Source organism: Brevibacillus migulae, from assembly GCF_004521915.1.
Taxonomy (GTDB): domain Bacteria; phylum Bacillota; class Bacilli; order Brevibacillales; family Brevibacillaceae; genus Brevibacillus_F; species Brevibacillus_F migulae.
The window spans coordinates 115,344-307,147 of the sequence record NZ_SDKD01000003.1; the positions used below are offsets into that span (position 1 = coordinate 115,344).

At 47.4% G+C, this 191,804-nt stretch carries 168 protein-coding genes, 1 pseudogene and 1 riboswitch (1 of these 170 only partly in view); of the genes and pseudogenes, 155 read left to right on the forward strand and 14 right to left on the reverse strand.

Going from position 1 to position 191,804, the window contains the following annotated elements:
• From spoIIR to EIZ37_RS04895, 48 genes are all read left to right on the forward strand, one after another.
• Positions 1–316: the 3' end of a stage II sporulation protein R gene (gene spoIIR / locus EIZ37_RS04660; RefSeq protein ID WP_134683408.1), read on the forward strand. The gene continues 533 nt to the left of window position 1, outside the view; 316 of the gene's 849 nt are visible here — the last part of the coding sequence; its start codon lies beyond the left edge, outside the window; it ends in the stop codon at positions 314–316.
• Positions 317–564: 248 nt separating this feature from the next.
• A complete protein-coding gene (locus EIZ37_RS04665; RefSeq protein ID WP_134683409.1) occupies positions 565–1,641 on the forward strand; it encodes an L-threonylcarbamoyladenylate synthase in 1,077 nt (358 codons plus the stop codon).
• A 52-nt stretch (positions 1,642–1,693) separates the two neighbouring features.
• Complete coding sequence (locus EIZ37_RS04670) at positions 1,694–2,251, forward strand: manganese efflux pump MntP (protein ID WP_134683410.1); 558 nt, start codon at positions 1,694–1,696, stop codon at positions 2,249–2,251.
• Between the two features lie 32 nt (positions 2,252–2,283).
• Positions 2,284–2,742, forward strand: coding sequence for a low molecular weight protein arginine phosphatase (locus EIZ37_RS04675; RefSeq protein ID WP_134683411.1), 459 nt, complete (start codon positions 2,284–2,286; stop codon positions 2,740–2,742).
• Positions 2,743–2,932: 190 nt separating this feature from the next.
• Positions 2,933–3,388, forward strand: a complete 456-nt coding sequence (gene rpiB / locus EIZ37_RS04680; RefSeq protein WP_134683412.1) for a ribose 5-phosphate isomerase B — start codon at positions 2,933–2,935, stop codon at positions 3,386–3,388.
• Between the two features lies 1 nt (position 3,389).
• Positions 3,390–3,959 carry a TIGR01440 family protein gene (locus EIZ37_RS04685; RefSeq protein ID WP_134683413.1) on the forward strand — a complete coding sequence of 190 codons (570 nt, stop codon included), beginning with the start codon at positions 3,390–3,392 and terminating at the stop codon, positions 3,957–3,959.
• Between the two features lie 29 nt (positions 3,960–3,988).
• On the forward strand, positions 3,989–5,239 hold the full coding sequence (locus EIZ37_RS04690) for a serine hydroxymethyltransferase (protein WP_134683414.1): 1,251 nt from the start codon (positions 3,989–3,991) through the stop codon (positions 5,237–5,239).
• A gap of 393 nt (positions 5,240–5,632) precedes the next feature.
• Positions 5,633–6,262, forward strand: a complete 630-nt coding sequence (gene upp, locus EIZ37_RS04695) for a uracil phosphoribosyltransferase (protein WP_134683415.1) — start codon at positions 5,633–5,635, stop codon at positions 6,260–6,262.
• Positions 6,263–6,267: 5 nt separating this feature from the next.
• Positions 6,268–7,422, forward strand: a complete 1,155-nt coding sequence (wecB, locus tag EIZ37_RS04700; RefSeq protein WP_205683781.1) for a non-hydrolyzing UDP-N-acetylglucosamine 2-epimerase — start codon at positions 6,268–6,270, stop codon at positions 7,420–7,422.
• Positions 7,423–7,985: 563 nt separating this feature from the next.
• Positions 7,986–11,147: a phosphodiester glycosidase family protein gene (locus EIZ37_RS04705; RefSeq protein ID WP_134683417.1), complete on the forward strand. Its 3,162-nt coding sequence runs from the start codon at positions 7,986–7,988 to the stop codon at positions 11,145–11,147.
• Positions 11,148–11,549: 402 nt separating this feature from the next.
• Positions 11,550–12,740, forward strand: a complete 1,191-nt coding sequence (locus EIZ37_RS04710; protein ID WP_134683418.1) for an acetyl-CoA C-acetyltransferase — start codon at positions 11,550–11,552, stop codon at positions 12,738–12,740.
• Positions 12,741–12,888: 148 nt separating this feature from the next.
• A complete protein-coding gene (locus EIZ37_RS04715; protein ID WP_134683419.1) occupies positions 12,889–13,098 on the forward strand; it encodes an AtpZ/AtpI family protein in 210 nt (69 codons plus the stop codon).
• A gap of 10 nt (positions 13,099–13,108) precedes the next feature.
• Positions 13,109–13,477 carry an ATP synthase subunit I gene (locus tag EIZ37_RS04720; RefSeq protein ID WP_134683420.1) on the forward strand — a complete coding sequence of 123 codons (369 nt, stop codon included), beginning with the start codon at positions 13,109–13,111 and terminating at the stop codon, positions 13,475–13,477.
• A gap of 77 nt (positions 13,478–13,554) precedes the next feature.
• Positions 13,555–14,361 carry a F0F1 ATP synthase subunit A gene (gene atpB / locus EIZ37_RS04725; protein WP_134683421.1) on the forward strand — a complete coding sequence of 269 codons (807 nt, stop codon included), beginning with the start codon at positions 13,555–13,557 and terminating at the stop codon, positions 14,359–14,361.
• A gap of 39 nt (positions 14,362–14,400) precedes the next feature.
• Complete coding sequence (gene atpE / locus EIZ37_RS04730) at positions 14,401–14,622, forward strand: F0F1 ATP synthase subunit C (RefSeq protein ID WP_134683422.1); 222 nt, start codon at positions 14,401–14,403, stop codon at positions 14,620–14,622.
• A 105-nt stretch (positions 14,623–14,727) separates the two neighbouring features.
• Positions 14,728–15,231 carry a F0F1 ATP synthase subunit B gene (gene atpF / locus EIZ37_RS04735; protein WP_134683423.1) on the forward strand — a complete coding sequence of 168 codons (504 nt, stop codon included), beginning with the start codon at positions 14,728–14,730 and terminating at the stop codon, positions 15,229–15,231.
• Complete coding sequence (locus EIZ37_RS04740) at positions 15,228–15,755, forward strand: F0F1 ATP synthase subunit delta (RefSeq protein WP_134683424.1); 528 nt, start codon at positions 15,228–15,230, stop codon at positions 15,753–15,755. The genes atpF and EIZ37_RS04740 overlap by 4 nt, the downstream gene beginning before the upstream one ends.
• Before the next feature lie 28 nt (positions 15,756–15,783).
• On the forward strand, positions 15,784–17,295 hold the full coding sequence (gene atpA, locus EIZ37_RS04745; protein ID WP_134683425.1) for a F0F1 ATP synthase subunit alpha: 1,512 nt from the start codon (positions 15,784–15,786) through the stop codon (positions 17,293–17,295).
• A gap of 71 nt (positions 17,296–17,366) precedes the next feature.
• Positions 17,367–18,233, forward strand: a complete 867-nt coding sequence (atpG, locus tag EIZ37_RS04750; RefSeq protein WP_134683426.1) for an ATP synthase F1 subunit gamma — start codon at positions 17,367–17,369, stop codon at positions 18,231–18,233.
• 49 nt (positions 18,234–18,282) lie between these two features.
• Positions 18,283–19,692, forward strand: coding sequence for a F0F1 ATP synthase subunit beta (atpD, locus tag EIZ37_RS04755; protein ID WP_134683427.1), 1,410 nt, complete (start codon positions 18,283–18,285; stop codon positions 19,690–19,692).
• Positions 19,693–19,719: 27 nt separating this feature from the next.
• Positions 19,720–20,124 carry a F0F1 ATP synthase subunit epsilon gene (locus EIZ37_RS04760; protein ID WP_134683428.1) on the forward strand — a complete coding sequence of 135 codons (405 nt, stop codon included), beginning with the start codon at positions 19,720–19,722 and terminating at the stop codon, positions 20,122–20,124.
• Between the two features lie 189 nt (positions 20,125–20,313).
• Positions 20,314–21,054, forward strand: a complete 741-nt coding sequence (locus EIZ37_RS04765; RefSeq protein WP_134683429.1) for a DUF6042 family protein — start codon at positions 20,314–20,316, stop codon at positions 21,052–21,054.
• A 744-nt stretch (positions 21,055–21,798) separates the two neighbouring features.
• On the forward strand, positions 21,799–22,170 hold the full coding sequence (locus EIZ37_RS04770; protein ID WP_134683430.1) for an NADH-quinone oxidoreductase subunit A: 372 nt from the start codon (positions 21,799–21,801) through the stop codon (positions 22,168–22,170).
• Positions 22,161–22,679 carry a NuoB/complex I 20 kDa subunit family protein gene (locus EIZ37_RS04775; protein ID WP_134683431.1) on the forward strand — a complete coding sequence of 173 codons (519 nt, stop codon included), beginning with the start codon at positions 22,161–22,163 and terminating at the stop codon, positions 22,677–22,679. Before EIZ37_RS04770 ends, EIZ37_RS04775 begins: the two co-directional genes overlap by 10 nt.
• A complete protein-coding gene (locus tag EIZ37_RS04780) occupies positions 22,676–24,019 on the forward strand; it encodes an NADH-quinone oxidoreductase subunit C (protein ID WP_134683432.1) in 1,344 nt (447 codons plus the stop codon). The genes EIZ37_RS04775 and EIZ37_RS04780 overlap by 4 nt, the downstream gene beginning before the upstream one ends.
• 9 nt (positions 24,020–24,028) lie before the next feature.
• Positions 24,029–25,177, forward strand: coding sequence for an NADH-quinone oxidoreductase subunit D (locus EIZ37_RS04785; protein WP_328591346.1), 1,149 nt, complete (start codon positions 24,029–24,031; stop codon positions 25,175–25,177).
• Entirely contained in the window at positions 25,177–26,187 is a 1,011-nt protein-coding gene (gene nuoH / locus EIZ37_RS04790; protein ID WP_134683433.1) for an NADH-quinone oxidoreductase subunit NuoH, read from the forward strand. The genes EIZ37_RS04785 and nuoH overlap by 1 nt, the downstream gene beginning before the upstream one ends.
• Positions 26,188–26,230: 43 nt before the next feature.
• Entirely contained in the window at positions 26,231–26,644 is a 414-nt protein-coding gene (gene nuoI / locus EIZ37_RS04795; RefSeq protein ID WP_134683434.1) for an NADH-quinone oxidoreductase subunit NuoI, read from the forward strand.
• A 1-nt stretch (position 26,645) separates the two neighbouring features.
• Positions 26,646–27,155, forward strand: coding sequence for an NADH-quinone oxidoreductase subunit J (locus EIZ37_RS04800; protein WP_134683435.1), 510 nt, complete (start codon positions 26,646–26,648; stop codon positions 27,153–27,155).
• Positions 27,155–27,463, forward strand: a complete 309-nt coding sequence (gene nuoK, locus EIZ37_RS04805) for an NADH-quinone oxidoreductase subunit NuoK (protein ID WP_134683575.1) — start codon at positions 27,155–27,157, stop codon at positions 27,461–27,463. Before EIZ37_RS04800 ends, nuoK begins: the two co-directional genes overlap by 1 nt.
• 29 nt (positions 27,464–27,492) lie before the next feature.
• Positions 27,493–29,415: an NADH-quinone oxidoreductase subunit L gene (nuoL, locus tag EIZ37_RS04810; protein WP_134683436.1), complete on the forward strand. Its 1,923-nt coding sequence runs from the start codon at positions 27,493–27,495 to the stop codon at positions 29,413–29,415.
• Positions 29,405–30,958, forward strand: a complete 1,554-nt coding sequence (locus EIZ37_RS04815; RefSeq protein ID WP_134683437.1) for a complex I subunit 4 family protein — start codon at positions 29,405–29,407, stop codon at positions 30,956–30,958. Before nuoL ends, EIZ37_RS04815 begins: the two co-directional genes overlap by 11 nt.
• A 6-nt stretch (positions 30,959–30,964) precedes the next feature.
• The gene (gene nuoN / locus EIZ37_RS04820) at positions 30,965–32,491 is read left to right on the forward strand and encodes an NADH-quinone oxidoreductase subunit NuoN (RefSeq protein ID WP_134683438.1); all 1,527 of its coding nucleotides are present in this window, start codon (positions 30,965–30,967) and stop codon (positions 32,489–32,491) included.
• 102 nt (positions 32,492–32,593) lie between these two features.
• Positions 32,594–32,830 carry a DUF1146 family protein gene (locus tag EIZ37_RS04825; RefSeq protein WP_134683439.1) on the forward strand — a complete coding sequence of 79 codons (237 nt, stop codon included), beginning with the start codon at positions 32,594–32,596 and terminating at the stop codon, positions 32,828–32,830.
• A gap of 83 nt (positions 32,831–32,913) precedes the next feature.
• Entirely contained in the window at positions 32,914–33,666 is a 753-nt protein-coding gene (locus EIZ37_RS04830; RefSeq protein WP_134683440.1) for a YwmB family TATA-box binding protein, read from the forward strand.
• Between the two features lie 19 nt (positions 33,667–33,685).
• Positions 33,686–35,026, forward strand: a complete 1,341-nt coding sequence (gene murA, locus EIZ37_RS04835) for a UDP-N-acetylglucosamine 1-carboxyvinyltransferase (RefSeq protein WP_134683441.1) — start codon at positions 33,686–33,688, stop codon at positions 35,024–35,026.
• Between the two features lie 174 nt (positions 35,027–35,200).
• Positions 35,201–36,199: a stage II sporulation protein D gene (gene spoIID / locus EIZ37_RS04840; protein ID WP_134683442.1), complete on the forward strand. Its 999-nt coding sequence runs from the start codon at positions 35,201–35,203 to the stop codon at positions 36,197–36,199.
• A gap of 95 nt (positions 36,200–36,294) precedes the next feature.
• Positions 36,295–37,044 carry a M23 family metallopeptidase gene (locus tag EIZ37_RS04845; RefSeq protein ID WP_134683443.1) on the forward strand — a complete coding sequence of 250 codons (750 nt, stop codon included), beginning with the start codon at positions 36,295–36,297 and terminating at the stop codon, positions 37,042–37,044.
• A gap of 222 nt (positions 37,045–37,266) precedes the next feature.
• Positions 37,267–37,554 carry a sporulation transcriptional regulator SpoIIID gene (gene spoIIID / locus EIZ37_RS04850; protein ID WP_134683444.1) on the forward strand — a complete coding sequence of 96 codons (288 nt, stop codon included), beginning with the start codon at positions 37,267–37,269 and terminating at the stop codon, positions 37,552–37,554.
• A 94-nt stretch (positions 37,555–37,648) separates the two neighbouring features.
• Positions 37,649–38,662, forward strand: coding sequence for a rod shape-determining protein (gene mreB / locus EIZ37_RS04855; RefSeq protein ID WP_134683445.1), 1,014 nt, complete (start codon positions 37,649–37,651; stop codon positions 38,660–38,662).
• Positions 38,663–38,708: 46 nt separating this feature from the next.
• Complete coding sequence (locus EIZ37_RS04860) at positions 38,709–39,650, forward strand: flagellar hook-basal body protein (RefSeq protein ID WP_134683446.1); 942 nt, start codon at positions 38,709–38,711, stop codon at positions 39,648–39,650.
• A gap of 14 nt (positions 39,651–39,664) precedes the next feature.
• On the forward strand, positions 39,665–40,456 hold the full coding sequence (locus EIZ37_RS04865) for a flagellar hook-basal body protein (protein ID WP_134683447.1): 792 nt from the start codon (positions 39,665–39,667) through the stop codon (positions 40,454–40,456).
• A gap of 27 nt (positions 40,457–40,483) precedes the next feature.
• Positions 40,484–40,738, forward strand: a complete 255-nt coding sequence (locus EIZ37_RS04870; RefSeq protein ID WP_134683448.1) for a DNA-directed RNA polymerase subunit beta — start codon at positions 40,484–40,486, stop codon at positions 40,736–40,738.
• Positions 40,739–40,987: 249 nt separating this feature from the next.
• On the forward strand, positions 40,988–41,512 hold the full coding sequence (gene pgsA / locus EIZ37_RS04875) for a CDP-diacylglycerol--glycerol-3-phosphate 3-phosphatidyltransferase (protein ID WP_134683449.1): 525 nt from the start codon (positions 40,988–40,990) through the stop codon (positions 41,510–41,512).
• A 158-nt stretch (positions 41,513–41,670) separates the two neighbouring features.
• Entirely contained in the window at positions 41,671–42,120 is a 450-nt protein-coding gene (gene fabZ, locus EIZ37_RS04880; RefSeq protein WP_134683450.1) for a 3-hydroxyacyl-ACP dehydratase FabZ, read from the forward strand.
• A gap of 207 nt (positions 42,121–42,327) precedes the next feature.
• Positions 42,328–43,059, forward strand: coding sequence for a WecB/TagA/CpsF family glycosyltransferase (locus EIZ37_RS04885; protein WP_134683451.1), 732 nt, complete (start codon positions 42,328–42,330; stop codon positions 43,057–43,059).
• Positions 43,060–43,096: 37 nt separating this feature from the next.
• Positions 43,097–44,191 (forward strand): glycosyltransferase family 4 protein, encoded by a 1,095-nt coding sequence (locus EIZ37_RS04890; RefSeq protein ID WP_134683452.1) that lies wholly within the window; start codon positions 43,097–43,099, stop codon positions 44,189–44,191.
• A gap of 175 nt (positions 44,192–44,366) precedes the next feature.
• Positions 44,367–48,989, forward strand: coding sequence for an S-layer homology domain-containing protein (locus EIZ37_RS04895; protein ID WP_134683453.1), 4,623 nt, complete (start codon positions 44,367–44,369; stop codon positions 48,987–48,989).
• Between the two features lie 28 nt (positions 48,990–49,017).
• On the opposite strand, the gene EIZ37_RS04900 is transcribed toward EIZ37_RS04895, so the two are convergent.
• Positions 49,018–49,602, reverse strand: a complete 585-nt coding sequence (locus EIZ37_RS04900; protein ID WP_134683454.1) for a hypothetical protein — start codon at positions 49,600–49,602, stop codon at positions 49,018–49,020.
• 225 nt (positions 49,603–49,827) lie between these two features.
• Positions 49,828–50,481: a YigZ family protein gene (locus tag EIZ37_RS04905; protein WP_134683455.1), complete on the reverse strand. Its 654-nt coding sequence runs from the start codon at positions 50,479–50,481 to the stop codon at positions 49,828–49,830.
• Between the two features lie 254 nt (positions 50,482–50,735).
• Here EIZ37_RS04905 and EIZ37_RS04910 point away from each other — a divergent pair, with 254 nt between their 5' ends.
• The 27 genes from EIZ37_RS04910 (at position 50,736) to EIZ37_RS05040 (ending at position 89,795) form a co-directional block, all read left to right on the forward strand.
• A complete protein-coding gene (locus tag EIZ37_RS04910; RefSeq protein ID WP_134683456.1) occupies positions 50,736–51,911 on the forward strand; it encodes a TolC family protein in 1,176 nt (391 codons plus the stop codon).
• Between the two features lie 344 nt (positions 51,912–52,255).
• Complete coding sequence (locus EIZ37_RS04915; RefSeq protein WP_328591345.1) at positions 52,256–55,468, forward strand: S-layer homology domain-containing protein; 3,213 nt, start codon at positions 52,256–52,258, stop codon at positions 55,466–55,468.
• 153 nt (positions 55,469–55,621) lie between these two features.
• Positions 55,622–57,868 (forward strand): SwmB domain-containing protein, encoded by a 2,247-nt coding sequence (locus EIZ37_RS04920; protein WP_134683457.1) that lies wholly within the window; start codon positions 55,622–55,624, stop codon positions 57,866–57,868.
• A gap of 255 nt (positions 57,869–58,123) precedes the next feature.
• Complete coding sequence (locus EIZ37_RS04925; protein ID WP_167568668.1) at positions 58,124–58,813, forward strand: tetratricopeptide repeat protein; 690 nt, start codon at positions 58,124–58,126, stop codon at positions 58,811–58,813.
• A gap of 24 nt (positions 58,814–58,837) precedes the next feature.
• Positions 58,838–60,943, forward strand: a complete 2,106-nt coding sequence (locus EIZ37_RS04930; protein WP_134683459.1) for an O-antigen ligase family protein — start codon at positions 58,838–58,840, stop codon at positions 60,941–60,943.
• 48 nt (positions 60,944–60,991) lie between these two features.
• Positions 60,992–61,795, forward strand: a complete 804-nt coding sequence (locus EIZ37_RS04935) for an ABC transporter permease (protein ID WP_167568670.1) — start codon at positions 60,992–60,994, stop codon at positions 61,793–61,795.
• Between the two features lie 27 nt (positions 61,796–61,822).
• Complete coding sequence (locus EIZ37_RS04940) at positions 61,823–63,085, forward strand: ABC transporter ATP-binding protein (protein ID WP_167568672.1); 1,263 nt, start codon at positions 61,823–61,825, stop codon at positions 63,083–63,085.
• 5 nt (positions 63,086–63,090) lie between these two features.
• Positions 63,091–64,584, forward strand: a complete 1,494-nt coding sequence (locus tag EIZ37_RS04945; RefSeq protein WP_167568674.1) for a class I SAM-dependent methyltransferase — start codon at positions 63,091–63,093, stop codon at positions 64,582–64,584.
• A 38-nt stretch (positions 64,585–64,622) separates the two neighbouring features.
• Positions 64,623–67,376: a glycosyltransferase gene (locus EIZ37_RS04950; protein WP_167568676.1), complete on the forward strand. Its 2,754-nt coding sequence runs from the start codon at positions 64,623–64,625 to the stop codon at positions 67,374–67,376.
• Between the two features lie 27 nt (positions 67,377–67,403).
• The gene (locus EIZ37_RS04955; RefSeq protein ID WP_134683464.1) at positions 67,404–68,672 is read left to right on the forward strand and encodes a glycosyltransferase; all 1,269 of its coding nucleotides are present in this window, start codon (positions 67,404–67,406) and stop codon (positions 68,670–68,672) included.
• Positions 68,653–69,771, forward strand: coding sequence for a glycosyltransferase (locus EIZ37_RS04960; protein ID WP_235827893.1), 1,119 nt, complete (start codon positions 68,653–68,655; stop codon positions 69,769–69,771). The genes EIZ37_RS04955 and EIZ37_RS04960 overlap by 20 nt, the downstream gene beginning before the upstream one ends.
• Before the next feature lie 428 nt (positions 69,772–70,199).
• A complete protein-coding gene (locus EIZ37_RS04965) occupies positions 70,200–72,713 on the forward strand; it encodes an LTA synthase family protein (protein ID WP_134683466.1) in 2,514 nt (837 codons plus the stop codon).
• Between the two features lie 100 nt (positions 72,714–72,813).
• A complete protein-coding gene (locus EIZ37_RS04970) occupies positions 72,814–73,767 on the forward strand; it encodes a glycosyltransferase family 2 protein (RefSeq protein WP_167568678.1) in 954 nt (317 codons plus the stop codon).
• Positions 73,768–74,061: 294 nt separating this feature from the next.
• Positions 74,062–74,802: a sugar phosphate nucleotidyltransferase gene (locus tag EIZ37_RS04975; protein WP_134683468.1), complete on the forward strand. Its 741-nt coding sequence runs from the start codon at positions 74,062–74,064 to the stop codon at positions 74,800–74,802.
• A 36-nt stretch (positions 74,803–74,838) separates the two neighbouring features.
• Entirely contained in the window at positions 74,839–75,384 is a 546-nt protein-coding gene (gene rfbC, locus EIZ37_RS04980) for a dTDP-4-dehydrorhamnose 3,5-epimerase (protein WP_134683469.1), read from the forward strand.
• Between the two features lie 14 nt (positions 75,385–75,398).
• Positions 75,399–76,421: a dTDP-glucose 4,6-dehydratase gene (rfbB, locus tag EIZ37_RS04985; protein WP_134683470.1), complete on the forward strand. Its 1,023-nt coding sequence runs from the start codon at positions 75,399–75,401 to the stop codon at positions 76,419–76,421.
• Positions 76,421–77,272, forward strand: a complete 852-nt coding sequence (gene rfbD / locus EIZ37_RS04990) for a dTDP-4-dehydrorhamnose reductase (RefSeq protein WP_134683471.1) — start codon at positions 76,421–76,423, stop codon at positions 77,270–77,272. Before rfbB ends, rfbD begins: the two co-directional genes overlap by 1 nt.
• Positions 77,273–77,388: 116 nt before the next feature.
• Positions 77,389–78,255, forward strand: coding sequence for a glycosyltransferase family 2 protein (locus EIZ37_RS04995; RefSeq protein ID WP_134683472.1), 867 nt, complete (start codon positions 77,389–77,391; stop codon positions 78,253–78,255).
• A gap of 4 nt (positions 78,256–78,259) precedes the next feature.
• A complete protein-coding gene (locus tag EIZ37_RS05000; protein ID WP_134683473.1) occupies positions 78,260–79,663 on the forward strand; it encodes an undecaprenyl-phosphate glucose phosphotransferase in 1,404 nt (467 codons plus the stop codon).
• A 22-nt stretch (positions 79,664–79,685) separates the two neighbouring features.
• Complete coding sequence (gene galU, locus EIZ37_RS05005; protein ID WP_134683474.1) at positions 79,686–80,549, forward strand: UTP--glucose-1-phosphate uridylyltransferase GalU; 864 nt, start codon at positions 79,686–79,688, stop codon at positions 80,547–80,549.
• A 426-nt stretch (positions 80,550–80,975) separates the two neighbouring features.
• Positions 80,976–81,842, forward strand: a complete 867-nt coding sequence (locus EIZ37_RS05010) for a phosphatidylinositol-specific phospholipase C/glycerophosphodiester phosphodiesterase family protein (RefSeq protein ID WP_134683475.1) — start codon at positions 80,976–80,978, stop codon at positions 81,840–81,842.
• A gap of 553 nt (positions 81,843–82,395) precedes the next feature.
• Positions 82,396–82,683, forward strand: a complete 288-nt coding sequence (locus EIZ37_RS05015; RefSeq protein ID WP_134683577.1) for an AbrB/MazE/SpoVT family DNA-binding domain-containing protein — start codon at positions 82,396–82,398, stop codon at positions 82,681–82,683.
• Positions 82,684–82,914: 231 nt separating this feature from the next.
• Positions 82,915–85,167: a S8 family serine peptidase gene (locus EIZ37_RS05020; protein WP_134683476.1), complete on the forward strand. Its 2,253-nt coding sequence runs from the start codon at positions 82,915–82,917 to the stop codon at positions 85,165–85,167.
• A gap of 174 nt (positions 85,168–85,341) precedes the next feature.
• Positions 85,342–86,610, forward strand: coding sequence for a copper amine oxidase N-terminal domain-containing protein (locus EIZ37_RS05025; RefSeq protein ID WP_134683477.1), 1,269 nt, complete (start codon positions 85,342–85,344; stop codon positions 86,608–86,610).
• A 143-nt stretch (positions 86,611–86,753) separates the two neighbouring features.
• The gene (locus EIZ37_RS05030; protein ID WP_134683478.1) at positions 86,754–87,707 is read left to right on the forward strand and encodes an accessory Sec system S-layer assembly protein; all 954 of its coding nucleotides are present in this window, start codon (positions 86,754–86,756) and stop codon (positions 87,705–87,707) included.
• A gap of 83 nt (positions 87,708–87,790) precedes the next feature.
• On the forward strand, positions 87,791–88,768 hold the full coding sequence (locus EIZ37_RS05035) for an SLAP domain-containing protein (protein WP_134683479.1): 978 nt from the start codon (positions 87,791–87,793) through the stop codon (positions 88,766–88,768).
• Between the two features lie 49 nt (positions 88,769–88,817).
• Positions 88,818–89,795: an SLAP domain-containing protein gene (locus tag EIZ37_RS05040; RefSeq protein ID WP_134683480.1), complete on the forward strand. Its 978-nt coding sequence runs from the start codon at positions 88,818–88,820 to the stop codon at positions 89,793–89,795.
• Between the two features lie 61 nt (positions 89,796–89,856).
• Here the strand turns inward: EIZ37_RS05040 and EIZ37_RS05045 are convergent, their stop codons facing one another.
• Positions 89,857–91,875, reverse strand: a complete 2,019-nt coding sequence (locus EIZ37_RS05045) for a S8 family serine peptidase (protein WP_134683481.1) — start codon at positions 91,873–91,875, stop codon at positions 89,857–89,859.
• Positions 91,876–92,057: 182 nt separating this feature from the next.
• Between EIZ37_RS05045 and EIZ37_RS05050 the strand changes: the two genes are divergently transcribed.
• The 31 genes from EIZ37_RS05050 (at position 92,058) to EIZ37_RS05200 (ending at position 125,161) form a co-directional block, all read left to right on the forward strand.
• Positions 92,058–92,456 carry a hypothetical protein gene (locus EIZ37_RS05050; RefSeq protein WP_134683482.1) on the forward strand — a complete coding sequence of 133 codons (399 nt, stop codon included), beginning with the start codon at positions 92,058–92,060 and terminating at the stop codon, positions 92,454–92,456.
• Positions 92,457–92,490: 34 nt separating this feature from the next.
• Positions 92,491–95,049, forward strand: coding sequence for a S8 family peptidase (locus tag EIZ37_RS05055; protein WP_235827890.1), 2,559 nt, complete (start codon positions 92,491–92,493; stop codon positions 95,047–95,049).
• 21 nt (positions 95,050–95,070) lie between these two features.
• Positions 95,071–95,526 (forward strand): hypothetical protein, encoded by a 456-nt coding sequence (locus tag EIZ37_RS05060; protein ID WP_134683483.1) that lies wholly within the window; start codon positions 95,071–95,073, stop codon positions 95,524–95,526.
• Between the two features lie 52 nt (positions 95,527–95,578).
• A riboswitch (SAM riboswitch) is annotated at positions 95,579–95,676 on the forward strand.
• Between the two features lie 126 nt (positions 95,677–95,802).
• Positions 95,803–97,008 carry a methionine adenosyltransferase gene (gene metK, locus EIZ37_RS05065; protein ID WP_205683787.1) on the forward strand — a complete coding sequence of 402 codons (1,206 nt, stop codon included), beginning with the start codon at positions 95,803–95,805 and terminating at the stop codon, positions 97,006–97,008.
• A 216-nt stretch (positions 97,009–97,224) separates the two neighbouring features.
• Positions 97,225–98,250, forward strand: coding sequence for a polysaccharide deacetylase family protein (locus tag EIZ37_RS05070; RefSeq protein WP_134683485.1), 1,026 nt, complete (start codon positions 97,225–97,227; stop codon positions 98,248–98,250).
• Positions 98,234–99,370, forward strand: coding sequence for a sensor histidine kinase (locus EIZ37_RS05075; RefSeq protein ID WP_134683486.1), 1,137 nt, complete (start codon positions 98,234–98,236; stop codon positions 99,368–99,370). Before EIZ37_RS05070 ends, EIZ37_RS05075 begins: the two co-directional genes overlap by 17 nt.
• 56 nt (positions 99,371–99,426) lie before the next feature.
• The gene (locus EIZ37_RS05080; protein WP_134683487.1) at positions 99,427–100,134 is read left to right on the forward strand and encodes a response regulator; all 708 of its coding nucleotides are present in this window, start codon (positions 99,427–99,429) and stop codon (positions 100,132–100,134) included.
• A gap of 69 nt (positions 100,135–100,203) precedes the next feature.
• Positions 100,204–100,551, forward strand: coding sequence for a glycosyltransferase family 2 protein (locus tag EIZ37_RS05085; protein WP_134683488.1), 348 nt, complete (start codon positions 100,204–100,206; stop codon positions 100,549–100,551).
• A 92-nt stretch (positions 100,552–100,643) separates the two neighbouring features.
• A complete protein-coding gene (locus EIZ37_RS05090; protein ID WP_134683489.1) occupies positions 100,644–102,521 on the forward strand; it encodes a DEAD/DEAH box helicase in 1,878 nt (625 codons plus the stop codon).
• Positions 102,511–103,299, forward strand: coding sequence for a ComF family protein (locus tag EIZ37_RS05095; protein ID WP_134683490.1), 789 nt, complete (start codon positions 102,511–102,513; stop codon positions 103,297–103,299). Before EIZ37_RS05090 ends, EIZ37_RS05095 begins: the two co-directional genes overlap by 11 nt.
• An 80-nt stretch (positions 103,300–103,379) precedes the next feature.
• Positions 103,380–103,808 carry a TIGR03826 family flagellar region protein gene (locus tag EIZ37_RS05100; RefSeq protein ID WP_134683491.1) on the forward strand — a complete coding sequence of 143 codons (429 nt, stop codon included), beginning with the start codon at positions 103,380–103,382 and terminating at the stop codon, positions 103,806–103,808.
• Positions 103,809–104,102: 294 nt separating this feature from the next.
• Positions 104,103–104,378 (forward strand): flagellar biosynthesis anti-sigma factor FlgM, encoded by a 276-nt coding sequence (gene flgM, locus EIZ37_RS05105; protein ID WP_134683492.1) that lies wholly within the window; start codon positions 104,103–104,105, stop codon positions 104,376–104,378.
• Between the two features lie 16 nt (positions 104,379–104,394).
• Positions 104,395–104,898, forward strand: coding sequence for a flagellar protein FlgN (locus EIZ37_RS05110; protein WP_205683784.1), 504 nt, complete (start codon positions 104,395–104,397; stop codon positions 104,896–104,898).
• A gap of 12 nt (positions 104,899–104,910) precedes the next feature.
• A complete protein-coding gene (gene flgK / locus EIZ37_RS05115) occupies positions 104,911–106,401 on the forward strand; it encodes a flagellar hook-associated protein FlgK (RefSeq protein ID WP_134683493.1) in 1,491 nt (496 codons plus the stop codon).
• Between the two features lie 39 nt (positions 106,402–106,440).
• Entirely contained in the window at positions 106,441–107,331 is an 891-nt protein-coding gene (gene flgL / locus EIZ37_RS05120; RefSeq protein ID WP_134683494.1) for a flagellar hook-associated protein FlgL, read from the forward strand.
• A 21-nt stretch (positions 107,332–107,352) separates the two neighbouring features.
• Positions 107,353–107,925, forward strand: coding sequence for a DUF6470 family protein (locus tag EIZ37_RS05125; protein WP_134683495.1), 573 nt, complete (start codon positions 107,353–107,355; stop codon positions 107,923–107,925).
• 15 nt (positions 107,926–107,940) lie between these two features.
• Positions 107,941–108,360, forward strand: coding sequence for a flagellar assembly protein FliW (gene fliW / locus EIZ37_RS05130; RefSeq protein ID WP_134683496.1), 420 nt, complete (start codon positions 107,941–107,943; stop codon positions 108,358–108,360).
• 8 nt (positions 108,361–108,368) lie between these two features.
• Positions 108,369–108,611: a carbon storage regulator CsrA gene (gene csrA / locus EIZ37_RS05135; protein WP_134683497.1), complete on the forward strand. Its 243-nt coding sequence runs from the start codon at positions 108,369–108,371 to the stop codon at positions 108,609–108,611.
• A 176-nt stretch (positions 108,612–108,787) separates the two neighbouring features.
• Positions 108,788–109,606, forward strand: coding sequence for a flagellin N-terminal helical domain-containing protein (locus EIZ37_RS05140; RefSeq protein WP_134683498.1), 819 nt, complete (start codon positions 108,788–108,790; stop codon positions 109,604–109,606).
• Positions 109,607–109,676: 70 nt separating this feature from the next.
• Positions 109,677–111,629: a glycosyltransferase family 2 protein gene (locus EIZ37_RS05145; RefSeq protein WP_134683499.1), complete on the forward strand. Its 1,953-nt coding sequence runs from the start codon at positions 109,677–109,679 to the stop codon at positions 111,627–111,629.
• A 20-nt stretch (positions 111,630–111,649) separates the two neighbouring features.
• Positions 111,650–112,717, forward strand: a complete 1,068-nt coding sequence (locus tag EIZ37_RS05150; protein ID WP_134683500.1) for a glycosyltransferase family 2 protein — start codon at positions 111,650–111,652, stop codon at positions 112,715–112,717.
• 481 nt (positions 112,718–113,198) lie between these two features.
• Positions 113,199–115,322: a glycosyltransferase gene (locus EIZ37_RS05155; RefSeq protein WP_134683501.1), complete on the forward strand. Its 2,124-nt coding sequence runs from the start codon at positions 113,199–113,201 to the stop codon at positions 115,320–115,322.
• A gap of 24 nt (positions 115,323–115,346) precedes the next feature.
• Positions 115,347–116,339, forward strand: coding sequence for a UDP-N-acetylglucosamine 4,6-dehydratase (inverting) (gene pseB, locus EIZ37_RS05160; RefSeq protein WP_134683502.1), 993 nt, complete (start codon positions 115,347–115,349; stop codon positions 116,337–116,339).
• A 13-nt stretch (positions 116,340–116,352) separates the two neighbouring features.
• Positions 116,353–118,164: a thiamine pyrophosphate-binding protein gene (locus EIZ37_RS05165; protein WP_134683503.1), complete on the forward strand. Its 1,812-nt coding sequence runs from the start codon at positions 116,353–116,355 to the stop codon at positions 118,162–118,164.
• Complete coding sequence (locus EIZ37_RS05170) at positions 118,161–119,042, forward strand: NAD-dependent epimerase/dehydratase family protein (protein ID WP_134683504.1); 882 nt, start codon at positions 118,161–118,163, stop codon at positions 119,040–119,042. Before EIZ37_RS05165 ends, EIZ37_RS05170 begins: the two co-directional genes overlap by 4 nt.
• A 65-nt stretch (positions 119,043–119,107) precedes the next feature.
• Complete coding sequence (gene rfbF / locus EIZ37_RS05175) at positions 119,108–119,887, forward strand: glucose-1-phosphate cytidylyltransferase (RefSeq protein WP_134683505.1); 780 nt, start codon at positions 119,108–119,110, stop codon at positions 119,885–119,887.
• Complete coding sequence (rfbG, locus tag EIZ37_RS05180) at positions 119,869–120,966, forward strand: CDP-glucose 4,6-dehydratase (RefSeq protein ID WP_205683785.1); 1,098 nt, start codon at positions 119,869–119,871, stop codon at positions 120,964–120,966. The genes rfbF and rfbG overlap by 19 nt, the downstream gene beginning before the upstream one ends.
• Positions 120,956–122,299, forward strand: a complete 1,344-nt coding sequence (gene rfbH / locus EIZ37_RS05185; protein ID WP_134683506.1) for a lipopolysaccharide biosynthesis protein RfbH — start codon at positions 120,956–120,958, stop codon at positions 122,297–122,299. The genes rfbG and rfbH overlap by 11 nt, the downstream gene beginning before the upstream one ends.
• A 382-nt stretch (positions 122,300–122,681) precedes the next feature.
• On the forward strand, positions 122,682–123,569 hold the full coding sequence (locus tag EIZ37_RS05190; protein WP_134683507.1) for a dTDP-4-dehydrorhamnose reductase family protein: 888 nt from the start codon (positions 122,682–122,684) through the stop codon (positions 123,567–123,569).
• Positions 123,559–124,641 (forward strand): N-acetylneuraminate synthase family protein, encoded by a 1,083-nt coding sequence (locus EIZ37_RS05195; RefSeq protein WP_134683508.1) that lies wholly within the window; start codon positions 123,559–123,561, stop codon positions 124,639–124,641. The genes EIZ37_RS05190 and EIZ37_RS05195 overlap by 11 nt, the downstream gene beginning before the upstream one ends.
• Before the next feature lies 1 nt (position 124,642).
• Entirely contained in the window at positions 124,643–125,161 is a 519-nt protein-coding gene (locus tag EIZ37_RS05200) for a GNAT family N-acetyltransferase (protein WP_134683509.1), read from the forward strand.
• 1,144 nt (positions 125,162–126,305) lie between these two features.
• Here EIZ37_RS05200 and EIZ37_RS26690 read toward each other — a convergent pair.
• Positions 126,306–126,425 (reverse strand): annotated as a pseudogene (locus EIZ37_RS26690) (hypothetical protein); the annotation flags it as partial.
• 60 nt (positions 126,426–126,485) lie between these two features.
• Positions 126,486–126,650: an IS3 family transposase gene (locus EIZ37_RS26695; RefSeq protein WP_167568680.1), complete on the reverse strand. Its 165-nt coding sequence runs from the start codon at positions 126,648–126,650 to the stop codon at positions 126,486–126,488.
• Positions 126,651–126,929: 279 nt separating this feature from the next.
• On the opposite strand from EIZ37_RS26695, the gene flaG reads away from it, so the two are divergent.
• Genes flaG through EIZ37_RS05230 form a run of 4 tightly spaced genes read left to right on the forward strand, consistent with a single transcriptional unit; the run spans position 126,930 to position 129,532 of the window.
• Positions 126,930–127,280, forward strand: coding sequence for a flagellar protein FlaG (gene flaG, locus EIZ37_RS05215; RefSeq protein WP_134683511.1), 351 nt, complete (start codon positions 126,930–126,932; stop codon positions 127,278–127,280).
• Between the two features lie 21 nt (positions 127,281–127,301).
• Positions 127,302–128,759, forward strand: coding sequence for a flagellar filament capping protein FliD (fliD, locus tag EIZ37_RS05220; protein WP_134683512.1), 1,458 nt, complete (start codon positions 127,302–127,304; stop codon positions 128,757–128,759).
• 14 nt (positions 128,760–128,773) lie between these two features.
• The gene (fliS, locus tag EIZ37_RS05225) at positions 128,774–129,151 is read left to right on the forward strand and encodes a flagellar export chaperone FliS (protein WP_134683513.1); all 378 of its coding nucleotides are present in this window, start codon (positions 128,774–128,776) and stop codon (positions 129,149–129,151) included.
• Between the two features lie 12 nt (positions 129,152–129,163).
• Entirely contained in the window at positions 129,164–129,532 is a 369-nt protein-coding gene (locus EIZ37_RS05230) for a flagellar protein FliT (RefSeq protein ID WP_134683514.1), read from the forward strand.
• A gap of 53 nt (positions 129,533–129,585) precedes the next feature.
• Here EIZ37_RS05230 and EIZ37_RS05235 read toward each other — a convergent pair whose 3' ends face one another.
• The gene (locus tag EIZ37_RS05235; RefSeq protein WP_134683515.1) at positions 129,586–129,762 is read right to left on the reverse strand and encodes a putative motility protein; all 177 of its coding nucleotides are present in this window, start codon (positions 129,760–129,762) and stop codon (positions 129,586–129,588) included.
• Between the two features lie 164 nt (positions 129,763–129,926).
• Between EIZ37_RS05235 and EIZ37_RS05240 the strand changes: the two genes are divergently transcribed.
• The 5 genes from EIZ37_RS05240 to EIZ37_RS05260 all read left to right on the forward strand — a co-directional run bounded on the left by EIZ37_RS05240 (position 129,927) and on the right by EIZ37_RS05260 (position 133,899).
• Positions 129,927–130,742, forward strand: a complete 816-nt coding sequence (locus tag EIZ37_RS05240; protein ID WP_134683516.1) for a motility protein A — start codon at positions 129,927–129,929, stop codon at positions 130,740–130,742.
• Complete coding sequence (locus EIZ37_RS05245) at positions 130,732–131,535, forward strand: OmpA family protein (RefSeq protein WP_134683517.1); 804 nt, start codon at positions 130,732–130,734, stop codon at positions 131,533–131,535. The genes EIZ37_RS05240 and EIZ37_RS05245 overlap by 11 nt, the downstream gene beginning before the upstream one ends.
• Before the next feature lie 360 nt (positions 131,536–131,895).
• On the forward strand, positions 131,896–132,714 hold the full coding sequence (locus EIZ37_RS05250) for a basic amino acid ABC transporter substrate-binding protein (RefSeq protein WP_134683518.1): 819 nt from the start codon (positions 131,896–131,898) through the stop codon (positions 132,712–132,714).
• A gap of 209 nt (positions 132,715–132,923) precedes the next feature.
• Positions 132,924–133,598 (forward strand): amino acid ABC transporter permease, encoded by a 675-nt coding sequence (locus EIZ37_RS05255; protein WP_134683519.1) that lies wholly within the window; start codon positions 132,924–132,926, stop codon positions 133,596–133,598.
• Positions 133,599–133,701: 103 nt separating this feature from the next.
• Positions 133,702–133,899: a cold shock domain-containing protein gene (locus tag EIZ37_RS05260; RefSeq protein ID WP_134683520.1), complete on the forward strand. Its 198-nt coding sequence runs from the start codon at positions 133,702–133,704 to the stop codon at positions 133,897–133,899.
• Between the two features lie 63 nt (positions 133,900–133,962).
• Here EIZ37_RS05260 and EIZ37_RS05265 read toward each other — a convergent pair whose 3' ends face one another.
• The gene (locus EIZ37_RS05265) at positions 133,963–135,042 is read right to left on the reverse strand and encodes an HD-GYP domain-containing protein (protein WP_134683521.1); all 1,080 of its coding nucleotides are present in this window, start codon (positions 135,040–135,042) and stop codon (positions 133,963–133,965) included.
• Positions 135,043–135,261: 219 nt separating this feature from the next.
• Here EIZ37_RS05265 and hpf point away from each other — a divergent pair, with 219 nt between their 5' ends.
• From hpf to prfB, 4 genes are all read left to right on the forward strand, one after another.
• On the forward strand, positions 135,262–135,807 hold the full coding sequence (gene hpf, locus EIZ37_RS05270) for a ribosome hibernation-promoting factor, HPF/YfiA family (protein ID WP_134683522.1): 546 nt from the start codon (positions 135,262–135,264) through the stop codon (positions 135,805–135,807).
• A gap of 139 nt (positions 135,808–135,946) precedes the next feature.
• Positions 135,947–138,469: an accessory Sec system translocase SecA2 gene (gene secA2 / locus EIZ37_RS05275; protein WP_134683523.1), complete on the forward strand. Its 2,523-nt coding sequence runs from the start codon at positions 135,947–135,949 to the stop codon at positions 138,467–138,469.
• A 185-nt stretch (positions 138,470–138,654) separates the two neighbouring features.
• Entirely contained in the window at positions 138,655–140,091 is a 1,437-nt protein-coding gene (locus EIZ37_RS05280) for a S8 family serine peptidase (protein WP_134683524.1), read from the forward strand.
• Between the two features lie 127 nt (positions 140,092–140,218).
• Positions 140,219–141,335 (forward strand): peptide chain release factor 2 gene (gene prfB, locus EIZ37_RS05285; RefSeq protein WP_134683525.1). Its coding sequence is split into 2 segments (ribosomal slippage): positions 140,219–140,299 and positions 140,301–141,335, totalling 1,116 coding nucleotides; the frame shifts between segments, so codons are not numbered across the junction.
• A gap of 6 nt (positions 141,336–141,341) precedes the next feature.
• Here the strand turns inward: prfB and EIZ37_RS05290 are convergent.
• The gene (locus EIZ37_RS05290; RefSeq protein WP_134683526.1) at positions 141,342–143,060 is read right to left on the reverse strand and encodes a PAS domain S-box protein; all 1,719 of its coding nucleotides are present in this window, start codon (positions 143,058–143,060) and stop codon (positions 141,342–141,344) included.
• Between the two features lie 136 nt (positions 143,061–143,196).
• Between EIZ37_RS05290 and cccB the strand changes: the two genes are divergently transcribed.
• The 9 genes from cccB (at position 143,197) to EIZ37_RS05335 (ending at position 154,553) form a co-directional block, all read left to right on the forward strand.
• On the forward strand, positions 143,197–143,580 hold the full coding sequence (gene cccB / locus EIZ37_RS05295) for a cytochrome c551 (RefSeq protein WP_134683527.1): 384 nt from the start codon (positions 143,197–143,199) through the stop codon (positions 143,578–143,580).
• A gap of 113 nt (positions 143,581–143,693) precedes the next feature.
• The gene (argC, locus tag EIZ37_RS05300; protein WP_134683528.1) at positions 143,694–144,734 is read left to right on the forward strand and encodes an N-acetyl-gamma-glutamyl-phosphate reductase; all 1,041 of its coding nucleotides are present in this window, start codon (positions 143,694–143,696) and stop codon (positions 144,732–144,734) included.
• A 15-nt stretch (positions 144,735–144,749) separates the two neighbouring features.
• Positions 144,750–145,544 carry an acetylglutamate kinase gene (argB, locus tag EIZ37_RS05305; protein WP_134683529.1) on the forward strand — a complete coding sequence of 265 codons (795 nt, stop codon included), beginning with the start codon at positions 144,750–144,752 and terminating at the stop codon, positions 145,542–145,544.
• Positions 145,541–146,725 carry an aspartate aminotransferase family protein gene (locus EIZ37_RS05310; RefSeq protein ID WP_134683530.1) on the forward strand — a complete coding sequence of 395 codons (1,185 nt, stop codon included), beginning with the start codon at positions 145,541–145,543 and terminating at the stop codon, positions 146,723–146,725. The genes argB and EIZ37_RS05310 overlap by 4 nt, the downstream gene beginning before the upstream one ends.
• 136 nt (positions 146,726–146,861) lie before the next feature.
• Positions 146,862–147,974: a carbamoyl phosphate synthase small subunit gene (locus tag EIZ37_RS05315; protein ID WP_407921114.1), complete on the forward strand. Its 1,113-nt coding sequence runs from the start codon at positions 146,862–146,864 to the stop codon at positions 147,972–147,974.
• Complete coding sequence (locus EIZ37_RS05320) at positions 147,967–151,200, forward strand: carbamoyl phosphate synthase large subunit (RefSeq protein ID WP_134683532.1); 3,234 nt, start codon at positions 147,967–147,969, stop codon at positions 151,198–151,200. Before EIZ37_RS05315 ends, EIZ37_RS05320 begins: the two co-directional genes overlap by 8 nt.
• Complete coding sequence (gene argF, locus EIZ37_RS05325) at positions 151,151–152,125, forward strand: ornithine carbamoyltransferase (protein ID WP_134683533.1); 975 nt, start codon at positions 151,151–151,153, stop codon at positions 152,123–152,125. Before EIZ37_RS05320 ends, argF begins: the two co-directional genes overlap by 50 nt.
• A gap of 564 nt (positions 152,126–152,689) precedes the next feature.
• Positions 152,690–153,241, forward strand: coding sequence for a DUF5317 domain-containing protein (locus tag EIZ37_RS05330; RefSeq protein ID WP_134683534.1), 552 nt, complete (start codon positions 152,690–152,692; stop codon positions 153,239–153,241).
• Positions 153,225–154,553, forward strand: a complete 1,329-nt coding sequence (locus EIZ37_RS05335; RefSeq protein WP_134683535.1) for an HD-GYP domain-containing protein — start codon at positions 153,225–153,227, stop codon at positions 154,551–154,553. Before EIZ37_RS05330 ends, EIZ37_RS05335 begins: the two co-directional genes overlap by 17 nt.
• Before the next feature lie 49 nt (positions 154,554–154,602).
• Here the strand turns inward: EIZ37_RS05335 and EIZ37_RS05340 are convergent, their stop codons facing one another.
• Positions 154,603–155,151, reverse strand: coding sequence for a histidine phosphatase family protein (locus EIZ37_RS05340; protein WP_134683536.1), 549 nt, complete (start codon positions 155,149–155,151; stop codon positions 154,603–154,605).
• 225 nt (positions 155,152–155,376) lie between these two features.
• Here EIZ37_RS05340 and EIZ37_RS05345 point away from each other — a divergent pair, with 225 nt between their 5' ends.
• From EIZ37_RS05345 to EIZ37_RS05355, 3 genes are all read left to right on the forward strand, one after another.
• A complete protein-coding gene (locus EIZ37_RS05345) occupies positions 155,377–156,633 on the forward strand; it encodes an argininosuccinate synthase (protein ID WP_134683537.1) in 1,257 nt (418 codons plus the stop codon).
• Entirely contained in the window at positions 156,630–158,075 is a 1,446-nt protein-coding gene (gene argH, locus EIZ37_RS05350; RefSeq protein WP_134683538.1) for an argininosuccinate lyase, read from the forward strand. Before EIZ37_RS05345 ends, argH begins: the two co-directional genes overlap by 4 nt.
• A gap of 122 nt (positions 158,076–158,197) precedes the next feature.
• Complete coding sequence (locus EIZ37_RS05355; protein ID WP_134683539.1) at positions 158,198–159,295, forward strand: TolB-like translocation protein; 1,098 nt, start codon at positions 158,198–158,200, stop codon at positions 159,293–159,295.
• Positions 159,296–159,359: 64 nt separating this feature from the next.
• Here the strand turns inward: EIZ37_RS05355 and EIZ37_RS05360 are convergent, their stop codons facing one another.
• Both EIZ37_RS05360 and EIZ37_RS05365 read right to left on the reverse strand, forming a co-directional pair.
• Complete coding sequence (locus EIZ37_RS05360; protein ID WP_134683540.1) at positions 159,360–159,803, reverse strand: carboxymuconolactone decarboxylase family protein; 444 nt, start codon at positions 159,801–159,803, stop codon at positions 159,360–159,362.
• A gap of 97 nt (positions 159,804–159,900) precedes the next feature.
• Complete coding sequence (locus tag EIZ37_RS05365; RefSeq protein WP_134683541.1) at positions 159,901–161,058, reverse strand: iron-containing alcohol dehydrogenase; 1,158 nt, start codon at positions 161,056–161,058, stop codon at positions 159,901–159,903.
• A 254-nt stretch (positions 161,059–161,312) separates the two neighbouring features.
• Between EIZ37_RS05365 and ftsE the strand changes: the two genes are divergently transcribed.
• The 5 genes from ftsE to EIZ37_RS05390 all read left to right on the forward strand — a co-directional run bounded on the left by ftsE (position 161,313) and on the right by EIZ37_RS05390 (position 167,024).
• On the forward strand, positions 161,313–161,999 hold the full coding sequence (gene ftsE / locus EIZ37_RS05370) for a cell division ATP-binding protein FtsE (RefSeq protein WP_134683542.1): 687 nt from the start codon (positions 161,313–161,315) through the stop codon (positions 161,997–161,999).
• Positions 161,989–162,882: a permease-like cell division protein FtsX gene (gene ftsX / locus EIZ37_RS05375; RefSeq protein WP_134683543.1), complete on the forward strand. Its 894-nt coding sequence runs from the start codon at positions 161,989–161,991 to the stop codon at positions 162,880–162,882. The genes ftsE and ftsX overlap by 11 nt, the downstream gene beginning before the upstream one ends.
• Positions 162,883–162,911: 29 nt before the next feature.
• Positions 162,912–164,108 carry a murein hydrolase activator EnvC family protein gene (locus EIZ37_RS05380; protein WP_134683544.1) on the forward strand — a complete coding sequence of 399 codons (1,197 nt, stop codon included), beginning with the start codon at positions 162,912–162,914 and terminating at the stop codon, positions 164,106–164,108.
• Between the two features lie 85 nt (positions 164,109–164,193).
• A complete protein-coding gene (locus tag EIZ37_RS05385) occupies positions 164,194–165,648 on the forward strand; it encodes a S41 family peptidase (RefSeq protein ID WP_134683545.1) in 1,455 nt (484 codons plus the stop codon).
• A 101-nt stretch (positions 165,649–165,749) separates the two neighbouring features.
• Positions 165,750–167,024, forward strand: coding sequence for a PDZ domain-containing protein (locus tag EIZ37_RS05390; protein WP_235827891.1), 1,275 nt, complete (start codon positions 165,750–165,752; stop codon positions 167,022–167,024).
• Positions 167,025–167,106: 82 nt separating this feature from the next.
• Here the strand turns inward: EIZ37_RS05390 and EIZ37_RS05395 are convergent, their stop codons facing one another.
• Positions 167,107–167,772, reverse strand: a complete 666-nt coding sequence (locus EIZ37_RS05395; protein ID WP_134683547.1) for a flagellar hook assembly protein FlgD — start codon at positions 167,770–167,772, stop codon at positions 167,107–167,109.
• Positions 167,773–167,942: 170 nt separating this feature from the next.
• Between EIZ37_RS05395 and uvrB the strand changes: the two genes are divergently transcribed.
• The 4 genes from uvrB to EIZ37_RS05415 are packed head-to-tail and all read left to right on the forward strand — an operon-like array spanning position 167,943 to position 173,829.
• Positions 167,943–169,919 carry an excinuclease ABC subunit UvrB gene (uvrB, locus tag EIZ37_RS05400; RefSeq protein WP_134683548.1) on the forward strand — a complete coding sequence of 659 codons (1,977 nt, stop codon included), beginning with the start codon at positions 167,943–167,945 and terminating at the stop codon, positions 169,917–169,919.
• Between the two features lie 15 nt (positions 169,920–169,934).
• Positions 169,935–172,802 (forward strand): excinuclease ABC subunit UvrA, encoded by a 2,868-nt coding sequence (gene uvrA / locus EIZ37_RS05405; protein WP_134683549.1) that lies wholly within the window; start codon positions 169,935–169,937, stop codon positions 172,800–172,802.
• Positions 172,803–172,824: 22 nt separating this feature from the next.
• Positions 172,825–173,454, forward strand: a complete 630-nt coding sequence (locus EIZ37_RS05410) for an HD domain-containing protein (protein ID WP_134683550.1) — start codon at positions 172,825–172,827, stop codon at positions 173,452–173,454.
• Between the two features lie 12 nt (positions 173,455–173,466).
• Positions 173,467–173,829, forward strand: a complete 363-nt coding sequence (locus EIZ37_RS05415) for a phage holin family protein (RefSeq protein ID WP_134683551.1) — start codon at positions 173,467–173,469, stop codon at positions 173,827–173,829.
• Positions 173,830–173,983: 154 nt separating this feature from the next.
• On the opposite strand, the gene EIZ37_RS05420 is transcribed toward EIZ37_RS05415, so the two are convergent.
• Both EIZ37_RS05420 and EIZ37_RS05425 read right to left on the reverse strand, forming a co-directional pair.
• Positions 173,984–174,604, reverse strand: coding sequence for an accessory gene regulator B family protein (locus EIZ37_RS05420; protein WP_167568682.1), 621 nt, complete (start codon positions 174,602–174,604; stop codon positions 173,984–173,986).
• Between the two features lie 18 nt (positions 174,605–174,622).
• Positions 174,623–175,969: a sensor histidine kinase gene (locus EIZ37_RS05425; protein ID WP_134683553.1), complete on the reverse strand. Its 1,347-nt coding sequence runs from the start codon at positions 175,967–175,969 to the stop codon at positions 174,623–174,625.
• A 171-nt stretch (positions 175,970–176,140) separates the two neighbouring features.
• Between EIZ37_RS05425 and hprK the strand changes: the two genes are divergently transcribed.
• The 15 genes from hprK (at position 176,141) to EIZ37_RS05500 (ending at position 191,462) form a co-directional block, all read left to right on the forward strand.
• Positions 176,141–177,073 (forward strand): HPr(Ser) kinase/phosphatase, encoded by a 933-nt coding sequence (gene hprK, locus EIZ37_RS05430; RefSeq protein ID WP_134683554.1) that lies wholly within the window; start codon positions 176,141–176,143, stop codon positions 177,071–177,073.
• A 16-nt stretch (positions 177,074–177,089) separates the two neighbouring features.
• Positions 177,090–177,575: an acyltransferase gene (locus EIZ37_RS05435; RefSeq protein WP_134683555.1), complete on the forward strand. Its 486-nt coding sequence runs from the start codon at positions 177,090–177,092 to the stop codon at positions 177,573–177,575.
• A gap of 189 nt (positions 177,576–177,764) precedes the next feature.
• The gene (locus EIZ37_RS05440) at positions 177,765–178,946 is read left to right on the forward strand and encodes an ATP phosphoribosyltransferase regulatory subunit (protein WP_134683582.1); all 1,182 of its coding nucleotides are present in this window, start codon (positions 177,765–177,767) and stop codon (positions 178,944–178,946) included.
• A complete protein-coding gene (gene hisG / locus EIZ37_RS05445; RefSeq protein WP_134683556.1) occupies positions 178,943–179,590 on the forward strand; it encodes an ATP phosphoribosyltransferase in 648 nt (215 codons plus the stop codon). Before EIZ37_RS05440 ends, hisG begins: the two co-directional genes overlap by 4 nt.
• Positions 179,591–179,616: 26 nt before the next feature.
• On the forward strand, positions 179,617–180,915 hold the full coding sequence (gene hisD / locus EIZ37_RS05450) for a histidinol dehydrogenase (protein ID WP_407921115.1): 1,299 nt from the start codon (positions 179,617–179,619) through the stop codon (positions 180,913–180,915).
• Positions 180,905–181,504: an imidazoleglycerol-phosphate dehydratase HisB gene (gene hisB, locus EIZ37_RS05455; protein ID WP_134683557.1), complete on the forward strand. Its 600-nt coding sequence runs from the start codon at positions 180,905–180,907 to the stop codon at positions 181,502–181,504. Before hisD ends, hisB begins: the two co-directional genes overlap by 11 nt.
• A 1-nt stretch (position 181,505) precedes the next feature.
• Entirely contained in the window at positions 181,506–182,126 is a 621-nt protein-coding gene (gene hisH / locus EIZ37_RS05460) for an imidazole glycerol phosphate synthase subunit HisH (RefSeq protein WP_134683558.1), read from the forward strand.
• On the forward strand, positions 182,123–182,872 hold the full coding sequence (gene hisA, locus EIZ37_RS05465; protein WP_134683559.1) for a 1-(5-phosphoribosyl)-5-[(5-phosphoribosylamino)methylideneamino]imidazole-4-carboxamide isomerase: 750 nt from the start codon (positions 182,123–182,125) through the stop codon (positions 182,870–182,872). Before hisH ends, hisA begins: the two co-directional genes overlap by 4 nt.
• On the forward strand, positions 182,862–183,620 hold the full coding sequence (gene hisF, locus EIZ37_RS05470) for an imidazole glycerol phosphate synthase subunit HisF (protein WP_134683560.1): 759 nt from the start codon (positions 182,862–182,864) through the stop codon (positions 183,618–183,620). Before hisA ends, hisF begins: the two co-directional genes overlap by 11 nt.
• Entirely contained in the window at positions 183,617–184,267 is a 651-nt protein-coding gene (gene hisIE, locus EIZ37_RS05475) for a bifunctional phosphoribosyl-AMP cyclohydrolase/phosphoribosyl-ATP diphosphatase HisIE (RefSeq protein WP_134683561.1), read from the forward strand. The genes hisF and hisIE overlap by 4 nt, the downstream gene beginning before the upstream one ends.
• Before the next feature lie 299 nt (positions 184,268–184,566).
• Positions 184,567–186,447 carry a transporter substrate-binding domain-containing protein gene (locus EIZ37_RS05480; protein WP_235827892.1) on the forward strand — a complete coding sequence of 627 codons (1,881 nt, stop codon included), beginning with the start codon at positions 184,567–184,569 and terminating at the stop codon, positions 186,445–186,447.
• Positions 186,419–187,792 carry a sigma-54-dependent transcriptional regulator gene (locus EIZ37_RS05485; protein ID WP_205683786.1) on the forward strand — a complete coding sequence of 458 codons (1,374 nt, stop codon included), beginning with the start codon at positions 186,419–186,421 and terminating at the stop codon, positions 187,790–187,792. Before EIZ37_RS05480 ends, EIZ37_RS05485 begins: the two co-directional genes overlap by 29 nt.
• A 170-nt stretch (positions 187,793–187,962) precedes the next feature.
• Positions 187,963–188,967: a TAXI family TRAP transporter solute-binding subunit gene (locus EIZ37_RS05490; protein ID WP_134683563.1), complete on the forward strand. Its 1,005-nt coding sequence runs from the start codon at positions 187,963–187,965 to the stop codon at positions 188,965–188,967.
• Between the two features lie 25 nt (positions 188,968–188,992).
• Entirely contained in the window at positions 188,993–189,478 is a 486-nt protein-coding gene (locus EIZ37_RS05495; protein ID WP_134683564.1) for a DUF1850 domain-containing protein, read from the forward strand.
• A 16-nt stretch (positions 189,479–189,494) separates the two neighbouring features.
• Positions 189,495–191,462 (forward strand): TRAP transporter permease, encoded by a 1,968-nt coding sequence (locus EIZ37_RS05500; RefSeq protein ID WP_134683565.1) that lies wholly within the window; start codon positions 189,495–189,497, stop codon positions 191,460–191,462.
• The last annotated feature ends 342 nt before the right edge of the window (positions 191,463–191,804 follow it).

Here is a 191,804-nt window from a genome sequence, read left to right on the forward strand (position 1 = left end):
ACAAGCCCTTCCAATCGCCACAGCTGAAGTGATTGCACCGGAGATTGCAGAAACCCAACCATCCAGTGAAGCTCAGCCTGAGCAAATCGTGGAGCCTGTTGAAGAAAGTACCGAATCCGCTCCCGAGTCTGGGGAAGCTTATGAAAAACGCGCTCGTTTTCTCCAATGGAAGGAACAGCGATTCATCGATCAAGCTGAACATGTGGATGTAGCTGTGGATAATTCTGCAGAAGCCCAAGTAGCAGCCATTACCCCATCCGCGCCGGCGGTAGAAGTGCGATTTTACCTTCTCGATCGGCTTGCGGCCTGGTTTTAAAAATGTTCCCCTCCTGCCTGTACCATTTTACAGGCAGTTTTTTAATGGGAAAAAATGCGGATTGCATTCGACAAAATTCGCAGTTCAACCAATCTTTCTAGTCGAAACCAATCGAATAGCGTCTTTGTGTGTACATCTTCACTAAGTTATTCACAAGTTACCCACAGCCTGTTGAAAACTTTTTAGGCTGATTCTATACTAGGTAGACAAACCGTTGATATTTGTTCGGATAGAAAGGATTAACGCAGATGGACAGGATTGTGGAAACAAAGCTATGGAATGTGGATAAAAATGTGGAAGATTTGGAGAGTTGTTCACAAGTTGTGGATGCTGCCCATTTGATAAGGGAGGGAGAGCTGGTCGCCTTTCCTACAGAGACCGTGTACGGCCTTGGAGCGAATGCCTTTTCCGATGAGGCAGTGGAGAAAATTTACCACGCAAAAGGGAGGCCGAGTGATAATCCGCTGATCGTGCACATCGGGGATATGGATCAACTGCATGAGGTGGCACGAGAAGTTCCGGAGATGGCTTATCCGTTGATCGAACGTTTTTGGCCGGGACCGCTTACGCTCTTGTTGCCGAAAGCGGAGAAAATCGCTACGCAAGTCACCAAGCTGGATACGGTCGGAGTGCGGATGCCCGATCATCCATTGGCGTTGGCGTTGATCAGGGCAGCCAGAGTGCCGATTGCGGCGCCGAGTGCCAATCGCTCCGGCCGTCCGAGTCCCACGATGGCTGAACACGTCCGCCAAGATCTGGATGGGCGGATTGCCGCGATCCTGGATGGCGGGGAAACAGGGGTGGGAGTGGAGTCGACCGTGCTGGATCTGACGGTTTCTCCTCCGATGATCCTGCGCCCCGGAGGTATTACGCGGGAGCAACTGCATGAAGTACTGGGTGACGTCGCCATTGATCCGGCTTTTGAAGCAAAGGCTGAGCACGTTCCTCGCTCACCCGGTATGAAATATACACACTATGCCCCACAAGGAGAGCTGTGGCTTGTGGATGGCAGTCCGGAACAGGCACAAAAGAAGATGGAAGAACTGATCAGGGAGGCAAAAGCAAACGGTTTGTCGACGGGCGTTCTGGCGACAGACGAAACCATCGGCGCTTGGCGCAAAAATGGCCTGGTCGACGCCGTGCTGAGCTGCGGCTCCCGTCAAGATCCGAGCAGCATTGCGCAGCTTCTGTACGCACGGCTGCGTGAGTTTGATGATCTGGGCATCCAATACATGGTGGGCGAAACATTCCCTAAGCAAGGATTGGGGATGGCCGTCATGAACCGGTTGGAAAAAGCCGCAGGCGGCCGGATCATTTCCGTTTGATACATGTTTCCCCTCTTGTCCGCATATGGTGAAGTGACAGGGGGGAGAGAGCTTGGATATCGGACTGTTCGAATGGGGGCAGTTTTTGACATTACTGATCGTTGCTTTCGCTCTGGGAATGGATGCTTTCTCTTTGAGCGTCGGCATCGGCATGGTCGGCATTCGTATGCGAGATGTGATCAAAGTTAGTGTCACGATAGGGCTGTTTCATATCGGGATGCCGCTGGTAGGTATTTTCATCGGGCTGTATCTGTCGGATTTAATTGGGGATATTGCCGTATTGATCGGCGGGTCCGTCCTGATGGTCATTGGCATACATATGCTGTGGAGCGGGTTTCGCTCGAATGAACGGAGCATTCTGCACACCCATGCCCTTGGTTTATTTTTGTTTGCGTTCAGCGTGAGCGTAGATGCATTGACAGTTGGTTTTTCCTTTGGTTTACTGGATGTCAATCAGGTTCTCGCGGTGTGTCTTTTTGGCTTGATGGGAACGCTATTAACCGGGCTCGGTCTGCTCTTGGGCCGAAGCGTAGGCGGATGGTTGGGAGAGTATAGCGAAGTGCTGGGAGGCATTATCCTGTTTGCCTTTGGTTTGAAGTTTATGTTTTAGTATAGGGAAAAGGATACGGAGGTGGATGCTCGATGCGTCGAATACTCTTTGTGTGCACAGGGAATACCTGCCGAAGCCCGATGGCGGAAGCGTTATTCCGAGCCAAAGTGGCGGGCCATGACATTGAGGTCAAGTCAGCAGGGGTGGCGGCCTATGACGGGCAACCAGCCTCGCAGCATGCGCAGCAAGTATTGCGCGATCGTGGAATTTTGCCTGAGCATCAATCGCAAAAGCTGCATGACGAGTTGGTCTCCTGGGCGGACCTGATCTTGACGATGACTCTTCACCATAAGGAACTGATCCACACCTTTTTTCCGAATGCGGTGGAAAAAACCTTCGCCCTGCATGAGTTTGTAGGCAACGGCAGCAAGGATATCGGCGATCCATTTGGCGGCGGCCTCGATACATATCAAAGATGTGCCAACGAGATCGACGAGGCATTGGAAAAGCTGCACAGCAAGATCGCGGCAGAACAACAAGCCAATCGTTAAGCAAACGTATAGGTGCTGGATAGTATCCAGGACCTTTTTCTTCATTTAATTAGGCAAATTATTGACAAAAATACGCACTAGCCACATAAATGTACGGATTTACACGTTATTTCGCAAGAATCAATCTGTTATCATTCGGAAAAATGAGGTATAATACTAAAAGAATTGCGAGGAAGCGGAGGAGACATACATGAAAGTCGCACTTGCCGCAGATCATGGTGGCTTTAGACTGAAAGACGAAATCAAGAAGTGGCTGGAATCACAACATATTGAGGTGGAGGACTTCGGTTGCTCCTGTGCGGATTCGGTGGATTATCCCGATTATGCGCTGCCTGTAGCACAAAAGGTAGCTGCCGGTGAGTTTGACCGGGGGATCCTGATCTGTGGGACAGGCGTAGGGATGTCGATCGCAGCCAACAAGGTTGCCGGAATCCGCTGCGCGTTGGTCCATGACAGCTTCACTGCCAAAGCAACCCGTGAGCACAATGATACAAACGTTCTGGCAATGGGGGAGCGTGTCATCGGTCCTGGACTCGCGTTGGACATTGTGAAAATCTGGTTGGAGACGGAATTCCAAGGCGGTCGCCATGCGAGACGTGTGGAAAAAGTGATGGAGATTGAAGCCAAGCACTTGGGAGTGAAGTAAGTTGAAACTCGAGCACTTGGAACAGCAAGCAGAAGCGATCCTGTCTGAAGTAGCGGACATGGCCGAGCTCAAGCCCGGTCAAATCCTGGTGATCGGCTGCAGTACAAGTGAAGTCCTTGGGAAACATATTGGCAAAGCAGGCAGCAAGGAAGTGGCAGCTGCCCTGTATCAAGCGATGGAAAGGGTTCGCCAAAGCCGTGGATTTTCACTGGCCTTTCAATGCTGTGAACACCTGAATCGCGCTTTGGTCGTGGAACGGGAGACAATGGAACGGTTCAACCTGGAAGAAGTCAGCGTGATCCCCGTCCCGACAGCAGGCGGCTCGATGGCAGCCCATGCCTTTACCCAAATGGGTTCCCCAGTCGTGGTGGAAAGCATCAAAGCCCACGCTGGTATCGATATCGGCAACACGTTAATCGGCATGCATCTGCGGGCAGTGGCCGTCCCTATACGGCCAAGCCAGCGGCAAATAGGCGAAGCGCATGTCACCGCAGCCCGGACCCGTCCGAAGCTGATCGGTGGAGCGCGTGCCGTCTATGAACGCAGCGAACCCAACAGCAGTTGTACCTAACATTTACATAGAAGCGAGGAGAGTTGGAGATGTTAGAATTTTTGCGTAAGCAAGATCCACAGGTTGCTGAAGCGATCAACCTTGAGCTGGGCAGACAGCGTGATAAGATTGAATTGATCGCCTCCGAAAACTTTGTCAGCCGTGCTGTGATGGAAGCCATGGGGACTGTATTGACCAACAAATATGCGGAAGGCTATCCGGGACGCCGTTACTATGGCGGCTGTGAGTACGTCGATATCGCGGAAAACATTGCCCGTGATCGCATCAAGGAAGTCTTTGGCGCAGAGCATGCCAATGTGCAGCCGCACTCCGGCGCACAAGCGAATATGGGTGTTTATCTGGCGATCCTGCAGCCAGGGGATACCGTTCTCGGGATGAACCTCTCCCACGGCGGCCACTTGACGCACGGCAGCCCGGTCAACTTCTCCGGACTTCTTTATAACTTTGTTGAATACGGTGTGGATCAAGAAACGCACCGCATCAATTACGATGATGTCCGCGCGAAAGCATTGGAGCATAAGCCAAAACTGATCGTAGCTGGAGCGAGCGCATATCCGCGCACCATCGACTTTGCCAAATTCCGTGAAATCGCTGATGAAGTCGGCGCTTATTTCATGGTCGATATGGCTCATATTGCTGGTCTGGTAGCAGCGGGCTTGCATCCAAATCCAGTGCCGTACGCACACTTTGTGACTTCCACTACGCATAAAACACTGCGCGGTCCACGCGGCGGTCTGATCCTGTGCAAGGAAGAATTCGCAAAAGCGATCGACAAAGCGATCTTCCCAGGGGTACAAGGCGGTCCATTGATGCACGTGATTGCGGCAAAAGCAGTCGCTTTCGGTGAATTGCTCCAGCCTGAATTCAAGCAATACGCGCAAAACATTATCAATAACGCCCACGCGTTTGCGGAAGCACTGCAAGCAGAAGGATTGACACTCGTATCCGGCGGTACCGACAACCACCTCGTCCTCGTAGATGTACGCAACCTCGGCCTGACTGGTAAAGTAGCGGAGCATCTCCTGGATGAAGTGAATATCACAACGAATAAAAACACGATCCCATTTGATCCAGAAAGCCCATTCGTCACTAGCGGCGTACGCATGGGAACCCCTGCGGTAACCACTCGCGGATTTGATGAAGCAGCGATGAAAGAGGTAGCTTCCATCATCGCGCTGACGCTGAAAAATCCTGAGGATGCCAGCAAACACGAAGAAGCTCGCACACGCGTAGCTGCTCTGTGCGCTCGCTTCCCGATGTATGAAGGATTGGAAATCTAATTATTAGCTCTAATGGATAAGCAGACCACGCTGAGTTGGTCTGCTTTTTCTGTTTTTAACACTTCTTTGTTCATACTTTAAACATTTTCTACACAGCTGGCGAGCATGTTTCGAAACGGAGCGCCTGCGAAGCCCTGACCCAGCGGAGCAGGAAATCGCGGGCAAAAGGGCCGCAACCTGCCCGAGCTCCGTAGCGGCTGCCACTTTTGCGGACCCCCGCGATTTGCTGCGGAGCGGACAGTGCCCACTTCTCAGTGGGGCGAAGAATGAAGCGGAGTTTCGAAACATGCTCTCCCCCCCACACCATTTCTAATATTTCTGTAAATTGACGTTGGTAAAGTCCTCCTATATTATAAAAAGGATGCATGGAAGCGGAAAAACGGAGGGATTACAATGAGCCGTGTATACGTGTTTGACCATCCTTTGATTCAACATAAATTAACCTTTATTCGTGACAAGAATACGGGTACGAAAGAGTTTCGCGAGCTTGTCAATGAAGTGGCAACGCTGATGGCCTATGAGATTACGCGGGACCTGCCATTGGAGGACGTAGTGATCGATACGCCGGTCGCGCAATGCAAAGCACGCGTGATTTCCGGCAAAAAGGTAGGGTTGATTCCGATTCTGCGCGCAGGACTTGGCATGGTTGACGGGATTCTGGACTTGATCCCGGCTGCCAAGGTAGGACACGTTGGATTATATCGTGATCCGGAAACGCTGCAGCCGGTCGAATACTATGTGAAACTGCCAACCGACATCGAGGAGCGCGATCTGATTGTCATCGACCCGATGCTGGCAACGGGCGGATCCGCATCTGCAGCGATTAGCGCATTGAAACAACGCGGGGCCAAAAACTTGAAGCTCATGTGTCTGGTCGCAGCACCAGAAGGCATCAAAGTGATTCAAGACGACCATCCGGATGTAGATATTTATGTTGCAGCGGTTGATGAAAAATTAAACGACCACGGCTATATCGTTCCCGGCTTGGGAGATGCGGGCGATCGCTTGTTTGGAACGAAGTAGGTGAAATGATGAGTAAGCTGAAAGTAATGACCGTATTTGGGACAAGACCGGAAGCCATTAAAATGGCGCCGCTCGTTCATGAACTGAAGAAGCACCCGGAGACCATCGAGCCGATTGTCTGTGTAACCGCACAGCATCGCCAAATGCTTGATCAAGTCCTGGACATTTTCCAGATTGAACCGGACATCGATCTGAATATCATGAAGGATCGCCAGACTTTGATCCAGATCACGACACGTGCATTGGAAAGCTTGGATCGGGTGATGAAGGAGTCGAAACCGGACATCGTGCTGGTGCATGGCGATACGACGACTACCTTTGTGGCGAGTTTGGCTGCTTTTTATAACCAGATCGCAGTGGGTCACGTCGAAGCGGGCCTGCGTACCTGGGATAAATATTCGCCGTTTCCGGAAGAGATGAATCGCCAGCTGACAGGCGTGATGGCCGATCTCCATTTTGCGCCGACAGAGGGCTCGGCTGACAACCTCAGACGGGAAAACAAGCCGGAAGAAGCGATTTACATTACCGGCAATACGGCGATTGATGCTTTGCAGACGACTGTTCGTGCAGATTATACGCATCCGGTATTGGATAAGGTTGCGGGCAAGCGCATGGTGCTGATGACCGCACACCGCAGGGAAAACCTCGGTGAGCCGATGCGCCGAATCTTCCGGGCTGTTCGCCGACTGGTCGAGGAGCATGAAGATATCGCAGTGGTTTATCCGGTGCACCTGAATCCGGCGGTGCAGGAAGTGGCCGAACAAGTGCTGGGCAACCACAATCGGATCCATCTGATTGAGCCGTTGGACGCGTTCGACTTCCACAATTTTGCCAGACGTGCCTACCTGATCCTGACCGATTCGGGCGGTGTACAGGAGGAAGCGCCATCGCTCGGCGTACCGGTGCTGGTTCTGCGCGATACCACAGAGCGTCCGGAAGGGATTGAAGCGGGGACACTGAAGCTCGCTGGCACAGACGAAGATACCGTATTCCGACTTTCCCATGAATTGCTGACGGATGCTTCTGCTTACGAGGCCATGGCGAAAGCGGCAAACCCATATGGAGATGGAAAAGCATCGGAGCGCATCGTCGCTGCTATCCTTCATCATTTTGGCAAAAAGGCAGAGCGCCCGGCCGCTTTTGAACCGGGGAAAGCCTAATATTTGTATCAGTGAGAAAGGGCGTTCCTATGGGCGCCTTTTGTCATTGGTGATCGATTGTTCCGAATGACATGAAGGCTTTGGCGAAAATTGATTACTTCGCAGCTGCTTTTCAGTCTGTTAGCTAGATAAGGTAAGGTCAATAGACCATATTTTGTCCTCCTCTTTTTAAGTGGGTGATTAGAGTTATCGCTGCGTGAGGAAGGGAAGAGAGGGACGGGCGGAGTCTTTGCCACACCTGCTGAGGTGGAGCTTCCTAAAACGGTACACGCTTGTCGCGCAAACTCTACGTATGAATACGCTTCTTCGAACCTTTTTGCGCGACGTACCGCTTTTGGAAGCGGAACCGGACAGTCGCCACTCCCTTGCGGGTGTGGCAAGAACGCAGCTCCGCCCTCTCTTCCCTTCCCCCACCACCATGTTTGCACACAATCAAAAACCAGCTTCCAAAACTTTATTCGTAATATAGCGAAACTTCCCAGTTGCGAGAAACGTCTAATCAGAGTATGGGTTCGACAGAGAGAAGATAGAAAAGGTTGCTAGTAGGAGAGGAGTAATACATCATGAAAGCGCGCAAGGTATTGTCGCTAATCACCGCATCGGTGTTAGCGTGGGGAGCATTTTTGCCGATCGTCCCGCAGTCTGCAGAAGCACGCATGGAAACCAGCGCTCTTGCTCTTTCGTGGCAGACGCCGATTGGCGAGGGAACAACGCTGCAAAAATATTATAAATCGTATGCCAATCAACAGATTTCAATCATGGTCACCAAAGTGGATTTGAACAATCCGTACGTGGAAGTAAAGCCGGTGTACGGGACCAAAGGGAAATTGACGGAGCGTCAGTCCGTTACGAATATGGCAAAGGAAACAGGAGCCGTAGCCGCAATCAACGTGGATTTCTTTAATATGTCGAAGCGGGGAGCACCTTTTGGAATCGTCATGAAGGACAGAGAGCTGATCTCTTCCATGGGCTTGATCTCGTACTGGTACAGCCTTGGGCTAACCGGCGACAAGACCGCGATGATTGAAAAGTTCGGCTTTACCGGACAGGTGACGGCGCAAAATGGCGCAGCTTATCCATTGCAAGGGGTAAACAAGGAAGAATACAACCCGAGCGAAGGGCGCAAAAGCCATTTCAACCAAATGAACCTGTATACACCGAAGTTTGGAAAAACTAGCTTGGGGCAAATTCCTGGCTATAATACCGTAGAAGTTGTATTCCGCAACAATGTAGCAACGGAAGTACGCGTCAATCAGCCGGGAGCACCCATCCCCGAGGATGGATACGTGCTCTGGGGGAATGGACCGGCGGCTGTGTTCCTGCAGCAGAACTTCCCGGTTGGCTCAACCGCACAGGTAAGCTATGCGACCTTGCCCAATACGACAGACTGGGCGCAAGCGGTAGGCGGAAGCATTCTGCTAGTGGACCAAGGGGTTGCCAAGACGTCCTTCCAAGTTGACAGCTATCTGAAGCAAATTAATGCGCGAACCGCAGTGGGGATCTCCCAGGACGGTAAAACGCTGTACATGGTGACGGTAGACGGAGCCAAACCCGTCTATCTGGAGGAAATGGCCGATATCATGGTGGAGCTGGGAGCATGGCGCGCCCTTAACCTCGACGGAGGCGGTTCGACCACACATGCAGCTCGTATGTTGGGCGAAACCGAGGCGAAGCTGGTCAGCCAACCAAAAGAAGGTTCGGAGCGGCGCGTGCCAACGGGGCTGGCCGTATACAATACGGCACCTCCAGGAGAGCTGGCAGGCTTCCAAATCGCAGGGCCAACCGAAATGCTGATGGGTCAAACCGCAACATTTACGACGAAAGCGTGGGACACTCATTATCTCCCGTATAAAATCGATCCGTCAGACATCGAATGGCAGGCGGCGCAATCCGAAGCAGGCTCGTTTGCAGGAAATGTCTTCACGGCAACGAGACCGGGCATCGCTTCGATTGTGGCTGAATCCAACGGGATCGCGCAGAGTCGCGACATTTATGTGATTACCGGACAGGATGTAGCCCAGGTAGTGGTTTCTCCTAGCCCGATCAATATGGTGCCTGGACAGACGCTCACGTTGGATGTAAAAGTGAAAACGAAAAAAGGACAGACGATCAATGCTACGCCACAAAGCGTGCAGGTCTGGAGCGATTCCGATGCGATCACGGTCGACTCCGATAAGCTGCAGCTGATTGCAGGCGACCAACCGGGAACAGCAAATATTACGGTTTCCTATGATGGCGTTAGCACGACCGTACCGGTCATGAGCGGGCAGGAAATCGAGGTGCCATGGCTCACCTTTGACAATCAAACATCGATGTATCACGTGGGACATCCAGCATCGATCAGTGCCTACGGTTCGTTCAAAACGGTTAGCGGCGATGCCGATCTCGTGTATCGCACGAAAAAATCCGCACAGCTGAGCTATAACTTTGCGGGTGCACCTACGACGGATGTCCGTATCGCCTATGGACGCGTCGGTGCCAATCCGGTAACGATTCCCGGCAATCCGATCGGGATCGGCCTGTGGGTCAATGGCGATGGCAGCAATCACTGGCTGCGTGCTGAAGTGGTAGACGCAAAAGGAAAGCTCACCTACGTCGATCTGGCCAAAGAGATCAACTGGACCGGCTGGAAGCAAGTGAAGGGCTTCGTTCCAGGTGGAGTCACATATCCATTGCAGCTGAAGAGCATTTATGTCGTTGATCGTCCAGATGATCAGGCAACCCAGGAGCAAGGGGTTCTCTATTTTGACGAAGTGTCCTTGCTGCTGCCGAAAAATGCAGCGACTCAGCCGGCAGGTCGTGAGGTTGTTCCGGCAACACCGGGCACTCTGTCCTTGGGCCAAGAGCTGGACATGGGATATTCGCTGCAAAAGACAGCCGGATTTTTGGCAAAAGCGCGAATCGATGTGAAATCAGTGGCTGGCCAATCCATGCCGGGATACGTGCCTGCCGATTATTCTTTCACCTTGACGCCGGTAGCGCTGCAAGCTGGCCAACAAGATCAGCTGGCGACTCATCCGGTCACCATTACCTTGACGCCGAAAAAGTGGATGAATGGCAAGGGTGTTGGTCTGATGTATGTGAATGAAGTGAACAATACACTGGATATGCTGATGGGGCAAGTGGACGCCAAAGGGAATTGGGTGTACGAAATCAACTCCTACGGCACCTATATCCCGTACTACTTAGATGCACCAAGCGGCGTCGCCTTTGTTGACATCATCAATCACCCGGCCCAAGCGGAAATCACCAGCTTGGCGAACCGTGGATTGGTAAAAGGAATGGATGCCTATCATTTTGGTCCGGAGGTTCCCCTGACGAGAGCGCAATTCGTCACGTTGCTCGGGCGCGCTTTTGACTGGAAGCTGCCCGCACAGCCGAAAGTCAGTTTCAAGGACGTGATCCCCGATTATGCGAAAGGATCCGTGCAGGTAGCCGTTTCCAAGGGCTTGGTCAAAGGCTACGCTGACAAAACCTTCCGCCCGAATCAGACGGTGACAAGGGCAGAGGCAGCGGTGATTTTGGACCGCGTCCTGCAAAAAAAGGCAACGCCCAAAACAGCGCCTGCTGACAAAAAAAGCTGGCCGCAATGGGCAGCATCATCCATCAACAACATGGCAGGGCTAGGCTTGATCGACCCGCAAAACAATCGCTTCGAGCCAAACAAACCGATGACGCGTGCGGTGACGGCGGTTGCATTGTATCGCAGTTTGGAGAAAAACTAATTGCTTTGTATAGAAGAGATCAGCTATTTGCTGGTCTCTTTTTTTATTTTTTTGGGGGGGCTATGGCTACGAGAGGAGGAGAAAAACGGGACGGGCGGAGTCTTAGACACACCTACAGAGGTGGAGCTTGCAAAAACGGTACACGCTTGTCGCGCAACCTCTACGTATGAATAAGCTTCCTCGAAACTTTTGCGCGACGTACCGTTTTTGCAAGCGGAACCGGACAGTACCCACTCCCATGCGGGTGTGGCAAGAACGCAGCTCCGCCCGTTTTTCCCTTCCCCTACCACAATGTAGGCATAAACCAATGAACGAACAGTCGCTCACTTGCAGGAATAATTTATAAAAGAGAAGAATTAGATGAGTGGAAAAAGTTGATCATGAGAGTGAGGAGAAGGTCAAATGAGTCAGAAAGAAGTTGTCATCGTCAGCGCAGTACGCACAGCTATCGGAAGCTTTCAAGGGTCGTTATCAAATGTAAGCGCTACCAGTTTAGGTGCCATCGTATTGGAAGCTGCATTGGCAAAAGCAGGCGTGTCCAAGGATTTAGTCGGTGAAGTGATCATGGGAAACGTCCTGCAAGCGGGGCTTGGACAAAACCCGGCCCGTCAAGCAGCGATACAAGCCGGCCTGGGTCATGAGGTGCCGGCGATGACCATCAACAAAGTATGCGGCTCCGGTTTGAAAGCTGTACATCTAGCAACGCAAGCGATTCTGGCAGGAGACTCCGACATAGTGCTTGCTGGCGGCATGGAAAACATGAGCCAAGCTCCTTATCTGCTGGAAGGCGCTCGCAACGGCTACCGCATGGGCGATCAAAAAGTGGTAGATTCCATGATTCGCGATGGTCTCTGGTGTGCCTTCAATGACTACCATATGGGTATCACTGCGGAGAATCTATGTGATCATTATGGATTGACAAGAGAAGAACAAGACGAATTTGCGGCGTGGAGTCAGGAAAAGGCATTGAAGGCCATTGCCGAGGGGCGTTTTGCGGACGAGATCGTACCAGTAAGCATCCCGCAGAAAAAGGGAGATCCGCTCATGTTCGAAGTAGACGAATTCCCGCGCGCCGGTGTGACGGCAGAATCGCTGGGCAAGCTGCGAGCAGCCTTTAAAAAGGACGGCTCTGTCACAGCGGGGAATGCTTCGGGCATCAATGATGGAGCGGCTGCACTTTTGATCATGTCACGCGAGAAGGCAGATGAGCTGGGTGTCAAACCGCTTGCGCGAATCGTGGCGAATGCGAGCGGAGGAGTGGATCCGAAAGTGATGGGAATCGGTCCTGTGCCAGCAACCAAGCGTGCCCTTCAAAAAGCAGGCCTGACACTCGATCAGATTGACCTGATTGAAGCAAACGAAGCCTTTGCCGCCCAATCGCTTGCGGTAGGAAAAGAACTGGGCTTCAATCGCGACAAGCTGAATGTGAACGGAGGAGCGATTGCGCTCGGACATCCGATCGGTGCCAGCGGAGCGCGCATTCTTACTACTTTACTACATGAGATGCACAAAAGATGTGATGTAAATCACGGTCTTGCTACTCTATGCATCGGCGGAGGTCAGGGAGTAGCGACAATCATTGAGAAACTATAAGTGTGGAAAAGTTGTAGAAAAAATGTGAACGCTTTGTGTATTGTGGGTGGGTCAAGTTGACAAAGCCGACACAATTTCGATAAGATGAATGAGGGCCAAGGGGCTACAGCCGCCTGCCCTCTCCTTATGTAGAAGGGGGATTTCAAGCTTGTCAAAACTTGACAATCCTTGGCAAGCATTTACGCTTGTGACACTGATAGGCGCCGACCTTGCTATTTGTATCGTAGCGGGCGTTCTGCTAGGCAAGTACATAGATGGCAAATTTCTAACTAGTCCGCTGTTCCTGATGATAGGCTTGCTGGCAGGCTTAGGACTTGGAGTCTACAGTGTATACCGTATTATCCGCAAGTACCTTTAGGAGACCCAAGATGGAAACGTTTTCTCTGGCAATGCGACGCACCTTCCGCTACACATTCATAGGGATCGCTATCACTGCGATTCTCTGGGCTTTGTTGCCTGGGTACCATCTGTTCCTGCAAAGCTTGCTTTTAGGAATGGTGGGGAGTCTTCTAAACGGGCTTATTCTCCTCAGCAAAACATGGCGAGTTGGCAAGATGGGCGAAGATCCATCCGTTCGTCCTCGTGGAACTGGAATGACATCGCGTCTCGCGACTGTCGCCATTGTTGTGTTCCTGACCATTCGTTATCCCCAGCTTTTCACCTTGTCAGGAGTACTCATTGGTCTGTTCCTTTTCCAAGCTGTAGGTTCTTACTTTGTGTATCGCTCCTTAAAATAGAGATTTTTGCAGTTGTATTTCTAATTTCACACAGCAATGCGCACACTATTTATTGGTAGAAAGGGGTGAAAGAGAGCATGCATCATTTTTCTCCACGTGTTGAGTGGATGGGCTTGGTATTTGACATTCCTACCATCATCATGATGGTTGTCACATCGCTGATTGTCCTATTGGTGGCAGTTTTGATGTCTCGCAAACTGACGGCTGGTGTACCAGGCGGTGGTCAGAACGCATTGGAGTGGGTGGTTGACTTCGTTACAGGGATCAGCAACAACTTCATGGAGCCCAAAAAAGCCGCGAAGTTTGTGACTCTTGGATTGACCCTGTTCCTGTATATCTTTTTAGGAAACCAGTTGGGCCTTGTTTTGAATGTGAACACTGCCCACACAGAAGTCAGTGAAGATTTCTTTAAAATGCTGACGGTTTCAGGTACTCCTGAGCAGGTTGAAGAAAAAGCGCATCAGGTTCACGAAGAGCTTGCAAATGCAGGTCATGGTGAACACCACGGTGTTGTAGTGGCGTGGTGGAAATCTCCGACAGCGACTGCGAGCGTTACATTCACACTTGCCCTTATGGTTCTTTTATACGCTCATTATTTGGGAATTAAAAAGAGCCCAGGGGGATGGTTTAAAGGCACTTTCCTCAACCCGATTCACATCTTGGAGGACTTTGTCATTAAGCCATTGACGCTTCCGTTGCGTCTATTCGGTAACATCTTCGCCGGTGAGGTATTGCTGGCATTCCTGCTGTCAGTAGGAGTTTTCGGTTCCGTACCGCTGTTCGTATGGCTGGGCTACTCCGTATTCGTAGGTTCCATCCAGGCATACATCTTCGTAACGCTTACGATGGTTTACATTTCTCAAAAAGTAAATGATGACCATTAATACAATCATTTTTTAAAACCCTAAGGAGGTATTTTTTCAATGGAAAACTTGGCACTTGCTATTGGTATCGTATTCGGTCTTGCAGCTCTTGGCGCAGCAATCGGTAACTCTGTTGTAATTTCTCGTACAATCGAAGGCGTAGCACGCCAACCTGAAGCTCGTGGTAACCTGATGGGTCTTATGTTCCTGGGTCTTGGTCTCGTAGAGGCGGTTCCGATCATCGCTGTTGCGATCGGTTTCATGCTTTACGCAAACCTGTAATCGAGTAGGTAAACATCCGAAAAAGGCGGGGGTTTGACCTCGCCTCTCTTTTATGAAAGCTTGAACTCAAACTATTCTCCTGTGCATTAGGAAGGAGTGAACCTCGTGGTAGATTTAGGAGCCATCACCCTGGAATGGGGTACCATGCTCACCCAGCTGATCGTATTTCTGATCCTGCTGCTGGCAGTTCGCAAACTCGCGATGGGGCCGATCGTAGCAATGATGGAAAAACGCCGTCAGCACATTGCAAATGAAATCTCCAGCGCTGAGCGCAACCGTCAGGAAGCGGAAGCACTGCTGGCTGAACAACGTCGTGTACTCGACGAAGCTCGTCAGGAAACCAAAACGATTCTCGATCGCGCTGCGAAGCAAGCGAACGATGAAGCAGCACGCATTATTGCGGAAGCACAAGAAACAGCAACTCGTCTGAAAAACGAAGCGAGTGCCGAAATTACTCGCGAAGTGGAAAAAGCGAAAGCAGAACTCCGCGATCAAATGGCAGGCTTGTCTGTTCTCTTGGCATCCAAAATCATTGAGAAAGAACTCGATGAAGCTGCTCAAAAAGAGACAGTTGATAAATTCCTTGCGCAAGTGGGAGATCGCCTATGAGCGCAGGTGTAGCGAAACGTTACGCTCGTGCCCTCTATGAAGTGGCGAAAGAGCGCGGACTGATTGATCAAATTGAGACAGAAGTAAACAGTGTGGTCGAAGCGGTAAACGGGAATGCAGACTTGGAAAAGCTCCTGATGCACCCGCACATCGCAGCAGATGCGAAAAAGGAATTGGTGAAAGACCTGTTCCAAGCGCATCTTTCCGAAGAAACACTGAACTTCCTGTACATCCTGGTCGAGAATGGTCGCGAGTCTGATCTGGCTACCATTGCTTATTCTTATATTCAATTGGCCAATGAACAGCGTGGCATCGCAGACGCGATCGTAACGACTGCAAAGGCATTGAATGCGGAAGAGCAGGCGCAGATTGCGGAACAGTTTGGAAAAGTGCTGAACAAAAAGCTGCGTATTCAGACCGTGATTGATCCTTCCATTTTGGGTGGAGTCGTGGTGAAAATCGGCGACCGTCTCTACGACGGCAGCATTAAGAGCAAGCTTGAGCATTTTGCGCATCAACTATAAGATGCTTGATGAATGGGGTGAAAAGTAAGTGAGTGCAATCAGACCAGAAGAAATTAGCTCCCTCTTGAAAGAGCGGATCGCTAACTATAAAGCTGAAATCGAAGTAGTTGACGTAGGTTCCGTTATCCAGGTTGGTGACGGTATCGCACGTGTACACGGTTTGGAAAAAGCGATGCAAGGTGAGTTGCTCGAATTCCAAAACGGCGTAATGGGTATGGTACTCAACTTAGAAGAAGATAACGTGGGTGTCGTTATCATGGGGCCTTTCCGCGACATTAAGGAAGGCGACACAGTAAAACGCACCGGTCGTATCATGGAGGTTCCTGTTGGGGAAGCCATGATCGGACGCGTAGTAAACCCACTCGGACAGCCGCTCGACGGTTTGGGTCCAATCAACACGACTGAATTCCGTCCGATCGAAAGCCAAGCGCCAGGCGTAATGGCTCGTAAATCGGTACATGAGCCACTCCAAACAGGTATCAAAGCGATCGACGCGATGATCCCGGTTGGACGCGGCCAACGTGAGTTGATCATTGGTGACCGTCAAACAGGGAAAACAGCGGTAGCGCTGGACACCATCATCAACCAAAAAGGCAACGGCATGATTTGTATCTACGTTGCGATCGGTCAAAAACAATCCACCGTTGCAAACGTAGTGGAAACACTCCGTAAGCACGGTGCTCTGGAATATACCATCGTCGTATCCGCGACTGCATCCGATCCAGCTCCTATGCTGTATCTGGCTCCATATGCAGGGGTAACAATGGCTGAGTACTTCATGTACAAAGGCGGACACGTTCTTTGCGTATATGATGACCTCTCCAAACAAGCGGCAGCATACCGCGAAATGTCCCTCTTGCTCCGCCGTCCTCCAGGTCGCGAAGCATACCCAGGTGACGTATTCTATTTGCACTCCCGTCTGTTGGAGCGCGCTGCGAAACTGTCTGATGCATTGGGCGCAGGTTCTATTACGGCTCTGCCTTTCATCGAGACACAAGCAGGTGACGTATCTGCATACATTCCGACCAACGTGATCTCCATCACCGACGGTCAGATCTTCCTTGAGACCGACTTGTTCAACGCTGGTCAACGTCCTGCGGTGAACTCCGGTATCTCCGTATCCCGCGTAGGTGGTTCGGCACAGATCAAGGCGATGAAAAAGGTTGCCGGTTCCTTGAAACTTGAATTGGCACAATATCGTGAGTTGGCTGCGTTCGCGCAGTTCGGTTCCGACTTGGATAAAGCGACGCAAGCACGTTTGACTCGTGGTGAGCGTCTGATGGAAATCCTGAAGCAAGGCCAGTTCGAACCAATGCCTGTTGAAAAACAAGTATTGTCGATCTATGTGGCGATCAAAGGCTTCGTGGATGACATTCCGGTAGTAGATGTGCGCCGTTTTGAGAAAGAATTCCTTTCTTACGTAGAATCCAACAAGCAAAATCTGTTGGAGCACATCCGCACTACAAAAGACCTGCCGGATGAAAAAGAATTGAACGCTGCGATTGAAGAGTTCAAAAAAGGTTTTGCGGTAACTCGCTAATCGTGACTAGATAGACATCTTGTACATGCCGGGCAAAAGCTCGGTATGTACACCCAAGGTGGTGAAAACGAGTGGCTAAAGGTATACGTGAATTACGCCGTCGCATTAAAAGCGTGAAGAATACCCGTCAGATTACGAAAGCGATGAAAATGGTCGCGGCAGCTAAGCTGCGCCGTGCTCAGGAAACTGCAGAAGCGGCACGTCCGTATGCGCGCAAGATCCAGGAGGTCATCTCCAGTATCGCGAGCGGTACGACCAATGTGAAGCATCCGATGCTGCAATCTCGTCCCGTGAAAAAGACTGGGTATATCGTCATCACCTCTGACCGCGGTCTTGCTGGCGGTTACAATGCGAATATGATCCGTAAAGTGATTACAACCATTGCTGAAAAGCATAAATCGCAGGATGAGTACACGATCTTTGTGATTGGCCGCAAAGGACGAGACTATTTCCGCAAGCGCAACTACCCTGTTATTCAGGAAATCATTGGCTTGCCAGAATCTCCCACTTTTGCCGACGTCAAAAAGATTTCGAGTGCAGCAGTTCAACTGTTCGCGGAAGAAAAAATCGATGAACTGTATATCTGCTACAACGAATTCCAGAGCGCGATCTCCCAGGTCCCTACCATTACTCGCTTGCTGCCACTTGATGCAGTAGCCGGTGAAGCGTCGGATCGTAAAGTGAATTACGAATACGAGCCATCTGCAGAGGAAGTATTGGCAGTACTGCTTCCAAAATATGCGGAAACGATCGTTTACAGCTCCGTACTCGATTCGAAAGCGTCCTTCTATGGTGCGCAAATGACAGCGATGGGCAATGCAACCGACAACGCGACCGACATGATCGGCCGTTACACGCTGCAGTACAACCGCGCTCGTCAGGCAGCAATTACACAAGAGATCTCCGAGATCGTTGCGGGTGCAAACGCACAAGCGTAATACAAAGAAGCACATCTCCACATCAGCTTTATAGGAGGGAAGAAGTAAGATGGCGAAAGGACGCGTGGTTCAGGTAATGGGTCCCGTTGTCGACATCGAGTTCGACCGCGGACATCTGCCTGCCATTTACAATGCGATTAAAATTCAACATAAAGCGCAAAGCACAGGTGAGCGCGACATCGACTTGACGGTTGAGGTTGCTACTCACTTGGGCGACAACCTCGTACGTACCGTTGCGATGTCTTCTACAGATGGTCTCGTGCGTGGGATGGAAGCAGTAGACACTGGTTCCGCTATCTCCGTACCAGTAGGTTCGATTACCCTTGGTCGTGTATTCAACGTATTGGGTGAACCAATCGACCTGCAAGAGCTGGGTCAAGTAGATCGTCGTGACCCAATTCACCGCAAAGCACCTGAGTTCGTAGAACAAGCGACTACCGTAGAAATCCTGGAAACAGGGATCAAAGTTATTGACCTCTTGGCTCCTTACATCAAGGGTGGTAAGATCGGTCTCTTCGGTGGTGCGGGTGTAGGTAAAACCGTTACCATTCAGGAGCTCATCAACAACATCGCGCAAGAGCACGGCGGTATCTCCGTATTTGCGGGTGTAGGTGAGCGTACACGTGAAGGTAACGACTTGTACCATGAGATGAAGGACGCAGGCGTTCTTCCAAAAACAGCGATGGTATTCGGTCAAATGAACGAACCACCAGGTGCTCGTCTTCGTGTAGCGTTGACTGGTCTGACAATGGCGGAATATTTCCGTGATGAAGAAGGCCGCGACGTATTGCTCTTTATCGACAACATCTTCCGTTTCACCCAGGCTGGTTCGGAAGTTTCCGCCCTCTTGGGTCGTATGCCATCTGCGGTAGGTTACCAACCAACCCTGGCAACAGAGATGGGTCAATTACAAGAGCGTATTACTTCTACCAAAAAAGGTTCCGTTACGTCGATCCAAGCGATCTACGTACCAGCGGATGACTATACTGACCCAGCGCCAGCGACTACGTTCGCTCACTTGGACGCAACCACTAACCTGGAGCGTTCCATTGCTGAGTTGGGTATCTTCCCAGCGGTAGACCCACTGGCATCTACTTCCCGTGCACTGTCTCCTGATGTCGTGGGACAAGAGCACTATGATGTAGCGCGCGGTGTGCAAAAAATCCTGCAACGTTACAAAGAGTTGCAAGATATCATCGCGATCCTGGGTATGGATGAGTTGAGTGATGAAGACAAGCAAACCGTTGCACGCGCTCGTCGTATCCAACGTTTCTTGTCCCAACCATTCCACGTTGCCGAGCAGTTCACCGGTAACCCAGGTAAATACGTACCTCTGAAAGAAACCGTACGCAGCTTCAAGGAAATCCTTGACGGTAAGTACGACCACCTGCCTGAGGCAGCTTTCATCTACGTAGGTACGATTGAAGAAGCAGTCGAAAAAGCGAAAACAATGGCGTAACACAACCCTGGAAAGGGGAGACGATGAATGAGCAAGATGACCGTTGAAGTCGTTACTCCTGAACGGGTTGTATACAGCGGGGAAGCTAACATGGTAATCGCTCGCGGTGTGGAAGGTGACCTCGGTATTTTGCCGAACCACATGCCGCTTGTGACTCCGCTGAAAATTGCGCCTGTTCGGATCAAATTGGAAGGTGACAAGGAATTGGTGATCGCGGTGAGCGGCGGCTTCATGGAAGTGCGCGGCGACAAAGTGACCATCATTGCCGAGTCTGCTGAATTGCCTGGAGACATTGATGTAGAACGTGCGAAGCAAGCGAAAGAACGTGCTGAGAAACGTCTGAACGAGAAGCATCCTGATCTCGACATGATCCGTGCTCAACGTGCGCTGGAACGAGCTTTGCTGCGTCTCGATGTAACCAAGAATATTTAAGAGGAAGATCCCCGCACGATCGGCGTGTCGGGGATTTTTTTCAGATCATATGTTTTACGCCCTTGATTGGAAATTTATGTGCGAATATGTGTATAATAAGCGTGAAACGTTATGAGAAGATAAGCATACATAGCGCCAATCCGGATTACAGGATGTTCGGAATGTTTCTGGCATAAGGAGAGTGAATCCATGCAAACCATTCGTGATGTACGTAAAAGCGATAATAATGTTGTGATTCCTACCGGCTATACAGCCAATGGGTGGTCAAGCGTTCTGTCGCACGAGATGAACGTATTATTTCAATCGCTGTGCCTGGCTGTAACGAAATATGATTCAAAGGAAGAAATGACAAAAGCCCTGGATAGCATCGAAGGTTTGAAAGGCGCGTTTTCGAAACCGAAAAAGGCGCTGTTCAAGTCGGAAGAGGACTATAAAGGGTACATGAACCTTTTGGATCGTCATAAGCAGTTTTTGGAGCGTTCGAATTTTACGTATCCGAAAAACCGTGAAGAAGCGATCAAACTGTTTGAAAAATGGGGCCTGGTTTTGGACAAGGGCGATGTATGGGATATCCCGGTAGACCCATTCCCAGAAGTACAGGACATCTTCGTTTTGGAAGAAAGAGAAGCCTTTGCGCTGAGTCATATCAAGCTGGAGACGTTGATCCATCCGATTTTCAGCCGCCTGGTGATGAAGCTGCATGAGAAAGAAGAAAACTCTTTCCGTCTGTCCAAGAATGAATTGAAGGAAATGCTGAATACCAACGACGCGATGCTGGCTGAAGTTTTGATCAAACTGACGCCATATCTGGAAGAACCGATTGATAACATGCTCGACATTCCGGATGACCAGAAGCTCGAGTTTACGGTCGTATGGGAACGTATTTACGAAGACTTCCTCGGTGACAAATTCGCTGAAACGGTGCAATAAGGAAAAGACGTATCTTTTAATAGGGGCTGCGGTGGGGAGAGCATGTTTCGCAACTCCGCTTCATTCTTCGCCCCACTGAGAAGTAGGCACTGTCCGCTCCGCAGCGAATCGCAGGGGTCCGCAAAAGTGGTAGCCGCTGCGCAGCTCGGGCAGGTTGCGGCCCTTTTTCCTGCGATTCACTGCTCCGCTGGGAAGGGCTTCGCAGGCGCTCCGTTCCGAAACATGCTCTCTAAAGTAGCAGTTGCCATTTTTTAAAGATTAAAAGCACGATAAGATCATTCTTTCGTGCTTTTTCTTTTTATCCGTCTGATTTTACTCATACGTCACGTGAGGAAGGGAAGAGAGGGACGGGCGGAGTCTTTGCCATACCTACAAAGGTGGAGCTTCCAAAAGCGGTACACGCTTGTCACGCAACCTCTACGTATGAATAGACTTCCTCGAAATTTTTGCGTGACGTACCGTTTTTGGAAGTGGAACCGGACAGTTTGCACTCCTTAGCGGGTGTGGCAAGAACGCAGCACCGCCCTTTCTTCCCTTCCCCCACCACCATGTTTGCAAGTAGCCAAATTTTTATCTAGGTTTCATAAAAATGAAAGGGCTTTCAATAACGCTGATTTTCACCATTTTTCTTGATGGCTTGTCGTTATAGAGGTGATCTTCTCGTTAGACACTGAAATAGCGATTTGCTATAATGGTGGAGGATTTTTTTAACAATTTTTGCAGCGCAATGAAGGGGGAAGTGAAGTGCCGGACATCTATGTGAATAATTATGTCATTGTTGCGATTTTCCTGTTCTTAGGTGTGTTGTTGCCAGTCGCGACAGTCAGCTTCATTGGACGATTCTTGCGGCCAAATAACCCAACGCCTGAAAAGTTGACCACTTATGAGAGCGGTAACAATCCGATCGGTGGCAGCTGGGTTCGTTTTAATGTAAAGTATTACATCTTTGCACTGCTTTTTGTCATATTTGACGTAGAGACATTGTTCCTGTATCCATGGGCGGTTGCTTTTAACAAGCTAGGCTTGTTTGCCCTCGTGGAAATGGTCATATTTATTGTGTTATTGGTCATCGGCTTAGTCTATGCTTGGAGAAAGAAGGTGCTGGAATGGAGTTAGATCTGCAGAAAATTGCGCCTGAACTGCAAGAAGAATTAAATCGAAATGTCCTCTTTACAACACTGGAGACGGTAAAAGGATTTGTACGCAGCAATTCATTATGGCCCCTTTCCTTTGGATTGGCCTGTTGTGCGATTGAAATGATGGGGACGGGCGGTTCCCATTACGACCTTGACCGTTTTGGTGTTATTTTTCGTGCTTCGCCACGGCAATCCGACGTGATGATTGTTGCGGGTACCGTTACCAAAAAGATGGCACCGCTGCTTCGTCGTTTGTATGATCAAATGGCAGAGCCAAAGTGGGTTATTGCGATGGGGTCCTGTGCGACGGCTGGCGGTCCATATGTACGTTCCTACAGTGTAGTCAAAGGGGTTGACCAGATCGTCCCGGTCGACGTGTACATTCCAGGCTGCCCGCCAAATCCAGCAGCCTTGATTTATGGCATTAACAAGCTGCAAGAGAAAATTCGCCTGGAAGCGAAGACTGGAAAGCGGGTGACCAGTCAATGAGTGAGGAAAAACGCAAGCCGACTCCAGAGGAAAAGGCGAAAGCAGCAGCGGAAGCAAGAGAAAAGCTGGAAGCCGCTCGCAAAGCAAAAGAAGAACAAGCAGCGCAAGCGAGTGCTCCAGAAGCAGTCGCTTCTTCTCCTGAGCAAAATGCAGTGAAGGCGGAAGCTGAGCCTGCCTCAGCGGATCAACTGGCGCAGGCCAAAGCGGAGGCGGCAGCCAAAGCAAAGGCAGCAGCAGCTGCAGCCGCCGCAGCGAAAGCAAAGGCCGCGAGAGAAGCAGCGGAAGGCGGAGCAACCGATACGAAAGCAGCGGAAACGGAAGCAGGCGGAGCTGACGCAGATGCGAAGGCAAAAGCAGCTGCAGCCGCAAAAGCCAAGGCCGCCGCGGCCGCAGCAGCAGCGGCGAAAGCAAAAGCGGCAAGAGAAGCAGCCGAAGCCGGAGCAACGGAAACGGAAGCAGGCGGAGCTGACGCAGATGCGAAGGCAAAAGCAGCTGCAGCCGCAAAAGCCAAGGCCGCTGCAGCCGCTGCAGCAGCAGCGAAAGCAAAAGCCGCAAGAGAAGCAGCAGATGGTGGAGCAGCGGAAACGGAAGCGGGCGGGGATGATGCCGACGCGAAAGCAAAAGCAGCCGCAGCCGCTAAAGCCAAGGCCGCCGCAGCCGCTGCAGCCGCAGCGAAAGCGAAAGCCGCGAGGGAAGCCGGAGAAGGTGGAGCAGCTGGTGCTGAGGCAGGCGGTGATGATGCTGACGCAAAAGCGAAAGCAATTGCAGCCGCAAAAGCAAAGGCGGCAGCTGCTGCTGCAGCGAAGGCAAAGGCAGCAGGCGGAGATGCGGCAGATACGGAAGCAGCGCCGAAAGCACCTTCCAAAAACCAGCCTCATCTCGATCACATAGTAAAACTGATCACTGAGAAATTTGGTTCCGAAGTCATCGAGGCCTCTTATATTAACGAATTGGCAAAGGAAGTGCCTACACTCGTCATAAAAAATGAAAATTGGCACGATGTCGCCAAGTTTTTGAAAGAAAATGACGAGCTCTCCTTTGATTACCTGTCCAATCTACATGGGGTGGACTATGAGGATCGAATGGAAGTTTATTACCACTTTTATTCGTACAAGAACCGACAAAATCTTGCGGTAAAGGTCAAAACTGACCGAGAGCAGCCAACGGTAGCTTCGGTGATGAATATTTGGAGCGGCGCGAACTGGAACGAACGGGAAACATACGACCTGCTGGGCATTTATTTCCCGGGACATAGTGAATTACGTCGAATCATGCTGCCAGAAGAGTGGGTGGGCCATCCACTCCGGAAAGACTATGTGCCATTTGACGAGGAGGTGTAACGGATGAGTATGAATTTGGATATGATCTCGTTAAACAGTGAATTCTCCGAGGGTACGGGCTTACGTACGGAAGAGATGCTGCTCAACGTTGGACCTCAGCACCCGAGTACACATGGGGTTTTCCGTCTGGTAGTCAAAATTGATGGCGAAACCATCAAAGAGTCGCTTCCGGTCATTGGCTACTTGCATCGTGGTACCGAGAAGCTGGCAGAAGGCCTGAATTATACGCAAATCATTCCGTATACGGACAGGATGGATTATCTCTCCGCGATGACCAACAACTATGTGATCTGCCATGCGGTTGAGACCATGATGGGGATTCAAATTCCGGAGCGTGCAGACTTCTTGCGCGTGATCGTGATGGAGATGAACCGCATTGCCAGCCATTTGGTATGGTGGGGAACTTATCTGCTCGATATCGGGGCGATGAGTCCGTTCCTGTTTGCTTTCCGCGATCGGGAAATGATTCTGGAGCTGTTCAATGAGCTGTGCGGCGCACGACTGACCTACAATTACATGCGTATCGGCGGAGTGAAGTGGGACGCGCCTCCAGGCTGGATCGAGAAAGTGAAAGAATTTGTCAAACACCTGAAAAAAGAAATCGAGAACTATCATGCCCTTGTTACCGGCAACGAGATCTTTATCAATCGCTTGCAAGGGATCGGCAAGTTTGATGCCAAGACGGCGATCGACTACTCCTTGTCCGGCGTGATGCTGCGCAGCACAGGTGTGAAATGGGACCTGCGCAAGGACGAACCGTATTCGGTCTACAATCGCTTTGAATTCGATGTGCCTACTGCAACTGAAGGTGATTGCTTGGCTCGCTACCAACTGCGCATGGCAGAAATCGAACAATCGCTCAGAATATTGGAGCAAGCCTTGGGTCAATTCCCTGAAGAGGGAGAGATCATGGGCAAAGTGCCAAAAGTGATCCGTCCGCCACAAGGAGAAACCTTTGTGCGTATCGAATCGCCGCGCGGAGAAATCGGCTGCTACATCGCGAGCAACGGCAAGGATAAGCCGTGGCGCATGAAATTCCGTCGGCCTTCTTTCAATAACCTGCAAATCTTGCCCAAGTTGTTAAAGGGTGAAAACATCTCCAACATGGTGGCGATTCTTGGCAGCATCGATATCGTTCTCGGGGAGGTAGATGCGTAATGACCGATTTGTTGCAGCAATCCACTTCCTTGTGGAATGTATCGATGTTTATTGTGGCCGCAGTCGTGCTCTTGTTGGTCGTATTGTTCTTTGTGACGTATGCGATCTACTTTGAACGAAAAGTAATCGGATGGATGCAGCTGCGTACGGGTCCGAACCGCGTAGGCCCATTGGGGCTTTTGCAAACGGTCGTGGACGTTACCAAGCTGCTGCTGAAAGAGGACACACGTCCAAAGGATGCGGATAAAGCTTTGTATGCACTGGCACCGGTATTGGCCTATGCTCCGGCTTTCGCCGTATTGGCCGTGATGCCATTCTCGGAGACCATCCAGTTTGCCGATCTCGGCATCGGGGTGCTGTATTACATGGCCTTGTCCAGCATTACGGTACTGGGCGTCATTACAGCGGGGTGGGCTTCCAACAACAAGTACTCGCTGATCGGCGGTATGCGTTCGGCTGCGCAGATGATCAGCTATGAAGTGCCGTTGGTCATGTCCGTACTGGGTGTCATCCTGATGACGGGCAGCATGAATTTGCGCGAGATCGTGGAAGCGCAGCGCGATATATGGAATGTGATTCCGCAGATTCTGGGCTTTTGCGTATTCATTGTAGCCGCACAGGCTGAATTAAACCGTACGCCATTTGACCTGCCAGAGGCCGAGTCGGAGCTGGTGGCGGGTTATCACGTCGAGTACTCGGGCTTCCGCTTTGCGATGTTCATGCTGGCAGAATATGTGTATATGTTCGGGATGGGTTCACTGGTGACCATTCTGTTCCTGGGTGGCTGGTTGGCTCCGTTTGGCTTGGACTTTCTTCCGATTCCGGGGATCGTCTGGTTTATCCTCAAATTTTTGCTTTATGTGTTCTTCCAATTTTGGATTCGCGCAACCATGCCGCGTTTTCGGGCAGATCAGCTGCTTCCGTTTGCATGGAAGGGTTTGCTGCCAATCGCGCTGGTCAATATCCTGATTACAGCAGTCGTCATCTCGTTCCAAAACGGCACGCTGTAAATTAAAATGAACCGATCGCACATACACAAGAGGGGTGAAACATATGCTTGGCTTTGCGAAGGGCCTCGGCTACACCTTTAAGCAGCTGACGGCGAAAAAAGTGACGCACTTTTATCCCGACGTCCCATATCCGATGCCGCCGCGGTTTCGTGGCATCCAGCACTTTTCGCCGGAAAAATGCATTGTCTGCAACCAATGTGCCCGGATTTGCCCGACCGAATGCATTCAGCTGACGGGAAAACCGCATCCGGATCCGGAGAAAAAAGGGAAAATTATCGATACTTACGATATCAACTTTGAAATCTGCATTCTCTGTGATCTTTGTACAGAGGTATGTCCTACCAATGCCATCGTCATGACCAACAATTTCGAGCTGGCTACCTACAGCCGGGATGAGCTGTTCAAAAACTTGAACTGGTTGGATGACAACAATACCAACGTGAGGGAGGAGAATTAATATGTCCGGCACATTTGCGGCATTTTTTATCCTGTCTCTCATGACAATCGGGGGAGCGGTCTTCATGATCAGCTTCACCCGCGTGGTACATATGGTGGTCTCACTCGGTGTGACGTTTATCAGCATTGCGGGCCTTTTCATCCTGTTGGATGCTGAGTTCGTGGCCGTTTCACAGATTCTGGTCTACTCAGGGGCCATTTCGATCCTGATGCTGTTTGGGATCATGCTGACCAAGCACAATGCTGTGGAGGATGAAGGCAGCAAGGGCGTCAACCGCTTTTTTGCCTTTCTCATCGTAGCTGTATTTTTCGGGCTGTGCTTCTACGGGATTCAAAACACGATTTGGCCAGAGCCGGCACAAACAGCTCCGAACGCTCCAAGCAACGTGGAGCAGATCGGTACAGAGGTATTCACCAAGTTCGTAATCCCGTTTGAGCTGCTGTCTGTACTGCTCTTGGTGGCGCTGGTGGGGGCCATCATCATGGCGAAAAAGGAGAGTGACAGCGAGTGATAACCGTTCAATTGCCTTCTTTTCTGCTGGTGGCACTCATTTTGTTTTGCGTCGGGCTGTATGGCGCGCTGACCAAGCGGAATGCTGTCGTCGTGCTCTTATCGATCGAGCTGATGCTGAATGCCGTGAACATCAATCTGGTGGCCTTTTCCAAATATGGCCTACATGCCGCGATTACCGGTCAAATATTCACGCTCTTCACGATGACCGTTGCGGCTGCGGAGGTTGCCGTAGGATTGGCCATTTTGATCGCACTGTACCGCAACCGCGAAACCGTCAATGTAGACGAAATGGATACGATGAAATAATCAGCGCTTAGAAAAGGATGGGTGAAACAATGGATTCCATAATGCAATACGCTTGGCTTATCCCGCTTTTTCCGCTCTTCGCTTTCATCGTGATCATTTCATTTGGTCGACAATTGAAGGAAGGTGCGGCTTACGTAGGGCTTCTCTTTACGGGAATCTCTTTCGTCATGGCAGTGCTGGTCTTTCTGGCACGATTCCGGGAGGGTGCGGCTGACGTCAAGTTTCCGGTCGATTGGCTGCACATCGGAGATATCATCGTGCGGATGGGCTATGAAATCAATCAGCTGAATGCGATGATGCTGGTCATCGTGACCTTTGTCAGCTTGCTGGTGCAGCTGTATTCCAAAGGCTATATGCATGGAGACGATCGCTTTCCCGTCTTCTATCAATACCTTTCGCTTTTCACCTTCTCCATGCTGGGCTTGGTGATCTCGCCCAACCTGCTGCAGGTGTATATATTCTGGGAGCTCGTCGGGGTTTGCTCGTTTTTGCTGGTAGGGTACTACTACTTCAAGCCTGAGGCGAAAGCGGCTGCGAAAAAGGCGTTTATCGTGACACGGATCGGCGACGTCGGTCTGTTTATCGGAATTGCGCTGTTGTTCTGGTGGACTGGCAGCTTTGAATATGCCGAGATTTTCAATGCGATTTCCTTGGGCAAATTGGAGCCGTGGATGATTACATTGGCGGCGATTCTGATTTTCATCGGGGCGGTAGGGAAGTCCGGTCAGTTTCCGCTGCATACATGGCTGCCGGACGCGATGGAAGGCCCGACGCCAGTATCTGCCTTGATCCACGCTGCGACGATGGTGGCGGCAGGGGTGTATCTGGTGGCGGCGACCTATCCGCTGTTTATCGCATCTGAAACCGCATTGAATGTGGTTGCCTATGTCGGCGGCTTTACGGCGATTTTTGCGGCATCCATCGGTTTGACCCAGCGCGATATCAAACGGGTACTGGCATACTCCACGGTGAGTCAGCTGGGCTATATGATGATGGCGCTCGGGATCGCAGGAGCGGCTGGCTATGTGGCGGGTACGTTCCATCTGATGACCCACGCTTTCTTCAAAGCGCTGCTGTTTCTCGGTGCTGGAAGTGTGATCCATGCTGTACATACACAAGATGTGTTTGAAATGGGCGGTCTGTGGAAGAAGATGCGAGTTACCGGTATCACGTTTTTGATCGGCTGTCTGGCGATTGCAGGCGTACCGCCATTCGCAGGCTTCTGGTCCAAGGAGGAAATTCTGGGGGCAGCCTATACGGCGCATCGCATGGATCTGCTGTGGATCGGGCTGATCGCCGCGTTTTTCACCGCGTTTTACATGTTCCGGTTATTCTTCCTCACGTTTGCTGGCAAGCCACAGGGAGCAGGCCATAAAGATGCGCATGAATCACCTGCTGTCATGACCGTGCCATTGGTTTTGCTGGCAGTGCTGGCGGTGGTAGCTGGATTTATCAATACGCCGTTTGTGCCGGTATTGGGCGATTGGCTCCTGGCAGGCGGGACGGGTGTGGCGATCGAAGAAGCGTTTGGCGCTGGAGAAGGACATGCCGCTGTATGGGTGCAAATCGTGGCGATTGTGGTGTCACTTGCCGGTATCGCGCTTGCCTATCTGATGTATGCGAAGCGCTCGGTAGCACCGGACATCATCGCGCGTCCGATGCCATGGCTGTATCAGCTGTCGCTGCGTAAATATTACATCGACGAGCTGTACCACAATGTGATTGTGCGGCCGCTGCGATGGATCGGGCTTGGGCTGCAGCTGTTTGATCGTTATATCGTGGACGGATTGGTCTCGCTCGTGGAAAAAATCACGCATTTTGCAGGCTGGCTGCATGCCCGTCTGCAGAACGGACAGATGCAAACCTATGGATTTACCGTGCTGTTGGGACTTGTCCTGATTTTGATTGGCTACGTCCTGACGATGCAAGGAGGTGTTCCGTTTGCTAAATAGCATCTTGCTTTCCCTACTCATTTTTTCTCCGATTCTCGGCATTCTGGTGCTGTCCATCATCCCGAAGCAGCAAATCGGAGTGATCAAGCAGATCGGGACCCTTGCCACCATTCTGCCGCTGATCCTGGCATTTATGCTGTTTGCCAGCTTTGATTACAATCACGCGCAGCTGCAATTTGTGGAAAAAGCCCAGTGGGTGTCCATACCGGTCGGCAGCCCGCAAATGGGTGAGGTTTTTTCTTTCAACATCAATTACGAGCTGGGTGTAGACGGCGTGTCCATGCCGCTCATGGTGCTGACGGCGATTATCGGCACAATGGCTGCGGTCGCTTCCTGGCAAATCAAAAAGCGGCACAAAGAGTACTTCATTCTCTTTTTGATTCTGCTGATGGGGATGTTTGGCGTCTTTGCCGCACAAAACCTGCTGCTGTTCTTTATCTTCTTTGAAATGACGCTGGTGCCGATGTATTTCCTGATCGGAATCTGGGGCTATCCGGACCGTGAACGGGCGGCCAACCGCTTCCTGATTTACAACGGAGTCGGTTCGGCGATCATGTTTATCGCTTTTCTCGTGATCTACTTGTCCATACCGGGAGCAGATGGCAATCCGACGATGAATATTTCGGAGCTGACCCAAGCGCTCAATAGCTCCGACAATCCGATGCTGCAAAATATTGCGCCTACGTTCTTGTTCGGATTGTTTCTGGCGATCTTTATCGCATTCGGGATCAAGCTTCCCATCTTCCCGTTCCATACATGGATGCTGAAGGTGCACGTGCAGGCGCCGCCATCGATCGTCATGATCCACTCGGGAATCCTGCTGAAAATGGGGGCCTACGGCTTGATTCGCTTCGGGATCGGATTCTTTCCGGAGCAAGCCTACCAATTTTCGAAATGGATGGCGATTATCGGCTTGATCAACATTTTGTACGGAGCGATTCTGGCTTTCGTGCAAAAGGATTTGAAAATGGTGCTGGCGTACTCCAGTATCAGCCATATGGGGATCGTACTGCTCGGCTTGGCAGCCATGAACACGATTGGCTTCCAAGGGGCGATTTTCCAAGTGATCTCCCACGGATTCATCTCGGCCTTGATGTTCTTCCTGATCGGTGTCATCTGGGAGCGGACGGAATCCTCCATGCTCTCGGATTTGGGGGGGCTGGCCAAGAGCATGCCATTCGTCAGCGGAATTCTCCTGGCGGCTGCGATGGCATCACTTGGACTGCCAGGGATGTCGGGCTTCATCAGTGAATTTCTCGCGTTCCTCGGTCTGTTTGGTTCCATGCCGGTGCTGGCCGCAATTGGTACGCTCGGGATCATCCTGACAGCCGTTTACCTTCTCCGGGCTGTCCTGCGAGCGACTTTTGGCCCGATGCCGGATCGGTACCAGGGAGCAGCGGATGCGCAGCCCATAGAGGTGATTCCGATGGTCGTGCTGCTCGGATTTATCATCCTGCTCGGTATCTATCCAGCTGTGTTAAGCGAGCCATTGCAAGAAACCTTGAAGACAATCGTGCCAATCGTGCAGGGGATAGGGGGGTAAGCGACGATGGAAGTCAAAGATATTTTCTCGTATAACTGGAGCTACCTTCTGCCCGAGTTTACCATTTTAGGGTTTGCGACGATCCTTTCGCTGCTCGATCTGGCCATGGGCAAACGCTCCAACCGAGCGATCATCGGCTGGCTGTCGCTCTTGGGAGTCATCATCGCGGGTGTTTTTGTCACGTTGAATATGGTGAATCTGAACGAGCCTGTCTCCTATATGGCAGACATGATGCGCGTCGATGATTTTGGCAATGCCTTTAAGCTGATCTTCCTGGCGGGGGTAGCGTGTACCTTGGTGCTGTCGCTCGCTTATATGAAGTACGGGGAGATTTCCAATCAAAGTGAATATTATTACTTGCTGTTAACCGCATTGCTTGGGTCTATGGTCATGGCTTCCTCGGCGGACCTGATCACCTTGTTTGTCGGGCTCGAGCTGCTCTCGCTTTCTTCCTTTGTCTTGGTCGGTCTGCGCAAAAAGTCGCTTTTGGCCAATGAAGCTTCGTTTAAATATGTGGTATCTGGCAGTATCGCCACCGCTTTTACGCTGTTCGGAATGTCCTACATGTACGGCTTGAGCGGTACCACCAACCTGTATCTGATGACAGAGCGGTTGGCTGAAGCGTACAACGGCGGTTATGCGTTCCTGGTGCTTTTGTCCTTTGCGTTTGTGCTGGTGGGAATCAGCTTTAAAATTTCCGCGGTACCCAACCATCTGTGGGCTCCGGACGTGTATCAGGGAGCGGCGACTCCGGTCACGGCATTTCTGGCCGTGGTCTCAAAGGCGGCGGGCTTTGCGTTGGTGCTTAGACTGCTGGTCACGGCTTACATCGGCCTGATCTCGCCTGAGGGGCAGAGTGTGCTGCTGGAAAATTTAAGCCTCATCCTCACGACGGTGGCGGCCTTGTCCATGATCATTGGGAATACGATGGCCCTGCGCCAGACGAATGTGAAACGGATGATGGCCTATTCCGGGGTAGCGCAGGCAGGTTATATCCTGGTGCCATTTGCGACACTGACAAATCTGTTTTTCGAGCAGACGGTCTTCTACTTGATCGCTTATCTGCTGGCAAGCTTCGGTGCTTTTGCCGTGCTGATGGTGGTATTCCGTGATCAAGAGACGGAAGAGTTGAAGTCGTTTGCCGGGCTCTATCACCGCTCGCCGATCATTGCGATCGCCATGACGCTCTTTGTGCTCTCCTTCGCCGGTATTCCGGTGAGCGCCGGCTTTTTCGGGAAGTTTTATCTGTTCATGAGCGCGCTCTTGCAAAAGCATTATTGGCTGGCAGCGATCATGATGGGTACGAGCGTAATCTCCTATTTCTACTACTTTGGTTTCATTCGCCAAATGTACATGCGCTCAGGCAGCACCGAAGCAGCCTTGAAGGTGCCTGCAGGAGTGGCAGTCATCATTACGATTATGGCTTTGGCAACACTCTTGATTGGTATCGTGCCGGGAGCATTGTTTGACTTCGTGCAGGCCAACTTCAATCCAAACTTTGATTTCGGCAGCATGATGACGCCGGGCAAATAATTTGATAGTCTATAGGAAAGAGAAGGGGCGGCAGCTAGTGTGCCGCTCCTTTCCGCTGATTGGACGAAGTGCTTCGGATTTACCCTTATAGGAGGAAACAAAATGTCATCTGTATACCCGCTGATTACGATCGTGGTCTCTATCCTTTGCATCGGCCTGAGCTGGTGGGCGCTGCAAGCGTTTCGCTTTGACTTGTTCACGAAAAAGGTAGACAGCGCGCAAAGCAAGCTGCTGCAAATTTTGCTATCTATCTTTATTGGACATGGCGTTGCCCAATTTTTCTTGGAGTACTTGAGCTCATCCTTGCTGCTCGGCAATCTCTTCTCTTCCGCAAATTGATTCCTATGAACTGGTATATCCCCCTATCATTCCGTCAAAACTAGTGGCTACATAGAGAACGGAATTGTAGGGGGAGTATTTATATGGGGAAAAAGGGCAGATCGTTATTATTCCTAGTATTGCTTGCCGGAGTCATACTCATGTATGTGCCGGTGGTGCTGGCCCGTCTGGAAGACCAGGGGACGGCTTCTCAACTGCTGCAGGTGATGGTGTCAACAGGTGCTAAAGTAACAGAAGTCGAAGTGCGGACAAGTGTGGAAACCGGAAGCGTGACCCGCACAGAGGAAATGGATCAGGCAGCTGCTGCTTGGCTGCAAAAGCTGGGTGTCGATGCCCGGTTGAATCCAGGGACACGGGAACACGACTTGTATGTTCAACAAATTGTGACAGAACTCAAAGGGATTCGACTTTCTTTCCGAATGATCGGCGTGCCGGATCACGGCCGATATGCCACACATGTCGTATTTTCATTAAAGGGGAAGCCTGCGCAGCTGCGTGAAATCGAAGCCCTGCAAAATGGATTTGTGACAGCTTTTCGGGAAGCAGGACGAGTTCCGCAATTTAGCACTTGTATTCGTGGATTGTACAGTGATAAGATGAGTGTTGACCAGCAGGAGAGCAAAATTTTGTCGATTTTTGATGCTCTTCATGCCCAAGAACTGGAACGTTTGGCCGATGATACGGTAGTAAGCATATCGGGATATACCCGTTTGTGGGAACCGCATCTCAAGCTGAATGGCCAGAAAATGAATCTACAAGTGGCAACACATCAGGCTACCGCAACTGGAGAAACGTGGATCACTGTAGGGACACCAATCATCACAGCGGAATACTAAGCTCGCGGAGGGGTAAATATTGGATAAGATCGTTGTCCGCGGTGGTAGGGCATTAACAGGAAGTGTAAAAGTTTCAGGCGCGAAAAATGCTGTACTTCCGATTATTGCAGCTTCGATATTGGCGGAAGAAGGGACAAGCATTATTCATGATGTGCCGGGACTTGCTGATGTCCACACAATATGTGAATTATTAAATAGTTTAGGGATTCAGACTACATACGATCGTGAAACCTTGACCATAGACGCAACCAAACTATCGAGTGTAGAGGCCCCGTATGAACTTGTACGCAAAATGAGAGCTTCCTTCCTGGTGACAGGACCGCTCTTGGCCAGACATGGCAGAGCGCGTGTACCGCTTCCGGGCGGTTGCGCGATCGGTACCCGTGCGATCGATCAACACCTCAAAGGTTTTGAAGCGATGGGGGCCAAGATTGAAATCGGACAAGGATTCATCGAAGCGCAGGTTCAGGGAAGGCTCAAAGGAGCCAAGATCTATCTGGACGTTGCCAGTGTAGGTGCAACCGAAAATATCATGATGGCGGCTGCCTTGGCTGAAGGGACCACCGTGATTGAAAATGCGGCGGAAGAGCCGGAGATCGTTGACTTGGCGAATTACCTCAACGGGTTGGGAGCCAAGATTCGCGGAGCCGGAACGGGTTCCATCCGCATTGAAGGCGTAGAAAAGCTGAAAGGCTGCACCCATTGTGTCATCCCGGATCGAATTGAGGCGGGAACCTTCATGGTCGCGGCAGCCATTACCGGCGGCGATGTATTCATCGAAGGCGCGATCAGTGATCACGTCAAGTCGATTACGGCCAAGCTGCGCGAAATGGGCGTTGAGGTGGAGGAGCAGGAAAATGGCGTGCGTGTGCGTCGGACCGGTGCATTAAAAGCGGTCGATGTGAAGACCTTGCCATATCCAGGATTCCCTACGGATATGCAATCGCAAATGATGGCGTTGTTGATGGCTTCCGAAGGGACAAGCATCGTCACAGAGACGGTTTTCGAGAATCGTTTCATGCATGTGGAAGAGTTCCGCCGGATGAGTGCCAACATTAAAATTGAAGGACGCAGCGCGATTGTGGAGGGCGGCGTGAAGCTGACCGGAAGCAAAGTGTCGGCGACCGACCTGCGTGCAGGCGCTTCGTTGATTTTGGCTGGGCTGATTGCGGAGGGTGAGACCGAGGTCTTTGGCCTGCACCATCTCGATCGCGGCTATGTGCGCTTTACCGAAAAGCTGCAGCAGCTCGGTGCACAAGTAGAGCGTGTTGTTCATGAGGAACAGCAAGCTGTACAGGAAAAGGAAAAAGAGAGCGCGCCAGCTCCGCTCAAAGTGAATCTATCACCCAATTTTGCATAGCATCAGCAAAGGGCTTCCGTTCGCGGGGCCCTTTTTTACGTCTGCTATCAGCCTTTTTATCGAATCTCAACTCTCTCTTCCTCTCAAGTCTACTGTTCTATTCCCTCCCCCTCCATCATACGTTTTAACAGTCACGGAAGTTGTCCTGCACAAGATAGGGAAGGAGACAGTTCAATGAAACGATACATGGTCATCCTGCTGTTAGTCATGCCGCTATGCCTGGTCCTGCTGCCAGCTTTACTGGTTTACTATTTTTCGCCCGCTGAACCTAGCAGTGTGCCAGCAGCCGTCATTGGCAATCAAGGGAAGCCCATGCAGCAAATACCGATTCAGATCTATCGTGTGCAAAAAAAGAAGATCGAGACGGTGCCGCTGGAGACGTACATCGAGGGAGTCGTGTCGGCCGAGATGCCTGCCGAGTTTGAGCTGGAGGCGTTGAAGGCGCAAGCGATGGCAGCACGGACCTACATCATCAAACGATTGCATGAGGGGCGCTTTAGCGACGTACCACAGGGAGCACAGGTCACAGATACGGTCCAGCATCAGGCGTATCTGGATGAGCAGCAGCGAAAAGAGCGCTGGGGCGAGCAATACGAATGGAAAACGAAAAAAATCAAGCAGGCCGTCAGCGAAACGATGGGGATCGTGCTTACCTATCAGGGGGAGCCGATTGATGCTACGTTTTTCTCTACCAGCAATGGATTTACGGAGAATGCCAATGAGTATTGGGAAAAGCAGATTCCGTATTTGCGCAGCGTAGCAAGCCCGTGGGACATCGAGTCGCCGCGGTTTGAAGAAAAGGTCACGATGCCGATCGGCGAGCTGGAGCAAAAGCTGGGAGTACGGTTGGACAGCCAGGCGATCAGCAAAGGCAGCTGGTACCAAGTGCTGGACACGACGACAGGCAACCGGATCGGACGGGTGCGGATCGGCACGAAGGAATTCAGCGGACGCGAGATACGCGAAAAGCTGGGGCTGAATTCGTCGTCCTTTACGATGCGGTTGTCTGCCAAGCAGGTTACGATTACCACACGCGGCTACGGACATGGCGTGGGCATGAGCCAGTGGGGAGCCAACGGCATGGCCAAAAGAGGCAATAATGCGGAGCAAATCGTGAAGTATTTTTACCGAGGCGTCACCCTGCAAAACTATACGCAAGTGAAACGTGGCTAATAATCAAATCGTTGGCACTATTTTCCCATTTTCCCCATCTCTCAGGTTTAACCATTGAAAAAGTGGTGATACTGAGGGATGAGGTGATGAAAATAATGGAAGATCAAAAAAATCCGAATCAACCTATTCCATTCAAAAAGGCAAGCGCCTGGAAAACATTCCTGGGCAAAAAGTGGGCGTTCCCCGCGATCTACATCGGGACGGCGGCAATCATTCTGGCATTCGTGATGTGGTACCAAAGCAGCTTGACAAACACCGTAGTGGACAAAGCCAACTTGACGAATGGCGTGACCGTGAACGAACCAGCGGCGGAAACACCTGCTTCGGAAGCAAATCCAGAGGAAGCGATTCCGGTTGGAGCAGAAGCGAAGCCGGTTGAGCTTTCCTGGCCAGTGGCAAGTGGCGTTACTTATGAAACAGGCATGACCTTCTTCGATGACTCCCTGTCCAAGGAAGAGCAGCAAAAAGCGTTGGTGAAGTACGATGATACTTTCATCCCGCACACAGGTATCGACCTCGTTTCTACAGATGGAAAACCATTTGATGTAGCAGCAGCGCTGGAAGGAAAAGTGCTTACTGTGGAAAATGATCCGCTCGTAGGCAACCAAGTCGAGATTGAGCATGCCAACAAGGTTGTGACCGTATATCAAAGCCTCGATAAAGTAGTGGTCAAACCGGGCGATCAAGTGGCAAAAGGCCAAATGATCGGTACAGCTGGCAAAAACGTATATGAAAAAGATGCGGCGGCACATCTCCACTTCGAAGTCCGAGTCGATGGAGAAGCCGTGAATCCGGAAGAATACTTGAGCGCTACAGAAGCAAAAGAACAAGCGGAGTCCCGTTAATCGAAGAAATGCATGCAAGCAGTCTGTCAAAAATGGCAGGCTGCTTTTCTTTTGGCAAAACCGCGATGGAATGCGGGTTTGACCAGCTTCGTGGGACAGAGGTGGACGCGCTGTGAAAAAAAGATGTGGTCTTGCTGGCTTGTCAGGCTTGGAAACGTAGAATATGTGTCCGCACCCACCCATATATTGTATCAGACAATTTCGATACAGGAGGCGAGGAATGTGCACGATTACATCAAAGAGCGGACCATAAAGATAGGGCGTTATATTGTAGAAACACGCAATACGGTTCGCATGATCGCCAAAGAGTTCGGAGTTTCCAAAAGCACTGTGCACAAGGATCTGACCGAGCGGCTGCCTGAGATAAATCCAGATTTGGCAAATCAAGTGAAAGAGATCTTGGAGTATCACAAGGCAATCAGACATTTGAGAGGTGGGGAAGCGACGAAAATCAAGTACAAGCGCAAGACCAAAAAAGTCAGAATCGAACAGGAAGAAAGTGTTCAATAAATTATCAGCAAATACAAAAGGATTTCCTTGTCCTCTCACGAAATAAGTCCTAGAATAGAAAAGTAGTTATGTAGATTGCAGGGAGGACCTTTTCATGTTTAGTAAGGATATCGGGATCGATCTAGGCACTGCCAATGTATTGATATATGTACGTGGGAAGGGTATTGTCCTAGACGAACCGTCTGTAGTGGCGATTGACAATCAGACCAAAAAGGTGCTCGCTGTAGGGGATGAGGCACGTCGGATGGTTGGACGTACGCCTGGGAATATTGTCGCCATTCGCCCGTTGAGGGATGGTGTGATCGCCGACTTTGAATTGACGGAATCCATGCTGAAGCATTTCTTGGCAAAAATCGGGGGTAAGAGCATGTTCGCGCGTCCGCGCATCTTGATCTGCTGCCCAACCAATATTACATCTGTGGAACAAAAAGCGATTCGTGAAGCGGCTGAACGCAGTGGCGGCGCTCGCGAAGTATTTATCGAGGAAGAGCCAAAGGTAGCGGCAATTGGTGCAGGGATGGACATTTTCCAGCCTTCCGGAAATATGGTCGTCGATATTGGCGGTGGAACGACTGACGTAGCGGTTCTCTCTATGGGTGATATCGTGACCGCTTCTTCCATCAAGGTCGCCGGAGACAAGTTCGATTCTGCAATCATGCGTTACATAAAAAACAAGTATAAGCTGTTGATCGGTGAGCGTACAGCGGAAGACATCAAAATCCAGATTGGAACGGTATACGGCGGACGCCAGGACGAGATGGATATTCGCGGGAGAGACATGGTAACCGGTTTGCCACAAACCATTACCATCAATTCCCGAGAAGTCCAGGAAGCCCTGGCAGAGTCGGTTAGTTCCATTGTACAAGCTGCAAAAAGCGTTTTAGAGCGTACACCTCCAGAGCTTTCTGCCGATATAATAGATAAGGGCGTTTTTATCACAGGCGGCGGCGCGATGCTGCACGGCCTGGATGACATGCTGGCAGAAGAACTCAAGGTGCCGGTATTGGTAGCGGAGGATCCGATGATGTGCGTGGCCAAAGGCACGGGCATCATGCTTGATTATTTGGACAAGGTATCCGCTTCCCGGAAAAAAGGATTTCTGGGATAAGCAGCTGCCAATGACGAGAACGCCATGACGAAGGGGGTACAACAGCTTGATCAGGGGACTATACACGGCCGCATCTGGAATGCTCGCGCTGCAGCGGCGTCAGGAAACATTGGCTAACAATATTGCAAACGTCAATACGCCGGGCTTCAAGGAAGACGAAGGAGTGCTACGCGCTTTCCCGGAACAACTGATTTCCCGCATCCGCGACAAGGAAGGGATCTCGGTGCAAGGGTATCCTGATCCGACTGGACAACCTGCCATGATCGGACGTTTGAATACCGGTGTATACATGCCGGAAGCCCTGGCTAATTTCAAGCAGGGGGATATTCAACAGTCGGACAACCCTTATGATGTGGCGCTGCTCGACAATATTGGCCCGGATGCAGACGGCAACAAGCGCAATCTGTTTTTCAGCGTCGCGCGCATTCCAGATCCGGTGAATCAGCCGACTGCCGCACCGGAAGAAATCCGCTATACCCGCAATGGGCAATGGCAAGTCAATGAGCAAGGCTTTTTGGTGACGCCAGATGGCTATTATGTATTGGATAACAACAATGCAGCGATCCGTGTCAATAATCCGGATGACCCAGCGCAAAGCGCGGGGGAGTTCCTGAAAATATCGGAAACAGGCGAATTGCTGATGCCGGATCCCATGAATCCAGGGGGAGAACTGGTTCCGCTCGGAGCGCCGGAAGCTCGTCTCGCTTTGAAGGTTGTGACCGATCCGAACCAGCTCGTCCGGGAGGGCAACAACATTTACCGTTGGGAAGGCGACGGTGAGCCGGCCAACGTGATGGATGATCCTGCTCTCGACGGATTTTATGGAGTGAAGCAAGGGTGGGTGGAGCGTTCCAATGTGAATGCCGCCCAAAATATGACCGACATGATGTCCGTCCTCCGTGCCTATGAAGCCAATCAACGGGTCATTACGACGTTGGACGGCACGATGGACAAAGCAGTCAATGAAATTGGCCGGGTGAACGGCTAAAAGGAGTGGGTTGAATGCAGTCACTTAACATTTCTACAGCAGCGTTGCGCAGCGTTCAATACGCTCTGGATACCACGGCGAACAACCTGGCCAATGTGGATACGGTTGGCTATAAAAAGCGTGATGTTGCCTTTTCGGAGCTGCTGGCTGACAGTGTGGGCGAGCAGCCGGGTGCTGATACCCAGCGCACGTCTCCTCCGGGATTGCGCGTCGGCAGCGGCGTTAAAGTAGGCTTGACGAAGCTCAATCTGGCGCAGGGCAGCGTAAAGGTAACGGATGTGCCGACGGACTTGATGATTGAGGGCGAAGGATACTTCATGGTTGGGCGTAACATCAATCAGCCTGGAAATGAAAAAACCTTTTTGACGCGAAACGGTAACTTTCGAATCAGCCCGTCCTTGACGTACCCAGGTTCGTACAATCTGGTCACGGCGAATGGCGATGTTTTGCTGGACGAATCCGGTGTGGAGATCACGCTCGACAGCGCAGCTGCTTTCAAGATCGAACAGGATGGCACGATCTCTTCCAATGACACGGGAGGAAAGATTCCCGTCTGGAGAGTGGACAACCTGGACCAATACCAGCAGGTTGGGGCAAACGAGTTTGAAGTCTCGGCTCAGCAGAGAGCGCTATTGGCCACAGTCGAATCCCCTTTGCGTCAAGGTGCATTGGAAACCTCCAATGTGGATATGACCAAGGAGATGTCGCAATTGGTATTGATCCAGCGTGCGTACCAATTCAATGCCCGTGCAGTGAACATCAGCGATCAGATGATGGGGATCGCCACTTCACTGCGCAACCGCTAATTTTGGCAAGGTCGGAGGAAGCCTTTGATGGATCAGGTAAAAGGGCGTAACTACTCACGAGAAGCAGCAGACATGACTTCCGCGAAGCAAAAGCAGAAAAAGACGGGAAAGCCATGGGTGAACGTGCTGGTACGGATGTTGTTCGTTCCTTTCCTGCTTTTTATCGCGCTGGTGATCGGTCTGATAATCGGCTATAGCGTGATTGGCGATCAGCCCGTATCGCAGGTGTTTGATCTGGAAACGTACAAGCATATGTATGATTTGATCTTTGCTGGCACTTGATCGGACGATAGCCCCTCTTGGCAAAAGGAGGGGTCTTTTCTTTTGTGCTTGCATAAGCTTGCTGTATAAACATGGAAGATAGTATAATGAAAAAAGCGGTCTTTTTTGGTCGATAGGAATTGATTCCCATCGACATAAGAAAAACGAAGCTCCGCCAAAGACTTGGCGCAGTCAAGTTTTTCTAAGTGAGGGAGTGCCCGATTTCATGCACATGATGGTTTCTACGGCAAGTATACGGAGGGATATTCGATGAATGTTCCGAATGCATTAACGGTTCTTCGCATCGCACTCATCCCTACTTACTTATACATCTTTTTTGATCCGTTTCCGTACCATATTTCGATCGCGTATCTGATCTTGATACTGGCGGGACTGACGGATATTGTAGATGGATACATCGCGAGAAAATACAAGCTGGTCACGCCATTTGGCACCATGATGGATCCGTTGGCTGACAAGCTGATGATGATGGCTGTGATCGCGTCGCTATTCTTAACGGAGCGTATCAGCGTATGGGCGACGATCGTATTCTTTATGCGGGATTTGGCCATGATTGTTACATCGGCCTTTTACCATATCCGCGGGAAAAAGACTGTCCCGGCCAATGCATTTGGCAAGGTGACTACGGTCATGTTTTACATCGCGTTTACCCTGGTCATGTTCCAGTTCCCATATGGAGAGCCTGTCCTCTGGATGGTGATCGCCTTTTCGATCGTCACGAGCGCGGTCTATCTGATGAAGGTTCGACTGCTTAACAAGCTATATGTGAAGTAAAGCGAATTGTTGGGACAAGAGCACGTTCCCTGTGGGAAGTGCCCGTTTATCTGAAACCCGCTCTCCCGAGGAGAGAAGGAGTTGTCTATAGTCTAAATCCCCACCCGTTTGTTCATGCAAAGGGATGGCGTTCAATTGATGGAAATGGAGATGAGTATATGGAAATGACGACATTATTGGATATCAATCAAATACAGGCACTGATTCCGCACCGCTATCCTTTTTTGCTGGTCGATCGCATTGTCGAAATGGAAGTGGGGAAAAAAGCGGTAGGGATTAAGAATGTCACGATCAACGAACCGTTTTTCCAAGGTCATTTTCCTGGATATCCGGTCATGCCGGGAGTGTTGATTGTCGAGGCGTTGGCTCAAGTAGGCGCAGTGGCGATTCTGAGCGTGGAGGAAAATAAAGGGAAGATCGGTCTCTTGGCCGGTCTGGACGGCTTCCGTTTCAAGGAGCAGGTCAAGCCTGGCGACACGCTTGTGCTGGAAGTGGAATTGACCCGCGTGCGTGCATCGATCGGAAAAGGCCATGGGGTTGCAAAAGTGGATGGAAAAGTAGTGGCAGAAGGCGAATTGATGTTTGCCCTTTCCGACGCAAACGCATAGAATCCGGGTTCACCCATCGGCAGGATTGGCACGAACACAGTTCCAACCAGGTCATCCGTTTTGATGAAGACAAGTTTTGCTAATCCAAGAACAGCTAGGCACATGCATGATTTTTCTTGTATGTGCCTTTCTTTTCGGGTAGAATGGCTAATGATGCAACCTTTGCGGCCTGCATGACGTCTATGGAATAAATGAAGGTGAACGAAAGTGAATAACAGCGTCGCGCCGATTTTGGGAGTCAGGTTTTCTACCCGCAGCTTTCAAGAGACGGTAGCCGATCTAGTCAAACGGATTGAATCTGGTCAAATGACACATGTCGTTACAGCAAATCCGGAAATTGTCATGATTGCAAGAGAGCAAGAAAAGCTTCGAACGATATTGGAACGAGCCTACGTCGTACCGGATGGCATCGGCATTGTCTATGCGGCAAAATGGCTGCACCAGCCGATCCATGAGCGAATTACCGGGATCGAATTATTGGAAGCCTTGATGGAACAGGCAAACGAACGCAAGTGGAAAGTATATATGTTAGGTGCCTCGCCGGAGTCCAACCGCTCGGCTAGTGAGCGGCTGGCAGAGCGCTACCCGCAAGCGCAGATTGTAGGTGCACGCGACGGATATTTCCGTGCAGAAGATGAGCCTGAAATTGTCCGTGAGATCACCTCGCTGCAGCCGGATCTGTTGTTTGTCGCGATGGGCGCGCCGAGACAGGAAGAGTGGATTTCCAAGTACCGTGATCAGCTGCAGGTGCCGCTGGTGATGGGAGTGGGAGGCAGCTTCGATGTGATCGGCGGGCGGGTCAAGCGAGCGCCCGTGTTTTGGCAAAAGCTTCATCTGGAATGGTTTTACCGCCTGCTCAAGCAGCCTTCGAGATGGAGGAGACAGCTGGCGATTCCGCTATTTGTCCTGACTGTATGGCGTGAAAAATTGAAAATATAATTGTGTATGGTTTGTATAGAGGAGAGGGGAACTCTACATGTCCAATCTGGTATTTGGACTTTTGACATCGTTGATACTCGCATTCATCGCAACACCCTACGTGAAAAAGCTGGCCATCAAGATCGGTGCGGTGGATGCACCTGACCAGCGTAAAGTACACACGCGCATCATGCCGAGATTAGGCGGACTCGCCATTTACATCGGCTTTGTCATTTCGTTTTTCCTGTTTGTCCCGTTCACCAGCAAGAAGGAACTGCTGGGGATCCTGATCGGCGGCACCATCGTCATGATCACGGGCATGCTGGATGACAAGCTGCAGCTCTCGCCAAAATGGAAGCTGCTTGGCCAGCTGCTGGCGACGGCTGTCGTTGTAGTGCCATTTGGCTTGAAAATCGGTGTAGTGAAACTGCCGTATGACGGATTTATTGATTTTTCGACAGGCTGGCTGTTCTGGCTGGCGATTCCGATCACGATGATCTGGATCGTGGGCGTTACGAATGCCATCAACCTGATCGATGGCTTGGATGGATTGTCCGCAGGTGTGTCGGCGATTGCGACCGCTACCATGGCGGTTGTCGCAATCATGAAGCAGGACTGGGTGGTTGCCACTTACTGCTTCGTGCTGCTCGGCGCGATCCTGGGCTTCCTGTATTTTAACTTCCACCCGGCCCGCATTTTTATGGGGGATACCGGCTCGCTGTTCCTTGGATTCAACCTGGCAGCGCTGTCGATTATGGGCTTTAAAGAAGCGGTTTTCGTGTCGTTTATTATTCCCATCGTCGTGCTGGGCGTTCCGCTCTGGGATACTTTCTTCGCGATTATCCGCCGGATTGTCAACAAGAAGCCGATCTCCAGCCCGGATAAAGGCCACCTGCACCACTGCCTGCTCAACATGGGCTTGTCCCACCGCATGTCGGTGATCACGATTTATTTGATCAGCATCTTCTTCGGGACGATGGCGATCGTGCTGTCGCAAACCTCGGGTCTGTGGACGACCATTATCCTGATCGCGCTGATGCTGTTCGTGATTCATATGGCGAGCGAAGCGGTTGGCTTGGTAAGCCGCAGACACCGGCCGTTGATTAATGCGTATCGCAGGTTGAAAGTGATGGCGCAGCGGCGGAGTCATTGAGGTTATGAATGGAATATGAAAGAGCCTGTTTCCAGGCTCTTTTTTGTTTTGGGACTTTCTACATAATTCATTAAGGAAATTCCAGATACCCCTTAAGAATTGCTCGAATCTTGCCGATATATGAAGGACAAAGGAATAGCTAATAACGAAATTTTCAGGAGAGGTGAAAAAACACGTGCTAAAATCAAAAAAACAAGCAAGGCGTCTCCTTGCGGCATGGCTGACCATGATGCTACTAGTCACCGGTCTCCTTCCGATAGGGATAGTGTCTGCGGCTGGTACTTGGAGTGTAACAAATCCATCAAACTTAGTAGTCAACAATACCGGCACATCATCAGAAGTTAACGCTTTTGGTTCATCCGCCAATCCGGTTGAGACAAATGTCGCAGTGATCGGCAAGGTGGGGACAAATCCTGGAATTACACTGACGAACACTTCCAGTTCATACAATAACGTAGGAATTGACGTTGTTGTAAATGGGTCGAGCATTACCAATACAAACAAATTTTCTTCGGCTGGCATCGTTGAATTACCCAATATTCCGCTCAATGCGGATGGAACTGTTACAAAGGTGACTGTAAATCCAACCGGTTACCCCAGTGATAAAGTGGAGCTGTACTATAAATTTGTGCCAAGCTCCACAGGGGCGCTGACTTTTTCCACTGCCCCTAATCAAACAGCTACACTAACAGGTGATTCTCCTTCAGTTCCTATCTCGGCAACAAGTAGAACATTATCTGGATTGAAAATTAAATACAACAAGGCCACCGATCTGGTACCTTCTATTCAGGTTCGTGTGAATGGCTCGGTAGTTCAAACAATTAGTGGTACAAACGCGAAAACGGATAATACTGAAATGACATTATCCAATATTGACTTGGCAGCCGGATTGAACTCGATTCAGGTTTACGCACCGAATACGGGTGAAACAGATGTCATCTATTATCAATACTCAACAAACGATAGTCCAATTACCATTACTGGTTTTTCTGGACAAGGTACAACACCATATACACCGGTATTGTATGGAGAATCGAAAATTACGATCTCGGGTACTTTTGGTGGGGGAGTTGTAGGAAGCAATCTTCGCCTGAAGTTGATCACCAATAATGGTCAAACAGTTCAAGATTTGAGCAACACCGCACCTAGCGTAAATGGATCGAACTTTACGTTTACGGATGTTTCTCTACAACCGGGATTAAATCAGATTGCTTTTTATGAACGGGTAGGAAATGTTACTAAGGAACATATTCAATTTTATGTTCAATACAACAACACGCCATTGCTGAGCGACTTGGCGATTGATGATACTAAGCTGGTTGATTCAAGCTCCGAAGTCACTTATGTAACGGTTCCTTCAGCTAATCGTTTAACTCTGAATTTGAACGGTATGGCGAAAAATGCAGATTTAGTTGAAATTGAAAATATAACAATTAATGAAACGGTTAGTGCTGAAGTGTCCAGAACAGGTGCTTTTTCCGCCAATGTGCCAACTCAATTGGGGGAAAATACTTTGGCTTTCCGTGCTTTCAATAGCAATAAAGAAGTGGGTACAATCGTCCGCAAAGTGCTCGTCGCAACAAACTCGTCCGATAGTGCAAATCAGTTTTATCAAGCAAAGATTGCAAAATCTGGAGCAACAACAGGGACTAGCCTTGTACCGAATAGCACTATTACCTATGCGGCTCCAGCAACTTTAGATATGAATACGGATGCAGCTGTTGTTTCAGGTAAGGCGCTGATTCGCTTTGTGGATATTACGGATACTCAAGTATTTGATCAATTCCGGATGACTTTTACAGAAGTCGGAAATACGTCTAACACTTGGTCTATCTACTCGAAGGGGACCACTCCTGGTATCACATATACAGGCCCTACAAAGCCACAAGCAAACTTTACCGAATATGATTTAAAAGGGACCATTGATGCTGGAAAACTGAAGCATGGAAGCACCTATAAGGTCGCATTAAGTTATCAATACTTGACAAAGGCGTCCAATAATACGTTAACTTCTCCTTCAGGCTATATCGATATCAACAATTATGTTTATGAATTTAAGTATGAAGACAGCACAAAACCGCGTTTTGTATCTGTTATTAATAATGTAACCAAATTACCTCTTTCAACGGGGACCAACACAGTTGTAACTTCGCCGCTTGAACTACAATTCACCGTTGAAAACTTTATGTTGAACGCAAATAATATTTCGGCTTCCTTTAACAGCAGTACTTTGACCAAAGGAACCGATTACGTACTGAGTGATTTTGATACAGGTAACAAAACTTTTAAGCTTCAACTAAATAAGTTACCTGCTGGTGTAGGTACGCTGACAGTTACGTATGACAGTGATACGACAGATCCAGCGAATCCTACAGTTTCAGTAAGTTATACCCTTAACATTCAAATTACTCCGTATGTTCAACTTACCTATGTTGATACAACCGGACAAGTAAAAACGTTTGAAGATGGATACCTAATCCAAAATGACAATGATATTCGTAACTTGGATGGTAAGGTATACAACTATGTATTGACCACTTCAAATCTTGAAGCGAGTTTGAATGGTAATAAGATTAACCTTGCAGTAGGTGACATTGATACCTCCAAAGGTACTTTTACGATTGATAAGTCGAAGTTACCATACAAAAAAGGTAACAACGTATTGAAAATCAAGTTGACTGACGAACCACAAGTTACCTTTACCTACAACGTTTCCTACAATACATCTAAGACCCCTTCTGTCACCGACATCAAGCTCGAAGTCAGACAGAATGACAAGGATGTTGAAGTAACGAAAAAGGCGTCAGATACTGCGTATAAGACAGAATCATTCTATCTGAGTGAATTCTCCTTTAACGTAGAAGACGCAACACGCGTTTATATTGAAAAGAACGGTGAACGTATCAGCGATCATCGCTACGACAGCGGTGACTGGGAGATAGAGACTAGTCATCAGGATTACCAGACCGCTTACCAAGAAGCAGTGATCGATGAGGATTTGGAAACGTTCTTTGAAGATAACAACTTCGAAGGTAAGTCGAAAACATTATTCGAATCCAAAATGACCAGCTCCCAATACGGGAATTTGGTTGAGAAGATTCAAGACAATGTGACCGATGCTAAAGACCAAGAAGATCTTCTCGAATTATTCCCAATGACATTGCGCAAAGGTGGAAGAACAACTTACACAATCGTAGCCGAGGATGACAACGGTACTATCGTCCGTTACGATGTGTTGATCGACCAATCCAGCAACAGTTGGACTGTTCTTTCTCCGGTTAAGGAAAAAGAATCCGATCCTTATATCATTGTAAATAGCAACAGCGTTCCAATTAAAATTTTCGCGGAAAATGCAACAGCAGTGTTGTTTGGAAAAACGGAAGCAACAGTAACGAATACGGACTCGACGAAGCGTGACTTCTATTATGATAGTAAGCTTGGTAAAACAGTACCGGAAACGTATTATGTTTTTACGGCAAACGTGGCTCTCAAAAAAGGCTTAAACACAATCAAGTATACCGTTCAAGTGGGTGAAGCCACTTATAATGATGAGATCAAAATTTATAATGCGAACTCATCTGTAAACGGTGCCGAATACCGAGATACATTGGGTAAGAAATTGTCCTTCAGCGCATTTGAGAAGGCGTTGGAATTGAAGTTCCCAACAGGAACTGTCTTGCTCGCTCCGACTGATGAGCAGGCGACTGACGAAATTAGAAATCCAGGCGCAGACATTTTTGTAGATGTGCCGATCTACTTCGGTATCGCTGATCGTACGACTGGTGCTGTAACGATTGACGACGATGACCTCGAGAATCGTCTAACACTAGAATCGAATTTTAACTATGCGAGTCCACTGTACTACATCGACGCTGGGGATATTAACGCGCCATATGGCCGAGATCCATATGCGGAAGAAGGCGATGATGTAGAAACCTTCGAGAATCGTTGGGAAGACAATCTCGTACCAAGCAAGGCTGGTACACTTTCGATTAAATACGATACCTCGATTGTAAATGCAGCAAACAACATCTTGACCGTTTACTACCACGATGGTGATGAATGGCATAACCTTGGCGGTGTAGTGAACACCAGTAAAAAGGTTGTAACGGTTCCTTTCGAAGGCTTTGGTTTCTACATGGTAATGAAAACCCGTGAATCCTACGATGACGTGGTTAGCCATGACTATGCACGTGAAGACATGGAAACCTTGTATGCGAAAGGTATCATGCCAGCATACAGCGGAAGTACCTTTGGTGCTAACCGGGATATGACTCGCGGTGAATTTGCGACTATGCTTGTAAAAGCATTGGATCTTCCAATCAACGCTGGCCCATATCGTGACAGCAACCAACGTGATCCGTTAGAGCCTACTTTCTCTGATGTACGTCCATCCCGCGATACATGGGATTATCAGTACAAGTATATTGAAACAGCTGCACGTGCAGGAATTATTCGCGGTGCCGAACCAGGATACTTCAGACCGGATAATTCATTGACTCGTGAAGAAGCAGCTGTGATGATCGCCCGTGCACTCAATCTCAAGACAACGGGTTCCGTAGATGCTGCGAAAGCAAATCTGCTGAAACTGTTTACTGACGGGAAGGACGTTAACTACTATGCAGTAACTTCAGTACTGGCTGTAACCAAAGCGAAACTGATGAATGGTGAACCAAACGATGCCTCTGCAAAGAAACCAACCTACCGTTTCTTGCCTGGAAACAACTTGACGCGTGCAGAAATGGCAGTAATCACTGTTCGCGTTATGGTTCAACTGAAAAAACTTCCGAAACAATAAGCCTTATAATGAAAGAAGCTGAAGAGATTCAATCCTCTTCAGCTTCTTTTTCTTTATGAGCATGTAGCTGTTCCACACGTTCCCGCAGAAGAAACAACTCCTTTTCATTATCCCAGACCTTCTTGTCTAAAAACGAAGTGTGGCATCGATTACTATCTGAGATGGCCTTCAGCTCACTCAAATCGACTTCAATCCGTTCAAGTCGTCTGTGAACTTCCTGGAGGCCTGCATGGTTATCAGCAGCCATCGTGATCAACCTGGCACCCATTTCTTCTATACTATTTAATCTTCGCCCTTGGTTACTCCATTGCTTTTCCGTCTGTTCGAAGCGAGCGTCGATTTGCTCGAATCTAGAATCCATCTGTTCGAAGCGAACATCGATCTGCTCGAATCTAGACTCCATCTGTTCGAAGCGAGCATCGATCTGCTTGAACCTAAACTCCATCTGTTCGAAACGAGCGTCGATCTGCTCGAATCTAGACTCGATCTGAACAAATCGAGCCTCAATCCGCTGAAACCGCATTTCAATCCGCTCAAACTGCCTGTCATGTTCGTCCAGCTTCAATACAACCTTCTCAAGCAACCCATACACATCAGTAAGCGTCTTATCCACGAAATGGCCCCTTTCACTTTAGGATTCTGACTGCTCCCTTCATCGTAAAAGAAGACAATAGTCACAACAAGTTAAGTTTTTGATATGGCCAGGTCGCGTTTTCAGAAGAATAAACCATATGAAAATGAAGCTGTCGTCATAAATGATTACTTCTTTATATAGAAGAAAGCCAAAAAGGGCTAAATTCCTTTAGCCCAACCAAACAGTAAAGATTCAACTCATCCATTACTCCTCCGCACCAACCGCCTCAATCGGTACCTCCACATACACCTTCTCCCCACGCACGATCTCCGCCTGTCCATTCGTCAAATCCACAAAGTGAGCAACAAACGCATCTCCGTCTGCTTCAGGAATCAACACATGCACGGTCACCTTATCCGTATACACGGTATCCGCCACTCGCTGCCCGCCAATCCGCAGCTCATTCTCAACCTTACCCCACCAGGTATAGTCCACACTAACCGAGATCGTCTCATGCAAGATCTGTGCGACAATCCCGGCCCCTTGCAATGCGGCGACAGTCCCAGCCGTATAGGCCCGAACCAGTCCGCCAGCCCCCAGCTTGATCCCGCCAAAGTAACGGGTCACGACCACCACAGTATCCTTGCATTGATTCTTCTTGATACATTCCAAAATCGGCTTTCCGGCAGTTCCGCTTGGCTCCCCGTCATCACTGGACCGCTGGATCTGATCATTCTCCCCGATCACAAAAGCGGAGCAGTTGTGAGTAGCATCCCAGTGCTTTTTCTTGATCATCGCGATAAAGGCGACAGCCTCTTCCTCTGTCGTCACACGCTGTGCATATCCGATAAACCGTGAACGTTCAATCACGATCTCCTTCTCGCCATATCCTGCCACCGTTTTATATTGAGCTAACATCTCTGACTCACCTCATCCTTTCCTTATATATATTACACTTGTGCAATGTGAAATTTTTCCCGCAGTCCTTCGTATAAACAATGTACGGGAAAAAATCCGGAAAGACAATCACCTTCCTTAGAAGGAGGCGGATCTAAGTCGGGAGTCGGAAATAATGAAATTCAAAAGAAAAAATCCGATAACTATGATATAGTCATGTTGGAACTGTCTGGTTTTTTTCGCACACGAAATAATTGATAAAAGGAGCGGAGATCATGAAGAATTTCCCTTATTCCAAACAAAAATGGACAGCACTTGCCTTGAGCGCGATGGTGCTGGCTACAGCAGGTCAAGCATACGCTGCAGATAGCACGACTACACAGCCAGGACAAATTCAAGTAGCGCCAGCTAACACGCAAGACGCAACTGCAAAACAAGCCATTGCAAGCAAAAAGCTGACCTTAGAGGGAGCGGTAGCAATCGCACTGACATCCAACAGCGATTTGCAAAACGTTCGCCTGCAAGCGAAGACGTCCGATATCAATGCGACACGCATGTATACAAGCGCGAGAAAAATCAAGTCTGACATGATCGAGTCTCTGCAGACAGCTCAAAGCAAATACGAGTCAAAAGCACAAGCGGATTCCATTCGAAAACTGAATGGCCTCGAGGTGAAATCGGCTGAAAGCAAAACCAAGCTTGGTGCGCAAAATGTGTACTACGACTTTGTGCATGCCTTGGCAGACGTAGAATTGAAAAAACAAAGCTTGAAACGAGCAGAAACCCAATTGAAAGTGGCAAAAGCAGCGTTTGAAGTGGGAACAAAGGCAAAAACGGATATTTTGCAGACCGAGATGGGTGTAGCCGGTGCACAAGCAGCTCTCGCGGTAGCGGAAAACACATTGGAAACGGCGCGCATGAAGCTGAATGACTTCCTCGGAGTAGATTTGAGCACGAAATGGGAAGTAGACACGACCAACAAGCAGTTGGCAGCCCCTAAACTCTCCCTGCAGGAAGCGACAGAGCTGGCTTTGAAGCAGCGAGTGGAAATCACGAAAGCGGAAGAAGAAGTTCGCCTGGCGGAAGTGACTGTGGATGTAATTGCACAATACTCCGCACTGTCCACATACCAAGGGAAAATCGCCCGCAATGACGTAGAGCTGGCGAAGATCGCCGTGGATGATCAAAAACGTGTCATTACAATGGAAGTTGCAGAAGCGTACTACAATCTGAATGCAGCCAAGCTGAATGCCGAGTTCAAGGCAAAAGCAAAAGAGTCTGCAGCGGAAAGCTACAGACTGATCAACCTGCGTTTTGAAAACGGCTTGGCCACTACATTGGAAGTGATCCAGGCAGAAGAAGAGCTGGCCAGCCAAGAAAACGAATATGCAGAGGCACTGCGCAGCTACAACCTGGCTGTGGTGAATTTCGATACCGTACTGGGCAACTAAGCCATTTTTCCGCATGATTTTGGGCAACTTGGAAAAAGCTTAGCGATGACTTTCACGCATACAACCCCTATAATACAAATTGTGAGCGGGACACGAGCCCTTGAAAATACTGAGGCGAAGCCGTCCACAAAAGTTTTTTAAAAAAAGTTTTGAAGGCACCGCAACTTTTCTCTGGATGAAGCGTTTAATAGAATGTCACAGCAATAAGGGAATTGTGTAAAAAAGGTTCACGTATGCTAGGTTCTATGGTACACTAGTCATTGTGGCATTTTACACAATACGAAATGATCGAACTTTTACATTCGTAAATGAACCACGATCCTGCGAAAGGAGGTGAAACGCGCTTGCAGGATTCGGGCTTTAAAAAGAAAGATATAACTAGAAATAATATTCCCCAAGAACAATTTGTTTATACTAGAGGAGGAGAACAAAAGGTTATGAAAAAGGTTGTTAACAGCGTATTGGCAAGTGCACTGGCAGTTTCCCTTGTACCTGCAGTTGTAGGTGCGGAAGAAGCAGCAGCAACAACAACAGCTGCTCCAGCAATGGATCCAGCTCTTGAGAAAGTAGTAAAACGCCTCGAAGCATTGAAATTGGTTGCAGGTTATGGCAACGGCGACTACGGCGTAGAAAAAACAATCACTCGTGCTGAGTTCGCTACTTTGGTAGCTCGTGCACGCGGTTTGGAGCAAGGTGCTAAATTGGCAGTTTCCCAAGCTAACTTCACAGACGTTCACGCTTCTGACTGGTTCGCTGGTTTCGTGAACATCGCTTCCACTGAAGAGTTGGTTAAAGGTTACACTGACAACACTTTCAAACCACAAAACAACGTAACTTACGCTGAAGCGGTTGCTATGATCGTTCGCGCTCTGGGTTACGAGCCATCCGTTAAAGGTGTATGGCCAAACAACTACATCTCCAAAGCTTCCGAGTTGGGTATCGCGAAAACAATTGCAACTCCTAACAACGCAGCTACTCGTGGCGATGTATTCAAAATGCTCGACAACGCACTGAACATCGACTTGATGAAACAAGTTGAGTACGGTACTGACATCCGTTTCGATGTACAAGAAGACAAATCTCTTCTGACTGAGTACCTCGACGTGAAAGTATACGACATGGATTGGGCAGACAAACAAGAAGATAACTACAAAGATCTGCCATACGTTTCCAACACACCTGTAACTGGTTTGGGTTCTTTGAAAGCAAACGAAGTTACATTGGCTGACACTGGTAAAGGCGATCTGACTCCAAAAGGCACTTACAAAGTTGCTGACGGTGTAAACGTTAACGAATTCGCTGGTCAACACGTTCAAGTGTGGATCAAAGACGATGCTGACGACACTGTAGTATGGATGGAAGGCGCTGAAGATGAGGATGTAATCAACGACCTGTCTGATACATTCTACATCGACGGTAAAGTAACAAAAGACGGTTCTGATCTGGACGAAGACAACCTGAAAGATCTGGAACTGAAACTCGACAGCGGCAAAACTTACGATTTCTCTGAAGATGTAGTTGTAACTTACAACTTCAAACGTTACGGCACTGATGAGAAAGCTGTTAAAGGTCTCCAAGAAATCATCAAAATGGCTTATGACTATGCATTGAACGTGAAAGTTGTATTGGATGACCAAGGCAAAATCGCTTACATCCATGCAGTTGACCACGCTACTGCAGACCAACGTTCTTCCAAAGTGAAGTACGGTTCTGAAGTAATCGAAAAAATCAATGCTGAAAGCAAAAAAATCGAGAACATCGAAGGCGGTACTTTCACAGACCTGCGCGACAAAGAAGAAGGAGAAGACTTCCTGGTATTCTTGAACGGTGCGCCTGCTAAATTGGCTGACCTGAAACCAATGGACGTATACTCTGTATTCTACGCTGATGGCAACCGTGACCGTTACCTGGTAATGGCTTACCGCAATGTAGTAGAAGGTAAAGTAGACGACGTACAAGTTCGTTCCGCTTCTGACTTCCGCTTCAAAGTAGGCGATAAAGTATACCGTAGCCGTTCCGCTTCTTACTCCGAGAACGCGAACAAAGATGTAGATGAAACTATCACTCGCGACCAAGCTCTGGATCTCGACGGTGAAGAAGTGAAATTCTACCTGGGTGGAGATGGACGTATCCGTCACATCGAAACTAAAGACGATGTATCCGATCGTAAACAATACGCTCTGTTGACTCGTTCCGCAGTTCCTAACACTAACGACGAGTGGACTTTCAAAGTATTGACTGAGTCTAAAGCTAACAAAACAATCGAACTCGAAGCTGATGACATCAAAGGTCTCGAGGAAGATGAAATCGAAAGCGCTCTGTCTCTGGAAGATGGCAAACCAGTAGTTCTGGAAGTGAAAATGGACAAAGAAGGCGATGTTGAAGAAGTTGAATACATCGACCTCGAAGATACCGAAGAGTTCACTACTTTCGAATTGTCTGGCCAAGAGTGGGACGATGCAGCTGACGAAGACGATGAAACAGTGAAATACGATGGTACTACCTATGATGTAGAAGACGACACTGTAGTGTTCGACATGCACAAAGGTACAAAAGTTATCTCCAACGATCGTCTGGAAATCGAAGACGCTAAAGTTGGTAAATTCAGCTCCATCGCTGAAGACGATGACAAAACTGTTGTAACTGTTGTGAACGAAGACAAAGATGTTGAGTTCATGTTCATCACTGACGGTGAAGGTATCGAGTCCGACTGGCAGTATGGTATCGTTAAAGATCTGGGCACTCAAAACGGTGACAACGTAACTATGCTGATCCAAAAAGACGGCAAATTGGTTGAAGAAGACATCGTTCTCGACGATGACCTGGAAGATGCATTGGCTAAGTTCGACCGCGGCGATTTCATCTCCTACACTCTGAACGCAGATAACGAGTTGGAAATCGACAACGCTAACGTAGTAGTACACTACGATGGTGATGACCTCGGTGAAAACACTGTAGTTGATCTGGATGCTGATGGTGTAGACGAAATCCACGTTGTGAAAGTTGACGAAAACGACGATGAAGACATCAAAGGTACTGATGGCGAGAAATATCCATTGGGCTCCAAAGTTGTTTACATCGACGCTGACGGTGTAGCTGACAACGGCGGTATCGACGAAGGCGACTACGCAGTTCTGATCGATGGCGACGATGACGGTAACAAAATCGACTACGTTGTAATCGTTGGTTTCAAAGATGACATCAAAGAATACGACCTGGAAGATGCTTACGATGCTTGGTTGGAGAAATATGATGGCGGTACTACACCTCCAGACGAAGATGACTTCGACGCTGTAGCTGACGAAGTAACTGGTACAAAAGTTAACGTAATCGGTACTGTACTGTACAAACTGTCCGTTGACCTGAAAGTAGATGCTGACGAAGTTGAGTCTGCTGAACTCGAGTTCTCCAACGGTACTAAGAAAGATGTAACTATCGAAGGCAACAAATTGGTTTGGGAAGGTTCTTTGGACGCTGACCTGACTGAAGCAACTCTGACTGTAACTAGCAAAGATGGCGAAGAAGACGAAGCAGAAGTAACTTTCCAAGCTCGCTAATCGCTAACCTAGTAACTCCGATAGTATAACGGTTTAGGGGATCGAATATATGATGGATTCAGGGAGCTAGTCTCCCTGAATCCCTACATATAAAGCGACCTTGACCAACTAGTAAAGACAGATATTCCTATCTAATATTTGGAGGGGTAGTAAGTGAAAAACAAGAAGTTGGTACTTTCCGTACTCTCAACTGCTGTAGTTGCCAGCATGGCTTCCTCTGCATTCGCAGCTCCTAAAGCTGGTCTGTACTTCAACAACACTGGCAAATTCTACGAACTGATGAGCGTTCTTGATCTGAACGATTCTGCATTCGCTGAATTCAAAGCAGCGTTGACTAACACTAGCAACTGGGATGACATCGTATTCGTAAAAGATAACGGTCAAGGCGCTTTCATTGAAGAGATCTTGAACGAACAAAATCCTTGGGATGAAGCTCTGGTTCAGTCCGATTTCGTTGCTTCTTACAACGTGATTGGTGAAGATGGAAATCCTACTGGTACTTATAAACCAGAAGTTGGCACACCAGCAGGTGAACTGGTTCTGAACAGTGTAACTGCAGCTAACGCAAAAGACATCGTTGTTGACTTCGACGATGAGTTGGATGCTATCACAGCTGAAGATGAAGCTAACTACGTAATCAAAGTTAACAACGGTACTGCATTGGCAACTTCCGCTTATACAGTAACTGTTAACAAAGACGATGCTTCCAAAGCTACTATCGTATTGAACACTGCTCTGAAAACAGGAGACTATGTTTCTGTAACTGTTAAAAAGACAGTTCTGAACAAAGCTCTGGGCGCTCTGGCTGAAGATACTACAAAAACATTCTCTTATGTTGACACTACTGCACCTGCAGTGAAAAGCGTTGAAGTAAAAGGAAATGATTTGGTAGTTACTTTCGACGAGTACGTTGCTGGTATCGGCCTGATCACTATCGACAATAAATCCTTCAACGTACCAGCTCCTGGTTTGACTTTCCCAGGTCAAACATTTACTTTGACTGGTGCTGCAACAGGGTTGGCAGCTGGTTCTCACACTGTAGCATTTGCTAATGTTACTGACCTCGAACCAACTCCAAACAACGCTCCTTACCTGACAAAAGCATTTGACGTAACTGTTGATACTGCGGCTCCAACTGTGAGCAAGTTTGAAGCTACTGGTGAATACAAGTTCAAAGTTGTATTTGACAAAGAAGTAACTTCTCCAACAGTTGCTGTTAAGAAAAACGGTTATGCTTTGAACGCATCTATCGCTCCAGTTGACGGATCCGGTACTGACGATGAGTACGAAGTAACTGTTTCTGACAATGGTCAAGTAACTGTATACGGTGACAGCGAAACATCCGCAGCTCTTTCCGTAACTGTTTCTGGCTACAAAGCGTTGAACAACGATATGTATGGAAACCAATTCACCAATAATGTAACTCTTGCTAAAGATGGTGCTGCTCCAGCAGTAGTAACTCGTTTCAGCAAAGTTAACACTGTTTCTGGTGAAGAAGTATTCGATATCCAATTCTCCGAAGAATTGAATACAACTGTTGACGCTTCTAAAGTTATCTTGAAAGACAAAGATGGCGTACGTAAAGCTATCAACGTTGGCGGAGTATCTGTTGCAGCTGATGCAAACGGCAAAAACACTATTCTCCGTGTAGTTGCTGACTCTGTTCAAACTTCTAACTTGATCAATGCTGGTACTTACACAATTGATCTGGGTGCAGGTGCAGTAAAAGACTTGGCTGGTATCTCCAACGCAGCTACTTCTGTATCTATCACTAAGTCTGGCTCTACTGTAGGCGATATTGACCTGACTCAATCCGGCGACATCACTGTTGCAAGCAACGTGATCACTATCAATTTTGGTACTGACATGACTGCTGCAGCTACAACCCTGTCTAACTACAAACTTAACAATGCAGCTTTGAAAGCTAACGCTATCTACTTTGATGGTGGAAAAGACACTGTTAAGATTGAGTTGGAAGATGAGACAATCGCTTCTACTGGTAATGCATTGCTCACTATCTCTGACAATGTAGTAGCTGTTGATGGTAGCAAGCTGAGTGCAGCGAGCAAAAACATCGTTGTTGGTACATTTACTGACAACGTTGATCCAGTACTCGTTTCCGCTAAGAAAGAATCCTCCACTGCGTTGGTTCTGACATTCAGCGAGAACGTTACAGTTACTGATAACGCTGCTCACCGTGATGACTTTGTAGTAAAAGTAAACGGAACTGAGGTTGCTGCAACAGCGATCTCCGCTACTGATAACAAAGTAACTCTTACTCTGCCTGCTTACAACACAGCGCAAACTGTAACAGTTGCTACCTACAAAGAAAACATCGATACTGCTGATACTACTGGTAACAAAGTGAAAGTTAACACATCTGCTATCACTGCTAACTAATGTATCGCAATAACGCATCTTTGATTGAGTGTTACGAGTAATACTCATAAAAAAGATTGTAACAGATACAACCTTACTCCGACTTGGAGTAAGGTTGTTTTTTGCTATTTCGATGTACATAAAGATTCTACTCGTAATGTTTTTAGGTTAGACACATATGGAAATAAAATTGTAAGCGAAAAAAGGCGCAAACAAGAATTTATATGTTAAAATGATATGGTTGTATTTAAAGGTAAACTTTATAGGAGGATAATAATGAAATACCAACGCTTTATATATGCACTCGCATTTGTACTTCTATTCGCATATGGATGTAGTGAAGATAGCTCTAACACTACTACTAATACAAAGCCTTCTACTCAAGCTGAGGAACAACAAGCCAGCGTTAATGAAGATTATCAGAATGCAGTGGCTCTTTATGAATCGAATAATCTAGACGAGGCAATGAATATATTTGGAGAGTTGCTGAAATCAAACCCTAAAGATGGGCAGAATGACTTTTACATCGGTAACATCTATCGAAAGAAAAATGATATTGATAGTGCAATACGATTCTATCAATCCGCTATTCAAAAGACTCCTACATTAGTGGCGGCTTATAACAATCTTGCAGCTTTACAGATGGCAAAAGAGTCGTTTGATGAAGCACTGCAAACAGCAGATAAGGGTCTTGCTGTAGATTCGAATTTCACTGACTTAAAGTTTAAAAAAGGACAGATTCTTTTCGTCAAACAACAGTATAAAGAGTCGAATACAATGCTAACAGAAACAGCGAAAGACCCGGCCTTTTATGAATCATATCGTTTTATAGGATTGAATTACTTACAATTGAGTGATAAAGCACATGCCTTGGAGAATTTCCGCACCTATCTGAAACTGGCACCGGAAGGGAATCCATTTAAAGAACAAATTAAGCAAACTGTAACCGAATTAGAGAACAAGTAGTTTTGACATTCGGGGAGGATAATCATGACGCGTATGATGACCTGGATTACTGTATCGATTTTATCGGTTTTATTTCTTTATACTCCGTATCTACGGGGTTTATTTTTTGATAGTGATATGTATCTTACCGAAGTAATAGTAGCTTTGGTGTTTTTAGCTTGTGCAATATATCGTTATACGAAAAAAGAGCTTGTACAACACAACAGTAATATTTATTTGATTTTGTTTATCGTTCCATTCACATACATCATATCCCTTACACACTCAGAGACATTCAGTGGAGCAATAGAGAATGTACTCCGTTGGATAACGTACTCAGCTTTATTTCTAATGCTGTTATGGATGAGAAATAGTTCACTCGGGGATAAAGTAGTAGATAAACTTCTAGCTAATATGTTTCACCTTACTGGAACTTGGATAGCATTTTTCTCAGTTTTCGGTTCATGGGGTTGGTTTGAATTTAAAGATCTCTTACTAGACTATCGCTTGACGGGAACCTTCCAATACGCGAATACGTTTGCTGCAGTCATTTGTTCTTTTTGGTTATTCGCACTTTTCACATTAACTAATAAAAATTCACCTCTTTGGAGAATCGTCCTATTTAGCTTGCCATTGGTGGCGTATGGAATTGGGTTATTTTATTCCTATTCACGCGGTGTTTTTCTTGTTTTTCCTTTTGTATGGTTACTTGGACTGCTTATATTAAAAATAAGAGAACAACTGGCATATATTTTGTTTACGGCCGTATCTACAGTTGCAGCATTGTTTGTATTTAAACAAATGGTCAGCACTGCCGAGAGTGAAATACACGTTGGAGTCATTCCATTTTTCGTTACAACATTAATTACAATAATCGTTAACATTATTATTCATTTATTGATGAAAAGGGTTAATGGCAATAACGGGTTCATTAAACTTGAGGCTCGAAAATTAGTTAAATTTGTCTTGCCTGGTGTATTTATTGTTCTAGTTTTATTAATCATGCTAGATCTCAAATCACAGGGATTGATTTATCAGCAACTTCCTGAGAGCATGCAAGCAAGGGTATCTGATATTAGCCTAGAGACATCCAGTCTGCTAGGAAGAACCAATGTTTATGAGGATGCATTTAAAGTTGTATCAGACACACCACTTATCGGAATTGGCGGAGACGGATGGAAAGTCGCTTATACAAGATACCAGGAACTTCCTTATTTTAATAATGAAGTTCATAATGGCTATCTAGAAATTTTAGTGAGTACGGGCTGGTTTGGCCTGATTACGTTTGTATTAGTAATAGGAGGTCTCTTTTTACTAATTTATCGCCGATTGCAGATTACCGTACAGGAAGATGAACGTTTGACTATAAAAGCTGCAGTTGTTGCAGTACTAATGCTTTTCATTCATGGAGCAATCGACTTTGACTTTTCATACGGTACAGTTTGGTTCATGATAATCTGGCTACTGGCGCTTGCTGTTCCGACAGAACCAATATTGAAGAGGAAATGGCACCTTACGTCAATTATAGAGAAAGCCATATTAGGCGTCGTGACTGTATGCGTATTATTCTTCGGCATTTTTGCAGCTCGGTTCCTTTTGGCTGAGAAATCTGTATCTGCATTATCTAGTGAGATGTCGATTGAAGATGCTCAATCTGTTTTTGAAAGAGCTGTGTTTTTTTATCCCTATAAGGTGGAATACCATCAACAACTGGCCGATTTGTATTTAACTCGTTATCAAAATGAAAAGAATGATGATTGGAAAACAAAAGCAATTGAACAAATATCTGTTATAGAGGAGTTGGAACCGAATAACGCAAATGCACTTCTTGCCATTTCGAAAAAATTTCTTGTTTTAGGGGAATGGGATAAGTCATTTGAATATCTAGACAAGACATTAAAAAATGATCGTTTTTCGAGCCAGGCTTTTGATGTTCTAATACAGGTTAAGACACAGATTGCGATCCAATATAATCAGGCGGGTAATAAGGAAAAAGCAATTAAATATGCGAAGCAGGCTTTGGAACATTATAAACAATATGAATTACTTTTTGACCATTATAAAGAGCAAAGTATTCCAGATAAACGCAATCTTGAACTTAATGAGCAAACACATTTGTTTATTGAACAAGCAAAAACGATTATCGGATAATACACAAGAGAATGCCTTCAATTCATTTCCAACAATAAGGAGATTAAAGTGAAAACTAATCCTTTCCGATTACATTGGGTACACCGGGAATTGATTAATAATTTTTCTAAACGTGATATTGAAAGTAAATATAAAGGGTCTTTATTTGGCAAGAGTTGGATTCTATTTCATCATCTTTCGCTAATTGCGATATATACGTTTGTATTTTCGTTCATCCTAAAAACGAAGATAAGTACAAACCAAGGTGTAATTGGTACAGATTTCGCCCTGTGGTTATATTGTGGTTTATTGCCTTGGTTGGCACTAAATGAAACCATAACGACGTCAGTAAGAGACGTAATTTCAAAGGTGAATTACGTCAAAAAAATAGTATTCCCTCTGGAGATTTTTCCGATAGTAACTTCAATTGTTTCATTATTTAATATGCTAATTGGTTTGATAATGCTAATACTTGGTTTAGTTGTTTTGGGTAATGGCCTACATTGGAGTATAGTATATCTACCTTTGATATTGCCTGCCTTACATTTTTTGGGGAGTGGAATTGGCTTCATACTCTCCTCTCTTGGGGTTTATTTTCGTGATCTAGGTCAAATTATTGGACTCGTTTCAACAGTATGGCTTTACGCTACACCAGTTTTATACACCGAAGAAATGATTCCAGAAAAGTATATGTGGATATTTAATTTAAATCCATTAACAAAAGTCGTGACCTATTTCCGTGACACCCTTTTTTGGGGGAATAATCCTGATTTATTATTTTTATTAGAGTTTTCGCTTTTTAGTCTGGTTATATACTTTATAGGTTTTGTTATATTTCATAAGCTGAAAAAAGGCTTTGCAGACGTACTATAGTTGGAAAGGTACGGAGAGATGACAGAGATGATTAAATTGAGAAATATAGGTAAAAAATTCCATGACTATTCTAATCCAATCGAACGGTTTAAGGAGTTTTTTATCCCGGGAAAAAGGGATCAATTTTGGGCTTTAAAGAATATAAACCTAGATATCGGTAGAGGTCAAACCGTTGCAATTATTGGCCCAAATGGTTCGGGGAAAAGTACCCTTTTGCAAGTAATCGCTGGGATTCTTCACCCTAGCCATGGGGATATTCAGGTGAATGGTAAAGTTTCCGCTCTACTTGAACTAGGGGCTGGATTTAACCCTGATTTTACAGGAAAAGAAAATGTTTATTTAAACGCTTCGATTCTTGGTATGTCTCAGGGTGAGATTGATAAAAAGTTTAATGATATTGTTTCGTTTTCAGGTATAGGTGAATTTATTAGTAAACCAGTAAAAACATATTCAAGCGGAATGTTTGTAAGATTGGCTTTTGCCACAGCGATAAACGTAGACCCTGATATATTAATCATCGATGAAGCACTTGCAGTGGGGGATGTAGCTTTTCAACAAAGGTGTATGACCAAAATAAAACAATTGCAATCTGAAGGAAAGACTATTATTTTTGTTTCTCACGATACATCTGCAGTAAAGAGCTTGTGCGATCATGCAGTTCTCATGCACCATGGTGAGATTATCGAACAAGGCAATCCAGAATTAATGGTAAATAAGTATTTAAAACTTGTATACCAAGAGACTTTGTCCGGAGTATCCGAAGAAGAGGAGAAAGTGTGGAGTCACCAAAGGAAAGATGCAGATATTAAGATGGTTACCGTCATTCCTAATATTGATAATCGATTTGGCAATGAGATGGCCAAAATCATTGGTGTAGGGATTTTCGATAATCAAGATAATGCAATAACGGTTGTAGACTCCTCTGACCAAAAGGTCAACGTGAAAATATCTGTAAAGTACATGGCCCAAGTAGATAATCCGATTATCGGTTTTGTTATGCGAGATCGATTAGGAAATGATATAACCGCAACTAACACATATCTCGAAGGGATAAAAATCGATAAAGGAGATAAAAATATGATCCAAACTATATTGTTTGAGATCCATGTTCCAGAGTTATTAAAAGGTCATTATTCGATATCTCCCGCTATTGCTAACGGCTCTTTATCTAACCATGATATGTGTGATTGGATTGATAATGCGATAACTTTTGAAGTTACCAATTCAAGGTTAGTATATGGAATGATGCGGCTACCTACCGAGATTTCATATTCTACATTTAAAGGGTGATTATAGTGGAATTTACAGGAGAACGGGTTGTTCCAGGAAAAGTCCCTATTGATCTATACCGTGAACATATTACTAGGTACCTTTTTGCCAAGAGTTTTATTCAACCTGGCGATAAGGTATTAGATGTAGGCTGCGGTACCGGTTACGGAACGTATGAATTAGCTTGCATTCCAAATGCGAACGTCATTGGTATTGATATTTCGCATGAGGCTATTAGTTATGGAACAGAGAATTTTATAAAGGATAACTTAGAATATCTGCAAATGGATTGTACTCAGTTGGAATTAGAAGAGTCAGTGTTTGATGCCGTCGTTTCATTTGAGGTGATAGAACATCTGGAACAAACAGAAAAATATCTCAATGAAATTAAGAAAGTATTAAAAGAAGAGGGGGTATTTATTGTATCTACCCCAAACAAGAAAATGTATTCAGATGTTCAAAGTGATTATGAAAATCCCTACCATGTAAAAGAATATTATCTTAATGAGTTCATTGCTATTTTAAAAAGGGAATTTACTAATGTATCCATATATCTTCAAGATTTTATACAAGGTATAACCATAAAACCTTTCATGTTAGAAAATGAGTCCTTGGGTTATGTGACAAAGGTTCCACTTGAAGATACTAAGGTAGATCCAGAATCTACATCCTTTTTTGTTGCAGTATGTTCAAACGTAGATGTTGATGTAATAGAAGAGCTCATTTTCCCTTTTACTAACAGCAATATCATATCTGAGAAAGATAAATGGATATCAGTTCTTCAAGAAGAAGTTAGCAAACGGGACGAAAGCGTATATAGGTTGCAAGAAGAAAATGAAGAAAAGGATAAATGGATATCTGCTCTTAGACATGAAGTCGTTCAACGAGATGAAAGCATGTTGAGGTTGCGACAAGAAAGTGAAGAAAAGGATAAATGGATATCTGCTCTTAGACATGAAGTCGTTCAACGAGATGAAAGCATGTTGAGGTTGCGACAAGAAAGTGAAGAAAAGGATAAATGGATATCTGCTCTTAGACATGAAGTCGTTCAACGAGATGAAAGCATGTTGAGGTTGCGACAAGAAAGTGAAGAAAAGGATAAATGGATATCTGCTCTTAGACATGAAGTCGTTAAACGAGATGAGAGCGTGTCGAGGTTACAACAAGAGAATGAAGAAAAGGATAAATGGATATCCACTCTCAGACATGAAGTCGTTAAACGAGATGAGAGCGTGTTGAGGTTACAACAAGAGAATGAAGAAAAGGATAAATGGATTTCCGCATTAAAGGAAGAGATTAGCAAACGAGATGAAAGTGTACTTAAGTTGCAAGAAGAAAACAAAGAAAAGGAAAAGTGGATATCCTCACTAAAGGAAGAAGTCGTTAAACGAGATGAGAGTGTAATGTTGTTACAACAAGCAAATGAAGAATGGGGAAAAATAGTAGACACACTTAAAGAGGAAATAAGAAAGCGCGATATCAATATTTTGTCGTTGGAATCTAAAATCAATTCATATTAATTTAGATGGAAATCAAGAGAGTAAAGGGGGCAACTCGATTGGATGAACAGAAAAGTGCTGTAAACAAATTACATCAGACTGAACAAATTTTGGAGAAAACAAAATTTGTTAATGAACTTAATATACACTCGTTAGTAGAACTCAATAATCAGATTCAACGTGCGCAAAATACAAAAGCCTGGAAGATGATGTGTTTATTACGGAGATTTAATGAACAGTTTTTGAAAGGAAGCAGTGCTGAAAAAGGAAAGTTCTTAAGATGGTTTAAAAACAAGCTCTTGAATCAACCAATCACAAAAGATCAGGAGCTTATGTTCTATAGCCCCATTAAAGAAGCAAAAATTCAGAATATCGATATAACGGAAATGAATAACACTGGTGTGGAAACAATCGATGAAGTTCAGCCAATGGGAATGATTGATACATCTTATGTAAAATATAATGTTCCGAATGGGGTAGACATTCTTAGATTTCCTGTTATTGAATGGGACTTTAGATGGCAGCGCCCGCAGCAAATGTCTGTTCAATTTGCGGATAATGGAAATCGTGTTTTTTATTTTTCAATTGATACGTTAGAGCATGAAGCTAATTTAACATATGAAGATGTCTCAAAAAAAGTAATAATAAAGGAACTCCGTAAGAATGTATGGTGGGTAAAGCTTTGCTCCAAAAATCGATTGAATGCTTATAAAGACGTAATTGATGATACAGATGATATTCAATATTTAAAATGGTCGATTGATTATATCAAGGAAAGATTTAAATTTTCTCATTCTGTTTCAATTTTAGATCTGCCATTTTGGGCACCGCTTGTATTTAGTTTGGAGAATAATAGAGTAATTTATGATTGTATGGATGACCATGCCGGTTTTTCTACAAACTCTGTAGAGATGTTATCTTCAGAAAAGTCATTGATTGTAAAAGCAGATTTAGTTGTAACGTCTTCTCAATTGTTATATGAAAAAGTAAAAACTCAAAACAAGTCGACGATTCTTGTTAGAAATGCCGGTGAATACGACCATTTTGCTTCAAGGCCGCTTGCGTTCTCAGAGGAGATAGAGAAGATTACTGGTCCCGTTATTGGATATTATGGAGCCATTTCTGAGTGGTTTGATATTCAATTAATTGAACAGTTAGCAAAGCGAAATCCTAAATGGACCTTTGTTCTTGTTGGGGATACTTTCGGATGTGACACTTCGAGGGCAGAGCAACTGCCAAATGTCGTGTTCACTGGAGAAAAGCCATACACAGTTTTGCCTCAGTATCTTCATTGTTTTGATGTTTGCGTGATTCCTTTTTTAGTTAATGATCTTACGTTAGCAACGAATCCTGTCAAGGTTTACGAATATCTTGCAGCAGGCAAGCCAGTTGTTTCTACTCGTTTACCCGAATTGGAAATGATTCGCGACTACGTTTATTTAGCATCCTCTGTAGAAGAGTTTGAACAATCAATTAACCAAGCTTTAACAAAACAGGATTTACAGAAAGCGGAAATGCGCAAAGAGTTTGCATTGGACAATACGTGGCATGCAAGATTTGTGAAATTAAATAATGAAATAAATTCCCGTTTCTATCCAAAGGTTAGCATTATAATAGTAACCTACAACAATTGGTCGTATACGAAACAATGCTTAGACAGTTTATTTAGGAATAATGGCTATCCAAACGTTGAGATAATTATTGTTGATAATGATTCTTCTGATGAGACTAGAATACAATTGGCGCGTATTCAGCACCCGCAATTAAAAGTCATTTTGTCACCAACGAATACAGGTTTTGCCGGTGGAAATTCAATTGGTTGTCAGGCGGCAACGGGAGAATATATTATTTTGCTCAATAACGATACAATAGTTCCCCCCGGCTGGTTAGAGAGATTGTTAACTCCCTTACAAAAGGATCCTTCACTTGGTATGGTTGGACCAATGTCGAATTCAGTTGGCAATGACCAGATGTTAGACCATTTTGTTGGAAATGCAATAGAAGGTGCAGATCCTAAATGGCTTGATGAGTTTTATAAACTTTATCGTTCCCGTATTCGATATACAGAATTACTCGGTTTCTTTTGTGTAGCGATGACAAGAGAAGTTTATACAAAAATTGGCGATTTAGACGTCAATTACGGGATAGGCATGTTTGAAGATGATGATTACTGTGAGCGTGTGAGACAAAATGGTTATAAGCTCGGTATCGTAGAGGATGCCTTTGTCTACCATCATGGAAGTGTAAGCTTTAAGAAGTTGGAAAATGATAAGTATCGCTCGATTTGGGAAAAGAACAAACGCTACTTTGAACAAAAATGGGGGAAAGAGTGGCAATTTCCAAAACACCCAGCAAGTTTATTTTGGAATGCAATGGATTCCGAATCTATTGCCGAAGCCATTAGACAATCAGGGAAGAGGAGCATCTTGATTCTTGGAGAAAAAAATTGGGAGCCAGATAATCGTGGACGTAATATTGCGGTTGCTCTTGCACAAAAGGATAATCTAGTAATTGTTTATTCTCATTTTTATCATGATAAAGAATTGATAGGTACTCGCAAGGTAGGACATACACTTTATTTGACCAATAGAGTTGATTTGTTTGAAAGTACCGTTTTTGATCAAGTGTTATACTGCGGAGAATCTGATTATCATAATGATATTAAGGCCAAAGTTGTTGCAGTGGACCGAAACGCATATATTCATGAAGAAATAAGTGAGATAATTACGAAGTCAGAAGTGATAATCGAAGAGGAAACTGTGGAAAGAGTAGTCGATGCATTGACTGATAAAGCTATATTGAGTCATTCATAAGTGGTGTTTATGTTAGGAGAGGAATAAATGGGTATGATTAAGAAAATCTATAAGTCTGTAAAAACGCCAAAAACATTAATTCGCAAGCTTCTTAATCGTTTGCCACAAGGTTTTATTAAAAATACATTTATTCCCTTTCCAAAAGAAGAAGAAATCATTAAGGAATTGGAAGATATTTTCCAAAAAGGTAGTGCAAAAATATTTATCTTTCCCCTTCCGACGTGCCCTTGGGGGTATATGTTCCAACGTCCTCAACAAATTGCACGGGCTCTGGCTGAGAAAGGTTATACCGTCCTGTATTTAGTGGACACTAATTTTCCTTTCTCGCCGGATTGGGATGTAAGGGGGGTGAAACAGATTGAACCGAACTTATATTTATATAACGATAATGCAAGTGGTCGTCTTTTAAGTCAAATTAAAAGTAAGAAGGATGTTGTGATCTGGCAGTTTTGGCCTCATCAAAGAAAGTTCGTAAAGAACATTGAAATGCATTTATCAGCGCCCGTTACTAAGATATATGACTGTATTGATCATTTGTCTACTTTTTTGAGTTATGAAAGGATTAATGAAGACTTTAATATATCGGTGAAAGAAGCGGATATTGTAATAGCGACAGCAAAGAGCATATATAAAGAACTGATTGATATAAGAAAAGATACGCTCCTTATTCAAAATGGCGTTCGAATTGAGGATTTTATTTCCTTTGAAGAGCGTTGCTGGGCTCAGCTCGAGCAACTAAAGACAGATACAAATATTATTGCTGGATATTACGGAGCTATTGCGGACTGGTTTGACTTCTCAACAGTTGAGTTTTTAGCAAGAAAGAATAAGGATTGGACATTTCTTTTTGTTGGTGAAATTTATCCTGAAGTAGAGGATAAAGTTAACGAGTTGAAAAGATATAATAATGTGAAGTTTTTGCCCAGGGTTTCATATGCCGACATTCCACAGTTGCTTGCTGCGTTTGATGTAGCTCTACTACCATTTTTGATAAATGATATTACCGTGAACACTTCTCCTGTAAAAGTATATGAGTATATGGCAGGCAGAAAATTGATTGTAAGTTCAGACCTTCCAGAAGTTCGGAATCTGTCTCCAATATTTGTTGCACGGAATCATGAAGAGTTTCATGTAAAATTACATGAAGCATTTCAACAAAAGGACAATAAACTGATGCAGCAACAATTACTGGAATTAGCTGGAGAGAACACTTGGTCCAAACGAATTGAAGCAGTATTATCCCCGTTGGAAAAAGGTTGTGGACTTGTTGAAACTAATGCGAATAGCGATCTTTGATAGGTGGGATTCAGGTATATTTCCTGGTGGCGATACTGTTCAAATCAATGCGATTGCATCATTTTTAGCAGAGAAAGGCTTTTACGTTAAGATTTTCAACAGTTATAAAGTTAACCTGAATGAATTTGATGTCGTGTTTATTTTTAATTTGACACGTCCATTTGAGGCGTATATACAGGCTAAGGAATGTTTGAAACAGGAAAAGCCATATATACTTTTTCCTGTGTATTGGGATTTGGATAGTTTGAAAATGCCGGATGAAATTTTTTCTCCGGTGCAGTTTATTCCTAATTCAGTAAAATCTCGATTAAGACCCCTTGTTTTTTGGAAAAACAATAGGGTAATGCTCCAAAATTACGATATATCATTCACTGAAATCAATAGTGTGGAAAAAGCGATTCGATATATTTTGAATCACGCGAAATATATTTGCCCAAATTCCTATGCAGAAATGGAACACCTAATTGAGCGCTTTGGTGTACATGAAATTAAGGATAAAAACGTCGTATTGCTAAATGGGATTGATACGCGAAAAATTGTACACAGTTCGAAACATGACATGGACATAGGGATATCACTTCCTGATCACTATTTATGCTCTGTTGGGGGAATAGGTCCCCGAAAAAATCAACTTAACCTAGTAAGAGCTGCAAAGATGGTGGATATCCCTTTGGTTATTATTGGGAGGGCATCAAAAGACTGTGAAAAATATGCTGAGAAGGTTTTCAAAACAGCAGGGAATAATGTTACATTCATAGACCATCTTCAACAGGAGACCGTTTTTCAAATCATGAAAAAGTCAAAAGGACATATGCAGACCAGTTTTATTGAAACACCCGGTCTCGCTTCTATCGAGGCCCTAGCACTTGGTCGTCCTATTGGTGTTTCTGATGTTGCTCCTGTCCGAGAATATTTCGAAGAACTTGCAATATATTGTAACCCTCATGAGCCTCAATCTATTGCAACAAGTATGGAGAAACTATTTTACACAGAGCATGAGGCCGATGTTGATGTCATTCTGGATAGGTTTGATTGGCATATAGTTTTGGATAAGTTGATTTCTTTACTATCAAGTATGGAAGGTAAGCTAGTCTTGTAGTGGGTTTGTCCGTACGGAGTTGTTCCGCTAGAAAATTTTGAAACAGCAACATGCTAAAACTAGAAAAAGAAATAAAAACTCACTTTTATACAATATAAAAGGCTGAATAAATTATTATGAACGAATCTGTTGAGCATCCCCAAACAGTATCAGAAACGCCCCTGTTAGGAAAGTATTCCTGAACAATTTTCAATTTACAAGATAGAAATCTAAGCAGAATGGATTGATCTAAATGATAGTATTGGTATATGGCAAATAGAAATGAATGGATGAGCATGGGAAGTAAAGAGTTATATCATTCATCTTTTTCACAGTATGATAGATAAGGTGTTAGGAAAAATACAACCAGAAATGGCCGCATCTTGCAAAACCTATTAAAAAGTGGGTTTAGAGCGCTAGTTAGGCCACCTAAAAGGGGCTTGAAACTAATGAGTAGACAAATTGATTATTTTAAGGGGTTGTTAACAAGCAGCCCCCTTAATAAGAAAATAGGACTTGTAACACTATTTCTTTACATTTTACTTCTATTATTTTGTATAGAGTATGTTCATAGAAATAGTCTGTCAGCTACTTTTTATTGGGTTGTAGGCAACATTGAATCATTCATAATGAACTATCTGTTGCTTACACTTGTAATTGGTGTGCTCTTTTCTGTAATTGGCTATATGAATGTTTCTTTAATTGCTGCAACTGTCATTTTTATGATGATGACCATTATCAACTACTATAAAATAAAGATTTTAGGGATGCCATTATTACCGTGGGATCTGTTTCTAAATAAAGAGGGTATGGATATCGTACCGCTTGTGGTACAACAGGCTGTTTTGTTTCCTGTGCTGCTTACGCTTATACTTATCGTAGTTGTTATCGTAATAAAAAGGAAAAATTTAATTGTTTTTTCTGCAAACTATAGGGCTAGGATTGTAACTGGCGCTGTTTTTTCACTTTTACTCTTAGTAGTTTCTTATTTTCAACCATCTCAAATTATGAATATACTTCATTATTCGGGAATTGATAACCTTGTCTATAACCAAAAAGAAAACTACGAAACAAATGGTATGCTTTTGGCATTTACTTTAAATGTGAGCAGCTCATTTATTATTTCGCCGGATAACTATAGTAAACGAGAGATACTAAAAATTGCAGATAACGTTAATTCTATTGACTATAAGAGTGATATAAAGCCAAATGTAATAATCGTAATGAATGAGTCTTTTTGGGATCCAACAATTTTGAAAAATGTATCATTTAAACGCGATCCAATACCTAATTTCCGAGAGATGCAACAAGACCATCCATCAGGTTATTTGCTTTCTCCCACTTATGGAGGGGGAACAGCAAATGTCGAATTTGAAGTGCTAACTGGTAATTCAGTTAAACTTTTACCAGGTGGTTCCATCGCTTATGAAGCGTATGTTAATCGTCCCATTGCATCATTGGCAAGTTATTTTTCCGAAAAGGGTTATGAGACTCTTGCGGTCCACCCATATCATCGATGGTTCTATAATAGGGACTCAGTCTATCAATTACTTGGGTTTCACACTTTTATTAGCGGTGAGCTTTTTAGTAATCCTGAGTATAAAGGCCCTTTCATTTCTGATTCAGAGGTTTCCAGGAGGATTTTAGATGAGATGGATAAAACTGCGAAACCAGATTTTATCTATGCGGTTACGATGCAAAATCATGGTCCTTACAATGAAAAGAGATATAAGAAAAACGAAATAAAGGTTACCGGTGATTTATCACAAGAGTCAGTTAATATGTTAGAAACCTATTCTCAAGGTTTACATGATGCAGATCTAGCTTTAAAGCAGCTAGTTGACCATTTTGAAAAGAAGAATGAACCTACAGTAATTGTTTTTTTTGGCGATCACCTACCTTTATTGGGTAACGATTTTTCAGTATATAAAGAAGCAAAATTTATTGACGCAAATGGTTCTGATGAAGAAAAAGTAAGAATGCAATCAGTTCCTTTTGTAATATGGTCCAATTATAAAAGCCAAAAATCACACATTGATTCCATGGAAACCACAAGCCTAGGTTCATACTTATTAGATTATATTGAAATGGAGAGTCCCAAATATTTTACTTTAGTTAGACAAAGCAATGAGCGAATAGCAAAATTGAAGGATGCACTCAGCAAAATGTACGATGAGGGAGAAAAGAGAGATATAGAACAAGGTATAAAGCAAGAAGAAGACAAAAATTGGTTGATTCTTTACGATCAATTGTTTGGGAACAATTACATGGGATCAAAACTTCCTGTTGTTCAAGCCGAAAAAAAAGTTGTAATTAATTCGATGACTATTAAGAAGACTTATCCAGATTTAATTGAGGCTGGTAAGAAATTTAACGAAACCGGAGGGAAAGCTGCCATAGTCATAGAGGGCGAGAATATTGGAAGCGGATCTACTATATTTTTAAATGGTAACAAAGTTGAAACGTCTTTCGGAGAATATGGTATCGTATCTGCGGTTGTACCAGAAGAACTTTTCAAATTACCAGGAAATTTAAAAGTTCAACTAAAAGTGCTTGATTCAATGGGGAGCACAATCTCAGTTTCAAATGAAGTTTCTGTTCCAATCATTGAATCACATGAAAAAAGTATAGTGAATCAAACCGTAGTGGAGAACCCACCTTATAAAAATAACATTGTTATTACTAAAATTTATCCCGATGTGGTCACCGCGGGGGAAATATTCAACCCAACGAATGGACAAGCAGCTATTGCCTTAGAAGGAACAAACTTTATTCAGGGTTCTAAAATCTTTTTGAATGGAGTTGAAGTACAAACTGCATTCGGGAAAAGCAGTTTCATTTCTGGAATAGTACCAAAGAACTTGTATGAGAAATCAGGTACTCTGGAGGTCCAAGTAAAAGTATTGGATTCGACGAATCAAATAGTTGCCCAATCTAACAAAGTCGTTATTCCGATTAAGTAAGGAGAATAGGTACCTTGCATGAGAAACTGCTCTGAGATAAGGTACCTTTACATTCTTTCATGAGCAATAACCTACTTCAAAATAGAGAAGTGGTGATATCGTGAGACCATCTGTATCCATAAACATTGTGACTTACAATAGCCAGGATGACATTCTTAACTGTTTGAAGGCAGTATATGAGCAGACTGGTACGTTTACACAAAAAGTTATCGTCATAGATAATTGTTCATTAGATAATACCGTATCTCTTATAAAAGATTATTTTCCTAAAGTAACTATCATTAACAACAGCACAAACATTGGATTCGCTGCAGGACACAATATCGGTATACTTAAATCGGAGCAGGCTGATTACGTTCTAACGCTTAATCCTGATGTTATGATTAAGCCTGATTACGTGAGTTCCTTACTTGCTGTTATGGAGGGGAATGGTAATGTTGGTATGGCAACGGGGATGCTTGTTTCTGCTGAAGGAAATAAAATCGATTCAATGGGGATTGGATTGACGAAGAGTAGACGTGCATTTGATCTTGGCCAAGGAGACAGCCTTGATGATTATTACGAAAATAGAGAGATTTTGGGGCCTTGTGCTGCAGCTGCTCTGTATCGTAGAGAGTTTATTAACGATATTTTGATAAACGGCGAGTTTTTCGATAGCGATTTTTTCATCTATAAGGAAGATGTAGACGTATGCTGGAGGGGACAACTGTTAGGATGGTCATCACTCTTTGTCGCAAACGCTGTGGCTTTTCACAAACGAGGCTGGAAAAGAGAGAAGCGAAGAGATATTAACAAAAATGTTAGATTCCATTCCTTTAAGAATAGGTATCTGATGATCATTAAAAATGATGATATTCCGAATCTAATTCGCCACATTATACCAGTTGTTTTTTTGGAGATCCAATTCTTTATCTATATATTGTTGAGGGAACCATATCTCTTAAAAGCCTATCTCCAAGTTGTTATATTGATTCCTAAACTCGTAAAAAAAAGAATGGAAATAATGAAAAAGAGAAGAAACTCTCCTGAAAAAATGAGATTATGGTTTGATTAAAACTAAAAGGCAATACTTTTACAAGAAGTAACTTTATCATATTAAAAAAATCTACTGTCCAGAAGGACGTAGAGAAAATTTTCTCTGCGTCCTTTTATTATTATTTTACTTACAAATTTCTCAGATCGGCTATTAATCTGTACTAGTATTTATATGCAACATATTGATATACAGAGATTTCTTGATCCGGGTATAAAATTTTCATGGTATAATTTCAACGTTGTAAACGGTGGCCTGTATGTGTGATTAATGATAAAAGACGAATTCAAAAATGCTGCAGATAGGAGACTTCCAATGAAAGGGATTATACTCGCAGGTGGTACCGGGTCACGTCTGTACCCGTTGACAAAAGTAACTAACAAGCACTTATTACCTGTTGGTAAATACCCCATGATTTATCATGCCATTCATAAGTTAAGACAAGCAGATATTCATGATATCCTAATCGTGACTGGCCGTGAACACATGGGGGATGTTGTAAATTTGCTAGGAAGCGGATATGAATTTGGTGTTACATTTACCTACAAGGTGCAAGATCAGGCGGGGGGAATTGCCCAAGCTTTAGGTCTCGCAGAACAGTTTGTCGGTGATGATTTGGTGACTGTTATACTGGGAGACAACGTTTTCGGTGATGATATATCCAGTTATGCTAAAAACTTTTTGCAGAAAGGGTATGGGGCTAAAATTCTTATTAAAGAAGTTCTTGATCCCAATCGTTATGGCGTAGCCGAACTGTCAGGGGATAACATCATTTCAATTGAAGAAAAGCCAAAGTTTCCAAAAAGTCGTTTTGCCGTAACAGGTATTTACATGTACGATAGCACGGTTTTTGAAATCGTAAAAACGTTGAAACCTTCAGGTAGAGGAGAGCTGGAAATAACCGATGTAAACAATGCCTACATTGAGCGAGGTCAACTAACCTTTGATATTCTAAATGGTTGGTGGACAGATGCGGGTACCCACGTTTCTCTCATTCACGCAAATGAATTAGCAAAGGATCTGGACTATGGTGAGGACTTCGGAAAACTAAAATAGGTGACCTTTTGTTAAGCTAAAGAGGTGGAAATTGATATGAATATAATGAAAACGAAACTAAACGGGGTACTTATTATTGAACCCAATATTTTCAGTGACACCCGAGGCTTTTTCATGGAGAGTTACAATGAACAAAAATATAAAGATTATGGTTTGGATTTTCAATTCACACAAGACAACCATTCGCTCTCTACTGAAACAGGTACGATACGAGGACTTCATTATCAGCTAACGCCTAAAGCACAGACAAAGCTTATCAGAGTAATAAGAGGTGCCATATATGATGTGGTTGTAGATATTAGAAAGACATCTCCCACATTTGGTCAGTGGATTGGGGTAATTTTAAACGAAGAAAATAAAAGACAGCTTCTTGTTCCAAAGGGTTTTGCACATGGTTTTTGCACATTGGTAAAAAACACAGAAGTACTTTATAAAGTTGATAACTATTATTCACATGAGCACGATCGTGGAATCATTTGGAATGATCCGGAATTGGGGATTGATTGGCCGACTGCTAATCCTATCCTGTCAGAAAAGGATCAAAAGCATCCTCGGTTAAAAGATGCAGAGATAAATTTTTAGAGGTGGGAAAATAGATGAAACTGCTAGTTACGGGTGGAGCTGGATTTATCGGGAGTAATTTTATTCGATATATGAGCAAGAAATATTCAGATTACGAACTCATTAATCTCGATGCCTTAACTTACGCGGGAAATCTCGAAAGCCTTAAAGATCTGAAAGGAAATCCGAAATATCAATTTGTTCACGGAAGCATTACAGATCGAGATCTTGTGTATTCCCTTCTTTCCCAAAGAGTGGATGTAATTGTCAACTTCGCGGCGGAATCACATGTGGATCGAAGTATAACGGAACCCGATGTCTTTGTAAAAACCAATGTAATGGGAACACAGGTCCTATTGGATGCTGCGAAAAGTGCCGGGATCAAGAAATATGTTCAAATCTCAACGGATGAAGTATATGGAACACTTGGGGAAACTGGTTATTTCACAGAAAACACACCGCTTAGCCCCAATAGTCCGTATTCAGCAAGCAAAGCAGCAGCTGACCTATTGGTTCGTGCTTATCATGAAACTTACGGATTGCCAGTTAATATTACCCGTTGCTCCAACAACTATGGACCCTATCATTTTCCGGAAAAGCTGATCCCTCTTATGATTATCAATGCAATGAATGGCAAGGAACTTCCCGTTTACGGTGACGGTTTACATGTTCGTGATTGGCTTCATGTCGAGGATCATTGTGCTGCTGTCGACCTGGTTATTCATGAAGGCAAGCCAGGAGAAGTTTACAATGTCGGTGGTAATAATGAGCGAACGAACTTGGAGATAGTGAGGAAAATTTTATCTGAGTTGGGTCAATCCGAAGAAATGATTAAATTCGTAAAAGATCGACCTGGTCATGATAAACGCTACGCCATTGATGCGATGAAATTAAGAACTGAGCTTGGGTGGGAACCAAAATATACGTTTGAAACTGGCATTGTTGAAACGGTTCAATGGTACATCAATAATCAGGATTGGTGGAGCCGCATTATTAATGGAGAGTATCGGGATTACTATGAAAAACAATACAAGAATCGTCTTGAAGAGGTAAAATAATGAGGATCTTGGTTACTGGGGGAAAAGGCCAACTCGGCGTAGAAGTAACTAATACATTAATGGCTAATGATCATCAGGTGTGTTCTTATGGTCGTGATGAACTAGATATTACTAATCTTGACGAAGTTATAAAGACGATTGAAAATCTACGTCCCGAGGTGATTGTTCATACTGCCGCTTATACCCAAGTAGATAAGGCTGAGCAAGAGGTTGATCAAGCCTATTTGGTCAATGCTTATGGGACTAGGAATATAGCAGTCGCCGCAGAGAAAATTGGAGCAAAACTGATTTATATCAGTACGGACTATGTCTTTGATGGCGAATCGAATATACCGTATACAGAGTTTGTTCCGACAAATCCACGGACGGTATATGGTAAATCGAAGTTGGCAGGCGAAAAGTTTGTTCAGCAACTTTCGAGTAAGTTTTTTATTTTGCGCACGTCATGGGTGTATGGGAAACATGGTAACAATTTTGTGAGGACAATGTTGAAATTGGCTACACAACAACCAGAGTTACGTGTTGTTCATGATCAGGTCGGTTGTCCGACTTATACCAGAGATTTAGCAGAGTTCATTTCAAAGGTCATGTACTCGGAAAAATACGGCATTTATCACGTTTCTAATGCTGGTCAATGTTCATGGTATGAGTTTGCTAAAGCCATCTTTGAAGAAACGAGATCAAATGATATTCGAATCACTCCTGTAACGACTGTAGATTTTCCAAGGCCAGCACCCAGACCGAGATATTCCGTTTTCGATCATATGGCGATTCGATTAAATGGGTTCCAACCAATAAGGCCATGGAAAGATGCCTTAAAAGATTATCTAGATGAAATGCATAATGACTAGAGGGCGTGACTCTCTAGTTATTTTTTTGCCATCATTCTACTTGCACTCTTTGACAAAAAACGACGAAATCAATGATATAATAGGCAAGATGACATACAAAAAGGTGTAGGGGGACTATGGATCTTAGCATCATAATTGTTTCTTATAACACATGCGAATTAACCCTGAATGCACTGCGTTCGGTAGTTGACTCTCAAATAACATACAGCTATGAAGTAATAGTCGTCGATAACAATTCAACGGATGACTCTGTTTCTAGAATATCGCAAGAGTTTCCTCAGGTAACTCTCATTGCAAATATTGAAAACCTAGGCTTTTCAAAAGCGAATAATCAAGCGATGAAAAGAGCAGCAGGTCGTTATATTTTATTGTTAAATTCCGATACAGTTGTAAATTCCGATACACTTGAGATTATGGTTAACTTTATGGACCTCCATCCAGAGATTGGAGCCGGCGGTTGCAAAGTGCTATTGCCCGATGGTGGTTTAGATAAAGCATGCCGCCGGGGCTTTCCGACACCATCTGCTTCATTATATTATTTATTGGGGTTATCCAAAATGTTTCCAAATTCACCAAAGTTCAATCAATATCAATTAGGTCATTTAGATCCCGATCAAGATTATCCGGTAGACTGCTTAGTTGGTGCATTTATGATTGTTCGAAGAGAGACAATTGAGCAGGTTGGTTTACTTGACGAGGAATTCTTTATGTATGGAGAAGATGTTGATTGGTGTTACCGTATTAAGCAACATGGCTGGCAACTATATTATTACCCATACACCAGCATTATCCACTATAAAGGGGCCAGCAGCAGACGTAGGCCTTTTAAAATCGTTTATGAGTTCCATAGAGCGATGTATCTGTTTCATAAAAAGCATTACCAGCAAAGGTATTCATTCATCACAAATTTTATCGTTTATTTAGGGATAGCACTTAAATTCGCTATTACTTTATTACGAAATCAATTATCACGAATTGGGTGATTTGATGATAAGAAACAATGAAAAATTTTTATCGCAAATATATGCAGTAACTGACTTAATTATCATTCAATGCATTTTTCTGTTTTCTTACTGGCTGAAGTTTCATGTTTTTTCGACAGATGAAACACATTTGCCTTTTGGTACCTATTTTCTATGGAGTTTTATTTACGGGATCATTGCAAATGGTATCGGCTTTTTAACGGGTTTTTACTCTCCAAAGCGTAAAAAACGCTTCTCGTTTGAAGCGTTTAAAGTAATCCAGGTTCATTCATTAAGTTTGTTGGTATTGCTTAGCTTCTTATTCATTTTCAAAGAACTGCATATTTCCCGAACATTTCTTCTGATCTTTCTATTCAATAACATTTTGCTCGTTAATGTTTACCGATACGTAATTAAAATCTCATTAAAACAATTTCGGAAAAAGGGATACAACAAGCAATTCATTCTTATCTTAGGTGCGGGATCTTTAGGAAGAAGGTTCCATCAAACAGTCTTGCGGCATCCCGAGATGGGCTTTGAAGTGATCGGCTTTTTAGATGATAATTTGGTTCAACACGATGAGGAATTTTCGCAATATAAACCGATTATTGGTAATATCGGTGATTTAGAGAATATCCTTGAAAACAATTTGGTTGATGAAGTGGTGATTGCATTGCCGCTTCGTGCACATAAAAAGTATGGACTTATTATTGAAGTATGTGAAAAAGCAGGAGTGCGTACATTAATCATTCCCGACTTTTTCGACATTCTTCCAGCCAGACCTTATATCGACAACTTTGCAGATATTCCAATGATTAACGTGCGAGATATTCCACTTGATGAGATTAGAAATCGTTTGTACAAAAGGATATTTGATATTGCATTTTCACTTGCAGCCATCGTCGTGACTTCACCGTTATTGCTGTTGATCGCGGTTGGAATTAAATTAACTTCTCCAGGACCGGTCATTTTTAAACAGGAAAGGGTTGGGATGAACAGGCGCACTTTTTCCATGTATAAATTTCGCACGATGAAAGTATTGTCCCAAAAGATTTCTGACACACAGTGGACAACTGAAAATGATCCTCGTAAAACGAGATTTGGATCGTTTTTGCGTAAGACGAGTTTGGATGAACTCCCACAGTTCTTCAATGTTCTAAAAGGGGATATGAGTGTTGTGGGGCCACGCCCGGAACGTCCGTACTTTGTCGAGCAATTTAAGGAGGAGATCCCCAAATACATGGTAAAACATCATGTGCGGCCGGGGATTACTGGTTGGGCACAAGCCAATGGTCTACGTGGAGATACTTCGATCGAGGACCGGATTATTCATGACATTTTTTATATTGAAAATTGGACATTACTCCTAGATATACGCATTATTTTTAGAACAATTGTGAGGGGCTTTGTTAATAAGAACGCGTATTAAATCTACATGATGGGGGTACAGCATGATTAAAAAAGCCATCATTCCTGCAGCGGGTCTAGGAACTCGATTTCTTCCCGCAACAAAAGCTCAGCCAAAAGAGATGTTACCAATCGTCGATAAACCGACGATTCAATATATTGTTGAAGAGGCAGTCGAATCGGGAATAGAAGATATCATTATCGTTACCGGTCGTCATAAAAGAGCAATTGAAGATCATTTTGACAAATCGGTCGAATTAGAAGTCAACCTTTTTGAAAAACAACAAAATACCTTATTGGAGATTGTCGAAGAGATTTCAAACATGGTGGATATCCACTACATTAGGCAAAAAGAGCCCCTTGGTCTGGGGCATGCTGTATACTGCGCTAGAAAGTTTATTGGAAATGATCCTTTTGCGGTTTTGCTCGGTGATGATATCACAGTTAGTGAGGTTCCCTGTCTTAAACAAATGATTCAAGTTTATAACCGGGAACAAAAATCTGTTATTGGTGTACAATCTGTTCAATGGAAAGAAACCAATAAATACGGAATAATTACCCCAGGAAGGGAAAAAGGAAAGGTAACAGAAGTGGTTGATCTTGTTGAAAAACCGATAGTTAATCCACCTTCTAACTTGGCTGTTATGGGGCGGTATATTTTGGAGCCGAAAGTGTTTGATTACCTGGGAAAAACAAAGCCTGGAACGGGCGGAGAGATCCAACTCACAGATGCATTAAAGGAGTTAGCGAAAGAAAGCGAAATTATTGCATATAATTACGAGGGTAAGCGTTATGATGTAGGGGATAAACTTGGATTTCTGCAAGCAACTGTGGAATTTGCCTTAAAACGTGAGGATTTGCGTGAAGAGTTTACATTATATCTTCAAAAAGTAGCTATGCAGAGTTAATACATTTATTTGAAGCTGGCCAAAACTCATCGATATGGGGTTGGCTCTTTTTTTTGTCCGATTTATTATTAACTATGCCTTTAACGAATGTGCGGCTAAATCAAAGAAAGGTATTATAAATTTCTAACTGGTTGCAGAACTACTACCTTACATGAGAAAAAGCTACTCATATAACCTGTGATAAAATGTGGAACTTATTATTGAGTAAAGATAAAAATGAGAGTTGATTCAATTTGCTTAATAATATTTCTTGTCTTAGCTGTATTAGTTTTAATAAATTATTTAAATGTTTAAAAAAGTATTCCTTGGATAGCTCTAAGCGATTATTTCGAATATATTTAAATTGCAATTAAGGTGAACAAGATTTATTATTTTTTGGACTTCTATTTTAATGTACGCTAACACATAGGGAATCGAGGAAAATCCATGAGAAGGTTTTTACAATTTTTTTTACTTTTGCTAAGTATCTTTTATTCGACCTCAGTATCAGAAGCAGCGGAATCCCAAACTAAAATTTGGTCTGATTATACTCTTATTGCACATGCCTTTGGTGGGGTTGCTGGCAATACTTACACTAACTCTTACGAAGCCTTTATCGCTAACTATGATAAGGGGCAACGAGTGTTTGAAGTTGATTTAATCCTAACTTCTGATAACTATTTAGTTGCTCGACATGATTGGTCGGAAAGTTTCACCAAGATGTTACAACAAGATATATCTAGCAGTAAAGGGCAACCTCTAAGCTATGATGAGATTAGAAAATACAAAATAATGAAACGTTACACGATGCTTGAATTCAGTGAGATTGCAAAAATCCTAAAAGAGTATCCAGATATTTATATTGTTACGGATACGAAAGACACTGAAAAATTATTAGTGGAACGACAATTCAACATATTGGTAAATGAAGCAAAGAAAGTAGATGTGACCATTTTAAAAAGGATTATCCCACAGATATATAACCAAGAGATGTTTGCAACTTTGGAAAATATTCATTCGTTTGATAATTATATTTATACTCTTTATCAATCGAAAGATACTAATGATCAAGTTATTAAATTTGTAAGTAATAATAATATCGCTGCTATAACCATGCCGACTTTTAAAGCAAATGTCGAATTTGTATCAAAGTTAAAGGAAGAAGGCATTCCGGTATATGTTCACACTTTAAACAACCTTGATGAAATGAAGAAATTCAAAGATATAGGGGTACATGGGTTTTACACAGACTTTGTTACATACAAAGATATTGACCATTACAATTTAGAGGAAAAGTTACGCCAAACGAAGTAGATAATCTTAATCTGTTGACTTTGATTTCTTGATTTAGATTTGTAGAAACATGAATCTTTAAGATTTTATGCTCTGCTACTTTTGTCTAGCTAGGTGATTTTCTAAAGTCCATACTACCACTCACAACAGTGGAAGTATGGACTTAAATATATTAAATAGAAAATTATAACCTACAACCATATAACCACCCCACCCCCACACAGATAGGGCAATTCTCCCGTACACACCTCCCACCCCACCCTGTTACAATTAATGGAAGGGACAACCCCAACTCTCGGAAGTCCCCCAGCAAAAACACTTGGGAGGAATCGGAACTATGACAAATCGCAGCTGTCAAATCCCTGGTTGCCAAGGCAAGCACGTGGCCAAAGGGTTCTGTGCCAAACACTACCAGGCACACCGATTGCAGCAAAACCAAAATCCAGCCAAACACTCCGCCTTACAAGAGACAGCTGCAGCGATGGAACGCACTTGCCAGGTACCTGGCTGTCAAGGCGCCTATTACGCAAAAGGCTTTTGTGCTTCGCATTATCAGAAAAACCGGATCTTGTCCATGAGCACATCCTCCAGCCAAGAGGTGAAAGGAGCGGGACACTCCACCGGGATTACCCGTCAGCTGGACAACCTGGGCAGAATCGTCTTGCCTATTGAGCTTCGCCGTTCCTTGAATATCGAGATTTCCGACTCGCTGGAAATATTCGTGGACCGCGACATGCTCATCTTGCGGAAATATTCGCCAGGCTGCACATTTTGCGGGACGATTACGATGGATTCGATCTATTTCAAAGGAAGAGTCATCTGCCAGGAATGCAATCGTTCCTGTAATGAGCTGCTCACATGAGCGGATACGAATGATATTGCTCTTGCCGTCGAAGAGATGTCTTTTTTCATGGGACAAATGATTTCCTAATCTTTCACTGCTATACTTACATAAAAATGTATACAAGATCCCGTTTCCGATCGCGGTGGGTACTGTGTTTGCAGGAACGGGGTTTTGACTCTTTTGAAAACAGGGTAATACATAGGAACAAGTCCTGAAGACTGATGGTACCATCCAAAAGGAGAAAAAGAGATGCAGATGAAAGAATATGGCCGCAAACTGGGGAAAATCGCCGTAGCCTTCTCATTATTCACATTTGTCGGACAAGCGGGTATATGGGCCCACGAAGTCCGTGCAGAAACGAGCTCGCCATCGATCCCAAGCAGTGAGACGGGCGAGTACATTATTAAGATGAAAAAAACAGCATCAGCCCTGTCCGCGAAGTCGATGCTATCTGCAAAAGGCGCGTCAGTCCTGAGTGTTAACAATCAGCGAGTGGTGATGAAGCTGGACAAGGCTTCCGAGCAAGAGGCCCTGACAAGCTTATCATCCAACCCTAGCGTGGAATATATCGAGCCCAATATTAAAATGCATACGTTCGCAGAGATTGCCGACCCGAGCTATTCCAAGCAATGGGGATTGCGTGCGATCCATGCGGCAGAGGCTTGGGCAGAAGCCACAAACACAGAGGAAGTAACGGTTGCTGTCCTCGATACCGGGGTAGATTACACGCATCCGGATCTGGCCAACCGTGTCGATACCAAGCATGATTATGATTATATCAATGGCGATTCTGACGCGATGGATGACAACGGACATGGCACGCATGTATCGGGGATTCTCGCAGCAGAGCTGAACAAGGTTGGCATTGCGGGAACGGCGGGCCCGATCGATGTGAAGCTGCTTCCGTTAAAGGTCTTGGATGATGAAGGAGATGGGGACCTGTATCACGTGGCGATGGCGATCGAGGATGCGGTGGACCTCGGTGCGGATGTCATCAATTTGAGTCTGGGCGGCTATTGGAATGAGGAAATGGACGGGAAACCCAGAACCATGATCGATGCTGTAGAATACGCAATGGACAAAGGCGCAGTGGTCATAGCGGCTGCCGGAAACGAAAAGGCCGACGCGGACTACTTCATCCCTGCTTCCATTCCTGATGTCATTACAGTAAGTGCTGTCAATGAAAATCTGAAGCTCACTAACTTCTCCAATTTTGGGGACAGTATCGATATTGCCGCACCGGGGGAAGACATTCTCAGTACATGGCCGGGGGGAGGCTACGTATATGAGTCGGGCACCTCGATGGCGACACCGTTTGTCTCTGGAGCGGCTGCTTTGCTGAAGGCACAGAATCCGGATCTGGACCCCGAGGAGCTGACGGATCTGCTGCTCGAAGGGACTACGGATCTAGGAGCGAAAGGCGACGATGATTTGTACGGTGAGGGCTTGCTCAACATTTACCAGGCCTGGCAGGATGGAGCGGATGATGTAGAGAATTCGGCACCTGTGCTGGAGAAAATCAGCGCCAGCTCCAAAAAGCTTACCCTCAAGCCGGGAGCACAGTCTCAATTGTCTGTAAACGCCTATTACTCCGACGATTCGAAAAAGGATATCACGTCCGAAGTGCAATGGGATTCGCAAAATGAACGGGTCGCGGTTGTCGAGAATGGACTGGTGACCGCAAAAGGATTTGGGAAAACAAACATTACAGCTGATTTTGGCGGAAAAACGCTCAAGATACCGGTAGAAATCACGGTCAGCAGCCTGAAAGCTTCCACGAGCCGCCTGTCGTTGAAACCGGTTGGCACAGCGACGATCCAGATTATGGCTACGTACGGGGATAAATCCACTGCAATGATCGATCCCGATGAGATTGAATGGAGCTCCAATGATGAAAGCGTAGCGACCGTTGCTGATGGCGTTGTGTCTGCCCATAACGTGGGGCGGACTTATATCACGGCTTCCTATGGAGGAAAAGCGGTAAAAGTAAGCGTGACGATCCAGCTGACGAAGCTGGAGGCGTCCTCCAGCAAGCTTTTGATGAAGCCGGACGATGCTTCGTTGATCAAGCTCAGCGCAGTCTATGGAAGTGAAAAGGAAGAAGTCACGGAAGAAGCGACATGGAAGACCAGCAATGACGATGTGGCGGAATATCAAGATGGGCAAATCGTGACGACAGGGTTCGGAAAAGCAACCATTACGGCGACCTACCGTGGCAAATCGACCAACATCAGTGTAGACACCACACTGAAAAAGCTGGCAGCCGATGCCACGAAAAAAACGCTGAAGCTGGAAGAAACTTATGCACCAACGTTGGAGGCAACCTACCGGGATGATTCCGAGGATGAGGTCACCGCAGACATTGACTGGTCTTCGTCGAATGAGAAAGTAGCTACTGTGGATGAAGAAGGGCTAATCACCGCAGTTGCCGAGGGAAGAGCGACGATCACAGCCAAATATGGCGGAAAAACAGTTAGAATTTCTATCACCGTAACGGATTAAAACAGGAAACTCTCGATTGAGTCATCTGACTTGGTCGAGGGTTTTTTATGTGAGATAGTTATTTGTCCCAGCTGTTTATTAAGAAAAATAAAACTTTTGAACCATGTAATCGTAGTTTCAGTGTGGTCAAATAAGGGAAATACCATTAAAAAACACCAAGGAGGTTTCACCGTAATGAAAAAATGGTTTCCCATGCTTCTTTCTGTAGCGCTGTTATCTTCCGTTTCTCCGTTGGCTGCGGTACAAGCTGCTAAGCCTGCGAAGGAGACAGGCGGCGGATCGGAAAAAGAAAGCAAGCCTGCAAAAGAGGACAAACAAGGTTCCGACAGTGGAAAATCCGATAAGGACACTGGAAAAGGCAAGGCTGACAAGGACACAGGAAATGGCAAGGCCGACAAGGACACTGGCAAGGCCGACAAAGACACTGGCAAAGCCGACAAGCCCGAAAAGGAATCTTCTGATGAGACAAGCAATGATGACGGTCTTTCTCTCGATGGCGATATTGAGGTAGATGTTGAAGTAGATGCCGATGTAGAAGTTGAGACAGAAACAGACGGTACCGTAGAGGAAGCTCCAGCAGAAGAACAACCAGCTGACACTGCGCCTCTTACCAAAAAACAAGCGGTAAAAGAAGCGGTAAAACTGAAAAAAGAAATCATCACGCTTCGTCAAGAATTGAAAAAAGTAGCTGAGGTTACTCCGGAAATCCAAGCGAAATACGAAGAACTTACAAAAGAACTGGAAAGTGCGTCCGCTTTGGGTGAAGCTCTTTCTGTTCAAAAAGAACTCTTGGAAAAAGTGTACAAGCCTGGTGATGCTGCACAATACGAAAAGCTGGGTGAGCTCTATGAGCAAACGGGTGACGAAACGCTGAAAACCTTCGTGAATGGCGAAGAAGTAGAAGCTGAGCAACAACCATTCATCGCAAAGGGCAGAGCGATGGTACCAGTGCGTGCGATCAGCAAAGCACTGAAAGCAGAAGTAAACTACAGCGCTGAAACCAAAACGGTAGAAATTACTCGCGGCGACAGCAAAATCACGCTGTATCTGGATAAAAACGAAGCAGTGGTAAATGGCGAGACCATCAAGCTGGACAGCGCGCCAGTAATCAAAAATGGCCGCATGTTCCTGCCACTCCGCTTTATCGGTGAAAGCTTGAATGCAAAAGTGGGCTACCAAGATGAGGGTAAAATCGTGATCATCGAAGATCCAGAGGCAACTGACGGTACAACAACCGACGGTACAACAACCGACGGTACAACAACCGACGGTACAACAACTGACGGTACAACAACGGACACAACAACGGACACAACAACGGACACAACAACCGGCACAACAACGGACACAACAACCGACACCACAACTGAGACAACAACCGACACCACAACTGAGACAACAACCGAAACTACAACCGAAACAACCACTACAACTCAATCCTAATGTTCACAGCGGCGCTGCCCAAGCGGGTGGCGCCGTTTCGTTTTGAAAACGGGTAGTAATATGCTATAGTGTATGTCAGGAATGTCCATCCCCTTTATTTGGAATGTCGATGGACAGGGAGTACAGATAGGGAGCGACATGACATGTTATCATTTGTAAAAAACTTTCTGTCGGGAAAGTCCGACCCTAAGGAACTGAAAGAAGAGATCAAGGAGGAGTCCATTCTTGCGGCCTCCGAAGCGAATACAATCAAGGAAGATACAGAGGAAACACCACAAGCGGAAACGGCCGAGGGAGTAACGACGCCTATTTCTCTGCATGAGTCGTGGGATCAAAACCTTTCGATGCAGCAGAAGTATTCTCTTTCCTTTATGGCATCCGAGCTTCCGCCGATTGCACCCGGTAACATCTCGCTGGCCGGGGTCAGTCTGGTGCCCCACGAAGAGGGCATCGCGGTCGTCGCTTTTGTCCGCAATGCTTCCCCGAATCCGGTCCGTTTGGGCAAAATGAATCTCGTGGTCTTGATTCAGGATAACCAGCTGTTCACGCGGCAGTCGTTTGACTTGTCGGAGCTGGGTGAGATTCCGCCGTTTCATGCCAGACCGTGGGAATTTGTATTCAGCAGGGAACACTATCTGATGGTCAATGTAGCGCTCCGCAACTGGAAGCTGGCCTTCGAGATCGCAGAGAAGAAAATGGTCCTCCCGCAAAAGCTGGAGCTGGAGGAATCCTGGATCAAATCGCTGTCCGATGCTCAGAAGGATTCCTTGATCGAATTGGCGAAGCAGTTGCCTGCACTGAAGCCGGGAGAAGTCAACGTGCAAAGCGTCCAACTTTCCAAGAGCGAGGATGGCAGCCTGCGGGCACTCCTGTTGATCCGCAATGGCTCGGAGCGTTCACTCTCCTTTGAAAAACTTCCGCTTGCCCTGATCGACGCGACGGGAGAAACGGTAGCGCAAGGTCTGTTTGAGCTGGGCTCGCTCACTGTCAATGCGGAAACGAGCAAACCATGGATGTTCATTTTTCCGCCGGAGAGCATTCTCAAGGAAAATCCGGATTTCAGCCGTTGGAGCGTCCGGGTGCCCCAAGGGGAATAAGCCACCGAATGATTTGACCCTGTTGGTCCAAAAACGATATGATGATAAGAAGACCTCAGAAGAGAGACGAAGAGGGGGATACTATGTTTTCATTCATAAAAAATTGGTTTGGCAAGGACCGTGATGACGCGCGTTCCCTTGAAGATTTAAAGAAAGAGATTCAGGAAGAGTCCATTGTGGAAGCAGAGGAGCTGCAGGAAGCAGGGAATGCCGTCAATGCAGCGCAGACAACGGACAAGCCTGCGCCAGCACCAAAGAAAGAGCGTCAAAAAGTAAAGACCGAGCTGTCGCTGCATCCTTTATGGGAAGAAATGCTGGATAACGAGAAAAAGTACGCGCTGCGCTTTTTGCAAGCGGATTTGCCTGAGATGATTGTGGGTACGGTGGGCGTCACCGGCTTCAGTATGATTCCGGGAGACGGCGGGATCACGGTAGCGATGTTTTTCCGTAATGGGACGGCGTACCCGGTGCGTTTCAAAACGATCACGCTTTCCGTCTATCTGGATGACCGCTTGTTTGCGCGTCATGCATTTAATATGGAAGAGCTGGGGGCGATTCCGTCCAACACCAGCCGTCCGTGGGAAGTCTTTTTCCCAGCGGATAGTTTTGTCAGCGATAATTTTGCCTTCAGCCGTTGGAAAGTGAAGCTGCATGTGGGCAAGAGCATGTATCAATGGCCGCGTGAGCTTGATCTGGATCCGGCGATGGAAGCCAAAATGACCGACATGCAAAAAAACAGACTGGAATACATCCTGCAAGTACTGCCGCCGTTAAAACGGAATACAGTGGAAGTAACCGGTTTTGATATCAGCCGGATGAAGGACGGACGTCTGGTGGTTGCGATGCTGTTTCAAAATGCGACGGATCAGGTGTATTCTCCAGAAAAGCTGGATATTACCATCAAGGATCCGGATGGCAGCGTGATTGCCGAGGGCTTGGTTCAGACAGACAAAATTCATGTGCGGCCAGGAACCAGCCGACCCTGGATCATGGTATTCCCGCCTGAATTGGTGAAGAAGCAGGATACGGTGCTGCGTCATTGGGCGCTGATTGTGAAGTAAGAACACAAAGATACATATGTGAGTGTGTGGCTATCGAGGAGGTTTTTTCATGAGTTGGTTACTGGAGAATTGGTTTGGGACAGAGGAAAGCTTGGAACAGGTGCGTGAAGATATTCGCGAGCACTTGCAAAAGGAATCGTATCTCGGGGTCTCCGGATTGGATCGTCCCGAGCAATCCGCCAATCGCGTGGATTCAAAAGAACTGTCCGTAGTTTTGCATGGACCGTGGGATAGCAAGCTGGATGATATGGAAGAGGAGCTGCTGGAATACATTCACGACCAATTGCCGCCGGTTGTACGCGATGAGGTCGGCATTACACCATTTTTTACGAATGTCACGCCAGAAGGCTATCTCGTCCTCGCGTTCCTGCGCAACGCATGCGACCGCGATATTTTGCTGCAAAAGCTGCCGCTCGTCCTGACGACACCGGACGGCGAAGTGGTGGCCCGCAAGACGTTTGATATGATGCCTTTTGGGATCCTGGGCAAGTTTGTCAGCCGTCCAAGTGAATTCATGTTCCGTTGGGAAGAGTTCACCCGCGTGCCGGAGCAGGAAGTCCCCTTGACGCTCTCCTATGAAGGCAAACCGAAAAAACGGGAACTGACGCCAGAAAAATACACCGATACCAATGGCTTGTCGGAGCAAGATCTTGGCAAGTACATGGAGCATGCGGAAGATAAAATCGAAGCGATCCCGGGCCAGGTCGATCTCCAGGTATTGGACATCGCCGCGGGAGATGAAGGCGGACTGAAAATCGTCGTGCTGTTCCGCAACGGATTGGGCAAACGCCTGGAATTTACCGAGGTGCCGATTCGCATCCATGATAAGCAAGGAAGAGAAGTAGCGCGCGTTCGCTATGAATTGAGCAACCTGCGCGTAGATCCGCAAAGCAGCCGGATGTGGACTTTCTATGTGCCGGAGGAGTCCATCAAGCTGAAGCAAGTCTCTCCGGAGGATTGTGTGGCTTACATTCCGCAGCCTCAGCAAAGCAAAGATAACGATACGAATAAAGGCTTGATGCAATAAATGACGAAAATCCCTCATGTCTTGCTGACATCAGGGATTTTTCGTTTTGTTCGCTCCCTAGTCAATATCTGACGCGAAACGGCATGATGGTCGGTTTGCCCAAAGCCATACCTTTTTGGGAACGGATCTGATCGGTAACCAGGAGAAAGTACATTTCACCCGGCTTCATAGGTGCGACGGGTCTGATGCGGATTTCCCGATTGCTTCGATTCAGCGTAAGTGTAGCAGCGATCTTTTCTTGGCGATCGGTTTCGATCCAGATCGACTGATCATTTACAGTCTTGGCATCGATGGCTTGGGAGAAGCCGATCGCGAACGTCTTGCTCCGAGACACGTTCCGCTGCATGGGATATGAATGCAGATTGTCTTCGTATGCAGGCGAGTGATCGGTTGTCGAAAAGGAAGCCAAAGGAATGGCATTCATCAACATCACCCGATAGCGCTCGTTGGCGGCTAATGGGCTGTCGGCATCCAGTGTGAAACGATTGCTCGACCATTTGGTGAGGGTTGTACCCGGCACTTCCTGTCCGTGGGAATCGATCAGCTTCACATATTTTTGCAAAGTGGCCGCAATCGGTGATGCGTCCAGCTGTACCTCGACCGAGGGATAGAGGCTCACATCGGTTTTCCCCCAAGCCGGGGCGGTGGATCGAATGAAGCCATCCGACGCTGGATGGACTGCGCTTCTTGTTTTCGTGGAAAATGCCACCCGGGCCGGATCTTGCTTCAGGATGCCGGCAAGGGTACTGGTCCGGGCGAGCAATGTTTTCCACGAGTAGCTGCTTCCCTTGGCATCCGTGACCATGATCTTGTCGCTGGCGTTTTGCGTAAAGAAAGCGACATATTGCTCCGGATCATGGATCAGTTCTTCCAGGGTGAAGGCAGCGGCGCTTTGGGGAGCGCTCGCGACCTGCTTGATTGCTTCCAGAAAGTCGATACGGCCATGGCCGCTGTAGCGATCGGTGCCGCGTGCATCGATGTCAGCAGCCGTGCTTGTCAGGATCGCTCTCAGGTCGCTTGCCTCAAGCGGCTTTGGCGATGCGGCCAGCAGGAGTGCGGCGAGGGCGCTCACGTGAGGGGCAGCCATGGAAGTGCCGCTCATATAGGCGTACTTATTGTCGGGGATGGTGCTTATGATGTCTACCCCGGGAGCAGCGAGATCGATTTCGGGTCCGTTATTGGAGAAAAACGGGACCTCATCCTGCTCGGTTGTGGCTGCTACAGCGATGGATTCCGGATAAGCAGCGGGGTAATCGACATCGCCGGCCTCGTTTCCGGCCGCCGCTACGACCAGTACGCCTTTTTCCGCAGCATACCGGATGGCATCGTGCTCGGCTTTGGAGGAAAGCGAGGCGCCCAAGCTCAAGTTAATGACAGATGCCCCCATGTCGACGGCATCGTAGATCGCTTTCACTTCGTTTGAAACGGTTCCGTTGCCTTCTCCGTCTAATATTTTAAGGGGAATAATGCGCACGTCCGCCTTGCCGGTCAGTCCGGATACGCCCAAGCTGTTGTCCGTCAGAGCAGCGATGATGCCGCTGACGTGCGTGCCATGACCGTTTTCATCGTCCGGGACTGTGTCATGTTCCACATAGTCATAGCCGTCGATGATGCGGCCGGCCAGATCCGGATGGTCCGGATCGATGCCGGTATCGATGACCGCGACTTTTACGGTTCTTTTGGCGTTTGCCGCCAGTGACCACGCTTCCTGCGCCTGCAAACGGGACAACGCCCATTGCTCCATGCTGCCAGGATCGTTGGGCCGCACCGATTTCGCCTTTATGCTTTTCGGAGGATCCGGTATTTGCACCAGATGGTTTTGCTCCACAGATTGGATGTCTGGTCTGTCGGCAAGTTGCTCGATCAATTTCTTTGCATCTGCTGTGGTTTTCGGCTCGAAGACACTCACCTCGGGCGCGGCATGCTGATACTCTTGCTCCCAGACTACCAAGACTTCATTTTGCGGGGCGGCATCGTGCGAGGATTCCGCGGCAAGCACCTCGAGGCCGGGTGAGACAAGCAGGCTCATGATCAAGAGAATGCTTGCGGTCGACCGGCGGGATCGATGGGAAAGGTTCATGCTGCTGGCTCCTCCTGCTCGGCTCAGTTTGTGGCTTTCATTCTACTAGATTGCAGTCAGAGCGCCTACAGGGAGTGAGAGGAAGCGGGTTTGGTGACATTTTGCCAGATGGGGAAGGTCTCTTTTGCTCCTTCAATTATCTGTGCTAGACTAAGAGGAATGAAAGGAGAGGAGGAGGCAAGTTGCGCTTTCATCAAAAAATTGCCATCATTTGTATGGTGCTGACGCTTTTGATTCTTCCGGTTACCGATCGAGTCACGTGGGCGGCAGGAGAAGAAGGGATTTATATCGGCGGCGATTCTCCTACCTACTTTTATATGAAGGACATCCTCCGCAGCGACAGGCAATTGGAAGCATTGAAGAAGCTGCTGACAGAAGTGGATACAGAAGAAATATTCATCGTTCGCGATGGCCAAATGGCGAGTATTTATGAAATCTTGAGCGATCGACCGTACTACACCTATGACCCGAGCCGATTGTTGCCTGAATACACGCGTATCGCTGACGGCACTCGCATGGTGATTAACAGAAATATGCAGCAGGAAGACTCAGAAGCCCCAGAAATTGTCTATATCCGATAAAAAGAGAAGAAATAGGGGAAGAAGGAACCAAGAAATGAACGTTCATAAGCTGCTTCGAGCACTCCTTGTTGTAACGATGTCCTTGTCACTGATCCAGGGAATTCCGCACAAAGCCCAAGCGCTCGAAGGAACCAATGATCGCTACTACAGAAACCAGACCTATCTGAAACAGATCAAGGCGGATAAAGCCTGGAATATCGCGACGGGCAATCAGGCGATAACGATAGCCGTGCTTGATTCGGGTGTGGATACCGACCATCCCGATTTGAAGCCCAATCTGCTTCCCGGTGTCAATTTGTTGAGCCCCGGTAAAGCGCCCGAAGATGATTACGGTCACGGGACAAGTGTGGCAGGGATCTTGGCGGCAAAAGGAAACAACGGGATAGGGGTCACGGGTGTTCTCTGGAATGCGAAGATCCTGCCTATCAAGGTATTGGACCGTTATGGCAGCCTGAATAATGTGGATGTCATCGCACAAGGGATCAATACCGCGGTTAACAGAGGGGCCAAGGTCATTGTCATGTCGATGAGCGCCTTGAATACGACGCGTGCCCTGGAAGAGGCGGTGAGCCGGGCAGAATCGCGCGGCGTCGTCTTGGTAGCGGCGACAGGAAACGAATCAAGCCGGGTAGCCTATCCGGCCGCTTTTCCAACCGTGATTGCCGTAGGGGCGGTGAACAGCAGCAACCAGCCGCTCTACTCTTCCAATTTTGGCCCGGAGCTCAATCTGATGGCACCAGGCAACAATATTTACACGACAAAAAAGGGCGGAGGCTACGGAACGCTGACGGGCACATCTGCTGCAGCACCCCAGGTTGCGGCGGCTGCAGCCTTGATTCTTTCCAAGTATCCCAAAATGACTCCGTTGGATGTACGCCAGCTGCTGTATCAGTCGGCAGTGGATCTGGGGGAAAAGGGCTGGGATCGCAAGACGGGCTACGGGCTGCTCGATGTGAGCAAACCGCTGCGCGTGACTCCATCCCGCGATATAACCGAGCCGAATAATACGCAAGGTACGGCGAAAGCATTTCCGATCGAATCGCAGGTGCGAGCTTCTTTACATGCGACCGATCAGACAGACTGGTATTACATGGACATTCCTTATGATGGGAAAGTCACGCTGAATGCGTATGTATCGACCAACTCGATCGTATCGCTGGCTGCCACCTTTTATCCGGAGAACAAGCAGCCGTTCACCTATTACATAGGAAATAGCGACTCGGCCGGGATCTCGGTAAAAGAAGGCAGGATGTACATGAAGCTGCAGCGAAGCGGGGGTGTCGGGGCGTTCAGCTACGTTCTGACGAGCAGGTTTACCATTACCCCGGATCGCTATGAGCGCAATAATGACGAGACCACGGCAAGGCCGCTTGTCGGCAATCATATTAAGCTTATCGGAAATTTCCATGAGCAAAAGGATCAGGACTGGTTCTCTTATTATGTCCGGGAAAACGGCAGGCTTAATCTGACTGTCACCACGGATACCAATCGGATGGATTTGGCGGTCTTGATCGGCAAGCAGAAGCAAGGCTGGGATCCAAAGTATGACAACAGCACGCGGGATGACCAGACGGAAAAGGTCAGCAAGGAAGTAACCCCGGGCAAATATTACATCATGCTGTCAGAGTACTGGGGCAATCAGGTCAATGGAGAGTATCAGTTTGATCTGACCTATACACCGGAGCGCCAAGATGTGAATGAGCCCAATGACAGCAGCCGTCTTGCTTCCGGTATGATCAACGGCAGCATCATGACGGGAACGCTGCCGACCCGCTATGATTATGACTGGTTCCGCTTTGATGTCGCAGCGGATTCGTACGTCACGATTCGCGCACCGTACGTTCCGGTCACTTCAGGGGTTTATCTGGCGCTGTACGATTCGCAGCTGAACTACGCGCTGGCTTCGGAAAATGAAGTGGCACAGCTCTCAGACGCAGGCAAGGATATCGTCGGAATGCGTCTGAAGCCGGGGCGCTATTATATCCGTTTAAACAGTACGGTTCCCATTAAATATGATACGTATCGCCTTACGGTGACCCAGCAGCGGCTGATCGCCGGCTACCGGGACATTTCCACCCATTGGGCCCGCTCGGAGATCGTGCGTCTGAGCCAGAAGGGTGTCGTCAAAGGCTTCCAGGATTACACGTTCCGTCCGAACCAAACGGTGACTCGGGCCGAATTTGCAACGATGCTGATCCAATCCATGCGGGAAAAAGGAATACAGGTCGGCTCGTATTCGGGCAGCAGCAAATTCAAAGATCTGACCAAGCGGCACTGGGCTTACAATAATATGATGCTGGCCTATCGCATGGGAATCCTGCAGGGGTATCCAAACAGCACCATTAAACCCAATAGCCCGTTGACCCGCGCCGAGATGGCCGTGATGGTGGCCCGTGCGCAGAATATCTATACGTATAAACGCAGCTACTCGTCCTACTCCGATGTGGCGACCACCCATTGGGCTTCTCCGGCCATTGAGTCGTTGACCACGAGGGATTGGATCAGCGGTTATGGAGCAAACCAATTCAGACCAAACGCTTATGCGCGCCGTGCCGAAATGGTTGTGCTGCTTGCCAAGGCATACAAATTATAGTTTGGAAGGGAGAGCATTTGGATGAAGAAAGTGATGAAGGGAACAATTGCTGCTGCTCTCATCGGGGCAGCGGTCGCGACCACCCAGGTATGGGCAGCGGGAAATACGGGGGTACCGGGATCCGCGGATGATCCGGTAGTCACTAAAAGCTACGTGGATCAACAAATCGCCGCTATTGGCGGCGGTGGCGGGGCAGCCAGCACCTTGAAGGTGGTCGAGCTAACTCCGGGACAGACATTGTATGGCTACGAGGGAACCGAGTTCATCGTGCGCACCGGGAGTGTCGTGTCGGTAGCAGGCAAAAATGGCGATGGCTTGACCGACCTGACAGCCGGTGCGGATCTTCGCGCAGGAGCGTGGGTCGCAGCCAATCATTTGCTGTTGATCGCCCGTTCCGATAACCGTGGGTTGCGCTTGGCCCCTAATTATGACGGTATTGCGTACGTCATGGTTAGAGGGAAATATGATTTGCGATAATAAGTATTGACACACCCTATAAAAACCATTAATGTATTATCCGTAATGGATACTCTTATCCAGAGCAGGCGGAGGGACTGGCCCGATGAAGCCCGGCAACCGACACGAGCGGTGCTAACCAGCAGAACATTTTGTTCTGGCCGATAAGAGGTTAGGGAACGCATAAAAAAGCACCTTTTCCTCATGGATGGAAAAGGTTTTTTTTTGACCGTCATAGAAACCTGCTTCGGCTACCACACTATTCGTATGGGGAATAAAGGAGGTAGAATCATGGCATTGCAAAAAGGCCGCCGACTCTTTACATCTGAATCCGTTACCGAAGGGCATCCGGACAAGATTTGCGACCAGATTTCCGACTCGGTATTGGACGCCATTCTGGCAAAAGATCCAAATGCACGTGTAGCGTGTGAAACATCCGTCACCACTGGTCTCGTACTGGTAGCGGGCGAGATCACCACCAGCACCTATGTGGACATTCAAAAACTGGTTCGCGACACCATTCGCGAAATCGGCTATGATCGCGCGAAATTTGGCTTTGACGCTGATACTTGCGGTGTGATCACTGCAATTGGTGAACAATCCGTGGATATCGCTGCGGGTGTTGACCAAGCGCTGGAAGCAAAAGAAGGAAAAATGACTGACGAGCAAATCGAAGCGATTGGTGCAGGTGACCAAGGCTTGATGTTCGGTTTTGCTTGCAACGAGACACCTGAGCTGATGCCATTGCCTATCAGCATGGCTCACCAATTGGCGCGCCGTCTGACTGAAGTGCGCAAAAACGGTACGTTGGAGTACCTGCGCCCAGACGGAAAAACGCAAGTGACTGTAGAATACGATGGAGACAAGCCTGTACGCATCGATACCATCGTGATCTCTACCCAACATGCTCCAGAAACGACTTTGGAGCAAATCAAGGCTGACCTGGTTGAGCATGTGATCAAACCAGTGGTTCCTGCTCAACTTCTGGATGCGGATACCAAATACTTCATCAACCCAACTGGCCGTTTCGTAATCGGCGGACCACAAGGGGATGCTGGATTGACTGGCCGCAAAATCATCGTGGATACCTATGGTGGTTACGCGCGTCACGGCGGCGGTGCATTCTCCGGAAAAGATCCGACAAAAGTCGACCGTTCTGGCGCATACGCAGCTCGCTATGTTGCGAAAAATATCGTGGCTGCAGGACTGGCTGACAAATGCGAAGTGCAAGTGGCTTATGCGATCGGTGTGGCACAACCTGTGTCCATCAGCGTGGATACATTTGGCACTGGCAAAGTGGCGGAAGAAGATCTCGTTGGCTTGATCCGCAAGCACTTTGACCTGCGTCCAGCTGGCATTATCAAGCAATTGGACCTGCGTCGTCCGATTTACAAACAAACTGCTGCATACGGTCACTTCGGCCGCAATGACCTGAATGTTCCTTGGGAGCGCACAGACAAAGCGGAAGAATTGAAACGCGACGCCGCTCAACTGGTAAAATAAGACTACATTTCTAAACGCATAAAACGCCCGGCATTCCTTGCAAAAGGTGCCGGGTTTTTTGTTTGCTGGATGAGACAACCTGTGCTGGAACGACATACATAAAGGTGATACGCTGTTTTTGTCGAATATTTTAGTCTTGTAGAATAGGGAAGATAAAGACTAAAATCTCCGAAGGGGGACATTTGGTACAAGCTTCCACATGACGGAGGACCCTTTGTGAAGAAACGAATACCATTTCTCGCTACTTTTTTCCTAACGCTGGTACTCGTCGTCGCAGCAGGTTTCTTGCTATCCGGGAAAAAAGAGCAAGAAACTGTAAATAATCTGCAACATTTTTCCCATGATGGTACGTCTATATCAACGCAGAAGGGAAATGAGTCTCCTGCGCTGGAGATAGGGAAGGAGCAACTGACTGTCAACAAGCAGACCTGGTACCGTGACCAGGTGGTTGTGCTTACCTATCACCACGTGGATGCAACGAGCAAGCAGCCCTTTGCGATTACGCCTGATCAGTTTGCCGAGCACATGGCATTTCTTTACAAAAATGATCTTCATCCCATTACCATGACAGAGTTTTTACGTTTTGTTGACACTGGGGTCATGCCCACCGAAAATGCGGTGCTGCTGACGTTTGACGATGGCTATGAGAGCTATTACAAGCACGCTTATCCGATTATGAAGGAGTACCAATTTCCTTCCGTCAACTTTGTGATCACGGGACGTCTGCGGGATACGGTGGAGCGCAAAAGGGAAAACATGACGCCGCCGCTCACATTTCCGGAAATTGAGGAAATGATGGCGACCGGACTGGTGGAAGTAGCATCCCATACGTACAGCATGCATGAGCAGGCGGTAACCAGCGAGTGGGGGCAGCCAGGCCCGGAGACAGCACCTGTTTATCTCGAAGACGTCAATCGTCTGGAAGAGGAGCAGGAATACAAAAATCGGCTTTACGTGGATTTTATGATGGCCAGAGTGGCACTGTCGGATTTCGTACACAAAAAAATTGAAACCATTTCGTTTCCATTTGGATATGCAAGTGAAGCTGTCGTTGAGACGGCGAAGGAAGCGGGTTACCGCTATGCGTTCAGCACGGCGCACGGGGTGGTGAAAGCGGGTGTGGATCCGTACCGGATTCCCCGCTATGACGTAGGGACCCCGGATAAAGATGGAAAGGCATTGCGCGACTTGTTCACAAGTGTGAAAACAAATTGGGGGAGCTCTCATGTACAAGCAAATTGATGTGAGCTTGCTGGATACTGTCTTGAAAAAGACGATTCAATCGGTTGAGTCGAGCAAGCATCAGATTTTTGATATCGCTGAATCGGCACGTCGTGAGAGCAATACGATGCGTTCCGAGATCGTGGAGCTCAGGCTGCAGATTGGAGAGGCGATTGACCGCGTAGATTTGCTTGAGCTTCAATACCGCAAGGCACGCAATCGACTGGTCCATGTGAGCAGAAACTTCCACGAGCATGCCGAAGAAGAAATTCGAAAGGCTTATGAGGAAGCGAACAATCTGCAGGTGGAGCTGTCAATTCAGCGGGAGCGAGAGCAGAATCTGCGGCGCAGACGCGATGAATTAGAAATGCGATTGCGTGGAATTGAGGAAACCATTAACAAAGCCGAAAATCTGATGACCCAAATCGGTGTTGTCCTGGGTTATCTGAACGGAGATTTAAGCAGGGTTGGAGAGGCGCTGGAAACCGCCAAGCAGCAGCAGCTGATGGGCATGCGGATCATTCAGGCACAGGAAGAAGAACGAAAGCGGGTCGCACGTGAAATTCATGACGGTCCTGCGCAATCGATGGCCAATGTGGTGCTGCGCACTGAAATCGTGGAAAAGATGCTGAAAAACCAGCGCATTCTTGACGCGGAGATGGAGCTGCAGGAGTTAAAAGAAATGGTTCGCTACAGTCTTGCAGATGTGCGCCGTATCATTTTCGACCTGCGTCCGATGGCACTTGATGATCTCGGCCTGGTCCCAACGCTGCAAAAATATATCCAAACGTTTGAAGATCGTACGAAATTGACCGTCGATTTGGTCGTTTTCGGCAAAGAGCAAGATTTGGAGAGTTCGGTGAAAGCAGCGTTGTTTCGTCTGGTTCAAGAATGCCTCAACAATGTGGCGAAGCATGCCAAAGCACGGTTTGTCCAGGTCAAAATGGAATTTCAACACAAGCAGCTCATGCTGGTGGTCAAAGATGACGGAATTGGTTTTCGCATGGAAGAGAAGCAAGGCAACGGTGAGTCATTTGGCTTGATGGGGATGAAAGAACGGACGCAACTTCTGGAAGGAAAGATGGAGATCCAATCCGCCCCCATGCAAGGAACGAGAGTCATGTTCCACATTCCCGTATAAGAAGAGCTTCTGAACAGATCTAGATGAAAAACGAAAAATTGGAGGGTGTAGAAGAAATGGATAGAATGAGACAGGATATTTCAATTATTTTGGTAGATGACCATCAATTGTTCCGCGATGGGGTAAAGCGTATTCTGGAGATGGAAGGCGATTTTCGTATCGTCGGGGAAGGCTCTGACGGCGCGGATGCGATTCGTCTGGCGGGAGATCTGCAACCGGATGTAGTGTTGATGGATATCAATATGCCAAATATCAATGGCGTGACAGCTGCGGAGGATGTCGTGACGGTCAGTCCAAAGTCGCGCGTCATCATTCTATCCATTCACGATGATGAAGGCTATGTGTACCGTACCTTGCGCAATGGCGCATCGGGTTACCTGCTGAAAGATATGGGAACCACCGATCTGGTAGAGGCCGTTCGCGTAGTAGCACGCGGGGGCGCATACATTCACCCGAAAGTAACCGGCAAGCTGATCGATGAATTCCGCCGCTTGTCCGAGCAGGAAGAAATGTATGAACGCGCGCCAATCAGCGACGATTCGATTTCGGTGGATCCAACCTTGATTGATTCGCTGACTCGCCGTGAACGAGAAGTGCTTCAGCTGATGGCAGAAGGAAAAAGCAACCGGGCGATCGGGGAATTTCTGTTTATCAGTGAAAAAACCGTGAAGAACCACGTGAGCAGCATTTTGCAAAAGCTGAATGTGCAAGACCGCACGCAGGCGGTAGTGATTTCGATTAAAAATGGCTGGGTGAAGCTGTAACTGCTGGCTTGACCGCAAGCACCCCGAGTAACCATCCCCGCATATTCTGTGATAGGGGAGGGGATGACCGTGATAGAGGAACTGCTGATGTGGACACTGGCTGCATACGGCTGCGCGTCTCTATTAGCCACTCTGTTGCGTCGTTTCGGGATGAGAGCTGTGTCCAATGAGCCGCTGATCCATTACCATATCCTGCTGTACAATTCGGAACAGTTGTTCGAACGGGAAGTGAGACGGCTGGTGTCCACTTCGTACTGGCGCGGAGAACGTCTGCGGATTTCGTTTACCGATTACGGTTCGACCGACGACACGATGAAGATGATAGATATTTATGAGCGGAACGATTTCGGTTGGCCGGATGGAATTCAGGCGGGCAGTCAAGTCGTGACGATTGACCTGCGAAGTCAGGCAGGGTGAGGGGAGCGTAGATGCTCTCCTTTTTTCTTTGCACCGGCCTCTTTCTTTTTGCACACTGGGCAGTAAAGAAGAGGTTCGAGGAGGTTTTGCGCATGCCGGAGTACCTGCTGTATGTCAAAGAAGAAAATCGGACGAGGCAAGCCTATATTACACCCTGCTTTGAGGTGGACAGGCATTTCTGGGAGCAGGAGGACGGCAGGCGGCTGCACATTATCGGCAAAAGTCCGTCCCTGGCGATAGCTTTTATGCTTCGGGAACAGGTCAATCAGCGCCTCGCGCATGATGCTGGCATCGATTCATTAAAACAGCTGGCCCATACCGCGGTGCGGGAATCCTCGGTATTGTACGGCAGAGCAGTAGAGGAAACAAAGGATTGGTTTCAGTTCTCGCCAAGCGGGGGATTAGAAGAGAAAGGCAGGAATGATCATGTAGCAGCCGACCTGCCAATCGAAGCAGACAGGCTGCGGAGGATACTTTCGGGCAGAGCGCTTTTATGGGAGGAGATCGTCTATCTGTGGATGCAGCACGGGGGTGACGAGAGCGTCTTGCTCCGGCTCATCCAATGGCTGGTATTGGAGGGGAAGGCGGTCCTGCTCCCGGGGATCCGCTTGGTGTTGAAAAAGGGCTTATGGCGTAATCGGCTGCTGGCTGTATGCGAACGCTGTGGTGAGGCGGACTCGATCCATCTGGCGTACTGCTATCGCTGTGAGCAGGGATGTGGGTACTGTGCGGCATGCATACAGATGGGACAGAGCAAATGCTGTGCGAGGTATGTGTGTGTAGCGGGAGAACTTGATACGGCCATTTCGAGAGCTGGCCATCCATTTGCGTCCGGCCATGAGTCATCAGAGAAGCCGGCTTTGCTGGAGTGGGAAGGCACCTATACCCCCTGGCAGGCAGAAGCGGCAGAGCGGGCCCGTCAATTTGTTGCGGCTCAGGACTCATCCAGCGAATCGTTCCTTTTGTGGGCGGTGTGCGGCGCGGGGAAGACAGAGCTGTTGTTTCCGTCGATTGCCGATATGCTTGCCTCCGGAAAAAAGGTGCTGGTAGCCACTCCGCGAAAGGATGTTGTGTTAGAGCTGGCTCCGCGTCTGCAACGGGTCTTTCCGCGTGTAAAAGTGATTGCTGTGCATGGTGCGAGCGGCGAAAAGTGGGAAGAGGCGGATGTAGTCGTATCGACAACCCATCAGGTCATGCGGTTTTATCGCAGGTTTCCGCTGGTTGTCGTAGATGAAGCGGATGCGTTCCCGTATCACGGCAATCCGATGCTGTATCGGGCTGTGCAGCGGGCAGTCGCTTTGGGCGGGAAGCAATTGTACCTCACCGCGACGCCACCGAAGAAGCTCAGAAAAGCACTTGTCCCCGCCAGGTTCGGTCTGTATGCGCCGTATTCTCCGACCCATACGATGTTGCCGCAGCGCTACCACGGACATCCTTTGCCCGTTCCGAAGCAGATGATTGTTGCAGGATTGCAGCAAAAACTGCGTAGAAACCAGCCGCTGGGAGCGTTTCTGGAGCAAGTGCGCCATTCGCTCACAGATGACAGGCGGGTTTTCGTCTTCGTGCCAAGGGTGAACGATGTGGAGGAGATGACCCAGTACCTTACCTATTTCTTGCCGGACTGCCACGGAAGGATTGCGGGGGTTCACGCCGCTGATCCGCTTCGGGACGAAAAGGTCAAAGCGTTTCGTGACAGGCAGCTTTCTTTGCTTGTCACGACAACGATCCTGGAGCGAGGTGTGACGATCCCGCAGAGCGACGTCATTGTCTGGGGAGCGGATAATGCGGTGTTTGATCAAGCGTCCCTTGTACAGATTGCGGGACGTGTGGGACGTTCGGCCGATTCCCCGGGAGGCACAATATTATTTCTGGTCGAAAAACAGGCCGAAGCGCCGCGAGAAGCGATTCGGGAGATCAAGCGGATGAACCGGTTGGCGCAAAGGCTGCGGGGGAACCAACATGCTGGGTAAGGTCAGCCGGTGTGTGATTTGTTCGCTTTCACCGCGATCTGCCATGCGGCAAGAGCGTGTAAGACAGCTGGCGAAGCGCTTGGGCAACGAGTCAGTTTACCCGCCTATGTATCGGCTTTTGGATAAGCTGCCTCTATGCGTGGCTTGTATGGAAGCCAAGTTACCTTTTCAAGTGGGACCGCAGTGCCTCGTTTGCGGTAGGGTGATGATGAATACCCCAGATGAGCGCTGTACAGATTGTCAGCGCTACGCAGACGGCCACCTTTTGCAAAATCGGAGCATGATGGCCTATCAGGAGTGGGGAAAAGAGGTGATCCGCCAGTTGAAATATCGCGGCGATGAGCATCTCTCCGCTATGCTGGCCACCTTGCTTGCGATCGGTTATTATCGCTATTATTCTCATATTCCGTTTCGTATCGTCACAAATGTGCCGTTACATCCATCCCGGTTGCGGGAGCGGGGATTTGATCAAGCCGCGCTGCTTGCCAAACACTTTGCCGAATCGGTGAATCTGTCGTATTTTCCTCTACTGCGACGTGTGAAAAATACCGATAAATTAAGTAAACAAGCGGGACGATTTGCCCGTTACCAGAGCATGCACAACGCGTTTGCGCCATGTGAGGAGTGGGCGAGCCGTACATGGAAGGCTGCGCCGCATATCCTCATCATTGACGATATTTATACGACGGGCTCAACCCTGCGTGCCTGTGCATCTGCGATTCACTCGCTACCGAGCCTCTCGCAGGCTTCGATCCGTAGTCTTACGCTATTCCGCTAGGCAGTGGGTACGGAATCATCAATTTTGCCAGACAGCTTCGGATGTGAGAGTGTAAACCCGCTTTGAAAGGAGTTATGACTATGAGCTTAGGAAAACTGGATAACTGCCCGCGCTGTGATACCCTTTTTGTAAAAGGCGTGCGTGATGTATGCAACAACTGCTACCAGCAGATTGAAAAAGAGTATGCGAAGTGCGCGGAATACCTGCGCAAACGGGAAAACCGGGGTGCCAACATCCATCAAGTGAGCGAAGCGACCGGCGTCTCCATCAAGCAAATCACGAAATTCATCAAGGAAGGGCGCATTTCGGTAGCGAACAACCCGAATATGGGCTATCCGTGCGAGGGATGCGGCTTGATGATCATCTCGGGAACACTTTGCGACGATTGTAAGAAAGGTTTGCAGCGTGAGATTGGCTACGATAAGGATCTCGCGGAGCGCTTGAGCGCGGAGGAAGAGAAGAACCGCAAATCCGCATTGGCTTACAAAAGCAGGGAAAACAAGCAGTAAGCGCGAAAAGAAAAAACTAATCATTTTTGTAACAATTGCCGATGATAGTAGTAAGAGATCATCGGCTTTTTCGGTCGATAAGAATTTATAAAATTCTCATCGACATAAGAGCAACTAAGGCCCGCCAAAGGCTTGGCGGAGCCAAGTTTTCTAATAAAGTGNGCCCGCCAAAGGCTTGGCGGAGCCAAGTTTTCTAATAAAGTGGAACCTATTTCCACGAGGTGAATACGGAGGCCGGGCTAAGGTCTTATGCCAGGTCTTCTAATTTCTCGAACTACTGAGAGGGTGTTAAACATGCGTGTGAATGAACCAAATCGCACAGGTATGATCAATGCGTATAACAAGGCGAACAAAGCTCAGGCGGTCAGCGATGCCAAAGTGAAAATGGGCAAAGATGAAGTGCAGATTTCCACCGAAGCGCTCGAGCTGCTCAAACAGGTAGAGGCAACCGAAGAACCGGTTCGCAAGGATAAAGTGAATGAACTGAAGCAGCAGATCGAAAACGGCACGTACCACGTATCCAGCGACAAAATCGCGGAGAAATTCCTTTCCTTTTGGAAAAAGCCGTAGAAAGCGGTGAATCATCATGTCACGATTGAGTGAACTGTACGAGACGCTGGAGAACTTGCTGAATCTGCATAAAGCACTGTACACACTGGCGATCGAAAAGAAGCCGGTGTTGATCCGTGGAGATGCAGACGGACTGACCAAGCTCACGCATCAGGAGAAGAAGCTGATCAAAGCGATCGAGACGACGGAAGCCATCCGGATGGAGCAAGTGCGCCAGATCATGGCAGAAAAGGGCATTGCCCAAAGGGAAGGCACCATCACGGAACTTATCAAATCACTCACGTCAGCAGAAGAAAAACAGCGTTTGTCCCATTACCGCGACGAATTGTTGAGGGTTGTCACAGCTCTGCGTGAAGCAAACGATCTCAATCAGCAGTTGCTTGAGCAATCCCTTTCTTTTGTGGAGATGACGCTGAATCTGGTCACAGATTCTCCCGAGGAAGACTTCGTCTACAAAAATCCCAAAATGCAAATGGGCAATGGCCAATTTGCCCGTTCTTATATTAATAAAAAAGCGTAAAGAGGTGCTGAGATGCGTTCGACCTTCCATGCCTTAGAAGTCAGCAAACGCGGACTGTTTGCCCAGCAATCCGCTTTGAATACGGTGAGTCACAACATTGCGAATGCAAATACAGAAGGCTATACCCGCCAGCGCGCCCACATGCAGGCGACGACGGGCCTTCCTTATCCGGGCTTTGATGCCGCGATCGAGCCGGGTATCCTGGGGACTGGGGTGCAGGTTACGGATCTGCAGCGTATTCGCGAGGATTATCTGGATGTGCAATATCGCAATGAATTCAAACGCCAGGGCTACTGGGAAGCGCGTTCGGAGACAATTGAAAAAATTGAAGACATTATGAATGAACCATCGGAAACCGGCTTGCAGAAGGTCATGGACCAAATGTGGCAGGCGTGGCAGGATTTAGCCAGCGATCCATCAGACCAATCGGCTCGTGCGGTTGTACGCGAACGTGCCCAAGCGGTTGTGGATACCTTTAACACTTTGAGCACACATCTGCAGGAAGTAAAGACCGATCTGGATACGGTGATCGGGGTTAAAGCGAAAGAAATTAATTTACTTGGACAGCAAATCGCTAGCCTTAACGCACAAATCGCCGATGTGGTGCCGCATGGTTATCAGCCGAATGATTTGTATGACCAACGCGATGTGCTGCTGGATAAGCTCTCCAAGCTGACACAGGTAAATGTAACGCAATCCACCAACGGCATGGTGAATGTGACGATTGACGGAAGGGATTTTGTAACGGGTAGAACCTCGGTAGCGATGGCTACACAGCAAAACCCAGATACCGGCTTGCTGGACATCACGCTTGGCGGCGCAGCCTTTGTTCCGCAAAATGGTTATTTGGCGGGCACCTATCAAGCTCGTGGAGAAATTGTTCCGTATTATCAGAATCAGCTGGACATTCTCGCAGTGAACCTAGCGAAAGAAATCAATGACGTGCACCGTACCGGATTAAGCCTTTCCGATATTAAAGGATCGGGTACTTCCGGCGATCTTCCGTTCTTTGTGGATGCGGACGCGTCCGCAGCGGATCCCGCATCGAAAACGTATCCGGCGAGTGCTGCGAAAATGGCGATTAACCCGGCAATTCTCGCGAGCTTGGATGCGATCGCAGCGGCTCAAGCCGAGACACCGACTACGCCGGTAGGTAACAACAAAAATGCGCTAGCCATAGCATCTATCAAAAACAAAGTGGTCCAAGCGGGCACCGGTGTGAATGACCTGAAGGAAAACACCACACTGGACGACTTTTATCGCTCCACAATCGGGGAGCTGGGGGTTGACGGCCAAGAAGCGGAGCGCAACCTGTTGAATGCGGAAATGATCGTGGGCACGGTGGAAAATCAGCGCCAATCGGTTTCCGGTGTAGCGATCGATGACGAAATGGCAGATTTGATCAAATTCCAGCATGCCTATTCTGCAGCAGCACGTGTGATGACCAGCGCGGATGAGCTATTGGACAAGATCATTAATGGAATGGGACGTGTAGGTCTCTAGAATAAACAGATAAACTGAACAAGATGGGGAGGTCCTGACATGGCAATTCGCGTCACGCAAAATATGTTGAATAGCAATATGTTGCGCAACCTGCATAATTCCATGCGCAATCTGGACAAACTGCAAGAACAGCAAGCGACGGGGAAAAAGATTAACCGACCAACGGACGATCCAGTCGGGGCTTCGCGTGGGATGTTTTATCGGACAAGTTTGATTGAGAATGAGCAGTATAAAAGCAATGCGGATGAAGCGGCTACCTGGATGGATATGACCGACGAGGCGATGGATCAGATCGGAGATATTTTGAAACGTGTTAGCGAATTAGTAGTTGCATCAGGTAATGATACTGCATCTGCAGCTGACAGACAGACCATGGGGACAGAAATCAAAGAACTGAAAAACCAGTTGGGCAGTTTGGCTAATCAAACAGTCAACGGACGTTATATCTTCGGAGGTACTGATACGTTGACGCCTCCTTATAATGAAACGCTTGGCAACTTCACCAGTACCAATAGCACAGAAATTCAGATTGAAGTAAGTGAGAAAGTATTTGTATCTAAAAATATTAATGCACAAAGGATCTTTAATTTTCCCGATAATGCCAATAATATGTTTAAAGTCTTAGATAATATTGTGGCTACTTTATCTGCAGGAAATTCTGCCTCCTCTTACGATTCAGCGTTAAACGGTCAGTATGATAATTTACTTACTGAGCGAGCGTCGCTGGGTGCACGTGTCAACCGAATTGAGCTTGTCTTGGATCGATTAGAGAGAGCCGAAGTATCATTGTCTGAACAGCAATCAAAAATCGAAGACGCAGATATGGCTGATGTAGCAACGGAATTGTCCGCGGAAGAAAGTGTTTACAAGGCAGCTCTTTCTGTAGGAGCAAAGGTCATTCAGCCAACCTTGTTGGATTTCCTGCGATAGGGAAACTAGGAGGTAGTATGGATGCAATTACCTAAGATACAAATGTCTCAAACTTATCTTCAATTAGGTTTAAACATTCGGAAGCCGGTTCAGGAAATTGAGCAGCCTATGGCTGAACTCAATCTCCGACAAGAACCGGCCATTATCGAAATTCGTCAGCCACAAGGTGTGCTGTCGATTGATTCCACTCGTGCTCGTCAAAGTCTTGGGATACGGACACCAATGGAATTCAGCGATTATAATGCAAGTTTTGGTCGGGATAAATTAATGGAGTTTATCGCCAACACGGTGGCAGAGGGAGAACGTCTAGGTGCGATTGAAAAGGGAGGCAACCCCATCGCTGATATGGCTTTCGAAACCTTTGCTACGGCAACGACCCCTGATATTCCTCCTCCTACTTATGATGAAGGGGTAGATATCAGTTTTCAGGCAAGACCAGCGGAGATTAATGTGGAAAGACGTGGAATGAAGATGGATCCTCAGATTCATCAGCCCATTCTAAAGTACACTCCTGGGAAAGTGGAAGGATATGTCAAACAGTGGAATAGCCTCCAATTAAGTGTAATTGGTCTTAATGTCGATCGTTCTTTGTAAAAAGGAGATGGCTGCATGGCAAGAGAAAACAAGATTGAGTTAGGGAAGCTATTTTTTGAAGAAGGACTGCCTGGTTTTCAAAGCCTGCAGTTTTTTCAATTATTACAGGAAGACCCAGATAGTCCATTCTTTGCGTTACAATCGATGGAAGATGAATCGGTAAGTTTTTGGGTAGTCAATCCCTTTGTTTTTTTTGCGGATTATGAATTTACACTACAGGAGTCATCCAAACAAAACTTGAAGCTGGAAGGGCAAAGTCCCGTTTTTGTTCTTAACGTGGTGACAGTACGTGAAAGTGGAGAGGTAACCGTAAATTTAAAAGCACCGATCGTTGTGAATCAGGAAAAGAGAATGGCTAGACAAGTAATTCTTAATGATGAAAAGTATGCTGTGCGACAACCGCTGTTTCAGTTGAAGTCAGCTGTTAATGAGTAGGTGAGAGAATGCTAGTTCTTTCTCGGAGAAAAAACGAGTCGATTATGATTGGTGAAGACATCGAAATTAAAATTGTCGGCGTTGAAGGAGATCTAGTGAGGATCGGGATTGAAGCGCCACGAGCGGTTGAAGTTCATCGCAAGGAAATCTTTCTAGCGATTAAGGAAGAGAACCAGTTGGCGTCTCAAAGAAAACCGGACTGGTCTGTAATGAAACAAATGATAAGCGATATGAAATCTGATGAGAAGTAGTCATCAGGTTTTTTCTTTTTAGCGAATAAAATCAAAAAAACACTAAACATGTCTAAATCTCCATCCGATAATAGTAGTGTAGGGGAAATCAAGCAAGCGCGCGATTGTGAGAGGACCCCAAATCAAAGGAAAATAGCCACATGGACGTGGCTATGACAATCAAGGAGGAAAATAGAATGATTATCAACCACAATATTTCTGCTCAAAACACTCACCGTCAATTGGGAGTAAACACTGGTAACCTGTCCAAGAACGTTGAAAAACTGTCTTCCGGATACCGCATCAACCGCGCTGCAGACGACGCTGCTGGTCTTTCCATCTCCGAGCGCATGCGTTCTCAAATCCGTGGTATGGAGCAAGCTGCACGCAACTCTCAAGATGGTATCTCTTTGATCCAAACTGCTGAGGGTGCACTGCAAACAGTTAACGACATGCTCGTTCGTGTAAAAGAATTGGCTACTCAATCTGCGAACGGAACTTACGATTCTACTGCTGACCGTGCTCGTCTGCAAGAAGAGTTGACTGAGTTGAAAAACGAAGTAACAAACATTCAAAATAACACTAAGTTCAACGGGATTAATCTGCTGAATGGTACCAACTCCATCACGCTTCAAATTGGTGAGGCTAGCACTCAAACAATTTCTCTGAATGGTGCAAGCTTCTCTCTTACTTCTGTTACTTCTGCTTTGGGAAGCTTTAGCATCTCGACTCAAGCAAGTGCATCTGCAGTTCTGGCTAGCATCGAAGCTGAAATCAACCGAGTATCTGCTGCACGTTCTTACCTCGGTGCAAACCAAAACCGTTTGGAAAACACTATCAACAACCTGAACATCACTTCTGAGAACTTGACTGCTGCTGAATCCCGTATCCGCGACGTAGATATGGCGAAAGAGCAAATGGCGTTCACTAAGAACAACATTCTTACTCAAGCGGCACAATCCATGTTGGCACAAGCTAACCAATTGCCACAAGGTGTTCTCCAACTTCTCCGCTAATATCAGGAAAAAGAGAGCAAGAATATCTTGCTCTCTTTTTTTAAAAAACGAGTTTAGAAAGGAATCAGCTATGAAAATTTCAGCTTGTGTAATCACCAAAAATGAAGAAAGAAATTTGCCTAGATGCCTGGATAGTGTAAAAGATATTGTATCTGAGATTATTGTTGTAGATACAGGCTCTACTGACAAAACAGTCGATATAGCGCTTTCGTATCATGCTACTGTTCTTTTTTTTGAATGGGTGAACGATTTTGCACAAGCCCGGAATTATGCCTTAGAACATGCAACTGGAGATTGGATCATTTTCCTTGATGCTGATGAGTATTTTTCTCCGGACACTGTTCCACTCATCAAACAACAAATTCTTGAGGCAGAAGAAAACAATGCTGAGGGAATTGCTGCTCTCATGCTGAACTTCGAACAAGTATCCAAACAAGTGATAAACACTATGCTTCATGTTCGAATCTTTAAAAAGGCTCCATATATTAAATATGTGGGTGCAATTCATGAACGTATTGAAAATGTGAACGAGAAAATGAGGGTACACTATGCCCATGAGGTCATACAAATTATACACACTGGATATTCGATTGATACAGTAGTTAATAAACAAAAGAGCGATAGGAACTTGGAAATTCTATATAAGGAATTAGAAAACAAGCCAGAGAGTAGTGATCTCTGTTTTTATATAGCTGAGTCATTAATGGTTAAAGGTGAATATGAAAAGGCATTGGAATATGCTAATCGAATGCTATGCTACAATAACTCCTCGTTAATGGGGATTTACGAGAAGAACTACTTAAATATTTTGAGTTGTATGTTGAAACTGCAAAGATCAGAAAAAGAGATAGTGCAGATCATTAAAGATGCTATAGCGAAGTATCCTGGTTTCCCAGATTTTTATATATTTTTAGGAGATTTTTACAAAGCAGCGAGTCGATACGAAGATGCAATCGAAGTATATCAGACAGGACTTAATCTATTAGATAACTTTATTTCTTCTCAATCAAATGCACATTCAAATATTAATACAATACTTGTGAATATGGGAATTGTACTTTATAAAGCTGAATTATTTCCTAATTGTGTGGAGAAGTTGGTACAATCGTTAAATGTTGATCGTTATCATTTCCTGTCGTTACAATTTTTAATGCGTGTTTTCTCTAAATTTGAGAAACCATATGATATACTGCAATACTTTAAAAAAATATACAATTATTCAGATCGAAAAGACATCATATATCTGGTCAGAGCCTCATTAGAAGTGTTGCCCCAATTATCCCAGTATTACTTTGATTTGCTTGATGCGGAAACACAACTTTATTTTAAAGAAGAAAAGGCTTATCTGGCTTTATTAAATGGTGATTTTCAAAACGCAATGCTACTATACCATGAATTAAGTAATACAGAATCAAAAGAGAAAGTGAAATATTCCGTACATGCGATTGCATCTGCATATCTCGGTGGAAACTTAGAACAATATAAGGAAGAGCATCGTATATCTGAAACAAGGGTATTACTTGAATCATTGCTTGAAAAAAAATCAGTAAGTTCAAGTGGTGTAGTTGAAATTTGGGCCCAGTTATTATTGATTTTCATTAAAGTGAAAAAAATAGATGAACTAGTCCAACTAAAAGACGCGTTGGATGAATCACAATTAGTCTTTATGCTTGCAAATGCGCTAATGGAGTCAGAACACTTCTCCGCCGCGAGTATGTTTTTCGATGAGTATTTCCAAAAGCGTGGGGAAATGTTCGAAAGAGAAGATATAGATGGACTTATTAACTATTCTGAATGTCTACTTATTTCGGGAGATCTAGGTAGGGCTGAAGAAATTTTAAATAGGGTTAAGTTTGAATATCCAGAAAAGTATAGGGTTTATTATTTATTAGTGAAAACGTCTTTGGAAAAAGGAAACCATAGTAATGTAGTGAGTGTGGTAGAGGATGGTCTAATTTACTTCCCCGATTCGGTTTATCTACAAAAACTGAAACACATTGTGAGCTTCTCTTTACAATCGTAGGAAGGTGGGTTACTTCATTAATGACAAAGTTGTCGCTTGCAATGATCGTAAAAAATGAGGAAAAGCATCTCGAACGATGTCTTCAAAGTGTCCGAAATATAGTTGATGAGATGATCATTGTAGATACAGGTTCACAAGATCGTACAATTGAAATTGCTCATTCGTTTGGGGCAAAAGTTGTTCACTATAAATGGAATCATAATTTTTCTGAGGCGAGAAATGTTTCGATTAATCATGCATCCGGGGAATGGATATTGATACTGGATGCTGATGAATTTGTATTAGGTGGCCAGAAAGAAAAAATTGAAAGCTTTATTTCTGGGAAAAAAGCGGTGGGAAGGGTATCATTGATCAGTAAGTTTGAACACAATGGCGAGGTAAGGTACTCTACGTCCTTTCTTTCAAGATTATTTCCCAGGGGTGTTTTTTACGAAGGGTTCATTCATGAGCAGGTTGTTACAGATTTGCCTCATTTAAAAACTGGAATTGAAATTTTTCATGAAGGGTACTATAAAACTGAGAAAAGTAATAGGAATTTACCTATTTTATTGAGGCAATTGGAAGTGAACCAAAGTGATCCATACATTCTTTTTCATATAGCCAAAAATTATAAGAATATGGGATTAGCAGAAAAAGCTCTTGAGTACTTTGTATCTGCATACAATTATCGAAACCGTAATGAAGGTTATACCCCATTGTTGATTGTAGAGTACTTACAGACGTTGCTAGAAGCAAGGCGTTTTTCAGAAGGGCTAGAAATAATCAATAATGAATCCGATTATTTGAGTGCATATCCTGACTTCCACTTTGCAGTAGGGATGTTCTATCTAGACTATGTTTCCCAAGATGTTATGAATAGGTTACATTTTCTTGATGACGTTGAGAGAAGCTTTTTAACATGTTTAGAAATTGGTGACGTTTCAAATTTTGATAGTGTAAATGGAACGGGAAGTTATCTAGCACTATATAATTTAGGAGTCCTTTATGAGGTAACGGGTGATATAGAAAAAGCAATCTTGTGTTATGAAGATGCAAGTAGATTTAATTATGCTCCTGCTGAGGAAAGGCTTGCTTTACTAGAAATTTAATTTTAAAAAATCCTTGTTTAATAAACTTATGAATTGTGTAGCAGACGAGAGATAACCTATTTTACAGCAATTTCAATCCGTGTCAGAGGAATGTTTGTGGTAGACTTCACCTTAAGGGTGCTCTTTTCTTAGTAGGTGATGTTCAGACACCATTCTACTAAAGATTTGGAGCAGTTATATATTTTTGAGATCAGGTCTGTATCATCAACCTCGATGGGCTTAGTCGCAATTTGTTTAGCAACCCCTATGTAGGATTGTTGAATTACTGAGGGAATTGGTATGGATACCTGTATATAGTGGGAATATTTAAGGGATTGTCAGTCCAATCAGGGAAATGATATCATCTTAATAATTTCAGAAGTTCGACAGGATTTTCTATAATTAGACATAATTAGATAAATGGGGATCCCGTTCAAGATTAAATTTATTACAAATTCCTATACAATTTATCCATTAAAAATGGCTGGGTGGAGCTAAGATTATGAAACCGGAAAATGCGTTAGAAAACATGAAACGATTAATTGAGGATGGAAATCTAAAGGACGCTTTTGACATTGTGAGATCTCTTGATGAAATAGGTTATTGTGATCCTGAATATATTAATGCCAAGGCTATACTTCTCTTCGCAATGGGGAAACCAGAAGATGCCGTAGATACCTTGTTTGATGGTCTATCACGAAATCCGGAATATGCAGATCTGTACTACAATTTGGGTTATATTTATTTTGAAAGCGAATTTTTTGTCGAAAGTGCACTTTGCTTTGCTGCTTTTTGTAGATATGCGGCAGATTCGGTACAAGACAAAAAAGAAATTATTGAAGAAATTGAGAGTAAGATGAAGCAAATTTCGAAACTTTATGTCGTGTTCGATAGTTTTAGATCTGCTACCAGCCAAGATTTTATCTTAATAACAGAGAAACCGTTCGGGGAAGACACGGCATTTATGTTGTTTACATTTATCTTGCGCCAGTGGGACAACCGAATTTTTTATTTGGCTGAGCATGTCGAAGTCAATGTTGAAGTTTCTCCTGAATTGGGTGACATCCTTACGATCATTTTCGAGAATATGGAGGACAAAGACGGCATTCATCTCATTCGACCAGTGATGCTTCGATCCGAAAAATATAAGTTTGACACCACTCCTTACATTATTCAGAAAATTACAGATGAATTTAGTCCTCGTCGCCATTGTGATGTGATTTGCCGTTCGAAAGTGCTGGGTACGATTGAAGATGCTGATACCCTTGAGGGCACAGGTAATCGGTTTGAAACCGTTTTTGCCCCCACTAATCACGAAGTGGAAGACGTGCTTTCTCATGGCTTGTTTGGTGATTTCCATCACACTCTTACTAAACTATACAACGTTAATATTTCTAACAATAGGACAGCACCCTCTTTGTTGATGAGCATTGTGATTCCAACCCGGAATAATGCGGAAACATTGGAGCATACACTGAAAACCTGTCTTTACGATCAAGGTGATGATTTTGAAATTGTTATTAGTGATAATAGCTCACCTGATAACGAAGACACTCTGCGGCTTGTTCAGAGATTAAATGATCGGCGCATTAAATACTATCGTCCAGATCGGGAACTGCTACTTAAAGAAAGCTTTGAATTTGCATATTGCAAAGCGGAGGGTGAATTTATATTTTCGATCGGATCCGATGACGCGGTGTTACACCGGGGGTTGGAAACGTTGCGGAACGTCCTAAAGCATTTTCCGGATGAAGATGTGATTATCTGGGACCGACTGTTGTATTGTTGGCCTGGGGTAAGCAAGAGTCAGGAGGATCAGCTTGTTATTCCAACTTGTTCTTATCAAGCAGATAATGTCCAAATTGGCTATATAGATTGCGATGATTCTCTTCAAGCCGTTATTAATTTGAGCGTTTCTATGTACACGCTTCCTATGTTTTATATCAATTCCGGATTTCGCCGAAATTATATACACAAAGTAATAGAGAAGACTGGGAAGTTTGTTGATGGTGATTCACAAGATATTTATATGGGTTTGATGAACTATGCTATAAACGATCGTTTGCTTTATATCCAGCACCCAATCACAATAGCGGGGATGTCTTCTCATAGTGCTGGTATTCAAACTACCAAAATGCTTCAGTCAAGCGACGAGGAAATGGAGTATCAGAAAAAAAATAGACAATTTGGTACCAACTATCAGAGAGTTTATAATACCAAAGTGTTTCCACTTAGAGGGTTCTCCGATAAATGGCTACTGTTTAACCAGTATGCAAAAATATGCCAAAAACGAATAAATCCCAAGTTTAATCTAAATCGTTTGAATTGGATTTTGGCGTATTCCTCATGCGTGGAATCTCTTTCGGCAACTGATCCTAGTTTTCAAGAGAGACTTCACGAATATGAAGTTTCTTCAACAGCTCTTGGGGATGAGGAGTTTAAACGATGGTTTAAAGAAACGTACTCAGAAAACCCCAACTTTAAAGGAGCGACTTATCTTAACCCTACTGAAAAGCAATACAAGCATGGAATCCAAAATGGTTCATTGGTTTTGGATACATCCCTTTTTGGAGTGCAAAATGTATATGACGCCTGTGAATTGTTTTACAAACTATTTCGTATCTAAAAGCGATACAGTAAGGGTGATAATATGTTGAATGGTAAAGTAGTACTGATAACTGGAGGAACAGGTTCGTTTGGTCAATATTTTACTGAGTATCTATTGAATCATTATAAGCCAAAAAAAATCATTATCTTCTCTCGAGATGAGTATAAACAGTTTTTAATGAAGAGTAAGTTTAAAGAATATACAGATGTTTTAAGGTTTTTTATCGGTGATGTCCGCGACGCTGACCGTCTTAAGAGAGCATTTGACGGTGTGGATTACGTTATTCATGCTGCTGCTATGAAACAAGTTCCTGTTTGTGAATACAATCCAATTGAAGCTATTAAAACAAATATTAATGGCGCTATGAATGTCATAGACGCGGCCTTGGATTGCAACGTGAAAAAGGTCGTAGCACTTTCGACTGATAAAGCAGTTAACCCCATTAACTTGTATGGTGGTACAAAATTGGTTTCTGATAAGTTGTTCGTTTCTGCAAATGCTTATACAGGAGGGACAAAAAGTTCCTTTTCCGTTGTCCGTTATGGAAATGTTGCAGGAAGCCGTGGTTCGGTCATTCCATATTTTAAAGAACTTTTACGCAATGGAGTTTCTAGTCTCCCTATAACAGACTACCGGATGACTCGGTTCTGGATCAGTTTAAACCGGGGTGTCGAGCTTGTAATGACAGCTTTGCAGAATTCCCGTGGTGGAGAAACCTATATTTCTAAAATTCCATCGTTTAAAATAACCGACTTGGCACAAGCAATGGCTCCGTCATGTGAATTGAAACAAGTGGGGATTCGTGAAGGCGAGAAATTACACGAAGTCATGATCACGGCCGAAGATTCCGCTAATACCTACGAGTATGACGACTTCTTCGTTATTTATCCAAACATGGATTGGTGGATCTATGACGAGAAAAATTATATTCCAGGTGGAATAAAAGTTCCACCAGGTTTCGAATACAATTCCGGTACAAATACTGAATGGCTTACAGTAGAACAATTATCCGAGCTAGTCGCACGGATGGAATAAGGAGAATTCTATCATGATGAAACTCTCTGATTATGTCATTCAATTCATAGAAAACACTGGAGTGAAGGATATTTTTCTTATCTCTGGTGGCGGTATGATGCATTTACTTGACTCAGCTGAACGTTCACCATCCTTAAATATTATCTGTAATCTAAATGAACAAGCTACGTCTATCTGTGCAGATAGCTATGCTCAATATACGAATAAGTTAGGAGTATGTCTCTTAACAACTGGACCGGGTGGAACTAATGCCGTTACGGGCGTGACGGCTTCTTATTTGGACTCCAATCCCGTTCTAGTGATTTCTGGACAAGCTAAATCAACAGATCTTTCAATGGGCACCGGCGTGCGGCAAGTGGGTGCTCAGGAGGTTGATGTAGTTTCTATTGCGAAGCCGATTACAAAATATGCTGTGATTGTGATGGACAAGCAAAGTATTCGCTACCATTTGGAGAAGGCGCTTTATTTGGCAACCACTGGACGTCGTGGCCCAGTCTGGGTAGATATTCCTCTGGATATACAGGGTGCAACAATTGATGAGACCACACTTTACGGGTTTAACCCTGAAGAAGAGGGGTATTTCGACTGCTCTAATAGTATTGATGAAATGCAGATAACAAAAATATATGATTTATTGAATAAGGCGAAACGGCCGGCCTTCTTGATTGGACATGGTTTGATCGCCTCGGATGCTTCTAAGGAGTTTCAACTGCTCGTACGAGATTTAGGTATTCCCGTTCTTGCCTCGTGGAGGGCAAAAGGGGTTTTCTCAGATTCTGATCCGTTATATTATGGTCATCCAGGTTCGCCGGGTGCGCGGTTTTCCAACTACATCTTACAGAATACCGATCTTTTAATTATTATTGGGTCACGTCTGAATGCCCCTATGACAGCGTACAATCTTGGGAATTTTGCCCCCAATGCCAAAAAAATAGTTGTTGACATTGATGAGAACGAAATCAAAAGGTTATCCATTCCACTTGCAGAGGCCTTAGTGATTGATGCCGCTTCTTTTGTCCAAGCTATGCATGATCATATTGAACTTTATGATAAACCTGATCTGAGCAACTGGCTTTTATATTGTCGTGAAATGCGTGAAAAATATCCGCTGTTAGAAGAAAAGCAACCTTTCGAAGACATCAGTTGTGTGGACGGGTACAGGCTCGGTTATGAGATAACACGCAGGTGTTCACAAGACGATATATTAGTTGGTTCATCATCCGGACGTACTTGTGGAATTTCTCATATGGCTTTTAATGTCCGAGAAGGTCAAAAGTTTATAACGTCAATGGGACTGGGTTCTATGGGCTTTACGTTACCTTCTGCTATTGCCGCTTCAATTGCTGCGGGCAAGAAGAGAACAATAGCCTTAGAAGGAGATGGAAGTTTGCAGCACAACCTTCAAGAGCTTCAGCTTATAACCACATACGGGCTTCCTATAAAGCTCTTCGTATTGAATAATGGCGGGTACGCTTCCATCTATGTCATGCAACGAAATCATTTTAAATCTAATTTCTCGGCTTGTACCCCAGAGACATTACTTGAGTTTCCTCCTGTTGAAAAACTGGCCGATTTATACAATTTGGACTACTACCGAATCGATACCAATGACAAGTTGGACGAAATTCTTGATCAAGTGATGAAAGACAACCGTCCGGTTCTATGTGAAGTTATGGGAAGCATCTTATTTGATGAAATCCCCAAAGCGATGACAAAGGTTAATGAGGATGGGACCATTATTTCTTCTTCTCTAGAAAATTTGTATCCCTACCTTTCTCCTGAAGAGGTTCGTGAAAATATGAAAGTTTCGGTGACCGAAGAATGAAGCGAGTTTGGATTACAGGTGCGGGGCCAAACGGATTCATTGGGCGTAATCTGAAAGAACATTTGGAGAAGAAATATCAGGTTTTCGTAACATCAAGTACAGAATTGGATTTATGTGATCTAGAGCAAGTCATGCGGTATATTGACAAAAATCGTATCGATAGTGTAGTACATGCTGCTACCTATACTAAACGCGCACTTAATTCAGAAGTAGAACTGGATGCTAACTTAAAAATGTTTTATAATCTTCAATTCTGTCATAATCAACTAGAAAAGATCCTTTATTTTGGTTCTGGCGCAGAATTTGATAAACGTTACGATATTAATCTGATTTCAGAGAATGATTTCGGGCGTAGTATTCCCGTAAATGCTTATGGATTCGGTAAATATATAATGAATCATGCTGCTCGAGCTTCCGAAAATATTTATAATCTCAGGCTCTTCGGTGTATACGGTAAATACGAAAACTGGAGAACAACCTTTATTTCCAATTTATGTTGCAAGGCAATTTTCGATTTGCCGCTTTCCATCCGACAGGATTGTTCATTTGACTTCCTTTATATTGACGACTTGTTTCCGGTAGTGGACTGGTTTTTGGGCAATACACCGGAATATCATGATTATAACGTTTGTACTTCTTCTCCATGCGACCTTACTGATATCGCACGGATCGTTCTTGAGGTGTCGGGCAAGGAGTTACCAATAATCATCCTTAACGAAGGTCGCAATCTGACCTATACTGGTTCAAACAATAGGATTCGAGGACAAGTTCAAGATTTTTCTCCCCGCAGTTTGCGCAGCGGAATTGAGTCGTTGTATAACTGGTACTTTAATAATCGTGAATTGATTGATTATGAGGTACTGGTTCAGACCAAATAGGGGTTTCCTAGAAATCAATGAGCAAGATACTTTTGTTAAATAAAGAGTAGAAAAGGGGAAGCCGAATGAAAGTTGTATTGTTGGCGGGTGGTCTAGGTACAAGGATCAGTGAAGAATCACATCTGAAACCAAAACCAATGATCGAAATCGGCGGGAAGCCCATCCTTTGGCATATCATGAAGATTTATTCTAGTTTTGGATTTAATGACTTCGTCGTTTGTCTTGGATATAAAGGGTATGTAATTAAGGAATTTTTCTCCGACTATTATCTACATATGTCGGATATTACTTTTGACTTCTCTAATAACAACAGTATGACCATCCATAACAATAATGTGGAGCCTTGGCGGGTTACGTTAGTCGATACAGGACTAGAAACCCAAACCGGTGGTAGAATCAAGAAGATTGAGAAGTACGTGCAAAATGAAAGGTTTTTTCTCACTTATGGTGATGGTGTAAGTGACATAAATATATATGCGTTACTGGAAGAGCATGAGAGGGCTGGTAAAATAGCAACCTTGACCGCAGTTAAGCCGGCTGGCCGCTTCGGATTGCTTGAAATTAATGAGGATAATACGGTGGCTAGCTTTCAGGAAAAAGCTGTTGAAAATGGCGCATGGATTAATGGTGGTTTTATGGTGCTCGAGCCTCAGGTGTTCGAATATTTAAGCGGAAATGATAAGCAAGTTTTTGAGCAAGAACCTTTAAAGAATCTGGCTAATCACGGCCAACTTCATGCTTACAAGCATCACGGATTCTGGCAGTGCATGGATACGCAGAGAGATAAGTTCGCTTTAGAAGACTTGTGGAAAGAGGAGAATCCTCCATGGAAGGTATGGATATGAGTCTAGAAGTATTTGACTTTTATCGCGGAAAAAAAGTATTCATTACCGGGCACACAGGATTTAAGGGAAGTTGGTTATGTCGCCTTTTATTGAATGCAGGGGCAACCGTCACAGGATATTCCTTAGAGCCTGAAAGCGAGGGTTTATTTAACCTGCTTCAACTGACAGAAGAGGTGGAGAGCTATACAGGGGATATCCAAAACCTAGACTTTCTTTGTGATACTGTTTCGAAAGTTCGGCCGGATATCGTTTTTCATTTAGCGGCTCAACCTCTTGTTCTGCAGTCATACCTTGATCCTGTCGAGACTTTTCGAACGAATATTATGGGCACGGTTCACATCTTGGAAGCTGTCCGACGCTGTGAAACCATTCGTTCCACTGTTAATGTCACAACAGATAAGGTTTATGAAAATAAAGAATGGCATTGGGCTTATCGTGAAAACGAGAACCTATGCGGAGTCGACCCCTATTCGAATAGCAAGTCTTGTAGTGAATTGGTGACATTTAGTTACCGCAACTCTTATTTTCATTCTAGTGACAATAGAGCTTTGTCTACAGCGCGTTCTGGAAATGTAATTGGGGGCGGAGATTTTGCAGCTGACCGTATTATACCTGATTGTTTTCGTGCGGCCAGTAAAGGGAAGGCTATAATTGTACGTTCTCCTCATTCCGTAAGACCTTATCAACATGTTTTGGATTGTTTGGATGGTTACTTGCTGCTTGCAAAAAAACAGTATGAAGAGAAAGTGCGATTTGAAGGTAGCTACAACTTCGGGCCCTCTGATGAAAATTGTTTGACCACAGGGGAGTTAGTCGATCAATTTTGTCATTACTGGGGGGACCATTTGACTTGGTTCACCCAAAGCGACAGTGTACACCATGAGGCTACGTATTTGAAAATTGACAGTTCGAAAGCAAGAGCCATCCTAAATTGGAAGCAAAAATGGGCAATCACAGAGGCAGTCGAGAAAACCGTAGATTGGTACAAGTATTTTCTCAATGAAGGAAATAATATTGTCACCTATACGGATGCTCAAATTTGGGAGTACTACGGGAGTGTAAATAAAAATGTCAGATGACTTGAGAGCTAAAATTTTATCTTTGGTAAAAGATTATTACAATGAGCATCATAGACCGCAAAATTTTTATTCTGCTAAAAAGCGAATACCCTATGCGGGCCGGGTATTTGATCATGAGGATATGATTAACCTCGTGGATGCTTCACTCGATTTTTGGTTGACTGCCGGCAGGTATACCGATGAGTTTGAAGAAAGCCTTGCTCGTTATATTGGCGTGCGCTTTTGTTCACTTGTCAATTCAGGTTCATCTGCTAACCTGGTAGCCTTCATGACCCTTACCTCGCCATTGTTGGGAGAGAGGGCTATTCGGAGAGGGGACGAAGTCATTACGGTTGCCGCAGGCTTTCCTACAACCGTATCTCCGATTATCCAATATGGAGCAGTACCCGTTTTTGTGGACGTGAATATTCCGCAATACAACATAGATTGTAGTCAATTGGAGACTGCTTTGTCGGACAAAACGAAAGCTGTCATGATTGCTCATACACTAGGCAATCCTTTTAATATTGGAGAAATTCGGCGCTTCTGTGATGAGCACAATCTTTGGCTGATCGAAGATAACTGTGATGCGCTAGGAACTGAATATGAAATGAATGGTCAGTGGAGGAAGACAGGATCTTTTGGGGATATTGCTACTTCAAGTTTCTATCCACCTCATCATATAACAATGGGAGAAGGCGGAGCAGTTTATACGAATAATGCTCAGCTGCACAAGATCATTCGTTCATTTAGGGACTGGGGGCGTGATTGCTGGTGTGACCCAGGAATGGATAATACATGTCGCCGTCGCTTTAATGGCCAATACGGAGAGCTTCCCTGTGGATACGACCATAAATATGTGTATTCCCATTTTGGGTATAATCTGAAAGTAACTGACATGCAAGCGGCTGTAGGATGTTCCCAGTTAAAAAAGCTACCTACTTTCGTAGATGCAAGAAGGAAAAATTGGGATTATCTATATTCACGACTTATAGAGTGTCAAGATAAGCTAATCTTACCGGAACCCGCGGCAAATTCAAAACCAAGCTGGTTTGGTTTTCTTATAACACTCAAAGAAGGAATTAACAGAAATGAAATGGTACTTTATCTCGAGGAACAAGGAATTCAAACCCGAATGTTGTTTGCTGGGAATTTATTGAAACATCCTTGTTTTGATGAGATGCGCCAAGACGGAAAGGGCTATCGTGTGATAGGAAATCTAGAACAAACAGATCAAATTATGAATAACACGTTCTGGATTGGGGTTTATCCGGGTATGACGATTGAGATGTTAGACTATATGGCCGATAAAATCAAGCAATATTTAGATGGTAATTCCGGGGATGTTGCTTAAAGAGAAACGTAATACAATCCCAGTAATTGGCAGCGGGACTGGTTGTCTTTAGCTGAGCAACTCATTGCACTTTGAATGACCTTTCCCGCTATCTTAAAGTACAAAGGTCGATAGCAATCAATCATATTCCTATGATGGTCACAGCAGATATAGATTACTTTATGTTGTCGTTGTCTGGGTGCTGAATGGTGTACAGATTCTAAGCAGAACATCATCAATAAAACTTTTTTTGTTGATGATTTAGCTAATAATGAAAGCGCAAAACTTTTGTATCATAAAAACGTGTAGATTATTGCTTATTTCCTTTCTTAGGTCCATTCATCTAATATTGTCACAATTTTATATCGTAGATTTCTTAAATTAAGAATTGGGAGATTAGATCATGGAAAAATTCCTATTGATTGGTTCAACTGGAATGCTTGGTCAATCATTGTACAAAAAATTAAAGAATGAAAAATATCAAGTTTTTGCGATATCACGTAATAACAGTGATCGTAATATGGATCTATCATTAATTAATAATGAACTTAACGAGGTAATAGACGAATTTAATCCTGATGTAATCATAAATTGTGCTGCAATAGTGAACTTACAATTTTGTGAGGAAAACCCAGAGAAGGCATATCTAATCAACTCAAAGTTACCTAGTTTAATATCATTAGCCAGTCAAAAAAAAGGTTGTTACTTTGTCCAAATTTCAACGGATCATTATTATCACAACGATAATATAAAGAAACATAAAGAAACTGATAATATTGTATTACTAAATGAATATGCACGCACAAAGTATGCAGGTGAACAATTTGCTCTTACTTATGAAAATTCCTTGATAGTTCGAACTAATATTGTAGGATATCGGAATAAGGTAAATAACCCTACTTTTGTGGAATGGTTAATATCAGCTCTTAAGAATAAAGAAAAGTTAGTTGGATTTAGTGATTATTATACATCCAGTATTGATGTTGAGACATTCAATGATTTACTTTTGGAAGTAATCAAGAGCAGGATCACAGGAATTGTAAATATTGCTTCCAAAGATGTTATTTCAAAATATGAATTTATGGTCTTATTATCGCAGCAAATTGGTGTAGAAGGAGTAATTACTAAAGGAAAACTAAATAATCAAAATGGAATCATTCGAGCAAATTCATTAGGGTTAGACATAACAAAATTGGAACATATCATAAAAAACAAAGAGATTCCTACTGCTGCTGAAGTAGTTCAAAATCTAGTCAAAAAATATAAAGAAGGTGTATTTAATGGAATTTAAAACATCTATCAATATCGGAAAATCTAAAATCTCTATTAACAATCCGACATACTTTATTGCTGATATCGCATCAAACCATGATGGTAGCCTAGGAAGAGCAAAAGAATTGATTTGGTTGGCAAAAGAATCGGGTGCAAATGCTGTTAAATTTCAACATTTTAAAGCTGATAAAATTGTAAGTGATTTGGGATTTAAGCAACTGGGAAATGAAATTGGTCATCAATCTACTTGGAAAAAAAGTGTTTATGATGTATTTAAAGAAAATGAATTGAATAGGGAATGGAATTTAGAATTAATTGAAGAAGCAAAAAAAGCAGAAATCGATTTTTTTACTACTCCTTATGACGTAGAAGCTGTAGATTTAATTAATGATTTCTTACCAGCCTATAAAATTGGATCAGGTGACATAACGTGGACTGATTTTATCGAATATATCGCAAAAAAAGGCAAACCAACTCTTCTTGCTACGGGCGCTTCTAATTTTGAAGATGTGAAAAGAGCAGTAAGCACCGCTCTTAAATACAATAATCAATTGATAATAATGCAATGCAATACAAATTATACAGGAAGTTTAGAGAACTTTAAATTCATTAACTTAAATGTATTAAAAACGTATTCTACCATGTTCCCTAATGCTATCTTAGGTTTATCTGATCATACTCCTGGACATGCAACGGTATTAGGAGCAATAACGTTAGGTGCAAGAGTAATTGAAAAACATTTCACTGATGATAACGATAGGATAGGTCCTGATCACATGTTTTCAATGAATCCTAATACCTGGGCAGAAATGGTCGCTAGAGCACGAGAGTTAGAGCTAGCCTTGGGTGATGGAGTGAAAATAGTAGAAATGAATGAAAAAGAGACAGTGGTAGTTCAAAGACGGGCAATTTATCTAAAATCGGATCTAAATGAAGGAGAAATCATTACTGAGGAAGATATTGAATTTTTAAGACCTGCACCATCCAACGCTTTCTTTCCGTATGATATCAAAAGAGTAATAGGTTCAAAGTTATCAAAACCCAAATATAAGGGAGACGTCTTGATGAAAGGCGACTTGGAGGTTCTATGATATGTTAAAAGGGGAATACACAGGATTACGTGCTATTGAAAGATATGATTTAGCTTCTTTATTAAAATGGCGAAACAATCCGGATTTCCGGCTTTTTTTTCGAGAATACAGAGAGTTAAGTTGTGAAAATCAAAATGAATGGTTTGAAAAAAAGGTAGTAGACGATATGCGGACGAAAATGTTTGCAATAGTAGATATTCAGTCAGATGAATTAATTGGTGCATGTGGTTTATGTTACATTGATTGGATAAATAGAAGTGCTGATTTTTCTATATACATCGGTAAAGATGATCTATATATTGACGAATGTTATGCGGTAGATGCTGCTAAGGTTTTGGAAAAATACGGGTTCGAAGAATTAAATCTACACAGATTATGGGCAGAAGTATATTCGATTGATTCTAAGAAGATAGATTTTTTTCGAACGTTAAGATTCACATTAGAGGGTACGTTTAAAGAAACTCATTGGACACAGGGTAAGTGGGTCGACTCATTATTTTTTGCAAAACTGAATAAATAAATGATTGATATATGTAGTGAATAAATGCATTTTAAATAAATTAGGGGAATAGCAGCAAAATCGACTCAAGTAAAAGAGTCTGATATAGGATGACCAACTTGGAGGTATATTTTCCTTGCTGGAGGCTCTCACTTTTTTATTAATTGAGCGTTTTTCAGATACCTGATCCATTGTGCCACATGGTTTTCCAGGCGTAAAAAAAGACTTCACCTTCCTCGAAAGTTTTTAAGCGACCAAGCACGAAAACTTTCGAGGAAGGTGAAGTCACTTTGTATATTCTTCAAGAAAGTCTATTCTCCCTTGAGCAACTGTAAAAACTTGAATCCAAAGAATAATCGTCCATCTTTTTTTCTGCACTTGATTTGCGAAAGGTTGCCAATCAATTGAGAAGTCGGTCACCCCGTGGTGCTGATGAACATTGCAGACAGTGCATTCTCCGGGCGTAATTAGTTGCACCACTTGAAAATGTTGATACATTCTCAGGTTTGTATCATCGGTTGAATGTAGATTTTCGTTTCCGCTATCAATGTGGGCTTCGGATGGATCGAGAGGCTCCCTCAATTTTACACGCCAAGTCGTGTCTTGCTTAGTTGACGAAGAAGGATTTAGCCAAGCAACTGTACGAAGATCTGGTACTACTTTGTCAAGAATTCAACTTGCCGTCGATACCAAAACTGAACTACCAATGATTCGTACGTAAGGTCACACCGGCCCGTGTGAACAACAGTGAATTGGCTCCTACGCTCATCACGAACAAACAGCGTTAAGAACTAATGTCAATTCTACATGATGGACAAAGGATATCAATAAGAAATGTGAAGGCTAGCGCCATCATTACAATGAATCTTCGGATAGAAGGAGCCCAAACACTAAAAAGCCTGTCTAACACGCTAATATTCCCTTGAAGGCTTATTCCAACTTGAACGATGAGGTGGAATGAGTTTTTTTGGCATGCAGAAAATTGCAAAGGAGGATGAACAGACAATCTCAACTCAAGTTTGACACCATATCACTAAATGTGGACAACCCGATGAGGTAAGCACGCGAGCTATCCACTGCCACGATCTGAGTGGGGCAAAGATCTCCCCTTGAGGACGCTGACGGTGTTAAGCTTGATCGAGGGCTTTTAGGGCGAGAGATTTAGTCATACGTTCATCCAGTGCAGCCCGACGATCTTTCGCGAGTACAAATCCATGATTCTGTACAGATAAAGCCGCCAAACTTCGTCTGTTGGAATGTACGTGATATCCGCTACCCACACCTGATTCGGTGCTCGAACGGCAAACTGCTTGTTTAACGGGGATGTTTCGAATTGGTCGTGGCCTCATATTTCTTGACGGTTCGTGATTTCAAACCAAGTTCTTTCATCAAGCGAGTTACCGTTTTTTCGGGATACATGGATATTTTGTTGTTTCAACGCTAGAGTTATTTTTGGGATTCCGTAGAGACGACGCGATTCCAGAAAGATTTGGCGAATATGATATTCCAAAGCTATTCTGCGCTTGTTTCACTAGCTTTCCCTCCTTACCTATTCGTAAAAACCGCTTCGAGACACTTGGGACAAGGAGCAGAGCTTTGCGTTACGGAATTTGAAGCGGTGTTCATGGATGAATGTATAAATTAGCGCTGGTCTTTTTGCGATGTAGTGGCAACCCCCTAATTAATTTTATATTTGTTTTTCCAAAAAAAACGTATAAATTTATTCAATCCATGAGCACTTGATCCGATAATAGTAATAAGATTTATTTTCGATATTGGAGGAGAAGACATGGAGATTAATTCTTCCTATCCTGTAAGTTCACCAGTAACAATGATGACCGAAAACCAATCTTATGGGCAAGGGCCTTCAAGAGAACTGATAACTTCCGAACAACAGGATAATAGAATGCCCATCTCCAAGGAAGAACTGCAAAAAAGCATTGAAGGACTAAACAAGTGGTTGCAACTGCAAAGTACCCATTTGAAATTTTTTCTCCATGAGGGGCTAAATGAATACTATGTCCAAGTTATCAATGATGAAACAAATGAAGTAGTCAGAGAAATCCCTTCAAAAAAAGTATTGGATATGGTCAAACATATTCAAGATACGCTTGGGCTTATCATTGACGAAAAGAGATAGGAAAGAAGGAGTTGATCTGGTATGGTAAGTCGTATTCGTTTTAGTGGAATGGCGTCGGGACTCGATACAGATTCTATTGTAAAAGAACTGATGAATGCGCAACGAATCCCTATGAACAAGCTTATCCGAAAAAAGCAAACAGAGGAATGGAAACGTGACGCTTACAGGGAGATGAATTCTCTTGTACTCGACCTGAGAAAATCCATTGATAGTTTACGTTTCGCTGCTTCATTCAATAAGAAAATAGCATCTTCTCAAAATGACAGCATTGTATCTGCCAAAGTCACAGGGAAACCACAGATGCCCTCCTACGAGGTTCGTTTGGAGAAAGCTGCCACCGCGGCGACTCCAGCGTCAGTATCCTTTACTTCAAGCTTGGCTAATTCCACTACCCAAGTGGGAGCTGGAAATGGTTTTACATTTACCCTAAACTCCCAAAACATTACTGTCGAAGAAACTGATACATTGGATTCTATTGCTGCAAAAGTGAACGATCTTTCCTCAACAACAGGCGTAAAGGCAGCCATTTTGGACAAACAGATTGTGTTTACTTCTACAGCAACCGGAACCAGTGCGAATGTTAATATTGCAGCAACTGGCACAAATGTGTTAAATTTAGCGACAACTTCGAAAACGGGAACCGCTGCCGATCCAGGAATTGTCTGGATTAATGGTGCGAAGCTAAATGTGAATAGCAATACATTTAATTTTGATGGGATGGAGTTTACCACTAAGCAGGTTACAGCAACTCCAGTTACCGTTTATGCAAATTCTGACACTGATGCCATTTTTGACAATATTAAGTCCTTTGTAGATAAATACAATGAAACGATTGAAAAAATCAATACGAAGATATCGGAGCACAAAAACAAGGGATACGAACCTCTATTAGAGGAAGAAAAGGAAGCCTTATCGGATTCACAAGTTGAAAAAATGGAGGCAATGGCAAAGAGCGGTCTCTTATTGCGTGATCCGATTCTGAAAAGTGGCTTGGTAGAACTGCGTCGTGCGATTAGTACACCGGTTTCTGGAGCAGATCCTTTATTTGATACGCTAACGGAAATCGGGATTGGCGGACCACCATCAGGTAAATATGCCTATATGGAGCAAGGTAAGCTCTATATTGATGAGACGAAACTGAGAGATGCCATCAGTAAAAATGGGGATAAAGTAGTAACATTGTTTACAAACTACAGTGCCTCGGGTAATTATAATGAGACTGGTGTAGCTGAAAGGCTGTATGACCAACTGAATAAAACAATTGACGAGTTAACCAAGAAAGCCGGTAGTGCAACTGCTGTGGCTGACGATAGCACTTTGACAAAAAGCATCAATACCATTACAGATGACATCGAACGTTGGGAAGATAGATTAACAAAAATTGAAGACCGCTATTGGAAGCAATTCACTGCGATGGAAAAAGCAATTCAACAAAGCCAATCGCAAGGAAGTTGGTTTGCACAAATGTTAGGACAATAAAGGAGCGATAATGGATGTTGCAAAATGCTGCCCAGACCTACCAGAATAACTCTGTAACTACAGCGACTCCTGAAGAACTTACACTCATGCTGTATAATGGTGCGATAAAATTTATTAAAGGCGCAAGATCTTTTTTAGATGAAAAACGAATGGACAAAGTTCATGAAAATTGCATCAAGGTTGAGAATATTTTAGAAGAACTAATGTCTTCCCTTAACCAAAGTTATCCGATTGCAAAGGATTTTATTGTGATGTACGAATACATGCTGCGTAGAATTGTTGAAGCCAATATTCGAAAAGATGCCGAGATATTGATCGAAGTCGAAGAACTCTTTACCGAGTTCAGAGATACATGGAAGGAAGCCATGGTTCTTGCCAAAAAACAAAGATAGGATAAACATCTTATGAGTGAAACTATCGAAACATTACTGCAAAACCTATTGGTCCTGACACTCTCGCTTAAGCAATCTGTAGATGCTTACTCTGAAAACAATGATTCAGAAGAGTGGTTACGAATACTGGAAGATCGTCAGCAGATTATCAACCAGATTGATGCATTCCTTGAAGAAGGTTATGTTCTGACAGAACAACTGAAAGATAAATATATTGCGCCTGTTTATGAGATGGATCAGGTTGTAATACCTCTCATGGAACAAAAAAAAGCGGCTCTTCAAGAAAAAATGCAAAACTTGAATAAACAAAAAGCGGTGCAAAACCAATATAAAGGCTATAGTATGAACGCCTACGGAGCATTTTTTGATAAGAAAAAATAGAAAAAAACGTCCTTGATTGGGACGTTTTTTTTCGTGACTAAATGACTTTTCAACTAGGCCTTAATGTCGATTTGCTTACCCAGGTTAGGATGTACAGCTTGTGCCTGACGAATATTATCCTGAGTCTTGGCAAAATCTTGTAGCATTGTTGCTGCATTCGCAGTCGCCGTATCGGTCATGCTTTTTTGTAAACTAACATTAATTGCAGTTTTCAATTGAATTGCACTCACCTTAAAGCACCTCCTAGCAAATTTTCCTTACCTTTCAACTATCGGAGAACTGGCGAGAAATGTTTATCTCCCCTTCTATTTCCCCACTTACCACTACCCCATATCTGCTATAATAAAACCAAATCTTCGACAAATATTGATCAATTTCCCCAGGCAGGTGACCTATGAACACAACCAAAAAACGCTCCCTCATCCTGATAGGAGCGGTAGCCCTAATCCTGATCCACGCCGTCTACCTAAACGGCAGCCTAAAAGAACTGCTCAACATCACAGCAATCGAGCTGGTGGCCTTATCTGTCATCCTTTCCTACGCCATCAAACGAAAACACATCGAAATCAAACCATTATTCCGGCTCTTGATCCACGGCCGCCAGGGCAACGTGGAAGAATCTATCAAACGGTTCTACTACTATGCCCTCGTCCAAAAGGAACAGGGCCACAAATCACTCGAGCAGGAGCTCCTGAAAGAAGAAGACTCCTTCATCCAGCGAGGGTGCTACCTTGCTATCGAAGGGGTGCCGGAGGAAGAACTCCGCCTCATCCTGGAAAACGAGCTCAAAGGCGAGCAGTACCGCTACCAGCAGATCGGCGGGATGTTCCGCCTCATCAGCTTGCTGGCCCCAGGGATGGGATTGGTCGGGACGCTCCTCGGGATGACCGGCGTGCTGCGCACCTTGTCGGACTTCTCGCAGACGGGGCACAGCCTAAGCGCAGCGGTCGTCGCTACGCTGTACGGCGCGCTTCTGGCCAATATGTTCGCACTGCCTTGCTACTACCGCCTGATGGACATCTTCGACCAGGAGATGTTCGAAAAGCGTCTGTACATCGAAGGCTGCATCAGCCTGCAGCGGATGGAAACACCGCGGATCCTGTTTGAAAAGCTGAACTCCTTCTTGCCGGCCGATCAGAAGATGGTATTGATCAAGGAACCGGGCAGCATGCGCGGTACGATCGAAAGGCAGGCCCATTATGCTGGATGATCGGCAGTATGACGAGAAGGAGCTGGAAAAGAGCTGGCTGCTCAGCTACAGCGACCTTTTTACCCTGTTGTTTGTCATCATCCTGATCATCGCGGCATCCCACAGTTCTTCCATCGAGGCCAGGTTGGATGAAGTGAAAAAGGCAGAGGCGAAGCAGCAGGCAGAGCTAAAAGAAGCAGTGGAAAGCAAAGACATCCTGTCGCTGCAAAAGCTGGAACTGCAGCGGGACATTGCCTTTCTGGAAGGGAAGCGGGACGGGCTCTTACAAGAGACGAATACCCCGTTGCCTACGTTGCCCAGCCAACAGCAGCAGCAGGCAAAGTCTGAGGAGAACGCGTCCAAACCCGACATGGATACGGTCCGCAATCAGCTGGCGGCTGCCTTGCAGGAGCTGAACGTCAGCTTTGAAGAGACCCCGCAAGGACTGATGGTACGTCTGCCGGAAAACATCCTGTTCTCGAGCGGCTCGGCTGATCTGGGCGAGGAGGGGAAAGAAGCGATTGGCAAAATTGCGACGGTCCTAAGCCGTTTCCAGCATCCTGTACGCATCGAGGGCTACACGGATGATGTTCCCGTGAAAAACAGCAAGTATTCATCCAACTGGGAGCTGTCCTCGGCGCGTGCCATCGCGGTGATGCGGGAGATGGTGGACCAGCACGGTTTGGCTGCATCCCGGTTCATGATCGCAGGCTGGGGCGAATACAATCCGCTTGTTGATAACTCCAATGAAGAAAACCGTGCCCGCAACCGTCGCGTGGAAATGGTGATATTGGCCGATACAGGGAATCCGTAAATACGCGGATTCTCTTTTCTTTTGCCATAAACAAACCACAATTGCAATAAAAATTATTTTTCTAGTAAAAATATTCAAAAAAGGCAGGAAATAAGAAAGAAAAAAGCGAACTTTGTTGTTCTATGGAAGTCATTTGTTTCGTAAAACAATAGAAATGGGAGGGAAATCGTGAAGCGTAAACCATCCATTTCTTGTGAAAGCGGAACGGGTGTCGATATCCCCAGCTTGTGCACAACCTTATGTGGATAATGTGGATAAACTTGTGGAGAACGCATAAAAAACACATTTTCCATGTGGACAGGTATGGGGAAAAAGAAGCAGGACTATAGAATCCGGTAGAGACGACAAGGGGGCTTTTCTATGAAGATCGGAAAGAAATGGGCAACATCACTGATGCTTGTAGCGGGACTGAGCCTGGTGCTTGCAGGCTGTGGCGGCGGCTCGCAACCTGCGCAGGGCGGTCAAGCATCCACAGGCAGCCAAGCAGCGGCAGGCGGCGGTGCAGAGAAGGTTTACCAGGTAGGTACAGATGCTGCGTATCCGCCATTTGAAAAGATGGAAGCAGACAAGATTACGGGCTTTGACATCGAAGTGATCCAGGCGGTAGCCGATGCTGCGGGCATCAAGATCGAAGTGAAAAACACAGGCTGGGATCCGTTGTTTGAAGGGATTGGCAGCGGTGCTGTAGACATAGGGATCTCCGCAATCACCATTACCGATGAGCGCAAAGAGAAGTTTGACTTTTCGGAACCTTACTTTGAGGCGCATCAGTTGATCTTGCTGCCAGAGGATTCTACCGTCACCAAGCTGGCGGATCTGCAAGGCAAAAAGATCGGCGTTCAGTCTGCAACCACAGGCGAGACCGTGGTGAAAAAAGCATTCGGCGATACGTACGAAGGCATCAAGGGCTATGATGATACGCCATCCGCTGTGGATGATTTCTTCAATGGCCGTGTAGAAGCGGTAGTAGCGGACAATGCGGTATTGCAAGACTATGCGAAGAAAATCACTGACAAAAAATACAAGCTGGTCAAAGACGATTCCTTTGAAGTAGAAAACTACGGCATCATGGTGAAAAAAGGCAACGCGGAACTGCTTGGCAAAATCAACGAAGGTCTGAAAACCATCAAGGATAACGGCAAGCTGAAAGAGATTCACGCGAAATACTTCGGAGAATAATCCAAGGAAACGCAGGACGGGTGCGTCTTCGGGCGTGCCCGTTTTCTGGTCGATAAGAATTTATAAAATTCTCATCGACATAAGAGCAACGAAGCTCCGCCAAAGACTTGGCGTAGCCAAGTTTTTTCTAACGCGATAGACCGGATCGATGATGCCGCCCGCAGTATTGGCGGTTTGCAAAAATCGATGACAGCAAGAGGAGGGGTCGAATGGATTGGGGTGTAGTCTACGAATACCGTGAGCTCTTGTATCGAGGTGTGCTGAATACCATTTTGCTGACGACGGTCGCAACCGTCTGCGGGACGATCATGGGGCTGTTTATTGGACTTGGCAAGATGTCCAAAAACCCAGTGCTCAGAGTCCCTGCATCTATTTACGTTGAGGTGTTCCGTGGAACGCCGATGTTTGTCCAGATCTTGTTGATTCACTTTTCCCTCATCCCGGCCATTTGGCGGACGTTTTTCCCAGATGCGGATATCCCGACAGCGCTGTTCTCAGGCTTTGTTGCCCTTTCCTTGAATGCGGCCGCTTATATCGCGGAGATTTTTCGGGCAGGGATTCAATCCGTCGATCCCGGGCAGATGGAGGCGGCGCGTTCGCTTGGCATGACCAGGGGAATGGCAATGCGCATCATCATCATTCCGCAGGCCTTCCTGCGAATGCTGCCAGCGCTTGGAAACGAGTTTATTGCCCTTTTAAAGGATTCATCATTGCTGGCAGTGATTGCAACCGAGGAGCTTGGGTATTTTGCCTTTAGCGTGGCAAAAAATACCTTTGAGAAGCTGCCTCCATACCTGACGGCTGCCGCGATTTATCTGGTGCTTACCCTCTTCCTTTCCCGGGTGGTCGTGCGGGGACTGGAAAAGCGGTACACCCCAAAATAAGGCTGATTTGACTTTCAAAATCACGTGAGCTATATTCGTCTCATGAGACAAGCAACAAGCAACATCTCATACAAGTTTGTAAACGGAAAGGAATGTATTTCGCATGCAAGGTAAAGTTAAATGGTTCAACGCTGAAAAAGGTTTCGGTTTCATCGAGCGCGAAGACGGTGGCGATGTATTCGTTCACTTCTCTGCAATCAAATCGGAAGGCTTCAAAACACTCGACGAAGGACAAGCAGTTGAGTTCGATATCGTTGATGGCGACCGTGGTCCTCAAGCTGCTAACGTAGTGAAACTCTAATACCTACAAAACACAACCCCCTGCGAGGCGAAATGCCCCAGGGGGTTTTTGCATGCTTAGCATTCAACTGATCATTTTTTCAATCGACAGTGAACGGTGCTTGCGCAAGTCAAGATACTCCTCGCCACGGCGAACCAGCGGGCGCATCGGCTCATCCACATGGATCAAGACGACCTCTACTTGGGTGCCATCGGTAAGCATCGCCTGACAGCCTACATAGAGCGTCGCAATGTAGTTGATAAAGCGCGTCACGATTTCGGGATTCAGCAATCCATCCAGAGTCTGCTGCCATAAAAGCTGAGCGGCTTCATAAGGAGAAGTGCGCGTCTTGTATACCCGGTCGGAGCAGATCGCATCGAAGACATCGGCGACACCCACGATTTGGCTTTCAATGGGGATTTCTGCTCCTTTACGGCCTTGCGGATAGCCGGTGCCGTTTCGTCGTTCATGATGAAGCAGAGCGCTCTGCACGATAACCTCGTTGGTTCCTTCCATGGAGCTAAGAATCTTGGCCCCGAGAACCGTATGCTGCTTCATGATGTCAAACTCCTCCGGGGTCAAGCGATCGGGTTTCATCAGGATGTTTTGGGGGATCAGCATCTTGCCTACGTCATGCATCAAGCCTGCCTGTCCCAAGAGAATGATCTCCTCTGGCGTCCGATCCATCAGCTTGGCGATCAGGGCGGATAAAATGCCCACATTGATGGAGTGGCGATAGGTATACTTTTCAGAGCCCTCCAGCAAATAGATCGGGGTTAAGAGCCCGGTTTCCTTCATGACCTGGTTCAAGAGAGGGAAAAAAGCATCGGTAAATTGGCGAAGCGGGGGAATATAGACCTCCGTGACCTTGGCAAACAGTTCCTTGGTCAGCGCCATGGCATTTGTATAGGTTTCCGCTGCGCCGCGTTTTGCGAGCAGTGATTCAATTTGCGTGTCTACATTCTCACTTTGCTGCAAACTGGTGAAATGCATTTCGGATGACGCAGTGATATCCACCGCGGCAATTTTATGGGACAGGAGGAGGTTAATATCCGGGCGGGATAATACCGATCCAGCTGTCAGTAGAAGCAAGCCGTGTGCATTGAATACATCGCGGGCTAATGTTTTGCCGATCAATGAAAAAGATGTAGCTGCCTCTGCCATGCTACAATTCCTCCAACCACATTAATAGGACGAGACTGAATGACTAGGCCCATTATACCATATGTTGTCAAAAAACAGGGAAGGCTTTTCCTTTATGGAATTTTCTTGAAGTTCAATGTGTAAGATGTAAAAAGATTGTGAAATATTTTTGGGCAAGAAGGAGGGTTTTCTTAACGAACGGCGAATGTATATTTGCATAGACGGAAGGAGGTTTTGCCCATGAACTTCAACATTCGTGGTGAAAACATGCAGGTTACCGAAGCACTCCGAGATTATGTGGAAAAGAAGATCGGTCGTCTCGATCGCTACTTCGAAAGTCCACTGCCAACCGACGTACATGTAACCCTTCGAGTCCTCCGTGGTGAATCGACGATCGAGGTAACGATCCCGCTCACCGGCGTAATCATCCGAGCTGAAGAGACACATGATGACATGTATGCAGCCATTGATCTTGTTGTCGAAAAGCTGGAGCGTCAGATGCGCAAACACAAAACAAAGTTGATCCGCAAAGCAAGAGTGGACAACAGTCGCGGTTTAGTAAGAGAAGCCGAGCCAGTCGCGGTCGCCGATTATTTGGAAGATGTCGAGATTGATATCGTGCGTACCAAGCGTTTTGACTTGAAACCGATGGATGCGGAAGAGGCTGTCATGCAGATGGATATGCTGGGCCACAGTTTCTTCGTCTTCCAAAATTCCGACACCAGTGATGTCAATGTGGTATACCGCCGTCATGATGGGCGATATGGTTTGATCGAACCGAAATAAATCCGCATACAGCAGGGGAGTTGTGATGAGCAACTCCCCTTTACTTGTGCATATGCGGCTTGATTTGTTAGAATAGATCTTTAGAGAATGAGAATAGGTGCTCAAACGGTCTTCCCCGAGGAAGGAAGGAGTGTCCCGCATGTTAGGGCTTGTGAAAAAGATATTTGGAGATAGTAACGAACGCGAAGTAAAAAAGATGTTCAAGCGTGTTGAAAAAATTAACGCACTTGAGCCTGAGATTGCGGCATTGACCGATGCCCAATTGAGAGAAAAAACAGAGATCTTCAAAACCAGACTCGCTCAGGGCGAAAAGCTGGATGATATTTTGAACGAGGCGTTTGCGGTCTGCCGCGAAGCGTCCAAACGTGTGCTGGGCATGCGTCACTACGATGTGCAAATGATCGGTGGTATGGTCCTGCAGGAAGGGCGCATTGCCGAGATGAAAACAGGTGAAGGGAAAACGCTCGTGGCGACCCTGGCAACCTATCTGAACGCGTTGCAAGGCAAGGGCGTCCACGTTGTTACTGTGAACGAGTACTTGGCGGAGCGCGACTCGCAGACGATGGGTGAGCTGTACAACTTTTTAGGGCTCACGGTCGGGTTGAACAAACACGGCTTGACTCCCGAAGAAAAGCGGGAAGCCTACCTTTGCGATATTACGTACGGTACGAACAACGAATTCGGGTTTGACTACCTGCGTGACAACATGGTGCTCTACAAGGAGCAAATGGTGCAGCGGCCGCTCTATTTCGCGATTGTGGACGAGGTGGACAGCATCCTGATCGACGAAGCGCGCACACCGCTGATCATCTCGGGTGCAGCCAACCGTTCGACGGAGCTGTATTACATCTGCGCTCACTTTGTGAAACGTCTGGAAGAGGAAAAGGATTACACGATTGATGAGAAGCTGAAGATCGTGAACTTGACCGATGAGGGTGTGAGCAAGGTTGAAGCTGCGTTCAACATCGACAACCTGTATGACACAGCACATATGACGCTGAACCACCACATCATGGCAGCCCTCAAGGCACAGGCCATCTTCAAGCGCGACGTAGACTATGTCGTGCAAGATGGCGAGGTTGTCATTGTCGATGAATTTACCGGACGTTTGATGGTAGGCCGTCGTTACAGTGAAGGCCTGCATCAGGCGATCGAAGCAAAAGAAGGCTTGAAGGTGCAAAGCGAGAGCATGACGCTCGCGACCATCACCCTGCAAAACTACTTCCGGATGTACCAAAAGCTGTCCGGTATGACCGGTACGGCAAAAACCGAAGAAGAAGAGCTTAAGAAAATCTATGGCATGGACGTTGTGGTCATTCCAACGAATAAGCCGGTCATCCGTCAAGATCTCCCGGATTTGATCTACAAAACGGAAGCGGCCAAGTACCGTGCCGTAGTAAATGATATCGTGGAACGCCACAAAAAAGGACAGCCTGTGCTCGTGGGGACGATCTCCATCGAAAACTCGGAGCGTCTTTCGCACATGCTCAAGCAAAAAGGCGTGCCGCATAACGTCTTGAACGCGAAGCAGCATGAGCGTGAGGCCGAAATCGTAGCGCGCGCCGGTCAATACGGGGCGGTCACGATCGCGACCAACATGGCGGGTCGCGGTACCGACATCAAGCTGGGCGAGGGCGTAGCAGAGATTGGCGGTCTGCATATCCTGGGTACCGAGCGCCACGAATCTCGCCGGATCGATAACCAGCTGCGCGGTCGTGCCGGACGTCAAGGAGACCCGGGTTCGTCCCAGTTCTTCCTCTCCCTGCAGGATGAGCTGATGCGCCGTTTCGGAGCGGAGAACATCATGAACATGATGGATCGCCTCGGGATGGAGGAAGATGTGCCGATCGAGAGCCGTCTGGTATCCCGTGCGGTGGAGCAAGCCCAGAAGCGTGTGGAAGGCTCCAACTTCGATGCGCGGAAAGTAGTCCTGCAGTACGACGATGTAATGAACCAGCAGCGCGAAGTGATTTACAAGCAGCGCCGCGATATTTTGGAGCGCGAGGACATGAGCGACATCGCCCTGGGCATGATCAACAGTGTGGTCGAGCGCAATGTGACAGCTTACTGCCCGAAAGAAGAAGTGCCGGAGGACTGGGATCTGCAAGGGCTGGTCGATGCCGCGACCAACACTTATCTGCCAGAGGACTCCATTACGGTCTCTCAATTGAGGGGCAAAGAAGCAGAGGAAATCCTCGAATTCCTCAAAGAGCAAGTCGAGAATCATTACAGACAGCGTGAAGCGCAGATCGGCGAGATGATGCGCGAATTTGAAAAAGTCGTGATTCTGCGTGCGGTCGACAGCAAATGGATGGACCATATCGATGCGATGGAACAGCTGCGCCAAGGGATCCATCTGCGTGCGTATGGACAAAACGATCCATTGCGTGAATACCAATTTGAAGGCTATGAAATGTTCCAAAACATGATCGCTGCGGTTGAGGAAGAAGTGACGATGTACCTGATGAAGGCCGAGGTCAACCAAAACCTGGAGCGTCAGGAAGTCATCAAAGGACAAGGCGCGGATCCATCTGCCCTCCAGACCTCCGGCCCATCGGAACGTCCGATTAGCGAGACTTCCGGCGATGCCGATCCGAAAAATCGGGCGCAACGTCGTGCGGAGGAGCAGGAACGCAAGCGTGGCGGCAAGAAAAGCAAATAAGCAATGACGAGAAGCATCCTTTCTTCGACAGAGAGGATGCTTTTTTGTTGTTTTTACGTGTAAAAAAGTCTTGCGCTGTCAGTTCATAGGGGAAAGAAACGAACGCTTTTTCTGGAAAAAGGTGTGAAATTTCTATACATTTTTATCTAAGGACAAGCGTATTGATACGAAATGGAGGAATAGCCATGAAAGCCACCTATAAAATGATTGCGATGAACTCTACGATCGTATTCTCGCTGATTGCGGCCACTCTTGCCACCGTGCAAGCACCTGTGGTGGAAGCGAAAGCGGATAAATACTATATGGTTGCCTTTAAAGGGGAAGAATTGCCGGACGATTATGAAGAACGGATCGAGGAAGCGGGAGGAGAAGTCGAGCGAGCCATTGAAGAGATCGGCATCGTATCCGTAAGCTCAGATGATGCGGATTTCCTCGATCAGATACGCGAGGATAGCGAGGTCCACGCTGCGGATGAGGAGCTGGAGGTATACATCGAGGAAGATCCAGAAGATGCGGATGGCGAGCCGATTACCGACATCCCGCAGCCGGATTGGGACGATCCGGACCAAAATTACCATGACCTGCAGTGGGATATCAAACGGGTCACTAATGATTTTAAATCCCATGAGCTCAATCCGGGCAATCACGACACGGTTGTCGGCATTATCGACACCGGCATGGATTTTGACCATCCGGATCTGAAAGATAACGCGGACGAAAAGGGCAGCAAGACCTTTGTGCCAGGCACGGATGATGCATGGGATGAAAACGGTCATGGTACGCACGTGGCAGGTTCCATCGCAGCCAATGGCAAGGTGCTGGGTGTAGGTCCGAATCTGAAGGTGCGCGCCTACCGCGTGTTTGGCGCGACAGGCGGTGCACAGCAATCCTGGATCACCGATGCCATCGTGGAAGCCGCGAACGATGAAGTGGCTGTCATCAACATGAGCTTGGGCGGTTGGCGCTGGATGGCGCACAATCTGGGTGAGAAAGGCGATTCTGCTTCGATGGTGGCCTACAAGCGAGCGGTACAATATGCGGTGAATAAAGGTGTCACGGTTGTGGTTGCAGCGGGGAATGATTCACGCAACCTGGGCAGCTTGCATGACATGCAGGACTACTGGAAGGATACGTACGGCTTGGATATCAAAGGACCATCTCGCGTAGTGCCGGCACAAATACCGGGTGTCATCACCGTTTCATCCTCCAATGAGTGGTCGGATGATCTCCTGGCCTTCTACTCCAACTACGGAAACGACATCGATGTAGCTGCTCCAGGCGGCGATAACGGTCCGGTGTACGACGAGCTCTATCGGGAGGACCCGGACGGCGACTATCTCAACAAGCGCGACTTCAAGTACCGAACGCTGTCCACCTATCCAACTTATCTGCCGCCGTACTTCACCTCCAATCTCAAGGGCTATGCGTTCATGCACGGCACCTCCATGGCTGCGCCAAAAGTAGCCGGCATCGCTGCGGTGATAAAAGCCGAGCATCCAAACTACAGTCCATCCAAAATCCAGGCTCTGATCGAAAAAACAGCAGAGGATCTGGGGAAAAACGGCGAAGACAAATACTTTGGCGCGGGTGAAGCGAACATCTATCATGCGTTAAAGGACTAGAACGGACAAGGCCCTGGGCTGATTTTGGCCCGGGGGTTTTGCATTTGGGACAAGTGCAATGGTTGCACTCCCCACTTAATGCGATACAATAAGAACAGATCAACAGGAAAAGGAAGGTGGGCTTTCAATGGCCTTATTAGATGTGGTGGACGTCAAGCAAGAGATGTCCGCTTTGGGAAAACGCTTAGCGGAAATTAGGGGGTCTCTTTGACCTGCCTGTCAAAAAGGAACGCATAGGAGAGTTGGAGGATCGCATGCTGGCTCCCGACTTTTGGGATGACAATGATGCGGCCCAAAAGACGATCAGTGAACTGAATGCAATCAAGTCCCTGGTTGATAAAATGGGAGAGCTGGATGCGGCTTATGAGGATCTCCAGGTCATGCTGGAGCTGGTCGTGGAAGAAGGCGACGACTCGATGGTGCCTGACCTGTACGACAGCACCCAGGCCTTGAAAAAGCAATTTGAGAGCTTTGAGCTGCAGCTGCTCCTGAGCGACCAGTACGATAAAAATAATGCCATTCTCGAGCTTCATCCGGGGGCAGGCGGCACCGAGTCGCAGGACTGGGCTTCCATGCTGCTGCGGATGTATACACGTTGGGCAGAGGCGAACGGCTTCAAGGTGGAGACCCTGGATTACCTGCCCGGGGATGAAGCCGGTGTCAAAAGTGTCACCCTGCTGATCAAGGGGCATAATGCATACGGATATCTGAAGTCGGAAAAAGGAGTCCATCGTCTGGTCCGGATTTCGCCATTCGATGCTTCCGGACGCCGCCATACGTCATTTGTCTCCTGCAACGTCCTGCCGGAGATTGAAAATGACGATGAAGTGGAAATCCGCTCCGAAGACCTGAAGATCGATACGTATCGTTCCAGCGGTGCGGGCGGACAGCATATCAACACCACGGACTCCGCCGTACGGATCACTCATTTGCCTTCGGGGATTGTGGTGACCTGCCAGACGGAGCGCTCGCAGATTAAAAACCGCGAACGCGCAATGAAAATGCTCAGCGCGCGTCTGTTTGAGAGGATGCGGGAAGAGCAAGAAAAGACGTTGGCCGCCATCCAGGGCGAGCAAAAAGACATCGCCTGGGGCAGCCAGATCCGTTCTTATGTATTCCATCCCTACAGCATGGTCAAGGATCACCGGACCAACATGGAAACCGGGAATGTCCAAGCGGTCATGGATGGAGAAATCGATATCTTCATCGATGCGTATCTGCGCTCGAGCCTCAACAAATCATAAGCCAGTTTACAAAACGGTGGGAAGCACGATGCTGACCACCGTTCCTTTTCCTACCTGACTTTCGATGGTCAATTCTCCGTGATGCTCTTTGATGATTTTCTGACTGACCATCAGTCCGAGGCCCGTCCCTTTTTCCTTCGTGCTGTAAAAGGGTTCGCCGAGCCGCGGGATCAATTCTTCCGGAATGCCGCAGCCTTGATCGATAAACTGAATCCGCACATGACTGCTGTTCGGCAAGGAGATGGAAATGAAGAGGTCACCGCCATCTGGCATGGCTTCGATTCCGTTTTTGATCAGGTTGATAAACACTTGCTTCATTTGTTTTTCTTCACAGTAAATAAAGGGGATGGGAGCATTCAGCGCCAGGCAAATCCGGATATTGTCCATATTGGTTTGCGGCTCCAGAAGCTTGATGACACTATGAAGTAAGAAATAAAGATCATGCCTTTTGAAATGATGGGCCTGTGGCTTTGCCAATAAAAGAAGCTCACTGGCGATAAAATTGATGCGGTCGATTTCCGCCATCATGACATCCAGATAACGTTTCTTTTCAAAATTTTCAGTCTGCAGCAGCTGGATGAATCCGCGCAGTGCGGTCAAAGGATTGCGAATCTCATGGGCAATTCCGGCGGCCAGCTCGCCCAGCACGGATAGCTTGTCGGAATGCCGCAGCAGCTCCTCTGTTTTCCGGCGCTCCGAGATATCCCGGCCGAAGATGATGACTTTTTCCACCTCTTGGTCGGCTCCCAAGACAGGAATACCCCTGACTTCGATAATATGTATATTCCCGTTCACATCTTGATAACGAAATTCGGAACACGGGGTAGGCTGCTTGGTCCGAAGCATTTCGCGAAATAGTCGAGTAGCAGGAATAAGGTCTTCCGAATAAAGAAGAGACGTGCATTTTCTTCCCACCAAAGCTTCCGGATCGTAGCCCAGAACACTTGCGTGAGAAGGAGAGGCATAGAGAATGATTCCTTCTTTATTTACGGTACGAATGAGATCCAGCACATTTTCAGCAATCAGACGGTAGCGCTCTTCACTCAGCCGCAGCTCCTCTTCGACCCGTTTGCGATCGGTAATGTCCACGCAGGAACCAATCACCTCCGCCACCACACCATTGCGATAGACCGGCTTCAATGTCGCCAGATACGTAATTCCGGTCCCGCTAGTACCTTCATAGGTGACGCTTTCTCCATTCCAGGCACGTTCATAGTAAGCACTTTTGCGCACGGCAACATCAGGAGGGAGAAAATCGGACAACTCGCATCCGATGACGGTTTCAGGACTCCGCCCAAGCTTATAAGCGAGCTCGCCATTGCATAAGGTATGGATGAATCGTCCATTCACCTTTTTATATTTGAAGGTCATCCCTTGCTGCAAATTGATGGTTTCCTGATACTCTATCTCGGTCGATCGCAGTTCGTTTTCCAGCCGTCTTTTTTCCGACGTGTCTTTTGCGGTGCAGAGCAAAAAGGATTGCCCATCGAACGAAAAGGGGTGCACCTCAATGCGACGATGCGGACATTCCAATTGCTTTTTATCGGACAAAAGCCCCGGGAAAAATTCCTCGATATTCGTGCCTATCACATCGTTCATATGACAGCCCAAGAACTCTTCAGCAGATCGATTGAGAAACTGAATCGCTCCTGTTTGGTCGAGAATCATCACCTCAAAAGGTAAACAAGCATGAAGGGTATGAACAAGCAAGGCATCTCGTCTCATATCTCAACCCCGTTTATAAGGATGGTTTTGCAAAGATTTTCGCCATATGCTGTCAAAAATCCTACTGCAGTGCCGTATGTTCTCGATTCGGATGAGGAATACTTAGCGAGAAAGAAAATCTAAGGGAGGAAGCGACATGAACCGTTTATGGGGGTTCGTAGCAGCGGGAGCTCTTACCGTTGCGCTCAGTGCCTGTGGGGGCGGCAACAATAATCAGGCACAGCAGCCATCCGGTCAGCCAGCAACCGAAACACCAGCGACAGAAACACCACCGGCAACCGGAGGCAATGCTACGTATGATGCGGCGGCGGCGGAAGCGGCTTTTAAAAATAAGTGCGCGTCTTGCCATGGTCAAAACTTGGAGGGAATGGTGGGTCCGAATCTGACAGCTGTTGGCTCGAAATACAGCAGAGATCAGATCCTGGAGATCATTGAAAAAGGAAAAGGCGGAATGCCTCCAGGGATGGCAACGGGCACTGATGCGGAAGCTTTAGCGTCGTGGCTGGCAGATAAGAAATGATGATGGTGTAAAAAGGAAACGTCCGTCAGAAAAAGTCGGACGTTTTTTATTTGTATTTCCTCTGCATTTTTATTATTATTGTTGTATAAAAATTCAGAAGGGTGTAGAAAACCATGATACGAGTCGGAATTGTCGGAGCGACAGGATACAGCGGTGTGGAGCTGATCCGCCTGCTTTCCCAGCATCCGCAGGCACACGTGAATCGACTGTATACAAGTTCGGCCGAAGGTGAATCCTTGGTCCCTGTTTTTCAGCATCTCACGGGGCATGCGCTGCCGCGACTGGAAGCGATTGATCCGGTGCGTATGGCCAGCGACAATGATTTGATCTTTCTAGCGACGCCGGCGGGTGTCAGCAGCGCGCTTTCCCCGCAGCTGGTCGAAAAAGGGGCACGCGTGATTGATCTTTCGGGAGATTTCCGCTTGTCTTCACCGGAGCAATATCGCAGCTGGTACAAAAAAGAACCGGCTGCCCAGGAATGGTTGGATCGGGCGGTGTTTGGCCTGCCGGAGTGGAATCGGGAAAGCGTGGCTGATGCTGCACTCCTGGCCAATCCGGGTTGTTATCCAACGGCAACCTTGCTTGGCTTGCTGCCGTTGGCGAAAAGCGGCTGGGTGGATCCGCAGAGCTGGATCGTAGACGCCAAATCAGGAGTTTCCGGTGCAGGCAGAGGAGTTTCCCTCGGGGTGCATTTCAGTGAAGTCAATGAAAGCATCTCCGCCTATAAGGTGGGGCAGCATCAGCATACACCGGAAATTGAGCAGGAGCTGTGCAGACAGACGGGTGTTGAACAGCTGATCCAATTTACCCCCCACCTGGTACCCATGACGCGCGGAATCCTGGCGACTTCTTATGCCAAGCTGCACACCAGCGTGACTGCCGAGCAGTTGCAGGCGCTTTATGAGACTGCATATGCAGACAAACCGTTTGTCCGGATACGCCCTTTTGGCAGCCATCCGCGAACCAAAGAAGTATACGGTTCTAACTATTGCGATATCGCGCTGCACCTCGATGAGAGAACCGGTCGCGTCATCGTGCTATCCGTGATCGACAATGTCGTCAAAGGAGCGGCTGGCCAGGCGGTGCAAAATATGAACATCATGTTTGGGCTGGAGGAAACAAGCGGGCTGCCGATCGTGCCGGTATTTCCGTAGATGGGAGAGAATTCGATGAAGGAATCATTGATCGTGATTAAATGCGGCGGCAGTACGATGGAGCAATTGCCGGAATCGTTTTTTGCAGCGATTGCAGCTCTGCAAAGGGACGGTCAGCAGTTGGTCATCGTCCATGGCGGCGGTCCGGCGATCAACGCCATGCTGTCCTCGCTGCAGATCGAACCGCAATTTGCAGATGGCCTGCGGGTTACCTGTGAGCAAACGATGCAAGTGGTAGAGATGGTTCTTGCCGGATCCATTAATAAACAACTGGTTCGCCGGATCCATCAGGCTGGCGGAAAAGCATGGGGAGTGAGCGGACAGGACGGTGGACTGCTGACGGCACGTCAAACCACGAAGCCCCTCGGACAGGTGGGAGAGATTGAGCAAGTCGATGCGAGTCTGATTCAGACGATTCTCACAGCCGGCTATATTCCGGTCATTGCTCCGGTAGGGATCTCCGCGGATGGGAAAAGCTGCTTCAACATCAATGCTGATACAGCAGCGGGGGCGATCGCAGCAGCGCTCCAAGCGGAAAAACTGCTGATGATTACCGATGTGCCGGGTATTTTACAGATGGATGCGCAGGGTGAGAAACAACTGCTCGCGCAGACAAATGCAGCACAAATAGAGAACATGATCACGTCAGGGGAAATCTACGGGGGAATGATCCCCAAGGTAAAGGCGGCGCTGGATGCCCTGCAGGAAGGCGTAAAAGAAGTGGTCATCTGCCGCGGAGATGCGGATGATCTCAAGCAGGCCAGCGCAGGTAAAGAGATAGGAACAACAATCAAAGGAGTGGGAGCATGAGTACGGTGACAACAGCAGCACATTTGATGAATACGTATTTCAAATGGCCGATCCGGCTGGTAAAAGGACAAGGAAATCGCGTCTGGGACGACAAGGGACGCGAATACCTCGATGCCACTTCCGGTATTGGGGTTAACGCTCTCGGACACGTGCCGCCGACCGTTGCCAAACGGCTGCATGAACAGGTGGATACGCTCTGGCATACCAGCAATCTGGTGGAGCATCCTTTGCAGGAGCAGCTGGCAGAAAAGCTGGCGGCCATCTCTGGTCTGGACCGTGCCTTTTTTTGCAACAGCGGTGCGGAGGCGAACGAGGCGGCAATCAAGCTGGCGCGGCGCTACATGCAAAAAGTGAAGGGCGAAGAGCGCTTTGAGATCATTACGTTTACACAGTCGTTTCACGGGCGGACATTGGCTACCTTGACTGCAACTGGGCAGGACAAGGTGAAGGACGGCTTCCTGCCGCTGCCGGAAGGATTTATTCATCTGCCGTACAATGATGTGCAAGCTGTCCAGGAAGCGATCAGCTCCAAGACATGCGCGGTGATGCTGGAACTGGTCCAAGGGGAAGGCGGCGTCTATCCGGCAGAAGAAGCGTGGGTGAAGGAGCTTCGCAAGCTTTGCGACGCACATGGGGCTCTGCTAATCATTGACGAGATCCAGACGGGAATGGGACGCACGGGTGAATGGTTTTCCTATCAGCATTACGGGATCAAGCCGGATATCATATCGGTGGCGAAAGCGTTGGGCAGCGGCTTTCCGGTAGGCGGCATTCTGGCAACGGAAGAGGTAGCCCAAGCTTTTGCGCCAGGGACACATGGCACCACGTTCGGGGGCAATCCATTGGCGATGGCCGCAGGAATCGCGACAGTCGAGACGCTGCTGGCAGAGCAAGCGCCGGCAAAGGTAAAAGGCCTTCATCAACAATTCATGGTACACCTGCAGGCAATCCAGCAGGCGCATCCCGACAAGGTGAAGGCGATTCGCGGAAAGGGCTTGCTGATCGGCCTTGAAACGACGCAAGCTGCAGCCGATCTGATCACCTACATTCGCGAAAAGCACGGCATTCTGCTGCTGGTAGCGGGTCCGCAGGTAGTACGGCTGCTGCCATCGTATATTACGACGGAGGCAGAGATTGAACAAATTGCCGCAGCATTGAAGGATGCGCTCCAAAACGTATAAAAATATCGTGCAACGAGTGTCCATTTTTTGAATACTCGTTGCATTTTTATTAATAATCATGTATATTAATTCATTATTATGCATATGTTTGCGATAGACATATACGGATCGACTGATGGAGAGAGGAGTGGGCATTTTGAAACAAGACAACAAAGGACACAACACCGGATATCTTACTCTGGCGAATGGGCAGGTTTTTGCGGGGACGCTTCATGGAGCCCTGCAGGATGCATACGGTGAAGTGGTTTTTCATACAGGCATGACAGGATATCAGGAGGTCATGACGGATCCTTCCTTCGCCGGACAGATCGTGACCTTTACCTACCCGCTGATCGGCAACTACGGGATTAATGAATGGGACTACGAAGCGCTGGCACCTGCGCTGAAAGGCATGGTCGTCAGTGAATTGTGCGAGGCGCCAAGCCATTACCGCAGCAGTTCCTCCCTTGGCCAAATTGCCGAGCATTTCGGCTTTCCGATTTTGGCCGGTGTGGATACGCGAAGCATCACCAAGCTGGTAAGAACACACGGCACCATCTATGGCATCATCGCGGATCGTCCTCTTTCAGTAGAGGAAGTGGCCGCTTACCAAGAGGGACATGAGCAAACCCGCAAAACGCTGGTGGCCAGTGTCTCTCCGCAAAAAATGGAAACCTACCCGGGGCAAGGCGAGCATGTCGTGCTGGTGGATCTGGGAGCAAAACGTTCCATCCTGCAATCTCTGCTGGAGAGCGGCTGCAAGGTGACGGTTGTTCCATTCAATACCACCTATGCGCAAATCCAAGCGCTGTCACCGGATGGCATCGTGTTTTCCAACGGTCCCGGGGACCCCGCTGATCTGCTCCCGTATTGTGCGGAATGGCGCAAAGCTGCTGAAAGCTACCCAACACTAGGAATCTGCTTGGGTCATCAGCTTGTCGCCCTCATGTTCAACGGGAAAACCGAGAAATTGTCCTACGGTCACCGGGGCAGCAACCATCCGGTGAAGGATCTGATCACCGGGAAAGTATACATGACCTCGCAAAATCACGGCTATGTCGTCAAAGAAGAGTCGATCGACAAGCGGGTGCTGGCCGTCACCTATCGCAATGTAAACGACAAATCGGTAGAAGGTCTGCGCCATTTGCATCTGCCGATCATGAGCGTGCAATTTCATCCGGAAGCACATCCGGGTCCAGACGATACATCCCATATCTTCCATCAATTCATCCAAGAGATGCGGACAGTAGGAGCGAAACATTATGCCTAAAAACGAACAGATCAAAAAAGTGCTGGTCATCGGATCGGGTCCGATCGTGATCGGTCAAGCGGCAGAATTCGATTATGCAGGGGCGCAGGCATGCCTGTCACTGCGCGAAGAAGGCGTCGAGATCGTCCTGGTAAACAACAATCCGGCAACGATCATGACCGATCAGCAGATGGCTGACAAAGTATACCTCGAACCGTTAACCGTGGAATCCTTGCGTATGATTATCGACAAAGAGAAGCCGGACGGTCTGCTGCCTACCCTCGGGGGGCAAACGGGGCTGAATCTGGCGGTATCGCTGGCGGAGGCAGGCATTTTGCAGGAGTTCGGCGTGGCTCTGCTCGGCACCCCGCTGGAAGCCATTAAAAAAGGGGAGGACCGCGAGCTGTTCAAGCAGCTGATGCAGGAGATCGGCGAGCCGGTTCCAGAATCGGAAACCGTCGAGTCGGTGGAAGATGCGGTCGCGTTTGCCAAGCGGATCGGCTATCCCGTCATCGTACGCCCGGCCTATACATTGGGTGGAGCTGGCGGCGGTATCGCGGCGGATGAAGCTGCCCTGCGCAAAGTGGCGACAGGCGGTATCGCCGCAAGCCCAATCGGTCAGGTCCTGATCGAGCGCAGCGTCAAAGGATGGAAAGAAATCGAGTACGAAGTGATGCGGGATGCCAACGATACTTGCATCATCGTCTGCAACATGGAAAACATCGATCCGGTGGGCATTCACACCGGGGACAGCATCGTCGTAGCACCTTCCCAGACACTGACGGACAGACAGTATCAGATGCTGCGCAGTGTGTCGGTAAAAGTGATCCGCTCGCTCGGAGTCGTTGGCGGCTGTAACATTCAATTCGCCCTCGATCCCGATTCGGACCGTTACTACCTGATCGAAGTGAATCCGCGTGTCAGCCGTTCCAGCGCGCTGGCCTCCAAAGCGACCGGCTATCCCATCGCCCGGATCGCAGCCAAATTGTCTCTGGGCTATACCTTGGACGAAGTGATCAATCCGATCACCGGATACACATACGCAAGCTTTGAGCCTACCCTTGACTATATCGTGGTGAAAATCCCACGTTGGCCTTTTGATAAATTCCCGCTGGCGGATCGGCTGTTGGGCACACAGATGAAAGCGACCGGCGAAGTCATGGCGATCGGACGCAATCTGGAGTCCGCCCTGCTCAAAGCAGTCCGCTCTCTGGAGCTTGGCTATACCCATCTCCAGCGGAATGATATTGCCGCATTGAATCAGGAACAGCTGCAGCAGGCTCTGCAGGATGCGACCGATATCCGCCTATTTGCCCTCGCGGAAGCCATTCGCAAGGGCTATACGGAGGAAGAGCTGATCGCTGCGACGGGGATCGATCCTTTTTATCTGCGCAGCCTGAAGCGCATCACCCTGCTCGAACAGCAGCTGGCAGAAAGCGGCTGGGACAATCTATCCCAAGAGCTGTTGTGGGAAGCGAAAAACCGCGGCTTTGCGGACAAGACAATCGCCACGTTGACTGGCGTGACTGTGGAAGCCGTGCGCAAGAAGCGTTCAGAGCTTGGCCTGAAGCCTGCCTATAAAATTGTGGATACGTGCGCAGCAGAATTTGAAGCGCAAACTCCGTATTACTATTCAACCTGGCTCGGCAGTGACGAGGTAGCGGATATTACCGGCCGCAAGATCATGGTGCTGGGCTCCGGACCGATTCGGATCGGTCAGGGGATCGAGTTCGACTATTGCTCCGTGCATGCCGCAAAAGCGCTGCAGGCGCAAGGGATCGCCGCGATCGTCGTCAACAACAACCCGGAGACAGTCAGCACCGATTATGAAACGGCTGACCATCTCTATTTCGAACCATTGACCGTAGAGGATGTGCTCCATGTGGCGGAGCGTGAGCAGGTAGAAGGGGTCATCGTCCAATTCGGGGGCCAGACTGCGATTAATCTGTCTGCATCTCTGGCTGAAGCGGGACTGAATATTCTGGGGACACCGCTTTCCTCGATCCATTTGGCGGAAGACCGGAAATTGTTCTACAACATGCTGCGCGAGCTGGAGATCCCGCATATTCCGGGGGCGGGGGTCACATCGAAGGCAGAAGCATTGCAAGCAGCCGAATCCATCGGGTATCCGATCCTACTACGTCCCTCCTATGTCATCGGCGGGCAAGGCATGGTAATTGCCCAGACGGCGGAAGAGCTCGAAGCGACCATTGATCATTGGCTGGTGGAAAAGCAGGGCGATAGCTTCTTCCCGCTCTTGGTAGACAAATATGTGCCCGGCATGGAGGTAGAAGTCGATGCCGTATGCGATGGCGAAGACGTCCTGATTCCTGGCATCTATGAGCACGTAGAAAAAGCAGGGATTCACTCGGGTGACAGCATGGCGATCTTCCCGGCGCAAAGCCTTTCCGCCGAGCAAAAGGCGACCCTGCACAGCTATACGGAACGGATCGGGAAGAAAATGAAGGCGATTGGTCTTATCAACATCCAATTCGTCGTGGCAGATGGCGTGATCTACGTGCTGGAGGTCAACCCGCGCGCTTCGCGGACCACCCCGATCACCAGCAAAGTGACGGGAGTGCCGATGGTTCAGCTGGCGATCCGCGCTCAGCTGGGCGAAAAGCTTGCCGCGATGGGCTATGGCACAGGGCTTTTGGCAGACATACCGTTTGCTGTGGTAAAGGCACCGGTATTCTCGACTGTGAAGCTGACGGGAGTAGACCCAGTGCTCGGACCAGAAATGAAATCAACCGGCGAGGTGCTTGGGCTGGGACGCACCATAGCCGAGGCGGCGATGAAAGCATTCCGCTTCAAAGATCAATCCATCACGGTGCCGCAGTCTGGCGACACGATGCTGCTGTCGCTGGCCGATGCGGATAAAGTGAAGTGGAGCGGAGCGCTGGGCGAGATGACAAAACGAGGCGTCCGGTTTGTCGCAACGCCGGGAACCGCTGCGTGGCTGCAAGCAAATGGAGCGGATGTGCTCCAGATCGTACAGGACGAAAAGGAGTTCACTCAGCTTTTGCAAGCCACAGCCGTTTCCCTGGCCTTGATCACCGCGACCGTTGGCAATAAGCAAGGAAGAACAGGGTTTGCCCTGCGCAGTACTGCGTTGCAAAAAGGTATTCCATTGTTTACGGCGATGGAGACATTCACATTGTTTGTTCAATCCATTTTGGCGAAGGAGAGTGGCGGGTATGGAAACTGTGAAGACATTGGCTCATTATCCCAGTGTGCAGCCGTTTAAATGGTCGGGGAAGGATTTTTTGCGCGGCGATGAATTCAGCAAGGAGGAGCTGGAGCATTTGCTCCAGCTGGCCATTCATCTGAAGCAGCTGCAAAAGGATGGTCAAGTGTACCAGCCGCTCAAGGGAAAAACCTTGGGGATGATCTTTGACAAGGCTTCGACGAGAACCCGCGTCTCTTTTGAAGTAGGGATGTACCAGCTGGGCGGCATCGGGATGTATTTGAACGGAAAAGAGCTGCAGCTCGGCCGGGGAGAGCCGATCAGTGACACCGCAAAAGTATTGTCCCGCTATGTGGACGGCATCATGATCCGCACCCACGCTCACTCGATTGTAGAGGAGCTGGCGGCACATGCGTCGATTCCGATCATCAATGGCTTGACCGATCTGTTCCATCCTTGCCAGGCGCTGGCCGACTTGCAGACCATTCTGGAGCACAAAGGCAAGCTGAAGGGCGTCAAAGTGGCATACATCGGCGATGGCAACAATGTGGCCCATTCGCTTGTACTTTCCGCAGCCAAACTGGGCATGGACATTCGGGTCGCGACACCGGCTGGCTACGAAATGAACGAGACGATCACCCGCCAGACACAGGCGCTGGCCGATGCGCACGGCAGCAAGCTGCTCACCACCACCGATCCCGAGCTGGCTGTCTACGGCGCGGACATCATTTATACAGATGTATGGACCAGTATGGGCTTTGAAGAGGAAAACGAAATCAGGCTGAACGCTTTTGCCGGCTATCAAGTGAATGAAAAGCTGGTCAAATTGGCTCACAAGGATTACTCGTTCATGCACTGCCTGCCTGCACACCGTGACGAAGAAGTGACAGGAGAAATCATTGACGGCCCGCATTCTGTCGTATTCGATCAGGCGGAAAATCGCTTGCACGCGCAAAAGGCGGTTATGGCAACTCTGTTAACATAAGAGACCTCCGATCAATCGGAGAAGGTTACACCAAAAAGTGATCGTATTTAGCAGATGCTTGTCGATATTTATTCACCAGCGGGTGATAGCGAGAGTATGCAAGCATCCCTGGTTTAATCTATTAGTCATAGGGCAAGAGAGGGTCTACGCTCTCAAGAAATGCATAAAAATGTAATGACTTTCTTTTATTTTCAAAAAATTGAGTCTTATTTCCTAGTATTTTTCGAAACAAATAAGCAAAACAAACTAAGCTAATTCTCTTGCCGAAAAAAGTAAAGAATTGTAAAATTGGCGTTGAGGAGCGGGGCATGATATTATCCATCCTAGTAGATTAGCCGACCTATAGATTGATTCTAGAGGGAAGCTAGCATCGAAACCGATTCCTTCATACAATATCAGAGGAGGGACTAAGAGTGAAAAAGCTATTCACAGCTATTCTCTTGGTTGTTGGTATCGTTGCAGCAACTTCCGCTGCCTGGCACATTGGCTAATTTTTAGAAATGCAGAAAAACACCGCTTTATTTAAAGTGGTGTTTTTCTCAATATACAGGGGGTTCGGGGATCATGTTCCTAGATATACTAGCAATTTCATTCATTATTGCCTTTATACGTGGCGGCCGTTTACATACAATACCTAAGTTCCATATGATCGTGTTTTTGGTAGCGAGTATTCTTTTGCAAGTCGGCTCAGCATTTTTTCCGGCATGGGGAAATATTTTCGTTTCTGTGGCATATTTATGCATGTTCCTTTTCTTCTTTTTTAACCGGGAGCATGAAGATATACGCGTATTTATGATAGGATGGTTCTTAAATGCTACAGTTATTTGGGCAAACAAAGGAAAAATGCCGATTGATCTTGAACAAGCTTTGAAGCTTCCCTATTCCCCAGAACCGATCATTAACGGAGAGGATTTTAAACATATCATCTTAACGGATGATACCCTTCTCCCATTTTTGGCCGATATTATCTATATGCCGTTTCCGATGGCAAGGGTAATCAGTTTGGGTGACATATTCATTATGTTGGGAGCCTTTTTACTTGTGCAACGATTGATGAACAAGCCGATTTCCTTGCTCGAATTACGGGAAGGTAAAAAGTATGCTACAAAAAACTGACTTCTCCTACTATATAAAAAAGCTCATAGTAACATTCATATATCCCATCGCTGCAGCGTCGATCATCATTTCTGTACTACCAAACTGGGAACCCCGTGAGCATTGGAATGTCCTGTTGTCCTACGCTTTGTTGACACTTTTTTGCGCCTTTGCGCCCATTAATATTTTTAATGCCAGACTGACCCTCGGTGGAGCGGTTATGTTTTCAGGCATCATCATGTTTGGCACGTGGGCAGGTGTGTGGGCAGCATTTCTGGAATGTTTAATTATTGCTTTTTTATACAAACCACAATTTTCAAAAACAATGGCAAATGCGGGGCAATTAATCGGAACATGCTGGATTACCGGATTTGCTAAAAGTTATTTGGATATGAGTGGGCTTCCGGTTTTTATCGAAGACACGGTTCTAATCTTTGTATTTTGGATTACGAATACGATTCTTTGTTCAATCGGGATTGCTTATTTTTTCAGATTAAAAACCTATCAATCGATGAAAAGCATGATCACAAGCGGGACAATGTCATACCTGCTGTTTATGTTTTTTAGTTCCATCGGCACGAGAATCGTAGGGGCATTTGACATCCAGGCTCTCCTTCCGATCATTGTGATTTTCCTGGTAATACGACAAATCTTCCACCAATACTTTGATAATCTGATTGCATTGGAGGAAAAGGTGGAAAAAATCAATGACCTGAATCATTCATTTTTAACAGCCTTGGCTGCTTCCATCGATGCCAGAGATGCCTATACAAGCGGCCATTCCCAACGAGTAGCACACTGGGCAAGAGAAATAGCGATTGCGATCGGTTTACCAAAGCCAGAAGTCGACCGGATTTATTATGGCGGGATCATACACGATATCGGAAAAATTGGAATTGAAGATAAAATCCTGAATAAGGCTGGAAGACTTTCAACAGAGGAATTTGCCAAAATCAAGGAACATACAACGATTGGCTATCAGATCCTCAAGCAATCAGGCGTTTTTGAAGACTTGTTGCCAGCAGTAAGATCACATCACGAGCGGCTGGATGGGAGCGGATATCCGGATCAGTTGGCAGGAGATCATATTCCCTTGATTGCAAAGATATTGGCGATTTCTGATTCCTTTGATGCGATGGTTTCAGACCGTCCTTACCGCTCAGGAATGCCGGTTGAAGAAGCTCTGAAACGATTGCGTGATGGTGCCGGTTCACAGTTTGATCCTTATCTTACCGAAGTGTTCATCAAAATAATTGAATCCTATTCGGCGGAGGACATGCATCGTTTCACCAAACAGGTTCGAAATGAACAGCTAGCCGTTACCGTTCAATAAAAAGAAGGAACCCCATGATATCCTTTTAGCAGGATGCCATGGGGTTTGCTTATGGGACAGATGGCCAGATGCGTTTGACAGTGGCTTGGCTGCCATCTATTTGTAAGGAGAAGACGTCCGGATTGGTTAGATGCTGCCAGTCCTGGAAGCCGAAGTCCGGGTGGAAGTGTTTCAATAATAAGGTCAGCAAGCAACCATGGGTAACGATCAATGATGTGGATATATCGGAGGAAAGAATCTCATGTACGATCCCGATCACTCGCTCCATTGCAGTACGACTCGACTCCCCACCAGGAAGACAAAGCTCCATATCCGAAAACGATTCCTCCAACCGCTCCATCCAATCCGGCAAATCTTCTTCCGCCAACACACGTTCCACTAAGCGCGGGTCACTTTGGATAGAAATCCCTTTTCGTGCAGCGAGAGGCTCAACGGACTGCATAGCACGCAAAAATGGACTGCTGATAATCTGTTCGATGTCGATCCCGGCAAAAAAGTCTGCCAGCTGCTCCGCTTGTGCTCTCCCTTTTTCCGTTAGCCTCGCATCAGGTGCTTGCCCTTCCGCAGAGCAATGGCGGACGAGATAGATCGTTTTCATAAGTACCTCCTGTTCCTTCTAAAAAGGATTAATGGGAAGAAATATCCTGCAGGGAATAATTCACCTCGGAAAAATTGCGGATCATGGATTCCTCCGAATTGTCTGACACTCCACTCAGTTGTAACACATTTTTCCAGCGGATGAAAAGATGATAAAATGATTGTATTTTTATAAATTCGAATGTATAATTAACCACAGACATTAACAAGCAGGGAGAGAATTGAAATGGCAAAAGAAAAAATTGTTCTCGCATATTCGGGTGGTTTGGATACTTCTGTTGCAATCAAATGGTTGCAGGACACATATAACTATGACGTGATCGCGGTAGCACTGGATGTAGGGGAAGGGAAAGACCTTGCCTTTGTTCAGGAAAAAGCATTGAAAGTGGGCGCGATCAAGTCCATCATCGTGGATGCAAAAGAAACATTCGCGCAAGAGTACGTATTGCCAGCGCTGAAAGCAAATGCTATGTATGAAGGAAAATATCCGCTTGTCTCCTCTTTGTCTCGCTACCTCATTTCCCGCGTATTGGTGGAGATCGCAGAAAAAGAGGGCGCGGTAGCCGTAGCCCATGGCTGCACAGGGAAAGGAAACGACCAGGTCCGTTTTGACGTTTCCTTCACAGCTTTGAAGCCTGACCTGAAAATCGTGGCTCCTGTCCGTGAATGGGGCTGGACACGTGATGAAGAGATTGAATATGCAAAGCAAAACGGGATTCCGATTCCGATAGATCTGGATAACCCATACAGCATCGACCAAAACCTCTGGGGCAGAAGCTGCGAATGCGGCGTGTTGGAAGACCCGTGGGCAGCACCACCGGAAGGCGCTTACGACTTGACCAAGTCGATCGCCGATGCGCCGGATCAGGCAGAAGAAGTGGAAATCACTTTCGTCAAAGGGGTGCCTACTGCGCTGAATGGCGAAGAGCTGCCGCTGTCCGAATTGATTCTCAAGCTGAATAAAATTGCCGGTAATCATGGCGTAGGCCGTATCGACCACGTGGAAAACCGTCTGGTCGGGATCAAATCGCGCGAGGTGTATGAAACCCCTGCAGCGACTACCTTGATCCTGGCTCACCGCGAGTTGGAGTTCTTGACCCAACCGCGTGAAGTGGCTCAATTCAAACCGATCATTGAACAAAAACTGGCGCAAATCATTTACGAGGGTCTCTGGTATTCGCCTCTCTGCAACGCGCTGCAAGCTTTTGTGGAAGAAACGCAAACATTCGTGACCGGTGTGGTGCGTGTGAAACTGCATAAAGGAAATGCGATCGTCGTAGGCCGCAAATCTGCTTCTTCCCTCTACAGCCACGAGCTGGCGACTTACAACGCCGGCGACACCTTCGACCACAAAGCGGCGCTTGGCTTTATCAAGCTGTGGGGCTTGCCAACGCAAGTATATGCACAAGTGAATGACGGGGTATTGAAGCAAAAGAAAACAGAAATCACGATTGTGAATGAAAAGGAAGCGATTGTGCAATGAAGCTCTGGGGAGGACGCTTTACCAAACCAACCAATCAGCTCGTAGACGAATATACAGCGTCCATCTCGTTTGACAAGCAGATGTGGCGGCAGGATATCGTCGGCAGTCTGGCTCACGTGGCGATGCTGGGCAAATGCGGCATCGTGCCGATGGATGAAGTGAAGCAGATCATCGCCGGGCTAAAGAAGGTAAAAGAAAAAATCGAGCGGGGACAGGTCGAATTCCTGGTCGCGCATGAAGATGTGCACATGAATATCGAAAAGCTGCTGATCGAAGAAATCGGTCCAGTCGGCGGCAAGCTGCATACTGGCCGCAGCCGCAACGATCAGGTGGCGTTGGATATGCATCTCTATCTGCGGGAGAAGCTGCTGGAGATCATCCAGCTGGCGATGTACCTGCAAAAAGCGCTGCTGGAGCAAGCGGAGCAGCATCTCGATACCGTGATGCCGGGTTACACCCATCTGCAGCGGGCTCAGCCGGTATTGTTCGGCTACCATCTGATGGCTTATGTCTCCATGCTGCAGAGGGATATCGAGCGGATGAAAGAATGCTGGAAGCGGGTCAATGTCCTGCCGCTTGGCGCGGGTGCGCTGGCAGGGACGACGTTCCCAATCGATCGCGAATTCGTGGCCGATATGCTGGCGTTTGACGGGATCTACCTGAACAGCATGGATGCCGTCAGCGACCGTGACTTTATCGTCGAGTTTCTGGCAGATTCGTCCTTGCTGATGGCGCATCTCTCCCGTCTGTGTGAGGAGCTGGTCATCTGGAGCAGCCAGGAATTCTCCTTCGTCGAGCTGGACGATGCTTTCTGCACAGGCTCGAGCATCATGCCGCAGAAGAAAAATCCGGATGTGGCGGAGCTGGTGCGCGGCAAAACCGGACGCGTCTATGGCAATCTGTTTGGATTGATGACCGTATTGAAAGGCTTGCCGCTTGCTTATAACAAAGATATGCAAGAGGACAAGGAGGGTATGTTTGATACGGTTGCTACCCTGCACGGCGCTTTGGCTCTGCTGACACCGATGATTCAGACCATGCATGTAAAAACAGAGCGGATGCGTGAAGCCGTCACCAACGATTTCTCCAATGCGACGGATTTGGCGGATTACCTGGTCAGAAAGCAGCTGCCTTTCCGTCAAGCGCATGAAGTGGTTGGCAGAGCCGTCCTCTATTGCATCGAGAAGAAGAAATACTTGCTGGATCTGACGCTGGAAGAGTTCCAAGGCTTCCATCCAGAGATCGGCGAGGACGTCTACCACGCGTTGGCGATCGAGACGGTCGTCAATGCCCGCAATGTCCAGGGGGGAACCGCCCGTAATCAAGTAGAGAAGCAGATCGGTTCGGCACAGGAGTGGTTGATCGATACACAGAAATGGGTGGAGCAAACCAGTCACAAGGTGATGATTGAATCCTTGGTGGATGTAGGTTCGCCAGCCTGACAAAAGGAAACGGACAGAGCTGCAGAAGGATTTCTGCGCTTTGTCCGTTTTTATTTACTTTCCAGCGGATATGGAAGACAATGGATGAGGAGAAAATGAGAGGTGATCAGGGAGAGTGGAAAATGAAACGGCTACTCATCTATTTTGCAAGCATCATCATCCTTTCGTTGCTTCCGGGGAAATCCTTTGCGCACCAACCGCCGTTGGAGCAGCCGCGAACGTTGATTTATCAAATCTTTACAGACAGAAATAAGCCGATGCAGATCGTAGGCGACCTGACACCCATGCATTGGGCGGCTTTGTCACCGGGTGAACGGTTCCTCTATACGGAAAGATTGAACGAGCAGACTCAGCAGTTTTCGTATTATGTGTTCGATTTTGTACAAAAACAATTCACACGGATTACAGGGGAAGGAAAATGGTTTCCCCGTCAGGATCGTTTCATCATCAAGAAAGGAAACGTCCTCGCAAGCTATGATCCGATTGCAAAAACAGAAACCGTGCTGCTGGAAGTCGAGCAGGGCCGGCAGATCATAGATTTCGCAGTGGCACCGGATGAAAAACGGTTAGCCTACCTTGCGACCGCGGGCAAGGATGCGGAGGGCAAAGCACTGGTGCAGCTCTATGTGCAAAATCTAAGCAGCCTGGAACAGACATTGGTGGACACGTTCACAGATACGCGCCCGTGGACGAGCAAGTACCATAACCGCGAAAACCTTTATTGGCTGCCTACCTCCGGAAAGCTCTTTTATTTTGCTGATCAAATCATGGGGGAGAAAAGAGCGCACAAAGTCAAACAATGGGATCGGGAGAGCGGGGAAATCTTTTTGACGGCTTTTCCGCAGTTTCCGTCCTATTCTCCCGATATGGAGATACAGGTTGGCTTTAAAGATAATGTTATGCTGTGGAAGGATCCTACAGGGCAAACCATCAGCCTTGGCGAAGGCTCCCGTATGCAGACAATTCAATGGGCGCCTGCGGGGCATGCCGTGGTGGGCATTCAAGGCTTTGGAGCGCTGGCGGCTGGTTGGGACGAAAAAATAGGGATTCGGTATCAAGATGCAGCCAAGCACTTTTATATGCCTGGAATCTACGAAGGTACGGATTTCCGCAAGCTGCAGGATAATTTCCGCTTCATCGGGTGGGCAAAAGACGGCAAGTCCTTTTACGTAGCGGATCTTGCTCCCATTCCGGGCGAGTGGTATCACAGGCTCCCCTAAATGGCGGGATGCAAAAAAACAAACGGACAGGAACGATACGCTCCTGTCCGTTTGCTTTTGCTTTTTACCGCGTTGGCGGTACCATTCTTACAGTGATTGCCAGCCGATTCCAGCAATTGATCGTATTGATCGCCATGAGCAGATTGATGAACTGCTTTTCGTCAAAATAGGTTCGCACTTCCTCATAGACGTCGTTGGGAACGCCTTTTTCGGAAATAAGCGTAACGGCTTCGGTCAACGCAAGGACAGCGCGCTCTTCGGGTGTATAGCAAGGAGCCTCCCGCCAAGCATTCAGCAGATACAGCCGTTGTTCGGTCTCTCCAGCTTTGCGTGCATCATGGGTATGCATATCGAGACAAAAGGCGCAGCCGTTGATTTGCGACGCGCGTGTCTTGATCAGCTCGTAAAGCTTGTAATCCAACCCGCTATTTCTGACATAGCTCTCCAACTGAAACATTGCCTGATACGCCTCTTGATTTGCCTCATAAGGATTCAATCTGGGTTCCATCCTAATTCCTCCCGATCCGGATTGTAGGGGTTAATTTTTTTCCCTCATCCTTGTAACGAGAAGGCGGATGATTCTGTGACAAACCGATCAGAAATTTCTACAGGCTCATACGTAAAATTTGCGCTACATCTTCAGCGTGCAGCTTCTTGAAGTTGCCGATCGGACCAAAAGGCGTAGCTTTTTTCGCCATCTCGTCAATCTTCTCATCGGTAATCTGATAGTCAGCCAGACGCGTAGGAGCGCCGATTTTTTTGAAGAAGGCTTCCGTCGCTTCGATTCCGGCAAGAGCAATTTCATCATCGGACTTGCCAGCAGGGTCGACATTCCAGACATGGATCGCAAAACGCTTGAAGCGCTCAACGTTTTCCTTGTATACATAGCGCATCCATTGCGGGAAGATGATCGCCAAACCGCCGCCGTGCGGAATATCATAAATGGCGCTGACCGCATGCTCGATGGAATGGGTGGCCCAGTCTGTTACCACGCCGACTGGCAGAGTGCCGTTCAGGGCCATCGTACCGCAGTAGAGCAGATTTGCTCGTGCATCGTAGTCGTTCGGATTGTCGATCGCTTTTTGCGCATTTTCGATCACTGTCAGCAGAATCGACTCGGCAAAGCGGGTCTGCAGCGGAATGTTTTCCGTATGGGAGAAATATTGCTCAAACACGTGCGACATGATATCGCAAATGCCGTAAATGGTCTGGTCCTTTGGCACGGAGAAAGTGTGTTCCGGATCCAGAATCGAGAAGGTCGGGAAAGTGCCGGTACCGCCGTGCTTTTCTTGGGTTTCCCAGTTGGTGATCACGCTTCCGCGGTTCATCTCGGAGCCGGTCGCGGCGAGCGTCAAAATGGTTCCCAAAGGAAGCGCACCCTTTGGCACTGCTTTGCGGGAATAGAAGTCCCATACATTTCCTTCATACACCGCACCGGTTGCCATGGCTTTCGCAGCGTCGATCACGCTGCCGCCGCCGACAGCCAAAATCCAGTCGATCTTGTTTTGTTTGCACAAGTCGATCCCTTTTTGTACGGTGGAAAGACGCGGATTCGGCTCCACGCCGGCCACCTCGTTGACTGTACAGCCTTGCTCTTGCAGGATCGCGATCACTTTATCATATAGCCCGGTCCGTTTGATGCTTCCGCCGCCGTACACGAGCAGAATGGATTTTCCGAGCTTTTGTACCTTATCGGCCAGTACGGAGATTTGCCCTTTGCCAAAGATCAATTCAGTGGGGTTATGGTAGACGAAATTATTCATCACAGATTCACTCCTTCTGGAATAGCATGCCACTTTTAACATTACTGCATCACAAGTTGGAAACGCAAACGGGTTTGCACATTGGCCGGGGAAAAACAAGAGAAACATAGCAGAATCGACAAGAAATGAGAGATTTAGGGGATATCTTTGACGATTTACGATGGTATAATAGGAACGATAGACATCTGGCACGATTGCCGCTGTCGAATATCGTTGCTTACAAACTACTACTGAGATACTAGGATGTGATTTGGTTGATAGAAATGTTCGACGTCTGGAAGACTTACCCGAATGGGACGAACGCCCTCAAAGGGATTAATATACGCATCGAAAAGGGAGAGTTTGTATACGTGGTGGGCCCGAGTGGTGCTGGGAAATCCACCTTTATCAAGCTGATGTATCGCGAAGAGAAGCCTACGAAAGGGCAGATTTTTTTGGGAGGCTTTAACGTCAGCCGCATCAAGGAAGGGCAAATCCCGTTCGTGCGGCGCAGCATCGGTGTCGTCTTTCAGGACTTCAAGCTGCTGCCGACGTTGACGGTTTACGAAAATGTAGCGTTTGCCATGGAGGTCATCGAGACGCCGACCAAGCTGATCAAGCCTCGGGTCATGGATGTGCTCGGACTCGTGAAATTGAAGCATAAAGCGAAGATGCTGCCAAACGAGCTGTCCGGCGGGGAGCAGCAGCGGGTGGCTCTTGCCCGTGCGCTGGTCAATAATCCGGGGATCATCATTGCAGATGAGCCGACGGGAAACCTCGATCCAGAGACATCCTGGGAAATCATGAAGCTGTTTGAAGAGATCAATCAACGAGGAACAACCGTCGTCATGGCCACTCATAACCGCGAGATTGTCAACACGATCCGCAAGCGCGTGGTAGCCATCGAAGCGGGCACGATCGCCCGTGACGAGCAGAGAGGGGAATACGGCTATGAAGATTAGAACGCTCGGACGCCATGCGCGGGAAGGGGTCAAAAACCTCGGACGAAACGGCTGGATGACGTTTGCATCGATCAGTGCCGTCATGATTACCCTCTTGATTTTAGGGGTATTCCTGATCCTCGCGCTCAATGTCAACCATGTGGCCAAAACGATTGAAAACCAGGTAGAAATCCGCGTGTTCCTCGATGTATTGGCAGATAAGCCAGCCGTCGATCAGGTCGAAGCAGAAATCCGCAAGCTTCCGCAGGTGAACACTATCACGTTTATTTCCAAAGAAGAAGGCTTGAAGCAGTTTAAAGAGAGCCTGGGGGAAAAGGCTTATCTTTTTGAAGGCTTGGAGAATGAAAATCCGCTGCCTGATTCCTTTGTCGTGAAAACCAAGCTGCCGCAGGATACTTCTACCGTGGCAAAGCAAATCGAGAAAATCCAGTATGTCAGTGGTGTGAACTACGGTGCGGGTACCGTCGAGAAGTTGTTTACAGCCACTGCTACGATCCGTAATGTCGGCATCGTCTTCATCGTCGGGCTTTCGTTTACCGCGATGTTCTTGATTGCCAATACGATCAAGCTGACGATTGTCGCCCGCAGACGGGAAATCGAGATCATGAAGCTGGTTGGGGCGACCAACTGGTTTATCCGCTGGCCGTTTTTCGTAGAAGGCCTCTTGATGGGGATCATCGGTGCCCTCGTGCCGATCATCTTACTGGGCGCCGGATATTTTTATTTGCTGGATGCAATGCAGACGAATATCACACTCGCGCTATTCAAGCTATTACCACTCTTCCCACTCGTGTATCAAGTCGCGCTTGCATTGCTCGCAATTGGTGCTTTCATCGGTATTTGGGGAAGTCTCGTATCGGTTCGCCGATTCTTGCGTGTATAACAGGTCTTTAGATAGCGGGGAGGGGTAGTATGAAAAAGAAGGTCGCAGTTTCATTGCTGCTTGCTTGCCTGATTGGCGGCACGACAGTGGCAGATCCGATCGGGATGGCTGCCAGCAAGCAGGAATCCGTAAATAAGATCAACAGAGAGCTGGATGCCATCCGTGCGAAAAAACGTGCCCAGCAAAAAGAAGTGAACCAAATCAAAGCACAGCTGAAGGAAGTCAAAAGCAAACGCCAGGATTTGGAGAACGAATTGATGGCGATCGACCTGCGGCGCAACGAGGCCCAGGCTAAGTTGGACAAGCTTCAAGTGCAGATCGAGGATACGACGCAAAAAGCAGTGGAAGCCCAACAGCAGCTCGATGAAGCAGAGGAGCGCGTGGCCAAACGGGAGGGCTTGTTGAAATCCCGCGTCAAATCGATGTACGAGCGCGGCAATGTTTCCTACATGGAGGTGCTGCTCGGCTCCTCCGACTTCGGAGATTTTCTCACGCGCATGCAGGGCCTGCAGATGATTTTGGAGCAGGATACCCGTATACTGGAAGATAACCTGAGGGATAAAGAGACCGTCAGCGGCAAGAAAAAAGAAGTGGAGAAGCTGCTGGCTAATTTCGAAGCGATGTTCGCGCAGGCGGAGGATCTGAAAGCCGAGCTGGATCAGCAGTATAAGCAGAGTGCCGTCGTAAAAGCGGAGCTGCAAAAAACGGAAGCGAACCTGCATGAGATCGAAGAGGAAGAGGAAGCAAAGTTCCTCGAGTATGTCCGTGCGGAATCGGCGAAGATGAAGGAACTGAGCAGATTGTCGCAAGTGAGCAACTACCGGGGGGGTGTCCTCGGTTTGCCACTGGCGGAAGGGAGCTTCCGATTCACTTCGGGCTTCGGAATGCGCCGAGACCCGTTTACTGGACGTTCTGCGGGGCATAATGGTTTAGATATGGCAGCGCCGCGTGGTACCCCGATTTATGCGGCTGAAGCAGGCATTGTGTTGTTTGCCGGCTATTACGGCGGTTTTGGTAACTGCGTCATGATCAAGCATAATGAGACGATTACGACGCTGTACGGTCATATTCGTGAAGGCGGGATCAAGGTGAAGGCCGGACAGAGCGTGAAAAAAGGCCAAAAAATTGCTGAGGTCGGTTCTACCGGACGTTCTACAGGAAACCATCTCCACTTCACCGTCTACAAAAATGATGTCGCGGTCGATCCAAGAGGGTACCTACGCTAGCGGAACCAGACAAATATTGTGCCTAGCGATTGCATAGACTAGTGCGTAACTTTTCCAAACAGGCACAAAGGATGGTGTAAAGGCAATGAGATGGAATGGACGTACAGTGCTTGCACTTGTGCTTGTCTCGATGATGGCGAGCAGCTTGTTCACCATGACGTTTCTCAAGGAGACCACGCAAGCGAGCAGCCTGGTAAGCGTGTCATCAAGCGGGAAAGGTGATGCAAGTGATCTTTCCAAGCTGCAGGATGCGCTGGAAATCATCAAGCGAGATTATATTCAAAAAGTGGACAATGATCAGCTGATTGAAGGTGCCATTCAAGGCATGATCAAGACATTGGACGATCCGTATTCCGATTACATGAATCCGGACGCGGCCAAGGAGTTTACTGAGTCACTCGGCTCCTCCTTCCAAGGGATCGGTGCAGAGGTGACGCTGCAAAACGGACGTGTGACGATCGTGTCGCCGTTTAAAGGATCGCCTGCAGAAAAAGCGGGGCTTCGTCCAAATGACCAGATTCTGAGCGTGAACGGCGAGTCGCTGGAAGGACTCGACCTGTATCAAGCGGTGCAAAAAATTCGCGGACCAAAAGGCTCCAAAGCAGTCCTGAAGGTCATCCGGGCTGGCAGCACCGAGCCGATGACGATCACGTGCATCCGTGATGATATTCCGATCGAGACCGTATACAACGAAGTGATTACAAAAGACAACAAAAAATACGGAAAGCTGGAAATCAGCCAGTTCTCCGTAGACACAGCCAAGCACTTCAAGGAACAGCTGGCAGCCCTTGAAAAACAAGGCATCGAAGGCTTGATCATTGACGTTCGCGGCAACCCTGGAGGTTATCTGTTGGCCGTAAAAGAAATCGGTGAGCTGCTGGTGCCAAAGCAAGGGGTCATCGTGAAAATCCAATACGGTGACAACGCCAAGGGCGAAGAAGTGATGCGCTCGACTCTGGATAAAGCGAAACCTTATCCGGTGGTCGTCCTGATCGACAACGGCAGCGCGAGCGCCTCCGAGATTTTGGCGGGAGCGATGCGTGACAGCGCCGGCTACAAGCTGGTTGGCGAAAAGTCGTTTGGGAAAGGTACCGTGCAAAACACGGTGGAAATGAGAGACAAGAGCCAGCTCAAGCTGACGATTGCCAAATGGTTGACCCCAAGCGGCGAATGGATTCACAAAAAAGGCATCGAGCCGGATTACAAGGTCCAGCAGCCGACTTACTTCACAGCGACACAATTGCCGCAGGATAAAGTGCTGCAGCGTGATCAAAATGGCGCAGATGTGAAAAACCTGCAAGTGATTCTCGAAGGGCTGGGGCTTGCTCCAGGCCGCACGGATGGCTACTTTGATGAGAAAACGGAAGCAGCCGTCAAGCGCTTCCAGACCTCGAAGAAGCTTCCTGCCACAGGAAAAGTGGAGAAGGCTACGGCTGCCGCGCTGCAAGAAGCGATTTTGGCTCAAATCAAAGATCCGAAAAACGACAAGCAGCTGCAAAAGGCGGTCGAGGTCTTGGCAGAACAAGGAAAAGCAAAATAATCATGTCAGCGGAAGGGATTCGCTTCTCTTTTGTCGAAAAGAAACCACGGTATATCCAAGACCGTGGTTTTTCTTATGTCATACCCGCTGGAGGGATCTCCTTGTTTTCAAGTTGGGAAATCGTGCTACAGATTCTTTCCGGCTTGGGCTATTTTTTGCTCAATCCGTTTATGTATCTATTTGTCCTGTTCATATACTTGCATTATCGCAGGCAGATGAACTTTGAACGGCAGCTGTTTTCAGTCCGCATTCATTCTCCGCTGCTGCAAACGATAAGAGCCGTGGGGATGGGGCTGGTTGGCGGTTTGCTTGTATCGGTCGCCGCCGGCGGGCTTGGTGTCATGGTGCAGTCGCGTGACCTGTGGATGTTGTGGGGCCTGGCCATCGTACTCTCGCTGTTTCGTGTCCGGTTCCTTTGCCTGGCCTATGCCACTGGCGTATTGACGCTGCTGCATGGAGTCGCCTTGCTGTTCCCGCAGGCCGCAGATGTACAGGGGGTGGGCATTGTCTGGAGCTGGCTTCTGGAAGCCAGGCCCGTGCCGATTCTGGCGATGGTGGGATTGCTTCACCTGGCGGAGGCTGTGCTGGTGCGCTGGAATGCGGGCAAGGATGCTTCGCCGCTGTTTTTGGAAGGAAAACGCGGGCGGATTATCGGCGGATATCAGCTGCATTCGTTTTGGCTGACACCGTTGGTTGTCTTGGTGCCAACAGCTGCCGGCCAAGGCGTTGAGGGAGCTCTCTTTGCAGGATGGCCGCTATTCATGCCGGAGAGCCATGCGTTTGCCTTCATGCTGCTGCCTGCAGTCACCGGGTTCTCCGATGTGACCACGACAACGGTGCCAATGAAAAAAGCACAACAGACCGCCAAGCAATTGGCTGTGTATGCGATCGTGTTGACAGCGGTGGCTTATGGAGCCGTATGGGTGCCTGCACTGATGATACTGGCAGCCGTCGTCGCCATCGTCGGTCATGAAGGGCTATTCTGGCTCAGCCGTTGGGAGGAAAGACAGAAGCCCCCTTATTTTATTCAGTCTGACCGAGGGATCAAGGTGATGGCTGTGCTTCCTGGAACTCCGGCGGAGGAGATGGGCATCCAAATAGGAGAAGTGATCGTACGGGTGAATGGGGTGCCAGTCAGACAACGAGAGGACTTGTATCCCGCTCTCCACGTGAATCCGGCTTTTTGCAAGATGGAAGTGTTGACGCATGCGGGGGAAATCAAGTTTGTGCAGTGTGCCGTTTACGCGGGCAATCATCATCAGTTGGGCATCATCGTGGTACCGGATGCCCAGACTCAATATTTTGTGGACCTGCGCAAAGCCAGCATTGTACAGCTGCTCAAGCAGCGTTTGGAAAAACTGCGGATCGGCGCATAACATAGTAGCTTTTAGACGAGACATCAAAAAACTCCAGCATCTGGTATGCTGGAGTTTTTTGCTATGCGAAGAGAATGATTGATTAAACTGCGTCATTTTGGGATTCAAAGCCAACCACCTGAGAAGGCTTGACACGAGTGTCATCAGACAGCACAAGCTCGACTAAGCCGTTTTTCATGCTTACGGCTGCAACCGTGCCCGTCTTTTCCGCATTATTCGCATCTGTAAAGGTGATTTCATAGCCGATCATCTGGGTGTATTTCAGGGAAGAATCCAAGGTGGCGTCTCCGCTGGAGCTGCCTTTTGCGTTCAGACCGGTGACATCGTCACGGGCTATGATATCGTCGCCAATCGTGAAGTAAATCTTGCCGTCTTGTACATTCACGGCATCGATTGCTCCTGTTTTCACCTCAACGGATTTTTCACCTGTGATGTCATTGGTTGTTGTTTTGTTGTAGGTAGCGGTACGGCCGACCAACGCCTCGTATTTATCCAAGTTCAAATAGTTGTTGTTGGCTTCCTCCAAGATTTTTTCCATGTTCGTCATTTTTTCGACCATGGTCATCATGGACGTCTGCTGCAGGAACTGGTTGTTGTCCATCGGGGACAGCGGGTCCTGCTGTTTTAACTGTTCCAGCATGAGCTTCATGAAGGAAGTGGAGTCCAGCTCGGTGCTAAACTCTTTTTTGTTTTTATAGCTATATGCCGAAGAGACTGTAGAGGTTGTGCTATTCACTGCGTCTGCCATTCCAGTACCTCCTGTTGGTTAGGGCTTGGCCCGAAGACATTCGTTTATGGTATAGATATCGGATTTTATCGAAACTGCCAATAGACAAACATTTGTTCGAATCGATGGCTTATTTTTGGATTTTTTGTGCTATAATGGTTGATAAGAAGATGAAGGAGTTGAACGGATTCATGGATCGTTTTCAACTGGTGTCGGAGTTTGAGCCGTCCGGGGATCAGCCGACTGCGATCGCTGAGCTGGTCGAAGGCGTTCTGGCCGGCAAGCGCCACCAAACCTTGCTGGGTGCGACGGGCACAGGAAAGACGTTTACCGCTGCCCAAGTGATTGCAAAAGTGAACAAGCCTACGCTGATCATGGCCCACAATAAGACGCTGGCAGCCCAGCTGGCGGCCGAGTTCAAGGAGTTTTTCCCCCACAATGCTGTCGAGTATTTCGTCAGCTACTACGATTACTACCAACCGGAAGCATACATTCCCCAGTCAGACACCTATATCGAAAAAGACTCCAGCGTGAATGAGGAAATTGACAAGCTGAGACACTCGGCCACCAGTGCCCTGTTTGACCGGCGCGATGTGATTATCGTTGCCTCTGTTTCGTGTATCTACGGTTTGGGTTCTCCGGAGGAATACAGGGAACTGCTGCTTTCCCTGCGTGTGGGAATGGAAAAGGGAAGAGACGAAGTGCTGCACAGGCTGGTTGACATCCAATACAACCGCAATGACCTCAATTTTACACGCGGAACCTTTCGAGTACGGGGAGATGTCCTGGAAATCTTTCCGGCATCGCAAAGCGAAAGGGCCATTCGCGTGGAGTTTTTCGGGGATGAGATCGAGAGGATTACCGAGATCGATGTCCTGACGGGAGAGATCATCGGACTGCGTGACCATGTGGCGATTTTCCCGGCTTCCCACTATGTGACCAGGGCCGAGAAGATGAAGCTTGCGGTAGCCAGCATCGAACAAGAGCTGGAAGAACGTCTGGCAGAATTCAGGGCGGCGGGGAAGCTGCTGGAAGCACAACGCTTGGAGCAGCGGACCCGTTACGATATCGAAATGATGATGGAGATGGGCTTTTGCTCCGGGATTGAAAACTATTCCCGCCATTTGACCGGATTGCCGCCGGGTCATCCGCCTTATACCTTGATCGACTATTTCCCAGACGATTTCCTGTTGATCATGGATGAGTCGCATATGACGCTGCCACAGGTGCGCGGCATGTATAACGGCGACCGCGCGCGTAAAGACGTGCTGGTCGAGCATGGCTTCCGTCTGCCTTCCGCACGGGATAACAGGCCGCTGCAGTTTGAAGAATTCGAGAAAAAGATCCATCAGGCGATCTACGTCTCGGCTACGCCAGGTCCATATGAAATGCAGCATTGTCCAACATTTGTACAGCAAGTGATTCGTCCGACCGGATTGATCGATCCGACCATCGATGTGCGCCCGATCAAAGGGCAGATTGATGATTTGATCGGCGAAATCCGTGCGACGATTGCGAAGAGTGAGCGGGTGCTGGTGACGACGCTGACAAAAAAGATGGCGGAGGATTTGACGGACTATCTGAAAGAGGTCGGCATCAAGGTCCGGTATTTGCACTCGGATATCAATACATTCGAACGGATGCAGATCCTGCGGTCCCTGCGACTTGGGGAATTTGACGTGCTCATCGGGATTAACCTGCTGCGGGAAGGTCTGGACTTGCCGGAGGTATCCTTGGTGGCGATTCTCGATGCTGACAAGGAAGGCTTCCTGCGCAACGAGCGCTCGCTGATTCAGACCATTGGACGTGCAGCGCGCAACTCAGAAGGCCGGGTGATCATGTATGCGGACAAAGTGACCGACTCCATGGCAGCGGCCATCCGTGAGACGGAGCGTCGCCGCAGCATTCAGCTGGCATACAATGAAGAGCATGGCATTACCCCGCAAACGATCAAAAAAGCGGTTCGCGATGTCATCGAGGCGACGCGTGTGGCCGAAGAGAAGGCCGATTACCTGCCGCAAGTCGAATTTAAGAAAATGTCCAAAAAGGATCGCCTCCAAGTCATCGAGCGGATGGAAGACGAGATGAAAGAGGCAGCGCGCAGCCTCCAATTCGAAAGAGCGGCGGAACTGCGCGACCTGATCCTGGAGCTGAAGGCGGAAACCTAAGGAGAGAGACCATACATGCCATTGGAACATATTGTTGTGAAGGGTGCACGCGCCCATAACTTGAAAAATGTTGACGTGGTGATTCCCCGTGACAAGTTTGTCGTTCTGACAGGCTTGTCCGGTTCGGGAAAATCGTCGTTGGCATTCGATACGATTTATGCGGAAGGGCAGCGTCGCTATGTCGAGTCGCTGTCTGCTTATGCCCGTCAATTTCTCGGGCAAATGGACAAGCCGGATGTCGATTCGATTGAAGGCTTGTCACCGGCCATTTCCATCGACCAAAAAACGACGAGCCGCAACCCGCGTTCTACCGTGGGAACCGTGACCGAAATCTATGACTACATGCGTCTGCTGTATGCCCGGATCGGAAAAGCGATATGCCCCGAGCATGGCATCGAGATTGAATCACAGACGATCGAACAGATGGTAGACCGCGTCATGGAATATCCGGAGCGTACGCGCATGCAAATCCTGGCTCCGCTGGTGCAAGGGCGCAAGGGTGAGCATGTCAAGCTGCTGGAGGACATTCGCAAGCAAGGCTTTGTTCGTGTGCGCGTAAACGGGGAAGTGCGCGATCTGTCCGAAGAGATCAAGCTCGAAAAAAATAAAAAGCATAGCATCGAAGTCGTCATTGACCGGATCGTGGTCAAGCCGGATACGCGCTCCCGTCTGGCGGATTCCTTGGAAACGGCCTTGCGTCTCGCAGACGGCAAGGTGATCGTCGATGTGCTGGAGCAAGAAGAGCTGTTATTCAGTGAAAAGCATGCCTGCCCGATTTGCGGATTCTCCATCGGAGAGCTGGAGCCGCGCATGTTTTCCTTTAACAGCCCATTTGGCGCGTGTCCGGAATGCGACGGCTTGGGCGTAAAGATGGAGGTAGACCCGGATTTGGTGGTGCCTGACGTGCGCAAGTCGCTTGCGGAAGGCGCTATTGAAGCATGGGAACCGAAATCCTCGACGTACTACCAGCAGCTGTTGGAATCAGCTTGCCGGCATTTTGCGATCAGCATGGATATCCCTTTTGAAGAACTGCCTGAAGAGCATGTACGCATTTTGCTGTATGGAAGCCAAGGGGAGAAGATCCATTTCCGCTATGAAAATGAATTTGGCCAAGTGCGGGAAGCGGTTGTCGCCTTTGAAGGCGTCATTCCCAATCTGCAGCGCCGTCACATGGAGACGAGCTCGGACTATATCCGTGAAACGATCGAAGGCTTCATGGGCCAAAAGCCTTGCCACGTATGTAAAGGCCATCGTCTGCGCCAAGAGAGCCTGGCTGTCAAAGTCGGCGGCAGAACCATTTCCGAGCTGACGGATCTGTCGATTACGGACGCCCATCAATTTGTAGACGAACTGGATTTGACAGAAAAAGAACTGAAAATCGCCAATCTGATCTTGAAAGAGATCAAGTCGCGTCTGCACTTTTTGATTGATGTCGGTCTGGATTACCTGACCTTAAGCCGGGCAGCAGGCACGCTTTCCGGCGGAGAAGCGCAGCGGATACGGCTGGCTACACAGATTGGCTCCAGCCTGATGGGAGTGCTCTATATCCTTGACGAACCCAGCATTGGGCTGCATCAACGGGATAATGCGCGGCTGATCAAGACGCTGGAGCACATGACCAAGCTGGGCAACACCTTGATCGTCGTGGAGCATGATGAAGATACGATGATGGCGTGTGACTATATCATCGATATCGGGCCAGGAGCAGGCATTCACGGCGGCCAGGTGATGGCAAAGGGTACCCCGCAAGAAATCATGAATGATCCGAACTCGTTGACCGGAGCTTATTTGAGCGGTCGCAAATTTATTCCGGTTCCGCTTGAGCGCCGCAAGCCTGCGGATAAATGGATCACGATCGAAGGGGCAAAGGAAAACAACCTGAAGAACGTGACCGTGAAATTCCCACTCGGCGTGTTTGTCGCGGTGACTGGGGTATCCGGTTCCGGAAAAAGTACGCTGATCAATGAAATCCTGCACAAGACGCTGGCGCGCGAGCTGAACGGAGCCAAGGCCAAGCCGGGAGCGCACAAAGGCATCAGCGGCTTGGAGCATCTGGATAAAGTGATCGATATCGACCAGTCTCCGATTGGCAGAACGCCCCGTTCCAATCCAGCGACTTACACCGGCGTATTTGACGATATTCGCGATCTGTTCGCCTCCACCAACGAAGCAAAAGTGCGCGGCTACAAAAAGGGCCGGTTCAGCTTCAATGTCAAAGGTGGACGCTGTGAAGCATGCAGCGGTGACGGGATTATCAAAATCGAAATGCACTTCTTGCCCGATGTGTATGTGCCGTGCGAGGTATGTCACGGAAAACGTTACAATCGTGAGACGCTGGAAGTGAAATACAAGGGCAAAAATATTGCGGATGTGCTGGACATGACCATCGAGGATGCGGTGGAATACTTCCGCAATCTGCCGCGAATCGAACGTAAAATCCAGACCCTTATCGATGTAGGCTTGGGCTATATGAAGCTGGGCCAACCGGCCACGACGCTGTCCGGAGGGGAAGCGCAGCGCGTGAAGCTGGCTTCCGAGCTGCACCGCAGAAGCACCGGGCGCACCTTGTACATCCTGGATGAGCCAACGACCGGTCTGCATACCGACGATATTGACCGCTTGCTGAAAGTGCTGCAGCGTCTCGTCGAAAACGGAGAAACGGTGCTGGTGATCGAGCATAATCTGGATGTGATCAAAACAGCCGATTACATTATCGACCTGGGACCTGAGGGCGGTACGCGCGGTGGACAAATCGTGGCGACGGGCACGCCAGAGCAGGTAGCCAAGGCGAAGGGCTCCTATACCGGTCAGTTCCTGGGTCCGATCTTGGAGCGCGATCTCGCCCGCACCAAAGAGCGAATGGCCCAACTGATGTCCAAATAAAGAGATGGGGGAGCGGGGAAACATGGATTACGCAGCGCTAATCGTCGAGGCACTTCCCGCCCGATTGGTGGAGAAAGCCAGAGCGTATTTTGCCGGACAGGACCCGGCACATGACTGGTTTCACAATCTGCGCGTCATGGCGCTTTGTGAGCGGATCGGCAGGGAAGAAGGGGCGGATATGACCGTGCTGCGGCTAGCCGCCCTGCTCCATGATATTGGACGTGCGGAGGAGAGCAGGACCGGAGAGTGTCATGCAGAGATCAGCGCTCGAGAATGTGAAGCGTTGCTGCAGGAAGAGGGCTATGGCGAGGAAGTCATTGCCGCGGTGAAAAAAGCCATTTTGACACATCGGTTCCGCAAAAACAATCCGCCGACAACGCTGGAGGAGAAAATTTTGTTTGATGCAGACAAGATCGATTCGATCGGCGCGATTGGAGTCGTACGCGCTTTTGCGTATTCCGGTTATATCGGACAGCCGATCCAATCGGATGATCCGCTGCAGCATACGCCAGCCAAGGAATTTGAAAAGAAGCTGATTCTCTTGAAAGACCGCATGATGACGGCGACGGCCAAGCTCATCGCCGAGGAGCGACATCGGTATATGGTCTCCTTTTTCGACAGATGGGAAATGGAGCTGCGTGGGGAAGGATAGGGGGGATAGGAGATGCTTCGTTGGTTGATCCGGTTAGGATTGAATGGCGCCGCGTTGTTGGTGATCAGCTATTGGTTTGATTCCATTCAAGTGGCAAGCTACAGCACGGCCATCGTAGCGGCCCTTATTCTGGGGTTGGTCAATACGCTCGTTCGTCCGATTCTATTATTTTTGACGATGCCTTTGCGATTTTTAACCATCGGAACATTCTGGTTCGTGATTAATGCCATCACCTTTGCGCTTACGGCTGCACTCATCGATGGATTTGAAATCGGGCCATGGCCCGATTCCATCTGGACCACTATCTTGGCAGCCGCCGCCATGAGTTTTCTGGGTTGGCTGATTGACATCGTCTTGCGAAAAGAGAAGAAGTAACGTAAAGAAGACCACTGCTTGTCCGGCAGTGGTCTTTTCTGTCATTGTTCTTCTCGCAGATGGGGCGGTTTGGGTTCATGCAAAAATCCGATTTTCAAAATACCAGCAAGATTCAAAGCTGACAGAGTTGCAAACAGACCAGCAAGCATTTTCTTCATAATCTCCAATCAATCCTTTCAAAAATGGTTTCCAAACGAAATGCCAATTGATAAGAAAGGGGTAGAAGATGCATGGATTGAAGAAATACAGCCGTTGCATAGATCATTGCTAGGTGTTCATAGTTAAAAAATACCAAAAATTCTGAAGATATACAACCAAAAACTAGCAAACCGAGAATGATTTTTCGGCATGCTTTTTTGATAGATTCCTGCGTGCTTACATAGGTGTGCTCCGCAGGGGCGTACCGATAATTGATCACAAACGAGCAGGCGAACAGCAAGGCCACCAGCATATACGTCCATGCATGCATAGCCGGCAGCACTTTTACCAGATAGGCAAAGAGCAGCATCGTAGAAACGCCGCCGACCATGCATGACCATACGCTTTTCAGATGAAGGCCGCCAGTGAAGCTGCGATGGAGGATATAGAAGAAAGCCAGCAGGCAGGCTTCCATCAAGATCCCCCACAGCCAGGCGAGGAAGAGGAGGGCAAAGCTGTTCAAGAAGTACATGATGACCATTTCAATTCCATGAGAGATTTGCGCTACCGAGTAAGGACTCTCTGGCGTTTTGATGCGCTCCGCCAAACGGGTGGCCGTTCTTTCGGTCCAACTCATTTTCATCACTCCTTCTGATTAGGACAATGAAAAGGAAATACGGAAGCAAGTCACTCCTTTTTCGGAATGCAGGGAAATGCGCCCCCCGTATCGATCGATCACGGATTTTACGACAGCCAGGCCTACCCCTCCTTTCTCATCGGTCTTGGTCGTAAACCCGAGGTCAAAAACGTGGGAGATCTTCTCCTCGGGAATCGTCGGTCCGCTGTTCTCAATCATCAGGAACTGCTCGTACTCATCCTGGCTCCAGACCAGGTTGATAAAACGACTTTCTTCTGCGTCAAACTGCGCTGCATGAATCGCATTGTCCAGCAGATTGCCCAGCACTTTTATCAAGTCATTCGTCTTCATAAAGGAAAACTGGCAGGTGGTAGTCACATGTATCGAAAAGGAAATCCGATCAGCCATGCAGATCGCCATCTTGGAGCTGAGCAGAGCGGACACAGCAGGGCTTTTGATATGCTGCACGACTTGCCCGCTTGATTCTACCGCCCTTTCGATTGTAGCGGCTTCTTGCAGCTGATGTCTGACATACTCTTGTGCCAAGCCATACATCTCTTTTTTGAGAAAGCCCTGGATCGCCGTGTAGTGATTGACCACGTCATGCTTGATAGAACGGATGGCCGTCAGCAGATCATTAATATTTTGCAAATAGGGAGTCTCGGTTTCTTCTTCCACGCGATTGATGGTGAGATTGAGATAAGTACGGAATAAAAAGACCATAATGATGAAAAGGACCAATGTAAGCAGCTGCAGGATCATCTGCTGTTCAGGTGAGCCGATTACGGAAAGAGTTGCATTGCTTTGCTGCAGGATATAGGAAGTATTCAAAAAAAGAATCAGCAGAAATTCAATGCTGCCTACCAGTACGAGAAGAACGAGGTAACGATTATGGCGTTTCTTCGGGGCAAACATCCGAATATCGAATCGTACCAACCGCAGGGCTAGCCAGGTCAAGGCCAACAGAAGCAAATAGGTGAAGCTGGTTGCATACTGAAAGAGTTTATGTTCGGCCAGCTGGGCCATGCTTAGCTTGAGTATATTGTTGAGGGCAAAAATGAGAATGAATTCAGCCAAAATATTGGAGGCGATTGCTGCCGTGCACATGAAGGCCGCTTTTACAAAGCCTTCTTTTAATAGAAAAATAAAGAGCAGGTACATCAGGATATACATGCTGAGCACCTTGGGTTGATAGGGCAGATCGACAAAGCTGAATAGGACGCCGGAAGAACCGAAGAGAAAGGTGAACAGAAGTCCTTTTTTCCAGTTGGCTAAAGAAGATTTGTTAAAGACAGCAAGTCCAATCGAAAGAATCAAAAATGCTTCTGGTAAGTCGATAAGGAGATAACTGAGCAGCGATTCCACCAAAGTTCCCCCTTGCTGCGCAAAGATTCTGAACTCCCACTTTCATCTTACTTGATAGAAGCAATTGGTGTAAATCTATATGATTGGTCAGGTTGTCGAAAGGGCTTCTCGTTCGTTACAATAATGGCAGGCATGCATCCATGGTGGTTCCGGCTGAGAGGAGAGAGGATAATGCGCAAGACAAAAGTAAGCAATGTAGTCGAACATTTTCAGATGAAGGTACTGAGCGGTGAGGATGGACTGGGCAGAGAAATCTCTGTCACGGATCTGAGTCGCCCAGGTCTTCAGCTAGCCGGATACTTTTCCCATTATCCAGCCGAACGCATACAGTTGTTTGGATTGACGGAGATGGAGTTTTTGGAGACGCTCTCCAGCGAAGAACGGATCGAGCGCATGAAATTTTTGATGGACGATCAGACGCCGTGTTTTTGCGTGGCGCGAAATCTGCCGGTATGTCAGGAAGTGCTGGATATCTCCAATGAGCGGAACATCCCGGTGCTCCAATCACCGCTGGCGACAACCTCATTGGTCAGCAAGATGACTAATTTTTTGGAGAATCGCTTGGCTCCGACGACGACGATTCACGGCGTATTGACCGACATCTATGGCGTGGGTGTACTGATCATGGGATCCAGCGGTATCGGCAAAAGCGAAGCGGCACTGGAGCTGGTGAAGCGCGGGCATCGTCTGGTTGCGGATGACGCGGTGGAAATCAGACAGACACAGGCAGGGCAGCTGGTAGGAAGCGCGCCAGATCTCATTCAGCATCTGTTGGAGATTCGCGGCGTAGGGATTATCAACATCATGACGATGTTTGGGGCCGGCGCAGTCCGCAATATGAAAAATATCGCCATGGTCGTTCGTCTGGAGCTATGGGAACAGCAAAAGCAGTATGAACGATTGGGTCTGGACGAAGAAAAGATCAAAATCATGGACAGTGAAATTCCGCTGATCACCGTGCCGGTACGTCCCGGGCGAAACCTTGCCGTCATCATTGAGGTAGCAGCGATGAATTTCCGCCTGAAACGGATGGGCTATAATGCAGCGGTTCATTTCACCAAGAAGCTCACAGAAGCGATTGAGGATAGCGACCTAGATCTATAAAGAAGAGGGGACTTGCATGAGACGGACAACGAGGTTTCCGGTCAATGGAGTCAATCCGCTCTGGAAAATGTATCAGACCGTAAGCTTTTGGAAAGTTGTTAAAAATTTTATCGTCATCCAAATCGCCCGTTATACCCCTTTTCTTTCGTGGAAAAATTGGTTGTACCGCACGTTTCTGCGCATGGAGGTAGGAGATCAGACCGCTGTCGCGTTGATGGTGATGATGGACATCATGTTTCCCGAGTACATCAAGATCGGGAAGAATTGCGTCATCGGCTACAATACGACCATACTGGCGCATGAATATCTCATCGATGAGTACCGATTGGGAGAAGTGGTCATTGAAGACCGGGTGCTCATCGGTGCCAACTCCACGATTTTGCCAGGGGTTGTGATCGGAGAAGGGGCGGTCGTAGCTGCGGGGACCCTTGTACATAAAGATGTCCCGTCAGGTTCATTCGTAGGCGGCAACCCGATGCGGATCATCCGGGAGTCTGTCTAGGAACTAACGAAAAAATGGGAAGAAGCCCTGTCACATAGGTGGACAGGGCTTATTTCGTGTCTGCCGACAAGTGAATTGTGCGACAATTCCAATCACGGTTGACCAGCCACCATTTCCGTGATAATCTTCTTTTAACTTCTAATGCTTTAATTCATTAGCAGAGTAAAGTGTTTGTGGGAGGGAACCATGATGACCAGACCGCTTGGGTTTGAAAAGCCGCTGGGCATGCGAGATATATTGCCGGAATCACTGGCAAAACAGCGTCACTTGGAAGCATCTCTTCGCAACTGCATAGAAAAATGGGGGTACGCTGAAATATATACCCCATCTCTCGAATATTTCGATACCGTCGGAACAGCCAGTGCGACATTGGCTGATCGGATGTTTAAGCTTTTGGATAAGCAAGGCCATACCGTGGTGCTGCGGCCTGATTTGACAACACCGATCGCGCGTGTCGTCTCGTCCCTTTATAAAGATGTGCCGATGCCCATCCGCCTCTATTATCAGGCCAACGTATTCCGTGCACAGGAAAAAGAAGCGGGACGGGATGCCGAGTTTTTCCAGACCGGTGTGGAATTAATCGGGGACGCTTCCGTCGATGCGGATGCAGAAGCGATCGCGCTTGCCGTATTCGCGCTGCGGGCGGCCCAGGTTCCATCCTTTAAAATCGCGATTGGTCATATCGATTTCGTGGACGGTCTGCTGGAAGAAATCGTCGCCGACAGCGAAATTCAAGCACAACTGCAGCAATTTTTACATGATCGGGATTACGTCGGATATCGCCAAACCGTGGAGGAGCTGTCCATCACAGAGAACGATCGTCGGCGGTTGCATACACTCCTCCATTTGCGCGGAGACGGCAGGAAAATAGCCGACGCTTACGATCTGACGGTGAACGGAAAAGCACGCAAGGCGGTGGAGACCTTGGCATCTCTGTGGAAAGCGCTGGAGGCTTACGGGGTCACGGATGATTTGCTGCTCGATTTTAATCTTATCAGCAATCTGAATTATTACACGGGGATCGTGTTTGAAGGATATGCAGCAGATCTGGGCTCCCCTTTGCTGGGGGGAGGGCGTTATGACCATCTGCTCGCCCAATTTGGCCGGCCGGCTCCAGCTACCGGCTTCGCATTGAAAATGGATCGCTTGATGCAGGTGACGAGTCTGGTGGCACAGCCTGCTGCCGCAAAGACCTATATCGGCTATACAGCTGGAAAGCGGGACGAAGCTTTGCGCGAGGCCCAACGTCTGCGCCAGGCTGGAAACATCGTGGTCACGCGCTTGTTTGCCAGTGTGGCTGAGTACGAGCAGGCGATGCAAGAGACTGCGGGCAATTGGATACTCTTGCAGGGACAGGAGGAAGGCGAATGAGCAGCTCTTTCAAGGAAGAACCAAAATTGACGATCGCCATGCCGAAGGGGCGGATTTTTGAGGAAGCGGTCGGCTTTTTGCAGCAAGCGGGCTTGAATGTAACCGCAGAATTGAAGGATTCGCGCAAGCTGATCATTCCCGTTGAAGGGACCAATCTCCAGTTTATCCTGGCGAAGCCGACGGATGTGCCGACCTATGTCGAGTATGGCGTCGCAGATGTAGGCGTTGTCGGCAAGGACGTGCTGCTGGAGGAAGAGCGTGACGTATACGAGCTGCTCGATCTGCGCATTGGATACTGCCGGATGATGGTTGCCGGATTGCCAGGCTGGAAGCCGACGGAAGCGCCGCGTGTCGCCTCCAAGTATCCGCGGATCGCATCCCGATATTTCCGTCAGCAAGGACAGCAGGTGGAAGTGATCAAATTGAACGGATCGGTTGAATTGGCTCCGATGATTGGCCTGGCGGATCGGATCGTGGACATTGTGTCCACGGGACAGACACTGCGTGAAAACGGACTCGTGGAGCTTGAGCATATATGCGACATCACGACGCGTCTGATTGCCAATCGGGCAAGCTATCGGATGAAAAGCGAGGCGGTTGACGATGTCGCGCAAAAATTTTTGCAGGTCATACCGAAAAGATAGAACGTGCTTGAGGGAGGGAAACGGGAATGATCCGTTTGGTGGAAGCAGCGAATTTTGATACAAGACGCAGTCTGGATGGCGGGACTCACGAGCAGCAGGAAGCCGTTCGCGCGATTCTGGCCAAGGTCAAGGCGGAAGGCGACGCAGCGGTTCGCTACTATACGGAAGCGTTTGACCGCGTCCTGCTGCAGGATTTTCGCGTTACTGCAGAGGAATACCAGGAGGCCGAGCAGCTGGTATCTCCTGAGGTGAAAGTGGCCCTGACAGAAGCGGCGGAAAACATCCGTGACTATCATCGCAGACAAGTGCGCCAGTCTTGGATGACGACCCGAGAGAGCGGAACGATGCTGGGACAAATCATCCGGCCGCTGCAACGCGTCGGACTGTATGTGCCAGGGGGAACAGCTGCCTATCCTTCCTCGGTCCTGATGAATGCGGTTCCTGCGCAAATCGCTGGCGTTTCCGAGATCGTTATCACGACACCTCCGGGAAAAGACGGGAAAGTGAATCCGGCCATCCTGGTGGCTGCGCGCATCGCAGGTGTGACCGAGGTATATAAAATCGGGGGAGCGCAGGCGATTGGGGCATTGACCTATGGCACAGAGCAGATCGCTGCCGTCGATAAAATCGTAGGTCCGGGAAACATCTACGTGGCGTTGGCGAAGCGCGAGGTGTTCGGTCTGGTGAACATCGATATGGTAGCGGGACCGAGTGAGATCGTCGTCCTCGCCGATGATACGGCAGACCCGCGCTATGTGGCTGCGGATCTGCTGTCCCAAGCGGAGCATGACGTCCTCTCCTCTGCTGTGTTGGTCACACCGTCACGGCGGTTGGCAGAGGCGGTGGCTGTGGAGCTGGAGAGCCAACTGCAAGAGCTTCCGCGCAAAGACATCGCCGCGCAATCCATCCGCAACCATGGCGCCATCTGCATCGTGAAGGATCTGCAAGAAGGCTTTGACGTGGTGAATCGTTTGGCGCCGGAGCACTTGGAATTGTTGATCGCGGAGCCCTTCGAACATCTGGGAAAAGTGGTGAATGCGGGTGCAATCTTCCTGGGTGCTTACAGCTCCGAGCCTGTCGGCGATTATTTCGCCGGCACCAACCACGTGATCCCGACCAACGGCACAGCGCGCTTCTCCTCACCGCTGTCCGTGGATGACTTTGTGAAAAAATCCAGCGTCGTTTCCTATAGCAAGCAAGACCTTGTGAGAAACGGCAAAAAAATAGTTGCACTCGCCGAGCAGGAGGGTCTGCGTGCCCATGCACGTGCGATTCAAGTACGCTTAGATGATGTTGCCAAGGGAGATGATTTCAATGGGAGATAACCAGCAGCGCCTCGCGCGTGTCGATCGGAAAACCAATGAGACGGATATTTCGCTTGCCTTCGCCATTGACGGGGAAGGAAAAAGCGAGCTCGATACCGGCGTTCCTTTTTTGACCCACATGCTCGATCTGTTCACCCGCCATGGCCACTTTGATCTGGTCGTCCAAGCCAAAGGGGATATCGAAATCGACTACCACCATACTGTTGAAGATATTGCGATCTGCCTGGGGCAGGCGCTGCGGGAAGCGCTTGGCGATAAAAAAGGAATCAAGCGGTACGGAAACGCTTTTGTACCAATGGACGAATCCCTTGCACAGGTCGTAATCGACTTGAGCAATCGTCCTCATCTGGAGTACCGCGCTGCTTATCCATCTGCGCAGGTAGGGCAATTCCCGACCGAGCTCGTGCATGAATTCCTCTGGAAGCTGGCATTGGAAGCACGGATGAATCTGCACGTGATCCTGCACTATGGCATGAATACGCACCATATGATCGAGGCGATTTTCAAAGCGCTGGGCAGAGCGCTGGATGAAGCGACACAGGTCGATCCACGGGTAAAAGGTGTCCCATCCACCAAAGGGGTTTTGTAACATGATCGGGGTCATCGATTATGGCATGGGAAATTTATATAGCTTGGGGAAAGCGCTGGAACGTCTGGAATACGCCTACGAATTCGTCTCGCAGCCTGAGGCGCTGGACAAGTACGAAGGGCTGATTCTCCCCGGAGTCGGCGCCTTTGGCGATGCGATGCGCAACATCAGGGACTTGGGTCTGGATGCTGCCATCCGCGGATATGCAGAGGGTGGCCGCCCTATCCTCGGTATCTGTCTCGGGATGCAGCTGCTTTTTTCCGAAAGCGAAGAGCATGGATCCCACAAAGGTCTGGGCTTGCTGGAGGGAAAGGTCGTCAAATTTCAGGGCGATTACAAAGTCCCGCACATGGGCTGGAACGAACTGCAGTTGGCCCAACCGGAGCATCCTCTGCTTGCAGACGTGAATGAAGGAGACTACGTCTATTTCGTGCACTCCTACCATGTGAAGGTCAAGCAAGCGAGCGATTTGCTGGCGACCTGCGATTATCATCAGGCTGTCACGGCGATCGTCGCGAGGGACAATGTATACGGCATGCAGTTTCACCCAGAGAAAAGCGGAGAGACCGGAATGCGGCTTCTGGCCAATTTTGCGGGACGTTGTGAGGGGGTACTTCGATGAGCTTCACTATCTATCCAGCCATTGATATACGCGGTGGGAAATGTGTCCGTCTTTTCCAAGGAGACTATGCGCAAGAAACCGTGTATGGAGAATCTCCTGCGGCTGTCGCGAAAGAGTGGGAGGCAAAAGGGGCAACGTGGATTCATCTGGTGGATCTCGACGGTGCAAAAGAAGGCAAACCAGCCAACTTTGAGCTGATTCGCACGATAGCAAAAGAGGTGACGGTTCCCGTACAAGTCGGCGGTGGAATTCGTACCGAGCAAGATATTGCTGCTTATCTGGAAGCAGGTGTAGCACGCGTAATCTTGGGTACTGCCGCGATTGAAGATCGGCCCTTTACCGAAAAAGTGCTGGGGCAGTACGGGGGCCGGATAGCAGTCGGGCTTGACTGCCGCGGCGGTTATGTGGCGACGAGAGGCTGGCTGACCACGACGGATGTAAAAGCGGTCGATTTGGCCAACGAACTGGCGGCATATGGAGCTGAAACGTTTATTTATACCGATATTGCGCGTGATGGCACGATGACTGGGCCCAATATCACGGAAATCGTCGAGCTGGCAAAAGCTACTGGCAAGCAGGTGATCGCCTCTGGTGGTGTCAGTGCGACAAGCGATCTGGAAGCGTTGGCCGCATCCGCTGCAGAGGGAGTAAGTGGAGCGATTGTCGGCAAGGCGCTGTATACAGGTGCGATTGATCTCACTTCTGCGCTGCGACTGATTGGGGAGCGTGGTTCCCATGTTGGCTAAACGCATTATTCCTTGTCTGGACGTAAAAGAAGGACGGGTCGTCAAAGGAGTCCAGTTTGTCGGATTGCGGGATGCCGGAGATCCGGTTGAATTGGCGGCCAAGTATAGCCGTGAAGGGGCGGATGAGCTCGTCTTCCTGGACATCTCCGCTTCCCATGAAGGGCGCAAAACGATGATCGATGTCATTGAGCGGACAGCCGCGAACATTACGATTCCGTTTACCGTAGGCGGAGGCATCAATTCCGTCGACGATATGAAACGGATTTTGCGTGCAGGCGCAGATAAGATCTCGCTCAACACAGCGGCGGTGCTGCGACCGGAGATTGTGCGGGAAGGAGCTACCGTCTTCGGCTCGCAATGCATTGTCGTCGCCATCGATGCCCGCCAAGTTACGGAGGATCGCTGGGAGGTATACACCCACGGTGGACGCAATGGCACCGGACGTGATGTCGTGGCCTGGGCCAAGGAAGTGGAGGCGCTGGGCGCGGGAGAAATCCTGTTGACCAGCATGGATGCAGATGGTGAAAAGTCAGGCTTTGCCGTTTCCTTGACCCGAGCGGTGTCCGAAGCGGTCAGGCTTCCCGTGATCGCCTCGGGAGGAGCGGGAGCAGCCGAGCACTTTACGGAAGTATTTACAGCAGGGAAAGCAGACGCAGCACTGGCGGCCTCCATTTTCCACTATGACGAGACCTCTATTGCAGCGGTAAAACGGGAGCTAATTGAGAGAGGAGTCGTGGTTCGGCCATGAGTATAGAGATTCCCTGGGAGCAATTGCGTTTTGACGAGGCTGGGCTGATTCCCGCAGTCGTGCAGGATGCGGTTAGCAAAGAAGTGCTAACCCTTGCCTATATGAATCGAGAGTCGCTCATAAAGACATTGGAGAGCGGCGAAACCTGGTTCTGGAGCCGTTCCCGCCAGGAGCTCTGGCACAAAGGAGCGACTTCCGGCCATACGCAAAAGGTCGTTTCTCTCGCGTATGACTGTGATGGGGATGCCCTGGTCGTGCAGGTGGTCCCGAATGGCCCTGCTTGTCACAACGGCACGTACAGCTGTTTTGTTGAAAAAATGACCTCTCCGGCTACCGAGGTGGATCCGTCCAAGGAGCTGGAAGACAACCGCTTTGCGGTTCTCACGGAATTGGAAGCGCTGATCGCACAGCGGGAAGCAGAACGTCCGGAAGGTTCTTACACGACCTATTTATTTGAAAAAGGTGTAGACAAAATTTTGAAAAAGGTTGGCGAGGAAGCCTCCGAAGTCATTATTGCAGCGAAAAACCGCAGCCATGATGAGCTACGCTACGAAACTGCCGATCTGCTCTTCCACCTGCTCGTGCTGCTGCGCGAACAAAAATTGCCGCTCGACGATGTGCTGCGCGAATTACATAGCCGTCGATAATGCCAATGAGGAACCACTTTTCTGCTGGAAGAGTGGTTTCTTTTTTACTGGACCGGAAAGAAAACACTTCACGACTTATCAACCTGATACTGCTTGATAAACTTTCTCTAAAGAAGGCTCGACAACTTCCTCGAGAGGGCTTCCATTGAAGTTTTTCTTACAATTGAAAAGTTTCAGTATAATAGGGGGAGAATATTCGGTCAGAGGAGGAACCCATCATCAAACGATTGTTGCTCTGTCTCATCCTGATGTTTCTTTTACTGGCTCCTGCCCAGCCCATAAAGGCAGAAGAAAAAGCGTTGCGGGTTGCTTTTGATCGCAATCTTCCACCCTTTTCCCAGCAAGATGAGCATAACAACATGACCGGCTTTAGCCTGGATCTGCTGCGAGCGGTGGCTGCGCAAAACGGTTATGAGCTGGAATATGTCCCGGCTGATTGGGAAGAAGCGATCCAACTGCTGCGTGCAGGCAAGGTTGATGTAGTCGCAGGGATGAAATATACCAGCGCACGTGATGAATGGTTTGATTTTACGGAATCGTATTTTACCATGTCGGATGTCTTGATCGTCCCCAAAACCAATGCCACCATCCAGACGGTCAATCATCTGAAGGAAAAAGTCGTTGCTGTTCACCGGGGAGGGACGGCCTTGGAGCTGACGGAAAGTGTCAGAAGAGTAAAACCGCTCATCGCTTTTTCGGAGCCGGACGCCTTGCATTACCTGATGATCGGGCGGGCCGATGCCTTCATCGGCAATCGCTGGACGGCAGAGCTGACGCTGCGCAAAGCCAATCGATGGGATGAATTCGAGATGCGCTCGGGCATGATCAACCCTACCGACTATGCATTCGCAGTCAAGCAAGGAAATGTTGCATTGCTCCACGATCTGAATGAAGGCTTGGCGATGATTCATCGGGATGGGACTTACAGCAGTATCTACAGCCATTATTTTGAACCATATACGACGCATTTGACTGACTTTTGGAAGAAAATCGTGATTGGTTTGACGGCACTGGTGGGCGCGGTGTTCTTTGGTTTCGTGTTCATTTTTTTCTGGAACAAGCGGCTGCAGGCAGAGGTCAACAGGCAAACGGCTGCGCTGGCCGATATGCTGTCCTTTCAACGGACAGTGCTGGACAACATGGAGTCTGGCATCATCTCGGTGGATACACGGCACACCATTACGCTGGTCAATCGCGTTGCGCGGGAGCTTTTGCGGTTGGACAAGCATGCCCGCGGTCACTCCTTGCATGAAGCACTGCCGCAGCTGCCATTCATCCATGCTTTGCCCAAGGCAGGCGAGCGTATGGCAGGCGAGTTTTTGTTGGAACAAGGCGAGGAACGAGTCCTGCATTATTATGTAACCGCTTTCCTCAATCGTTTCGGCGAACCGGCAGGCTGGATCATCAGTCTGCAAGACCGTACCGAGCAAAAGCAGCTGCAAGCACGCTTGATCATACAGGAGAAAATGCGTGCGCTCGGACAGCTGGTGGCAGGCATCGCCCATGAGCTGCGCAACCCGTTGACCGCCATCAAGACGTTTGTGGAATTGCTGCCTCGCAAGCTGGGGGATGATCGGTTCCGTGAAGAATTTCTGCATTATGTGCCGGCAGAGGTGGAGCGCATGAATAAAATCTTGCAGGACCTGCTTGATTATTCCCGCACCCAGCCAAGGGAGAGGAGCTGGGTGGATGTCGGCAAGCTGATTGATTCGGTGATCGGGCTGTTTGCGAGAAGGCTGGCCACAGAAGAGATTGAAGTGCACCTGGATGCTCCGGCGGGTGTGTGGATCATCGGGGACGGAGGACAGATCAAACAGGTAATGATCAATCTGGTAATGAACGCCATCGAGGCCATGACCGATCGCCCCCGCAAACAGCTCCGTGTGGAGATGCGACAGGATGGGGAGGGAATCGTCCTGGAGCTCAGCGATACAGGGGAGGGCATGGAAGAAACGAAAATGGCTCAGCTCTTCCAACCCTTCTACACGACAAAGGTACAAGGTATCGGCCTGGGGTTGTATTTGAGCAAAAAAATCATGATGGAACATGGTGGTGACATTCATGTGCGCAGCAAGCGAGGGGAGGGAAGCACCTTTTCCCTTCGTTTCGAGAGATTGCCAGCGGATGTTACTCACATAGAGGGGGGATACGATGTTGTTGAATCTACTTATTATCGATGACGAGCCGGCGATTTGCTCTTCCCTTACGTTTGCCTTGGAGGATGAATACCAGGTAAGCACCGCGACAGATCGGGAGACGGCGCTTCGCCTGCTGTCAGACCGTACCGTTGATTGCATCCTGCTGGATCTTAACCTCGGGTCTGCCAGCGGTCTTGATCTGCTGCACGAATTGAAAGCGATCAATGCGGAGGTACCGATCATCATGATGACGGCGTACGGTACGATCGAATCCTCGGTAGCCGCCATGAAGGCTGGCGCTTTCCACTATATTTCGAAGCCGATCCATCTGGATGAAGTCAGGGTGCTGCTGAAAAAGGCATTGGAATACAGGGAGCTCAACCAGCAGGTAAAGGAGCTGAGCGCAGCGATCAGGCAAACGAACACTTACGCAGGGCTGATTGGCAACAGCCAGGTCATGCGCGAGCTCTATGATGTGATCGAACGCGTGAAGGATATTCCCTCCAACGTGCTGATTATGGGGGAAAGCGGGACGGGGAAAGAGCTGGTGGCCCGGGCGATTCACATGGAGGGAAACCGCCGGCATGCTCCCTTTTCCGTCATCAATTGCGCGGCCATTCCGGAAACGCTTTTGGAAAGCGAACTGTTTGGCTATGAAAAAGGCGCTTTTACCGGTGCTTTGCAGCGAAAGGTCGGACTGCTGGAAAAATCCAACGGTGGAACGGTTTTTCTCGACGAGATCGGCGAAATGCCCTTGGCGCTGCAGGCCAAGATTCTCCGTGTCCTGCAGGAGCGGGTCGTGACTCCGCTTGGCAGTCTGGAGCCGCGGGAAGTGGACATTCGCATTATTGCCGCGACTCATCGGAATCTGGCGGAAGAAGTGAAAAAGGGTACGTTTCGCGAGGATCTGTACTACCGCATCAATGTCATCCCGATCCATACCCCGCCTTTGCGGGAGCGCAGGGAGGACATCCCGGCACTGGTCGAGCACTTTCTCACGATTTGCGCCAACAGCATGGGGAAGCCGAGGAAAACGTGCTCGCCCAAAGCGATGAACCGTCTGTACAACTATTCCTACCCCGGGAATGTACGGGAATTGGCCAATGTGATCGAGTATGCGGTAGCCCTTTCACGCGGTCAGCTGATTGAAGAAGAGGAGCTCCCTCAGGTCATTTTTCAGGACAAGCTGGATCGTTTGCAGCAGGCGGAAGCGGCAAACGGGGTTCATATCCCGGTGGGCACTTCCTTGGAAGATGCGGAACGGCTGCTGATTCTCCATACCTTGGAAGAAAATCGCGGGCATCGGCGAAAAACCGCGCATGCGCTCGGAATCAGCGAGCGGGGGCTGCGCCATAAATTAAAGCAATATGGGGGAGAGGAGAAATAATCCTCCGACCAGCAAAAAATGCCGGAACAAGCGGCAAAATTTTCCCTTTTTTTGTGGTGGCTGAAGGCATCTGCTTGCCAACGTAGTCTGGGTGATTTGGCACGAAGCTTGCTAGTATACATAACCGAAAAAAGAAAGCGCTTGCAAAAACAGAAGGGGGAGTTCTTGTTTTGAAAAAGCTATGTTCCATTTTATTTTCCATTATGCTGCTGCTCACCGTTGCTGCTTGTGGCGGGCCGGCGCCTTCTGCCACTCCCGGCGGATCCGGAGGCAATGCGGCAGCTCCAAGCGGTGAGGAGCAAAAGTTCCTGACGATCGGTACAGGTGGCAGCTCCGGACCGTACTACACCATTGGCGGAGCGATGGCCAAAGTTTTCAAGGAAAAATTGGGCTATAACGCATCGGTGCAATCGACAGGCGCCTCCGTTGAGAATGTGAATCTGCTGAAAGCGAAAAAAATTGATTTGGCCTTTGCGATGTCTGATGTTGTTTCTTTTGCCTACAACGGTCAGGAAAACTTCAAGGAGACAGGGGCAATCAAGGATCTGCGGGCAATGTCCGGGCTGTATTTGAACTACGTGCAGATTGTGACGTTGAAGGATCGCAACATTAAATCGGTGGCGGACCTGAAAGGCAAGCGTGTCGGGGTCGGCGCTCCGAACAGCGGTGTGGAAGTGAATGCGCGCATGGTGCTGAACGGACACGGCATCACGTATGACGATATCAAGGCTGACTATCTTTCTTATGCCGAAGCGATCGAGCAGCTGAAAAACAATGCGATCGATGCAGCGTTTGTCACATCCGGCCTGCCTAATGCGACGGTCATCGACTTGATGACAACGAAGGATGTGGAGATTGTGCCGATCCAAGGGGCTGACATTGATAAGCTGGCGCAGCAGTTCCCGTTTTTTGTGAAAGCGGAAATCCCTGCAGGCACCTATAAAAATGAGCAGCCTATTCCTACCGCAGCGATCCGCAACATCATGCTGATTCGCGGGGACCTTTCTGAGGACCAAGCCTACAAAATCACCAAGACGTTCTTTGAGAACATGGATACGTTCCGAGACGCGCATAGCGCAGCGAAAGAAATCGATGTGAAAGAAGCGGGGAAAAACCTCGTCGTACCGCTTCATCCTGGAGCCGAGAAATACTTTAAAGAAGTAGGAGCGAATTAAGGCATTGCCATAGGGGAGGGGTCTCATGAAAAGCAATCGTTGGAAGGGGTTCCTCCTCGTGTTGGGGCTCATCCTGATGGGGCCCCAACCCTTTTTCATTCTTTCCGACTTCCATGGGGAGCAAGCGATTGCAATGATTCCCGTCAGTTTTCACGAACAGGTCACGGTGGAATGGATTCATTCCGTCGAATTGACACCATGGAGAGAAACTTACGAGGTGGAATGGCCCGCACAAATCAAACTGGTCCAGACCGCATTCCAATCCTTTGGTGCTGGAGTGCCGGCGCAGTTTGAACATGCTTCGATGCATGTGGAGAACGGCTGGGCACAGGTGAAGGGATTGGGGGAAACCAGGAACAGTGTGATTTATCTGATTTCCCGCAGCGACTATAAGCTGACCATCGGGGAGCATACATGGACGTTGACCGATTATGTACCGTTGGATACTTCGCTGGAAATGAAAGTACAATGGCGACCATGGTGGTGCCGTTACCTATACACGCTAACCTGAAAGGAAGTGATGGCACATGGCGGCAAAGGGACACCTGCCGAATGAACAAGAGATCCTGGAGAATGAAGCGAAGGCGCAGGCGATTCTGGAGGAATACGATAAGGAGGCGGGCTATCGCCTTTTTCAGAATAAATGGCTAAAGCTCTTCGTTTCTGTTATCGCCATTGCGTTTGCCCTTTATCATCTTTATACGGCCTATGCCGGACCCATCGTTACGTTAAAGCACCGCTCGCTTCACGTAGCCATCATCCTTTGCCTCATCTTTTTGCTTTATCCGGGATGGAAGAAAGCTTCACGGAAGAAGCTGGCCTTCTATGACGGGATATTGGCACTGCTGTCGGTGGGGACGGCAGGCTATATTTTTCTTTTCTACATGGAGATTGTGAATCGCGGGGGTATCCCATCCGCATTGGATGTTCTGTTTGCGACAATCACCTGCTTGCTGGTGCTGGAGGCGTCACGGCGCATCGCTGGCTGGGAATTGACAGTCATGGCGCTTATCTCGATCGCATACGCCTATTGGGGCGCTTATCTTCCCGGCGACTTTGCGCATAGAGGATATACTCTTAGCGATATTTTCAACTATATGTATGTGACGACGGAAGGCATTTTCGGAGATGCGATTTCGGTTTCGGCGTCGTTTATCATCCTGTTCATTATTTTTGGCGCCTTTCTTTCCAAGTCAGGGATGGGTACGCTGTTTAATGATTTGTCCTTGGCGCTGGCGGGCAGCAGCAAGGGCGGTCCGGCCAAGGTCGGGGTTATCGCCAGCGCGATCCACGGCTCGATTAATGGCTCGGCGGTTGCGAGCGTAGTGACGACCGGTTCCTTTACGATTCCGATGATGAAGCGGGTAGGCTATAAAGCGGAGTTTGCTGGAGCTGTGGAAGCGACCGCTGCGGTAGGCGGGCAGATTTTGCCGCCTGTCATGGGGGCGGCCGCATTTATCATGGCTGAAACATTGGGCGTATCGTATATCAGCATTGCTACTGCGGCGCTCATACCGGCCTTGATGTACTATTTTGGGCTGTTGGTGCAGGTGCATCTGCGAGCCGACCGCGATAACCTGCAAGGCTTGCAAAAAGACGAGATTCCGCGAGTAAAGGATGTCCTGCTGGAGCGGGGACATTTGCTCCTGCCGCTTATCATGCTGGTTGTTCTGCTTATGTTGGGCTATACGCCAACCATCGTTGCTTTTTATACGATTGTCGCTACGATCGTGGTAGCCGCTTTCCGCAAATCAAGCAGAATGGGCTTCCGGGACATTTTGCAGGCGCTGGAAAACGGAGTGCGCGATACGCTCGGAGTGGCTGTTGCTTGCGCGGCGGTGGGCATTACGGTTGGCGTGTTCAGTTTGACGGGCTTTGGATTGAAGTTGGCGAATATTATCCTGATGATGGGGCAGGGAAGCTTGTTTCTGACTCTGTTCTTTACCATGGTGGCGTCGATTATCCTAGGCCTCGGATTGCCATCCATCCCATGCTACATCATTACCGCGACCATGGCAGCGCCTGCACTGGCGGCATTCGGCATCGATCCGCTGGTGTCCCATCTGTTCGTTTTTTATTTTGGCGTCATTGCCAATCTGACTCCCCCAGTCGCTTTAGCTGCCTTTGCCGGAGCAGGTATCGCTGGCTCGGATCCGCAACGGACAGGATGGATTTCTTGCAAATTGGCTTTAGCAGGATTCATTGTTCCTTTCATCTTTGTATATAAGCCGGCTTTGCTGATCGGAAAGGCAGGCTTGTTGGAAATCGTGGTCGTTACATTAACGACGTTGCTGGCGGTTATTGCGCTGGCCGCTGCTACGGAAGGGTTTATTTTTTCAAGGATGAACTGGGCAGCAAGATTGCTGCTGGTGGCCGCAGCGATTTGTTTGATCTTTAACGAATGGCTGCTGATCGTGGCGGGTATGGTGACCATGTGCGTCATTCTGGTCTATCAATTTATGAAAAAGAGAAGTTCACTTTCGATTCAAGTGTAAGTCACAAGCTGTAAAACAAAAGGACCTTTCCTAGATTCTATTTTTCACGAACAGGGGAAAGGTCCTTTTATGTCTAAAGAGATTTCCTTGTATATGTGGCCTGGAGAAAGCTGAAATAAAAACAAGGGTTAATCGAAAAATTATTTTTTATTGTTTCCGTTATTTTCTATTGATTTATATTTCATTCATGTGTTAGATTATATCTTGTCGCTGCGAGCGACGGAAAATATGAACGATAAGCTGCTGAAAATTCACTGTTGACTCAATGAGAACAAACATGATATAGTAGCCAATGTTCGACAAAATGTTCTTTGAAAACTGAACAGCAAAAGCGTGAAACGA

Bases quoted from the DNA above. Each gene is read 5' to 3' on its own strand.
- EIZ37_RS04665 (WP_134683409.1), top strand. From the start codon at position 565: ATGGACAGGATTGTGGAAACAAAGCTATGGAATGTGGATAAAAATGTG.
- EIZ37_RS04675 (WP_134683411.1), top strand. From the start codon at position 2,284: ATGCGTCGAATACTCTTTGTGTGCACAGGGAATACCTGCCGAAGCCCG.
- rpiB (WP_134683412.1), top strand. From the start codon at position 2,933: ATGAAAGTCGCACTTGCCGCAGATCATGGTGGCTTTAGACTGAAAGAC.
- EIZ37_RS04690 (WP_134683414.1), top strand. From the start codon at position 3,989: ATGTTAGAATTTTTGCGTAAGCAAGATCCACAGGTTGCTGAAGCGATC.
- upp (WP_134683415.1), top strand. From the start codon at position 5,633: ATGAGCCGTGTATACGTGTTTGACCATCCTTTGATTCAACATAAATTA.
- wecB (WP_205683781.1), top strand. From the start codon at position 6,268: ATGATGAGTAAGCTGAAAGTAATGACCGTATTTGGGACAAGACCGGAA.
- EIZ37_RS04705 (WP_134683417.1), top strand. From the start codon at position 7,986: ATGAAAGCGCGCAAGGTATTGTCGCTAATCACCGCATCGGTGTTAGCG.
- EIZ37_RS04710 (WP_134683418.1), top strand. From the start codon at position 11,550: ATGAGTCAGAAAGAAGTTGTCATCGTCAGCGCAGTACGCACAGCTATC.
- EIZ37_RS04720 (WP_134683420.1), top strand. From the start codon at position 13,109: ATGGAAACGTTTTCTCTGGCAATGCGACGCACCTTCCGCTACACATTC.
- atpB (WP_134683421.1), top strand. From the start codon at position 13,555: ATGCATCATTTTTCTCCACGTGTTGAGTGGATGGGCTTGGTATTTGAC.
- atpE (WP_134683422.1), top strand. From the start codon at position 14,401: ATGGAAAACTTGGCACTTGCTATTGGTATCGTATTCGGTCTTGCAGCT.
- EIZ37_RS04740 (WP_134683424.1), top strand. From the start codon at position 15,228: ATGAGCGCAGGTGTAGCGAAACGTTACGCTCGTGCCCTCTATGAAGTG.
- atpD (WP_134683427.1), top strand. From the start codon at position 18,283: ATGGCGAAAGGACGCGTGGTTCAGGTAATGGGTCCCGTTGTCGACATC.
- EIZ37_RS04760 (WP_134683428.1), top strand. From the start codon at position 19,720: ATGAGCAAGATGACCGTTGAAGTCGTTACTCCTGAACGGGTTGTATAC.
- EIZ37_RS04765 (WP_134683429.1), top strand. From the start codon at position 20,314: ATGCAAACCATTCGTGATGTACGTAAAAGCGATAATAATGTTGTGATT.
- EIZ37_RS04775 (WP_134683431.1), top strand. From the start codon at position 22,161: ATGGAGTTAGATCTGCAGAAAATTGCGCCTGAACTGCAAGAAGAATTA.
- EIZ37_RS04780 (WP_134683432.1), top strand. From the start codon at position 22,676: ATGAGTGAGGAAAAACGCAAGCCGACTCCAGAGGAAAAGGCGAAAGCA.
- EIZ37_RS04785 (WP_328591346.1), top strand. From the start codon at position 24,029: ATGAATTTGGATATGATCTCGTTAAACAGTGAATTCTCCGAGGGTACG.
- nuoH (WP_134683433.1), top strand. From the start codon at position 25,177: ATGACCGATTTGTTGCAGCAATCCACTTCCTTGTGGAATGTATCGATG.
- nuoI (WP_134683434.1), top strand. From the start codon at position 26,231: ATGCTTGGCTTTGCGAAGGGCCTCGGCTACACCTTTAAGCAGCTGACG.
- EIZ37_RS04800 (WP_134683435.1), top strand. From the start codon at position 26,646: ATGTCCGGCACATTTGCGGCATTTTTTATCCTGTCTCTCATGACAATC.
- nuoL (WP_134683436.1), top strand. From the start codon at position 27,493: ATGGATTCCATAATGCAATACGCTTGGCTTATCCCGCTTTTTCCGCTC.
- nuoN (WP_134683438.1), top strand. From the start codon at position 30,965: ATGGAAGTCAAAGATATTTTCTCGTATAACTGGAGCTACCTTCTGCCC.
- EIZ37_RS04825 (WP_134683439.1), top strand. From the start codon at position 32,594: ATGTCATCTGTATACCCGCTGATTACGATCGTGGTCTCTATCCTTTGC.
- EIZ37_RS04830 (WP_134683440.1), top strand. From the start codon at position 32,914: ATGGGGAAAAAGGGCAGATCGTTATTATTCCTAGTATTGCTTGCCGGA.
- spoIID (WP_134683442.1), top strand. From the start codon at position 35,201: ATGAAACGATACATGGTCATCCTGCTGTTAGTCATGCCGCTATGCCTG.
- EIZ37_RS04845 (WP_134683443.1), top strand. From the start codon at position 36,295: ATGGAAGATCAAAAAAATCCGAATCAACCTATTCCATTCAAAAAGGCA.
- mreB (WP_134683445.1), top strand. From the start codon at position 37,649: ATGTTTAGTAAGGATATCGGGATCGATCTAGGCACTGCCAATGTATTG.
- EIZ37_RS04865 (WP_134683447.1), top strand. From the start codon at position 39,665: ATGCAGTCACTTAACATTTCTACAGCAGCGTTGCGCAGCGTTCAATAC.
- EIZ37_RS04870 (WP_134683448.1), top strand. From the start codon at position 40,484: ATGGATCAGGTAAAAGGGCGTAACTACTCACGAGAAGCAGCAGACATG.
- pgsA (WP_134683449.1), top strand. From the start codon at position 40,988: ATGAATGTTCCGAATGCATTAACGGTTCTTCGCATCGCACTCATCCCT.
- fabZ (WP_134683450.1), top strand. From the start codon at position 41,671: ATGGAAATGACGACATTATTGGATATCAATCAAATACAGGCACTGATT.
- EIZ37_RS04890 (WP_134683452.1), top strand. From the start codon at position 43,097: ATGTCCAATCTGGTATTTGGACTTTTGACATCGTTGATACTCGCATTC.
- EIZ37_RS04905 (WP_134683455.1), bottom strand. From the start codon at position 50,481: ATGTTAGCTCAATATAAAACGGTGGCAGGATATGGCGAGAAGGAGATC.
- EIZ37_RS04910 (WP_134683456.1), top strand. From the start codon at position 50,736: ATGAAGAATTTCCCTTATTCCAAACAAAAATGGACAGCACTTGCCTTG.
- EIZ37_RS04925 (WP_167568668.1), top strand. From the start codon at position 58,124: ATGAAATACCAACGCTTTATATATGCACTCGCATTTGTACTTCTATTC.
- EIZ37_RS04930 (WP_134683459.1), top strand. From the start codon at position 58,838: ATGACGCGTATGATGACCTGGATTACTGTATCGATTTTATCGGTTTTA.
- EIZ37_RS04940 (WP_167568672.1), top strand. From the start codon at position 61,823: ATGATTAAATTGAGAAATATAGGTAAAAAATTCCATGACTATTCTAAT.
- EIZ37_RS04955 (WP_134683464.1), top strand. From the start codon at position 67,404: ATGGGTATGATTAAGAAAATCTATAAGTCTGTAAAAACGCCAAAAACA.
- EIZ37_RS04960 (WP_235827893.1), top strand. From the start codon at position 68,653: ATGCGAATAGCGATCTTTGATAGGTGGGATTCAGGTATATTTCCTGGT.
- EIZ37_RS04965 (WP_134683466.1), top strand. From the start codon at position 70,200: ATGAGTAGACAAATTGATTATTTTAAGGGGTTGTTAACAAGCAGCCCC.
- EIZ37_RS04975 (WP_134683468.1), top strand. From the start codon at position 74,062: ATGAAAGGGATTATACTCGCAGGTGGTACCGGGTCACGTCTGTACCCG.
- rfbC (WP_134683469.1), top strand. From the start codon at position 74,839: ATGAATATAATGAAAACGAAACTAAACGGGGTACTTATTATTGAACCC.
- rfbB (WP_134683470.1), top strand. From the start codon at position 75,399: ATGAAACTGCTAGTTACGGGTGGAGCTGGATTTATCGGGAGTAATTTT.
- rfbD (WP_134683471.1), top strand. From the start codon at position 76,421: ATGAGGATCTTGGTTACTGGGGGAAAAGGCCAACTCGGCGTAGAAGTA.
- EIZ37_RS04995 (WP_134683472.1), top strand. From the start codon at position 77,389: ATGGATCTTAGCATCATAATTGTTTCTTATAACACATGCGAATTAACC.
- EIZ37_RS05000 (WP_134683473.1), top strand. From the start codon at position 78,260: ATGATAAGAAACAATGAAAAATTTTTATCGCAAATATATGCAGTAACT.
- galU (WP_134683474.1), top strand. From the start codon at position 79,686: ATGATTAAAAAAGCCATCATTCCTGCAGCGGGTCTAGGAACTCGATTT.
- EIZ37_RS05010 (WP_134683475.1), top strand. From the start codon at position 80,976: ATGAGAAGGTTTTTACAATTTTTTTTACTTTTGCTAAGTATCTTTTAT.
- EIZ37_RS05015 (WP_134683577.1), top strand. From the start codon at position 82,396: ATGAGCACATCCTCCAGCCAAGAGGTGAAAGGAGCGGGACACTCCACC.
- EIZ37_RS05020 (WP_134683476.1), top strand. From the start codon at position 82,915: ATGCAGATGAAAGAATATGGCCGCAAACTGGGGAAAATCGCCGTAGCC.
- EIZ37_RS05025 (WP_134683477.1), top strand. From the start codon at position 85,342: ATGAAAAAATGGTTTCCCATGCTTCTTTCTGTAGCGCTGTTATCTTCC.
- EIZ37_RS05030 (WP_134683478.1), top strand. From the start codon at position 86,754: ATGTTATCATTTGTAAAAAACTTTCTGTCGGGAAAGTCCGACCCTAAG.
- EIZ37_RS05035 (WP_134683479.1), top strand. From the start codon at position 87,791: ATGTTTTCATTCATAAAAAATTGGTTTGGCAAGGACCGTGATGACGCG.
- EIZ37_RS05040 (WP_134683480.1), top strand. From the start codon at position 88,818: ATGAGTTGGTTACTGGAGAATTGGTTTGGGACAGAGGAAAGCTTGGAA.
- EIZ37_RS05045 (WP_134683481.1), bottom strand. From the start codon at position 91,875: ATGAACCTTTCCCATCGATCCCGCCGGTCGACCGCAAGCATTCTCTTG.
- EIZ37_RS05055 (WP_235827890.1), top strand. From the start codon at position 92,491: ATGAACGTTCATAAGCTGCTTCGAGCACTCCTTGTTGTAACGATGTCC.
- EIZ37_RS05060 (WP_134683483.1), top strand. From the start codon at position 95,071: ATGAAGAAAGTGATGAAGGGAACAATTGCTGCTGCTCTCATCGGGGCA.
- EIZ37_RS05075 (WP_134683486.1), top strand. From the start codon at position 98,234: ATGTACAAGCAAATTGATGTGAGCTTGCTGGATACTGTCTTGAAAAAG.
- EIZ37_RS05080 (WP_134683487.1), top strand. From the start codon at position 99,427: ATGGATAGAATGAGACAGGATATTTCAATTATTTTGGTAGATGACCAT.
- EIZ37_RS05090 (WP_134683489.1), top strand. From the start codon at position 100,644: ATGCCGGAGTACCTGCTGTATGTCAAAGAAGAAAATCGGACGAGGCAA.
- EIZ37_RS05095 (WP_134683490.1), top strand. From the start codon at position 102,511: ATGCTGGGTAAGGTCAGCCGGTGTGTGATTTGTTCGCTTTCACCGCGA.
- EIZ37_RS05100 (WP_134683491.1), top strand. From the start codon at position 103,380: ATGAGCTTAGGAAAACTGGATAACTGCCCGCGCTGTGATACCCTTTTT.
- flgM (WP_134683492.1), top strand. From the start codon at position 104,103: ATGCGTGTGAATGAACCAAATCGCACAGGTATGATCAATGCGTATAAC.
- EIZ37_RS05110 (WP_205683784.1), top strand. From the start codon at position 104,395: ATGTCACGATTGAGTGAACTGTACGAGACGCTGGAGAACTTGCTGAAT.
- flgK (WP_134683493.1), top strand. From the start codon at position 104,911: ATGCGTTCGACCTTCCATGCCTTAGAAGTCAGCAAACGCGGACTGTTT.
- flgL (WP_134683494.1), top strand. From the start codon at position 106,441: ATGGCAATTCGCGTCACGCAAAATATGTTGAATAGCAATATGTTGCGC.
- EIZ37_RS05125 (WP_134683495.1), top strand. From the start codon at position 107,353: ATGCAATTACCTAAGATACAAATGTCTCAAACTTATCTTCAATTAGGT.
- fliW (WP_134683496.1), top strand. From the start codon at position 107,941: ATGGCAAGAGAAAACAAGATTGAGTTAGGGAAGCTATTTTTTGAAGAA.
- csrA (WP_134683497.1), top strand. From the start codon at position 108,369: ATGCTAGTTCTTTCTCGGAGAAAAAACGAGTCGATTATGATTGGTGAA.
- EIZ37_RS05140 (WP_134683498.1), top strand. From the start codon at position 108,788: ATGATTATCAACCACAATATTTCTGCTCAAAACACTCACCGTCAATTG.
- EIZ37_RS05145 (WP_134683499.1), top strand. From the start codon at position 109,677: ATGAAAATTTCAGCTTGTGTAATCACCAAAAATGAAGAAAGAAATTTG.
- EIZ37_RS05150 (WP_134683500.1), top strand. From the start codon at position 111,650: ATGACAAAGTTGTCGCTTGCAATGATCGTAAAAAATGAGGAAAAGCAT.
- EIZ37_RS05155 (WP_134683501.1), top strand. From the start codon at position 113,199: ATGAAACCGGAAAATGCGTTAGAAAACATGAAACGATTAATTGAGGAT.
- pseB (WP_134683502.1), top strand. From the start codon at position 115,347: ATGTTGAATGGTAAAGTAGTACTGATAACTGGAGGAACAGGTTCGTTT.
- EIZ37_RS05165 (WP_134683503.1), top strand. From the start codon at position 116,353: ATGATGAAACTCTCTGATTATGTCATTCAATTCATAGAAAACACTGGA.
- EIZ37_RS05170 (WP_134683504.1), top strand. From the start codon at position 118,161: ATGAAGCGAGTTTGGATTACAGGTGCGGGGCCAAACGGATTCATTGGG.
- rfbF (WP_134683505.1), top strand. From the start codon at position 119,108: ATGAAAGTTGTATTGTTGGCGGGTGGTCTAGGTACAAGGATCAGTGAA.
- rfbG (WP_205683785.1), top strand. From the start codon at position 119,869: ATGGAAGGTATGGATATGAGTCTAGAAGTATTTGACTTTTATCGCGGA.
- rfbH (WP_134683506.1), top strand. From the start codon at position 120,956: ATGTCAGATGACTTGAGAGCTAAAATTTTATCTTTGGTAAAAGATTAT.
- EIZ37_RS05190 (WP_134683507.1), top strand. From the start codon at position 122,682: ATGGAAAAATTCCTATTGATTGGTTCAACTGGAATGCTTGGTCAATCA.
- EIZ37_RS05195 (WP_134683508.1), top strand. From the start codon at position 123,559: ATGGAATTTAAAACATCTATCAATATCGGAAAATCTAAAATCTCTATT.
- EIZ37_RS05200 (WP_134683509.1), top strand. From the start codon at position 124,643: ATGTTAAAAGGGGAATACACAGGATTACGTGCTATTGAAAGATATGAT.
- flaG (WP_134683511.1), top strand. From the start codon at position 126,930: ATGGAGATTAATTCTTCCTATCCTGTAAGTTCACCAGTAACAATGATG.
- fliD (WP_134683512.1), top strand. From the start codon at position 127,302: ATGGTAAGTCGTATTCGTTTTAGTGGAATGGCGTCGGGACTCGATACA.
- fliS (WP_134683513.1), top strand. From the start codon at position 128,774: ATGTTGCAAAATGCTGCCCAGACCTACCAGAATAACTCTGTAACTACA.
- EIZ37_RS05230 (WP_134683514.1), top strand. From the start codon at position 129,164: ATGAGTGAAACTATCGAAACATTACTGCAAAACCTATTGGTCCTGACA.
- EIZ37_RS05240 (WP_134683516.1), top strand. From the start codon at position 129,927: ATGAACACAACCAAAAAACGCTCCCTCATCCTGATAGGAGCGGTAGCC.
- EIZ37_RS05245 (WP_134683517.1), top strand. From the start codon at position 130,732: ATGCTGGATGATCGGCAGTATGACGAGAAGGAGCTGGAAAAGAGCTGG.
- EIZ37_RS05250 (WP_134683518.1), top strand. From the start codon at position 131,896: ATGAAGATCGGAAAGAAATGGGCAACATCACTGATGCTTGTAGCGGGA.
- EIZ37_RS05255 (WP_134683519.1), top strand. From the start codon at position 132,924: ATGGATTGGGGTGTAGTCTACGAATACCGTGAGCTCTTGTATCGAGGT.
- EIZ37_RS05260 (WP_134683520.1), top strand. From the start codon at position 133,702: ATGCAAGGTAAAGTTAAATGGTTCAACGCTGAAAAAGGTTTCGGTTTC.
- EIZ37_RS05265 (WP_134683521.1), bottom strand. From the start codon at position 135,042: ATGGCAGAGGCAGCTACATCTTTTTCATTGATCGGCAAAACATTAGCC.
- hpf (WP_134683522.1), top strand. From the start codon at position 135,262: ATGAACTTCAACATTCGTGGTGAAAACATGCAGGTTACCGAAGCACTC.
- secA2 (WP_134683523.1), top strand. From the start codon at position 135,947: ATGTTAGGGCTTGTGAAAAAGATATTTGGAGATAGTAACGAACGCGAA.
- EIZ37_RS05280 (WP_134683524.1), top strand. From the start codon at position 138,655: ATGAAAGCCACCTATAAAATGATTGCGATGAACTCTACGATCGTATTC.
- EIZ37_RS05290 (WP_134683526.1), bottom strand. From the start codon at position 143,060: ATGAGACGAGATGCCTTGCTTGTTCATACCCTTCATGCTTGTTTACCT.
- cccB (WP_134683527.1), top strand. From the start codon at position 143,197: ATGAACCGTTTATGGGGGTTCGTAGCAGCGGGAGCTCTTACCGTTGCG.
- argC (WP_134683528.1), top strand. From the start codon at position 143,694: ATGATACGAGTCGGAATTGTCGGAGCGACAGGATACAGCGGTGTGGAG.
- argB (WP_134683529.1), top strand. From the start codon at position 144,750: ATGAAGGAATCATTGATCGTGATTAAATGCGGCGGCAGTACGATGGAG.
- EIZ37_RS05310 (WP_134683530.1), top strand. From the start codon at position 145,541: ATGAGTACGGTGACAACAGCAGCACATTTGATGAATACGTATTTCAAA.
- EIZ37_RS05320 (WP_134683532.1), top strand. From the start codon at position 147,967: ATGCCTAAAAACGAACAGATCAAAAAAGTGCTGGTCATCGGATCGGGT.
- argF (WP_134683533.1), top strand. From the start codon at position 151,151: ATGGAAACTGTGAAGACATTGGCTCATTATCCCAGTGTGCAGCCGTTT.
- EIZ37_RS05330 (WP_134683534.1), top strand. From the start codon at position 152,690: ATGTTCCTAGATATACTAGCAATTTCATTCATTATTGCCTTTATACGT.
- EIZ37_RS05335 (WP_134683535.1), top strand. From the start codon at position 153,225: ATGCTACAAAAAACTGACTTCTCCTACTATATAAAAAAGCTCATAGTA.
- EIZ37_RS05340 (WP_134683536.1), bottom strand. From the start codon at position 155,151: ATGAAAACGATCTATCTCGTCCGCCATTGCTCTGCGGAAGGGCAAGCA.
- EIZ37_RS05345 (WP_134683537.1), top strand. From the start codon at position 155,377: ATGGCAAAAGAAAAAATTGTTCTCGCATATTCGGGTGGTTTGGATACT.
- argH (WP_134683538.1), top strand. From the start codon at position 156,630: ATGAAGCTCTGGGGAGGACGCTTTACCAAACCAACCAATCAGCTCGTA.
- EIZ37_RS05355 (WP_134683539.1), top strand. From the start codon at position 158,198: ATGAAACGGCTACTCATCTATTTTGCAAGCATCATCATCCTTTCGTTG.
- EIZ37_RS05360 (WP_134683540.1), bottom strand. From the start codon at position 159,803: ATGGAACCCAGATTGAATCCTTATGAGGCAAATCAAGAGGCGTATCAG.
- EIZ37_RS05365 (WP_134683541.1), bottom strand. From the start codon at position 161,058: ATGAATAATTTCGTCTACCATAACCCCACTGAATTGATCTTTGGCAAA.
- ftsX (WP_134683543.1), top strand. From the start codon at position 161,989: ATGAAGATTAGAACGCTCGGACGCCATGCGCGGGAAGGGGTCAAAAAC.
- EIZ37_RS05380 (WP_134683544.1), top strand. From the start codon at position 162,912: ATGAAAAAGAAGGTCGCAGTTTCATTGCTGCTTGCTTGCCTGATTGGC.
- EIZ37_RS05385 (WP_134683545.1), top strand. From the start codon at position 164,194: ATGAGATGGAATGGACGTACAGTGCTTGCACTTGTGCTTGTCTCGATG.
- EIZ37_RS05395 (WP_134683547.1), bottom strand. From the start codon at position 167,772: ATGGCAGACGCAGTGAATAGCACAACCTCTACAGTCTCTTCGGCATAT.
- uvrB (WP_134683548.1), top strand. From the start codon at position 167,943: ATGGATCGTTTTCAACTGGTGTCGGAGTTTGAGCCGTCCGGGGATCAG.
- uvrA (WP_134683549.1), top strand. From the start codon at position 169,935: ATGCCATTGGAACATATTGTTGTGAAGGGTGCACGCGCCCATAACTTG.
- EIZ37_RS05410 (WP_134683550.1), top strand. From the start codon at position 172,825: ATGGATTACGCAGCGCTAATCGTCGAGGCACTTCCCGCCCGATTGGTG.
- EIZ37_RS05415 (WP_134683551.1), top strand. From the start codon at position 173,467: ATGCTTCGTTGGTTGATCCGGTTAGGATTGAATGGCGCCGCGTTGTTG.
- EIZ37_RS05420 (WP_167568682.1), bottom strand. From the start codon at position 174,604: ATGAGTTGGACCGAAAGAACGGCCACCCGTTTGGCGGAGCGCATCAAA.
- hprK (WP_134683554.1), top strand. From the start codon at position 176,141: ATGCGCAAGACAAAAGTAAGCAATGTAGTCGAACATTTTCAGATGAAG.
- EIZ37_RS05435 (WP_134683555.1), top strand. From the start codon at position 177,090: ATGAGACGGACAACGAGGTTTCCGGTCAATGGAGTCAATCCGCTCTGG.
- EIZ37_RS05440 (WP_134683582.1), top strand. From the start codon at position 177,765: ATGACCAGACCGCTTGGGTTTGAAAAGCCGCTGGGCATGCGAGATATA.
- hisG (WP_134683556.1), top strand. From the start codon at position 178,943: ATGAGCAGCTCTTTCAAGGAAGAACCAAAATTGACGATCGCCATGCCG.
- hisD (WP_407921115.1), top strand. From the start codon at position 179,617: ATGATCCGTTTGGTGGAAGCAGCGAATTTTGATACAAGACGCAGTCTG.
- hisB (WP_134683557.1), top strand. From the start codon at position 180,905: ATGGGAGATAACCAGCAGCGCCTCGCGCGTGTCGATCGGAAAACCAAT.
- hisH (WP_134683558.1), top strand. From the start codon at position 181,506: ATGATCGGGGTCATCGATTATGGCATGGGAAATTTATATAGCTTGGGG.
- hisA (WP_134683559.1), top strand. From the start codon at position 182,123: ATGAGCTTCACTATCTATCCAGCCATTGATATACGCGGTGGGAAATGT.
- hisF (WP_134683560.1), top strand. From the start codon at position 182,862: ATGTTGGCTAAACGCATTATTCCTTGTCTGGACGTAAAAGAAGGACGG.
- hisIE (WP_134683561.1), top strand. From the start codon at position 183,617: ATGAGTATAGAGATTCCCTGGGAGCAATTGCGTTTTGACGAGGCTGGG.
- EIZ37_RS05485 (WP_205683786.1), top strand. From the start codon at position 186,419: ATGTTGTTGAATCTACTTATTATCGATGACGAGCCGGCGATTTGCTCT.
- EIZ37_RS05495 (WP_134683564.1), top strand. From the start codon at position 188,993: ATGAAAAGCAATCGTTGGAAGGGGTTCCTCCTCGTGTTGGGGCTCATC.
- EIZ37_RS05500 (WP_134683565.1), top strand. From the start codon at position 189,495: ATGGCGGCAAAGGGACACCTGCCGAATGAACAAGAGATCCTGGAGAAT.